Annotated in this window: 228 protein-coding genes, 5 tRNA genes and 13 pseudogenes; 137 read left to right on the top strand and 109 right to left on the bottom strand. The window is 35.2% G+C overall.

The features are described from left to right. Nucleotides 1-344: 344 nt before the first annotated feature. The 6 genes and pseudogenes from AACK98_RS06475 (at nucleotide 345) to AACK98_RS06450 (ending at nucleotide 6,070) form a co-directional block, all read left to right on the top strand. Nucleotides 345-1,001 (top strand): amino acid ABC transporter ATP-binding protein, encoded by a 657-nt coding sequence (locus AACK98_RS06475; RefSeq protein WP_339040869.1) that lies wholly within the window; start codon nucleotides 345-347, stop codon nucleotides 999-1,001. Nucleotides 1,002-1,851: 850 nt separating this feature from the next. Then, a pseudogene (gene tnpA, locus AACK98_RS06470) lies at nucleotides 1,852-2,253 on the top strand (IS200/IS605 family transposase); the annotation flags it as partial. Nucleotides 2,254-2,604: 351 nt separating this feature from the next. Then, a complete protein-coding gene (locus AACK98_RS06465) occupies nucleotides 2,605-3,126 on the top strand; it encodes a polyhydroxyalkanoate synthesis regulator DNA-binding domain-containing protein (protein ID WP_339040867.1) in 522 nt (173 codons plus the stop codon). Next, nucleotides 3,113-4,000: a RadC family protein gene (radC, locus tag AACK98_RS06460; protein WP_339040865.1), complete on the top strand. Its 888-nt coding sequence runs from the start codon at nucleotides 3,113-3,115 to the stop codon at nucleotides 3,998-4,000. Before AACK98_RS06465 ends, radC begins: the two co-directional genes overlap by 14 nt. Nucleotides 4,001-4,380: 380 nt before the next feature. Continuing rightward, nucleotides 4,381-5,358, top strand: a complete 978-nt coding sequence (locus AACK98_RS06455) for a pyruvate dehydrogenase complex E1 component subunit beta (RefSeq protein ID WP_339040863.1) — start codon at nucleotides 4,381-4,383, stop codon at nucleotides 5,356-5,358. A gap of 16 nt (nucleotides 5,359-5,374) precedes the next feature. Further along, complete coding sequence (locus tag AACK98_RS06450) at nucleotides 5,375-6,070, top strand: phosphatase PAP2 family protein (protein ID WP_339040861.1); 696 nt, start codon at nucleotides 5,375-5,377, stop codon at nucleotides 6,068-6,070. A 304-nt stretch (nucleotides 6,071-6,374) separates the two neighbouring features. Here AACK98_RS06450 and coaD read toward each other — a convergent pair whose 3' ends face one another. Beyond that, complete coding sequence (coaD, locus tag AACK98_RS06445) at nucleotides 6,375-6,884, bottom strand: pantetheine-phosphate adenylyltransferase (protein WP_339040859.1); 510 nt, start codon at nucleotides 6,882-6,884, stop codon at nucleotides 6,375-6,377. A gap of 1,542 nt (nucleotides 6,885-8,426) precedes the next feature. On the opposite strand from coaD, the gene AACK98_RS06440 reads away from it, so the two are divergent. From AACK98_RS06440 to AACK98_RS06410, 7 genes are all read left to right on the top strand, one after another. Continuing rightward, on the top strand, nucleotides 8,427-8,840 hold the full coding sequence (locus AACK98_RS06440) for a hypothetical protein (protein ID WP_339040857.1): 414 nt from the start codon (nucleotides 8,427-8,429) through the stop codon (nucleotides 8,838-8,840). Beyond that, entirely contained in the window at nucleotides 8,762-9,136 is a 375-nt protein-coding gene (locus AACK98_RS06435; RefSeq protein ID WP_339040855.1) for an IS1 family transposase, read from the top strand. The genes AACK98_RS06440 and AACK98_RS06435 overlap by 79 nt, the downstream gene beginning before the upstream one ends. 1,149 nt (nucleotides 9,137-10,285) lie before the next feature. Next, nucleotides 10,286-11,521 carry a hypothetical protein gene (locus tag AACK98_RS06430; RefSeq protein WP_339040853.1) on the top strand — a complete coding sequence of 412 codons (1,236 nt, stop codon included), beginning with the start codon at nucleotides 10,286-10,288 and terminating at the stop codon, nucleotides 11,519-11,521. A gap of 36 nt (nucleotides 11,522-11,557) precedes the next feature. Continuing rightward, nucleotides 11,558-11,920: a hypothetical protein gene (locus AACK98_RS06425; protein ID WP_339040851.1), complete on the top strand. Its 363-nt coding sequence runs from the start codon at nucleotides 11,558-11,560 to the stop codon at nucleotides 11,918-11,920. An 884-nt stretch (nucleotides 11,921-12,804) separates the two neighbouring features. Further along, a complete protein-coding gene (gyrB, locus tag AACK98_RS06420) occupies nucleotides 12,805-15,210 on the top strand; it encodes a DNA topoisomerase (ATP-hydrolyzing) subunit B (RefSeq protein WP_339040849.1) in 2,406 nt (801 codons plus the stop codon). A 655-nt stretch (nucleotides 15,211-15,865) separates the two neighbouring features. Further along, the gene (locus AACK98_RS06415; protein WP_339040847.1) at nucleotides 15,866-16,249 is read left to right on the top strand and encodes a hypothetical protein; all 384 of its coding nucleotides are present in this window, start codon (nucleotides 15,866-15,868) and stop codon (nucleotides 16,247-16,249) included. Further along, a complete protein-coding gene (locus AACK98_RS06410) occupies nucleotides 16,153-16,503 on the top strand; it encodes an IS1 family transposase (protein WP_339042645.1) in 351 nt (116 codons plus the stop codon). The genes AACK98_RS06415 and AACK98_RS06410 overlap by 97 nt, the downstream gene beginning before the upstream one ends. A 35-nt stretch (nucleotides 16,504-16,538) precedes the next feature. Here AACK98_RS06410 and AACK98_RS06405 read toward each other — a convergent pair whose 3' ends face one another. From AACK98_RS06405 to AACK98_RS06380, 6 genes are all read right to left on the bottom strand, one after another. Further along, nucleotides 16,539-17,534, bottom strand: coding sequence for an IS481 family transposase (locus AACK98_RS06405; RefSeq protein WP_339040845.1), 996 nt, complete (start codon nucleotides 17,532-17,534; stop codon nucleotides 16,539-16,541). Nucleotides 17,535-17,802: 268 nt separating this feature from the next. Next, nucleotides 17,803-19,272, bottom strand: a complete 1,470-nt coding sequence (locus AACK98_RS06400; RefSeq protein ID WP_339040843.1) for a UDP-N-acetylmuramoyl-L-alanyl-D-glutamate--2,6-diaminopimelate ligase — start codon at nucleotides 19,270-19,272, stop codon at nucleotides 17,803-17,805. 262 nt (nucleotides 19,273-19,534) lie between these two features. Beyond that, complete coding sequence (locus tag AACK98_RS06395) at nucleotides 19,535-20,260, bottom strand: ABC transporter substrate-binding protein (protein WP_339040842.1); 726 nt, start codon at nucleotides 20,258-20,260, stop codon at nucleotides 19,535-19,537. Then, nucleotides 20,250-20,990 carry a VacJ family lipoprotein gene (locus tag AACK98_RS06390; RefSeq protein ID WP_339040840.1) on the bottom strand — a complete coding sequence of 247 codons (741 nt, stop codon included), beginning with the start codon at nucleotides 20,988-20,990 and terminating at the stop codon, nucleotides 20,250-20,252. The genes AACK98_RS06395 and AACK98_RS06390 overlap by 11 nt, the downstream gene beginning before the upstream one ends. A gap of 313 nt (nucleotides 20,991-21,303) precedes the next feature. Then, nucleotides 21,304-21,672, bottom strand: a complete 369-nt coding sequence (locus AACK98_RS06385) for an IS1 family transposase (RefSeq protein ID WP_339042583.1) — start codon at nucleotides 21,670-21,672, stop codon at nucleotides 21,304-21,306. After that, nucleotides 21,579-21,962, bottom strand: a complete 384-nt coding sequence (locus AACK98_RS06380) for a hypothetical protein (RefSeq protein WP_339040838.1) — start codon at nucleotides 21,960-21,962, stop codon at nucleotides 21,579-21,581. Before AACK98_RS06380 ends, AACK98_RS06385 begins: the two co-directional genes overlap by 94 nt. 267 nt (nucleotides 21,963-22,229) lie before the next feature. Here AACK98_RS06380 and AACK98_RS06375 point away from each other — a divergent pair, with 267 nt between their 5' ends. Continuing rightward, entirely contained in the window at nucleotides 22,230-23,096 is an 867-nt protein-coding gene (locus AACK98_RS06375) for an RNA polymerase factor sigma-32 (protein ID WP_339040836.1), read from the top strand. Between the two features lie 583 nt (nucleotides 23,097-23,679). Here the strand turns inward: AACK98_RS06375 and AACK98_RS06370 are convergent. Further along, nucleotides 23,680-23,910 (bottom strand): annotated as a pseudogene (locus AACK98_RS06370) (DDE-type integrase/transposase/recombinase); the annotation flags it as partial. A gap of 176 nt (nucleotides 23,911-24,086) precedes the next feature. On the opposite strand from AACK98_RS06370, the gene AACK98_RS06365 reads away from it, so the two are divergent. Then, nucleotides 24,087-24,957, top strand: a protein-coding gene (locus tag AACK98_RS06365; protein WP_339040258.1) for an IS630 family transposase whose coding sequence is annotated in 2 segments (ribosomal slippage) — nucleotides 24,087-24,410 and nucleotides 24,412-24,957 — 870 coding nt in all. Because the reading frame shifts where the segments join, the coding sequence is not laid out codon by codon here. A 9-nt stretch (nucleotides 24,958-24,966) separates the two neighbouring features. Here the strand turns inward: AACK98_RS06365 and AACK98_RS06360 are convergent. From AACK98_RS06360 to rsmA, 3 genes are all read right to left on the bottom strand, one after another. Continuing rightward, on the bottom strand, nucleotides 24,967-25,251 hold the full coding sequence (locus AACK98_RS06360) for an IS1 family transposase (protein WP_339042643.1): 285 nt from the start codon (nucleotides 25,249-25,251) through the stop codon (nucleotides 24,967-24,969). Continuing rightward, nucleotides 25,158-25,550 carry a hypothetical protein gene (locus AACK98_RS06355; protein ID WP_339040834.1) on the bottom strand — a complete coding sequence of 131 codons (393 nt, stop codon included), beginning with the start codon at nucleotides 25,548-25,550 and terminating at the stop codon, nucleotides 25,158-25,160. Before AACK98_RS06355 ends, AACK98_RS06360 begins: the two co-directional genes overlap by 94 nt. Nucleotides 25,551-25,700: 150 nt before the next feature. Beyond that, on the bottom strand, nucleotides 25,701-26,504 hold the full coding sequence (gene rsmA, locus AACK98_RS06350) for a 16S rRNA (adenine(1518)-N(6)/adenine(1519)-N(6))-dimethyltransferase RsmA (RefSeq protein ID WP_339040832.1): 804 nt from the start codon (nucleotides 26,502-26,504) through the stop codon (nucleotides 25,701-25,703). A gap of 72 nt (nucleotides 26,505-26,576) precedes the next feature. On the opposite strand from rsmA, the gene AACK98_RS06345 reads away from it, so the two are divergent. Then, nucleotides 26,577-27,488 (top strand): aminotransferase class IV, encoded by a 912-nt coding sequence (locus AACK98_RS06345; protein WP_339040830.1) that lies wholly within the window; start codon nucleotides 26,577-26,579, stop codon nucleotides 27,486-27,488. 74 nt (nucleotides 27,489-27,562) lie between these two features. On the opposite strand, the gene AACK98_RS06340 is transcribed toward AACK98_RS06345, so the two are convergent. Further along, nucleotides 27,563-28,921 carry a S41 family peptidase gene (locus AACK98_RS06340; RefSeq protein ID WP_339040828.1) on the bottom strand — a complete coding sequence of 453 codons (1,359 nt, stop codon included), beginning with the start codon at nucleotides 28,919-28,921 and terminating at the stop codon, nucleotides 27,563-27,565. Nucleotides 28,922-29,188: 267 nt separating this feature from the next. Here AACK98_RS06340 and AACK98_RS06335 point away from each other — a divergent pair, with 267 nt between their 5' ends. Beyond that, on the top strand, nucleotides 29,189-29,572 hold the full coding sequence (locus AACK98_RS06335) for a hypothetical protein (protein ID WP_339040485.1): 384 nt from the start codon (nucleotides 29,189-29,191) through the stop codon (nucleotides 29,570-29,572). Beyond that, a complete protein-coding gene (locus AACK98_RS06330) occupies nucleotides 29,476-29,847 on the top strand; it encodes an IS1 family transposase (RefSeq protein WP_339042506.1) in 372 nt (123 codons plus the stop codon). Before AACK98_RS06335 ends, AACK98_RS06330 begins: the two co-directional genes overlap by 97 nt. A 129-nt stretch (nucleotides 29,848-29,976) precedes the next feature. Here AACK98_RS06330 and AACK98_RS06325 read toward each other — a convergent pair. Both AACK98_RS06325 and AACK98_RS08295 read right to left on the bottom strand, forming a co-directional pair. Continuing rightward, nucleotides 29,977-31,434: pseudogene (locus AACK98_RS06325) on the bottom strand (DNA translocase FtsK); the annotation flags it as partial. Nucleotides 31,435-31,743: 309 nt separating this feature from the next. Then, nucleotides 31,744-32,229: pseudogene (locus AACK98_RS08295) on the bottom strand (DNA translocase FtsK 4TM domain-containing protein); the annotation flags it as partial. 357 nt (nucleotides 32,230-32,586) lie between these two features. Here AACK98_RS08295 and AACK98_RS06320 point away from each other — a divergent pair. Together AACK98_RS06320 and AACK98_RS06315 are read left to right on the top strand one after the other, a co-directional pair. Next, nucleotides 32,587-33,177 carry a magnesium chelatase domain-containing protein gene (locus tag AACK98_RS06320; RefSeq protein WP_339040824.1) on the top strand — a complete coding sequence of 197 codons (591 nt, stop codon included), beginning with the start codon at nucleotides 32,587-32,589 and terminating at the stop codon, nucleotides 33,175-33,177. Nucleotides 33,178-33,191: 14 nt separating this feature from the next. Beyond that, entirely contained in the window at nucleotides 33,192-34,091 is a 900-nt protein-coding gene (locus tag AACK98_RS06315) for a YifB family Mg chelatase-like AAA ATPase (RefSeq protein WP_339040822.1), read from the top strand. Between the two features lie 460 nt (nucleotides 34,092-34,551). Here AACK98_RS06315 and AACK98_RS06310 read toward each other — a convergent pair whose 3' ends face one another. The 6 genes from AACK98_RS06310 to yajC form a co-directional block, all read right to left on the bottom strand. Beyond that, nucleotides 34,552-34,920, bottom strand: a complete 369-nt coding sequence (locus AACK98_RS06310) for an IS1 family transposase (RefSeq protein WP_339042641.1) — start codon at nucleotides 34,918-34,920, stop codon at nucleotides 34,552-34,554. Continuing rightward, nucleotides 34,827-35,270, bottom strand: a complete 444-nt coding sequence (locus tag AACK98_RS06305) for a hypothetical protein (protein ID WP_339040820.1) — start codon at nucleotides 35,268-35,270, stop codon at nucleotides 34,827-34,829. The genes AACK98_RS06310 and AACK98_RS06305 overlap by 94 nt, the downstream gene beginning before the upstream one ends. A 91-nt stretch (nucleotides 35,271-35,361) precedes the next feature. Next, nucleotides 35,362-36,159 (bottom strand): NAD kinase, encoded by a 798-nt coding sequence (locus tag AACK98_RS06300; protein ID WP_339040818.1) that lies wholly within the window; start codon nucleotides 36,157-36,159, stop codon nucleotides 35,362-35,364. Between the two features lies 1 nt (nucleotide 36,160). Then, nucleotides 36,161-36,601, bottom strand: a complete 441-nt coding sequence (locus tag AACK98_RS06295; RefSeq protein ID WP_339042639.1) for a nucleoside deaminase — start codon at nucleotides 36,599-36,601, stop codon at nucleotides 36,161-36,163. Nucleotides 36,602-36,930: 329 nt separating this feature from the next. Further along, nucleotides 36,931-37,281, bottom strand: coding sequence for a ferredoxin family 2Fe-2S iron-sulfur cluster binding protein (locus AACK98_RS06290; protein ID WP_339040817.1), 351 nt, complete (start codon nucleotides 37,279-37,281; stop codon nucleotides 36,931-36,933). A 19-nt stretch (nucleotides 37,282-37,300) separates the two neighbouring features. Next, entirely contained in the window at nucleotides 37,301-37,657 is a 357-nt protein-coding gene (gene yajC / locus AACK98_RS06285) for a preprotein translocase subunit YajC (protein ID WP_339040815.1), read from the bottom strand. A 752-nt stretch (nucleotides 37,658-38,409) separates the two neighbouring features. Here yajC and AACK98_RS06280 point away from each other — a divergent pair. Next, complete coding sequence (locus tag AACK98_RS06280; RefSeq protein WP_339040813.1) at nucleotides 38,410-39,612, top strand: hypothetical protein; 1,203 nt, start codon at nucleotides 38,410-38,412, stop codon at nucleotides 39,610-39,612. A 306-nt stretch (nucleotides 39,613-39,918) separates the two neighbouring features. Here AACK98_RS06280 and AACK98_RS06275 read toward each other — a convergent pair whose 3' ends face one another. After that, entirely contained in the window at nucleotides 39,919-40,197 is a 279-nt protein-coding gene (locus tag AACK98_RS06275; RefSeq protein WP_339040811.1) for an IS1 family transposase, read from the bottom strand. After that, complete coding sequence (locus AACK98_RS06270) at nucleotides 40,160-40,576, bottom strand: hypothetical protein (protein ID WP_339040809.1); 417 nt, start codon at nucleotides 40,574-40,576, stop codon at nucleotides 40,160-40,162. The genes AACK98_RS06275 and AACK98_RS06270 overlap by 38 nt, the downstream gene beginning before the upstream one ends. 206 nt (nucleotides 40,577-40,782) lie before the next feature. On the opposite strand from AACK98_RS06270, the gene AACK98_RS06265 reads away from it, so the two are divergent. The 4 genes from AACK98_RS06265 to AACK98_RS06250 all read left to right on the top strand — a co-directional run bounded on the left by AACK98_RS06265 (nucleotide 40,783) and on the right by AACK98_RS06250 (nucleotide 44,714). Next, on the top strand, nucleotides 40,783-41,685 hold the full coding sequence (locus tag AACK98_RS06265) for a ribose-phosphate diphosphokinase (protein ID WP_339040807.1): 903 nt from the start codon (nucleotides 40,783-40,785) through the stop codon (nucleotides 41,683-41,685). A 385-nt stretch (nucleotides 41,686-42,070) separates the two neighbouring features. Next, a complete protein-coding gene (locus tag AACK98_RS06260; protein WP_339040805.1) occupies nucleotides 42,071-42,934 on the top strand; it encodes a hypothetical protein in 864 nt (287 codons plus the stop codon). Nucleotides 42,935-43,803: 869 nt separating this feature from the next. Then, a complete protein-coding gene (rpmG, locus tag AACK98_RS06255) occupies nucleotides 43,804-43,974 on the top strand; it encodes a 50S ribosomal protein L33 (protein WP_339040803.1) in 171 nt (56 codons plus the stop codon). Between the two features lie 68 nt (nucleotides 43,975-44,042). Further along, nucleotides 44,043-44,714, top strand: coding sequence for an ABC transporter ATP-binding protein (locus AACK98_RS06250; RefSeq protein WP_339040801.1), 672 nt, complete (start codon nucleotides 44,043-44,045; stop codon nucleotides 44,712-44,714). A 147-nt stretch (nucleotides 44,715-44,861) separates the two neighbouring features. Here AACK98_RS06250 and uvrC read toward each other — a convergent pair whose 3' ends face one another. The 3 genes from uvrC to AACK98_RS06235 all read right to left on the bottom strand — a co-directional run bounded on the left by uvrC (nucleotide 44,862) and on the right by AACK98_RS06235 (nucleotide 47,809). Beyond that, complete coding sequence (gene uvrC, locus AACK98_RS06245) at nucleotides 44,862-46,736, bottom strand: excinuclease ABC subunit UvrC (protein ID WP_339040799.1); 1,875 nt, start codon at nucleotides 46,734-46,736, stop codon at nucleotides 44,862-44,864. Between the two features lie 414 nt (nucleotides 46,737-47,150). Next, nucleotides 47,151-47,519 carry an IS1 family transposase gene (locus AACK98_RS06240; RefSeq protein WP_339042483.1) on the bottom strand — a complete coding sequence of 123 codons (369 nt, stop codon included), beginning with the start codon at nucleotides 47,517-47,519 and terminating at the stop codon, nucleotides 47,151-47,153. Continuing rightward, nucleotides 47,426-47,809, bottom strand: a complete 384-nt coding sequence (locus AACK98_RS06235) for a hypothetical protein (RefSeq protein WP_339040357.1) — start codon at nucleotides 47,807-47,809, stop codon at nucleotides 47,426-47,428. The genes AACK98_RS06240 and AACK98_RS06235 overlap by 94 nt, the downstream gene beginning before the upstream one ends. A gap of 989 nt (nucleotides 47,810-48,798) precedes the next feature. Between AACK98_RS06235 and AACK98_RS06230 the strand changes: the two genes are divergently transcribed. The 8 genes from AACK98_RS06230 (at nucleotide 48,799) to AACK98_RS06195 (ending at nucleotide 58,564) form a co-directional block, all read left to right on the top strand. Then, nucleotides 48,799-49,161 carry a DUF721 domain-containing protein gene (locus tag AACK98_RS06230; RefSeq protein WP_339040797.1) on the top strand — a complete coding sequence of 121 codons (363 nt, stop codon included), beginning with the start codon at nucleotides 48,799-48,801 and terminating at the stop codon, nucleotides 49,159-49,161. 56 nt (nucleotides 49,162-49,217) lie between these two features. Then, complete coding sequence (gene mdh / locus AACK98_RS06225) at nucleotides 49,218-50,174, top strand: malate dehydrogenase (protein WP_339040795.1); 957 nt, start codon at nucleotides 49,218-49,220, stop codon at nucleotides 50,172-50,174. Nucleotides 50,175-50,188: 14 nt separating this feature from the next. Continuing rightward, the gene (gene xseA / locus AACK98_RS06220) at nucleotides 50,189-51,604 is read left to right on the top strand and encodes an exodeoxyribonuclease VII large subunit (protein WP_339040793.1); all 1,416 of its coding nucleotides are present in this window, start codon (nucleotides 50,189-50,191) and stop codon (nucleotides 51,602-51,604) included. A 141-nt stretch (nucleotides 51,605-51,745) separates the two neighbouring features. Next, the gene (gene mlaD, locus AACK98_RS06215; protein WP_339040791.1) at nucleotides 51,746-52,372 is read left to right on the top strand and encodes an outer membrane lipid asymmetry maintenance protein MlaD; all 627 of its coding nucleotides are present in this window, start codon (nucleotides 51,746-51,748) and stop codon (nucleotides 52,370-52,372) included. Between the two features lie 801 nt (nucleotides 52,373-53,173). Continuing rightward, on the top strand, nucleotides 53,174-55,057 hold the full coding sequence (mnmG, locus tag AACK98_RS06210) for a tRNA uridine-5-carboxymethylaminomethyl(34) synthesis enzyme MnmG (protein ID WP_339040789.1): 1,884 nt from the start codon (nucleotides 53,174-53,176) through the stop codon (nucleotides 55,055-55,057). A 1,408-nt stretch (nucleotides 55,058-56,465) separates the two neighbouring features. Then, entirely contained in the window at nucleotides 56,466-56,777 is a 312-nt protein-coding gene (gene acpP, locus AACK98_RS06205; RefSeq protein WP_339040787.1) for an acyl carrier protein, read from the top strand. A 39-nt stretch (nucleotides 56,778-56,816) separates the two neighbouring features. After that, a complete protein-coding gene (gene fabF, locus AACK98_RS06200) occupies nucleotides 56,817-58,097 on the top strand; it encodes a beta-ketoacyl-ACP synthase II (RefSeq protein WP_339040786.1) in 1,281 nt (426 codons plus the stop codon). A gap of 152 nt (nucleotides 58,098-58,249) precedes the next feature. Next, on the top strand, nucleotides 58,250-58,564 hold the full coding sequence (locus AACK98_RS06195) for a YbaB/EbfC family nucleoid-associated protein (RefSeq protein ID WP_339040784.1): 315 nt from the start codon (nucleotides 58,250-58,252) through the stop codon (nucleotides 58,562-58,564). Nucleotides 58,565-58,674: 110 nt separating this feature from the next. Here the strand turns inward: AACK98_RS06195 and ruvC are convergent, their stop codons facing one another. From ruvC to tnpA (AACK98_RS06180), 3 genes and pseudogenes are all read right to left on the bottom strand, one after another. Then, nucleotides 58,675-59,157, bottom strand: a complete 483-nt coding sequence (ruvC, locus tag AACK98_RS06190) for a crossover junction endodeoxyribonuclease RuvC (protein WP_339040782.1) — start codon at nucleotides 59,155-59,157, stop codon at nucleotides 58,675-58,677. Nucleotides 59,158-59,159: 2 nt separating this feature from the next. Then, nucleotides 59,160-59,882, bottom strand: a complete 723-nt coding sequence (locus tag AACK98_RS06185; RefSeq protein ID WP_339040780.1) for a DsbA family protein — start codon at nucleotides 59,880-59,882, stop codon at nucleotides 59,160-59,162. A gap of 225 nt (nucleotides 59,883-60,107) precedes the next feature. Then, nucleotides 60,108-60,509 (bottom strand): annotated as a pseudogene (tnpA, locus tag AACK98_RS06180) (IS200/IS605 family transposase); the annotation flags it as partial. A 798-nt stretch (nucleotides 60,510-61,307) separates the two neighbouring features. Between tnpA (AACK98_RS06180) and AACK98_RS06175 the strand changes: the two are divergent. From AACK98_RS06175 to AACK98_RS06100, 16 genes are all read left to right on the top strand, one after another. Then, a complete protein-coding gene (locus tag AACK98_RS06175; protein WP_339040778.1) occupies nucleotides 61,308-63,998 on the top strand; it encodes an AsmA family protein in 2,691 nt (896 codons plus the stop codon). 795 nt (nucleotides 63,999-64,793) lie between these two features. Beyond that, a complete protein-coding gene (gene tnpA, locus AACK98_RS06170; protein ID WP_339042590.1) occupies nucleotides 64,794-65,135 on the top strand; it encodes an IS200/IS605 family transposase in 342 nt (113 codons plus the stop codon). A gap of 176 nt (nucleotides 65,136-65,311) precedes the next feature. Next, a complete protein-coding gene (locus AACK98_RS06165) occupies nucleotides 65,312-65,770 on the top strand; it encodes a glycosyltransferase (RefSeq protein ID WP_410520029.1) in 459 nt (152 codons plus the stop codon). Next, nucleotides 65,749-65,997, top strand: a complete 249-nt coding sequence (locus AACK98_RS06160; protein ID WP_339040774.1) for a glycosyltransferase family 2 protein — start codon at nucleotides 65,749-65,751, stop codon at nucleotides 65,995-65,997. Before AACK98_RS06165 ends, AACK98_RS06160 begins: the two co-directional genes overlap by 22 nt. Before the next feature lie 1,544 nt (nucleotides 65,998-67,541). Then, nucleotides 67,542-69,059 carry a porin gene (locus tag AACK98_RS06155; RefSeq protein ID WP_339040772.1) on the top strand — a complete coding sequence of 506 codons (1,518 nt, stop codon included), beginning with the start codon at nucleotides 67,542-67,544 and terminating at the stop codon, nucleotides 69,057-69,059. Nucleotides 69,060-69,680: 621 nt separating this feature from the next. Beyond that, entirely contained in the window at nucleotides 69,681-70,097 is a 417-nt protein-coding gene (locus AACK98_RS06150; protein WP_339040770.1) for a hypothetical protein, read from the top strand. Beyond that, nucleotides 70,060-70,338: an IS1 family transposase gene (locus AACK98_RS06145; protein WP_339040346.1), complete on the top strand. Its 279-nt coding sequence runs from the start codon at nucleotides 70,060-70,062 to the stop codon at nucleotides 70,336-70,338. The genes AACK98_RS06150 and AACK98_RS06145 overlap by 38 nt, the downstream gene beginning before the upstream one ends. 284 nt (nucleotides 70,339-70,622) lie before the next feature. After that, nucleotides 70,623-71,039, top strand: coding sequence for a hypothetical protein (locus AACK98_RS06140; protein WP_339040768.1), 417 nt, complete (start codon nucleotides 70,623-70,625; stop codon nucleotides 71,037-71,039). Beyond that, complete coding sequence (locus AACK98_RS06135) at nucleotides 71,002-71,280, top strand: IS1 family transposase (protein WP_339040433.1); 279 nt, start codon at nucleotides 71,002-71,004, stop codon at nucleotides 71,278-71,280. The genes AACK98_RS06140 and AACK98_RS06135 overlap by 38 nt, the downstream gene beginning before the upstream one ends. Before the next feature lie 216 nt (nucleotides 71,281-71,496). Next, a complete protein-coding gene (locus tag AACK98_RS06130) occupies nucleotides 71,497-71,796 on the top strand; it encodes a hypothetical protein (protein WP_339040664.1) in 300 nt (99 codons plus the stop codon). Between the two features lie 35 nt (nucleotides 71,797-71,831). Then, nucleotides 71,832-72,206: an IS1 family transposase gene (locus AACK98_RS06125; protein ID WP_339040222.1), complete on the top strand. Its 375-nt coding sequence runs from the start codon at nucleotides 71,832-71,834 to the stop codon at nucleotides 72,204-72,206. 290 nt (nucleotides 72,207-72,496) lie between these two features. Then, the gene (gene lptC, locus AACK98_RS06120; RefSeq protein ID WP_339040766.1) at nucleotides 72,497-73,078 is read left to right on the top strand and encodes an LPS export ABC transporter periplasmic protein LptC; all 582 of its coding nucleotides are present in this window, start codon (nucleotides 72,497-72,499) and stop codon (nucleotides 73,076-73,078) included. Nucleotides 73,079-73,154: 76 nt separating this feature from the next. Further along, entirely contained in the window at nucleotides 73,155-74,447 is a 1,293-nt protein-coding gene (locus AACK98_RS06115) for a pyruvate dehydrogenase complex dihydrolipoamide acetyltransferase (protein WP_339040764.1), read from the top strand. A gap of 159 nt (nucleotides 74,448-74,606) precedes the next feature. Then, nucleotides 74,607-75,002: a GrpB family protein gene (locus AACK98_RS06110; RefSeq protein WP_339040762.1), complete on the top strand. Its 396-nt coding sequence runs from the start codon at nucleotides 74,607-74,609 to the stop codon at nucleotides 75,000-75,002. Next, nucleotides 74,969-75,457 carry a GNAT family N-acetyltransferase gene (locus AACK98_RS06105; protein WP_339040760.1) on the top strand — a complete coding sequence of 163 codons (489 nt, stop codon included), beginning with the start codon at nucleotides 74,969-74,971 and terminating at the stop codon, nucleotides 75,455-75,457. Before AACK98_RS06110 ends, AACK98_RS06105 begins: the two co-directional genes overlap by 34 nt. Beyond that, a complete protein-coding gene (locus tag AACK98_RS06100; RefSeq protein ID WP_339040758.1) occupies nucleotides 75,454-75,930 on the top strand; it encodes a GNAT family N-acetyltransferase in 477 nt (158 codons plus the stop codon). Before AACK98_RS06105 ends, AACK98_RS06100 begins: the two co-directional genes overlap by 4 nt. A 387-nt stretch (nucleotides 75,931-76,317) precedes the next feature. Here the strand turns inward: AACK98_RS06100 and AACK98_RS06095 are convergent, their stop codons facing one another. The 4 genes from AACK98_RS06095 to AACK98_RS06080 are packed head-to-tail and all read right to left on the bottom strand — an operon-like array spanning nucleotide 76,318 to nucleotide 79,173. Then, nucleotides 76,318-77,043 (bottom strand): ABC transporter ATP-binding protein, encoded by a 726-nt coding sequence (locus tag AACK98_RS06095; RefSeq protein WP_339040756.1) that lies wholly within the window; start codon nucleotides 77,041-77,043, stop codon nucleotides 76,318-76,320. A gap of 23 nt (nucleotides 77,044-77,066) precedes the next feature. After that, nucleotides 77,067-77,903: an ABC transporter permease subunit gene (locus AACK98_RS06090; protein WP_339040755.1), complete on the bottom strand. Its 837-nt coding sequence runs from the start codon at nucleotides 77,901-77,903 to the stop codon at nucleotides 77,067-77,069. After that, entirely contained in the window at nucleotides 77,903-78,874 is a 972-nt protein-coding gene (locus tag AACK98_RS06085; RefSeq protein ID WP_339040753.1) for an ABC transporter substrate-binding protein, read from the bottom strand. Before AACK98_RS06085 ends, AACK98_RS06090 begins: the two co-directional genes overlap by 1 nt. After that, a complete protein-coding gene (locus tag AACK98_RS06080; RefSeq protein WP_339040751.1) occupies nucleotides 78,871-79,173 on the bottom strand; it encodes a YerC/YecD family TrpR-related protein in 303 nt (100 codons plus the stop codon). Before AACK98_RS06080 ends, AACK98_RS06085 begins: the two co-directional genes overlap by 4 nt. A 254-nt stretch (nucleotides 79,174-79,427) precedes the next feature. Between AACK98_RS06080 and AACK98_RS06075 the strand changes: the two genes are divergently transcribed. Genes AACK98_RS06075 through AACK98_RS06065 form a run of 3 tightly spaced genes read left to right on the top strand, consistent with a single transcriptional unit; the run spans nucleotide 79,428 to nucleotide 80,088 of the window. Further along, entirely contained in the window at nucleotides 79,428-79,811 is a 384-nt protein-coding gene (locus AACK98_RS06075; protein WP_339040750.1) for an IS1 family transposase, read from the top strand. Beyond that, the gene (locus AACK98_RS06070; protein WP_339040694.1) at nucleotides 79,808-79,960 is read left to right on the top strand and encodes a hypothetical protein; all 153 of its coding nucleotides are present in this window, start codon (nucleotides 79,808-79,810) and stop codon (nucleotides 79,958-79,960) included. The genes AACK98_RS06075 and AACK98_RS06070 overlap by 4 nt, the downstream gene beginning before the upstream one ends. Next, the gene (locus AACK98_RS06065) at nucleotides 79,909-80,088 is read left to right on the top strand and encodes a hypothetical protein (RefSeq protein ID WP_339040696.1); all 180 of its coding nucleotides are present in this window, start codon (nucleotides 79,909-79,911) and stop codon (nucleotides 80,086-80,088) included. Before AACK98_RS06070 ends, AACK98_RS06065 begins: the two co-directional genes overlap by 52 nt. Before the next feature lie 103 nt (nucleotides 80,089-80,191). Here AACK98_RS06065 and AACK98_RS06060 read toward each other — a convergent pair whose 3' ends face one another. Both AACK98_RS06060 and AACK98_RS06055 read right to left on the bottom strand, forming a co-directional pair. Then, nucleotides 80,192-80,419 carry a hypothetical protein gene (locus AACK98_RS06060; RefSeq protein WP_339040748.1) on the bottom strand — a complete coding sequence of 76 codons (228 nt, stop codon included), beginning with the start codon at nucleotides 80,417-80,419 and terminating at the stop codon, nucleotides 80,192-80,194. An 85-nt stretch (nucleotides 80,420-80,504) separates the two neighbouring features. Continuing rightward, on the bottom strand, nucleotides 80,505-81,695 hold the full coding sequence (locus tag AACK98_RS06055) for a hypothetical protein (protein WP_339040746.1): 1,191 nt from the start codon (nucleotides 81,693-81,695) through the stop codon (nucleotides 80,505-80,507). 773 nt (nucleotides 81,696-82,468) lie between these two features. Between AACK98_RS06055 and AACK98_RS06050 the strand changes: the two genes are divergently transcribed. Next, nucleotides 82,469-83,146, top strand: coding sequence for a protein-L-isoaspartate O-methyltransferase (locus AACK98_RS06050; protein ID WP_339040744.1), 678 nt, complete (start codon nucleotides 82,469-82,471; stop codon nucleotides 83,144-83,146). A gap of 59 nt (nucleotides 83,147-83,205) precedes the next feature. On the opposite strand, the gene AACK98_RS06045 is transcribed toward AACK98_RS06050, so the two are convergent. Continuing rightward, nucleotides 83,206-83,505 carry a hypothetical protein gene (locus tag AACK98_RS06045; protein ID WP_339040742.1) on the bottom strand — a complete coding sequence of 100 codons (300 nt, stop codon included), beginning with the start codon at nucleotides 83,503-83,505 and terminating at the stop codon, nucleotides 83,206-83,208. Nucleotides 83,506-83,585: 80 nt separating this feature from the next. Between AACK98_RS06045 and nagZ the strand changes: the two genes are divergently transcribed. From nagZ to AACK98_RS06025, 4 genes are all read left to right on the top strand, one after another. Next, a complete protein-coding gene (gene nagZ, locus AACK98_RS06040; RefSeq protein WP_339040740.1) occupies nucleotides 83,586-84,596 on the top strand; it encodes a beta-N-acetylhexosaminidase in 1,011 nt (336 codons plus the stop codon). Nucleotides 84,597-84,703: 107 nt separating this feature from the next. Beyond that, a complete protein-coding gene (gene glyS / locus AACK98_RS06035) occupies nucleotides 84,704-86,221 on the top strand; it encodes a glycine--tRNA ligase subunit beta (RefSeq protein ID WP_339040738.1) in 1,518 nt (505 codons plus the stop codon). 83 nt (nucleotides 86,222-86,304) lie between these two features. Continuing rightward, nucleotides 86,305-88,494, top strand: a complete 2,190-nt coding sequence (locus AACK98_RS06030; RefSeq protein ID WP_339040736.1) for an LPS-assembly protein LptD — start codon at nucleotides 86,305-86,307, stop codon at nucleotides 88,492-88,494. A 101-nt stretch (nucleotides 88,495-88,595) separates the two neighbouring features. Beyond that, a complete protein-coding gene (locus AACK98_RS06025) occupies nucleotides 88,596-89,513 on the top strand; it encodes a DMT family transporter (protein WP_339040734.1) in 918 nt (305 codons plus the stop codon). Nucleotides 89,514-89,527: 14 nt separating this feature from the next. Here the strand turns inward: AACK98_RS06025 and AACK98_RS06020 are convergent, their stop codons facing one another. Together AACK98_RS06020 and AACK98_RS06015 are read right to left on the bottom strand one after the other, a co-directional pair. Next, nucleotides 89,528-89,896: an IS1 family transposase gene (locus AACK98_RS06020; RefSeq protein WP_339042637.1), complete on the bottom strand. Its 369-nt coding sequence runs from the start codon at nucleotides 89,894-89,896 to the stop codon at nucleotides 89,528-89,530. Further along, the gene (locus tag AACK98_RS06015) at nucleotides 89,803-90,186 is read right to left on the bottom strand and encodes a hypothetical protein (protein ID WP_339040732.1); all 384 of its coding nucleotides are present in this window, start codon (nucleotides 90,184-90,186) and stop codon (nucleotides 89,803-89,805) included. The genes AACK98_RS06020 and AACK98_RS06015 overlap by 94 nt, the downstream gene beginning before the upstream one ends. 212 nt (nucleotides 90,187-90,398) lie before the next feature. Here AACK98_RS06015 and dprA point away from each other — a divergent pair, with 212 nt between their 5' ends. The 3 genes from dprA (at nucleotide 90,399) to ftsH (ending at nucleotide 94,712) form a co-directional block, all read left to right on the top strand. Beyond that, nucleotides 90,399-91,433, top strand: coding sequence for a DNA-processing protein DprA (gene dprA, locus AACK98_RS06010; RefSeq protein WP_339040729.1), 1,035 nt, complete (start codon nucleotides 90,399-90,401; stop codon nucleotides 91,431-91,433). A gap of 92 nt (nucleotides 91,434-91,525) precedes the next feature. Then, nucleotides 91,526-92,380 carry a pyruvate, water dikinase regulatory protein gene (locus tag AACK98_RS06005; protein WP_339040727.1) on the top strand — a complete coding sequence of 285 codons (855 nt, stop codon included), beginning with the start codon at nucleotides 91,526-91,528 and terminating at the stop codon, nucleotides 92,378-92,380. Nucleotides 92,381-92,771: 391 nt separating this feature from the next. Further along, nucleotides 92,772-94,712, top strand: a complete 1,941-nt coding sequence (gene ftsH, locus AACK98_RS06000; protein WP_339040725.1) for an ATP-dependent zinc metalloprotease FtsH — start codon at nucleotides 92,772-92,774, stop codon at nucleotides 94,710-94,712. A gap of 1,072 nt (nucleotides 94,713-95,784) precedes the next feature. Here ftsH and AACK98_RS08290 read toward each other — a convergent pair. Next, nucleotides 95,785-96,042, bottom strand: a complete 258-nt coding sequence (locus AACK98_RS08290) for a phage head closure protein (RefSeq protein ID WP_410519978.1) — start codon at nucleotides 96,040-96,042, stop codon at nucleotides 95,785-95,787. Nucleotides 96,043-96,135: 93 nt separating this feature from the next. Next, on the bottom strand, nucleotides 96,136-96,399 hold the full coding sequence (locus AACK98_RS05995; protein ID WP_339040723.1) for a DUF2793 domain-containing protein: 264 nt from the start codon (nucleotides 96,397-96,399) through the stop codon (nucleotides 96,136-96,138). A gap of 112 nt (nucleotides 96,400-96,511) precedes the next feature. On the opposite strand from AACK98_RS05995, the gene AACK98_RS05990 reads away from it, so the two are divergent. The 3 genes from AACK98_RS05990 (at nucleotide 96,512) to AACK98_RS05980 (ending at nucleotide 97,587) form a co-directional block, all read left to right on the top strand. Further along, nucleotides 96,512-96,895: a hypothetical protein gene (locus AACK98_RS05990; RefSeq protein WP_339040570.1), complete on the top strand. Its 384-nt coding sequence runs from the start codon at nucleotides 96,512-96,514 to the stop codon at nucleotides 96,893-96,895. Further along, nucleotides 96,799-97,170, top strand: a complete 372-nt coding sequence (locus AACK98_RS05985; RefSeq protein WP_339042600.1) for an IS1 family transposase — start codon at nucleotides 96,799-96,801, stop codon at nucleotides 97,168-97,170. Before AACK98_RS05990 ends, AACK98_RS05985 begins: the two co-directional genes overlap by 97 nt. Nucleotides 97,171-97,278: 108 nt before the next feature. Then, nucleotides 97,279-97,587 (top strand): hypothetical protein, encoded by a 309-nt coding sequence (locus AACK98_RS05980; RefSeq protein WP_339040722.1) that lies wholly within the window; start codon nucleotides 97,279-97,281, stop codon nucleotides 97,585-97,587. A gap of 311 nt (nucleotides 97,588-97,898) precedes the next feature. On the opposite strand, the gene AACK98_RS05975 is transcribed toward AACK98_RS05980, so the two are convergent. Both AACK98_RS05975 and AACK98_RS05970 read right to left on the bottom strand, forming a co-directional pair. Then, the gene (locus AACK98_RS05975; RefSeq protein WP_339040720.1) at nucleotides 97,899-98,537 is read right to left on the bottom strand and encodes a CatB-related O-acetyltransferase; all 639 of its coding nucleotides are present in this window, start codon (nucleotides 98,535-98,537) and stop codon (nucleotides 97,899-97,901) included. Between the two features lie 2 nt (nucleotides 98,538-98,539). After that, complete coding sequence (locus AACK98_RS05970; protein WP_339040718.1) at nucleotides 98,540-100,324, bottom strand: ABC transporter ATP-binding protein; 1,785 nt, start codon at nucleotides 100,322-100,324, stop codon at nucleotides 98,540-98,542. A 311-nt stretch (nucleotides 100,325-100,635) separates the two neighbouring features. Between AACK98_RS05970 and AACK98_RS08285 the strand changes: the two genes are divergently transcribed. Next, entirely contained in the window at nucleotides 100,636-100,698 is a 63-nt protein-coding gene (locus AACK98_RS08285; protein WP_410520028.1) for a hypothetical protein, read from the top strand. Between the two features lie 2 nt (nucleotides 100,699-100,700). Beyond that, nucleotides 100,701-100,937, top strand: a complete 237-nt coding sequence (gene tnpA, locus AACK98_RS05965; RefSeq protein ID WP_410519977.1) for an IS200/IS605 family transposase — start codon at nucleotides 100,701-100,703, stop codon at nucleotides 100,935-100,937. A gap of 288 nt (nucleotides 100,938-101,225) precedes the next feature. Here the strand turns inward: tnpA (AACK98_RS05965) and AACK98_RS05960 are convergent, their stop codons facing one another. Together AACK98_RS05960 and AACK98_RS05955 are read right to left on the bottom strand one after the other, a co-directional pair. Continuing rightward, nucleotides 101,226-101,594 carry an IS1 family transposase gene (locus tag AACK98_RS05960; RefSeq protein ID WP_339042635.1) on the bottom strand — a complete coding sequence of 123 codons (369 nt, stop codon included), beginning with the start codon at nucleotides 101,592-101,594 and terminating at the stop codon, nucleotides 101,226-101,228. Next, nucleotides 101,501-101,884 carry a hypothetical protein gene (locus AACK98_RS05955; RefSeq protein ID WP_339040716.1) on the bottom strand — a complete coding sequence of 128 codons (384 nt, stop codon included), beginning with the start codon at nucleotides 101,882-101,884 and terminating at the stop codon, nucleotides 101,501-101,503. The genes AACK98_RS05960 and AACK98_RS05955 overlap by 94 nt, the downstream gene beginning before the upstream one ends. Before the next feature lie 463 nt (nucleotides 101,885-102,347). On the opposite strand from AACK98_RS05955, the gene AACK98_RS05950 reads away from it, so the two are divergent. From AACK98_RS05950 to AACK98_RS05935, 4 genes are all read left to right on the top strand, one after another. Beyond that, the gene (locus AACK98_RS05950; protein WP_339040714.1) at nucleotides 102,348-103,202 is read left to right on the top strand and encodes a transglycosylase SLT domain-containing protein; all 855 of its coding nucleotides are present in this window, start codon (nucleotides 102,348-102,350) and stop codon (nucleotides 103,200-103,202) included. Between the two features lie 662 nt (nucleotides 103,203-103,864). Next, on the top strand, nucleotides 103,865-104,281 hold the full coding sequence (locus tag AACK98_RS05945) for a hypothetical protein (RefSeq protein ID WP_339040712.1): 417 nt from the start codon (nucleotides 103,865-103,867) through the stop codon (nucleotides 104,279-104,281). Next, entirely contained in the window at nucleotides 104,244-104,396 is a 153-nt protein-coding gene (locus tag AACK98_RS05940; RefSeq protein WP_339040694.1) for a hypothetical protein, read from the top strand. The genes AACK98_RS05945 and AACK98_RS05940 overlap by 38 nt, the downstream gene beginning before the upstream one ends. Beyond that, nucleotides 104,345-104,524: a hypothetical protein gene (locus AACK98_RS05935; RefSeq protein WP_339040696.1), complete on the top strand. Its 180-nt coding sequence runs from the start codon at nucleotides 104,345-104,347 to the stop codon at nucleotides 104,522-104,524. The genes AACK98_RS05940 and AACK98_RS05935 overlap by 52 nt, the downstream gene beginning before the upstream one ends. 57 nt (nucleotides 104,525-104,581) lie before the next feature. Here the strand turns inward: AACK98_RS05935 and AACK98_RS05930 are convergent, their stop codons facing one another. From AACK98_RS05930 to AACK98_RS05905, 6 genes are all read right to left on the bottom strand, one after another. Beyond that, nucleotides 104,582-105,355 (bottom strand): IS982 family transposase, encoded by a 774-nt coding sequence (locus AACK98_RS05930; RefSeq protein WP_339040242.1) that lies wholly within the window; start codon nucleotides 105,353-105,355, stop codon nucleotides 104,582-104,584. Between the two features lie 458 nt (nucleotides 105,356-105,813). Then, nucleotides 105,814-106,377, bottom strand: coding sequence for a TIGR00730 family Rossman fold protein (locus AACK98_RS05925; protein ID WP_339040710.1), 564 nt, complete (start codon nucleotides 106,375-106,377; stop codon nucleotides 105,814-105,816). A gap of 474 nt (nucleotides 106,378-106,851) precedes the next feature. Further along, nucleotides 106,852-107,544 carry a polyprenyl diphosphate synthase gene (gene uppS, locus AACK98_RS05920; protein ID WP_339040708.1) on the bottom strand — a complete coding sequence of 231 codons (693 nt, stop codon included), beginning with the start codon at nucleotides 107,542-107,544 and terminating at the stop codon, nucleotides 106,852-106,854. 14 nt (nucleotides 107,545-107,558) lie between these two features. Next, nucleotides 107,559-109,691 carry an ATP-dependent helicase gene (locus AACK98_RS05915; protein ID WP_339040706.1) on the bottom strand — a complete coding sequence of 711 codons (2,133 nt, stop codon included), beginning with the start codon at nucleotides 109,689-109,691 and terminating at the stop codon, nucleotides 107,559-107,561. A 134-nt stretch (nucleotides 109,692-109,825) separates the two neighbouring features. Further along, complete coding sequence (locus AACK98_RS05910; RefSeq protein ID WP_339040704.1) at nucleotides 109,826-111,394, bottom strand: hypothetical protein; 1,569 nt, start codon at nucleotides 111,392-111,394, stop codon at nucleotides 109,826-109,828. A gap of 24 nt (nucleotides 111,395-111,418) precedes the next feature. After that, on the bottom strand, nucleotides 111,419-111,991 hold the full coding sequence (locus tag AACK98_RS05905) for a hypothetical protein (protein WP_339040702.1): 573 nt from the start codon (nucleotides 111,989-111,991) through the stop codon (nucleotides 111,419-111,421). Nucleotides 111,992-112,434: 443 nt separating this feature from the next. Between AACK98_RS05905 and AACK98_RS05900 the strand changes: the two genes are divergently transcribed. The 3 genes from AACK98_RS05900 (at nucleotide 112,435) to AACK98_RS05890 (ending at nucleotide 114,316) form a co-directional block, all read left to right on the top strand. Continuing rightward, on the top strand, nucleotides 112,435-112,845 hold the full coding sequence (locus AACK98_RS05900) for a hypothetical protein (protein ID WP_339040700.1): 411 nt from the start codon (nucleotides 112,435-112,437) through the stop codon (nucleotides 112,843-112,845). Between the two features lie 503 nt (nucleotides 112,846-113,348). Beyond that, complete coding sequence (locus AACK98_RS05895) at nucleotides 113,349-113,756, top strand: IS1 family transposase (RefSeq protein WP_339040232.1); 408 nt, start codon at nucleotides 113,349-113,351, stop codon at nucleotides 113,754-113,756. Beyond that, entirely contained in the window at nucleotides 113,753-114,316 is a 564-nt protein-coding gene (locus tag AACK98_RS05890) for a hypothetical protein (protein ID WP_339040698.1), read from the top strand. Before AACK98_RS05895 ends, AACK98_RS05890 begins: the two co-directional genes overlap by 4 nt. Here the strand turns inward: AACK98_RS05890 and AACK98_RS05885 are convergent. From AACK98_RS05885 to AACK98_RS05875, 3 genes are read right to left on the bottom strand one after another with little or no spacing between them, the layout of a single operon-like run. Then, nucleotides 114,309-114,488, bottom strand: coding sequence for a hypothetical protein (locus tag AACK98_RS05885; protein WP_339040696.1), 180 nt, complete (start codon nucleotides 114,486-114,488; stop codon nucleotides 114,309-114,311). The genes AACK98_RS05890 and AACK98_RS05885 overlap by 8 nt on opposite strands. Next, nucleotides 114,437-114,589, bottom strand: a complete 153-nt coding sequence (locus tag AACK98_RS05880; protein ID WP_339040694.1) for a hypothetical protein — start codon at nucleotides 114,587-114,589, stop codon at nucleotides 114,437-114,439. Before AACK98_RS05880 ends, AACK98_RS05885 begins: the two co-directional genes overlap by 52 nt. Next, nucleotides 114,552-114,968, bottom strand: a complete 417-nt coding sequence (locus tag AACK98_RS05875) for a hypothetical protein (protein WP_339040692.1) — start codon at nucleotides 114,966-114,968, stop codon at nucleotides 114,552-114,554. Before AACK98_RS05875 ends, AACK98_RS05880 begins: the two co-directional genes overlap by 38 nt. 517 nt (nucleotides 114,969-115,485) lie before the next feature. Between AACK98_RS05875 and AACK98_RS05870 the strand changes: the two genes are divergently transcribed. From AACK98_RS05870 to pnp, 9 genes are all read left to right on the top strand, one after another. Then, nucleotides 115,486-115,818, top strand: coding sequence for an accessory factor UbiK family protein (locus tag AACK98_RS05870; protein ID WP_339040690.1), 333 nt, complete (start codon nucleotides 115,486-115,488; stop codon nucleotides 115,816-115,818). Nucleotides 115,819-116,206: 388 nt separating this feature from the next. Then, nucleotides 116,207-116,815 carry an NADH-quinone oxidoreductase subunit J gene (locus AACK98_RS05865; RefSeq protein ID WP_339040688.1) on the top strand — a complete coding sequence of 203 codons (609 nt, stop codon included), beginning with the start codon at nucleotides 116,207-116,209 and terminating at the stop codon, nucleotides 116,813-116,815. Beyond that, the gene (gene nuoK / locus AACK98_RS05860) at nucleotides 116,812-117,141 is read left to right on the top strand and encodes an NADH-quinone oxidoreductase subunit NuoK (RefSeq protein WP_339040686.1); all 330 of its coding nucleotides are present in this window, start codon (nucleotides 116,812-116,814) and stop codon (nucleotides 117,139-117,141) included. Before AACK98_RS05865 ends, nuoK begins: the two co-directional genes overlap by 4 nt. An 11-nt stretch (nucleotides 117,142-117,152) precedes the next feature. After that, entirely contained in the window at nucleotides 117,153-119,096 is a 1,944-nt protein-coding gene (gene nuoL, locus AACK98_RS05855) for an NADH-quinone oxidoreductase subunit L (protein WP_339040684.1), read from the top strand. Between the two features lie 31 nt (nucleotides 119,097-119,127). Next, nucleotides 119,128-120,675, top strand: coding sequence for an NADH-quinone oxidoreductase subunit M (locus AACK98_RS05850; RefSeq protein ID WP_339040682.1), 1,548 nt, complete (start codon nucleotides 119,128-119,130; stop codon nucleotides 120,673-120,675). A 185-nt stretch (nucleotides 120,676-120,860) separates the two neighbouring features. Further along, nucleotides 120,861-122,423, top strand: a complete 1,563-nt coding sequence (locus tag AACK98_RS05845) for an NADH-quinone oxidoreductase subunit N (protein ID WP_339040680.1) — start codon at nucleotides 120,861-120,863, stop codon at nucleotides 122,421-122,423. 17 nt (nucleotides 122,424-122,440) lie between these two features. Beyond that, complete coding sequence (locus tag AACK98_RS05840; RefSeq protein WP_339040678.1) at nucleotides 122,441-123,649, top strand: pyridoxal phosphate-dependent aminotransferase; 1,209 nt, start codon at nucleotides 122,441-122,443, stop codon at nucleotides 123,647-123,649. 277 nt (nucleotides 123,650-123,926) lie between these two features. After that, nucleotides 123,927-124,196 carry a 30S ribosomal protein S15 gene (gene rpsO / locus AACK98_RS05835; RefSeq protein WP_339040676.1) on the top strand — a complete coding sequence of 90 codons (270 nt, stop codon included), beginning with the start codon at nucleotides 123,927-123,929 and terminating at the stop codon, nucleotides 124,194-124,196. 2,568 nt (nucleotides 124,197-126,764) lie between these two features. After that, nucleotides 126,765-129,002, top strand: coding sequence for a polyribonucleotide nucleotidyltransferase (gene pnp / locus AACK98_RS05830; protein ID WP_339040674.1), 2,238 nt, complete (start codon nucleotides 126,765-126,767; stop codon nucleotides 129,000-129,002). Between the two features lie 236 nt (nucleotides 129,003-129,238). Here the strand turns inward: pnp and AACK98_RS05825 are convergent, their stop codons facing one another. Both AACK98_RS05825 and tnpA (AACK98_RS05820) read right to left on the bottom strand, forming a co-directional pair. Next, complete coding sequence (locus AACK98_RS05825; RefSeq protein ID WP_339040672.1) at nucleotides 129,239-130,867, bottom strand: AMP-binding protein; 1,629 nt, start codon at nucleotides 130,865-130,867, stop codon at nucleotides 129,239-129,241. 197 nt (nucleotides 130,868-131,064) lie between these two features. Beyond that, nucleotides 131,065-131,424 (bottom strand): annotated as a pseudogene (gene tnpA, locus AACK98_RS05820) (IS200/IS605 family transposase); the annotation flags it as partial. A gap of 363 nt (nucleotides 131,425-131,787) precedes the next feature. On the opposite strand from tnpA (AACK98_RS05820), the gene AACK98_RS05815 reads away from it, so the two are divergent. The 6 genes and pseudogenes from AACK98_RS05815 to tnpA (AACK98_RS05790) form a co-directional block, all read left to right on the top strand. Next, nucleotides 131,788-132,171, top strand: coding sequence for a hypothetical protein (locus tag AACK98_RS05815; RefSeq protein WP_339040670.1), 384 nt, complete (start codon nucleotides 131,788-131,790; stop codon nucleotides 132,169-132,171). Nucleotides 132,172-132,184: 13 nt separating this feature from the next. After that, a complete protein-coding gene (locus AACK98_RS05810) occupies nucleotides 132,185-132,445 on the top strand; it encodes an IS1 family transposase (RefSeq protein WP_339040668.1) in 261 nt (86 codons plus the stop codon). Nucleotides 132,446-132,586: 141 nt separating this feature from the next. Continuing rightward, the gene (locus tag AACK98_RS05805) at nucleotides 132,587-134,023 is read left to right on the top strand and encodes a sodium:solute symporter family protein (RefSeq protein ID WP_339040666.1); all 1,437 of its coding nucleotides are present in this window, start codon (nucleotides 132,587-132,589) and stop codon (nucleotides 134,021-134,023) included. 702 nt (nucleotides 134,024-134,725) lie between these two features. After that, nucleotides 134,726-135,025: a hypothetical protein gene (locus tag AACK98_RS05800; protein WP_339040664.1), complete on the top strand. Its 300-nt coding sequence runs from the start codon at nucleotides 134,726-134,728 to the stop codon at nucleotides 135,023-135,025. A 35-nt stretch (nucleotides 135,026-135,060) separates the two neighbouring features. Further along, on the top strand, nucleotides 135,061-135,435 hold the full coding sequence (locus AACK98_RS05795) for an IS1 family transposase (protein ID WP_339040222.1): 375 nt from the start codon (nucleotides 135,061-135,063) through the stop codon (nucleotides 135,433-135,435). A gap of 154 nt (nucleotides 135,436-135,589) precedes the next feature. Continuing rightward, a pseudogene (tnpA, locus tag AACK98_RS05790) lies at nucleotides 135,590-135,991 on the top strand (IS200/IS605 family transposase); the annotation flags it as partial. Nucleotides 135,992-136,002: 11 nt separating this feature from the next. Here the strand turns inward: tnpA (AACK98_RS05790) and AACK98_RS05785 are convergent. The 7 genes from AACK98_RS05785 to AACK98_RS05755 form a co-directional block, all read right to left on the bottom strand. Beyond that, complete coding sequence (locus AACK98_RS05785; protein ID WP_339040662.1) at nucleotides 136,003-136,773, bottom strand: hypothetical protein; 771 nt, start codon at nucleotides 136,771-136,773, stop codon at nucleotides 136,003-136,005. Further along, entirely contained in the window at nucleotides 136,757-137,125 is a 369-nt protein-coding gene (locus AACK98_RS05780) for a hypothetical protein (RefSeq protein ID WP_339040660.1), read from the bottom strand. Before AACK98_RS05780 ends, AACK98_RS05785 begins: the two co-directional genes overlap by 17 nt. A 95-nt stretch (nucleotides 137,126-137,220) precedes the next feature. After that, nucleotides 137,221-137,589: an IS1 family transposase gene (locus AACK98_RS05775; RefSeq protein WP_339042617.1), complete on the bottom strand. Its 369-nt coding sequence runs from the start codon at nucleotides 137,587-137,589 to the stop codon at nucleotides 137,221-137,223. Continuing rightward, nucleotides 137,496-137,879: a hypothetical protein gene (locus AACK98_RS05770; protein WP_339040305.1), complete on the bottom strand. Its 384-nt coding sequence runs from the start codon at nucleotides 137,877-137,879 to the stop codon at nucleotides 137,496-137,498. The genes AACK98_RS05775 and AACK98_RS05770 overlap by 94 nt, the downstream gene beginning before the upstream one ends. Before the next feature lie 416 nt (nucleotides 137,880-138,295). Then, a complete protein-coding gene (typA, locus tag AACK98_RS05765; protein WP_339040658.1) occupies nucleotides 138,296-140,110 on the bottom strand; it encodes a translational GTPase TypA in 1,815 nt (604 codons plus the stop codon). 189 nt (nucleotides 140,111-140,299) lie between these two features. Then, nucleotides 140,300-140,668: an IS1 family transposase gene (locus AACK98_RS05760; protein WP_339042633.1), complete on the bottom strand. Its 369-nt coding sequence runs from the start codon at nucleotides 140,666-140,668 to the stop codon at nucleotides 140,300-140,302. Next, on the bottom strand, nucleotides 140,575-141,018 hold the full coding sequence (locus AACK98_RS05755) for a hypothetical protein (protein ID WP_339040656.1): 444 nt from the start codon (nucleotides 141,016-141,018) through the stop codon (nucleotides 140,575-140,577). Before AACK98_RS05755 ends, AACK98_RS05760 begins: the two co-directional genes overlap by 94 nt. Before the next feature lie 53 nt (nucleotides 141,019-141,071). Here AACK98_RS05755 and AACK98_RS05750 point away from each other — a divergent pair, with 53 nt between their 5' ends. Continuing rightward, entirely contained in the window at nucleotides 141,072-141,872 is an 801-nt protein-coding gene (locus tag AACK98_RS05750) for a fused MFS/spermidine synthase (RefSeq protein WP_339040202.1), read from the top strand. A gap of 171 nt (nucleotides 141,873-142,043) precedes the next feature. Next, on the top strand, nucleotides 142,044-142,649 hold the full coding sequence (locus AACK98_RS05745) for a GNAT family protein (RefSeq protein ID WP_339040204.1): 606 nt from the start codon (nucleotides 142,044-142,046) through the stop codon (nucleotides 142,647-142,649). Between the two features lie 42 nt (nucleotides 142,650-142,691). Here AACK98_RS05745 and AACK98_RS05740 read toward each other — a convergent pair. Together AACK98_RS05740 and lpxK are read right to left on the bottom strand one after the other, a co-directional pair. Further along, nucleotides 142,692-143,685, bottom strand: a pseudogene (locus tag AACK98_RS05740) (IS481 family transposase). 115 nt (nucleotides 143,686-143,800) lie between these two features. Beyond that, complete coding sequence (gene lpxK / locus AACK98_RS05735; RefSeq protein WP_339040654.1) at nucleotides 143,801-144,841, bottom strand: tetraacyldisaccharide 4'-kinase; 1,041 nt, start codon at nucleotides 144,839-144,841, stop codon at nucleotides 143,801-143,803. Nucleotides 144,842-145,224: 383 nt separating this feature from the next. Here lpxK and dapB point away from each other — a divergent pair, with 383 nt between their 5' ends. From dapB to AACK98_RS05705, 6 genes and pseudogenes are all read left to right on the top strand, one after another. Further along, a complete protein-coding gene (gene dapB, locus AACK98_RS05730; RefSeq protein ID WP_339040652.1) occupies nucleotides 145,225-145,977 on the top strand; it encodes a 4-hydroxy-tetrahydrodipicolinate reductase in 753 nt (250 codons plus the stop codon). A gap of 1 nt (nucleotide 145,978) precedes the next feature. After that, the gene (locus AACK98_RS05725; RefSeq protein ID WP_339040650.1) at nucleotides 145,979-147,721 is read left to right on the top strand and encodes an aminopeptidase P family protein; all 1,743 of its coding nucleotides are present in this window, start codon (nucleotides 145,979-145,981) and stop codon (nucleotides 147,719-147,721) included. A 400-nt stretch (nucleotides 147,722-148,121) separates the two neighbouring features. Beyond that, nucleotides 148,122-150,704, top strand: a complete 2,583-nt coding sequence (leuS, locus tag AACK98_RS05720) for a leucine--tRNA ligase (RefSeq protein WP_339042631.1) — start codon at nucleotides 148,122-148,124, stop codon at nucleotides 150,702-150,704. Between the two features lie 214 nt (nucleotides 150,705-150,918). Beyond that, a complete protein-coding gene (gene ybgF, locus AACK98_RS05715) occupies nucleotides 150,919-151,803 on the top strand; it encodes a tol-pal system protein YbgF (protein WP_339040648.1) in 885 nt (294 codons plus the stop codon). Between the two features lie 133 nt (nucleotides 151,804-151,936). Then, nucleotides 151,937-152,338, top strand: a pseudogene (gene tnpA / locus AACK98_RS05710) (IS200/IS605 family transposase); the annotation flags it as partial. Between the two features lie 433 nt (nucleotides 152,339-152,771). Next, on the top strand, nucleotides 152,772-153,338 hold the full coding sequence (locus AACK98_RS05705) for a hypothetical protein (protein WP_339040646.1): 567 nt from the start codon (nucleotides 152,772-152,774) through the stop codon (nucleotides 153,336-153,338). A gap of 240 nt (nucleotides 153,339-153,578) precedes the next feature. Here the strand turns inward: AACK98_RS05705 and AACK98_RS05700 are convergent, their stop codons facing one another. Further along, nucleotides 153,579-154,346 (bottom strand): ABC transporter substrate-binding protein, encoded by a 768-nt coding sequence (locus tag AACK98_RS05700; protein WP_339040644.1) that lies wholly within the window; start codon nucleotides 154,344-154,346, stop codon nucleotides 153,579-153,581. Nucleotides 154,347-154,933: 587 nt separating this feature from the next. Between AACK98_RS05700 and AACK98_RS05695 the strand changes: the two genes are divergently transcribed. From AACK98_RS05695 to AACK98_RS05680, 4 genes are all read left to right on the top strand, one after another. Then, nucleotides 154,934-155,308, top strand: coding sequence for a hypothetical protein (locus tag AACK98_RS05695; RefSeq protein WP_339040642.1), 375 nt, complete (start codon nucleotides 154,934-154,936; stop codon nucleotides 155,306-155,308). Further along, nucleotides 155,271-155,414: a hypothetical protein gene (locus tag AACK98_RS05690; RefSeq protein ID WP_339040640.1), complete on the top strand. Its 144-nt coding sequence runs from the start codon at nucleotides 155,271-155,273 to the stop codon at nucleotides 155,412-155,414. Before AACK98_RS05695 ends, AACK98_RS05690 begins: the two co-directional genes overlap by 38 nt. Continuing rightward, nucleotides 155,372-155,551 (top strand): hypothetical protein, encoded by a 180-nt coding sequence (locus tag AACK98_RS05685; RefSeq protein ID WP_339040638.1) that lies wholly within the window; start codon nucleotides 155,372-155,374, stop codon nucleotides 155,549-155,551. Before AACK98_RS05690 ends, AACK98_RS05685 begins: the two co-directional genes overlap by 43 nt. A 652-nt stretch (nucleotides 155,552-156,203) precedes the next feature. After that, nucleotides 156,204-157,049 carry a hypothetical protein gene (locus tag AACK98_RS05680; RefSeq protein ID WP_339040636.1) on the top strand — a complete coding sequence of 282 codons (846 nt, stop codon included), beginning with the start codon at nucleotides 156,204-156,206 and terminating at the stop codon, nucleotides 157,047-157,049. Nucleotides 157,050-157,434: 385 nt separating this feature from the next. On the opposite strand, the gene secA is transcribed toward AACK98_RS05680, so the two are convergent. Continuing rightward, nucleotides 157,435-160,101 (bottom strand): preprotein translocase subunit SecA, encoded by a 2,667-nt coding sequence (secA, locus tag AACK98_RS05675; RefSeq protein WP_339040634.1) that lies wholly within the window; start codon nucleotides 160,099-160,101, stop codon nucleotides 157,435-157,437. 392 nt (nucleotides 160,102-160,493) lie between these two features. On the opposite strand from secA, the gene tsaE reads away from it, so the two are divergent. The 7 genes from tsaE to AACK98_RS05640 all read left to right on the top strand — a co-directional run bounded on the left by tsaE (nucleotide 160,494) and on the right by AACK98_RS05640 (nucleotide 163,605). Then, nucleotides 160,494-160,964: a tRNA (adenosine(37)-N6)-threonylcarbamoyltransferase complex ATPase subunit type 1 TsaE gene (gene tsaE / locus AACK98_RS05670; RefSeq protein WP_339040632.1), complete on the top strand. Its 471-nt coding sequence runs from the start codon at nucleotides 160,494-160,496 to the stop codon at nucleotides 160,962-160,964. A gap of 7 nt (nucleotides 160,965-160,971) precedes the next feature. Continuing rightward, nucleotides 160,972-161,550, top strand: a complete 579-nt coding sequence (gene folE, locus AACK98_RS05665; RefSeq protein WP_339040630.1) for a GTP cyclohydrolase I FolE — start codon at nucleotides 160,972-160,974, stop codon at nucleotides 161,548-161,550. A gap of 54 nt (nucleotides 161,551-161,604) precedes the next feature. Continuing rightward, nucleotides 161,605-161,690, top strand: a tRNA-Tyr gene (locus tag AACK98_RS05660). A 48-nt stretch (nucleotides 161,691-161,738) separates the two neighbouring features. Beyond that, nucleotides 161,739-161,812: transfer RNA gene (locus AACK98_RS05655), tRNA-Gly, on the top strand. 474 nt (nucleotides 161,813-162,286) lie between these two features. Continuing rightward, entirely contained in the window at nucleotides 162,287-163,000 is a 714-nt protein-coding gene (trmD, locus tag AACK98_RS05650) for a tRNA (guanosine(37)-N1)-methyltransferase TrmD (RefSeq protein ID WP_410519976.1), read from the top strand. Continuing rightward, the gene (rplS, locus tag AACK98_RS05645; protein WP_339042629.1) at nucleotides 162,997-163,383 is read left to right on the top strand and encodes a 50S ribosomal protein L19; all 387 of its coding nucleotides are present in this window, start codon (nucleotides 162,997-162,999) and stop codon (nucleotides 163,381-163,383) included. Before trmD ends, rplS begins: the two co-directional genes overlap by 4 nt. A 135-nt stretch (nucleotides 163,384-163,518) precedes the next feature. Beyond that, nucleotides 163,519-163,605: transfer RNA gene (locus tag AACK98_RS05640), tRNA-Leu, on the top strand. A gap of 910 nt (nucleotides 163,606-164,515) precedes the next feature. Here AACK98_RS05640 and AACK98_RS05635 read toward each other — a convergent pair. The 5 genes and pseudogenes from AACK98_RS05635 to AACK98_RS05615 all read right to left on the bottom strand — a co-directional run bounded on the left by AACK98_RS05635 (nucleotide 164,516) and on the right by AACK98_RS05615 (nucleotide 167,951). Beyond that, nucleotides 164,516-165,571 carry an ABC transporter substrate-binding protein gene (locus AACK98_RS05635; RefSeq protein ID WP_339040626.1) on the bottom strand — a complete coding sequence of 352 codons (1,056 nt, stop codon included), beginning with the start codon at nucleotides 165,569-165,571 and terminating at the stop codon, nucleotides 164,516-164,518. Between the two features lie 469 nt (nucleotides 165,572-166,040). Then, nucleotides 166,041-166,409 (bottom strand): IS1 family transposase, encoded by a 369-nt coding sequence (locus AACK98_RS05630; protein ID WP_339042583.1) that lies wholly within the window; start codon nucleotides 166,407-166,409, stop codon nucleotides 166,041-166,043. Next, on the bottom strand, nucleotides 166,316-166,699 hold the full coding sequence (locus tag AACK98_RS05625; protein WP_339040485.1) for a hypothetical protein: 384 nt from the start codon (nucleotides 166,697-166,699) through the stop codon (nucleotides 166,316-166,318). Before AACK98_RS05625 ends, AACK98_RS05630 begins: the two co-directional genes overlap by 94 nt. Before the next feature lie 472 nt (nucleotides 166,700-167,171). After that, nucleotides 167,172-167,573: pseudogene (gene tnpA, locus AACK98_RS05620) on the bottom strand (IS200/IS605 family transposase); the annotation flags it as partial. 198 nt (nucleotides 167,574-167,771) lie between these two features. Further along, nucleotides 167,772-167,951 (bottom strand): hypothetical protein, encoded by a 180-nt coding sequence (locus tag AACK98_RS05615; RefSeq protein WP_339040228.1) that lies wholly within the window; start codon nucleotides 167,949-167,951, stop codon nucleotides 167,772-167,774. A 360-nt stretch (nucleotides 167,952-168,311) separates the two neighbouring features. Between AACK98_RS05615 and AACK98_RS05610 the strand changes: the two genes are divergently transcribed. Continuing rightward, on the top strand, nucleotides 168,312-168,719 hold the full coding sequence (locus tag AACK98_RS05610) for an IS1 family transposase (protein WP_339040624.1): 408 nt from the start codon (nucleotides 168,312-168,314) through the stop codon (nucleotides 168,717-168,719). A gap of 468 nt (nucleotides 168,720-169,187) precedes the next feature. Here the strand turns inward: AACK98_RS05610 and AACK98_RS05605 are convergent, their stop codons facing one another. Both AACK98_RS05605 and AACK98_RS05600 read right to left on the bottom strand, forming a co-directional pair. Continuing rightward, nucleotides 169,188-170,000, bottom strand: a complete 813-nt coding sequence (locus tag AACK98_RS05605) for an Mrp/NBP35 family ATP-binding protein (protein WP_339040622.1) — start codon at nucleotides 169,998-170,000, stop codon at nucleotides 169,188-169,190. A 25-nt stretch (nucleotides 170,001-170,025) separates the two neighbouring features. Beyond that, nucleotides 170,026-171,780 carry an ABC transporter transmembrane domain-containing protein gene (locus AACK98_RS05600; protein WP_339040620.1) on the bottom strand — a complete coding sequence of 585 codons (1,755 nt, stop codon included), beginning with the start codon at nucleotides 171,778-171,780 and terminating at the stop codon, nucleotides 170,026-170,028. 574 nt (nucleotides 171,781-172,354) lie between these two features. On the opposite strand from AACK98_RS05600, the gene AACK98_RS05595 reads away from it, so the two are divergent. Further along, the gene (locus AACK98_RS05595) at nucleotides 172,355-173,752 is read left to right on the top strand and encodes a Do family serine endopeptidase (protein ID WP_339040618.1); all 1,398 of its coding nucleotides are present in this window, start codon (nucleotides 172,355-172,357) and stop codon (nucleotides 173,750-173,752) included. 1,379 nt (nucleotides 173,753-175,131) lie between these two features. Here AACK98_RS05595 and AACK98_RS05590 read toward each other — a convergent pair. Then, nucleotides 175,132-175,497: a PfkB family carbohydrate kinase gene (locus tag AACK98_RS05590; RefSeq protein ID WP_339040616.1), complete on the bottom strand. Its 366-nt coding sequence runs from the start codon at nucleotides 175,495-175,497 to the stop codon at nucleotides 175,132-175,134. Nucleotides 175,498-175,835: 338 nt separating this feature from the next. Here AACK98_RS05590 and AACK98_RS05585 point away from each other — a divergent pair, with 338 nt between their 5' ends. Continuing rightward, nucleotides 175,836-176,252, top strand: coding sequence for a hypothetical protein (locus tag AACK98_RS05585; protein ID WP_339040597.1), 417 nt, complete (start codon nucleotides 175,836-175,838; stop codon nucleotides 176,250-176,252). Next, a complete protein-coding gene (locus AACK98_RS05580) occupies nucleotides 176,215-176,493 on the top strand; it encodes an IS1 family transposase (protein WP_339040346.1) in 279 nt (92 codons plus the stop codon). The genes AACK98_RS05585 and AACK98_RS05580 overlap by 38 nt, the downstream gene beginning before the upstream one ends. A 153-nt stretch (nucleotides 176,494-176,646) precedes the next feature. On the opposite strand, the gene AACK98_RS05575 is transcribed toward AACK98_RS05580, so the two are convergent. Beyond that, nucleotides 176,647-176,772, bottom strand: a complete 126-nt coding sequence (locus AACK98_RS05575) for a hypothetical protein (protein ID WP_339040614.1) — start codon at nucleotides 176,770-176,772, stop codon at nucleotides 176,647-176,649. Nucleotides 176,773-177,018: 246 nt separating this feature from the next. On the opposite strand from AACK98_RS05575, the gene AACK98_RS05570 reads away from it, so the two are divergent. Further along, the gene (locus AACK98_RS05570) at nucleotides 177,019-177,288 is read left to right on the top strand and encodes a hypothetical protein (RefSeq protein WP_339040612.1); all 270 of its coding nucleotides are present in this window, start codon (nucleotides 177,019-177,021) and stop codon (nucleotides 177,286-177,288) included. Nucleotides 177,289-177,520: 232 nt separating this feature from the next. On the opposite strand, the gene AACK98_RS05565 is transcribed toward AACK98_RS05570, so the two are convergent. The 6 genes from AACK98_RS05565 to AACK98_RS05540 all read right to left on the bottom strand — a co-directional run bounded on the left by AACK98_RS05565 (nucleotide 177,521) and on the right by AACK98_RS05540 (nucleotide 183,165). Then, complete coding sequence (locus AACK98_RS05565) at nucleotides 177,521-178,429, bottom strand: flagellar motor protein MotB (RefSeq protein ID WP_339040610.1); 909 nt, start codon at nucleotides 178,427-178,429, stop codon at nucleotides 177,521-177,523. Nucleotides 178,430-178,450: 21 nt separating this feature from the next. Next, nucleotides 178,451-179,311, bottom strand: coding sequence for a motility-associated protein (locus tag AACK98_RS05560; protein ID WP_339040608.1), 861 nt, complete (start codon nucleotides 179,309-179,311; stop codon nucleotides 178,451-178,453). Between the two features lie 383 nt (nucleotides 179,312-179,694). After that, nucleotides 179,695-180,876 (bottom strand): bifunctional phosphopantothenoylcysteine decarboxylase/phosphopantothenate--cysteine ligase CoaBC, encoded by a 1,182-nt coding sequence (gene coaBC / locus AACK98_RS05555; protein WP_339040606.1) that lies wholly within the window; start codon nucleotides 180,874-180,876, stop codon nucleotides 179,695-179,697. A gap of 78 nt (nucleotides 180,877-180,954) precedes the next feature. Beyond that, nucleotides 180,955-181,914 (bottom strand): Rpn family recombination-promoting nuclease/putative transposase, encoded by a 960-nt coding sequence (locus tag AACK98_RS05550; RefSeq protein ID WP_339040604.1) that lies wholly within the window; start codon nucleotides 181,912-181,914, stop codon nucleotides 180,955-180,957. Between the two features lie 377 nt (nucleotides 181,915-182,291). Further along, a complete protein-coding gene (locus tag AACK98_RS05545; RefSeq protein WP_339040602.1) occupies nucleotides 182,292-182,522 on the bottom strand; it encodes a hypothetical protein in 231 nt (76 codons plus the stop codon). Nucleotides 182,523-182,676: 154 nt separating this feature from the next. Next, on the bottom strand, nucleotides 182,677-183,165 hold the full coding sequence (locus tag AACK98_RS05540) for a hypothetical protein (protein WP_339040599.1): 489 nt from the start codon (nucleotides 183,163-183,165) through the stop codon (nucleotides 182,677-182,679). Between the two features lie 112 nt (nucleotides 183,166-183,277). On the opposite strand from AACK98_RS05540, the gene AACK98_RS05535 reads away from it, so the two are divergent. From AACK98_RS05535 to AACK98_RS05515, 5 genes are all read left to right on the top strand, one after another. Continuing rightward, complete coding sequence (locus AACK98_RS05535) at nucleotides 183,278-183,694, top strand: hypothetical protein (protein ID WP_339040597.1); 417 nt, start codon at nucleotides 183,278-183,280, stop codon at nucleotides 183,692-183,694. Next, entirely contained in the window at nucleotides 183,657-183,935 is a 279-nt protein-coding gene (locus AACK98_RS05530; protein ID WP_339040346.1) for an IS1 family transposase, read from the top strand. Before AACK98_RS05535 ends, AACK98_RS05530 begins: the two co-directional genes overlap by 38 nt. Before the next feature lie 111 nt (nucleotides 183,936-184,046). Then, nucleotides 184,047-184,379 (top strand): hypothetical protein, encoded by a 333-nt coding sequence (locus tag AACK98_RS05525; RefSeq protein WP_339040595.1) that lies wholly within the window; start codon nucleotides 184,047-184,049, stop codon nucleotides 184,377-184,379. Between the two features lie 22 nt (nucleotides 184,380-184,401). Next, nucleotides 184,402-184,905, top strand: coding sequence for a hypothetical protein (locus AACK98_RS05520; RefSeq protein ID WP_339040593.1), 504 nt, complete (start codon nucleotides 184,402-184,404; stop codon nucleotides 184,903-184,905). 97 nt (nucleotides 184,906-185,002) lie between these two features. Further along, on the top strand, nucleotides 185,003-185,218 hold the full coding sequence (locus AACK98_RS05515; protein ID WP_339040591.1) for a hypothetical protein: 216 nt from the start codon (nucleotides 185,003-185,005) through the stop codon (nucleotides 185,216-185,218). 35 nt (nucleotides 185,219-185,253) lie between these two features. Here AACK98_RS05515 and AACK98_RS05510 read toward each other — a convergent pair. The 9 genes and pseudogenes from AACK98_RS05510 to radA all read right to left on the bottom strand — a co-directional run bounded on the left by AACK98_RS05510 (nucleotide 185,254) and on the right by radA (nucleotide 193,592). Continuing rightward, nucleotides 185,254-186,241: pseudogene (locus AACK98_RS05510) on the bottom strand (IS481 family transposase). Nucleotides 186,242-186,464: 223 nt separating this feature from the next. Next, a complete protein-coding gene (locus AACK98_RS05505; RefSeq protein ID WP_339040589.1) occupies nucleotides 186,465-186,869 on the bottom strand; it encodes a hypothetical protein in 405 nt (134 codons plus the stop codon). A gap of 151 nt (nucleotides 186,870-187,020) precedes the next feature. Then, complete coding sequence (locus tag AACK98_RS05500; RefSeq protein WP_339040587.1) at nucleotides 187,021-187,437, bottom strand: hypothetical protein; 417 nt, start codon at nucleotides 187,435-187,437, stop codon at nucleotides 187,021-187,023. 141 nt (nucleotides 187,438-187,578) lie between these two features. Continuing rightward, a complete protein-coding gene (locus AACK98_RS05495; protein WP_339040585.1) occupies nucleotides 187,579-188,004 on the bottom strand; it encodes a hypothetical protein in 426 nt (141 codons plus the stop codon). Between the two features lie 120 nt (nucleotides 188,005-188,124). Beyond that, nucleotides 188,125-188,316, bottom strand: coding sequence for a sugar phosphate nucleotidyltransferase (locus AACK98_RS05490; protein ID WP_339040583.1), 192 nt, complete (start codon nucleotides 188,314-188,316; stop codon nucleotides 188,125-188,127). A 12-nt stretch (nucleotides 188,317-188,328) separates the two neighbouring features. After that, nucleotides 188,329-189,222 (bottom strand): 4-(cytidine 5'-diphospho)-2-C-methyl-D-erythritol kinase, encoded by an 894-nt coding sequence (locus AACK98_RS05485; RefSeq protein WP_339040581.1) that lies wholly within the window; start codon nucleotides 189,220-189,222, stop codon nucleotides 188,329-188,331. Between the two features lie 753 nt (nucleotides 189,223-189,975). Beyond that, nucleotides 189,976-190,593 carry a DedA family protein gene (locus AACK98_RS05480; protein WP_339042627.1) on the bottom strand — a complete coding sequence of 206 codons (618 nt, stop codon included), beginning with the start codon at nucleotides 190,591-190,593 and terminating at the stop codon, nucleotides 189,976-189,978. A gap of 769 nt (nucleotides 190,594-191,362) precedes the next feature. Continuing rightward, nucleotides 191,363-192,190, bottom strand: coding sequence for a CvpA family protein (locus tag AACK98_RS05475; RefSeq protein WP_339040579.1), 828 nt, complete (start codon nucleotides 192,188-192,190; stop codon nucleotides 191,363-191,365). Beyond that, a complete protein-coding gene (radA, locus tag AACK98_RS05470) occupies nucleotides 192,180-193,592 on the bottom strand; it encodes a DNA repair protein RadA (protein WP_339040577.1) in 1,413 nt (470 codons plus the stop codon). The genes AACK98_RS05475 and radA overlap by 11 nt, the downstream gene beginning before the upstream one ends. Nucleotides 193,593-193,651: 59 nt before the next feature. Here radA and nth point away from each other — a divergent pair, with 59 nt between their 5' ends. After that, entirely contained in the window at nucleotides 193,652-194,311 is a 660-nt protein-coding gene (gene nth / locus AACK98_RS05465) for an endonuclease III (protein ID WP_339040575.1), read from the top strand. A gap of 426 nt (nucleotides 194,312-194,737) precedes the next feature. Here the strand turns inward: nth and tnpA (AACK98_RS05460) are convergent. After that, nucleotides 194,738-195,139: pseudogene (gene tnpA / locus AACK98_RS05460) on the bottom strand (IS200/IS605 family transposase); the annotation flags it as partial. A gap of 135 nt (nucleotides 195,140-195,274) precedes the next feature. On the opposite strand from tnpA (AACK98_RS05460), the gene AACK98_RS05455 reads away from it, so the two are divergent. Next, on the top strand, nucleotides 195,275-195,913 hold the full coding sequence (locus tag AACK98_RS05455; protein ID WP_339040573.1) for a M15 family metallopeptidase: 639 nt from the start codon (nucleotides 195,275-195,277) through the stop codon (nucleotides 195,911-195,913). A 70-nt stretch (nucleotides 195,914-195,983) separates the two neighbouring features. Here AACK98_RS05455 and AACK98_RS05450 read toward each other — a convergent pair whose 3' ends face one another. The 7 genes from AACK98_RS05450 to ccoN all read right to left on the bottom strand — a co-directional run bounded on the left by AACK98_RS05450 (nucleotide 195,984) and on the right by ccoN (nucleotide 201,141). Continuing rightward, on the bottom strand, nucleotides 195,984-196,346 hold the full coding sequence (locus AACK98_RS05450) for a hypothetical protein (protein ID WP_339040571.1): 363 nt from the start codon (nucleotides 196,344-196,346) through the stop codon (nucleotides 195,984-195,986). A gap of 62 nt (nucleotides 196,347-196,408) precedes the next feature. Continuing rightward, nucleotides 196,409-196,777, bottom strand: a complete 369-nt coding sequence (locus tag AACK98_RS05445) for an IS1 family transposase (RefSeq protein WP_339042625.1) — start codon at nucleotides 196,775-196,777, stop codon at nucleotides 196,409-196,411. After that, entirely contained in the window at nucleotides 196,684-197,067 is a 384-nt protein-coding gene (locus AACK98_RS05440; RefSeq protein WP_339040570.1) for a hypothetical protein, read from the bottom strand. Before AACK98_RS05440 ends, AACK98_RS05445 begins: the two co-directional genes overlap by 94 nt. A 423-nt stretch (nucleotides 197,068-197,490) precedes the next feature. Then, nucleotides 197,491-198,411: a cytochrome-c oxidase, cbb3-type subunit III gene (gene ccoP, locus AACK98_RS05435; protein ID WP_339040568.1), complete on the bottom strand. Its 921-nt coding sequence runs from the start codon at nucleotides 198,409-198,411 to the stop codon at nucleotides 197,491-197,493. 241 nt (nucleotides 198,412-198,652) lie between these two features. Beyond that, nucleotides 198,653-198,778, bottom strand: coding sequence for a cbb3-type cytochrome oxidase subunit 3 (locus AACK98_RS08280; RefSeq protein WP_410519975.1), 126 nt, complete (start codon nucleotides 198,776-198,778; stop codon nucleotides 198,653-198,655). Nucleotides 198,779-198,780: 2 nt separating this feature from the next. After that, the gene (ccoO, locus tag AACK98_RS05430; protein ID WP_339040566.1) at nucleotides 198,781-199,509 is read right to left on the bottom strand and encodes a cytochrome-c oxidase, cbb3-type subunit II; all 729 of its coding nucleotides are present in this window, start codon (nucleotides 199,507-199,509) and stop codon (nucleotides 198,781-198,783) included. Between the two features lie 144 nt (nucleotides 199,510-199,653). Further along, nucleotides 199,654-201,141, bottom strand: a complete 1,488-nt coding sequence (gene ccoN, locus AACK98_RS05425) for a cytochrome-c oxidase, cbb3-type subunit I (protein ID WP_339040564.1) — start codon at nucleotides 201,139-201,141, stop codon at nucleotides 199,654-199,656. Nucleotides 201,142-202,166: 1,025 nt separating this feature from the next. Here ccoN and AACK98_RS05420 point away from each other — a divergent pair. The 5 genes from AACK98_RS05420 to AACK98_RS05405 all read left to right on the top strand — a co-directional run bounded on the left by AACK98_RS05420 (nucleotide 202,167) and on the right by AACK98_RS05405 (nucleotide 204,726). Next, nucleotides 202,167-202,550: a hypothetical protein gene (locus AACK98_RS05420; RefSeq protein WP_339040562.1), complete on the top strand. Its 384-nt coding sequence runs from the start codon at nucleotides 202,167-202,169 to the stop codon at nucleotides 202,548-202,550. Continuing rightward, nucleotides 202,454-202,825 (top strand): IS1 family transposase, encoded by a 372-nt coding sequence (locus tag AACK98_RS05415; protein WP_339042623.1) that lies wholly within the window; start codon nucleotides 202,454-202,456, stop codon nucleotides 202,823-202,825. Before AACK98_RS05420 ends, AACK98_RS05415 begins: the two co-directional genes overlap by 97 nt. Nucleotides 202,826-203,352: 527 nt before the next feature. Next, the gene (locus AACK98_RS05410; RefSeq protein WP_339040560.1) at nucleotides 203,353-203,637 is read left to right on the top strand and encodes a hypothetical protein; all 285 of its coding nucleotides are present in this window, start codon (nucleotides 203,353-203,355) and stop codon (nucleotides 203,635-203,637) included. After that, nucleotides 203,631-204,224 (top strand): sodium:solute symporter family transporter, encoded by a 594-nt coding sequence (locus AACK98_RS08275; protein WP_410520027.1) that lies wholly within the window; start codon nucleotides 203,631-203,633, stop codon nucleotides 204,222-204,224. Before AACK98_RS05410 ends, AACK98_RS08275 begins: the two co-directional genes overlap by 7 nt. Next, on the top strand, nucleotides 204,175-204,726 hold the full coding sequence (locus AACK98_RS05405; protein ID WP_339040558.1) for a sodium:solute symporter family transporter: 552 nt from the start codon (nucleotides 204,175-204,177) through the stop codon (nucleotides 204,724-204,726). Before AACK98_RS08275 ends, AACK98_RS05405 begins: the two co-directional genes overlap by 50 nt. A gap of 427 nt (nucleotides 204,727-205,153) precedes the next feature. On the opposite strand, the gene AACK98_RS05400 is transcribed toward AACK98_RS05405, so the two are convergent. Beyond that, nucleotides 205,154-207,526, bottom strand: a complete 2,373-nt coding sequence (locus AACK98_RS05400; protein ID WP_339040556.1) for a flagellar hook-basal body complex protein — start codon at nucleotides 207,524-207,526, stop codon at nucleotides 205,154-205,156. Between the two features lie 654 nt (nucleotides 207,527-208,180). Here AACK98_RS05400 and AACK98_RS05395 point away from each other — a divergent pair. From AACK98_RS05395 to AACK98_RS05385, 3 genes are all read left to right on the top strand, one after another. After that, nucleotides 208,181-209,824, top strand: a complete 1,644-nt coding sequence (locus AACK98_RS05395) for a hypothetical protein (RefSeq protein ID WP_339040554.1) — start codon at nucleotides 208,181-208,183, stop codon at nucleotides 209,822-209,824. Nucleotides 209,825-210,199: 375 nt separating this feature from the next. Further along, a tRNA-Gly gene (locus tag AACK98_RS05390) sits at nucleotides 210,200-210,274 on the top strand. Nucleotides 210,275-210,288: 14 nt separating this feature from the next. Next, a tRNA-Ala gene (locus AACK98_RS05385) sits at nucleotides 210,289-210,364 on the top strand. Nucleotides 210,365-210,849: 485 nt separating this feature from the next. On the opposite strand, the gene AACK98_RS05380 is transcribed toward AACK98_RS05385, so the two are convergent. The 3 genes from AACK98_RS05380 to AACK98_RS05370 form a co-directional block, all read right to left on the bottom strand. Next, nucleotides 210,850-211,437 carry a UbiX family flavin prenyltransferase gene (locus tag AACK98_RS05380; RefSeq protein ID WP_339040553.1) on the bottom strand — a complete coding sequence of 196 codons (588 nt, stop codon included), beginning with the start codon at nucleotides 211,435-211,437 and terminating at the stop codon, nucleotides 210,850-210,852. Between the two features lie 513 nt (nucleotides 211,438-211,950). Next, nucleotides 211,951-212,319: an IS1 family transposase gene (locus tag AACK98_RS05375; protein ID WP_339042621.1), complete on the bottom strand. Its 369-nt coding sequence runs from the start codon at nucleotides 212,317-212,319 to the stop codon at nucleotides 211,951-211,953. After that, nucleotides 212,226-212,513, bottom strand: coding sequence for a hypothetical protein (locus AACK98_RS05370; RefSeq protein ID WP_339040551.1), 288 nt, complete (start codon nucleotides 212,511-212,513; stop codon nucleotides 212,226-212,228). The genes AACK98_RS05375 and AACK98_RS05370 overlap by 94 nt, the downstream gene beginning before the upstream one ends. Before the next feature lie 397 nt (nucleotides 212,514-212,910). On the opposite strand from AACK98_RS05370, the gene AACK98_RS05365 reads away from it, so the two are divergent. Both AACK98_RS05365 and AACK98_RS05360 read left to right on the top strand, forming a co-directional pair. Then, nucleotides 212,911-213,906, top strand: a complete 996-nt coding sequence (locus AACK98_RS05365; protein WP_339040549.1) for an ankyrin repeat domain-containing protein — start codon at nucleotides 212,911-212,913, stop codon at nucleotides 213,904-213,906. A 168-nt stretch (nucleotides 213,907-214,074) separates the two neighbouring features. Then, entirely contained in the window at nucleotides 214,075-214,524 is a 450-nt protein-coding gene (locus AACK98_RS05360; protein WP_339040547.1) for a hypothetical protein, read from the top strand. A gap of 434 nt (nucleotides 214,525-214,958) precedes the next feature. Here the strand turns inward: AACK98_RS05360 and AACK98_RS05355 are convergent, their stop codons facing one another. Beyond that, nucleotides 214,959-215,396, bottom strand: coding sequence for a 6-carboxytetrahydropterin synthase (locus AACK98_RS05355; protein ID WP_339042619.1), 438 nt, complete (start codon nucleotides 215,394-215,396; stop codon nucleotides 214,959-214,961). Nucleotides 215,397-215,407: 11 nt separating this feature from the next. Then, the gene (locus AACK98_RS05350; protein ID WP_339040545.1) at nucleotides 215,408-215,737 is read right to left on the bottom strand and encodes a DUF2610 domain-containing protein; all 330 of its coding nucleotides are present in this window, start codon (nucleotides 215,735-215,737) and stop codon (nucleotides 215,408-215,410) included. 256 nt (nucleotides 215,738-215,993) lie between these two features. On the opposite strand from AACK98_RS05350, the gene hscB reads away from it, so the two are divergent. From hscB to AACK98_RS05315, 7 genes are all read left to right on the top strand, one after another. After that, nucleotides 215,994-216,473, top strand: a complete 480-nt coding sequence (hscB, locus tag AACK98_RS05345; protein WP_339040543.1) for a Fe-S protein assembly co-chaperone HscB — start codon at nucleotides 215,994-215,996, stop codon at nucleotides 216,471-216,473. Between the two features lie 16 nt (nucleotides 216,474-216,489). Further along, the gene (locus AACK98_RS05340; RefSeq protein ID WP_339040541.1) at nucleotides 216,490-218,040 is read left to right on the top strand and encodes an Hsp70 family protein; all 1,551 of its coding nucleotides are present in this window, start codon (nucleotides 216,490-216,492) and stop codon (nucleotides 218,038-218,040) included. Between the two features lie 6 nt (nucleotides 218,041-218,046). Continuing rightward, entirely contained in the window at nucleotides 218,047-218,664 is a 618-nt protein-coding gene (gene tmk / locus AACK98_RS05335) for a dTMP kinase (RefSeq protein ID WP_339040539.1), read from the top strand. Between the two features lie 17 nt (nucleotides 218,665-218,681). Then, nucleotides 218,682-219,695, top strand: coding sequence for an aspartate-semialdehyde dehydrogenase (locus AACK98_RS05330; protein WP_339040537.1), 1,014 nt, complete (start codon nucleotides 218,682-218,684; stop codon nucleotides 219,693-219,695). 105 nt (nucleotides 219,696-219,800) lie between these two features. After that, a complete protein-coding gene (locus AACK98_RS05325) occupies nucleotides 219,801-221,003 on the top strand; it encodes a pentapeptide repeat-containing protein (protein WP_339040535.1) in 1,203 nt (400 codons plus the stop codon). A 371-nt stretch (nucleotides 221,004-221,374) separates the two neighbouring features. Then, nucleotides 221,375-223,753 (top strand): phenylalanine--tRNA ligase subunit beta, encoded by a 2,379-nt coding sequence (gene pheT, locus AACK98_RS05320; protein ID WP_339040533.1) that lies wholly within the window; start codon nucleotides 221,375-221,377, stop codon nucleotides 223,751-223,753. Beyond that, on the top strand, nucleotides 223,750-224,289 hold the full coding sequence (locus AACK98_RS05315) for an LptA/OstA family protein (RefSeq protein WP_339040531.1): 540 nt from the start codon (nucleotides 223,750-223,752) through the stop codon (nucleotides 224,287-224,289). The genes pheT and AACK98_RS05315 overlap by 4 nt, the downstream gene beginning before the upstream one ends. A 251-nt stretch (nucleotides 224,290-224,540) precedes the next feature. On the opposite strand, the gene AACK98_RS05310 is transcribed toward AACK98_RS05315, so the two are convergent. Together AACK98_RS05310 and AACK98_RS05305 are read right to left on the bottom strand one after the other, a co-directional pair. Then, nucleotides 224,541-224,909: an IS1 family transposase gene (locus tag AACK98_RS05310; RefSeq protein ID WP_339042617.1), complete on the bottom strand. Its 369-nt coding sequence runs from the start codon at nucleotides 224,907-224,909 to the stop codon at nucleotides 224,541-224,543. Beyond that, nucleotides 224,816-225,199: a hypothetical protein gene (locus AACK98_RS05305; RefSeq protein WP_339040529.1), complete on the bottom strand. Its 384-nt coding sequence runs from the start codon at nucleotides 225,197-225,199 to the stop codon at nucleotides 224,816-224,818. The genes AACK98_RS05310 and AACK98_RS05305 overlap by 94 nt, the downstream gene beginning before the upstream one ends. A 509-nt stretch (nucleotides 225,200-225,708) precedes the next feature. On the opposite strand from AACK98_RS05305, the gene AACK98_RS05300 reads away from it, so the two are divergent. Together AACK98_RS05300 and AACK98_RS08270 are read left to right on the top strand one after the other, a co-directional pair. Further along, on the top strand, nucleotides 225,709-226,443 hold the full coding sequence (locus AACK98_RS05300; RefSeq protein ID WP_339040527.1) for a hypothetical protein: 735 nt from the start codon (nucleotides 225,709-225,711) through the stop codon (nucleotides 226,441-226,443). Between the two features lies 1 nt (nucleotide 226,444). Then, a complete protein-coding gene (locus AACK98_RS08270; RefSeq protein ID WP_410519974.1) occupies nucleotides 226,445-226,663 on the top strand; it encodes an AEC family transporter in 219 nt (72 codons plus the stop codon). Nucleotides 226,664-227,044: 381 nt separating this feature from the next. Here the strand turns inward: AACK98_RS08270 and AACK98_RS05295 are convergent, their stop codons facing one another. The 4 genes and pseudogenes from AACK98_RS05295 to AACK98_RS05280 form a co-directional block, all read right to left on the bottom strand. Continuing rightward, nucleotides 227,045-227,272 (bottom strand): hypothetical protein, encoded by a 228-nt coding sequence (locus tag AACK98_RS05295; protein WP_339042615.1) that lies wholly within the window; start codon nucleotides 227,270-227,272, stop codon nucleotides 227,045-227,047. A 110-nt stretch (nucleotides 227,273-227,382) separates the two neighbouring features. Next, nucleotides 227,383-227,784, bottom strand: a pseudogene (gene tnpA / locus AACK98_RS05290) (IS200/IS605 family transposase); the annotation flags it as partial. Between the two features lie 66 nt (nucleotides 227,785-227,850). Then, the gene (locus AACK98_RS05285; RefSeq protein ID WP_339040525.1) at nucleotides 227,851-229,671 is read right to left on the bottom strand and encodes an ATP-dependent DNA helicase RecG; all 1,821 of its coding nucleotides are present in this window, start codon (nucleotides 229,669-229,671) and stop codon (nucleotides 227,851-227,853) included. 282 nt (nucleotides 229,672-229,953) lie between these two features. Further along, entirely contained in the window at nucleotides 229,954-230,673 is a 720-nt protein-coding gene (locus AACK98_RS05280; protein WP_339040523.1) for a gamma-glutamyl-gamma-aminobutyrate hydrolase family protein, read from the bottom strand. Nucleotides 230,674-230,686: the final 13 nt, after the last annotated feature.

Here is a 230,686-nt window from a genome sequence, read left to right as displayed (position 1 = left end):
ATCCGTAAGTTTTTTGCATTTATTATAACATTTTCTTACGGATTTAAAATACTATTTTGACGCTCTAAGCGCTATTTCATGCCTCTTCTAAGACTTTTGGCGCGCGTACTTTGTACCTTTTTTATGAGACCATTAATTATGTATTGAATATACACATGCCACTTTACTTCTTTCTAGCGCTTTTTTATAACTTCATATCAAAATCTAAAATGTCAACTCTTCATTTCACTGCGATATAACAGGTTAACATAAGCAAGAATTATAAATAGATGGTTTTTATTTCATCTGCTACAATGCCAATACTTTAGGAAAATTAAAAAAATAGAGTATCATATCAGATTTTTATGTTAAAAATTATAAACGTACATAAAGAATATGCAGGTGCAACTGTACTAAGTGATGTAAGCTTAGAGATTAAACAATCCATAGTTTTAGGACTTGCAGGGCCATCAGGAAGTGGAAAGTCAACTCTGCTGCGCTGCATACAGGGTCTTGAAACAATCACATCTGGTTTTATAAAGCTTGGCGGCAAAATAGGTTTTATGTTTCAAGATTTTCAGTTATTCCCACACATGAGTGTGCTACAAAACATAATATATGCTCCGTCAATTCATAATAAGAATGCAGATCACAAGAAAGATGCAATGCAGTTGCTGGAGAATTTAGGCATATTAGATAAGGCAAACCACAGTATTTCTATGTTATCTGGAGGGCAAAAACAAAGAGTAGCTCTTGCAAGAAGTCTTATAATGAATCCTGACATTTTATTGTGTGATGAACCAACTTCGGGCTTGGATGTAGCAACCATTTCAGATGTTATAAATCTATTAATGTCAGTAAGCAGCACAGGAGTTGCAATGGTGATAGCATCACACGACCTAGATTTCCTAACAAAGATTGCAGATAGAATAGTGTTACTTAAATCTGGGCAAATAAAAGCTGATATAGAACCAAAGTCTATGCAGGCACCAATACAATATTTAAAACAGTATTATGTATAGCCGATAATTTATATAATCACTTGCGTCATAACTCTAAGAAGCGGAGGATTGATGTTATGATGATGCATCGAAAGTCTCGCAGGGCAACAAATATATGCCGTTATTTTGTATGAGTGGGTATTAATTTCTGCGCCTAATACTTTTACATATTTGCAAGGAAATTAACGCAGTAATATGGAAAATGAAGCCAAAAAACCTGTATACTTGTCATACTTTTCAAAATTGGTGTCTTTAAAATGCTCCTTGTGTATTTGCGCGCCCGCATTCTGCCTCGCTATTTTTGAAGTTTAACTTCGTATATACAAGTTAAATCCCAACTCTTAATTTATCAAAGACATTGCCGAGAAAATCTATAATAAACTCGTACTATCACTTTGTAACTGGAGTTAATATATGCACTGAAATACATTAGACCTCTTGCATAACCTGTTCCAAACTGTGATTTGATTGTCACTAAAACATAAAAACACTCACGTGGATCATTGTTTGGTGACGTTTTGCAAAAATCTACTCTATAAGAATTTCTACCTCAGAATGAGGTTATGCAAGAGTTCTATTCATTTGATTATAATGATTTTTAAAGTAAACTACCAGGTGTGTATTATTAACAAATCGATTTTTACAGTGTGTGTTATGTGTTATATATCTTGAAAAGCATAGAGAATGGCACAAATTCTAGCACGAGCTCTAGAAACCACTAGTGATGTCAAACTCAGTGCTATTATTTATTTATGTAGTTATATGTGATATGGTTAACACCCTCGCCTTTAGGCGAACACTTTAGTATTAGTTATCTAGGAAATGTGCTAAGGGAGGACGAATGGAATATAGGAGATGATCCCACAGCCTATATGACCTAAAGTATCATATAGTATTTTGTACTAAGTATAGGTATAGAGTTTTAACTAGGCAAGTTGCGATTAGAACTAGGGAAGTAATCCGAGAAATATGTGCTGCTAATTACATAAATATAATTAGTGGCAGTATGAGTCCTGATCACGTACATATATTAGCATTGGTTCCGCCTAGTATATCAATATCTAAAGCTGTGCAATATATTAAAGGTATAAGTAGTCGTAAGTTGCTACAGGAATTTGCACTGCTCCGTAAGCGGTATTGGGGACAACATCTTTGGGCCAGAGGGTATTTTGTTGTGACAGTTGGCAATGTGAATTCAGAAGAAGTGCAAAAATATATAGAACAGCATGAGGAACATCACAAAAAAGATGATTTTAGAATATCAGAGTTTTAGCGTTTACGCTTTTAATCTGCTTTGCAAGCGTTACACAAACTACCGCGCTTTAGCCGGTAGTAATTGATAATTTCTATATGACTTAAATGGACATGAAGATGAATATTTTACAAAATTATCTTCTAACAACTTAGTATTCATTACAGCAAACATCAGACTTCTTCTATCTCTTATAAGAGCTGAAATACTGTCTTTAACTACTTAACTATAAAGTCTTAAGTAACACTTTTGCTAAAAGACATAAACTATCTTTAAAAGAGAAAATCTTTGAAGCAAGCTGATGTTTAGTAACAAGACTAAAACATCATAGCTTTTGATTAAAAATCAAGCTTTCTTAAGAGGTATATAAAATTGAATAATAATTCTACTGTAACAATAAAAAAGTATCCTAATAGACGGCTATACAATACCACTAGTAGTACGTATATTACTTTAGATGATCTTGCTTCTTTAGTAAGAGAAGATCGCGATATTTTAGTTATTGATGCTAAAACTGGCAGAGATATTACTCATGTAACACTGATAAATGTGATACTTGAATACCAAGGACATGCGGATCAGATTCTGCCTATCAACTGCCTAAGACAAGTGATAAAACTACAGGGGAATTCTTTAGGTAGTGTTCTTACAGGATACTTGTCCCTTTCTATGGATTATTTTCAAAAAAATCAGCAGTATATCGAGAATTTCATCAATGCTGCTATGAATAATAGCTCTTCAATGGATCTTTGGATGCAAAACATGAATTTTTTTCAGCAACAGAATGAAAATTTCTTGCATATGATACAAGGAGCTGCTGAAATATTTGTAAAAGGCCTGCAGACCCAAAGAGAAAAAAACAGTGTAAAAAAATCAGAAAGTGAAAAAGAATGAAGAGGTTGCGATTTATAATGTAATCGCTGAAGGTGTTAATGTAGAAGTACACACTTCTCTTGCAGCAAACACTCTTGTTACAAAACAAAGCTACAACACTATAACTCAGGATTATGACACAAAAGATCTTGCAAAGACTTCAGAAACAGAGTTAGCACTGCAGCTTCAAAATTCAGCAAACCAAAACACGAAAAAAAAGCATTCGCTTGGTGCCGGCCATAGACAGAGACTGCGCCAGCGATTCGCAAAGTGCGATATTAGAACATTACCAGACTACGAAATACTCGAAATTTTGCTATATTATGCAATTCCACGCAAAAATACCAAAACAATTGCAAAAGCACTATTAGAACGTTTTGGCACTCTCAGTGCTGTAATTTCTGCAGATCCAATGGATATTATAACGATCCCCGAAATTGGTCATTCCACTATCATCTATATCAAACTATTATATGACCTTTTTTCAAGATTGCATTTGGATACAAAACCTATGAGTGTCAACATTTTGAATAGTTGGCATGCTGTGATAAACTACTGTAGCCTTACTATGGGCTTTAAACAGACCGAGAATTTTAGAGTACTTTTTCTAAATAAAAAAAATCTTCTTCTTGCAGATGAGCTATTTGACCATGGTACTATAGATAAGATTGCAATATATCCAAGGGAGATAGTAAAAAAAGCTGTTTTTTATAACGCCGCTGCCGTAATTTTGGTGCACAATCACACAAGCGGAGATCCATCACCATCTGAAGAAGATATTGCAATTACAAAAACAATAATGTCAGCACTGATGCACGTTAATGTCTTATTACATGATCATTTGATCATCGCAAAAAATAAGCATTTCTCATTCAGAGCAAGTGAGCTGCTTTAACTTAATTAATGTTACATGCACTCTTCATCATGAAAATAAAATTGATAAGCAAAAATTGCAAAGGTGATTTGAAACTGTTATATATGCCTTATGCGTACGTTTCTTTCTGGTTAAGAGACAGATATTTTGCAGCTAAATGCTTGTAAATTTGGTATGCACTGTTAGTAAAGTGCTTTGTGCTAGGTTTTTGAGCATGATTTTTTAAAAGTACCAGTTAATTTTTGCATAAGATACTTTTACATATTTGCAATAAAATTAACAAAGTAAATAATGACTTGACTAGCATTGACATGATGTTTCTCATGCGATTATCTGCGTGAGTGCTATACTATTTGTGGCATTTGTCAAAATTTTAAAAGGTTATTTTTGTTGGAGCGTTTATGCCGGTAGTTACGATTAGAGAAGCGTTGCGTGATGCTATAAAAGAAGAGATGCACCGTGATCAAGATGTTTTCATAATGGGAGAAGAAGTTTCTGAGTATCAAGGAGCATACAAAGTGACTCAAGGACTATTGCAGGAGTTTGGAGAAAAACGTGTAATAGATACTCCAATAACTGAACATGGATTTACTGGAGTTGCAATTGGTGCTGGACTTGCTGGATTGAAGCCAATAGTTGAGTTTATGACGTTTAATTTTGCAATGCAAGCAATCGATCAGATTATCAACTCTGCTGCAAAAACTCCATATATGTCCGGTGGACAAATGTGCTGTCAGATAGTTTTTAGAGGTCCAAACGGAGCGGCTGCAAGAGTTGCTGCGCAACACTCACAGTGCTACGCAAACTGGTATGCAAACGTACCAGGGCTGAAGGTAATTTCACCATATTCCGCAGCAGATCATAAAGGATTGTTAAAAAGCGCTACTAGAGATCCTAATCCAGTTATATTTTTAGAGAATGAACTATTGTATGGAGTGAGCGGAGAAGTACCTGACTCTGAACATATTGTTGAAATAGGAAAAGCTCATATTGCACGAGAAGGGCATGATGTAACATTAACAGCATTTTCAATACAAGTTGGAAACGCTCTTGCCGCTGCAGAAATTTTACAGAAAGAGTATAATATCTCAGCAGAAGTCATTGACCTTAGGACAATAAGACCGCTTGATATAGAAACTATACTAAGCTCAGTGAAAAAGACGAATAGAGCATTAACGATTGAGGAGGGTTGGCCGTTTTCAGGCATTGGAGCAGAAATTAGTGCGCAAATAATGGAAAAAGCATTTGATTATTTAGATGCACCAGTCTACAGAGTATCTGCTAAAGATGTGCCACTACCCTACGCAGCAAACCTCGAGAAATTAGCGTTGCCACAAGTTACGGATATAGTCAAAACAGTTCTAGAAATTACGAAGTAGAGAGGGTACTAACATAATGATAACTACAAGATTGCCGTTACTGTTTTCTATAATGACAGTAATTTTAGCATTCATTTTTTTGGTATTTCCATGGATAGATATAAAATTCTCCTCTATGTTTTATTATGGCGATAGTGGTTTTGCTCTAAAAAATTTGCCAATAGTGGAATTTGTTAACAAGCATAGTCCATTGATACTGATATGTTGTACATTTGTTATTCTATTTACTATGTTTGTTATAGAGTGGAAAAAAAATAAATCGTTAAACATACGATACTACACAAAGATAATCTATATTATAGCTGTATTTCTTATCGGTGTGGTCCTTATAATCAATGCGTTATTCAAGAATAATTTATTTGGAAGGGCAAGACCAGATCAAATATCTAATTTTGGTGGGAACAAAGTTTTTTCTGCACCATTTATTGTAAGTCATCAATGTAAAACGAATTGTTCTTTTGTTTCGGGACACGCATCTGTAGGGTTTGCATTTATAGCTTTTGCCTTTATTACCAATAGGAAGTACAAAAAATATTTGATACTTCTCAGTGTATTACTAGGATCTAGCATAGGCTTTATTCGCATAATATCAGGAAGACATTTCTTGAGTGATATAATTTTTGCTTGTGCTACTACATTTTGTATAGCATATGTAATGCATAGTTTATCGCTAAGGTTTGGATTACTTAGCAAAGAAGAAGCAACTATATAGCACGCGCGCCCAAAAATCTTGAAACAAGCATGCAATGGTGCCAGAAGTGTCAAAATAGCGCTTTAAATCCGTAAGAAAATGTTATAATACCTTACGGATTTTGTGCAAGCAGTGTTTGCTTATACACATGAGTAATAATATATCCAAAAATTAGCACAGAGCTAAGTCCTGGACTAATCTTTGCACATTTAACTTCTCCGCAAAAATTGATTCGCTATGCAAATAAATTTTTGGCGAATAGACTATGTAGCAACATATTTATTCTTAAGTCGTTAGATTTGCATAGAAGTCTAAAAAGTTTAATTTATACTTGATCATAGTGGTGTCTGAGTTTTTTAGCGACATAATCTGATACAAGACCTGTAAGATTTCCTTTCAATCTAGCTATTTCCTTTACGAAAGTGGCAGAAATAAAATGTCCTTGCTCTGTAGCTGGCAGGAATATGGTTTCTACCTTTGAGTGAAGTTTGTGGTTTATGTATGACATGCGAAATTCGTACTCAAAATCTGCAAGTGCTCTGAGTCCACGCACTATGACTGTCGCATTTTGTGAAGAGGCAAACTCAACCAAAAGGCCATGAAATTGCATAACTTCTACATTTTTAATGTTTAGTGCTAATATTTCTGCATTCGCTATTGAGACTCTTTCCTCTAGCGAGAATAGGGTGTTCTTACAGGCATCGTATGCTACTGCAACAATCAATCTATCAAACAGATTAGAAGCTCGTTTTATAATATCAATGTGACCAAATGTAATTGGATCGAAAGTGCCTGGATATATTGCAGACTTTATTGAAGAATTGGGTTTTTCCATTTTCACTCATCTTTTTTATTTTTACTGCGATTTATTTTTAATGCTTTGTTGTAACATCTCATTGATTGTATTTTGCAAATTTAAGAAATATAAATCTAGATCTCTGCTACAATTATAGTCATAAGTACAACAATTGCTTCCGCAAAAACGCCTTGTTGCGGATCGCATGATATATGCTAGTTCTTCTACTTCCAGCTGATATATATTGTTAATAACAGATTGTCTCCATATTTGCTGCGTTATTGGTCTGTAATAGTGTGTTTTCCTGGTACTTTTTGCTATAAGATAACCAACAATATCCAGAATTAAAGATATAGGAGTCATTATAAACCTTATTACTATTCTTGATATTTTATTCTGTAGGATTGTGTGTATGATCTGCGCAATGAGTATCATTCCCGCAATCCAGCCAATTATATGCCATGTTAGCGCTCCAAATACCAGTAGCGCAGCGGAGATTCTTATGGAAGAAGTGAAAATGGCAGCAACAATTGCGATTTTTTCGCAGAAGGCGCGGATAGTTCCTAGAAAATTTGGCGCCGTTCTCTTGTTTTTGCGAAAATATGAAGAAAAATCCTCGTTATGTTTTATCTTCCTATTCATCATTGCACCTCCATACGTTAATGCACAATTTCACATAATTCTATAAAAAATGTAATATCTATAAAAATTGACGTGCATACAAAAACTTACACGCGTTTATAAGTAGCTTCAAATTCATTAAGAAAGCATAGAATATTAAGTTCACATATATGACGTACATCAAAAATATTCACTTTTGGTCTCTTAAAAATTTCTATACATCAGCATTCACTGAAAGCGAAGCAGTTTAAAAAATGCTAAAAACATAACATGCAATATGAAGGCAGTGCCATTGTTATATCAAAACTTAGACAAAAAATTTATAAAACAATCTTACTGTTTAGTGGATATAAGACAGCAGGCATACATTTACTAAGCGTCAAATCTCTCTATATATAAAGCATACATTTTTAACTCAGTGATCTTGGTTTTTATTAGACTTCTTGCATAACCTGTTCCAAACTGTGATTTGATTGTCACTAAAACATAAAAACACTCACGTGGATCATTGTTTGGTGACGTTTTGCAAAAATCTACTCTATAAGAATTTCTACCTCAGAATGAGGTTATGCAAGAGGTCTATTGAGTTAAAGAACAGTACATAAAGCGCTGGAAGATCACATGAATTTTCCCGGCTTTGCGATTTCTTGAGCATTTATACATTTATATGTAATATGTAGGAATTCTTCGCAAAATCTGCTGTTGATAAATAACAAAAAGAATAATCTCTGATTTATCTATACTATTGACATTTGTATCAAACAAAACAGATGTTGGACTTATTATTATAAATATATAGCTAAAAAATAAAACTGCGATGTGACAATAGCGCATGAAGAGAAAACAGTCTAGTGGCAAGTAAATAAAAAATTTGGCATTGCTAACCAAGAATAGATTTTGCTTTTAAATTCGCGTATATGTATACTGCCTTGATAGTAAGTTATATTGGAAGCATTATATATGTTAAGTTGTAAGCATTGTGGCAGCATAGGAAGCACAAAGAATGGCTATATTAAAGGTCGTCAGAGGTATAAGTGCCTAGAGTGTAAAAAGAGCTATAAGTCTGGAGATATGAGAGTAAAGTACAGCCTTAATAAAAAGATGAAGGTTGTTAGTATGTATCTGGAGGGAGTTGGAATTAGATCAATCGAGAGATTAGAAAAGGTCTCGAGTTCACTTATAATAAAGTGGATTAGAAAATTCTCAAAGCTTCTAAAACAAAGGCTGAATGATGTTACGATACCTGAGGATGCCAAGCAAATCTCAATTATTGAGCTGGATGAGCTTTTTAGTTATTGCCAAAAAAAACTAACAAAGTCTACATTTGGCTTGCTGTTGATAGGGACAGAAATAAAGTTGTTGATTTTGAAGTGAGCATTGTCAGGGATTTTGCATCCTATCTTCCGATTGCCATGCGATTACAAAGTAGCTACGAGATAGAGATATCATGCAGTGACCATTACGACGTTTATGAAAAATTTAGGATTGCTAAAAAACACCATTCTACTAAGGCAGAAACGTCTTTAGTGGAATCATTCAACTCATTAATACGGCACTATTTAGCCAGGTTTCATCGTAAAACCAAACGTTACAGTAAGGCCATAGATATGATCTATAACTCTATCCTAATGCTTTTTAATAAAGACTTGCTGATATCTATCTTTAGTTAGCAATGCCTAATATTTTCTTATTATTATATTTTTGATGGCCAAGATAATTTCTTTTAAATATCTTGATAATAGCATGATAATGCATATGTACTTATAATCATATTATTTGCACTTTTGTTAAAGATGATGAGCATATAGAAATCTTCTGCAAATGATATATTTGCTACCGTATATAGAAGCAGTTATTGTTGGGTTATTGCTTGTTTTTTAGCGTTTTTATGCTGTCTAATTTGTAATTTTAAAATGTATTATGTATTAATTGAACATGCGTTCATTATTTACGCAATGTGTGTAATATATTTGCAATAAAATGGCTTGACCTAATTCATTTGCGAATGCTTTACTAAAGATATTATGTGGAAATGAAATTCACAAAGTATTAATTAAGTTGGCTGATGTTTTTTTAGATGGTTCATGTATTAAATATGAGGCTAAATTGCTTAGAATTTCTCCGCTTCAATACTTTTTTAGTGGATGTGCAAAGTTTTTAGCAATCGTAATAGTGCCATATGCATAATAGAAGCATGAGTATATCAAAATAGCTTGTTGGTATTGGAAATAAACCTGTACCTTGAGGGTGTGATTTCGATGTGAGCATAATAAGCTCAGAAATTAACTTGAAGTTTTTGTGCTAAATCTGAGTAATAATGCTACAGTGTATCGCAATATATAAGTAGGCTTCTTCTTCAAACGTTTGCTTTAGCAGCCAATTGCTTTGTCGCATCCTTTAGCCTTCATTGTGATGCTCAATGTACTTGCCTTACCAGAACAAGCGTTTGAAGAAGTCTAGTGTGGTACGATATATAGATATTTAGTTAGATGAAATAGATATTAGATATAGTCTTATGAAGGTATGCTATTGATATCTATTAGTTATACTTTTAAAAATTGGCTGTTGTCAGAATGCTCCTTATGTGTTTTTGTTAACACTTGTGTAGCCATTCTTTCTAGTTCTTTTTAAAGTCTAACTTTGTATGTGCGTAAGTTAAATACAAACTCTTTATTTACCTGTGATATCCATGTAGCGTGCTATATGATTCTAACATTTTTATGATTAAATAAGATAAATTTACCACTTAACAGATTTGAGAGTGTTATATGACAGATACAAGCAACACAACATTTAAAAGAGAAAATGTTTTGCGTTGTATGAACTCTATAATGGAACAGCACCAAGATATTAAAATAGATTCTCAGCCGAAAGAGGAACAACAAACTCCACACATGACATGTCTTTGTGCATTTGCTGCGCTTTACTTAGCAATACAGGGATATAAAGGTGTAGTTTTCTCTCTTTCAAGTATTAGTACATTTATTGATGCGCTTTATATAGGAATCATAGATGGGATTACACAATCAAATTCTGACTCTAAAGCAAATAAAGATGAAGTATTTAATAAAGAAGAAGTTGGTATGTTGATGAGTAAAGTGCAGCAAAATTCAAACCATGGTGTGTTTAATAAGGTAAAAGAAGATCTCACAAATATATACAATGCCAGGTTTGAAAAACTCATGCAAGATGATGAGGAGCTCTCAAAAATTGGGGCAGTTGAGAAAGAAATCATCAAAAATAAAGGCGCTGGTATTGCAAGTGCAGAAGACTTACTGCGTGCAAAGCTTCTTGAGCAAGGGGATGTAAGAGCAAAAAAACTGCTTGAATATACCAACATGGCAGATGCTTTCTTCACCACTGGCAAAGTCTCTATTATAAGACAAGCTGTGTGTATCGGGCAAACTATAGGGACCTTTATGCAGCCGATACTTAGTTCTGCTATAGGCATGAGCAAGAAAGAGGATGTTGGTTATTTTGTTGCAGCGCATGCTGTCGCAAAACAATCTTTTCACTATATTATTTGGGCAACAAAACAGGTAATTTATGCTCCGTATGTTTGTGCTAAGTTATTTTTATCTGTTGCGATGACAGCTACTATTGGGTTTTTTGATGGCATTTCCAGCTCAAAAGATAATGTAGAACAATTCGAAGTAGAAAAAACAAATAATAATATAGAAATTAAATGTGGAGAAAATAATAAAGTTGCACTAGGATTTTGGAATGAGATAACAGAAACATACAACACTTATAAGGCTGCATACAGTGACATGAATAAGTCATTAGTCGAAGCAACTGGTGTATCAGATTTGCTAAGAGATAGGCATGATCTTATAAAATCTGCTGGTGATATGCGATTTAGAAGAGCTATCTTGAATGCTGGATTTAATAGGACTGTTAATGTTGCTGATAAGGTGTTCTCAGCAATTGAGTCGATGTATGCGGTGACAGTGAAAAATATCTATTCCGCAAGCAAGAAGTTTGGGAATGCAGCCTCAGAGAAGTTTTTTAAGGTTGCGCCTGAAAAACAGGAGCCTATAGGTCGCAAGATATAAGTATTAGATTCTTTCTAACACAATATAGATTCTATTATGAATAAGGAAAATAATCAGAGCTTTGATACAGCAAAACTTGAAGCTGCTCTGGCACAGATAGTTAGAGCATTTGCAAATAGTCCTGAAGGTGGTGCATTTTTCTTGAAGTATACATTGCTACCAAGTACACAAGAGCATGATAAGGCGATTGAAGATATTTATCGCGAGATACTTGAGCATTTTCAAGAGCAAAAGAGGTTGGCAGAGAGTGTAGTATCGTCGCTGAAATACATAAGAAGTTGCTGTTTGCAGAGTAATAGTGCGGCAGAATATGTCAAGCAGCAAGTAGATAATATAATGCATTATAAAGCGCTGTTGGATTATGCAAAAGGAACAAAATCTGGACCTTTTATAGGATGAAAGTCTAATTGATGCATGGCAAGTACTATGCTAAATATACGAGCTAGTGCATTGTAAATAAAGCTTCTTGGTACTCATTTGTTTATTAATATCTTTTCAGTGCAGTAATAATATATCAAGAGACGAATAGTGGAATACTCGTCACACTTTTCAAAATTGGCATCGTCAAAGCGCTCGTTATGTATTGATTATACACATGCCACCAGCACTCTTCCTAGCTCTTTTTGAAGTCTAACTTCGTATATATATAAAAGTTAAATACCAACTCTTCATTTCCATGCGGTATATACTCGCCATATTTTAAATTGGTTATTGTTGTTGGCAGCGCTTAATATCGCAAAACTATGCAAATATACACGGCAGAAAATGAAATCTAAAAGTACAAGTTTCTGGTATAAGCTTGTAATTGGGGCTTTGAGCTTTCGTAAGTAACTTGTAAAATCAGAGATTTAGTGCTACAAGGTGAACATCACAAAGTGATTATGTGCGATATTGACTCATGATTTGATAATGCAATATCAGACTCTTAATGTATGAGTGATAACTACTTATGAGCTTTGCTCTTTTATTCACAAGAGAATGATAGTTTCTATGAGATATGACAACACATTAGTGTACTTTCCCATAATCCTTGTAATGTGGTATTCGTCTTAGAGGAGAAGAATTGTAAAATAAATTGAGTATAATATTAATTCTTGAATTAAAATTGGGAATTTATTTGCATGATTGATGTTTTACAGCATAATATGTTGATAACAATAACGATATATAGAATAGTTATTGCAGTAATTGATGAGGCAACATTTATATACGATTTAAATTTGAGAAGTTAAATTCGGGAATTAATATAACATATTGAAATAGTAATATTTGATTAAAAATCAATGGAAAAAATCTCAAGAACAGCAATAGCAGCTGAGAATTACGGATCTTCTTCAATCAAAGTATTAAAGGGTCTTGATGCAGTTAGGAAGCGCCCTGGTATGTATATAGGAGATACAGATGATGGTTCTGGCCTACATCATATGGTTAATGAAGTGGTGGATAATGCAATAGATGAGGCGCTTGCTGGGTTCTGTACACTTGTTTATGTTGCAATTAATAAAGATGGTTCTGTTGTTGTGCGTGATAATGGGAGAGGTATCCCAGTTGATATACATCCTGAAGAGGGTGTGTCTGCTGCAGAGGTTATAATGACACAGCTGCATGCTGGTGGCAAATTTGATAACAATTCCTATAAGGTTTCTGGTGGATTGCATGGCGTCGGCGTTTCTGTAGTGAATGCGCTTTCGAAATGGCTAGAGTTGAAAATATGGAGAAATAACAAAGAATACGGGATGCGTTTTGTTGATGGAGTCGCGCTTGAACATTTAAAAGTAGTTGGTGACGCAGACGGCAAGCATGGAACAGAAGTTACATTTCTTCCATCTGATGAGATATTCTCATCAACGCAGTTTCATTTTTCGGTACTAGAAAATAGGCTGAGAGAACTGGCTTTTTTAAACTCTGGAGTGAGAATTTTACTTGAGGATTTGAGAGAAGAGCATGGGAAAAAAGCAGAATTTCATTACGAAGGCGGTGTGCTATCGTTTTTAGAGCATTTAGATAGATCAAAGAGAGCCCTCCATAAGCCGCTTAGAATAAGTGGAGAGGATAATAGCATAGCAGTTGACATTGCTTTGCAGTGGAATGATAGTTATCATGAGAATACCGTATGCTTCACAAATAACATAAGGCAAATCGATGGTGGCACTCACCTTGCAGGGTTTAGAGCTGCAATTACAAGAAGTATAAATAATTATTTTGAGATCTCAGGTCTTGCTAAGAAGCAAAAAGTTGCAATAGCACCAGACGATATAAGAGAAGGCTTAACTTGTATTATTTCTGTTAAGGTTACAGATCCAAAATTTTCTTCGCAAACAAAAGATAAGCTTGTGAGCAGCGAAGTGAGGCCGGCTGTGGAATCAGTCGTTGCTATTAAGGTTGGGGCTTGGCTTGAAGAAAATCCGAATGAAGCAAAGATAATTGCGACAAAGATAATTGAAGCCGCTGCTGCCAGAGATGCTGCCAGAAGAGCTAGAGAACTCACAAGGAAAAAAAGTGACTTAGAAATTTCTAATCTTCCAGGTAAGCTTGCTAATTGTCAGGAAAAAGATCCTGCTTTATGTGAGTTATTTTTGGTTGAGGGAGACTCAGCTGGTGGTACTGCAAAACAAGCGAGAGATAGAAAAACTCAAGCTATATTGCCACTAAAGGGTAAGATTTTAAATGTTGAGCGTGCAAGATTTGATAAAATGCTAAGTTCCGCAGAGATAGGAACATTAATTACAGCTATGGGAACTGGCATTGGCGATAAAAAGTTTGATATGGAAAAATTAAGATATCATAAAGTGATTCTGATGGCCGATGCAGATATAGATGGCGCGCATATCAGAACATTACTGCTTACTTTTTTCTATAGATATATGCCAGATCTTATAGATAGAGGCTATCTTTATATAGCCCAACCTCCACTTTATAAGGTAAAACGTGGGCAGCACAGCGTATATTTAAAAAATGAAGAGGCTCTACAAGAACATTTAATTAATTCTATATCTGATAACTCAAAACTTGAATCTGGTGAGATATTATATACTACAGATAAATTATGTTATGTAATTAGAGCTATGAGCAAATTTTGTCAAATATTGGAGAAAGCTCCTGTATCTTTTGATAAAAAAATTCTGGAAGTTGCTGCAATTATGTTTTGCCAATTTGGGTGCAATGAATCTTCTTGGTCCATCCTTAGTGAGGCTATATTAAAGAAAATGATTAGTATGGAACCAATTCAAGGAGTTACCTGGAGTTTCAGAGATGATTTTACTCTAGAGCGTTTAGAACGCAGTATTACAACTTTATTTCAGATTCCAGTTGATATATTTTCCTCAAAGGTGTTGCTTAGTCTTTGTGAAGTACTCAGGCCTTTTGCTGATCTATTTATAGAACAATCAACTCTCTTAGTAAAAGAGAATAAGTTTCTCTGCCATATGCCTTCTGAGCTAATTTTAAATGCTTTCAATGCAGCAAGACGTGGTCTTTATATACAAAGATTTAAGGGGCTGGGTGAGATGAATGCAGATCAATTATGGGATACTACTCTGAATCCAGAGACAAGAACGTTGCTGCAGGTAAAGGTTGAAGACTGCGCTGCGGCAGAAAATACTTTTTCTACTTTGATGGGCGATGTAGTTGAGCCAAGGAGAGAGTTTATACAGAATAATGCATTAAAAGTGAGCAACTTGGATGTTTAGAAGATAATATCGCCTGCAACTCTCTCACGGTACGCACGCCAAAAGTCTCAAAACAAGCATGAAATCGTGCGTAGATTGTCAAAATAGTATTTTAAATCCGCAAGAAAATATTATAATAAATGCAAAAAACTTACGGATTTTGTGAAAGTAGTGTTTTTAGGCGCAGGACCAATTAATATATCAAAAATTACACATGGCTGAATCCTGGGCCAATTTTTGCATATTTCACTTCTCCACAAAAATTTATTTGCTTGCGCAAATAAATTTTTGGCGGATAGACTGGCTTTGTTGCATAATGAGAGTATTTCATTATCAGTACATAAAAATCCTAAAGCTTCTCACTTCAAGAAGTTTATCTGCCATTGAAATACCAGCTTTGTTAGTTTATTTAGCTATCTATTTAGCGCGAGTTGCCAATTAAAAATTAAGCATCTAAGCTACTAATTGCAGGTAATGCAGATAAATAGATCTTTCATAAAATCATCAAAAAACAGTACATTGATGCAAAAACCTTTTCCACATATTATTTTTTGAGAGTTTTCACAATTAGATAGAAGTATGATATGATCACTTTTTTAAAAACTAAAGAGTGGTTTTATGGTTTGTTGTAAGGGATGTTGCTCTGATATCTTTGTAAAGAATGGCATTGTGAGGGGTGTACAGCGTTATAAGTGCAGATCATGTTCTAAATTTTGTTGAGGGCGATCTGGGCAAGAAGCCTCAAACAGCTGTTAAGAAAGCATTATGCGTTATGCTATATAGTCTTGGTAATGGCTCTTTTTCTATGTTATGCAAGATATTAGGGCATTCGCCGTCCATAATTTATCGCTGGGTAGTAGAGGCGATGGGCAAGACTCAGGAGCCAGTTGTCTCTTCGGATATTATGGAGATGGAATTCGACGAGATGTGGCATTTTATTGGTTCAAAAAAAACAAGCTTTGGATCATTAAGGCAGTTGATCGTAGTACAAGGAGAACCGTTGCCTGGGTTACAGGCAATCATGATACTGCAACATTCCAAAAGCTCTACAACAAAGTGAGTCATCTGAAAGAATGTCATTTTTATACGGATGATTGGGATGCTTTTTCTAAAATTTTACCCAAAGAGCGTCATACAATTGGAAAGTCTGGCACAGTATGTATCGAGAGAGATAATAGCAACACGCGACATCATTTATGCCGAATGACACGGCGCACTAAAATCGTTTCTAAAAAAGAGTCAATGGTATACGGATCCATCAAGCTTTGGTGCGCTCTTACTATTACACAAATATTCAAACAATATCAAGTGTAGAAGTCAAGATTTGATCTTACAGACAGTTATAAATTTTATATCTGCTTGTCAGTTAAGTTTTGACTGTCAGATATGTAACTGAGATACAAGATTTCATTATTCTTTTCCACAGCTAACTTTTTACTATCCAAAAAAGTTTGCATAGGTGTTTTTCCATAACAATATTTACCAGAATGAGGTCTTTCATTGTTGAAATATTCTAACCAAATATCAAGATCTAATTGCAAGTCATCCAATGATGTATAAATCTTTTTACGCATAGCTGTATCAAAGAATTCTTGTTTCATAGTTTTATTAAAACGTTCACACATACCATTAGTTTGAGGTGAATATGCTTTAGTTGTTGTATGCTCTATACCTTCTATACTGAGAAATAACTCAAAAGCATGATGTTCTATATTTCCCTTATATTCTCCTCCACGATCTGTAAGAATACGAAGCATCGGTATCCCTTGACTCTCATACCATGGTAACACTCGATCATTTAGCATATCAGCAGCAGTAATCGCAGTTTTGTCAGTATACAGTTTAGCATCAGCAAATCTACTGTAGCTATCAATAAATACCTGAGCATAAACCTTTCCTATCCCTTTGAAATTGCCTACATAATATGTGTCTTGGCAACCTAAATAACCTGGATGTTGTGTCTCAATTTCTCCATGTGCTTCTTTTTCATTACGGCGTTTCTCTAGTACTTGCAGCTGTGCTTCGGTCAATATAATACCATCTTGGGCCATCTTAGCTTCTAAGGCTTTCAATCTTTTATTGATATTATTCAAATCATTACGTAACCAAATCGATCTTACTCCTCCAGGAGAAACAAGTATACCACTCTTCTTCAGCTCATTTGATACTCTAAGTTGTCCATATGCTGGGTACTCTATCGCCATATCAACTACTGCTTTTTCTACTGCAGGATCTACTCTATTAGCGATTATTGGCTTCTTGCGACTTATCTCGTATAGCGCTTCTTCTCCTCCTGTTTCATATAGTTCTTTAAATCTGTAATAGCTATCTCTACTATAACACATTGCCTTACATGCAGATTATATACTACCAAGGCTTTTTGCCAATTCAAGTAAACCTAGTTTCGGTTTGATGATTTTTTGATTTAAGTTCATTGCTTATCTCCATTTAATAACTAATTTAATTTACTAAATGTAAGATAAAATGTCGACTAATACATATGCTCTACGCATTTGCAACAATGCTCACCGTATCCTAGGCTACTTTTTGCATATTTAACGTCTCCGCAGAAATTTATTTGCGTAGCAAATCAATTTTTGGCGGATAGACTATTTAATATGTTTGTATACATTCTAAATTTCTTAGAATATCCTTTGCGGTTTCTGCATCGCTAAATTTGCATTTTTGATCCCCTATGATTTGATACTCTTCATGGCCTTTTCCAGCTATTAACAGCACGTCTTCATCTTGCATCATTTTTATGGCTTCAGTAATTGCGTCTTTTCTATTGCTTATCTCTATAACTTTACTCTTATCACTAATTCCTGCAATTATATCTGCACGAATTTTTGCAGCATCTTCATTTCTAGGATTATCATCTGTCACTATAACAGAGTCCGCTATATTCCCAGCAATGCTGCCCATAATTATACGTTTTGATTTGTCTCTGTTTCCGCCGCAGCCAAATAATACGTGCAGTTTATTTAAGCAACCTTTGCGCAGTGCAAGTAGCACAGTATGCAGCCCATCTGGTGTATGAGCATAATCAACGTATATAGTTTTTCCATTTGCATTTGAAATTACTTCTAGTCTGCCAGGAGCAGCTTTGATTTTTTCAGTAGATGCTAAGATATCATCTATATAAAATCCTGCAGATATTGCAAGTCCAACCGCACACATTATGTTGTATATCTGAAATTCATGTTGTATCTGCAGCATTATTTTATAGCGCTTACCAAATACATCTAACAGCACATGACCGTTATCATGACCAACAAATCTTATGTCATTTGCGTTTTTACCATACTGTAATACATTAATTTTTCTAAGTGAGCAGCAACTGTATAATTTATTAAATACATCTATGTCAGCATTCAGAACTGCACTTGCATTAACATCAATAACTTCATGAAATAAGCGTAATTTTGCAGCAAAGTAAGAATCTAGAGAATCATGGTAATCCAGATGATCCTGAGAAAAGTTTGTAAATCCAGCTGCTTTAAAATTGATTTCATCTATTCTATTTTGATCAAGGCCATGACTAGAAGCTTCGATAGCAAGATGTGTGACGTTGTTTTGTGCGAGCTTATCTAAAAAATATCTCAAGCTTATGTGATCTGGCGTAGTTAAAGTCTGCGAAGCGGCTAATATTTCACTGTTTGCAGTAGTGCAATCGACAGTTTTGTCAGATACTTCAACGCCTAATGTTCCTATGGAAGCGCTTTTCATATTGAGTAGTGCACAGATTTGCATGTAAAAACTAGCAACAGATGTCTTACCATTCGTCCCAGTGACAGCGACTGTAAATTCTGGCTGCTTAGGATAAAATAAAGCAGCGAGTTCTCTCATGCAAAGGAGCGGATCTGCTACAGTATAGTAACAAATATTGGGAAGTTTATCAACTTTGAGTTTGTCGCTTAAAACAATTGCAATTGCTCCATTTTGTGCTGCATTTAATATATACTCATTTGCTAATTTTTGATCGCTGGAGCTTGCAACATATATATCTCCAGGGCGCACTAGCCTTGAATCATTTTTGAGCGTCCTTACCCCTGAAGTTTCTATAAAGTTTATACTAGACATAACAATCAAATGGCTTAATTATTCATTAATTAATGCAAGCTCAAACTTCAAGCAAGCAACAAGCATCAACTAAATATATACTTGTCATGCTTTTCAAAATTTGCGCTTTCAGAAGGCGAGCGATGTATTAGTATTAACACTTATACCATTTTCTTAGCTCTTTTTGAATTCCAACTTCACATGCGCATGTACATAATTGAATTCAGCACCAAACCTTCATTGCATTAGAGATATGTGTGTATGGCTAAGTTTTTATAGTTAATCAAGAATTGATAGCATTCCTCAGATTCTCTATAAGCGTAGGAACTCCGCTACGAGTGATGACAGAGTTAAAATCTTCGCGTTGAGTCGCAAGCAGGCTGACATTATCCGCTATTATATCTATAATTTTGATACTGTTTTTTGAGTACATCTTTAGCCTATAGAGAATATTTATCGGAGCAGTATCGGAGTTTTTCTGTACAATTGTCACTGAAACCATGTATTGTCCATCATAGTTTGATGTATTCACCTCGCTGATAGATCCAAATTCAAAGCGCTGACCATTGTACTCATTAAAATGTTTCACATAAGAATGAGCCAAGTAATGCTTATAGGCCTCAATATAGCTCTGCTGCTGCGTCTGACTCATACTACGCCAATGTCTTGCTACGACGAACTTTGCCATCCACTCATAATCTGCGATTGAATAAAAAATTTCTGTTAGCTGTTTGGACTTTGCATTAGGAGCGATTTTAGAATTTAAAACTGCTGCAACTTTATTTGCGACATCCTTAACAAAATCTCCAACGATTTTTGCTCCATCTTCTCTATCTTTTGCTGCAATCTGGTTGTTATCAGATGCTTTACTTCCTTTGTTGTGTTGATTTGCAAGCCGTGTATCATTTCCAGCAACTGTAACAGAAGCAGGAGTTAAAAATACAACGAATACAAATGAGAATATTATTATTAAGAAAAGTTGAAAACGTATTTGTATGTTATTTTTCATCGGCCATATCTCTAAAATATTGCTGCGCATAAAAGCTTCGCATAAAAGCATATTCATCCAGGGCAATCCCAGCAATCTTATCATCATACCTCAGTAAGTACTCGCGTTTCACAACGCCGTCAACAATTATTTTAACTATGATAAACTCAATATTATAGCTAATAGCGATATCTAGAGGATCTACTACGAAATCTAAAACAGTACATATACTATCTCTCACTGTGGATGGGCCAAATATTGGAAGCATTATATATGCTCCAGAGGGAAAGCCATATTTTGCAAATGTATCTCTTGAGGTCTTTTGCTTTTGCCCCAGCCCATGCATCTTTGCAACATCAAACAGTCCCAAAACTCCAAATATTGTATTTGCTGTAAACCTAGAAAAGGATTGCATTGCTTTTTTTGGTTCCAAAGTTAGAAGATTATGCAGGCAATATAGCGGTTCTTGTAAGTTAATTAGAAATGAGGAAATTCTATTTCTTACAAATTGCGGGAATATTCTTCTATAACCTAGTGCTGCTGGTTTTATAAATACTCTATCCATAAATTTGTTGAATGCGAAAATCTTTCTATTAAATTTTTCGTATGGATCATGTATTGTAGATGCTTTTTCGGATTGAAAAGTGTGATCATGATCTGGCATTTCTACTATAATCTGAGCACTGCTCCAGTCTTCAGATTCTATGTTTTCATCACTTCCTATTGCGATATTGTTGGCTAAAAACAACACAATTAGTATTAGTATATAATTTATTGTTGCCAGTTTCAGTAAGTTGTAGGGCGACATAAAAACGTCTTTAATGACAAACATTATAATTCTCAAAATACCTTATCATGCTAATGCTGTATTTCATTGGCTATATTCTTCAAAAATAGCGCTTAAACTGCGATTTTGCGAAATAATTTTACTGTATAGCGTTTTAGCTGTTTTTAACCCAGTATATTAGATTTGCATTTTATATTAATATTATAGAGAGTTTTTACAATTAGATAGAAGTATGATATGATCACTTTTTTAAAAACTAAAGAGTGGTTGAGAGTTTTCACATAAAGATAGATAAGAGCTGTTCTTGATATTGTTTGAATATTTGTGTAATAGTAAGAGCGCACCAAAGCTTGATGGATCCGTATACCATTGACTCTTTTTTAGAAACGATTTTAGTGCGCCGTGTCATTCGGCATAAATGATGTCGCGTGTTGCTATTATCTCTCTCGATACATACTGTGCCAGACTTTCCAATTGTATGACGCTCTTTGGGTAAAATTTTAGAAAAAGCCTCCCAATCATCCGTATAAAAATGACATTCTTTCAGATGACTCACTTTGTTGTAGAGCTTTTGGAATGTTGCAGTATCACGATTGCCTGTAACCCAGGCAACTGTTCTCCTTGTACTACGATCAACTGCCTTAATGATCCAAAGCTTGTTTTTTTTGAACCAATAAAATGCCACATCTCGTCGAATTCCATCTCCATAATATCCGAAGAGACAACTGGCTCCTGAGTCTTGCCCATCGCCTCTACTACCCAGCGATAAATTATGGACGCCGAATGCCATAATATCTTGCCTAACATAGAAAAAGAGCCATTACCAAGACTATATAGCATAACGCATAATGCTTTCTTAACAGCTGTTTGAGGCTTCTTGCACAGATCGCCCTCAACAAAATTTAGAACATGATCTGCACTTATAACGCTGTACACCCCCTCACAATGCCATTCTTTACAAAGATATCAGAGCAACATCCCTTACAACAAACCATAAAACCACTCTTTAGTTTTTAAAAAAGTGATCATATCATACTTCTATCTAATTGTGAAAACTCTCAAAATTATGACCTTCTTAGTAAAGAAATTACAACTATATTATTAACTCAATATAATTTGTTGCATCCTTAATCTTGCAAATCATCAAATCTTGTTGTATAATAATTTCGCGCTTCAACTGATCAAAAATGCAAAGGAGGGCTTATGGCTGCAAAAGCTTTTTTACCTACTATAGTACAGGAGAGTGGTGTTGCTGCGTACCTTGAAGAGATTCAGAAGATCCCAATGTTGAGTGCAGAGGAAGAGTATTCTCTTGCGGTACGTTGTAGAGATCATGCAGACTTAGGAGCTGCACACAAGCTTGTTACATCACATTTAAAACTTGTAGCAAAAATTGCTATGAGATTTCGTCATTATGGCATCCCGCTGATAGATATAATTGCAGAGGGTAATATAGGCCTCATGCATGCAGTAAAGAAATTTGATCCTGATATGGGTCATAGACTCTCTACTTACGCGATGTGGTGGATAAAGGCTGCAATACAGGATTATATACTCAAGTCGTGGTCCTTGGTTAAGGTTGGGACGTCTGTCATACAAAAAAAGCTATTCTTTAACCTGAAGAAAGCACGAGATAGGATAGGATTAGTTAGCGGCAGAAAGGATGAAGTGGCTACCAATGCTGAGGTTTCGGAAGAACTCGGCATTGAAAAGAAATATGTAGATGCTGCATTTTTTAATGCAGGCTGTGTTTCATTGCATGGTCATGCGTATGGTGATGAAGATGATGCGGAAATTATTGATACGATTCCAGCTTCTGAGGAAACACAAGAAAATATGATCATCGAAAAGTACGATACGCAAAGTAGGATGAAACTGCTTAGCGCTGCTTTAGATTCTCTAAATGAGCGTGAGAGAGATATAATAACGGAAAGGCGTTTGAGAGAAAAACCAAGTACTCTAGATGCGCTAAGCGTACGCTATAATGTGTCAAGAGAGCGTATTCGGCAGATTGAGGAGCGTACTTTGCAAAAGATAAGAGATTTTATGAGAGTGAGCTGGAATAGCTAGGATTACAAGAATGTAATAATTTGTGTTACATGAGGTTTTATAGTCTATCCGCCAAAAATTGATTTGCTGTGCAAATAAATTTTTGCGGAGAAGTTAAATGTACAAAAATTAGCTTTTAGATCTGCTATGCTCTAATTTTCGGATATATTAATTGACCTTATGCTGCATGCTACTTTCACAAAAACCTTACGGATTTGTATTATATGCCAGCAGAAGAAGTGAAAATTAATAATACTCAAAGTAGGATATTTGAGGAAAGATTATCTGATAGTTTGAATCCACAACATAAGTTATATAAATTAAGATCAGCAGTTGATTGGTGTTGTCTTTTAGGAGCGAATTTTTGGTACAGTTTCTGCGAAACGATATGGTAGCGCGAATTGCCAATTAAAATTGAGCCCCCTAAGGTGCTAATTACCGGCAATACGGATCCATAGATCTTTCATAAAATCATCGACAAAACAGTACGTTTATGCAAAAACCTCTTTCATATGTTGTTTTTGTTTATTTGCAAAACACTCAAGTCACATATAGTACGCTAAAAATCTACCATACAGTAATCAATTAATTGGCAACTCGCGTTAAATTGAATACCATTATCGGTTAGAACTTTATGTATTTTATCAGGTAAAGCTTTTATCAAATTACGTAAGAAATCTGCAGCAATCATCTTGGTTTGGCTTTTGTGAAGCTGTGCATATGCAAATTTAGAAGTTCTATCAATTGCAACGTGTAAATAAAGCTTTCCTTCCTCAGTTCTTACCTCTGCAATATCAATGTGAAAATATCCAATAGGGTATTGTTTAAACTTCTTGAGAGTTTTCACATAAAGATAGATAAGAGCTGTTCTTGATATTGTTTGAATATTTGTGTAATAGTAAGAGAGCACCAAAGCTTGATGGATCCGTATATAGCATAAGTGACTAAGATACTGACAAAAGTTAGGAATTAAGATATAAAAAGTGAGTATGAAATAAAAAGCATAAAATTATGGCAAGAGCATATCCAATAGAACTTAGGGTAAGAGTAATAGAAGCATTAGAAAATGGTGCAAGAATCACTAAAGTGAGTAAACTATTTAGAGTGAGTCGTGATACTATCTATAAGTGGAAAATTCTGCAAGATAAGCACGGTTCTTTGAAAGCAGCAAGTGGTTATCAAAAAGGTCACAGTCATAAGATCAAAAATCTAGAAGATTTTAAAGAATTTTTTGAATTAAATATTGCTATGACATCAAAAGAACTAGCAAAGAAGTGGTGTAATATATCACCTACAACGATCTTACAGGCGATAAAAAAACTTGGTTATAGCTATAAAAAAAACTCATCTTCATCCGAAAAGAGATATTCCGTTAAGACATGAATTTATTGAAAAGATAAAAACCATCACAAGAGATAAAATAGTATATCTTGATGAATCTGGAATAGAAGATAATGCTTGTAAAGGATATGGTTGTAGTATTTTAGGAGAAAGGTGCTATGGGGAAAAGGTGTATCAACATAAAACTAGAATAAGTATGATAGCTGGTCTTTGTAATTGTAATCTTATTGCTCCCGTAATATTTGAGGGTAATTGCAATAAAGAGGTCTTTGAAGCTTATATTAGGGAGATGTTAATTAAAGAATTAAAACCTGGACAAACTGTTGTTATGGATAACATTAACTTCCATAAGAATCCTAAAGTGAAAGAGTTAATTGAATCTGTGGGTTGTTACATATTATTTTTACCAACTTACTCTCCTGATTTAAATCCTATAGAGCATTACTGGTTTAAGATAAAAAATGAAATTAGAAAAACTATAGATTTATTTGATACTCTTTATGATGCTGTTTTTAATACAATTAAATTGTCAGCACCTTAGTCACTTATGCTATACCATTGACTCTTTTTTAGAAACGATTTTAGTGCGCCGTGTCATTCGGCCTAAATGATGTCGCGTGTTGCTATTATCTCTCTCGATACATACTGTGCCAGACTTTCCAATTGTGTGACGCTCTTTGGGTAAAATTTTAGAAAAAGCATCCCAATCATCCGTATAAAAATGACATTCTTTCAGATGACTCACTTTGTTGTAGAGCTTTTGGAATGTTGCAGTATCATGATTGCCTGTAACCCAGGCAACGGTTCTCCTTGTACTACGATCAACTGCCTTAATGATCCAAAGCTTGTTTTTTTTAAACCAATAAAATGCCACATCTCGTCGAATTCCATCTCCATAATATCCGAAGAGACAACTGGCTCCTGAGTCTTGCCCATCGCCTCTACTACCCAGCGATAAATTATGGACGGCGAATGCCCTAATATCTTGCATAACATAGAAAAAGAGCCATTACCAAGACTATATAGCATAACGCATAATGCTTTCTTAACAGCTGTTTGAGGCTTCTTGCCCAGATCGCCCTCAACAAAATTTAGAAAGCATGATCTGCACTTATAACGCTGTACACCCATCACAATGCCATTTTTTACCAAGCTATCAGAGCAACATCCCTTACAACAAACCGTAAAACCACTCTTTAGTTTTTAAAAAAGTGATCATATCATACTTCTATCTAATTGTGAAAACTCTCAGCTTCTTAGAGTTATGACGTAGGCATGTGACTATTAAAGCTTTACATATAGCTCAGATAATGTACAAAAATCTTCTATTGATATCTCTTCTGCTCTCTTTGATTCATCAATATTACACTCATGTAGAATTTGAGTAGTATTTTTTCCAAATACAGACTTCAGTGAAGATCTTAACATTTTACGTCTTTGCGAAAAAGCCGCTTTACATACAATTTCTAAAGCATCAAAGTTGCAGTGAAACAGCGGCTTTATTCTTGGAATCATATGTATAACAGATGATAATACCTTAGGTTTTGGGAAGAAAGCCTCTCTAGGGACTTCTATTACCTCTTCGATATCACATAAAAGCTGAGCAATTATGCTAATTCTCCCAAAATCTTTTGAACCACCTTTTGCTACAATTCTTTCTGCAACTTCTTTCTGGACCATTACAGTAATGCTTGAAAATAGGTCAATCAATCCTAACCATTTTACTATAAGCGCGGTCGATATATTATAAGGTAGGTTTGCAATAATCTTATTATTTCTTCCACTAAGAATTGAACGTTCATCGAATGATAGCGCATCTCCATTTATGATTTCTAGCTTTTCACTTGATGATAGAAGATTTGAGGATTTTAATGCTGTAATACATCTAATGTCTCTCTCTATAGCAATAATCCTACCTGCTTTTGATGTGAGAAGGTAGTTAGTTAAAGCTCCAGTTCCTGGCCCTACTTCGAATACTGTTGTATCGTCATTAATTTCTCCAGACTTTGAAACAATCAGTGAAGCAATACTATGATCTATCAAGAAGTGTTGACCAAGTTTTTTTTTTGGTTGCAGTTTGTAACGCATACTATGTATAATTTATTGTTTAATAATTATTGTTATAAGTATTATATCAAATATTGAGTCTTTAAAATCTATATGCAGATACTTTCAGATTTATTTCAAGGAAAATGTTGGCTAAACGGAAAAATATTAGATGCAGATTCTGCAAATATTTCAATATTTAACCATTCTTTGCATTATTCAGGTGCTATATTTGAAGGTATTAGAACATATAACTATGTTCCATTCAAGCTGCAAGAGCATATGGTGCGTTTTCAACAATCAGCTAGTATGATGGGCTATACTCTACCATATAGCGTACTTGAACTAAATAGTGCTGTTTTGCACATTATCAAGGAAAATGATTTGAAGTCTGGTTATATCAGGCCTGTTGCTTGGCGTGGCCCAGAAACTCAAACCATATATAGCAAGAAATGTAGTATACAAACTGCGATTTTAGGATGGAGAGCATTCGATGATGCAAAAGAGTATACAAAAAATAGTCATGAGCTCTCAATTGAAATTTCTACTTGGAGAAAAATATCAAAAGATATGGTTCCAATTCAGGCTAAAGCTTCTGGACTTTATATGATGAACACAATTGCAAAAAATGACGCTGTATCAAGAGGGTTTGATGACGCTATTATGTTAGATATAGATGATTTTATTACAGAAGCTACGACATCAAATTTCTTTTATGTGAAAGATGATGTGCTGTATACTCCGATCGCTGATTCTTTCTTAGATGGAATTACTAGGAGAACTATGCTAGAACTTGCAAAAAACTGCAAAATACAAAGTAAAGAAGTTAGGTGTAGCATGTCTGATGTAGAATCTGCTGATGCTGCTTTTCTCACTGGAACTGCAATGGGAATTACACCAATTAGAGAAATCTATTATTACAAAAATAAAAAGCTAACAAAGCTCAATATAAATAACAAGGTAATGCTGGAACTTATAGCACAGTATCATTTACTTACTACTGGTCAACTTTGTAATGATAATTAGTCTGTACCGCATGGCAAAAATTTATTTTTGACGTATAGACTTTATAATGATTAGTGACTAGCAAAATTTTTTGATCATCTATAAAGCGCCATCACCTTAACTGTGTCTATAGCTCTTAACAATTGAAAATCTTGAGATTCATCCAAATTCATTAACGTTCTTATGTTTTCTTTTTGTGCATTTGTCATGCTATCAGATTTTTTCCGCAAATGTCCTTTTAGGGAAGCTTCAGATCCTATTATATTACTACCATCCTCTACTTGCTTTACTATCGCTTCTGGCACTATTATGTCCGGAGTGATACCAGCAGCCTGTATAGACGTACCAGAAGGCGTGTAGTAAAGAGCTGTGGTAAGCTTTATTGCTCCACCACTGCTTAGCGGAATCACTTTCTGTACAGATCCCTTCCCAAAAGACTTAGTGCCAACCACAAGCGCTCTCTTATTCTCTTGCAATGCTCCTGCAACTATCTCTGCAGCAGATGCAGAACCTCCATTAATTAACACAACTATAGGCATACCACCAGTAATGTCGCTATTCTCTGCACAAAAAACTTGGTTCATCTCACTATTTCTGCTTTTTATTGACACGATTACACCTTCTCTAAGGAAAAGATCAGCCACCTCTTTTGCTTGCTCAAGCAAACCTCCAGGGTTCCATCTTAAATCTAGCACAATTCCAGATATAGAAGGATTTTCTTTAATTAAATTCGCATATTCTTTTTTTATAATCGACGCAGTCCTTTCATTGAAATTAGATACGTTGAAATATCCAACTGACTTCCCTCCAACAAGCTTTGCCTTTACAGGAACCAACTTTATTACTTCTCGAACTATTTTTGTATCCAGTACACCGTAATTCTCTCTATAAATTTTTATGTTCACTGAAGTACCAGGCTCACCACGTAATTTATCCACAGCTTCATTAATCGACATCCCCTTCACCATTTCTCCATCGATTGCAATAATACTATCGCCTATTTTTATACCAGTTCTAAATGCTGGTCCATCTTCGTAAGGCGAAATTATCCTCAGTATCCCATTTTCCATCGTCATTTCTATACCAAGACCACCAAACTCACCTTTAGTAGCTATTTTCATCTCGTTATACGTCTTTTGGTCCAAGTACATCGAATGCGGGTCAAGAGATGTCAGCATACCTTGTATTGCCGATTCTATCAGCTTTTGTTCATCTACATCTGCTACATACTCCTGCTTGACATACTCCATTACAGCTTGAAAAAACCTAAGTGAGTGATATCCGCTAAGTCCACTTTCTGCAGCCGCGACATTACAAATGAATACATTAAACAAAAATAATACTGCATAAAATGTATTACACAAACTTCTGATTACTTTTGTTATGATCTTGACAAGAGAATATGCCATAGAAGAATTTCTATACTTAATATATTGATTATTTTTATTAGTCATAAATATCTCGATTTGCAATGCAGCAACATGAGTGAATATAACGTCTTACATCTGTGTTTTCAATTTCTGCTTTTATAAGAATGTATTTTTAATATTAATCTTGCTGATGAACTGAACTTTCTCTACTTAGATTTATTTTTTTGAGAGTTTTCACAATTAGATAGAAGTATGATATGATCACTTTTTTAAAAACTAAAGAGTGGTTTTATGGTTTGTTGTAAGGGATGTTGCTCTGATATCTTTGTAAAGAATGGCATTGTGAGGGGGGTGTACAGCGTTATAAGTGCAGATCATGTTCTAAATTTTGTTGAGGGCGATCTGGGCAAGAAGCCTCAAACAGCTGTTAAGAAAGCATTATGCGTTATGCTATATAGTCTTGGTAATGGCTCTTTTTCTATGTTATGCAAGATATTAGGGCATTCGCCGTCCATAATTTATCGCTGGGTAGTAGAGGCGATGGGCAAGACTCAGGAGCCAGTTGTCTCTTCGGATATTATGGAGATGGAATTCGACGAGATGTGGCATTTTATTGGTTCAAAAAAAACAAGCTTTGGATCATTAAGGCAGTTGATCGTAGTACAAGGAGAACAGTTGCCTGGGTTACAGGCAATCGTGATACTGCAACATTCCAAAAGCTCTACAACAAAGTGAGTCATCTGAAAGAATGTCATTTTTATACGGATGATTGGGATGCTTTTTCTAAAATTTTACCCAAAGAGCGTCATACAATTGGAAAGTCTGGCACAGTATGTATCGAGAGAGATAATAGCAACACGCGACATCATTTATGCCGAATGACACGGCGCACTAAAATCGTTTCTAAAAAAGAGTCAATGGTATACGGATCCATCAAGCTTTGGTGCGCTCTTACTATTACACAAATATTCAAACAATATCAAGAACAGCTCTTATCTATCTTTATGTGAAAACTCTCCGGATTTAAAGCGCTATTTTGACACTCGGGACATCATTTCATGTTTGTTTCGAGACTCTTGGTGCGCGTACGAGTCAGGAGAACTTCTTCAAATGTTGATTTATGTTGCATAATAAACAGGCTAGCCCTTTAATATTTCGCGCTTTCCAACATGATTTGGAAGGCTTATGATACCTTCTTTTTCCATCCTCTCAATCAAAGAGGCCGCTCTATTATAACCTATTTTCAAACATCTTTGCAGGTAACTCGTACTTGCTTTTCTATCTTGCAATACTATTGCAACTGCTTTTTCGTATAGATCACTTGAGGCTTCTTCAGGAGCAGCACTAGTATTTCCATCTTCTTTGTCAATAAATTCATCTTCAGATATATAGTTTGGAGCGCCTTGTGCTTTCAAAAAAGCAACTATGCTTTCTACTTCCTTATCATGTACAAATGGACCATGAACGCGTTCTATACGCCCGCCAGGCACCATGTATAGCATGTCGCCCATACCAAGTAGTTGCTCTGCACCTTGTTCTCCAAGAATTGTCCTGCTGTCTATCTTTGATGTAACTTGAAAGCTGATTCTGGTAGGAAAGTTTGCCTTAATTACACCAGTGATTACATCTACAGAAGGCCTTTGTGTTGCCATAATTATGTGGATACCTGCAGCTCTAGCCATTTGAGCAAGTCTTTGTATGTAAGCTTCTATATCTTTCCCAGCCACAAGCATTAAATCCGCCATCTCATCAACAATAACAACTATGTAAGGCAGCAGCTCATTCTTCATTTCAATATTTTCAAAAACAGGTGTACCAAGTTCTTGATCGAAACCAGTTTGTACTCGCTTTGAGAATGCCTTTCCACTTTGTATATGTTCAGATATAACGTGATTGTATCCACTAATATTGCGTACACCCATAAGCGACATCATCCTATAGCGCTCTTCCATCTCACGCACTACCCATTTTAATGCAGAAACTGCTTTTTTTGGTTCGGTGACAACTGGTGCTATTAGATGAGGAATTCCGTCATATACAGAAAGCTCAAGCATCTTTGGATCTATCATTACAAGTTTGCAAGTCTTAGGAGAATGCTTATAAAGCAAGGACAGTATCATGGTATTTATCGCGACTGATTTACCTGAGCCTGTTGTTCCAGCAACCAGCAAATGCGGCATTTTCGCAAGATCTGCAATAACAGCTTCTCCTCCTATATTCTTCCCAAGTATTATCGGCAGCCCTCCATTATTTTGATGGTACTCTTTACTTTCTAAAAGTTCTCTCAAATATACAACTGCTCGCTTTTGGTTTGGTAGCTCTATGCCTATTGCATTCTTCCCTGGTATTACTGCAATACGAGCAGATATTGCGCTCATAGAGCGGGCTATATCATCTGCTATATTAATAACACGTGAGGATTTTGTTCCGGCTGACGGTTCAAGCTCATATAATGTTACTATTGGTCCAGGGAATATGTTGGTAATTTCTCCACGCACACCAAAATCTTCCAAAACCTGTTTTAGCGCAGCGGAATTTAAATCTAATGCTTGCTGGTTTACCTGAGTTTTGGATTGTATTGTTGATATTGGATCTAGTAAGCCAGTATTCGGTAATTTATAATTATCATCGCATAGGATGCTATTTTGCACTTTTCCTTCATTCTCTGTTTTAGACATAGGTTTGAAGCGTGTTTTATCAGGAATGTTGATTTTTTCTCTGGATGAATTTGCTACTTTTTTACTTTCATCATGACTGTAGATAACATCATCTATGGCGTGTGATGCTTTATTATTGGGCATGTAAACAGACTTTAACTTCCTGAATAAAATGCCACAAGAGACAGTACCTCTATATACAGCTTTTGTAAAAAATACCACGATAGAGCGCCACTCTGAAAATGTAATATGCAATGAAATTATAATGCCAACTAAAGAGATAACTGCTGCTAATGTAAAACCAATATCATGATTGAAGCGCCACATTAATTCATTTTTGATAAAAAAACCAACAAAACCGCCACCTTGTCTTAAAAGCGGTTCTGTAGAAATATCTAAGAATGTGCAGAATCCTGCGAAAATTGGTAATGTTAAAAATAATGCACTTATTCTCAATATATGAAAACATGAAGGTTTGTTTTGCAACATTTTGAGTGCAATGGTCACTAAAAAGGTAATTGGAAATAATACTGCATAACCAAATGTTTGCATCATAGGTTCTGCAACGTATGCTCCATACCATCCCATCAAATTCTTAGGAGTTGCTAAAGAAGCATGCAATATTGAACTATCTTCAGGTGAGAATGTAGATATAGCAAATATCAAACATGCTGAAATTATAAATAAAAACACACCGAGCGCTCTGCGTATAGAGCTAAACAATATATCAATCATTATATTTTTTATATAAAAATTTTATATCGCGCTAAATAATTAGTTGAAAAAATATATTTTATGTAATCTTATCTTATGCTACATAACAATATGTCATCAATAAAATAATTAATAGATAAAAATAAGGTTAAACAACATGCGTCATAAATATCGAACTAATTCATATAAGTTAGCGCAGCAAATTGAATTGACCTATAGAACTGCATTGACACAGAAAAAATTTAAAAGGCAAGCAAAGTTGATAGATTTCACGCAAATAAAACTACAAGTGTAAGGACAGTCATACGAGATCTACACAAATAATCTTTTATAAAGATATATTAATAATTCAGTATCCAATAAGCTCACTTATATCATATGGTCTCACATATCACTACTTTTTGTTTCATCGGCATTGAAGTAAGAGAGGTAGATGTTCAAACTCACATCGTTCAAGGGCTTCCAAGTTTTTGTATAGTAGGTCTTCCTAATAAAACGGTTGCGGAGTCCAAGGAACGAATTAGAGCTGCGTTTTCTAGTATAGGACTTTCCTTGCCAACTAAAAGAATTACTGTGAATTTATCTCCAGCAGATCTAAATAAAGATGGAAGTCATTTTGATTTGCCAATTGCGCTTGGATTGCTTGTAGACCTTGAAATAATCCCACAAGAGGAATTAGAAAATTACGTAGCAATGGGAGAGCTTTCGTTGGATGGAAAACTTACGAAAGTGACAGGAATACTTCCAGCCGCAATAAAAGCAAACTCCATAAATAAAGGACTAATATATCCAGCAGAAAATAGCTTAGAAGCAGCATGGTCTGGAAATAGTGATGTATATGCAGCAAATGGTTTATTTGAAGTACTCAACCACTTTACTGGTAAACAAAAGATGTGCTCTCCGATATTACCTGAAATTAGAATGCATGGAGAGAAAAGCCGGATCTGCAAGACATACAAGGCCAAATAATTCCTAAAAGGGCGTTGGAAATTGCAGCTGCAGGCGGGCATCATATGCTAATGATAGGTCCTCCTGGTTCTGGCAAATCTATGCTCGCTAAGAGATTGCCTGGGATAATGCCAGCACTTTCACATGAAGAAAGACTTGAATCCAGTATAATTGCTAGCATAGCAGGTGAACTCTCTAGCAATATGCTAGTAGAAGAAAGGCCGTTTAGAGAACCTCACTGTTCCTCTTCTCTTCCTGCAATGGTAGGTGGAGGAAAAAATGCTAAACCTGGTGAAATAACACTTGCGCACCTAGGCATCCTATTTTTAGATGAGCTTCCAGAATTTTCAAGAAATACTCTAGAAGCATTAAGGCAGCCGATAGAAAGCCGGTGCATTACAATAGCAAGAGTAAATAACCATGTTACTTACCCTGCAAACTTTCAACTGATAGCAGCGATGAACCCATGTAGATGTGGATATTATGGAGAGCCTAACAATATGCAATGTAGTAGAGCTCCAAGCTGTGTTGAAGATTACCAAAATAAGATTTCTGGACCACTTTTTGACAGATTTGATATGCAAATCGAGGTTCGAGCAGTTGATATTCTAAGCGATGAAATGGAACGCGGTGAATCATCTGAAGTTGTTGCAAAACGAGTAATGTCAGCTCGAATTACACAATTAGAACCCTATGAAAATCTTGGAATTAAGCTTAACTCTGAGTTAAATGGTGATCTTTTATATGATGTTGTCAAGATGGACGAGGAATCAAAAAACTTGATGAAAAAAGCGTGTACAAAGATGCATATATCAATGCGCGGATTTAATAAAATTCTGAGAGTGGCAAGAACGATCGCTGATCTTTCTCAAGAAAAAGAAGTAAACGTGCTGCACCTTGCAGAAGCAATAGGTTATAGGGTTGCAAGAAAGTAACAGTGCCATGGTGTTTCAAGCATCGATATCCAACCAAAATACCATCTATACGACAATAAGTGAGTGACCTTTTATGTTATAAATGATAAGCAAAATATCTAAAACCTCTAATCAGTCTATCCGCCAAAAATTTATTTGCGCAGCAAAGCAATTTTTGCGGAGAAGTTAAATGTACAAAATTAGCTTTTAGATCTGTCCTGCGCTAATTTTCGGATGTATTAATTGGCCTTATGCTGAAATCTACTTTCACAAAATCCGTAAGTTTTTTGCGCTTATTATAACATTTCCTTACGGATTTAAAACGCTATTTTGACATTCTAAACACTATTTTATGCCACTTCTGAGACTTTTGGTGCACGTGCTAATCAATATCGAATGTTTTGATCTCAACGGGCCATTTACAAATATATATGGAATAGTGTATTTGAGAAATCAGAAAGTGATAAAAAAATGAGAGTTTTCACATAAAGATAGATAAGAGCTGTTCTTGATATTGTTTGAATATTTGTGTAATAGTAAGAGCGCACCAAAGCTTGATGGATCCGTATACCATTGACTCTTTTTTAGAAACGATTTTAGTGCGCCGTGTCATTCGGCATAAATGATGTCGCGTGTTGCTATTATCTCTCTCGATACATACTGTGCCAGACTTTCCAATCGTATGACGCTCTTTGGGTAAAATTTTAGAAAAAGCCTCCCAATCATCCGTATAAAAATGACATTCTTTCAGATGACTCACTTTGTTGTAGAGCTTTTGGAATGTTGCAGTATCACGATTGCCTGTAACCCAGGCAAATGTTCTCCTTGTACTACGATCAACTGCCTTAATGATCCAAAGCTTGTTTTTTTTGAACCAATAAAATGCCACATCTCGTCGAATTCCATCTCCATAATATCCGAAGAGACACCTGGCTCCTGAGTCTTGCCCATCGCCTCTACTACCCAGCGATAAATTATGGACGGCGAATGCCCTAATATCTTGCATAACATAGAAAAAGAGCCATTACCAAGACTATATAGCATAACGCATAATGCTTTCTTAACAGCTGTTTGAGGCTTCTTGCCCAGATCGCCCTCAACAAAATTTAGAAAGCATGATCTGCACTTATAACGCTGTACATCCCTCACAATGCCATTCTTTACAAAGATATCAGAGCAACATCCCTTACAACAAACCATAAAACCACTCTTTAGTTTTTAAAAAAGTGATCATATCATACTTCTATCTAATTGTGAAAACTCTCATGTGCATATCTTATGATCAAACTTATCATATACAAGCAAACTGCTCTTTGATTACTTTTTCTTCAAATCTTTCATCTTGATCAAATAATAGTGTCATATTGATATCGGAGCGCTCAAAAATTCTCACCTTTACAACATCTCTAATCTCTTCTGAATCAGCTGATGCACTAACAGGTCTTTTTTGCGGCTCAACAATTTCTAAATCTATTATATTTTTCTTTAATAACAACGCACCATGCCATTTCCTTGGCCGAAATGGGCTGATCGGCGTAAGAGCCAATAAATTTCCGTTTAAAGGAATAATAGGACCGTTAACAGCCAAATTATACGCAGTACTTCCTGCAGGTGTTGCAACCAACAAGCCGTCACTAACTAAGGAATCTAACCTAACTTGACCGTTTATTTTTATGATAATCTTTGCAGTTTGACTAGTTTGTCTAAGTAGAGATACTTCATTGATAGCAAGCGCACTTCGTTTCTCACCAGCTAATGTTATTGTATCCATCTGCAATGGAAATAGATTAATCGGAGCTGCATTTTCAATCCTTTCCAACAATCCTTCAGCACTATAGCGATTTAGCAGAAAACCAACAGATCCTCGATTCATTCCGAAGACTGGTATATTAGTATTCATCACTCTGTGCAGCGCACGCAACATTACTCCGTCTCCTCCTATAGTAATTGCAACGTCACAAGCTTTTGAGTCTTGCTTCCACATATCAATTAAATCATATCTGGAAGCAAGCTCTTTATAAGCAGTCATTGCGAGCTCAGAAGCGCTACCAACAAAGCAGCCTATTATTTTATACTTTTTTTTTATCATGCTAATTTTTTAGTGTACGGTGTTTTAAAAAAAAATCCTTTAATATAGCAGCTGATTCCTCTTTATAAAAACCTCCATACACCTCAGGAATATGATGCGCAGAAGTGGAGTGAAATATCCTAGGACCGCTATCGACACCACCGCTTTTGCTGTCATAACTGCCGAAGAAAAGTTTTGTGATTCTTGATAGTGAAATCCCATGTGCGCACATTGGACATGGCTCAAGAGTAGTATATAAATCGCATTCAGCAAGATAAAATGATGATAAAAAAGATGATGCCTTTCTAATTGCTAAAATTTCAGCATGCGCCGTTGGATCATTCCTAATTATAACTTCGTTATGTGAAGCAGAAATTATATCATGGTTTAGCACAACCACTGCGCCAACTGGCACTTCTCCAAGCGATGCAGCAATTTTTGCATACTTTATCGCTTCCTCCATATAATGATTTTTAAAGTACTGCATAACGGGCCATAAGTATGCATATAACGGTTGCTGATTTTTAGCAACAGAACAAAAAACACATGTTATCTAATAGACTTCTTCAAACTTGTTACAGTTGAGATAGGTGCAAGTAGCACACAGAGCGCTATGAGAGCAGTGTACATTGAAGTACACAAGCATCTTGTGAGCCTCAAGGTATGCAAGCAAAGCTTAAACAAGCGTTTGAAGAAGCGGTCTAATATAGAATTAATTATCTTATAACACTAATTCATTTAGTGTATCTAGTGTGCAGTATATAACTAAATAATAATTTTTATAAATATGTATTATTGATTTTTAAACATTATATTACGTGTTGCTCCAGGAAGTCGTACTTCAAGACCATCCAATGAGTTATCTACTATAATCTGACACCCAAGTCTTGATGTTTTTGTCAAGCCAAATGCAAGATCTAGCATATCTTCTTCTTCATCTTTTGCTTGTTCGAGTTTGTCAAACCATTCTGGAGAAATTATCACGTGACATGTAGAGCATGCAAGAGAGCCTTCACAAGCCCCTTCAATGTCAATGGCATATTTATGCGCAACTTCAAGTAAGGAAAGTCCTACAGGAGCTTCTACAGTTTTTTTATTACCGTCTCTTTCAATGAAGTGAATCTTAGGCACAGCAACCTCCATACTCTTGCATTATTTGTTACTACTTGGCTGGGCTTGTAACTTCAGTATTCAAAACTTCAAGTACAGCATCGCGCCTTACTTTTATTTTGACATTCTCAGCAATTTCCACATTCAACGTTTCGGAAGTATCATCAATTTTTGCAATGCTACCGAATATCCCACTAGACAATATAACTTTCTCACCTTTTTTTAGTTCACGCAGCATCTCTTGATGTCGTTTCATCTTTTTTTGTTGTGGTCTAATTAATAAGAAGTAAAAAACTACCATGATGAGCAAAAGTGGTAGCATACTTTTTAAAAAGTCTATGGAAGTAGAAGGCGCAGTAGAAACTGCTTCGCTGGCAAAAGCAACTGAGGAAAATAATCCAGATAACATAATTGAAAGACCAATAATTAATAATTATCAAACAATAGAAATGTCTAATTGCAGTTTATTATGTAAAAGTAATACATCTTAGATTTGCACGCTCATGTCTAACTCATGACAAAAGAAGTTATATGTCTCTCAAATTTTTCTCTAGAGTAAGTTGAGGTCTAAATCTTTAAAATGATGCAAAACATTCATGATTCATATGCAATGCATGAAGGTAACTCACATAAAATGCTGGTATTGTCTCTGTGGTAGTGTCAAAAACAAAAAACGTCACATGTTGCAATCACATGTTGACGAACTTTTTATTTTCCGATGGTCGATCTGTCATGTAGAGATTTCTGACTTTGCAAAATATTGAAAAATACAATTCTTTCAAAATACCATTCAACGTAACAACGCAAGCCTTGAACACAGGAAGAGCAACTACAATCCAATTAAGTACACAACGCCATAAGATTCAATACTGAAGGGAATTATATAGCATGTGTAGAAAAAGGCAAGCTATAAGCTCTGCAATCAGATTTTGAGAGTGCGGCACAATAATATTGCGAAAATATTAAATTTATATTGACCTTGTATTAAGATGCATGTTCTCATATATGCTATCAAATTAATAGCGTCAATATTTGCTGTGAATCGCGCCTTTACAACTAATAGTTGCGATTTTAGCGAATAAAAGTAATAGAAAACAACAAATCTGCGGTTATTTTATGGGGCTGTGGTCAACTAAGCTAGCTGAATGTTGCATATATAACATGCTAGAGAGTATTGCAAATTATAGCCATGTTAAAAACGGTGTAATAGAAAAGTGTTATGCAAAACTATTTGATATTCTAAATGATACCGAATTATTTGCTAAAATATTGCATCTTAAAGAGATTGAAGACGTAAATATAGTAAATCAATGGAGAGAGTATATCACATGTTTTGCTAATCTTCAAATTGAAGAATTAGAGTCTTATTATTATACAATGCAGTATGTGATAACTCGGGGCTTTATTAAAACTAGCTATTCAAGCGCAGAGATTGCTTTGTTGTTTAAATTTTTTCAAGCACTAAATCAAAGTAAGCGCGCACTTGAGGATGGTAGTATCGTACCGAAAGATACTATAGAGTTCTTTAATACTATTTTTGCAGGTCTTTTCCTTTCTACATTACAAGAAGAGATATTAACACCAAACTTGCAAGTATTAAGGTGCTTTGATTGTGTAGCAGTAAAAAGTATATACATTGGTATTTTAGAAACACTAGCAGTGATAATGCGTAGCAAAGATGCTTCATACGAGGTGCTTAATCACTACTTTTCCAAGTTAGTTTTTGATACTCAAAAAATAGAAAAGCTCTTTAAGCAAAGAACGCCGCATCATAATAATAATAGATATAACCAAGCTGAACTAGATCTATTAAGCATTATATCTAAGATAGTAGAGCGTTACTTGGTGCTTAGTAGAAATGCCACAAAACAGGAAGAGTTGTCCTTTATAGTTAGCTCTATTGAAAAAGTATATGACAAGCGATTTGAAATAACAAGCATTGTGCTTCCAATGGAAGAAGAGCACGCATATCAAGATAGCATGGATTATATAACACATAATTTAGAAGTGGTGCTAGAGGTTATGCATGGCTTTGCAGATCATTTAAATACTAAAGCTATAAATAAACAAATTTTAGATCTTTTACTTAAAGTGCGAGAAATCACTATCTCTAAAGAAATTAGCACTTCTATGCAAGAAAAAATGCTCTACATAATTGAATCTTATAAAGAGCTTTTTTGTCAGAGAATTGCAAATCAAGTTTTGCTAGATCATCATTCGGATCTTAATATAAACCGAGTGAGAGTTGAGTTGAACAGAGGTATAGAATTCACACTTCAGCTGTCGCTTGAGGAGTATATTAGATCTATAACACGTTTGAATAAATCGTTATCACATGCCAACATAATATACATAATGAACTAAATGTTGATGCAATTCTTAAGGTATTGCAAACACAGCTTGAAAAAAGACTAGCAAACAACGCAGAGCTAAGCGTATTAGAAATATGCGATGCGATTCTTTATCTTTGTGAATTTAGCGATGAAATGACAGAGAAGGAAAGGGTATATTATAATATACCGAAATTCCTTGGTGATTTGATATTAAAATGCACAGAAGCATTGAATATCATGAATAATTTGGGACATATACTTTATCTTTTTTGTACTCTGAAACGTTTAGATAGAGCTATATCAAATGAAGAACGTCTCATTAACAAATTGAGAGTTTTCACATAAAGATAGATAAGAGCTGTTCTTGATATTGTTTGAATATTTGTGTAATAGTAAGAGCGCACCAAAGCTTGATGGATCTGTATACCATTGACTCTTTTTTAGAAACGATTTTAGTGCGCCGTGTCATTCGGCCTAAATGATGTCGCGTGTTGCTATTATCTCTCTCGATACATACTGTGCCAGACTTTCCAATTGTATGACGCTCTTTGGGTAAAATTTTAGAAAAAGCATCCCAATCATCCGTATAAAAATGACATTCTTTCAGATGACTCACTTTTTGTAGAGCTTTTGGAATGTTGCAGTATCACGATTGCCTGTAACCCAGGCAACTGTTCTCCTTGTACTACGATCAACTGCCTTAATGGTCCAAAGCTTGTTTTTTTTGAACCAATAAAATGCCACATCTCGTCGAATTCCATCTCCATAATATCCGAAGAGACAACTGGCTCCTGAGTCTTGCCCATCGCCTCTACTACCCAGCGATAAATTATGGACGCCGAATGCCCTAATATCTTGCATAACATAGAAAAAGAGCCCATACCAAGACTATATAGCATAACGCATAATGCTTTCCTAACAGCTGTTTGAGGCTTCTTGCCCAGATCGCCCTCAACAAAATTTAGAACATGATCTGCACTTATAACGCTGTACACCCACTCACAATGCCATTCTTTACAAAGATATCAGAGCAACATCCCTTACAACAAACCATAAAACCACTCTTTAGTTTTTAAAAAAGTGATCATATCATACTTCTATCTAATTGTGAAAACTCTCAAAAATTTTTGCTGCCAGACTATTTGATGATCAGCGAGTAACCTTTAAATATCGAAACACTTTAAGCAAACTAGCTAAATATATGATACAACAAGAAACAGTAGTAGTAGCTGGAAGCAATAGTAAGGCTTTTGCATATATACTGAGCGACCACTTAGAACTTAAATATATAGAAGCAGAATTAACGAAGTTTGCAGATGGAGAATTCAAAGTAAGAATTTCCGAGCAACTGAATTGCGAAACAGTTATTATAGTACAGTCCACAAATAGCTCGGCATCAGAAAACGTAATGGAGCTACTTTTGATAGCGGATGCTGTTAGACAATCTAAAAATATAAAGAATGTAATCGCTCTAATTCCCTATTTTGGTTATAGCAGGCAAGATAAACAACTAGTTGCACAAGAAGCGGTTGCTATGAGAGTGCTTGGAAAAATAATTGCTGCAGCAGGAATAGATCATATATTGACTTTGGATATACATTCTCCTGATTCTATACGTTTTTTTAATATAAAATTGCATAATATAGATCCAAGTCCTCTCTTCTTAGAGGCTATACATCCTTTTGCGCAGAACTATTCTATTGTAGCGCCAGATCAAGGAGGAGCCTCAAGCGCAAATAAAATAGCTGCTGCAATTAACTTGCCGATTGTTAAAATGCATAAAATGCGTAGTCGTGATAACGATTGCGAGATATTAGGAATGCATGGAGATGTTCATAGTAAAAACTGTATCATTATAGATGATATAATTGATACAGGAAAGACTATGTGCAATGCATGCAATATCTTAAAAGAAAATGGAGCTAAAAAAGTAATTGCTATTGCAACACACGCCGTTTTCTCAACTGGAGCTGTTGCAAGGCTTGAGAATTCACAGATAGATATAATTATCATCACAAACAGCATAGAGCAAAGCGGCTTATCGAAGAAATTCAAGATTATAGACGCAAATAAGTTAATTTGTGAATCTTTTGTTAAGATTTAGCGTTTCGATCGGTATTTATGCATTGCCATATCTTGATCTCTATATTAACATGCTAAATTATTCTAATAAATGCTAAGTACAGAGCATTCAAAGCCAATTACAATTGATCTTTTGAGGTTTTATATAGCAGATGCATTTTAAATATTATTTGTGATCAATTTTTCATTTGTAGAACAATAATCTAATTATTCATATGTTCAAAGTAATTTGCAACATTAAGCTGTCTACACTTCAAAGTTATACTCAAGATCAACGCATTGCGCCAGCAGTGCAGAAATACGAGCAAATTATAAGATATTACAACTGCAGTTTATGTGATGTTGGTGGCTTAAAACTCACGAATACATCGGCTACACTAGGATCTAATGAGATATTAGCATTTCTAATGTCTTGGAGCAGCAATTTCTTGAATCCAATAAATCCAAGTTACTATCTTGCATATGATGATATATTAGAAAAAGCTGCCCAGCACTCATTTGACGTCAGTAACTTTCGTTTTGTTGGGATATTTGAGAGAGACAATGGTATACATCAGCAAATCGAAGGTTTTGTTTTTACAAACGTATATGAAGCTATAATTGATATAAATTCACCAAAATCTTTATATAACATATATCACATTGACTCAAGTAAAAGGGTTTATAAGGCTTATACAACAGGATATGAAACATATCATCAAAAAATTAGCTTGCTCAGTGTGAATACAGAAAGAGATACTGTTTCTACTGGTAAAATATTTAAAACAGCAAAGAATGGAAAAAAATATATAGATATAAGTGTTATAGCTTGCCTATTGCGTGGGCAGGATACTTTGCAGTGCAAAATGCTAAGTGATGAACACAAAATTAATGATCTGGAGCCTTGCATCAATTTTCTAAAGAAAGATATAATAGGAAGGCTCAAGATAGATATGGATTCTCTTCAAGAAGATATCACTGTATGTGATATAGGAGGAGAATACAGGGTTCTGAATATGCATGATGCGCCTAGAGCAGTTGCCAACCCTACGATTGATCTTTGCAAAGCGATAGGAGTAAAGCGAATTTCTGCGAAAACTCAAATAGAAATTGAATGCAAAGCATCAAACCCTGAGCATGTTGTAGGAGCTTATACAAGCAGTGTATTGAAAATTACATGTGCAGACTATCACTCATTTATCGACTTCGACGAAAATGGAGAAATTATAGGAGTGAAGATGTCACTTGACGATATACTAGAACAACAGATAACTGAGCAATATAACCTTTAAGTCATGCTTGAATGTTAGAGATTTATGTATACGCATCCACTAAAGAACTTCAAAGCACAAGAATTCTGATAACATAGTTTATCAAGTTGCATGTGTCATAACTTTCGAAGGACAGGATTTATCTTGGTCGTAAGTGATTATGAAGCACTGAAAGTATGGCAGAAAAAGTGACAAAATTGCCTCAAACATTATGGATTTTATGAGGTACTACAGGCAAGGTGCTTAAGTAGTATTTTGGCTAAGTACAGGATAAATTATACATCCTAAAATTAGCGCATTGCCGCGCCTAAAAGCTAATTTTTATACATTTCACTTCTCCAGCAAAAATTTATTTGCGCAAGCAAATCGCTTTTGAATGGATAGACTATGTATTTCAAAATTACCTATAACAATTGACAACATTGAATATAGATAATAAAATCCGTGCAGTTTAAGTGTATTGCATGAGGATGCTCTATGTTATTCCCAGATGGCTCACATGCCTGATATACTGCTCATTTGCTGAGGAGTTTGGTATTTTTCTCATTGTCTTTTTCAAAAAGACTAAGTGGTGTAAAAATTTCGAAAAACAGCTTTGTTTGTCATAGTACAAAAGTTCTAGTGGTGTTTTTAGTTTGCTTGTCTCTCATTCTAGATTTTTGTGTATTCCTTGCAATGTGGTACATATCACTCTTGCTCTTTTAAATTTTTGGAAGCTATACAAAGCTTACTTACAGTGAACTAACTTTAGTGAAGCTTTTTCTGTTAGCTACCTCGGCTTTAAATTGCACATTTTATTTGACCTGAATTTTGTGGTTTGAGCTGCTACTTTCAAGGTTTGTTTGTGTAGTGTAATTACTTTATGTATTACTTATAGATGGAAAATATCAATGGCTAAGAAAAATACTGTGTCAATAAAGTTAGCTAGCTCCGCTGGAACTGGTTACTTTCTAGTAAAGAAAAAAAATCCAAAAAAACTCACAAAAAAATTGAGCTTTCGCAAGTATGATCCGATTGTTAGAAAGCATGTACTATTTGAAGAAAAGAAGCTTAGCAGTTAGATTTATTAGTAGTGTGTACGCTTTTGTTTTAATATCGTGCACTATATGCAACGTATAGGACGTGTTTGATGTCTATAGAACTAAGTAGCATTACTAAGGATTATAATGAATATAACTCCAGCACCCGAGTTCTTGAGGATGTCAACCTCAAATTAGCTGATGGAGATTCTGTCTCTATTATCGGGCGCTCAGGCTCTGGAAAGAGCACATTATTGCACATTATGGGGCTACTTGATACGCCGTCATGTGGCGATGTTTTTATATCAGGGCATTGCTATTCAAAGGCGTCTGATCGCTTAAAAGCAGAAGCTCGCAGAAAGCTTATAGGTTTTGTATACCAATTTCATTATCTATTACTTGAGTTTACTGTACTGGAAAACCTTATTATCACACAACTCATATCTGGCGCTTCGTCATCCAGTGCGAAACAAAATGCCGAACTGCTTCTAAAAAAACTTGAGCTTTGGGATAGGCGACATTCCTTGGCTTCACGATTATCTGGTGGGGAACAACAAAGAATAGCAGTTGCAAGAGCACTTGTAAATTTCCCAAAAATTATTCTAGCTGACGAACCTACAGGCAATCTCGATGAAACTAATTCAAAGATTGTAGCAGATTTGCTCTTTAATGAAGCTAAAGAAAGAGGAGCATCTGTTGTACTTGTAACGCACAATTCAGATCTTGCAAAAATTGCAGACAGATCTTTCATATTAAAAAACAAAACACTAAATCTGGTATAGTAAGTCCATCCGCCAAAAATTGATTTGCTAGTACGCGCGCCAAGAGTCTCAGAAGAAGCATGAAATGATGTTTAAGGGATGGACTAACTGGTACTCTAAAAATCATGCCTTTCAAATCCACGCGCGTACTAGTTATGAAGGCAGTGCCTAAAGATTACGCTGCTTACAAATATTTACTATTTTTTCAGCAGTCTTTTTGCCGATCGCTTTTATACACGATAGTTCTTCTATTGAAGCGCTGGTGATTCTCTCGTATGAACCAAATATAGTCAGCAAAGTCTTCATTCTTTTTTCTCCAACGCCTGGGACATCTGATATTAGAGATTTTAGCGTTGCTTTGGTTCTCGCCTTTCTATGTGTGCTGATTGCAAATCTATGAGCCTCATCTCTAAGATTTTGCAAATAGAATAACAACGGATCATTTTTTTCTAATTGAAACTTGCCTTTCTTTGGAGTAAAGAACCATTCTTCACCAGCATTTCTTTTTTCTCCTTTTGCTATAGATATAACATCTATCTCTTGATCTAGCTTGTTTAATTCCAGTATTTTGATAGCAACTGCTAAATGTCCAGCACCACCATCTATCAAAATAACATCAGGACAAGCAGCACTTTGTAAATGTTTTAATCTTCTGCTTAATGTTTGGTTTAAAATATAATAATCATCCGAATTAGTGTCATGCTCTATTTTAAATTTTCTATACTCTCTTTTGTCAAAGCCATCTGGAGTTGCAACAATCATACATCCAAATGAAAATTTTCCAAAAATATGACTGTTATCATACACTTCAATCCTTTCTGGAATCCTTTGCAATCCAAATACCTCTTGCATTCTTTGGAGCATAGCATGTTGTTTAGAGTACTTTTGCATTTGATTAATCAAAGCGTGTCTTGCATTCTTCGTAGCAAATTCCATTATATTATGTTCTAAAGATGCTAGCTTTGGTATTACAACTTTTGGATAATATATATTTCCTTTATTTTTTCTCTTTGCCAGTGAAATAAGTGCATTTTGTAAAATAGTGGCCTCAGCCTCTTCTGTGTTAATCCAGATTTCCTGGGGCATCTCTATATCTTCATATAATTGCAAAATGAATATGTTAATAGAATTATGATAGTCACGAGTATCTACATCTTTTAGGAAATATTGTTGATTCTGATAATTCTTTCCATTACGCATAAAAATTAAGTGTAAGCATGCATTCAATGCGTTTCTATAATGAGCAAAAATGTGGATTTCCGCATCATTCTTATAATCCAGCATTATTCGCTTTTTCTGCATTTGTGTTAGTAAAGCAATTCTATCTCGCAAGACAGCTGCTCTCTCAAAATCCAGCTTTGTACTTGCTGTATTCATCAGATCTATCAATTCATTTTGTATATTTTTGCTATTACCCGAAAGAAAGTCGATGACTTGATCTATTGATTGTGCATAGTCTTTTTGTGTAATTTTGTTTACACAAGGAGCACTGCATCTTTTTATTTGATATAGTAAACATGGCCTCATTTGGGATCGCCTGGCTGTGAAATAATTATCTGTACACGACCTAATCATAAAAATCTTTTGCAACTCACTGATTGTGGCTTCTAGGTTTTCAACACTGGAGAACGGTCCGTAATATCTTGTTTGTATGTTTTTGGCACCTCTATGTTTAGCTATTCTAGGAAATTCATGATTGAAATAAATCGCAATATATGGAAATGATTTATCATCTCTGAGCGCGATATTGAATCTTGGATCAAAAGATTTGATAAGATTTGCTTCCAGAATCAGTGCATCTGATTCATTATCCGTCACCAGAGTATCAATTGCATGAAGTAGTGTAATCATCAATCTCAGTCTATTTGGCATTTTATCGATTCGCTTGTACTGAGACAGTCTCTTCCTGATATTTTTTGCTTTGCCTATATATATCACAACACCTGCGCTATCCAGCATCTTATAAACACCAGGTGTTTCAGGCGCAGAACATATAGCATTATCTAATGCTGCTAAACCCTTTTTTATATCAATTTGCTTCATGTAATGAACTTATATATCTTCAAAGCATAGATTGTAAAGTCTATAACCTAAGTGTATTGCGACTTTCAACGATACAAATAGGTATATAGCAGTAGAGATTTGCATGCTTATTTTGATACTATACTCCATACTAATTATTTATCATGCCAATGTGATTTTAATAATCGACCATATTTACAATATAATGCTTTATAATTTATTAAGGAATTATGAGTGCAATATCGAAGAAGCTGTTGTATATCGCACACCTCTATAATATCAAAAAAGAAGTGCTAAGAACATGGTAGATTATAGCAATCCAGCGTTTGTTAAAGCAAGAAATGCAGCAGTATGAAAAGAAATTGAGTCTTCTGGACGGAATTTTGAGACTTTTGCTGCAACTAATCTTACAGATGCATAAATATTTGAGAGTTTTCACATAAAGATAGATAAGAGCTGTTCTTGATATTGTTTGAATATTTGTGTAATAGTAAGAGCGCACCAAAGCTTGATGGATCCGTATACCATTGACTCTTTTTTAGAAACGATTTTAGTGCGCCGTGTCATTCGGCATAAATGATGTCGCGTGTTGCTATTATCTCTCTCGATACATACTGTGCCAGACTTTCCAATTGTATGACGCTCTTTGGGTAAAATTTTAGAAAAAGCATCCCAATCATCCGTATAAAAATGACATTCTTTCAGATGACTCACTTTGTTGTAGAGCTTTTGGAATGTTGCAGTATCACGATTGCCTGTAACCCAGGCAACTGTTCTCCTTGTACTACGATCAACTGCCTTAATGATCCAAAGCTTGTTTTTTTTGAACCAATAAAATGCCACATCTCGTCGAATTCCATCTCCATAATATCCGAAGAGACAACTGGCTCCTGAGTCTTGCCCATCGCCTCTACTACCCAGCGATAAATTATGGACGCCGAATGCCATAATATCTTGCATAACATAGAAAAAGAGCCATTACCAAGACTATATAGCATAACGCATAATGCTTTCTTAACAGCTGTTTGAGGCTTCTTGCCCAGATCGCCCTCAACAAAATTTAGAACATGATCTGCACTTATAACGCTGTACACCCCCTCACAATGCCATTCTTTACAAAGATATCAGAGCAACATCCCTTACAACAAACCATAAAACCACTCTTTAGTTTTTAAAAAAGTGATCATATCATACTTCTATCTAATTGTGAAAACTCTCAAATATTTAACCTCAGCTCGATCTAAGGAATGAGAGTAGCGGAATAAGAAGAAGGGGTAGTCATTAGAATTCCTCTAAAACCACTACGTTCTGAGGGATATACTATTATATAGATGACTTTTGAAGCTAATTTGAATTGAACCTGAAGAGACTTGTGTCATGTAGCGAGAGAATGCTGAGGAGAATGTGATATATGATGAGCTTATTAGAAATTATGACAATACTTGTGGCTTTTCATTTGAATCATCATCGTATGTTTAAAGATTTTTATCAAGAATGTCTAAATATGTACTATACATCAGAATTTCCGAAGTTGGTAAGTTATAATAGATTTGTTAAGCTTACGAAGCGTGCTGTGGTGCCGTTGATAATTATGCATGTGGTTCTATTTGGAAGTAAGGTCGGTAAATAGTATATTTATTCAACAGAACTTGAAGTTTGACATAATATACACATAAGAAGACAGAGGATATAGCAAAATGCGGAAAACATCAACTGGTTGGTTCTTTGGATTTACCAAAGCTGCTTAACCTTTACACACTTATTGCAACAAAACCTATAAAGTTAGCAAATGCTGTGAGTTATGTATTGTCGTGAATTTTATAATGCAATAACATAATGATTGATTCAATATGTAATTTCTGTTGATGATATTGATATTACTTGTGCTGTTATTGGGATGATATTGATAAATCTAGTTTTCGGTCGTATATAAAGGCTTTTTATGAATATTGCTATTTTATATATAGAATGTTAACGAAATAAGCAATGTATTAAAAACAGCGATGTCTTATTGTTCAATTGCCAAGTTACTTGATAGGGGGTATAAATGTATCTTGTGATACCATTTAGATAGGTACATAACATGTTAAGGAATAGTCGATTAAAAGCTGGCTTCAAAAGCCTCAATATTGTAACGAATACTGTGCTTGGCAATATTCTCAGTAGTTGTGATGCAGTTGCACAAAAGATAGGAGCAAACTGGATAGATATAGTTGGGCGAGGTCTTGCGAATATTAGCTATCCAAGTGATATCGCGTTTAATGGAGAAAGTAGAGCTCGTGGCACATTAACGATTGAAATTTCGAATCCAGGGTTTGCTCTTGAGATGCAATCTTGCCAGCAGACAATCATCTCAAGAGTAAATAGCTATTTTGGTTACGAAGCCGTTGCACAAGTAAAGATTAAAGTTAGAAAATCTCAGGTTTTTGCTAAAAAGAGTGATTGATAAAAGCGTGAAGAATATTTAACATCAAATTATTTATCCATTACGGGGGGTTGCTTATGCAAAATGTGAACAAGATAGCGCTAATAGGTGGCGGTAATATAGGAGGAACGCTTGCGCATCTTGCAAGCATGAAGTGTCTTGGTGATATAGTAATATTGGATAAGACAGAAGATTTTGCAAAAGGTAAAGCTCTTGATATAGCACAAAGTCTCCCTGTTGAAAGTTGTGATGCTGCGATTACTGGTACAGCAGATTATAAAGACTTAGAAGGCGCAAATGTAGTTATAATAACTGCAGGTGTTGCGCGCAAGCCTGGTATGAGTAGAGATGATTTACTTTCTACAAATGTTGAGGTAATGAAAATAGCAGCTGATGGAGTAAAGCGTTATGCTCCGAATGCTTTTGTCATAATCGTGACGAATCCTCTGGATTCCATGGTTTATGCGTTTAAGAAGTTTAGCGGACTTTCCAGTAAAAAGGTTGTTGGAATGGCTGGTGTACTTGATACTGCGCGCTTTAGGTTGTTCCTGGCAAGAGAGCTAAATGTATCAGTTCAGGATGTCTCAGCGTTTGTACTTGGTGGGCATGGAGACTCTATGGTGCCAATTATTAGATATACTACGGTTGGGGGCATTGCACTATCAGATATAATAAAGATGGGCTTGATTACTGAAGCGAAAGTTAATGATATAGTAACGCGGACCAAGAATGGTGGTGGAGAAATAGTACAGTTATTACAGAAAGGTTCTGCTTTTTATGCTCCAGCTGCATCTGCAATGGAAATGGCGGAAGCTTACTTGTTGAATAGAAAAATGATATTACCTTGTGCCGCTTATCTGAATGGCGAATATGGTTTTAAAGATGTTTATACTGGTGTACCAGTTGTGATAGGAGCGGGTGGTGTTGAGAAAGTTATAGAAATTCCTCTCACAAGTGAGGAAAAAGCAATGTTTGATGCTTCTGTAAAAGGTGTACAAGATACCATAACTTCTATGGCAGGAATGCTAAAGTAAGGATGTCGAAGGTTTTGAACAAAAGCGACTTAAAGCAAGGATACATTGATCTAATGGTTCCAGATGCTAGTGATGATAAGCTGGTTGATGTCTTGAAGGAAGATTTGGTTTATACTGTTTCTGCGCTTTCTGGCTTGATTAAGGAATGTATAGAAAATAGCTTCTTTTATGTGCGTGTTCAGGGTGAGGTATCTGGGTATAAGGTTGCCTCTTCTGGACATGTATATTTTAATCTGAAAGATAATGATTCGTTGCTTAATATTGTTTGTTGGCGGGGGAACACTTGCGTTTTCCCTATGGATATAGAGGATGGAATGGAGGTAGTCTGTTCAGGAAGCATTACTGCATATCCTGGAAGATCATCATATCAGCTTATATTGTCAAAGCTTGAAATGGCGGGTAGAGGCGCTCTGCTTGCATTATTTGAAAAGCGCAAGCAGATGCTAACTGAAGAAGGATTGTTTGATCTAGCGCACAAAAAAAAGTTACCTTTACTGCCAAAAGTTATAGCGCTTGTTACATCGGAAAAGGGTGCTGTGTTGCATGACATGCTACATAGAATAAGAGATAGATTTCCAATTGAAGTATTGGTCTATGATGTAGCTGTTCAAGGTAAGGGTGCTGCATCACAAATTGCTGATGCAATACACAATTTGAACGATTTGACAGCAGGGAAAAAAATAGATGTGGTCATTGTTGCGAGGGGTGGAGGCTCCATAGAAGATCTCTGGCCTTTCAATGAAGAAATATTAGTGCGTGCTATATATGCTTCGAATATACCAATAGTGTCAGCAGTTGGTCATCAAACAGATGTAACACTATGTGACTTAGTGGCGGATTTAAGAGCTCCAACGCCTACTGCTGCAATTGAGATGGCTTTACCAGTGCGAGATGATCTAATTAAGAGAATAGCAGCTCTTATATCAAGAGCATTCATCGAGACAGAAGACTTTTTGTGCATGAATTTAACGAATCTACAGAAGCTATATATTTCAATTTGTAAGAATTTTGAGTATTTTTATAATATTAACAAACTAAAACGTGTTTCGATATATCAAAGATTCAGTTATATTGCGCAAAGTTTGATTCACAAAAAACGCAGTGAAGTCCAGAGTATTTTGCACATAAGACATATCATTGTAATATTAGACCAAAAAATACAGAGTGCTGATAAAGATTTGGTGTATTTAAATTATAGGCTAGAAGATGCTTTAATGTTATACTTCAAAAAAATGCGTGCTGCTCTTGAAACAATTGCTATAGCTATTAAGCGTAATGGCACTGATCGCTTGTTAAAGCGTGGTTTGGCTTTGGTTTATGATGATGTGGGGAATTTGCTAACTTCTTGCAACGCTGTTACAGTTAGGAAGAAATTAAGAGTTGAGATGTCAGATGGTAAGTTTCATGTTGTTGTGACTGAGAGAGATTAGAAGATTTTGGTGTGCTTGTGTTGTGATTATTTCAATTGATTTTATAAAAATGGAATATCAAAAGGTGAGATTTAGTAGTTTTCAAAGGATCTAACAAGCGCGCTGTTATTATTTATATAATAAAACATTTGTAGATAGACTATGAATAAGAACTTGACTGAAACAATAGTTGGAGCTGTGGTACTGGTAGTAGCAGCGCTATTCCTTTATAAAGCTTATAACACAGGTAGCATCGATAAGGTGAATGAAAAGTTTTATAAGATCACTGCAGACTTTGATAGGATAGATGGTATAGAGGTTGGTAGTTTAGTTAGAGTTAGCGGTATAAAAGTTGGTAGAGTATCTGGGCAGTCGTTGGATAGAGTTAGTTATGCAGCTCGCATTACTATGGATATATATGAAAGTGTTTCTCTCCCAAAGGATACTTCTGCTGAGATTGTATCTAGTGGATTGATTGGAGATAAATATGTGTCTCTGGTACCGGGTGGAGAAGATGAAATGTTACAAGATGGTAATAATATAACGTTTACTCAGTCCTCAGTAAATATTGAAAATTTGATAGGGAAGATGATGTTTAACAGTATGTCTTCAGGTGCACAATCAAAAGTGGAAGAGGATTCTAAAATAGAGCAAGAAGATGTTATTCAAGAGCAAGAGAATAAGGATCTTTTAGATGAACCGCGCGTCGGTGCTTCTGATAGTTTTAATTCAAATATCTCAGATACTATTAAGCAGACTGCTAGCATAGAATTCATTAAGCATGAGTGATGCCTTTAAATGGTGATTTAGCACTTTATTTACCTTTTTCTAGAATGCTATTTTACCGGCAATGCAACACAAAATACATGAAGAGCATTTTAAAGGCGCCAATTTTGAAAAGTATGGCGATTATATACATGTATAAAAAGTAATAAGTGCATGGTATAAATAATGTTTTCAGTGCAGTCATTTAGGCAATAAAAACTAGTTATCAATGTAAGAATTTGTTAGTGCATTTATTACATCGTATTTTCCTATTTATTCCTTCGCAAAATTAGCTTATAAAACGACCTTTTAGTATTATAAATCTTGAGTTGCTGATTAGGCGCTGCCTTAAGTAAGTGCATACGCGTGGATTTTAATAGCATGATTTTTTAGAGTACAAGTTAATTTCTGAGTTCAATACTATATATTTGCGAGGAAATTAACGAAGTAATACTTTAAAAATCAGGCCAGAAAAAGTCTGATATAATAACTTGGTTAATAGGGCTATAATCAGGACGCATCGCCAATTATAAAATAGTAGTTGCATCATAACTCTAAGGAGTGCTGGATTTATATCGGTTATAAATACTTTGCTGGCAGTGCCTAAAGTAGTATTTGCCAGTATCTGTGAGAAATTATATATCCGAAAATTAGCGCGGGGGCCCGTTTTTAAGATAATTTTTGTATATTTAACTTGCGGCAAAAATTTATTTGCGCAGAAAATCGAGTTTTGACGGACAGATAAAATAATTGGCGACTCGCATTATAGAAAGACTTTAAGTTTTGATAATTGAATCGAATATAAACTAAGCTGAAATTACAATTATGATGAATTTTGACGTTGTTGTAGTCGGTGCTGGGCATGCTGGTGTTGAGGCTGCAGCTGCATCCGCAAGAATTGGAGCAAAAACTTGTTTAATTACATATAGTTTCAACAATATAGGAGAAATGTCTTGTAATCCTTCAATTGGAGGTGTGGCAAAGGGAATAATCGTAAGAGAAGTTGATGCTCTAGATGGACTTATGGGAGTTGCTATAGATATGGCTGGCATCCATTATAAAATGTTAAACAGCAGTAAAGGACCAGCAGTATGGGGCCCCCGTGCTCAAGCAGATAGAAAGCTTTATAAAGCTGCTATGCAGAGTATTTTATCCTGTTATAAAAATCTTACAATACTTGAGATGGAAGTAACAGATTTGATATTGGAGTCTGGAAAAGTACAAGGCGTAGTTTGTGGCTCTGAGCGTATATTAGCAACGTCTGTAGTGCTGACTACTGGTACATTTTTAGGTGGTGTTATTCATGTTGGGAATAAAACAAAAAACGCTGGGCGTTTTCAAGAAAATGCATCAATTATGCTTGCTGAAAGACTTAAAGCATATGGGCTAAATACTGGTAGATTAAAAACTGGAACTCCGCCAAGATTGCTTAAAGATTCTATAAAGTGGGATTTACTTGAAAAACAACCTGGTGACAATCCACCAGTTCCATTTTCATATTTAAATAGTGAAGTAAAAAATCCGCAGATAGATTGCTATATTACATATACAAGTCACAATATGCACGAAACCATTAGAGAGAATTTACATCTTTCTTCAATATATTCGGGGCAAATCACAGGTAGTGGTCCAAGATACTGTCCTTCGATAGAAGATAAAATTACACGTTTTGCTGATAAAGAGAGGCATCAAATCTTTTTAGAGCCAGAAGGTTTGGATAATGAGTTAATATATCCAAATGGAATTTCCACATCACTTCCTGAAGAGGTGCAAGATAAGATGCTGCGTTTTATTCATGGACTTGAAGATGTCAAAATCGCAAGGTATGGATACGCAATAGAATATGATTATATAGATCCAAGGGAGTTAAAACCAACACTTGAGGTAAAGAAAATAAGTGGACTATTTTTAGCTGGGCAGATTAATGGGACAACGGGATATGAAGAAGCAGCTGGGCAAGGAGTGCTAGCTGGTATGAACGCCGCACTTTCACTTTGTAATGAGCAATATATAGTAGGTAGAGCGGATGCATATATAGGTGTTATGGTGAGTGATCTAATTACATTTGGAACAGTTGAGCCGTATAGGATGATGACGTCTCGCGCTGAGTTTAGAATATTACTGAGACCTGATAATGCTGATTCAAGGCTTACTCAGAATGCTGCTAAAATAGGTGTAATTGGAATTGATAGGTTGAGCGATTACGAGATAAGACAGGCTAATTTAAAAAGACTAAAAGCTGAATTATCAAATGTTACTTTTACGCCTAATCAACTAGCGAAATTCGGATTAAATATTTCTAAAGATGGCGTTAGAAGAACGCTTTTAGAGATAATTGGCATGCAGAATATAGACTATAACATCATTTGCGGCCTTTATGATAAAATTCGGCTTTATGATCAAAAATTGGTTAGTATTTTGAAAATAGAGGCGCTTTATGCATCATATCAAGATCGCCAAAATAAAGATATCGAGATATTATCAGAGGAATCTGCTATAAAGATTCCTGGTAATATAGATTACAGCATGATAAAAGCACTTTCAAATGAGGTACGTCTTAAATTATCAAATGTTAGGCCTACTACTATCGCAGAAGCAAGGAGAGTGCAAGGCATTACGCCTGCTGCTGTAGTTGCACTCCAGATATATTTAAAGAAGAGTGAATATAGCAATCGATATAATTCTCAACCAGATGTAAGCCAAGAATAATCACTTGCAGCGATTTTATCTAATAGACCTCTTGCATAACCTCATTCTGAGGTAGAAATTCTTATAGAGTAGATTTTTGCAAAACGTCACCAAACAATGATCCACGTGAGTGTTTTTATGTTTTAGTGACAATCAAATCACAGTTTGGAACAGGTTATGCAAGAGGTCTAATAATTCAGGTGTGATTGCTAAATAATTAATTTTCAAATGTATATTTACCAGTAGTCTAACATACTTGGGATACATATTTGGAGCTATTGAAATTTGTGAGCAGATACTTTGTTTTATAGTCTATCCGTCAAAAATTTATTTGCTTACGCAAAGCAATTTTTGCGTAAAGTTAAATATACAAAAATTAGCTTTTAAGTGCAGCCCTGTGCCAATTCTCTAATATTATACAAAATCTATAAAGTTTGAGGCAATTTTACCACTTTTTCTACTGGACTTTCGGTGCATCATAATGACTTACAGCCAAAATAAATCCTGCACTTCTTATAGTTATGACGTAGGCGACTAGTGATAGCTAAAGCTCTATAAAATAGGCATGGAAAACTAGTATTTAGAATAAATTTTTATTCACTTGGAATCGGCAATATCACTCTATTTTAGGCGAGAGGCTGGCTTGAAATTTATCAAAAAGACAAAGTTTAGCATAACTCTTTTATACTGCCTTAGTATATAATAGTATATGCCGCAGCTTCTTATAAATTAACTGCGAGAAAAGGTTTTGAGTGTGTTTTCAGCGCATACCTCTTTGTATTGTCGGAAAACCCTGCTATACACTCGAGTTATCTGCTCTTCCTTTATCTCTATATTCATTTAAAGCTGCTGATTTAGTAATTATTCTAGTGTTAAAGATTTGTATATTAATTTTTAACAAATTGTGTTGAGTTTATACCAATTAAAAGCTGACAGCAGATGATGCAAGAAGTATAATTTGGTCAATAACGCTTATGAATCAAGTACCATTAGCTTGACTCTGTGCGCTGTTGTCTGTTACTATCTCAGACCTGTAAATATGTTTTAAAAATATGCATTAGGTACTTATGCAAAAGTAGAGTTATGCATATTTATCAGGTTTTGAAGTGCAGTGCAGAAAACAGTAAGTTTTTCATTGCTATGCTTTATAGCAATGTGCTGTTCTTTTCGAATATTCTGTTTTACAAATCAAATCAAAAATTTGGTTTGATAGTGCGATCGTTAAGAGGTAAGTATTATAATTATTTAACCAAGTTATATATTAAGTATACATACTTTACTTATATCGTATATTGATATAGGCGGCGTAAAATCCAGGAATTTCGAAGTTACAATGTGTAGCTTTGCAAAGAAATTCTTTGACAAAGGTTATAATTATGATATTTAGTCTCTTCATATCGTATTACTGATTAACAACTTAAGGATTATTATGACAGATCTCAATCTAAAGAAAGAAATTAGAGTTGCGGAGAACGAAGCATCTGTAGAAATTGCTGAGAGCGCTGATGTAGAAAAGAGAGTTGCTGGAGTAATTGCTAAACACGTAGATGATGCAGCAAAAGTAATTAAGCCAGAATCTGGGCTTGGCAGTGATTTGGGTTTTGATAGCCTTGATTCTGTGGAACTTGTAATGTCTCTGGAAGAGGAGTTTAATGTTGAGATTCCTGATGAAGATGCTGCAAAGATGAAAACTGTTGGTGATGTTATGCATTATATTAAAGCTGCTCTTCGTAACGGTTGATACCGGTGTTCTAAAAAATAATCAATCATTGCTGTTCATATGAAGCGTGTTGTAGTAACAGGGGTAGGTGTTGTCTCTCCACTAGGCTCTAATATAGAGTCATCATGGAGAAACTTGATCGACGGAAAATCAGGGATCAAGCTTATACCTGACTCTGTAGTGGATACTAGTCAGTTACCAAGTAAAGTGTGTGGCTTCATTCCAGATTCTGAATTGCCCAATGATTCTCTAGGTTTTTGCATTGCTTCATATATTACACAGAAAGAGGCAAAAAGAATGGATAGATTTATCCATCTAGGTATTGCTGCATCTGTGCAAGCGATTGAAGATTCAGGTTGGTTGCCAGAAGATGAATTAGCGAAGTGTAGGACTGGCATCTTGGTTGGGTCTGGTATAGGTGGTTTGACTACTATAGAGCAGAATGCTCTAATATTAAGTAATCATGGTGCAAAGAAGATCAGTCCATTTTTTGTTCCAGCAAGCTTGATTAATTTAATACCTGGCCATGTTGCTATAAAATATGGCTTTAAAGGTCCTAATTATTCTGTTGTTTCTGCATGTGCAACAGGAGCGCACTCGATAGCAGATGGTGCCAGAATAATAAGTAGTGGAGACGCAGATGTTATGGTATGTGGCGGTGCTGAAGCTCCTATCTCTCCACTTGGTATCGCTGGTTTTGCAGCTGCTAGAGCACTTTCCACGGGGTTTAATGATTTTCCAGAAAAGGCATCTAGACCATGGGATAAAAGTAGAGACGGATTTGTTGTAGCTGAAGGAGCCGGTGTTGTTGTGCTTGAAGAGTTGTCTCATGCTATAAATAGAGGAGCTAAGATATACGCTGAACTGATAGGTTATGGAGCAACTGGTGATGCATATCACATAACAGCTCCTGAACCAGGTGGTGATGGAGGTTATAGAGCAATGCAAATCGCGCTTGATAAAGCTGGAATTTCAGCTGGAGAGTTAGATTACATCAATGCGCATGGCACATCAACTCCTATAGGTGATATGGTTGAGCTTCAAGCTATAGATAGATTATTCACTGGCATAGATAAGAGTCGAGTTTCAATTTCATCTACTAAGTCATCCACAGGGCATACATTAGGTGCGGCTGGTGGTATTGAAGCTATATTTTCTGTGCTTGCAATTGGAAACTCTGTAGTGCCTCCTACTCTGAATTTGGATGACCCTGAAGAAAGTTACGGATTTTCTCTTGTTCCGCATAGTGCAAAAAGATGTGATGTTAGAATTGTTCTTTCTAACTCTTTCGGTTTTGGTGGAGCAAATGTAAGTTTGTTGTTTAGAAAATTTGAGAGCTAGCTCAAGATAAGGAGTGGTGTGCTGCTTTAATAAGGTGCAAGTTTTACTTTTTGAGCTCATTTGTCTAATTTCTGCTTTGTAGAGTTTCTTGAGGTTTGTGTTACTTGCGCTAGTACGCGCTTTATAGATTATAAAAATATTAGGTAGTGTGAATGATGAATATTCAACAAGTAATGAAGCAAGCACAGGATTTACAGAAAAAGATGACTGAAATTCAGCAAAAACTAGCTGAATCGGAAGTAGTTGGAGTTGCAGGTGGTGGTCTTGTTAGTATAACTACATCAGGCAAAGGTGATGTAAAGAAAGTGAAGATAGATAAGAGCTTAATTGTACAGGATGAAGTTGAGATTTTAGAAGATTTAATCATTGCAGCTTTTAATAGCGCAAAACAAAATGCTGATATCTTTATGTCAGAAGAAATGAAGAAACTAGGTGTTTCTCCTGAAATATTGAAGGGGATTGTTTAATTTTGCGTAAGCTCTATTAACCAGTCTATTCGCCAAAAATGTTATTTGCGTAGCAAATCAATTTTTTGCGGATAGACTTATAAGCTTTGCAATATTCTTGTAGTTTCAGCTTAAAGACCTATGCTTCTTGCATGGCATACACAAATAGCTAAAGCGTCAGATGCATCAAAATGTTTGTTATTATCATCAAAATCTTTGAGCCAAAGCTTTAACATTTTGAATATTTGTTCTTTATTAGCGTTGCCGCTATTCGTTATTGCTTTTTTAACTACGGTTGCCTTATAGCATATGGGAGTCAGCTCAAGTTGAGATGCAGCAACAATAGCAGCAGCCCTTGCATGAGCAAGTTGTAATGACGTTTGATAATTTGTGTTGACATATGTCTCTTCAATTGCCACATGTAATGGCGAGTGCTCAGTAATTATTTTTTGGATGCCATGAAAGATTTGCGTCAATCTTTTTGGAAGTGTGTCGCAAGTTGAGGTATTAACTACTCCCATTCCAGCAAAACATAGCTGTCCTTTTTTTGTTATTTCAATTACGCCCCATCCAGTTCTTCTAAGACCAGGGTCTATCCCTAAAACTTTTACCATTTCTATGGCTGACTTGCGGGACTTGTTTTAGAAGCATCAAAAGCTTTATCAATAGCCGCTTTGATCTTACTATATTTAGAACCCTCTAATACTTCGCCATTTATAACGAAAGCGGGCGTTCCATTGATGTTCAACACTCTAGAGGCATATAAGTTACTGCGAAGAATTCTTTCTGATATCTGATTATCTGATAAGCAATTATCAATTTGCTTATTATCCATCCCGCCGAGTTTAGCTATGCCACGCAGCCTTTCTTGATAGTCTTGAGAGTATGCCCAGTGCATTTGTGAGTTAAAGAGAATATTGATATATTTTTCGTATTGCCCGCTACATCTTGCAAGCACAGAGCCCATTAGTGCCGGCCTTGTATTTGGAAAGTCTCTATGCACATAACGCACTATTTTTTTGTCTATATACTCGGCTTTCAATTTTTCAAAATTTTCTTTATGAAAAGTAGCGCAATGCGGACAGGCTAAAGAAGAGTACTCAAATACAGTAACAGGAGCATCAACATCACCAATTATGATGTCATTTTCATCTATCGCAAGTACATCATCCTTAGTCGGCAATTTCTCTTCTTTAGCAATGCTTTGCTTTGTAGAAGCAGAATTATTGGAATCTGCGTAGCAAATTGTTACAAAATTCAAAAGTGACAAAATCGAAAGTAAACTAACGGGTTTTAACATAGAATTTTCAATTAGTATCTGTTTTAATAGTTTTAACATATAAAGTTCTAAAGATTATGTTATGCCTTTAGCGCTTTCCTCTAGATTGTATAGCTTTATTAATCAAATCATTATCTTTTTTGCTTAATACTCCATATTGCCGCGTTAATTTCTTGCAAATGTATAAAAGCATTCAAGACGACAATTAGCTTGTACTATCAATTACTACCGGCTAAAGCGCGGTAGTTTGTGTAACGCTTGCAAAGCAGATTAAAAGCGTAAACGCTAAAACTCTGATATTCTAAAATCATCTTTTTTGTGATGTTCCTCATGCTGTTCTATATATTTTTGCACTTCTTCTGAATTCACATTGCCAACTGTCACAACAAAATACCCTCTGGCCCAAAGATGTTGTCCACAATACCGCTTACGGAGCAGTGCAAATTCCTGTAGCAACTTACGACTACTTATACCTTTAATATATTGCACAGCTTTAGATATTGATATACTAGGCGGAACCAATGCTAATATATGTACGTGATCAGGACTCATACTGCCACTAATTATATTTATGTAATTAGCAGCACATATTTCTCGGATTACTTCCCTAGTTCTAATCGCAACTTGCCCAGTTAAAACTCTATACCTATACTTAGTACAAAATACTATATGATACTTTAGGTCATATAGGCTGTGGGATCATCTCCTATATTCCATTCGTCCTCCCTTAGCACATTTCCTAGATAACTAATACTAAAGTGTTCGCCTAAAGGCGAGGGTGTTAACCATATCACATATAACTACATAAAAAATCCTGCTTTCAAAATCCTCGAGTGTGCACTGATGTTATCGGCAGCATATACGTCATACTTTTCAAAATTAGCGACTTTATAAAATGCTAATTATGTATTTTATATATACATACGCTCACATTCTTCCTAGCTCTTTTTGAACTCCAACTTCGTATACACTGAATAAATACCAACTCTTCATTTATCTGCGGTATATATCCATGCAATGTTCATTTTTTAAACAATCATTTGGCTAAACTAAAGCATTAATATGAATTAGCAAGTTATAATTTGCATAGAGATTAATACAATTGTTTCTAAGTTATTGTGATTTCGCTCAATAAGCTGTGTTGGAATTTTACTGTTTAACAAACCGTCGTTACCGCACATCCTAAAACATTAACTAGCATTAGCGTGCTATATTTATAGCGCAAAAAAATTTTGCTGTCTCAATTATTATCAAGAAATAGTCTGAATTCGAAAAATAAGTCTGCAGATGTTAAAATTTAATTAAATGATGTATGTATCATTATGTTAAGCTGTTTATATTAATATTTAGTTAATGTGCAAAATGTTAATGATTTTTGCAAGATTTGACTTAGGGATAGTACAGATGTTATAACTGAAACTACGGTACAATGTGGAGTTTTATTGTCGCTACTTTCATGGTTCTTAAAATGAATGTATGCTGCAAGTGGTCTATTATGTAGGAGTGAATTTGAGGTACTTGGTCAAAATAACACTGTTTTTAATAGCAGCTTTGTTTTGCTTACATGTCTCTTTGCATTTAGTCAATTTTGACTATTTGAAGGAGCGAGTGGTGGAAGCTACAAACAAAAACTATGGGTTAAAGTTGCTTATAAATGGCGATGTCTCAGTAAGATTACTACCATTTCCTAGTTTGACTTTAGGTAATGTGGTCTTGCTAGATGCAGGTGCCAGGATGATTAGAAGCGAGTCCCTCACTATTTCATATAGCTTTATATATTTTTTTACAGAAAGAGTAACATCACCTGGTTCTATCTCTTTTGATGGTGCAAAGTGTAATTTTGAGCGTCTTAAAGGCGTACTGGTAAAAGAAATAAAGTCTGATTTAAGCTCTGAGATCCCTGATATCATACTAAATGATGCAAATATACTATTTGAAGGAAATTACGTACCACTTCATTCTATCGTAATAAAAAAAAGAGTAACAGGAAGTGGTGATGAAACCTCTGCAAGTTATAGCTTAGAGACAAACTATGATATTGCTGGCAGCAATCAAAATGCCGAGATACATATAAAAGATCTTACAAAAGAAGGGGATATTGGTGAGTTCTTAATTTCTATTAATGGAAGTGATATCAATCTAAGCGTTACTGGCTCTGGGAAAGATCTTTTTGGTAACTTCAAATTCACAGGAGATTTTAGAGTAGAGATAGCTAATATGCAGAAGCTTTCATCGAGTGAGTCAGAAGATGCTGAGAATACAAAAGTATACCTGGAAAGCAGTTTGAATATCAGCAATTCTATAATGCGAATGGATAATCTCAAATTCTCTACCAATCATGCAGATGACATAAGGGGTAGTCTTGCAGTAGATTATGCAGAAGCTCCAGCTGAAGTGATATTAGACCTTAAGTTTCGTGCTTTAGATCTTGATTTAATGTTTAACATCAAGCCATCGATGAATGATTTATCTATTGCTAGTGCACTTAGAGTGATTACAAATACTTTAGGTATTTATATTAGTCCAGGCTTTCTTAAAACATTTACTGCATTTTTAAACATCGAAGCAGACAGCGTAAAACTTTACTCTGGAGAAATAAATAACTTCATATTGAATGCGGATTTAGTAGATGATGATATATACGTCAATTCAATAGCATTCAATGTAAAAGATATAGGTGAGTTTTCGATGTATGGCGCAACTAATACAGACGAGGTAAGAAAAAAATTTAAGGGAAGCGCTTGGCTTTCAATAAAATCTATGGAGAGATTTAATAAGTGGCTTGGTCTCAATCTAAGTGAGGATGTTGTACAGAAGACAAAAACGTTATTGTTTAAGTCAGATGTTTCTGTGACACAGCATAGGATGAAATTTACTGATATCAAGGCTGCGTTTGGTGATCTTTTCTTAGTTGGAAGATGGACTCTAATGAGAGATGGCAATAATAAGATGAATGCTACATCTAGTATTAGATTTAATGATTTGGATTTAGATCAGATAGGAATCAGTGAAAGATTAGATAGCATATTGTTTTTATTATACAATTCTGATGATGATAAAACAGGAGCAAAATATTTTGAAGCAATTCATGATGGTGGATGGCTTAGATATTTTCCAATGAATTTGAATAGTGAAATAATAGCTGATCATTGCAAAATAAAAGGTGTTAGTTTGAATGATGTTATTATGTCGCTTGAGGTTACGCCTGGTTTCTTAGCGGTGCATAACCTAAAAGTTGCGTCAGATGTAGCAAAATTTGACAGTAAATTTACACTTTCTCTTCCTGCTTTTAGGCCGCATATAGAGCTGTATGGGAATTTTTCATATTTAGATACTAAATTTCTCAAGCGAATAGTTCCTAAATCTTTGCAAGATAGCTTTTTAGATGCTGAAAGGCCAATAAATTTGATGAGTGCGCACAATTTTGATGGAAATATCAGTATCAATATTGAAAAATTGACAGGTAGTTCTAATAAGGCGGAAAAATTAGCATTGAATTTGGCACTTGATAATGGAATTGCAACCATAAAATCTCTGAATGGTAAGATATATGGTGGTGATTTGGATCTTGTCGGAAGTATAGTATGTGCAGATATAGTGCCACAATATGTTATTGGCTTTGCCTTAAATAATATTAATCCAGGTGAATTGATGCAAGACATCATAGGGATTGATAATTTATCAGGATATATGAGTATGAGTGGTTCACTTTCCTTCTCTGGAAGAACACAAGATGTGTTGCTATCAAGGATAGGCGGTAGTATTAAAATTTCTGGCCGCAATTTACTTTGGAAAGGATTTAGCATGGATGAAATTGTTAAAATCCCTGAAATCAATACTTCGTTTGATGATGTGATGCATAGGTTAACTTACTATACAGAATATGGTTCTACATTCTTTGACAATGTAAGTGGAAAAATAGATGTAGTAGGTGGTATAGCAGGACTTGATGATATAGAACTGGATAATAGACGCTTTAAAGGAATGTTTGTTGCAAGATATGATATAGCAAATAAATTGCTCAACTCCCTGGCTAAATTTTCTTTTATTCCAATCGGGGATAGTGCACCAATAGTATTGCAAGTAACCAATAAGGGTGGATTACCTAATACAGAAGTAGCATTTGATACACAAAACCTTGTCATTTTTTTAAAAAATAAATTTGCAAAAAGATAAAAGTTATTAAAAATGATAAATAAAAACAGTTTTCAAAAAGCTACATCAGCAACATTGCGATAGACATATGATTTTAGTGTAACATTCATGATTCTTTTGATACGAAGAAGTCGTTATTTCTTATACTTTCTGCTTCTTGCATACATCTTAGTGAATGCTCCTGAGTTATTTTTATGTGCGTTGAACACCATATATACAACGATGGTTATATATAGGCTGTTCCCAATTTTTTATGGCAGTTTCACTAGAGGTCTGCCTTTTTATATAAGGCCGTCGCATTATCTTGCACCTGCATGTAATCATAAAAAGTTGTTACTTGAAGATTTGCCTAACTATTAGATTTCTTGCATAACCTGTTCCAAACTGTGATTTGATTGTCACTAAAACATAAAAACACTCACGTGGATCATTGTTTGGTGACGTTTTGCAAAAATCTACTCTATAAGAATTTCTACCTCAGAATGAGGTTATGCAAGAGTTCTATTCATTTGATTATAATGATTTTTAAAGTAAACTACCAGGTGTGTATTATTAACAAATCGATTTTTACAGTGTGTGTTATGTGTTATATATCTTGAAAAGCATAGAGAATGGCACAAATTCTAGCACGAGCTCTAGAAACCACTGGTGATGTCAAACTCAGTGCTATTATTTATTTATGTAGTTATATGTGATATGGTTAACACCCTCGCCTTTAGGCGAACACTTTAGTATTAGTTATCTAGGAAATGTGCTAAGGGAGGACGAATGGAATATAGGAGATGATCCCACAGCCTATACGACCTAAAGTATCATATAGTATTTTGTACTAAGTATAGGTATAGAGTTTTAACTGGGCAAGTTGCGATTAGAACTAGGGAAGTAATCCGAGAAATATGTGCTGCTAATTACATAAATATAATTAGTGGCAGTATGAGTCCTGATCACGTACATATATTAGCATTGGTTCCGCCTAGTATATCAATATCTAAAGCTGTGCAATATATTAAAGGTATAAGTAGTCGTAAGTTGCTACAGGAATTTGCACTGCTCCGTAAGCGGTATTGGGGGACAACATCTTTGGGCCAGAGGGTATTTTGTTGTGACAGTTGGCAATGTGAATTCAGAAGAAGTGCAAAAATATATAGAACAGCATGAGGAACATCACAAAAAAGATGATTTTAGAATATCAGAGTTTTAGCGTTTACGCTTTTAATCTGCTTTGCAAGCGTTACACAAACTACCGCGCTTTAGCCGGTAGTAATTGAGTAGTACAAGAAGTTCTTGAAGAATTGATAGAGAACATATCTGCAATAAAATATCCAAAAGATAAAATGCAGGTACTGATGGTGCTTGAAGAAGAAGATGTGATAATGCAACATTCTATAAAATCCATAAAGCTACCAGAGTTCTTTCAAGTAATCATTGTTCCAAGATCAAATATTCAAACCAAAGGAAATACATGTAACTATGCACTGAATTTTGTTAAAGGCGAATATTGCGTAATTTACGATGCTGAAGATAAACCAGATGTTTATCAACTAAGTAAAGCTGTGCAGAAATTTCATGCTCTAGATACAAGTTATGTATGCTTGCAAGCAAAGCTAAATTACTATAACTGGAATGAGAATTTTTTAACGAAAATGTTTGCAATTGAATATGCAATTTTATTTGATTATGTCATTCCAATGCTTGTAAAGTTTAACTTTTCTATTCCACTTGGTGGCACCAGCAATCACTTTAGAACCAGTGTGCTGAAAGAAATAGGCGGATGGGATGCCTTAAAAATGTAACTGAAGATGCAGAGCTTGGCATTCGAATAAAATCAAGTGGTTTCAAGGTTGGAATTATAGATTCATATACACTTGAGGAAGCTCCAATACATGTTCGCGTTTGGATAAAACAAAGAATGCGTTGGATGAAGGGACACTTAAAGACGTATTTGGATCTAATATCAGCTATATCTAAACGTTATCAAAATACAAAAAAGCCTCAAAATGTTACAACTAGTACATTATAACTCTTGTATAATGAAGATACTAGATTTTGTATCTATATCTTGTCTGATAGGAATGCCTACAATTTTCTTTGCTATATCTCCAATAATTTTTATTGTATTTTTTTTGCTGATCTTGGAGAATTCACAAGAACTGCACTGAGATTCAGCGGTATATTCGGTATAATAAGCATTGCAGCTCTCTCATTCATTACTATGTTTAATAAAAATCTCAATATCGAGACAAAGTTATGGTTTTTATTTCCAATTTATTTTGTGCTACATAGTGTTGCAAGTTTGTTTTCTATATACCAGCTTTATAAAGCTCCATTTTTTTGGAATAAAACACCGCATGGTCTTTCAAAAAAAAGAAGATATATCTCTGATAAATGAATTCCGCTATAATATTTACTTCATCATCCGCATATTTAATACAAAATCCCACAAATAACAGCATATAGTCGCCGTGTATTGTTTAAAAAATATGTTAATCAATACATAACAAGCTGTCTTTAAGAGGCGCAAATTTTGAAAAGTATGATTAGTATATATGGCACTGCCTGCAAAGTCACTTTCGCAGGCTCCTTTTGCCTGATTTTTAAAGTATTACTTCGTTAATTCCTTCGTAAATATATATAATATTTGACTCAGAAATTAACTGGTACTATAAAAAATCATGCCATTAAAATCCGCACGTACTTATGAAGGCATGGCCATAGGAACATAGAATAATCAATTGGGTTTTGTGTGTAATTGGAAAACCTGTATACTATAGCGCTATTAATATTGCTAGATTTTACAGTTAATTTCACTATGCTAAAAATATTTATGACAAATGACAGATTTTTATAGACTATATTGGTTTTATGGTATAAGTACGTATGGTAAGTTTCTTGTCTGAGTTGAGGTATATTTTAAAACCTAATGAATGTGTTTTGACAACTTATCAATGCTTAATTTCTTTGCATATTCCTTGTTCTTTATGCACTAAGTAGTTCTAGTAATGTTTCAAGTTGTGTTCTATTAAAGTACATTTAGAAGATATAGCTTTGAAATATGGCAATATATGCTTGGTTTTGAATGATTGTTTATTATAGTGTTGGATATTTTAGAGTTTGAGAGCAATAGTGGCGATTTATTTTTAAGTCAGTTGTTTTCAGGTTTTGTAATAAGACTTAACTCTTTTAACTATATTGCAAAAGTTCTATAAAACATCTAAAGCTTTTACTTTTCTACAAGGCTTTATAGTAGGTTTTTCTATAGTACTGCCTTCATAAGTGTAGACATGCGGATTTTGAATGCATGATTTTTTAGAGTACTAGTTAATTTCTGTGTCTAATACTTTTATATGTCTGCAAAGAAATTAACTAAGTAATACGGAAAATTAGGCTAAAAAGACCTGCACGATGATTTAATTAACAAGGCAATAATACCTTTATCAAATGAAGAGTTGGTATTTAACTTGCGTACATATGAAATTAGACTTCAAAAAGAGTTAGGAAGAATGCGGGCGTAATGTGTATATAAAATACATAAGTAGCATTCTACAAGCGTTAATTTTGAAAAGTATGATAAGTATACTTAATTTTTCCATACAAGATGTTTCAACACAAAGTCAACATTTAGTCATTTCTATAGGTCATTTCATGAAGAACAACTTTTTATTACTTTGTACAGCATTTATTGCTATGCAGAGTTCTGCAATTGCCGATGTTCCGCGCAATTTTGCTATGGATGAAGTTTCGAAGTTAAAAACTTCAGACGCTGATAAAAAAAAATTTAGCACCACCAGAAATAATACTAGCAGCGATGTTGCTGTGCTTAAAAAAGCGCCACAAAGTGCAACTAGTATTAATATGACAGTAAGCTTAAGTTCAAATGTACAATATGGATCTGTTGCAAATAATGAAAGTGATGGATTTAGATACAAAGATTTTGATAAAGCAAAAGGTAAGCAGCGCTCTCACGGTTTTGTTACAAATAACAAGATAATATTTCAAGCAGAAGGTGGCAAAGAAGAAATTGGCCTGAAATATGGAGCATATGTCAAAATTAATGCAGATACTTCTAAACCAATAGATATAGATCTAGGTAGAGGTCAGATATCAAACCCTGTAGGCGATAAAATGATGCTATTTTTAGAAGGACAATTTGGTCGTCTTGAAGCTGGAAGCTATGATGGGGCACATGATAGAATCAAGGTTTCTGGGAGTTCAGTTGCAAGAGCGACAGATGGTATAGCAGGAGATTGGAGCGATTGGCTAAGTGCAAAAGCTTATTATGGAACAACAAAACAAAATATAAGCCGCTCATTCATTGATTCAGCACAGTTACCTGTTAATAGAGATTATGTTAGAGCAAATAAAATTACTTATTATACACCAAAACTGAATGGATTCACTTTTGGTCTAAGTTATATTCCGGATGCAGAATATACCGGCACTGTGGATCAAATTAAAGATGGCGTTTCTACCTCAGATAGTGGCAGAGGTTATAAAGACGTAGTAGAGGCTGGTATAAGATACAGCACAAAAATAAACGATGTTAATTGGACTATTTCTGGAATTACAGAGTTTGGAAATGCAAAGCAAGGATCTTATCCTAATGCAAATCCAAATCCAACTCCAGGCACTTCTTCTATTATCGAAAGAAATAACTTGTTTGCATGGGAGATTGGAACAAGATTTGATTATGAAGGTTTCAGTATTGCAGGTTCATACGGAGATCTTGGGAAATCTGGCACAACAAAAAATCCAAAACCTCAAGTTGCATCTGATGATTATAAATATGGCGGAAGTTATTGGACTGCTGGAGCTGCTTATAAATACAAAGACTTCGGCATTAGCGTGACTTATATGCAATCCAAAAGCGCTGGTCTTGTTACAAACCAACCAGAAAACATGGAGCAGTATATCACTTCGTATAACAAAGCAAATATTTTTAGTATAGGAATGGATTATTCAGTGCTTCCTGGCTTTTTACCTTATGCAGAGGTGACGCACTTTAATTACAGTAGACCCGATGATAACAACGTTAAGGGTAATAACGGCATTGTGTTTTTAGTGGGAGCTAAGTTGAAGTTCTAAATATTTGATATTGCGTGATCACAATCTCCTAAAGATTCTGTCTTTAGGAGATTATTTTTTTGTGTGACACAATAGACTGCTTCTTAAAACGCTTGTTCCTGTTAGGCAAGTGCAAGAAGCATACGGAGCGCAGTGTATACCGTAGGTAAAATGAATAGTTGGTGAATTATGCACAAAAGGCAAATTGAAATGATTATTAAGGTAAACACTCTAAATCTCTTGAAAAAAGACTTCATTCTTATATCTTCTAAAGCTTCTTGAAGTGAGAAGCTTTAGCGTTTTATATGTACCGATAATGAAATAGTCTCATTATGCAACAATGCTAGTCCTCTATTGCCACTTTGTGGCATTTGAACTTATGTTGAGGATTCAAACTGTCAGATAGTCTTTCCTCAAATATTCTACTTTGAGTGTTATTAATTTTCACTTTTTCTGATGGCATATAATACAAATCCGTAAGTTTTTTGCGCTTATTATAACATTTTCTTACGGATTTCGAGAGTTTTCACAATTAGATAGAAGTATGATATGATCACTTTTTTAAAAACTAAAGAGTGGTTTTATGGTTTGTTGTAAGGGATGTTGCTCTGATATCTTTGTAAAGAATGGCATTGTGAGGGGGTGTACAGCGTTATAAGTGCAGATCATGTTCTAAATTTTGTTGAGGGCGATCTGGGCAAGAAGCCTCAAACAGCTGTTAAGAAAGCATTATGCGTTATGCTATATAGTCTTGGTAATGGCTCTTTTTCTATGTTATGCAAGATATTAGGGCATTCGCCGTCCATAATTTATCGCTGGGTAGTAGAGGCGATGGGCAAGACTCAGGAGCCAGTTGTCTCTTCGGATATTATGGAGATGGAATTCGACGAGATGTGGCATTTTATTGGTTCAAAAAAAACAAGCTTTGGATCATTAAGGCAGTTGATCGTAGTACAAGGAGAACAGTTGCCTGGGTTACAGGCAATCGTGATACTGCAACATTCCAAAAGCTCTACAAAAAGTGAGTCATCTGAAAGAATGTCATTTTTATACGGATGATTGGGATGCTTTTTCTAAAATTTTACCCAAAGAGCGTCATACAATTGGAAAGTCTGGCACAGTATGTATCGAGAGAGATAATAGCAACACGCGACATCATTTATGCCGAATGACACGGCGTACTAAAATCGTTTCTAAAAAAGAGTCAATGGTATACGGATCCATCAAGCTTTGGTGCGCTCTTACTATTACACAAATATTCAAACAATATCAAGAACAGCTCTTATCTATCTTTATGTGAAAACTCTCAAGAAGCTAAAGATTTATCTCGGTTGCCAAGCTAAATTGGGCATATTTCACTTTCCGCAAAAATTTATTTGCATAGTAAATAAATTTTTGACAGACAGATTTTATAGTATCCAAAATTACTATGTATAATGGAATGGTTTAATTAAAATTTGGAGAGTTTTCACAATTAGATAGAAGTATGATATGATCACTTTTTTAAAAACTAAAGAGTGGTTTTATTGTTTGTTGTAAGGGATGTTGCTCTGATATCTTTGTAAAGAATGGCATTGTGAAGGGGTGTACAGCGTTATAAGTGCAGATCATGTTCTAAATTTTGTTGAGGGCGATCTGGGCAAGAAGCCTCAAACAGCTGTTAAGAAAGCATTATGCGTTATGCTATATAGTCTTGGTAATGGCTCTTTTTCTATGTTAGGCAAGATATTAGGGCATTCGCCGTCCATAATTTATCGCTGGGTAGTAGAGGCGATGGGCAAGACTCAGGAGCCAGTTGTCTCTTCGGATATTATGGAGATGGAATTCGACGAGATGTGGCATTTTATTGGTTCAAAAAAAACAAGCTTTGGATCATTAAGGCAGTTGATCGTAGTACAAGGAGAACAGTTGCCTGGGTTACAGGCAATCGTGATACTGCAACATTCCAAAAGCTCTACAAAAAGTGAGTCATCTGAAAGAATGTCATTTTTATACGGATGATTGGGATGCTTTTTCTAAAATTTTACCCAAAGAGCGTCATACAATTGGAAAGTCTGGCACAGTATGTATCGAGAGAGATAATAGCAACACGCGACATCATTTATGCCGAATGACACGGCGCACTAAAATCGTTTCTAAAAAAGAGTCAATGGTATACGAATCCATCAAGCTTTGGTGCGCTCTTACTATTACACAAATATTCAAACAATATCAAGAACAGCTCTTATCTATCTTTATGTGAAAACTCTCAAAATTTGCATACGATAATCAATATATGTTACGCAACTTGCATTTTTGCTAATGTGTAAACACTCATGCAGTCCATAGTTTAAGCCGCTAACTTTTGTCATAATTTATACATTAAAATTTTGGCATTGCTAACCAAGAATAGATTTTGCTTTTAAATTCGCGTATATGTATACTGCCTTGATAGTAAGTTATATTGGAAGCATTATATATGTTAAGTTGTAAGCATTGTGGCAGCATAGGAAGCACAAAGAATGGCTATATTAAAGGTCGTCAGAGGTATAAGTGCCTAGAGTGTAAAAAGAGCTATAAGTCTGGAGATATGAGAGTAAAGTACAGCCTTAATAAAAAGATGAAGGTTGTTAGTATGTATCTGGAGGGAGTTGGAATTAGATCAATCGAGAGATTAGAAAAGGTCTCGAGTTCACTTATAATAAAGTGGATTAGAAAATTCTCAAAGCTTCTAAAACAAAGGCTGAATGATGTTACGATACCTGAGGATGCCAAGTAAATCTCAATTATTGAGCTGGATGAGCTTTTTAGTTATTGCCAAAAAAAACTAACAAAGTCTACATTTGGCTTGCTGTTGATAGGGACAGAAATAAAGTTGTTGATTTTGAAGTGAGCATTGTCAGGGATTTTGCATCCTATCTTCCGATTGCCATGCGATTACAAAGTAGCTACGAGATAGAGATATCATGCAGTGACCATTACGACGTTTATGAAAAATTTAGGATTGCTAAAAAACACTATTCTACTAAGGCAGAAACGTCTTTAGTGGAATCATTCAACTCATTAATACGGCACTATTTAGCCAGGTTTCATCGTAAAACCAAACGTTACAGTAAGGCCATAGATATGATCTATAACTCTATCCTAATGCTTTTTAATAAAGACTTGCTGATATCTATCTTTAGTTAGCAATGCCAAAATTTTATGGAAAATATATTGTAATTTTATTAAGAGATCGTATATTCTCTTATAAAGAGTATATACCGCTAGGACTTTTAATGTATTTCCCTTGGTTTTCTAGCGGTATTTTTATGTATAATTTAGTGTATTTTGAATTTTTCCGCAGTGTAGATTTAACAACTCAGGTGGTATACTGACAATATTTCACAATGACAAAGCAAAAGATATATGTTAGGTAGAGTTAGCTGTGTCACTTAAACGCTTCAATTTATAAGTACCTATGTATGGTCAACTTTAACTTGAATATTTTTAAAAAACGCAAAGATTTTATATCATTTCTCAAGGTGTTTATCATCTTGTCTCTACTTGGAGTGTTGCTTATTATCTCATGGTTATATAGAATGACATCGGCAAATATGTTTAATGGAGCTATTTTAGCTTTGCACAAGCATCCTGTTGGTGAGGTTGTAATAGAGGGGCTTTCGTTGAGCACAACAGATGAAAGTGGTAGAAATGTCGCTATAAAAGCTGAAACTGTTTTAAAAGAGGAGAAGAATTTGATAACTGCACAGTCTATCAATGCTTCTCTTTATATAAAGCGTATGAAAGTGGATGTGAGTGCTCAGGAAGGTGTAGTAGATCTAAATAAGCGTCTTTTAAAACTTAATGGCAATGTGCAGGTGAAGAGTGATGCTGGTGATATATTTGAGTGCAGCAATTTAGACGTTTTTTATTCTAAAAATTTTGTTAGAAGTACAAGCCCACTACGTGTAATTAGTAAATCTACAACAATAAATGCAGGCAGTCTTGAAATCATAGAAAATGATGTGGTTCACTTTGGTTCTGGTGTGCAAGTTGAGATTGCCAACTATACGCAATAAAATTTGTTGCAAGTGCTGTATGATGCGCATATTTTATTCTAGAAATATAATCAATATTTATTAAGGTTTTATCAGAATGGCTATAGCGGTTTTGATGCCAGCTCTTTCTCCTACAATGAGTGAAGGAAGTGTTGCAAAATGGATCAAAGAAGAAGGTGATTTGGTAGAACCAGGACAGATTTTAGCCGAGATAGAGACTGATAAAGCAACTATGGAAGTTGAAGCTGTAGATTCTGGAGTCTTAGGAAAGATTGTTGTAAATGCTGGAACAACTGGTGTTAAGGTAAATAATCTAATCGCTATCATACTTGAAGATGGCGAGGGAAAGGAAGCAATCGATAAAATGCTTGCAGAATATGAGCATGATTCTTCAGTACATTCTGAGCAAGACAAGTCAAATTTTCTAATTGGTGATAATAATATTATGAGCTCTCACAGTACAAGTAGTGAAGCTTCTAGCTCTTTGAGTACGCATAGTGGTGTTAGAAAATTTATAACCCCTCTTGCAAGGAGGATAGCTGCCAATGAAGGAGTGGATATATCCGGCATACAAGGCACTGGCCCTGGTGGTAGAATTTTAAAGCGTGATATAGTTGCTAAAATAGCTCAGCAAGGCCCTAAAAAATCTAGTTCGTCATTACATTCCTCACATGATAATTCACAGTCCACTTTTTCAGTTCAGAAGCTTTCGAATATTAGGAAGACGATTGCAACTCGTCTTGTTGAGTCTAAACAAAATATTCCGCACTTTTACTTGTCTCTTGACTGCGATGTAGATTCTATTATGGAGCTTCGTAAGGACTTAAATGATTCTACTTCTATTAATATAGCATCTGGCAAAGCTTATAAAATTTCAGTAAACGATATAGTTATCAAAGCTGTTGCGCTTGCAATGGCAAGAGTACCTGAGGTAAATTCCTCTTGGTCGGATGATGGAATAATTGTCTATGATCGAGTAGATATCTCAATCGCAGTTGCCATTGAAGACGGTCTTATCACCCCGATAGTGAGGGCTGCAAACACAAAATCGCTTGGTGAGATTTCAGAGGAAGTAAAGTCTTTGGCTGAAAAGGCAAAATCTGGGAAACTCATGCCAGAAGAGTATCAAGGTGGTGGTTTTAGTATCTCAAATCTTGGTATGTATGGCATCAAAAGCTTTAGTGCTATTATAAACCCACCGCAAAGTGCAATACTTGCAGTTGGTGCAGTTACAAAGCAACCGGTAGTCAAAGGTAATGATATGAAAATAGGAAGTGTCATGAATATGACTTTATCCTGCGATCATAGGGTCATAGACGGTGCAAAGGCTGCTGAATTTTTAAGCGAAGTTCGAAAAATCATCGAAAAACCTGCTTTACTTTTGCTTTGATGGAAAGATTGCCGATATCCTGATTTTATCAATTTTATTAGTGTTAAAATCCTATGCAAAAAATAGATCGTGTTGAAGTCGTACAATATGATCCTAATTGGCCACGAATTTTTGAAGCAGAAGCCGTTCAAATCAAAAAAGCACTAGTATGTAACTGTATTGCTCCATCATGTTGGGTCGACTTCAGTACCTGGTCTTGCAGCAAAACCTAAAATAGATATTATGGCCGTTGTCCTAGATTTATTTTTTAAAGAATCACAGCTGGAAGCTATAGGATATAGATATAGAGGTGGCTTCAATATTCCTCTACGAAGGTATTTTACAATCAGAGCTGAGGAAAGAAGCATCAATCTTCACGTTTTTGAAGAAAACGATCCTGAAATTGAGTTAAATATCTTATTTAGAGATCATTTGTGCAGAAGTTCAAGTGCTATAGAGGAAAATACTCGCTGCTTAAATATAGACTCATTGCAGAAGACTCTTCTCATAAGAAAAACGACTCTATTTATAGAGGTTATACTTTGGGTAAAAATGATTTTATTCAAAATGTATTAAATCAGTCTGGTTTTAACAGGTATAGATTTGTGTTATGTGCACATACTACTGAATGGGATGCTGCGAAGCATTTTCGTGATAAGTATTTTTTTACTTCTAGTTGCACAGATGATCCATATATTTGGACATTAAAACACTCTGAGCATGCTCATTTGGTTTTATATAAAGGCACAGAGATTATTGGTTATACACATATTCAGTTTTTGCCAGAGTCAAGATCAGTCATACGGATTATTGTTGTAGATGAGAATCAACGAAATCAAAATGCAGGTAGTAGATGCTTAGCTTTAAGCGAAAAGTGGCTTAGAAGCCTAGGCATCAAAAGCATTCATGCAGAATCAAGAGAAAGCTCTTTGAAGTTTTATCTAAAAAATGGCTATACAAAAATGCCGTTTGACTATCCTGAAGGTAAGAAATCTGATATAGATGACATTCAAATTGGTAAAATACTATGAGCAATAAGATTAAAATTAGGCGTTATCAAGACGATGATGCACAATTTTTAATTCAGATTTTTTACAACACAATACACATTGTTAATGCGAAAGATTATACAAAAGAACAGCTAAATGCTTGGTGTCCTGCTACTTGTCTTGAGATTGAGGGATGGCAAAAGAAGTGGTCTACTTTATTTCCATTTGTCGCGCAAATAGGCCAAACAATAGTTGGCTTTGCAGAATTTGAACCAAGTGGACATATTGATTGTTTTTATGTGCATCATGAATTTCAAGGTATTGGTGTTGGGACATTGCTCATGGGCGAGATAGAGGAAGAAGCGCGCTATAAATCAATTCCTAGAATTTATGCAGAGGTCAGCACTACAGCAAAGCCATTTTTTAGAGCGAAAGGATTTAATATTGTCAGACAACAAACCATTACGAGGTGTGGTGTAGAGCTGACCAATTTTGTTATGGAAATGCATATATAGTATGTCCATCCGCCAAAAATTTATATACGCAAACAAATCAATTTTTGTGGAGAAGTTAAAGTTAAATGTGCAAAAAGTAGCTCAGGACTTAGCCATGCGCTAATTTTTGTATATATCTATTACTCATGTGCCTAAGCAAACACTGCTTTCACAAAATCTGTAAGGTTTTTGCGTTTATTATAACATTTTCTTACGGATTTAAAGCGCTATTTTGACACTATAAACAGTATTTCATGCTTGTTCTGAGGCTTTTAGCGGATAGACTTACTTACGTAAAACTTGTGTTATTATATGGTAGGTGCATAGTTTAAATTTCAAATTAGAATGCGCCGGACAGACTGATGAGCATTTCAACGACGACAATTTTTGAAATATGACCAGTATATATCATATTTCGCCAAATTCAGCAGCAAGCTCAGCAGGTGTTAACACAGATTTTGTAACTTTATCATACTCTTTAACAAAAGAGCCATTTTTCAGGAGCAATAATCTATCTCCATATTTGATAGCATGTGCCATGTTGTGTGTAATCATGATACAAGTAAGCTTTTGCTTGCGCACAATCTGATTTGTTAATTCTATGGTATATTCACTACTTGCAGGATCTAAGGCTGCTGTAATTTCATCTAATAGCAGTATTTTAGAATCTTGTAGCATAGCCATGACAATACTAAGCGCCTGCCTTTGACCACCAGATAAGTTGCTTACCAGATCATCGATCCTATTCTCCAGCCCCATGTTTACTGTGCTTAATTTTTCTCTAAATAACTGAGTACGATTTTTGTTAGTAAACAGTTGTAACCCCCTTTTTTGTCCTCTTTTTAGTGCAAAAGCCATATTTTCCAAGATAGTCATATTTTCCATTGTACCAGATTTTGGGTCCTGCATTACTTTGGATACTAGATTGGCTCTATATATCTGCGATGTATTGGTAATGTCTTGTTTTAGAATGAATACTTTACCAGAATCTGGTTTTATAAACCCAGAGATTATATTAAACATCGTAGATTTACCCGCTCCATTGCCACCTATCACAACAACGAATTCTCCTTCTTTAACATCTAAATTTAAGTAATTTAAGACTTTTCGCTCTAGCTTAGTATTCTTACCCAAAACAATATTAATATTCTCAAGTCTTAGCATGCACGCCTCTTTGATAAATACACTATTGCTATCACCATAAGTCCTGTGAGCAAGTTTAAATCAGCAGTTGCAAGACCTAAAGAATCACTATAAAGCGCAAAACTGATAAATAATCTGTATATAATAGATCCAATTAAACAGCTGATAGTTTGTACTAAAATAGACTGACTTGACATGACTCTTTCGCCAATCATTACTGAAGCAAGTCCTACAATCACAGTGCCTATTCCGCTTCCAACATCAGCAAAGCCTTGATGTTGACTGAACAATGCACCGCCTAGAGCAATAATTGCGTTACTGAAAACAAGTCCTATTATGACCATAAGCTTAACGCCGCTGTTTTGTGCTAACCTCTTGTTTTGACCTATACTGCGCAATGCCAAGCCAAAATCTGTCATGAGCAAGTATGTGACAATAGCGCATATTGATAAGATAATAATAGTTAATGCAACTATAGGAGACTCAGAAAATATAGTAGCGTCGTTAATAAGAGTAATATTGGGAATGCCACCCATAATACGCAGGTTAACTGAATAAAGCATAAAACTTACCAATATCCCAGAAAGTAAATTAGTGACTTGGAATTTTGTATATAATATGCCTGTAATGCATCCTGCAACACCACCTGCAAATATGGCAGCTATCAAAGATAGCCAAGGATCAAACCCAGATTTGATCATAATACTTAAAACAGCTGCGCCTAAAACAAAGCTACCATCACAAGTTAAATCTGGAAAATCTATAATACGAAATGTTAGGTATATTCCAATTGCAACAATTCCATAAATGATTCCGATTTCTAGGCTCATTATAATTTCATTTAGTGTCATCACTTACTCTTTGTAATGATTTTTGTAGCGATCGCTTTAATGTCATTTGGTAGTTTCATTCCAATTTTCTGCGCAATATCTTCATTGAGAAAAAGTTCTGTGCTAGCTGGAAACTCTACAGGTATCATACCTACATCTTCGCCTTTCAGACTTCGAGCAATAATTTGTGCTGTTTGTATGCCTATTTCATATTGATTAGGTCCAAGTGCTGCTAAAGCGCCTAGTTTTACAGCATCAGTATCGCTTACATAAACAGGTATCTTCACTTTAGTTGCAACATTAATGATTGTCTGCAAAGCAGAAAGTGCTGTGCTATCATTACTGATGAATATAGCATCGACGTTCGCAGCTAGCTTAGTTGATGCTTGAGCTACCTCTGAAGTTTTATTTGCAGCTTGCAATACCAAGGTTATGCGAAGTTTATGGCATAATTCTTCTAGTTTTTCTATCAAACTTAAAGAGTTAATTTCGCTTGGATTATATAAAAATCCTAGTCGCTTTAAATTTGGTTGGATTTGTTGAAATAACGTGATTTGAGGCTTGAGTTCAACAAAATTTGATACGCCTGAAGTATTATTTCCTGGCTCTGATAAACTTTGTACAAGCTCGGCTTTTATGGGATCTATGACTGAGCTAAACACTAGCTTTATTTTATTTTCTTTTGCGTATTTGGCAAAGCTTTGAGCGGAAATAGTAGCAACACCGACTACAACATCTGCTCCTTTACCAACAAATTTTGCTGCGATTTGAGAAGCTAAAGCGGGGTTGGCTTGTGCGGATTCAACTCGCAGATCTAGATTGACACCACGCTCATACCCATTTTGTTCCAAGCCATCAATAATCCCTTCTATAGTCATGTTTAGTGCCGGGTGTTCAACTAATTTGTTAATGAATACCTTTTTCATATTTTCAGCAGCAAATGTATTCATTGCAAAAAATATAGATATTGCAAATGTAAGTACTTTCTTCATGCTGAGGCTTTTTTATTTTTTAATTTTTGTAGTAAAGCAGAATAGCCTTGATATTGCTCATCTTTTAGAAATCTTGCTACCCGTCCTATTGTTGTTAAACTTGCTCCTGTTTGTGCATGAATTTCGCGATATGATAAGCCATTATTCAGTGCTTTGCATATCTGCCATCGTTCGGTGAGTGCAATTAATTCAGCTGGTGTGCATAAATCTTTTAAAAAATTATATGCCTCTCTATCTGTTTCTAGCAAAAGTAGAGCTTGGCACAATTCTTTTATATTTTTATTATGATCATTAGTCATGCTTTACCTTGTTACTAAACTAGTATGCTACTAAAATAGTACGGCAGGTCTAAGAAGTCAAGAAAAATAAATACTAATACCAACTTTAGCAAATAGCAGAATATAGTAGCCGTATATTTTTTAGAAAATTGGAGAGTTTTCACAATTAGATAGAAGTATGATATGATCACTTTTTTAAAAACTAAAGAGTGGTTTTATTGTTTGTTGTAAGGGATGTTGCTCTGATATCTTTGTAAAGAATGGCATTGTGAGGGGTGTACAGCGTTATAAGTGCAGATCATGTTCTAAATTTTGTTGAGGGCGATCTGGGCAAGAAGCCTCAAACAGCTGTTAAGAAAGCATTATGCGTTATGCTATATAGTCTTGGTAATGGCTCTTTTTCTATGTTAGGCAAGATATTAGGGCATTCGCCGTCCATAATTTATCGCTGGGTAGTAGAGGCGATGGGCAAGACTCAGGAGCCAGTTGTCTCTTCGGATATTATGGAGATGGAATTCGACGAGATGTGGCATTTTATTGGTTCAAAAAAAAACAAGCTTTGGATCATTAAGGCAGTTGATCGTAGTACAAGGAGAACCGTTGCCTGGGTTACAGGCAATCATGATACTGCAACATTCCAAAAGCTCTACAAAAAGTGAGTCATCTGAAAGAATGTCATTTTTATACGGATGATTGGGATGCTTTTTCTAAAATTTTACCCAAAGAGCGTCATACAATTGGAAAGTCTGGCACAGTATGTGTATCGAGAGAGATAATAGCAACACGCGACATCATTTATGCCGAATGACACGGCGCACTAAAATCGTTTCTAAAAAAGAGTCAATGGTATACGGATCCATCAAGCTTTGGTGCGCTCTTACTATTACACAAATATTCAAACAATATCAAGAACAGCTCTTATCTATCTTTATGTGAAAACTCTCGTAAATTTAAGATGAGATTTGAGTAAGCTTTACTAGAAGTACAGCGGCTATGAGTGCGCTTAATTTTTCTAAAAAGACGCAGCTAAAGTATTCTGTTATTTGGGAGAGTTGGTACAATATCCAAAGATTATGGCAGGACCGCGGCTAAAAGCTAATTTTTGTACATTGAACTTTACGCAAAAATCTATTTGCGTAGCAAATAGATTTTTGACGGATAGATTAAATACCAACTCTTCATTTGCCTGAGAGATATGGCTAAAGTAGCATAAAAGAGTCATGCTAAACTTTGTCTTTTTGATAAATTTTAAGTCAGCTTCTTCCATAAAACAGCAGTTATGTTACTGCCTTCAAGCAAATAAAAATTTATTCCAAATACTTGTTTGTCATGCTTGCTTTATAGTGCTTTAGCTATACATATGAGAAAATGCTATCTAGTGTATCATCCAATACATGAGCAAATAGTTCAAATTGTGATGACCAATAATTATATGTGCTACGTGCAGCATTGTTAAAAGGTTCCATATAAGAATTAAATGGTGCGTCATATATTAAAATCACGTCTTCTTCTATTGCAGATTGGTTTTGCTCTGTATGACGATTGGTATGATTCATAAATTTTGCATATTCGTCATAGGTTTTATAATATAGTCTTTTATGCTCAGCATATTCTTTATCTCTATATATATCTATTATCCTTAATGCTTTGCATATGTTTGCATCCTCCATATTCACTAATTTCTTTGGTGTATAAGCACTTACTCTGCTTATAGACATCATTATCGCACTGGTTAAGTATTCTTTTGGAAAATCTGCTATACTAGGCATAAAACTGAGGCCTGCAAATTTCGTAGTCAAAAGATTGAACGCTGCATCTGCAGTAGTGCTAATGGAGCCTATATAATTCGTGGTTGTTTTTGTAATATCAATGATATTACCTGTCACATAAACAGCGGCTTTTGCTGCAAGTACTCTGCCAATCGTTACTTTGTTAATATTTGCGCTCCAATTGATGGAGTCGTATATTTTAGTAAATCCATTTTCCCACATAACATCAGCAAGGACTTTTATATAACTTTCTCCATCTTGCTGTATAGCTTTTACTTGAGGATGTAATTGTGTCATGATATCGACGAACGCTTGCCCTGTTAAGTCGCATGCGGAGTTTCTTATTGCGTGCAAATTACCCAAGCCAGATGCAAGAAGAGAGAGTTTACATACTCCTTTGATTGCATCTCCTGCAGGTCTATACCATTCATATTTTTGTGTGCCATAATCCCAGCCACTATAGTAAGCATATGAGGCCTGAGCTACTTTGGTGAAGTCTCCGACAAAGCTACCGAAGTATGTAGAGTCACTATTGAGTTGTTCTAAGTTTATTCTTAGAGTTGAGCCAATAAACTGAATAAAGCCCTTGACAAAAAACTTAAGTGGGGCAAAACCAAATATTTCTTTTGTATTAGGAAGTTCTTCTGAAATATGCTTGAAGAACATCTCTTTAGGTTCATACCTGTAGTTCTGCGTGAATTTTCCAATTAATGGCATTGCATCGATGTAATCGTTCCACGTATTTGTTTTTGCTTTTGTATTAGTTTGTGACATGTCTTTTGATAAATAAAATAATAAATACAGCTTAATAAAAACAGCTTAATAAAATTTGGCAGATCTACCTTTTTCCCTGAAAGAATTATTGATCTTTCATTTGCAGATGATACATAAAATGTAATCTAAGTATCATTTCATCATGGAAAAAGTGATCTATCAAAAATGATTGGATAGTAACATCTACCTGCTATATACATGAGACATAGCTTATACTGACTATCACAAATTACAGAACACTTTAGCTTCGTCTTTTCTTTAAAATTTAAGCACGCTCTTTGCCGCTGTACTTCTAGTATAGCTCACTTAAATCTCATCTTAAATTTTTCAAAAAATACGTAGCAAATATATGATGTTATTTGGAGAGGTTGGTATTAGTAAATATCCTAACATTCATAAATAATAGAAACTGGCAGATTGTTAGATATTATTAATAATCTGCTTCATTCTCCTTTTAGTTGAATTTGGTTAATCTATGTTTTTATGTTGTCTCTTTTACTTTCGATTATGCTTGTTTGCTTTGATGTAGCAAATTTTAGGGATTCTATACTGCATATTTGGTAGTGTAAAGCAAATAAAACAATCTTAATTTATTGTTTATCAAAAATGTTTATGAATGTTTTGTTGTCAAATTATAGCTATAGTTGTGTATAAATTTTTGTTTTCTTGCATATTTTTATGTGTGATATTCGTCTTTATTTAGAAAAATAAATTTCTCAATTAGATTGATGTGCAGTTGTGTATTTATTATACTGATAGCTAATGTTAAATAATTGGCAGAGTTACTTGGAATTTGGAGAGATATGAAAGTTGCAAAAGACGCATTCTATTCGGAGCGTACAAATATGGTGAGAAACCAGCTGATTCCAAATCAAATATATGATAGTCGCATATTAGATGCTATGGAGAGCGTACCTAGACATATTTTTGTAGAAGAAAAGTGGCGTCCTGTTGCATATGTAGATGAAAATATTCCAGCTTGCGTCGGGCGCAAGCTTCTTTCGCCGCTTTTACTTGCAAAGATGTTGTCTTGCTGTAATTTGAAAGATAATGCGACAGTTTTAGATGTAGGATTTGGTTCAGGCTATTCGATCGCCCTGCTTGCAAAGATTGTTAAAAGTGTTACTGCAATTGAGAGTAATGAGCATATGTTATTTCTTGCTGCGGATAATGTAAGCTCGCTTGGCATTTCGAATTACATATGTATGCATGGTGATTTGTCAGAAGGTCCTATGGATGGAAATAATTTTGATGCTATCATTGTAAATGGGATACTAAGTGTAAGTCCTGATGGCAAGCCAGATAAATTAATTTCGCAGTTGAAAAAAGCTGGTGTTCTAGTTGTAATAGAAAAGGTTGCTAATGTTAGCGTTTTAGTTAAGTATTCACATACGCAAGGTTCAGTAATTAGAAAAGAGCTTCAAATTGTAGATGCCCCCTATATCGCTTAAAGCGAATCAGTGCTTATAATTTCTACATGACGTTTGTTTTTATTGCGCTGCCTGCAGTGCTATAGCTTTCTATCAAAATCTGAAATGCAAACTCTTAATTTAGCATAGGTAATATACTCATCATACTTTTCAAAATCAGCATCGTTAAAATGCTCTTGATGTATTTTTATATACGCATGTGTTTTCATTCTTCTTAGTTCTGTTGTAAGTATAACGAGTATATTCAGAGTTTGATGTTCATAAACGTGCTTGCATTTTATTAATAATTTTCGGTATTTGCTTATTGTATCGCTTGTTACGTATAGATAGTACATTAGACCTCTTGCATAACCTGTTCCAAACTGTGATTTGATTGTCACTAAAACATAAAAACACTCACGTGGATCATTGTTTGGTGACGTTTTGCAAAAATCTACTCTATAAGAATTTCTACCTCAGAATGAGGTTATGCAAGAGGTCTATTACATTTATTTATGGGTTGAGAATAAAAAGTTTTGATAGCAAAAATCTTGATGTTTTAAGTGGAGGGCATATGCCAATAACAAATGCAAAAAGAGCAATTGTGAGTGTCAGTGGCACTGATCTGACAAAAGATGAGTGTATATTGTTTCAAAAGTATCAACCGCTTGGTTTTATATTGTTTAAGCGAAATATTGTTGATCTCGAGCAAGTTCAGGGCTTAATTAAGCAGCTAAAAGAATGTATTGCTAGAGATGATCTGCTGTTTTTAGTTGATCAAGAGGGTGGTCGTGTTGCAAGGCTCTCTCCACCTAATTTTTCGGCCACATCTAGTGCGGGATTTTTTGGTACTAAAGCAAGAGAAGATTTAGAATCTGCTAAAAAGCTTGCGTATGAAGAATATTATTCCATGGCATTACAACTTAAAGCTTGTGGATTCAATATTGATTGTTTTCCTTTGGGAGATCTGCTATTTGAAGGAGCGAGTAACGTAATAGGAGATAGAAGTTTTGGTAGTGATATAAAGATAGTAGAAAGTTTATGTAGAGTAGCAGATTCTGCTTTAAAAGCTGCGAAAATTCAGTCTGTGCTAAAACATATTCCAGGTCATGGCAGGGCAATTGTTGACAGTCATTTCAAATTGCCTATAGTGGATGCAGATCTTGAAATATTAGAAAACTCAGATTTTAAGGTTTTTTCTGATTTGAGAGATTTTAAAGTTGCTATGACGGCTCACATAATCTTTAAAGCGCTAGACAATAAATTTCCTACAACTATCTCTAGCAATACTATTGATTATATTAGAGAAAAGATAGGATTTCGCGGTATTTTGTTGACGGATTGTATAAGTATGAAAGCAATTTCTGAATTTGGTACAATTGGGGAAGTAGCAAATATGTCTTTGGAAGCAGGATGTGATATCGTATTATATTGTCCAGGCGATATGAGCGGCAATGAAGCTGTTCTTGAATCTGTATCAATATGCTTGTGATTCTCTATGGTCAAAAATAGAGTCTCGAGCATGTAATGAAAACTATACAGGATAGTTTGATAAACGCTGAGCTGACATCAAATTCAATTTAAAAGAATTAACATTATATGAGTCAATTACTACTGGAGTTATTTTCTGAAGAGATTCCTGCGCTGATGCAAGTCCCTGCTGCTGCTTCTTTGTTTAAATCTATTCTATCAGATATATCTGCTATAACTTCAGAGAAGCTTTGTGGACAGCATTTTGCAACGCCTAGGCGAATAGGATTCTATATAGACAGTATTCCGTCTAAAATAAAGCGTAGTAGTAAAGAAGTGAGAGGGCCTAGAGTGAGCGCTGCTGCTTCTGCCATTGAAGGCTTTATGATAAAGCATGGAGTTTCATCAAGAAAAAGTCTTAAGACAGATGATGAATTTTTTTACTTTGTGGAAGAAGAATCGATTGAAGATGCAGGTGACATATTAAAGTACATTATAGAAGCGAATTTGCATAAACTAGTATGGCCTAAATCAATGCGATGGGGGGAACATAGCGTCAGATGGGTGAGACCGCTACATTCTATGCTTTGTGTTCTGAATAATGAGGTGTTACCTATAAGATATGGTCATATATCAGCTGGAAATACTACAAGAGGGCATAGATTCATGGCAGATTTACTTATAGAAGCTAATGCATATAAAGAGTATGAGAATAGACTTAGTGCTGCTTTTGTTACGCTACAACCATCAAATAGACGAAATATCATAGAAGAAGGGCTGCTTAGAATTGCAAGAGATCATGATATCGAACTTATTAAAGATGACAATTTAATGGAAGAAGTTGTAGGTCTTGTCGAGTACCCCGTTGTTTTACTTGGAAAGATAGAGAAAAAATTCATGTCTTTACCTAAAGAGGTATTGATTACTTCGCTTAGGATTAATCAAAGATATTTCATGTTTAGTAACAAAGATGGTAGTCTTGCTCAATTCTTTGGTATCGTTTCAAATACAAAGTTTAAAGATGATAGTACTGTTGTGCTTGGTAATGAGAGGGTACTTGCTGCTAGGCTTTCGGATGCTGAGTTCTTTTATAGTGAGGATTCGAAAGTTAATCTTGTTGATAGAATTGAAGGTTTAAAAGCACTTAGCTTCAATCTTCAGATAGGTAGTATGTACATGAAAATGGAGAGTGCTGTAAAGATCGCGCTGAAGATAGGCGAGCAGTTGAAGTATGCAGATAGCACTAAAATTAAAAGAGCTATGATGCTAGCGAAAACTGATTTACTAACAGAAATGGTGAAGGAATTTCCGGAACTTCAAGGTGTAATGGGATATTATTATGCAATTGACAATGGTGAAGATATGGAAGTCGCAATTGCAATAAAAGAGCATTATAAGCCTCAAGGTCCAAGTGATCTTGTTCCTGAGAGTGTTCTTGGTAGTATAATAGCTATTGCAGATAAAATAGACACTCTAAATCAAATGTTTGAGCATCACATAAAGCCAACTGGCTCAAAAGATCCATATGCACTCAGAAGAGCTGCAATTGGGATTAACAGGATTATGAGTGAGCGTTCTATCACTATTGTTTTTGATAGTTTAGATATTAGAGATGACGTAATTAATTTCATTAGAAGTAAGGGTTGATACAATTCATTTGATAAATGCAATACAACCTTGCTGTCTTATATACTATACTAAATTTTCCTCGAAAAATTAATATCGTGAAAGTGTTATTCTTAAGAATTTCAGCGTCTTATGTTTTATTCAGTAATTTACTGAGCATTGCTTATCGTATTTTGTTATTAGCAATTCTTACTATCATTCTTAGTAACGTCTGCTTTGCTGAACAATCGTCCTTTGGAGATTTAACGTCATTAATAGGTGGTGCATTTAATGATTATACGCTGGATGCTGATAGTGTGGTATATGATGTTGCAAACGGCGTAGTTGAAGCAGAGGGTAATATCAAGATAAGAGCCGGAAAATTCAACATCACAGCAAATAAGGTGTTATATTATAAAAAGCAGAAACTGATACAAGCATACGGTGGGCTGATTATTAAAGATGAAGAAGGCAATGAATTTTCTGCTGATTTTATTGAATTAAATAAAAATAATACATCTTGTATTTTGCAAATTAAAGCAAGAATTCATAGCAAACAAAATGATTTTTTTATCACTGCCAAAAAGATGGAAATAGAAGGGAATTCTGCATATAAAATGCAGAATTTTGCCTTTACTCCTTGTAAAATATGTAGCAGTAATTTTGTTAAAGATACTCCTCTTTGGCAGATCAAAGGAAAGAGTGCTGTTATGAATTTAGAATCTGGAACAATTCGCTATGTAAACGCTTATGTCGAATTTTTAGGTGTTCCAATTTTTTATGTCCCATATCTTAGTATGCCTTCTCCAGTTATCAGTAGAAAAAGCGGTTTTTTGATTCCAAGTGTTTCTTTTTCTCAGATTTTTGGCTTTAGAGTATCAATTCCTTATTATTTTAACATAGCTCCAAATATGGATGCTACGCTTAGCGTTACTAGTGCGACAAAGGATAACATGTTGTTCCAAGCAGAGATGCGTCATCTTATGGATACTGGATCTTATAGTATTAAGGGCAGTATAATGAAGTATGATGATCAAGAAGGTGGAATTGATAGTGCAAGATCTCAGTCATATAGAGGGCATATAGAGGGTCTTGGAGAGTTTACATATAAGAAATCGTTATCAGATTATATACATGGATTCGAAATTAATATGCTTTTCGATGAAAAAAAGACTTATTTAAAAAGATATGATATCAAAAAGAGTGATATATTAGTAAACGATCTTTATTGGCATTGGCTATCTGATGATGCTTATTTTTCGTCTCGAGGGTTATTATTTGAGGATCTAAGGCCTGGAAAGCATAGCTATAGTCCTGTGAATCCATTTTTGATGGTTGGACGTAACTTTCGCATTTCAGAAAATATTAGCATGAATTTTGCAGGTAATTTAGTGAATCTGCTTGATGATCCTGACTGCAGCTATCAAAAACTCGGCACACATAGTTCTTTAGATTTTAAAAAGAAGCTTGGAGACTATTTTTTTAGGTCATCTCTTGCCTTGCGAGGCGATTTTTATAATGTGTCACAGAAGAATTCTAAAAATAAGTTGAATGTTTCTGCAGAGGCCTTGTTTGAATTGCGTAGAGAATTTTGGTATTCTCTTCATGATATCGATTTCATGTTTGAGCCTGCTGGGCAAATAATATTGTCCCCGTATAGCGATAATCAGTATGCTCCAGATCCTGATCGAAGACCTATGCTTGAGATAAATAGTGATAACATATTTTCAAGCAATCACTATTATGATTTGGAGCAAGTCGAATTAGGTAACAGAATTAATTTTGGTGTGCGTGGCAATGTAATGGGAGAAACTTTTTCGCAGGTATATTTTTTACTTGGTGGTAGTTATAACATTAGTAAAAAAACTGAGATTCTCGATACTAGCAGAAGTTATATATCAAAAGTGAATTTGCAATTAACTGACAACGCAACAATAAGTAATCGTACATGGCTTGGTATAAGAGATCTTAATATGATTCGAAATGAAGTGGACATTTCTTTAAGTTATGAGAAGTGGATGTTGAACTGTGCATATATTACAAATGATGAAAGACACGATGATATGATATATCCAAGAGAAATTCATGTGGATCTTTGGTATAATATCTATGCGCCATGGTGGTTCAATGTTTTTGAGCGTAGTAAGTTAGGTGGCGATGCTTCGGATGATGGCAGTTTAATAGAAAATGGTGTAGGACTGAAATATAAAGATGAATGTATAGAAGTCATATTCGGTATTAAAAGAAATTACGTAAAGCTAGGTGATATAGAGCCGTCCACTAGCTTCAGTTTAAGTATTAATGCTCCATTTTAGATTTGTTTGATTCATCTTAAAATTTATTTATATACTTTTAATTCAGAATTTTCAGCGGGTTAGCGTCATTATATTCAAAATAAATTAATCAATTTAGTTATATGCCAAAATTGAGTATCGATAATATGTTTCAGATGTCACACGTAAATAGAGGATTCGTCTTAATGATCGCATCATGTATACTCTATGCGTTTTTAAATTCTTTGATAAAATACATGGGATATTCTGTAGATCCGTTGTTTTTGGTATTTTGCAGAAGTTTTTTTGCAGTATTAATATTACTCCCTTTTGTGCTTGCAAATCATAGGGTGGATATGAAATTTCTGATTGGTAAAAGTGTGATATTGCCAAATTTAGTGAGGGTTGGGCTTGGTTTCGTTGGAAACTGTTTTTGGTTTATAGCAATGCAGCATATGAATATCACAGAGTGTGTAGCGATCAGTTTTACAACTCCACTGTTTATAATGCTATTTTCTATAATCTTTCTGGCAGAGAAGGCAGATATTAAACAGTGGGCATTACTATTGATTGGATTTTTGGCTGCGATCTATATTAAAACTCCAGATATAAAAATGATGAATTATTACAGTTTCCTTGTGCTTATTGCTGCTGCACTCTGGGCTAGCTGTGCGATTATCTTTAAGAAATTTGTGATATCTCATGTTCATCCAGTATCAATAGTTTTTTTTACGTCTGCTGCAACGTGTTTTTTATCTGCTCCGATAGCTGTTGCATATTTTGCTAAATTAGATCTGTTCCAAGTTCTATGCGTAATTTCTATGAGTATTTGTATGATATTTGCGAAGCTTTGTGCTGCTTTTGCATATAAATTTTCACAGCTTAGTACCATAATACCTTTGGATTTTAGTAGGCTGATTTTTAACTCAATTTTAGCTTATATAATATTTGGAGAAGTGCTAAGTCAGCGTACATTTGTTGGTGCTGCTATTATAGTAGTTAGCAGCTCATATTTGCTATATTTACATAATAAACCTATGAAAAAGGGAAAGGAAGGTTGATTTTATGAGAGTTTTCACATAAAGATAGATAAGAGCTGTTCTTGATATTGTTTGAATATTTGTGTAATAGTAAGAGCGCACCAAAGCTTGATGGATCCGTATACCATTGACTCTTTTTTAGAAACGATTTTAGTGCGCCGTGTCATTCGGCATAAATGATGTCGCGTGTTGCTATTATCTCTCTCGATACATACTGTGCCAGACTTTCCAATTGTATGACGCTCTTTGGGTAAAATTTTAGAAAAAGCCTCCCAATCATCCGTATAAAAATGACATTCTTTCAGATGACTCACTTTGTTGTAGAGCTTTTGGAATGTTGCAGTATCATGATTGCCTGTAACCCAGGCAACTGTTCTCCTTGTACTACGATCAACTGCCTTAATGATCCAAAGCTTGTTTTTTTTGAACCAATAAAATGCCACATCTCGTCGAATTCCATCTCCATAATATCCGAAGAGACAACTGGCTCCTGAGTCTTGCCCATCGCCTCTACTACCCAGCGATAAATTATGGACGGCGAATGCCCTAATATCTTGCATAACATAGAAAAAGAGCCATTACCAAGACTATATAGCATAACGCATAATGCTTTCTTAACAGCTGTTTGAGGCTTCTTGCCCAGATCGCCCTCAACAAAATTTAGAACATGATCTGCACTTATAACGCTGTACACCCCTCACAATGCCATTCTTTACAAAGATATCAGAGCAACATCCCTTACAACAAACAATAAAACCACTCTTTAGTTTTTAAAAAAGTGATCATATCATACTTCTATCTAATTGTGAAAACTCTCGATTTTATATTTGTATGATGCTAAACTATGGCGTTTATTTATTTTTATGTTATTATATGTAGCCAAGTTATTGCTTCAGGGAAATTATTGTGAATTCTACGAAAATTCAGTGGTTGCGTTTGTCTGGGGCGACAAGAATTGGCACAAGGTCATTCATAGAGCTTTTAAATGTTTTTCAAACTGCTGAGAATGCCATAGATTATTTGTCTGAACTAAATAAAAGGGGTTGTACTAAAGGTAAGATAAATATTCCATCTTATAGCGAAGTTGAAAGAGAGATGGAGTATTACGATAAAATTGGTGCTCATGTGCTGATTGCAAATGAGAAAAATTATCCAAAAATGCTTAAGGAGATAAGCAATTATCCACCAGTTCTAGTATGTAGAGGGAGGCTTGAGCTTCTGCTGAGTAATAAGATTGCAGTAGTTGGTTCTAGAAATGCTTCTTCAAACGGGTTGAATTTTGCTAAGACGATTTCAAGAGATTTAGGGGCAGCTGGGTATGTTGTTGTCTCCGGACTTGCAAAAGGAATAGATGCAGCTGCGCATTCTGGAGCCTTAAAATTTGGCACTATAGGAGTAATTTCTTGTGGGATAAATATTGTATATCCCAAAGAAAATCAGAAATTACATGAAGAGCTTTATGAGAGAGGTCTTGTAATGACCGAGTATAGGTTGGATCAACATGTTATGCCTGAACATTTTCCTCAGAGGAATGGGATAATCTCAGGTCTGGCTTATGGCACTTTGGTGATAGAAGCTGCAAAAAGATCTGGAACTTTAATTACTGCGCATTATGCTTTAGAGCAAAATAGAGAAATCTTTGCAGTTCCTGGCTCTCCATTTGATGTGAGGTGCGAAGGAACAAATGAACTTATAAAACAGGGCGCTATTCTCGTGCAGAGATCGCAAGATATATTATCTGAGCTTAGTCGTATTGTAACAAGTCAACATGAGTTGTTTAAGGAAAAGATTAGTGAGGTGAGTTGTAGCGTGCGCAGAAGACTACTATCTGAGGATGAGATGAAGAAGTATAAAGAGGAGTTGTTATCCTCTCTTTCTTTTAGTCCAACACATATTGAGGATGTGATGGCAGTAACGAATATCCCACGACATATCTTTTAATCTTCTTGTTATTGAACTTGAACTAGCTGGAATAATTGAGCGTACTTATAATAATAAATTGAGTATAATAGCAGAGCAATTAGATTTATAGCATGATGTTTAGTGAAAAAAAGAGCGTTGCGATTTACTTAATTTCAGATTCCTCTGGCGAAACTGTTTTGTCGGTTAGTAAAGCTGTCATTGCTCAGTTTTGTGATATTGCCGCTATAGAAGAATATATATGGACACTTGTTAGATCAAAAACTCAGATAGATGAAGCGATTGACCAGATAAAGCAACAAGATAACGGAGTAGTTTTTTATACAGTCACAGATCAAAAGCTCAGGGATTATCTTGAGCATCGGTGTCGCGAAATAGGTGTTGTTTCTATATTCTTACTAAAGCAGTGTTTTGAAGCTATTGCTGGTGTTTTAGGAATAAAGACACCTATAACTGGTGCGCCAGGGAAATATAAAGTACTTGATGAGAGCTATTATCGGAGAATAGATGTGATAAACTATACTGTTCAGCATGATGATGGGCAGGTTTCAGATGACTATGACGATGCTGATATACTATTGCTTGGAATTTCTAGAACTTCAAAATCTCCAACTGCTTTGTATTTGGCTCAGCGCGGGTTTAAGACTGCGAATATTCCGATTGTGCAAAACTTAGAAATTCAATTGGCAGCTATAAAAAAGCCGGTTATAGTTGGATTTATGATATCGGCAGATATGCTTGCGCAGATTAGGTCTAATAGAGCACTGAGAGCTGGTTCTTGCTTGCTTGAAGAAGATGTTTATGTTAGTTTAGCTGATATAAAAGATGAGTTGCGATATGCTAAGAAAATATTTTCACAGTTCAACATACCTGTAGTGGATGTAACAAGGAAAGCTGTTGAAGAAATTGCGGCTGAGGTGATAAACTTATATTGTCAAAAAAGAGGAGATCATAGAATGAAAGTTTGATCAGCTTTACAATGAGTTTTATCAGAGAATAATATATCATTTTATATGTATGATTCTTTGTTGCTTGCTGAAGTTTTTGAAGATTCAGTCTTTAGAATTTGTATTGCTCTATATTACAATTTGAAGAGTAAAGCTTATTTGTAAATAATTTTTTGTTTGAATCATTTGTTATAAAAGCTGTTGTATTTATAAATATTTAGCTATAATGATGCGAGCTGATATTGGTTCGCATATTGTAGTGTATGTTCATAGCTGATGCTTTGTATTGAGTCAAATTTGCTGAGTTGATTTAATTTGTTTAGAGCTACTGTTTTCGTATAACTAATTTCTTTAAGTGTGATAGGAATTAATTTATTTGTATTTACTAGAGTTGATGGTCGTTAGGTATTAGATGAAACAATTAAGAAATAACAGGAATAATTTGTTGATCTGGCTTGTGATAGTCGGCGTTTTGCTGATGCTATATAATTTGCTGGATGATGCTGCGCTGAGTGGTAAGCGGGTCCCTTTTTCATATTTTCTTGAGCAAGTTCATGAAGGTGCTGTTAGTGAGGTTGGCATAAAAGGCAATGTAATAGATGGTCGTTATCAAAACGGGCAGCGATTCTCAACGCTTGCACCTAATTTTTATCCAAGGTTAATAGACCAACTTGCTGAGAGTAAGGTGAAAATAGAGATTGTTCCTACAGAAAGTTCTTTTGGTTATCTGTTTAATATACTGCTTTCTTGGTTTCCTGTTTTGTTATTGGTTGGAGTTTGGATATACTTCATACGAAATATGCAAGGTGGTGGTGGCAAGGCGCTTGGGTTTGGAAAATCTAAAGCGAGGCTAATTTCAGATGCGAAAAACAAAGTGACTTTCGCTGATGTTGCTGGCATTGAGGAAGCTAAAGCTGAGCTGCAGGAGATAGTTGACTTCCTAAAAGATCCTATGAAATTTCAGAAACTGGGTGCTAGAATTCCAAAAGGTTGTTTGCTAATAGGTTCTCCTGGTACTGGTAAGACGCTTTTGGCAAGAGCTATAGCTGGAGAAGCTGGTGTGCCATTTTTTATTATCTCAGGTTCTGATTTTGTTGAGATGTTTGTGGGTGTTGGTGCAAGTCGCGTGCGCGAAATGTTTTCCGAAGCTAAGAAACAGGGGCCTTGCATAATATTTATTGATGAGATTGATGCTGTTGGAAGACATCGTGGTACAGGAGTGGGAGGTGGTCATGATGAGCGCGAGCAGACATTGAATCAGTTGCTTGTAGAGATGGATGGTTTCGCTGAAAATGACGGAATCATAGTGATAGCAGCTACAAATAGACCTGATGTGCTTGATCCTGCGTTGCTCAGGCCTGGAAGGTTTGATAGACAAATTACAGTGCCGACTCCAGACGTGCAGGGGCGTGAGAAGATACTGAAAGTTCATATGCGTCATATTCCTATTGCGCCTGATGTAAATCCCAGAGTGCTGGCTCAAGGAACTCCTGGCTTTGCTGGAGCTGACCTTAAGAATTTAGTGAATGAAGCTGCACTACTTGCCGCGAGGATTGGGCGTGAGATGGTTACTATGAATGAGTTCGAATCTGCCAAGGATAAAGTTATGATGGGTGCTGAGAGAAAATCTATGGCTCTGACAGATGAGCAGAAAGCTCTTACTGCATATCATGAAGCTGGGCATGCGCTGGTAGCTTGCTATTTGCCAGCTTCTGATCCTGTGCATAAAGCGACTATAATCCCTAGAGGTAGAGCGCTTGGTGTTACTATGAGATTGCCTGAGGACGATAGGTTTTCTGTTACCAGGGAGAAGTTAAAGGCTGATATTGCGGTTGCAATGGGTGGGCGTATTGCAGAAGAGTTGATTTTTGGTTATGAAAAAGTGACAACAGGTGCTGGTGGCGATATTAAAGCTGCGACTAAGATAGTGCGTCATATGGTAATGCATTGTGGTCTGAGCGATGAGATAGGGCCTATTCTTGTTGGTGATGATAAAGAGGAGGTGTTCTTAGGTTATAGCATGGGACGTAGTACTCATATTTCAGAAGAACTAGCGAAGAAGATAGACCAGGAAATTAAGAAAGTGATAGATAGTGCATATGGAGTCGCGCATGATATAATTTCCTCAAACATAGATCAGCTGCACTATATAGCAAAGTCATTGTTAAAGTACGAAACTCTTACTGGTCATGAGATTAGAGGTTTAATCGAAGGTAAACCTGTGCAGAGAGAGGATTACAATGATGATAGTGTTATTGAGCCTTCTGTTCCGATTGCAGATGGCAATGGTCCTTTGGGTTCACCTACTAGTGGTGTTGGAAGTACCAGCAGGCAAAGACCCCAGGAGGCTTAATTCGCTTCGGCATCTTTTTATATACCCGTCAAAAATTTAGTTGCTGCGCAAATAAATTGTTGTGGAGAAGTTAAATGTACAAAATTTAGCTTTTAGATCTGCCATGTGCTAATTTTTGGATGTATTAATTGGCCATATGCTGCAAATGTTTTCATAAAATCCGTAAGGTTTTTGCGCTTATTATAATATTTCCTTACGGATTTAAAACACTATTTTGACGCTTTAAGCGCTATTTTATATAGCTTCTGAGATTTTTGGTGCGCGTAATAAAGTAATATTTAAAAATCAAGCCAAAAAGGTTTGTACAATGACTTTACACGGCAATGCCTAAAAAGCATACTATTACAAGTGCTTTGAAAACAGGCTGTGGCTAATATCTTATAGTAAAGAGAATTGAGTCCATCCATCAAAAATTGATTTGCTGCGCAAATAAATTTTTATAGAGAAGTGAAATGTACAAAAGTTAGCTTTTAGATCTGCCATGAGCTTTTTTGGATATATTAATTGGCCCTATTGCAAATGCTTTCATAAAATCCGTAAGGTTTTTGCGCGCGTACAATTGAAAATATTATAGAATGGGTGTATAGCTTGAATTTTAAAATCTAAAATTAGAGCTTACAATATATAACATCTTCAACTTCCTTATACCATATAAGAGATTCTGGTACCTACACTGAATTTTCTAGCACATAAACTGAAAGCAATATTTCTCCGTGCCAAATTGATGTATGTAGTTGTTTTATAGATGAAGTTGCAATTTTAGGGTTACTAAATTCATATTTATTGCTAAAAAAGCTGAGGCTTTGCAAGATGTATTGAAGCTTTGTCATTATGCTAGCGCAATCTAGATTGTTTTTATGATTTGAGAATACTTCAAGTGCTACTTTGCATTGTGTGAATGTTTGATCTGCATGTTGAACAAGAAACGAGCTAAAGTCTGATAATCTTATAAATGGGTATTTTGCATTCTCTGGAACATAGGAGTATATCTCAGGTAGTAGTTCTTCATTATCAGTTCTGTTGAAGCGAATATTTTTTATTATAGTTCGTTGTATTATTTCAAAGTACTCCATTATAATACCTCTTCTACAAACAATGTGAGAAACTTTTTATTTTCTTGATAATCAATATAGTAAAGAACATGGAAGATTCTCTGCTGATAAATTGCCATAATACGGAGATTTGGAAGTTTTATATATCTTGTTAGTATTTGATGAGAATATTTTTGTTCAACTCTTCCAAATTGATATGTTTCTTTAAAACCAATTGGTGTAATATTTGCCCATATCTTATAACGAAATGCGCAGTTTGGTTTAAATGATTCATACATATCGTCATATTTCTCATGATAAGATTCTAGTATGATAGCTTATTCAGTTTACAAAATTTTAGTTGTAGCATGTTGTTATAATATTTAATTTTGTTATTTTATCTCAGTGATTGTCATTACTTTCCATGTGTGATGTCTTGTTCTGAAAATGATTTTTTCTTCATCTAGAACTACAAAAATCATTCCTGGAGTTGGTGTTATAAAATTCCATTTATTAGTAAAAAAAGCGAGTTTTCCATCTGCCCCTTTCCATTCGCCGGAGCTGTTATCTGATAGTAGATATAAATCTGAGTATTTAGGATTTACAGGTGGTGATGTCATTGTAGTAGAAATAATACCATTATTGAGAGTTTTCACAATTAGATAGAAGTATGATATGATCACTTTTTTAAAAACTAAAGAGTGGTTTTATGGTTTGTTGTAAGGGATGTTGCTCTGATATCTTTGTAAAGAATGGCATTGTGAGGGGGTGTACAGCGTTATAAGTGCAGATCATGTTCTAAATTTTGTTGAGGGCGATCTGGGCAAGAAGCCTCAAACAGCTGTTAAGAAAGCATTATGCGTTATGCTATATAGTCTTGGTAAGGGCTCTTTTTCTATGTTAGGCAAGATATTAGGGCATTCGCCGTCCATAATTTATCGCTGGGTAGTAGAGGTGATGGGCAAGACTCAGGAGCCAGTTGTCTCTTCGGATATTATGGAGATGGAATTCGACGAGATGTGGCATTTTATTGGTTCAAAAAAAACAAGCTTTGGATCATTAAGGCAGTTGATCGTAGTACAAGGAGAACAGTTGCCTGGGTTACAGGCAATCGTGATACTGCAACATTCCAAAAGCTCTACAACAAAGTGAGTCATCTGAAAGAATGTCATTTTTATACGGATGATTGGGAGGCTTTTTCTAAAATTTTACCCAAAGAGCGTCATACAATTGGAAAGTCTGGCACAGTATGTATCGAGAGAGATAATAGCAACACGCGACATCATTTATGCCGAATGACACGGCGCACTAAAATCGTTTCTAAAAAAGAGTCAATGGTATACGGATCCATCAAGCTTTGGTGCGCTCTTACTATTACACAAATATTCAAACAATATCAAGAACAGCTCTTATCTATCTTTATGTGAAAACTCTCAAATTTATAATACCTTGCTTATAGCATTTACTAATAACTTGAATATAACTATTACTTATGAGGATTTATGATGATATTTCTAGCTAATAAAAGTAATACTATGTTAAATTCTACAAGTATTAATTTTAAAATTTATGATCATGTAGATATAGTTGCAAGTAATTTGAAAAATGTGGGATATTATGAAGAATTAAATGAATATCATAGAAAATTAGAAGATTTACAAGAGGTATTGTCAGAAGATGCTGAGACAGGCGCTAAAGAAGTTATAGAGATTGTTATGGCTATTGCGGCCATTAGCCTTGCTGGATTTATAATATATAAACTAGTGCAATGCTGTAATAATATTAAGCAAAATTCTAATAGTTGCTACTATAGCTGGCACAGAAGCTGCATCTGGAATAGCTAAAAGCGTAACATGTGTTTCCATTAGTAAAGAGTATGACACGAAGTATGAATCATATAAAAAATATCAGGATGATAATTTATATCATAACACAATTGTTGAAGATTATTTAGAGTTAGAGCTCATTGACATCAACGGTGTAACAAAAATGGATTCTATATTTGATTATATAGCCTTACAGTCATAAGTCTTATATCGTCCATCCGCCAAAAATTTAGTTGCGTAGCAAAGCAATTTTTGGCGAATGGACTAATCATTGTCATTGCTTAAGAAATGGGAATACACTTATGTTATTAATCGACAATTCGAGTTATTTAGTCATAAATTGCTTTTAATCCATCAATATTTCCACTTGTGATAAGATCTAGGTGTTCTGTAATTTTTTCTACTGACCAATCCCACCACTTAAGCTTCAATAAAAACTCTATTGTTTCCTCATTAAATCTCCTGCGAATTTCCCTTGCTGGATTGCCACCAACAATCGTATAAGGTGCCACACTCTTTGTCACTGTACTGTTACTGCCAATTATGACACCATCCCCAACTTTTACACCTTGCATAATTGTAGCAGAATTTCCGATCCAAACATCGTTCCCAATTATCGTATCTCCTCTGCTTACCACATGCATTAGATCTTTCTCTTTCCAATCTCCACCAAAAACTTTAAAAGGATATGTCGAGATTCCACTCATCGCATGGTTAGCTCCGTTCATAATAAACCGAACACCTGTTGCTATTTGACAAAACTTACCAAATATTAGCTTATCTCCAATGAACTCAAAGAGATAAAGCACATTGTTCTCAAAATTATATACATCATCAGGGTCATCATAGTATGTATATTCACCAACTATAATTTGCGGATTATTAATGATATTTTTAAGATATACAGTTCGTGTTATACCATTTATTGGATAAACTGTATTAGGGTTGGGATATCTTTGCTCAACCATATTTAATCCTCGTATTTCTCATCACCTAAAAATCCACCAACTTGCGCATTCCATAACTGCCTGTAGAGACCGTTCTTTGCAAGTAACTTATTGTGCGCACCATCCTCTATAATCCGACCTCGATCGAAGACGAGTATACGGTCCATACACAGCAGGGTAGATAAGCGGTGTGCTATTACAATCGTTGTTTTGTCTTTCATCAATTCCAATAAACTTTCTTGAATAAAGCTTTCTGTTACCGAATCGAGCTGTGAAGTTGCTTCATCTAAAATAAGAATTGGTGCATTTTTCAGAATTGCTCTTGCAATTGCGATGCGTTGACGCTGCCCACCTGAAAGCCTAACACCACGCTCCCCAACCAGTGAATTATAACCTTGCGGGAGCTTGATAATAAATTCATGTGCATGAGCCTTTTTAGCCGCTTTTATCACTTGTTTATCAGTTGCATCAATCAGACCATAACGAATATTATCCATCACGCTCCTGTGAAAAAGACTTGGATCTTGTGGAATCATAGCAATACTTGTACGTAGCGACTCTTGTGTTATGTCTCGAACATCATGACCATCTATGAGAATAGCACCATCTATTACATCATAAAGCCTAAGTATTAGATTCACAAAAGTGGATTTTCCACTACCAGAATAGCCTACAAGCCCCACCTTCTGGCCTTGAAGTATCTCAACAGATTTGTTTTGAAAAAGAGTCTCATTCCCCTTGTAATTAAACTTAACATTATCAAAGATTATTTGACCACGATTGCACTTCAAAATGCTTGCATTTGGTTTATCTTGAATTTCCAAAAGCATTATTAAAGCCGACAGACTTTGTTTACACTTTCCATAAGCCTGATTGAAATCATCAACGCGAGACATTGTATACCACATCATATGCCCTAGTTCCATAAAAAGACCTAAAATAAGAGAAAAGTCACCAACACTCACAATTCCCAGTTTATAAAAATAAATAAGAAAATAAACACTAAAACACATCATAGCTGCAATCATTGCACCTTGAGTAGTATGCAGGATCACTATAAACCCTTCTTTTTGTCTAGATGTTTTCAAGACTTTTCTAAAGAAATCATCCATTCTAGCAAGTTCAAAAACTTTACGCGAAAAAATGCGAATGCTGGCGTGATTAGAAATAGCATCAACCAACTGACCAGATACAGAAGATTCACTTGCAGCATGGCAATCAGCAAGTGTGATTAAGCGTTTCGACATCCAAACGCTAAACGATGAAAAACAAATAAACCACACGAGCAAAATGTAACAAAACGTTGGATTCACGCTAAAACTTGCTGCAAAAGACATCAGCAGCAACGAGGTACCTCTTATAAAATCAACTGAAATCCTATGCAAAATCATTTCGATACTATCTGCAAGAGTAGTAATCTGATTTGAAAGACGTCCTGCTAAATTATCTTGAAAAAATTGATGTGAACCATCAATTACATGTTCAAATATTGTCTTAACAATCTTTGTTTTGATAACTCCACGATACTTATAGCTTATATATCCAACTCCACGCCAAGTAAAATTATCAAACACGATAAAATTCAAAACAATTAGACTGGCAGGTAAGTAGAGAATTGATACATCGCCATCACTCACTTGCGGAAGAAGATTGATTACATGCTTCACAAGTATGCTGTTAAATGGGCCCCAAAACCCTGCAGCAAAAACCAGTAAAACAAAAACCATTACTATAGATTGATATTCTCGCAAAAAATACCATATGAATGGAAAAAGTGTTTTTGGCAATATCTTCTCTCTGTCTACCACAACTTTTACCTCCGCAAGAATACTACATAATCTATTTTAAAATATAATCTCATTACAAATTCTGGCGCTTTACTGGATGACAATATAAAAAAATCAAACGATGAAAGATCGCCATATTCAGCAATATCTCTATAAGTAATTAAATAAACGATTTATAAAATACAAGTTTTATTTATGTAGTTATATGTGATATGGTTAAGACCCTCGCCTTTAGGCGAACACTTTAGTATTAGTTATCTAGGAAATGTGCTAAGGGAGGACGAATGGAATATAGGAGATGATCCCACAGCCTATATGACCTAAAGTATCATATAGTATTTTGTACTAAGTATAGGTATAGAGTTTTAACTGTCCTGATCACGTACATATATTAGCATTGGTTCCGCCTAGTATATCAATATCTAAAGCTGTGCAATATATTAAAGGTATAAGTAGTCGTAAGTTGCTACAGGAATTTGCACTGCTCCGTAAGCGGTATTGTGGGCAACATCTTTGGGCCAGAGGGTATTTTGTTGTGACAGTTGGCAATGTGAATTCAGAAGAAGTGCAAAAATATATAGAACAGCATGAGGAACATCACAAAAAAGATGATTTTAGAATATCAGAGTTTTAGCGTTTACGCTTTTAATCTGCTTTGCAAGCGTTACACAAACTACCGCGCTTTAGCCGGTAGTAATTGATAAGCATCCAAAATTAGTTAAGGGTGATGCAGTGAATATGTATAATCGTCATACTTTTCAAAATTAGCGCCTTAAAGATGCTAGTTATGTATTGATTATATACTACCTCGCGCTTTTTGAAGTCTCACTTCATTATGTGCGCAAGTTCAATACCAACTCTTCATTTACCGGCTGTATATATCCTCGATATATTTCTCTACTATTTGAAATGAAGAGAGTTTTCACATAAAGATAGATAAGAGCTGTTCTTGATATTGTTTGAATATTTGTGTAATAGTAAGAGCGCACCAAAGCTTGATGGGTCTGTATACCATTGACTCTTTTTTAGAAACGATTTTAGTGCGCCGTGTCATTCGGCATAAATGATGTCGCGTGTTGCTATTATCTCTCTCGATACATACTGTGCCAGACTTTCCAATTGTATGACGCTCTTTGGGTAAAATTTTAGAAAAAGCATCCCAATCATCCGTATAAAAATGACATTCTTTCAGATGACTCACTTTGTTGTAGAGCTTTTGGAATGTTGCAGTGTCATGATTGCCTGTAACCCAGGCAACTGTTCTCCTTGTACTACGATCAACTGCCTTAATGATCCAAAGCTTGTTTTTTTTGAACCAATAAAATGCCACATCTCGTCGAATTCCATCTCCATAATATCCGAAGAGACAACTGGCTCCTGAGTCTTGCCCATCGCCTCTACTACCCAGCGATAAATTATGGACGGCGAATGCCCTAATATCTTGCCTAACATAGAAAAAGAGCCATTACCAAGACTATATAGCATAACGCATAATGCTTTCTTAACAGCTGTTTGAGGCTTCTTGCCCAGATCGCCCTCAACAAAATTTAGAACATGATCTGCACTTATAACGCTGTACACCCCTCACAATGCCATTCTTTACAAAGATATCAGAGCAACATCCCTTACAACAAACCATAAAACCACTCTTTAGTTTTTAAAAAAGTGATCATATCATACTTCTATCTAATTGTGAAAACTCTCAAAAATTTGAGATCTAGCAATGATTTGTTAACATATGCTTAATATATCGAATGCGACAATGTTGCTCAAACCTACTGCTGCAAAGGCTTATCAAGCAAAGTTATCATGAAAAATAAAAAATTATCGTATTAATCATCAAAAGAATATATTATTGATATCTGAAGCCTGAATTTTAGGACTCCTTACATTTATGACATTAATATTCACATTTTATTTGTAGACTTCACTGTGAGTTTATCGCATAATCACCTCCCGCAAGGTTGTCATCAAAAAATGGAGGACGATGAGGGTGTATAATTATATTTTATGTTTTATTTATATTACGATATTCCATTCTATTTTGTGCTTTTATACTACTTGTTACGCATCAGAAAATGTAGCGATAGGCAATAACTCTTTAAAAAGCCAATTGCACCAGAATGCTACTGTAGTAGATCTAAATAATGCTATATATAGCGCTCCTGTAGTTAATCAGGCTCAGAATATTGAGCCGCAAGATCACAATCACTGTGTTAGTGCTATTTCTATATATGAAAAAAAGTATGGTTTACCTAGAGGTTTGCTTCAGTCTATTGCTCTAGTTGAATCCGGTCTATGGAGCAAAAGTAAGAAAAAGCTGTTGCCACATCCTTGGTCTCTAAATATAAACGGTAAAAGCTATTACTTTAAAACGCAAGCAGAAGCTTTAGCGTTCTTTAAGTCTTCTCTTGCACGTGGAATTGAGAATATAGATGTAGGATGTGGTCAGGTGAATTGGCGTGTACATGGCAAGTATCATTTCAAGAAACCTGAAAATGCTCTTAATCCAACTTATAATATAGCTTATGCTGCTTATTTTTTATCAAAAAACTTTGCAGAAACTAGAAACTGGAGAGGAGCAATAGCAATGTATCACTCCAGAAGCAAGGAAAAAGGGGAAGAATACTATGCGAAAGTAAAGAACGCATGGCAAACAGTCAATAAATCTGCTCCAAGCGTGCTTTATGCTGCACATTCTAATACTAAAACTCCTATGTTGAATGGCTCTAGGACGCATCATAAGCTGCTTGTACAAAATACACAAAAAATGCTTGATAAAAAAACAAAGTCTAGCACTACTGTAAGCGTTGATTCAAGCGATGCACTGTCAGACGATATTATAGTTTTTGCTCGTAGTGGTGTAAATTCATCTGAAAGACCAGCAGTAATTCAGTAGATCTCTATCAAATTTTGATTGATGAATTAGTACGTGCGCTTATAAAAGTCTCGAAAGTGCGCATGAAATAGTGCTTGGAGCGCAAAAATAGCGCTTTAAATCCGTAAGAAAATATTATAATAAACGCAAAACCCTTACGTATTTTGTAAAAATAGTCTTTGCTTAGGCACAGGACAAATTATAATAGACCTATTGCATAATCTCATTCTGAGGTAGAAATTCTTATAGAGTAGATTTTTGCAAAACGTCACCAAACAATGATCCACGTGAGTGTTTTTATGTTTTAGTGAAAATCAAATCACAGTTTGGAACAGGTTATGCAAGAGGTCTAATTTTTGGGGGATGAGCGAATTAACAATAAATTATGCTTTTATTTATACAAACATGTCAGTTTAAGTGAGGCCATGTTTATGGGTACCTATTTAGCATAAGTATGCTTGCTTATGTTCTAGAATATGGAGAAAGAGGAGTATGTGTCTCTTTCTTAGCTCCAAATTATTTATTTTTAACTACAAAACCTTGCATTTGATAAATCATTGAGAGTTTTCACAATTAGATAGAAGTATGATATGATCACTTTTTTAAAAACTAAAGAGTGGTTTTATGGTTTGTTGTAAGGGATGTTGCTCTGATATCTTTGTAAAGAATGGCATTGTGAGGGGGTGTACAGCGTTATAAGTGCAGATCATGTTCTAAATTTTGTTGAGGGCGATCTGGGCAAGAAGCCTCAAACAGCTGTTAAGAAAGCATTATGCGTTATGCTATATAGTCTTGGTAATGGCTCTTTTTCTATGTTATGCAAGATATTAGGGCATTCGGCGTCCATAATTTATCGCTGGGTAGTAGAGGCGATGGGCAAGACTCAGGAGCCAGTTGTCTCTTCGGATATTATGGAGATGGAATTCGACGAGATGTGGCATTTTATTGGTTCAAAAAAAACAAGCTTTGGATCATTAAGGCAGTTGATCGTAGTACAAGGAGAACAGTTGCCTGGGTTACAGGCAATCATGATACTGCAACATTCCAAAAGCTCTACAAAAAGTGAGTCATCTGAAAGAATGTCATTTTTATACGGATGATTGGGATGCTTTTTCTAAAATTTTACCCAAAGAGCGTCATACAATTGGAAAGTCTGGCACAGTATGTGTATCGAGAGAGATAATAGCAACACGCGACATCATTTATGCCGAATGACACGGCGCACTAAAATCGTTTCTAAAAAAGAGTCAATGGTATACGGATCCATCAAGCTTTGGTGCGCTCTTACTATTACACAAATATTCAAACAATATCAAGAACAGCTCTTATCTATCTTTATGTGAAAACTCTCAAATCATTTAATAGTCAGTTGAAAAGAGCAGGGAGCTTTATGTTTAACCTCAGTTCGATATAAGAGCTAAGTTTATTATTTTATTTTTCCATGAGACTGCTGGTTTATTTGGTTTTAAAGTATAAGCAGTTATTCCAGCAAATAAGTTAGCTAAGAAATTAGTTGTTGATCTATGCCTTGTGTGCTGTATATGACAGATATTCTTCAGTTGTCCTATAGCTGTTTCAATAAAGTTACGCTTGTTTAAAAAGGATTTTTGAGCTTCAGAATATAGCTTTTCTTTCATGTTTTTCTTAAGTCTAGTAATTAGCTCTAAACCTTGAGCACGTAGCTTTTTAGCTATGTTCTTGCATATATATCCACGATCTCCAAACAGCCATCCTTTCAAGTTGCGTGCAAGATTCTCTACAACTGCTCTATCATCTTTATTACCAGGTGTTATTGATATATTAATAATTTCACCACAATCATTCATGATAATATGCAATTTAAATCCAAAGAACCAACCAGTTGATGTTTTCCCACGTTTTGCTATATCTTTGAAAACTTTGTGTCTTCTTATGCGCATATTATGACAAACCTCAAGCTTTGTTGAATCAATATAGTATTTACCAGTCTTACTTCCAGATAAAGAGCGTAGCATAACCATCTGTGGCACAACAGCATGCTTCATAAGCTCGACAAATCTATTGTAACTCACTAATCTTGGAAATTCCGACGCATAGTGTATGCTTAGACAGTCTTTATAAAAATCTTTAAATGTTCGATAATGACTAAGTTGGAACATCACAAGTATTGTAATGATCTCTGATAAGCTCAGCATGTATTGCCTATGTCTTAATCTTCTCTCACTGCATAAACCTCGATTCTGCAATTGCTCTTCAAATAGCTTGCAAAAGTCATCTATATAACAGTATAGCTCTAATAAGGGAACCATGGTATATCCTCAAAATGTAGTGGTTTTGGAGGAATTCTAATGGTTCCATTCTTATGCCGCTAATCTTATTTCTCTATTCCTTACGTCGAACTGGGGTTATGTTTAAGGTCAAGTAAAAGATTTTTATGACATTAAAAGCTTCATCTGCTTGCAAGTGCTATTTAGATAGAAACTAAAGATATAAAGCTCATGTAGTGTTTTTAGCAAAAACTTTGCTATTTTTTCTATGGAGCTTTGACATGAAGCCGTGAATCACGGCGACTTTCAAACATTGCGTTTTGACGATTATCTATTTTTAGTATGCACTGATGAAGGCGGTGCTATATGGCTAAAGCGTTATAGTACTATTTCTCTCTAATGCAGTCAAAAATTGAAAGCCAATTTTGAAACTCTTCTATATTATTTACTATAATTGGTGCTTTGCTGTCATGTTGCCTTAAGAATCCTTCTTGTTGTATTCGATCCATCTGCTTTATTATATCATCCCAAAATCCTAGATAGTTGAATAGCACTATTGGTTTTTTGATCATAGCAATTCTATATAATACCATAATTTCAAAAAATTCATCTAAAGTTCCATATCCCCCAGGTAATATTAGAAATGCATCAGCAATTTCAATCATAACTTTTTTTCTAGTTTGCAGGCATGGTGTTTTAATGAGTTTTGTGCTATTGGTATTTGGAACTTCAGATTTCAAACCATCAGAAAGAATACCCGTTACAAAACCACCTTCAGAGACAGCTGCTGCAGTTACAATGCTCATAAGACCTGTGTTGCCACCACCGCATACTAGATTTATATTCTTCCTTGCGATTATTTTGCCAACAATTGTTGCAAGTTTAATAATTCTGTCATTACGACCTTTTTTTGCTCCACAAAATATGCAGATAGTTTTTGTGATTGGCATAAATTTTTATATTTTATAGTCCATCCGCCAAAAATTTATTTGCTACGCAAATCAATTTTTGTGGAGAAGTTCAATGTACAAAAATTAGCTAGGGAGCTGCCATGCACTAATTTTTGGATATATTAATTGCTCCTGTGCCGCGGGCAAACACTACTTTCACAAAATCCGTAAGGTTTTTGTGCTTATTACAACATTTTCTTACGAATTTAAAGCGCTATTTTAACACTCGTGGCAGCATTTTACGCTGCTTCTGAGACTTCTGGTGCGCGTACTTTATAAGAGCTATAATATTGAGATATATCCAGATAAAATCTTCGTCATACTTCAAAAAGAACTAGAAAGTCTGTCTGTCAAAAATCGATTTACTACACAAATAAATTTCTGCTGAAAGTTAAATGTACAAAAATTAGCTCTTATATCAAATTGAAGTGAATATAGATTTTTAGTTTTTTCTAAAGCTGTTAGGAATATTTTCTATCTTCCATATCTTCTATCACGAGCGCTAAAGTCTTTAATTGCATCAATCAAATCAGCTTCAGAAAAAGCAGGCCATAGTTTATCGCTAAAATAGAGTTCAGTATATGCAATTTGCCATAGTAGAAAGTTACTAATCCTTCTTTCGCCGCCCGTTCTTATAAGCAGATCAGGATCTGGAATATCACTATTAATAAAGTTATCAAATAACTTGCTTGTAATCGTGTTAGGCTCAATTTTATTTGAAATAACGTATTTACACATTTCGAGCGCAGCATTTCTTATTTCATTTCTTGCACCATAACTAATAGCAATTACTAGGTGAAATTTATTATGTGCAGAGGAAGATTCAGCTATTTGCATTAATTCTTGTATTGCAGGATCTAAGCTTGATTTATCTCCTATGAATATTACTTTGACGCCACTGGATATTAGATCTTCTGTGTTATTTAGTAAATACTTATGTAGCAAGTTCATTAAATTTGACACTTCACTATTTGGTCTTGCCCAATTCTCAGAAGAGAAAGCGTATAGTGTTAAATATTTGACGCCATTTGCTATGGAGGCTTTTAATATTCTTTCTGCTGCTACTATTCCCTCTCTGTGTCCTTCTTCCTTCCTTAGTCCATTTTGTAGAGCCCAGCGCCCGTTTCCGTCCATGATGATTGCGATATGTTTAGGGATCTTTTGCATTTTAGCTAACTATATTATTCCTCACAATCTTTCAAATAATCTATAGAAACTTTTTTGAGACCTGTTCGATCGAATAGGACTTGAGCTATACTATCATATACATTTAAGATTATTCCAGTTCCGAACACATTATGTTCTACTTTCTTACCAGATTGAGTATTGATTGGCTGTTTTGTTCGTTGAGCGTTATTGATATCTTTTTTCTTCTTCAGCAGCAGCTCTGACATATCTTGGCAGCTTTCGCTAGGTAGCTCATCTAAAAATCTAGATGGCGTGGAAGATTGAATTGACCCATATACGCTTCTGGTATTTGCATATGAAATGTATAGTCTTTCTTTAGCTCTTGTGATTGCAACATATGCAAGGCGTCTTTCTTCTTCTATTCCGGTATTTCCAGATTCTGAGACTGTTCTTGCGCTAGGGAATAACCCTTCTTCCCATCCAGGAAGAAAAACATTAGAAAATTCTAGTCCTTTTGCGGCATGTATGGTCATTACGTTCACTTTATCATCATTATAAATCGCGTCTGTATCTCCAAGGAGGCTTACATGCTCTAAATACGTTGACAAATCTGGAAACTCTTTAATGCTATTTACTAATTCTTTGATATTGTCCAGTCGCTCTTTTGATTCTTCTGTGTCTTGATTCTTCCACATTTGCTTATATCCACTTTCGTCAAGCATGATATCTATGACTTCTGTGTGATTCATATTGTTCAATAAACTTCTCCAGCGTGCCAGTTGTTCAAAAAATGATAGAATTGCGGCAGCTGTTTTCCCCTTAACAGTTTGATTCTCCACCATACTGGATGCTGCTGCAAATAAAGATATACTATGAATTTTTGATGTCTCATATATTTGCTGCATTGTTGCATCTCCTATTCCTCTTTTTGGAATATTGATTGCTCTCTCTAGTGCAAGACCATCATCTAAATTAACAAGCAATCTTATGTACGCAATGATATCTTTAATTTCTGTGCGTTCATAAAATTTTGTACCTCCGACTATACGATATGGTATTCTAAAAGCGTTTAAACTTTCTTCAAAATTTCTTGTTTGATAACTCGCGCGCACAAGGATTGCGACTTCTGAAAGTGTTTGTTTATGTAATCTATGCAATACATCTATCTCATCTGCTACAAATCTTGCTTCATGCTTATCATTAAAGAAGCTGTATAGCTTTATCATTTCCCCATGAGAATCTGCTGTCCATAAGGTTTTGCCATGTCTTGATCTATTATTTGAGATGAGTTGAGTGGCGCAATTTAAAATATAAGATGTGGATCTATAATTTTGTTCTAGTCTTACAACTTTAGCATTGCGAAAATCTTTCTCGAATCTCAGTATATTCGCAACTTCAGCGCCGCGCCATCCATATATTGCTTGATCATCATCTCCAACGCAGCATATGTTACTGTTGCTTTGTGTCAGTATGCGTAGCCACAAATACTGAATTACATTTGTATCTTGATATTCATCTACAAGTATATACTTAAATTTTTCCTGATAATATGATCCGACATCAAGGTTTTCATTAAAAAGCACTACATTATATAGTAGAAGATCACCAAAATCCAAAGCACCAAGTGATAACAACCTATTTTGATATTCCGCATAAAGCTGGCGCATCATCCCTCTTGCAAACCCACCAACTTCAGATTCTGGAACTTTATCTGGTGTCCAGCTTTTATCTTTATATCTGCCGATGATGTATAGCATTAGTTTAGGAGTATACTGTTTTTCATCAATACCAATATCTCTTAGAATTTGTTTTGCGATTCTCAATTGGTCTTGAGTATCAATGATTGTGAAATTATTTGACAATCCCACTTTACTCGCATGGTAGCGCAATATCTTTGCAGCTATAGAGTGAAAAGTTCCGATCCACATTCCATCCACAACGTCACCGACAAAGCTTCTGATTCTCGATTTCATCTCGCTTGCAGCTTTGTTTGTAAATGTCACTGCAAGTATTTGATTTGGTGAAGCTGCGCCAAGTGATATAATGTGTGCTATTCTAGTTGTAAGCACTTTTGTTTTTCCTGTGCCAGCTCCTGCAAGAACAAGTATTGGGCCGTCAATGTGTGAAACAGCATCCATCTGATGCTCATTTAGTCCGTATGGATATTCAAGTTGTGCTTTATTCATCTATTTGTTCCATTTGTTGCATGTATATTGCAATTAAACTAATGTATTAGTTAGGAATTAGGAGTTTGTTAATGATAAGGGAAATTTGCAAATATAGCTTTGATACTTTACATGAGCTATGAATGCTATGCAAGTTACATTACTACATCATATTTTCTATATGCATGTGCATCTTCTGAATCATCGGTTACATGTTCATACTGAGCATCAAATTCTTGATGTTGAATATGTGAAAACAAGATTTTTCCTTGCAGTGTTAATGCCTCACAGCAGTTGGAAAAAGCGCTATGTATTTCCTCTTTAACATAATATGGGAATCCATGTTCTGTTTGGATTTCACATTCTAACTTTCGTAAGCTAGACTTACTAGTGAATTTGCCATCCATGACAATTGGTCCAAGATTACGCAAATCTATTTCTAATTTAAAATTTAGTGTTTTATCTGGATTTTGAGAATTATCGTCATCTTTTTTTTCTTCTTCATTCTTTATATAAATCTTGCAGAACTCAATTTTCCCGTCATAAAAGAAAGGCAGCATTATAATCTGATACTCTAGAGATGCAGTTTGTGTATAAACCTCTCTCAGCAAACTTAATATATTCGTTTTTTGTGTTGATGGTGAGTTTTCTGTGGATTCATCTTTAGAGGTCCGCTTTATTCCAGCAAGTAGTGCCATCATTTCAAAAACAACATTGATTTGTGAATGATGATTAGTTTCTTTTGAAAATGATGGAAGTAAACCATAATCCATGTTTTTTATGTCGCTTGCGTTTCTAATATTTTCTTCCGTTTTCTGAATTAAATTCTTAAGTAATTCGAAATTCTCAGCAATTTGTACTTTAGTTGGGCTGGTTATGGTAATGTTATCTTTGTTCATTTCAAGTGATGTGAGTTGAGTCACTAAGAACTCATCTCCTTTTTTCATGTGCATCCAGGAATAGCTGTCGTGGATAAAGCAGCCAAGCATAGTTTTGATAGATGTTACATTATATTGTTCATGAGTGATCAAATTGCATTTTAAGTATAGTGCTCCGTCTTCATTTATCAAAAACTCTTTTCCAGCCATACGAGAAATAACATTACTATCTCTGATTATAACAAAATTGCCTTTTATTTTATCTTCTGGCTCTATATTTGCCGATAACAATTCATTTGAAAGTAGTTTTCTTGCTGGTGAATTTTCCGAAAATATTGAATTCCAAAACTGTTTATCTATGTAAATGCTTTTTAGTTCTACTTCTGGTCTTTGTATTCCCATGCTTATTTTGTCTCGAATGACTGGGATTTCACTATATTTCACTTGACTATCCGCGTTTGTTGTAGCATTACTTGCGAGATTTTTATTTATTCTAATTTCAAGCGTTTTAGGAGTTTGCGGCCTTTCTTGATGTATGTCTGAGATATTTTGTTTTTCTTGTGTTATTTTGAGTGTTATTAAAGAATCTGTTAATTGTTCCACTTCTATTTGAATGGCTCCATTAAAGATTGAGTGTCTTCCTTGACGCGTTAGTACTATTTCTCCAAAATTTGTTTGAATTAGAGTTTCGCCATTTTGCATTTCTTTCGCAAAGCCTTTGAAACTTGCACCGTTTTGCAGATTTTTGAAGCTGTCTGAGATTGTAATGATGCTACTTGTGTCAATATTAATCTTTCCGGTATCAGATACTTGTAATTGTGCGTTTATAGGCGTCGTTGTGTGCATTTTATTTTAGTAAAAATGGTTTTACTAGTTGAGATGTAAGTTTCCTACTTCAATAAAGCTGGACATTATACTGTAGCTTATACAAAATGTAAGCGGTATAATTAAATTATCATCTAGCATTCTACTTGCGAGGTATAACTCAGCAAATGTGGTAATGATGATTGAAACAAGTAGTACAGCTATAAATTGTAGATTAGTGTTATTGTATAATATTGCAGTAGGAAAGACAGCAAAAATCGATGCTATAAAAAATGCACATGTTCCTTCTAAAGTTTTCTCTCTTATCTTATACTTGCCATATATCTTCCCTATAAGTGCGGCTGCAGAATCCGCAACTGCTAGTATGAAGAATGCCATAACAAATATAATTTTTGGTACGAATGTTATACATATGACTGTGCCTAAAAGCAAATAACTTGCTCCGCTTATTCTTTCATTTTCATGTTCTCTAAATATTGAGGATATTCCTGTAATATTTATGAGGTTTTCAAATATGCCAGAGTCTTTTAATACCCTCAGTCTTAATAAATCGAATATTAAACATAGATTTAATATAATGATAAATATAATGATAGAAGTAGAAAAATCGGTTAACATATAGAAGATAGGTATCAAAACCGATGTCATGTGTACAGATTTTCTTATTACCTCTTTTTTGAGTGATCTATTCATTTGAGCTACTAGAATTTTTAGTGTTTCTCGTGATTACAATGATTCGAAATTTGGAATATTAGTTAAATATAGACGAAGATTGTTTGAAGAAAAGTACTTTAGTGAATATAGGTTGCACTTTCCTTATTTCTGCATACTCTAGTAGATCATATATATAAAGGAAAGAGGTGTAGTAATAAATCTATCGTATTTCATATGTAACCTGAGTTGTCGATTAATAACTCGTGTTACCTAAAACAGATATATAACAACAAAATTCTATGAACTATTATTACTACATGTTCTTTATTGCCTCAATAGCATGCCTGGTTACTATAGGATTTTATATGCTAGTTGTGTATCTTTATAGGAGGTATAGCGCAAAGCAAGTGGACAGAGCTATACAGTCGATAAGGTCATCGTCACAATATTTGTCAGAGCAAGGAAAGAAAAAAAATGGTAACGAAGGGAAGTCTTCTAAAATGCGTGATGTAAAACTTGAGAATGCTGAAAAGTCTGTAGGAAAATCAGAAGATATGTTATATGACATAGAGCAGACTCAAGGTGTTACTAAGTATGACCAACATATGGAAAAGGGCAAGGTTCAGGTGGAGGTTAGCGAAAAGATTGTAGGAGTGGTAGAGCCAAAGGGATTTTGGTCAAAATTTATAGCTTCACAAAAAATAGGATATATTCTCGCTAGAATGAGTATGCAAACCGCTGCTGAAAATGGGTTTTGGGTTAATTTGATAAAAGCACAATCTGCATCTCGTGGAAAAAATCAAGGAAAGGGGCGTTAGTAGCTGAAATAGCGGCCATAAAATATTTATAGATCAGTTATAGCGCATTTGATTGCAGAAATCGTCACGCGGCGCTTTGGGAGACACTCATAAATTAGATAATATTCAAGGAATTCTACTTCATTTTGAGAGTTTTCACAATTAGATAGAAGTATGATATGATCACTTTTTTAAAAACTAAAGAGTGGTTTTATGGTTTGTTGTAAGGGATGTTGCTCTGATATCTTTGTAAAGAATGGCATTGTGAGGGGGTGTACAGCGTTATAAGTGCAGATCATGTTCTAAATTTTGTTGAGGGCGATCTGGGCAAGAAGCCTCAAACAGCTGTTAAGAAAGCATTATGCGTTATGCTATATAGTTCTTGGTAATGGCTCTTTTTCTATGTTAGGCAAGATATTAGGGCATTCGCCGTCCATAATTTATCGCTGGGTAGTAGAGGCGATGGGCAAGACTCAGGAGCCAGTTGTCTCTTCGGATATTATGGAGATGGAATTCGACGAGATGTGGCATTTTATTGGTTCAAAAAAAACAAGCTTTGGATCATTAAGGCAGTTGATCGTAGTACAAGGAGAACAGTTGCCTGGGTTACAGGCAATCGTGATACTGCAACATTCCAAAAGCTCTACAACAAAGTGAGTCATCTGAAAGAATGTCATTTTTATACGGATGATTGGGATGCTTTTTCTAAAATTTTACCCAAAGAGCGTCATACGATTGGAAAGTCTGGCACAGTATGTATCGAGAGAGATAATAGCAACACGCGACATCATTTATGCCGAATGACACGGCGCACTAAAATCGTTTCTAAAAAAGAGTCAATGGTATACGGATCCATCAAGCTTTGGTGCGCTCTTACTATTACACAAATATTCAAACAATATCAAGAACAGCTCTTATCTATCTTTATGTGAAAACTCTCGAATTTATTTTGATTTTGCAAGGTATTCAGAAAGCAGTTGGATCAAATGCATTTATTAAGCGATATGTTGTTGAAAATATGGTTGTTGAAAATTTCTCTGGTAGTATTAATGAATTAGAAGCGCAATTTCATCAGAAAAACACAGAATTTACAGAGAAACGTATCGGAGCAAGCAAACTTTTAGTTCAGCATATTGGTTATTTAGAAAATGAAATTGAGACATTTCAAGAGAAGTATACAATAAGTGAATCATTGGAATTAAAAGGGAGAATTGCTGGCTTATATGCTGATTTAGTAAAGCAGAAAGAGAAGCTGTGTAAGATAGAGGCTATTCATTTAGATGATTTATTAAAAATGAGCGAATTGCTAGAGTACAGAGTTATTCAAGATGGGAAAAAATATCGTTTTAATGAGTCTCGTCATAGTCGTGGCAAAATATTCTATAAAGATATTACAGAAGAAACACAGGATTTTTTAAGTTTATTTAAAGATGAATATACGAAAGAGTTACTTGGGGAGGATTTTTATAAAAAGACGAGAGTTTTCACATAAAGATAGATAAGAGCTGTTCTTGATATTGTTTGAATATTTGTGTAATAGTAAGAGCGCACCAAAGCTTGATGGATCCGTATACCATTGACTCTTTTTTAGAAACGATTTTAGTGCGCCGTGTCATTCGGCATAAATGATGTCGCGTGTTGCTATTATCTCTCTCGATACACATACTGTGCCAGACTTTCCAATTGTATGACGCTCTTTGGGTAAAATTTTAGAAAAAGCATCCCAATCATCCGTATAAAAATGACATTCTTTCAGATGACTCACTTTTTGTAGAGCTTTTGGAATGTTGCAGCATCATGATTGCCTGTAACCCAGGCAACTGTTCTCCTTGTACTACGATCAACTGCCTTAATGATCCAAAGCTTGTTTTTTTTGAACCAATAAAATGCCACATCTCGTCGAATTCCATCTCCATAATATCCGAAGAGACAACTGGCTCCTGAGTCTTGCCCATCGCCTCTACTACCCAGCGATAAATTATGGACGCCGAATGCCCTAATATCTTGCCTAACATAGAAAAAGAGCCCTTACCAAGACTATATAGCATAACGCATAATGCTTTCTTAACAGCTGTTTGAGGCTTCTTGCCCAGATCGCCCTCAACAAAATTTAGAACATGATCTGCACTTATAACGCTGTACACCCCCTCACAATGCCATTCTTTACAAAGATATCAGAGCAACATCCCTTACAACAAACCATAAAACCACTCTTTAGTTTTTAAAAAAGTGATCATATCATACTTCTATCTAATTGTGAAAACTCTCCAATTTTAATCAATGCACGCGGAAATAGCATATCTAACTTTAACACTATTCAAAATTTATTTCCAGTAAAAAATCATATGTACATACATTTTTGATAAATAGAAAAGATACTGAGTGTATACTCAATCTGCTGAAAATGGCTGTTGTTTATTATGCTTTTTTGCTGAATTATGCATTTTGCATTGCTGTGCGGTGCTTAGCTTCTTCTTTAGATTACTATCTTATGTGTAGAAATGAATTGCCTATTTTTTCGACAGAAACTATCATATATGCTGTAGTCAAAGTTGCTGACTTCACTTCAGATGTCTTTTTTGTGACATTTATTAGTTGTCTTACTAATATATCTGATAAATTTAATACAGTTTAGCAGTTCAAATCAATAAATTGGTTATGGTGAGTAACAAGAAAAATAACAATAGCGATACATTCTCCAAGCTTTCAAAAATTGCGGCTTCTGTACTTGAAATGGCGAATGGCGCTAAAAATGATTTAATGAAATATATAAAAGAATATTGCGAGTCATTGATACATGGGATGAATTTCGTTAAACACGAAGAATTTGAAGTTGTGAAGAAGCTTGCTATAGAGAATAAAGCTGCTATAGATGAGCTATTAAACAAATCAAAATCCTCGAAAAAGCAGGATGTATCTGGTGCGAAAAAACCAATCAAAGCAAAGTCTAAGAAAACAGAGAAAGATAAGAGCATTGAAGATATTAAGAAATAACTTCAAATAGTTTGCTGGATCTCTCACTTGAGGTCTTAAATTATTTTTCTTATATGGTATATCTGTATTCAATTGTTAGCTTAAGCTTTAGATCAATACAGATTTTATGCAAGTGTGTCCAAAATATATTGGTTTTTGATTATAATCTCGATATATTGATAACATATTATTATCTGGTAAGAGAAATAGTTAAGAGTATGAGCTTTCTATATTGTCTAGTTTTTGTTATGACTTCTGTTAGTTCTTAAATTTAAACAGATTTATAAAGCAAAAATTGCAAAATTGCTTGGAACGCGGTATACAGTTCTAAACGAGCTCTTTTGTCTGGATCTTTTGACAGTTAAGGTGGTGCATTGGAGTTTGCTTATGATAACTTGTTTGCTTGGTAATGCTAATGACTGAGTTGGTTTTTTGTACATTTTCCTTATTGCTGCTTGTTTCTGCGATCTGTGTTGTAAGTTCTTCAAATCCAGTTTATTCTGCATTAAGTCTTATTTTCTGTTTTTTAAACGCTGCCGCACTTTTTTTACTAATTGGTGCTGAATATATAGCTATGACAATGATAGTCGTTTATGTCGGTGCTGTGATGGTGCTATTTCTTTTTGTAATAATGTTGCTAGACATCAAGAACAAAAAGACAAAGCATGGCGTTAAGCTTTATGTGCCGTTGATACTTTTCTTAAGTTGCATTATTCTAATTGAGTTACTGTGGGTATTTGTTGAATCTAGAGATTATTTTACAAAACTTCCAGGAGTTGTAGAGATTGATACTATAACAAATGCTGAAGCAATAGGAAGGCAATTATATACTAGGTATTTTTTGCCGTTTCAAATGGCAGGCCTTGTGCTGCTTGTTGCAATAGTTGGTGCGATAACTATTACAGTTCGTCACAGTAAGAATGCGAAAAAGCAGAGCGTGTATGCACAGATGTTAAGAAATAAAGAAAATAGCGTTGAGCTAGTTGATGCTGAGATTTCTAAAGGTGTTTCTATATGAATTCTATACAAATCATTAATGACGTTTCTTTGATGCACTATATAGTTGTCTCTTCTGCATTGTTTGTCATTGCAGTATGTGGAATCATGATAAATAGAAAAAGTATCATCTCTATTCTCATGTCGATTGAGTTGATGTTACTTGCTGTCAATATAAATTTTGTTGCATTCTCGGTTTATCTGCAAGACTTGGTTGGTCAAGTATTTGTGATCTTTATTTTGACTGTTGCTGCTGCAGAAGCTGCTATAGGTCTTGCAATTTTGGTTGCATTTTTCAGAAATCTTGGGAATATTGACGTTAATAACATGAATCAAATGCGAGGCTAAGTGCTTGCTATATGAGTATAAATTTTGATTTGCTCGCGATTATGATTGTTGCATTGCCGCTACTTGCTGCGGCTTTTATAGGGCTTTCTACGCGAGCTACCTGTGCAATTATAGCGCAGAGTGTAACTACAGCGTCTGTATTCTTATCAGCAGTACTTTCATATATAATATTTTATAAGGTGTATGATTCAGGTTCTGTAATACATCTAAAGTTATTTACTTGGTTTGACATTGAAGATTTTAAAGCAGATTGGTCTATATACATTGATATGTTAACGGCTGTAATGCTAGTTGTTGTGACTACTGTTTCTGTACTAGTACACGTTTATTCAATAGGATATATGTCAGATGATCCTCATCAACCTAGGTTTATGGCATATCTCTCTTTGTTTACATTTTGCATGCTTATGCTTGTTGTCTCAGACAACTTTATTCAGTTGTTCTTTGGCTGGGAAGGTGTTGGCCTTAGCTCATATTTATTGATAGGTTTTTGGTTTAAGAAGCGTGAAGCAAATGCCGCAGCGATTAAGGCCTTCTTAATAAATAGAGTTGGTGACATTGGTCTTGCTTTAGGTATATTCTTAATATTCTCAAAATTTTATACTTTTGATTATCAGTCTGTTTTTGCAGAGGTTAAGCCACTTGTTGGTGATGTAACGCATTTTTTTGGCATGGAGTGCGATACTATTACACTGATCTGTGTATTGTTATTTATAGGTTGTATGGGGAAATCTGCTCAGCTAGGGTTGCATACGTGGCTGCCAGATGCAATGGAAGGGCCAACGCCTGTTTCTGCTCTTATACATGCGGCTACCATGGTGACAGCTGGCGTATTTTTGCTTGCTAGATGTTCACCTATATTCGAATATTCAGAAACAGCTTTGAATGTAGTTGTTTTTGTGGGCGGTATAACGTGTATTTTTGCGGCGACTGTTGCGCTTGTTCAGGATGATATCAAGAAGATAATTGCGTATTCCACATGTAGTCAACTTGGTTACATGTTTTTTGCTTGTGGAGTTTCAGCTTATTCAGCTGGAATTTTCCACCTTTTCACGCATGCATTCTTTAAGGCACTTTTGTTCTTGGGTGCAGGCAGTGTAATACATGCCTTGTCTGGTGCGCAGGACATAAAGAAAATGGGCAGCATTTGGAAAAAGATCCCTGTCACTTATGCTTTCATGTGGATAGGTTCTCTCGCACTTGCTGGAATTCCACCGTTTGCTGGATTTTATTCTAAAGATGCAATACTGGAAGCTGCTTACATAAGTGACAATCATTTCGGTGGCTTTGCTTATCTACTGGGTATTGCGGCTGCAGCATTAACAGCACTCTATTCTTGGCGGTTGATTATACTGGTATTTCACGGAAAATCTAAGCTCTCAACTAGCCAATTTGCTAAGGTACATGAGTCAGGTCCTTATATGCTTATTCCGCTCATGTTCTTGAGTATTGGTGCGCTGCTTGCTGGTGCGATTGGAGTTTATTGTTTTGATATTTTGAATCCTGAGATGATTTTTTGGGGTAAATCTATCTTTGTATTGCCACAAAATAACGTGTTGCATAAGATCCACTCTATAGAGGGGATGGTTCTATATTATCCTATTTTATTAGCTATTTTAGGCATATTACTTGCTTATGCATTATATATTGCAGCTAAAGGTTTTCTCACTTTTATTTACAATCACACCAAAATCGTACATAACTTCTTGCTTAATAAATGGTACTTTGACGAATTATATAATTTGTTATTCGTAAAATCGTCATTTTTGATAGCAAATTTTATTTCGCTTGTGGTTGAAGTGCTGGCTATTGACGCTATTCCAAACAGCGCTGCAAGGTTATCTCGTATGTTTGCAAAGTGTGTGAGTAGCATACAAACCGGCTATTTGTATCATTATGCGGTTGCTATGATACTTGGTGTTGTCGTTGTTATATACTTATATCTACCTTGGTAATTTAATTTTTTAAAATTCATAGAAACGCGGTATGCAGATAGAACAGCTTCCAATCTTATCATTACTATTGATTGTGCCATTGTGTGGCTTTTTGCTGCTACTACTCATCAAAGAATCGAGTGATAATGCTTATATAATTAAGTGCTTCGCATCAGTATTTGCTATTGCAAGCTTCTTGTTATCTGTATATCTTTCACTTGTCTTTGATTACTCAGCGGAATCCATGCAATTTATCGAGAAGTATGAATGGATGCCGTCTTATAATATATACTATCAACTAGGTATTGATGGCGTATCTCTATATTTTATTCCACTCACGACATTTTTGACTTTACTATGCATTGTGATTAGTTGGAATTCTATAAAAAAAGGTGTAAAAAAATACTTTGCTTTATTCTTATTGCTGGAAGCTCTGGTTATAGGTGTTTTTGTTGCTCAAGATCTTATTTTATTCTACTTATTTTTTGAAGCAGTGCTGATTCCTATGTTTTTAATTATAGGAGTTTGGGGAGGAGAGAATAGAGTCTATGCAGCGTATAAATTTTTCTTGTATACGTTTTTTGGCTCTGTTTTGATGCTCATCGGTGTGCTCTACATATATTTCACAACGGAAATTAGCGATATGCAAGAGATTGTGCATATATTGCCACAGTATACTCTTGATACTCAAAAGTGGCTTTGGATAGCATTTTTCATATCATTTGCAATAAAGATTCCTATGTGGCCTGTTCATACTTGGCTTCCTGATGCGCATGTTCAAGCGCCAACTGCAGGTTCTGTTATGCTAGCTGGGATTTTACTTAAGATGGGTGGATATGGTTTCTTGAGATTTTCCGTTCCTATGCTTCCGATGGCTTCACAATACTTTGCTGACTTGGTTTTTGTTCTAAGCATCATTGCTGTAATATACACGTCTTTTGTTGCATTGGTACAATCTGACATGAAGAAGCTAATCGCTTATTCTTCAGTTGCGCATATGGGTTATGTTACTGCTGGAATCTTTACTCTGCAGCCTGAAGGAGTATGTGGTGCTGTTTTCCAAATGATTAGCCATGGACTAATTTCTTCAGGTTTATTTGTGTGTGTTGGTGTGCTTTATGAACGTGCTCATACTAAGGAAATTAAGTTTTATAGCGGTTTGGCTGAGAGGATGCCGAGTTTTGCATTGTTTTTAGTGTTATTATCTTTTGCATCGTGTGGTCTTCCTGGCACTTCAGGTTTTATAGGTGAATTTGCGATTCTTGCATCTACATTTGATTATAGTCATATATATGGTGCATTGATGGCTCTTGGTATGGTGCTTGGTGCTGCGTATATGTTATGGCTAGTTGCTCGTGTTGTATTTGGTAATTTAAACTCAAATGTGAATGCGATCAAAGATTGTGTATCGCTTGAAAAATTTGTGCTTTCTTCTCTTGCTATTGTTGTTGTGGCTATTGGCATATATCCAAGCATTATAACAAGTGGCATACAACAGTCGACTTGGAAAATCGTTGAGCCATTTGCAGTTTCGATGCAAAATTCAGGGATCTCCGATGAGTTGATTTCTGTGTTGCAGATAAAATCAAATAAAAAGTAAATTATGATTTTGGCTGTTTACATGGGTTTAGATGTTATCTGAATTAATTATTTACTTTGCAATGGTTATATGAAATCACAAAAGAAGTAGTCAGAGATTCGACCGTTATGATTGCTATAAATAAGGCTTTTTCTACCTTGTTTTAAGGAGTAGTATTTTAGAAATACAAATATTTATTAAAAACGATGAGTTATATTTTACGTGATATAGATATATTGATCCCGGAAGCGATTCTAGTACTAGGTACTATCATGATGCTGCTCTACGGAATATTTTGTAGAGGAAGTAATATATCCACGTCTAATTCGCAGAATTCTGCACTCTGTAGCGGATTTTCCAATTTTAGCGAGAGAAATGTTGTATTTTCTAGGCATGTAGGGTACCTCTCTATAGCAATGTTATTTGTTACACTGTTTTTCCTACATTTAATCTCAGGAGTTGAGAAGACAGCATTGGAAAACAGCATAGAAAGCAATTCTTTTGTTGTAAGTGCGAAGTATATTATATTGCTATCTGTGATAGGTAGTATGTTGATAGCTGTTTCTTCCGATAATATAAAGAAAATGCCATTTGAAGTTTTTGTACTGATGTTATTTTCTACTGTTGGAATGATGCTAGTTATTAGCTCTAATGATTTACTTGTGCTTTACCTTGCTCTTGAGCTAATGAGTCTTGCTACTTATGTTATAGTTGCTTACCTACGAGATAGTCCTGCAGCTTCTGAGGCTGCGCTCAAATATTTCATATTAGGTGCGCTAGCTTCTGGTATCTATCTATTCGGCTGCTCCATGATATATGGTTTTGCTGGAAGTATCAATTTTGATAGTATAGGAGAATATTATCTAAGTTCTAGCGCGGCAAGTGCAAGTTTAAGCGCACAGGATGGTGCTTTGAGCAGTGTACCAATTGGTTTTATAGTTGGGATGGTGTTAATATTAGTCGCATTTTGTTTTAAAATGTCGGCGGCTCCTTTTCATATGTGGACACCTGATGTTTACCAAGGTTCTCCTGCAATAGTTACGACTTTTATAGCAACTGCTTCTAAAGCAGCCGTTGTGTTATTCTTTATAAAATTGTTGTATGGAGTAATGTTTGACTTGGTTGAAGAGTGGCAGAGAATAGCAATATTTACTTCCATCGCTTCGCTTGCTATAGGATCATTTGGTGCTATTATGCAGCAAAACATAAAAAGGCTTATAGCATATAGCAGCATAGCACACATAGGATTTATTATTCTTGCGATTGCATCAAGCGATTTTGCTGGTATACACAGCGCAGTTACTTACACCATTATATATCTTGTAATGACTGCGACAATCTTTGCAATACTTTTTGCACTGCGTTTTAAAAATGGAGAAGAAAAGGAAAATATCAAACAGCTTGCTGGACTCGGTAAGAATAATCCTGTGCTTGCTTTCTCTATATCTGTTATTATGTTTTCTATGGCTGGGGTACCACCGTTTGCAGGCTTTTTTGCAAAATTCTTTGTTTTGTTGAGTGTTGTGAAGCAGGAACTATATCCAGCTGCTGTATTTGCTGTTGTTTGTGCAGCTGTTAGTAGTTTTTATTACTTAAGAGTTGTTAAAGTCATGTATTTTGATGACGGTGATTCAGATAATCTGGAGTTAAAGAGTTTGTTGTTAAAATTTATGATTTTGCTTGGCGTATTGTTCAATATGCTTTATATAATGGTTCCTGAAGTTATATCAAAGTTCGTAGAAGTAGGCGCTTTGAAGCTTTGGGAATAATTTTTTTTCGTTTTTATATGAATAATATGTTGATTGCAGAGCATTTGAAAAAAATAAAGGAATCTCCGACTTTAGCTGTTGCAGAAAAAGCTGCAAACATGAAGTATTCAGGACTGCATGTTATAAGCTTGAGTACTGGAGAGCCAGATTTTGATACTCCAGAACATGTAAAAGAGGCTGCAGTTACTGCAATTAGAGCTGGGAAGACAAAGTATACTGCTGTAGATGGCACTGCAGAGTTAAAAAGCGCTATATCGCATAAATTTTCTAAAGAGAATAATATAAGCTATAGTAATAATGAAATTATAGTATGTACTGGTGCTAAGCAGGTTATATATAATGCTTTTGTTGCTACTTTAGATCCAGGTGATGAGGTGATAATTCCAGCACCTTTTTGGGTTTCATATCCAGACATGGTATTGCTTGCTCAAGGTGTGCCTAAGGTTGTGCAGTGTGGCATTGAAAATAATTTTAAGTTATTACCATCTCAGCTGGAGAAAGCGATCACTTCTAGAACTAAGTGGTTGTTATTAAACTCTCCAAGTAATCCTATTGGTTCTGCATATACTGAATCGGAGTTAAGAGATTTGATGGACGTTGTATCTAAGCATGAAAATATAAATGTTCTTTCAGATGATATATATGAGCATGTAGTATTTAACAATTTCAAATTCTCAACTCCAGCTGAGGTTGTGCCTCACTTAAAAGATAGAATTCTCACTGTTAACGGTGTTTCTAAGTCTTATGCTATGACTGGTTGGAGGATAGGTTACGGTGCAGGTAATAAGAAGTTAATAAAAGCGATGTCTATGATACAATCGCAGAGCACTTCTAATCCATGCTCTATTAGTCAGGCTGCTGCGGTTGCTGCACTTTTGGGGCCTCAGGATTGCGTTAAGCAAGGAGCTGCTCTTTTTGAAGAGCGCCTTACTTTAGTAAATAAATTATTAAAGGATTTTCCTGCTCTCAGTTATGTTATACCAGATGGAGCATTTTATTTATTTATAAGTTGTACGTTTGCGATTGGGAAAAAATCAAGTAGCGGTAGGAAGATAGCTAATGACATAGATTTTGCTTCTGGACTTCTGGAAGAAGGTCTTGTTGCTGTAGTTCCTGGGAGTGCTTTTGGGATGCCAAGTTACTTTAGAATCTCATTTGCAACAAGTAACGAGAATTTAAGAGTTGCTTGCAGTAGGATTTTAGATTACTGCGCTTCAATTGTTTAGTCCTACTTACATTTTAAGTCATATTGTTTTGCATGAAAATTATTGTAGTGTCGCAGGATTTTTACTGGATTATATAGTAGAAGTGTTGCATAATACGTGCTGCGTCAGTTCCTTATACACATGATTTAATAGCGGTTTGCTGGACGACATCTTAGTTCCGCCTATTTTGCGCTTATTTTTGCAGTTTATGTGTAGAATAAATGACAAGTATTTATCAAGCAAGCGTGTGTTTTGCTGATTACATTAATTTATAACAGTTTTGTAGGGGTTTATTTAGATGTCGATAAAAAAAGAAGATAAAGCTTCTTTGATTAAGGAGTATGGGAGTTCTTCCACAGATACTGGGTCGCCTGAGGTTCAATGTGCTGTTTTTACTGCACAAATAAAGGCACTTACTGGGCACTTTAATGCGAATCCTAAGGATTTTCAGGCACGCAGAGGGTTGCTTGTTATTGTAAATAAGCGTAAGAGATTACTTGCATATGTTAAAAGTAAAAATCCAGAAAGACATAAAGCGCTTATAACAAGACTTGGGTTGCGTAAATAAGCTTACTGATCTAGAGGAAAAGGTGCTCTATTTGAGTGTAGTATCTCTGCCTTGTGTAGTTGTGATTTTGTTCAGAGACATGATAATGATTCTGCAGTTGAGTTGCTTATAGCTTTAATTAGTCGCTTGCGCCATAACTTTCTAAGCATAGGATTGATATTGGCTTGCAAGCAATTATGATGCACCGAAAGTCCAACAGAAAAAGTGGCAAAGTTATCAAAACCCTTATGGATTTTGTTAAGTAGTATTTGCAAGTATCGGAAATGATATATCCGAAAATTAGTGAATGGCCGCTTCCCAAGCTAATTTTTGTACGTTCGACTTTCCGCAAAAATTTATTTGCATAGCAAATCGATTTGTGACTGGCAGACTAATTAAATTTGGTGAAGTTAATAATATACCTTTGAGATGTATTTAAAGAATAGTAAAAATTTCAAGGGATGTAGAGTGCATAATATGTTAATGATTGAGTGACTTTAGAAGAACTAAGTTTTGTTAAGAAGTGAAAAATTGAGTGGAGCACAACTTGTTTAAAGCTTTTGGGATTATAAAAAGTAAAGCATAATAAAATCTTTACTTAAACGTATAAATGATGCTTTCTTTGCACTTTAATGTAAATCCTGAAGGTTTTTATAGTGATATAAGTGTGTGACTGGTCATTATGAGCACTAAATTTTTTAAGGTGCAAGTTGATTATCTCTTTTTTCTGTGAGACTAAACCTGTGGTATGCCTCAAGTAAATGAAGAGTTGATATTGATTATATTATATTATATATGGAGTTAATTTTCGAAAAGAGCTAGGAAGAATGGTGACACATGTGTATACAAGATTACATAAGTAGCATTTTAACGACGCTAATTTTGAAAAGTATGACTAGTATATGACACTGTTGTGCTCGCGTTCAGTGCTTATTATATAAGATTTTTTGCGAGTTGTTTGAATGTTTTTCTATTTTAGCTTCAGTTGGCTGTCTTAGCGTCATAAGTGTAGGAATGCTTAGCTGAAAAGCAGGTATTTTTAACAGATACCTGTGAAAGTATTGTTTATACTTAGATATAAAGCTGATGATTAAAGATGTATTGAATCTTTTTATCTATTTTAAGCTTATATTCTTATCTGTACATTTTGCTTTTTTATATTGCCTTTTTTTCTTCACTGATTAGGCGAGTGATATTATGTATAACAACGGTGTTCAACACGTGTTGGCATATATAGTAGTTGATATGTTTTAGAGCTTGTTTAGATGCTTTATTATTTTGACTTGAGTTTTAGAGTATTGTTGCTTTGAAATTATATTATGAAATTCACATAGTATATGATCTATATGCAGAATGCTTATATTCCTCTATATGAGTAGAAGTTTTCGAGAATATTTTTTGAAGATGTATGAGTTGCGATAATGTAAGCTTTTGGCATGATATAATCTATTTATACTAAGGGCTTCATGAGTTGTTCATATATTTTGTAAATAGATATTTGTCTTATACAAAGCGTTTAATAAGTTTAATTAATTGTATTACTTAATGTATATACTAAGACTGATCTTAAAAAAAAATGTAGAACAGAAAATTTAAGCAGCTTTAATATGTTTTATATGTATAAGTGAATCGAATTTCGCGTTCGACAATCTAAAAATAAACTTGTATACTGCTTGCAAATAAAGGTTGGTATTTTGCCAGAGTGGTTATAAATTCTTACTTTGAAAGTTGCTTCAAAAAAGTGTAGATTTTTGACATGGTATGTCAAAATATCGGAGTTTGTTATAGAAGTATGAAACGAGTTTTGTGGATGTTGTCTTGTATTTGTTGTGCTTTTAACTTTCTAAAAGTGCTAGATCACATAATCTAGCTTGCGCAATATGTGCTAGTGAAATCCGGTGTACTGGTTATGTCTTGTGTTATTGCTGTTTTTGTTTTAAAAAATTTATCTATAAAATTTGGGTTTTGCTGCTTGTTGTATAGAGTGTGTAAGAGTTTTACCCAGATTTAGGTTTAATATTTTTAAGGTGCTGGCTCTGTATGAATATTTTGAATTTTGTGTCCTGCGTATTGCATTTTAAAGGTGCGAAATTTAGTTATGCTTATTGATAGTTCATATCTAGGATGTTTTGATATCGTTTGAGTATGAATTCGAAAATCCTCTAAATCGAAATCGCGTAAGTATAAAAATTACTGCTACTTCGATCTTTGCTGCGTTTTTATTTTATAAGCTAGGTAATAGTGGAAGATTAAACTGAGGTATTCAATTTCATATGCTTGTCATATTTCGAATGCGGTGCATACAGCTAAAATGATTTATTATTATAGAGATTTTGTTATCTCAACAGTGTTATAGAAATAAAACTTTATTTTTTATGTGACACATTAAGCTGTGAGCAATTTTATAAATTGACAACGATAAAAAATCGGCTTATTTGATATAGGCTATATTTTTTGCCTTGTTTTCTTGTAAAATTAACCGATTGCGTCGTATCGTATTAAATATTGAAACATGCTATAGGTGTCAAGTTATTAAGGTTAATTTATAATTTTTTAGATGTATTGGTAAGGATTTAGATGTTCAATATTGTGACAAAAGAGACAATTTGGGGTAATGCGACTTTAAAGTTGGAGACTGGAAAAATAGCAAGGCAGGCTAGTGGTGCTGTGATTGTGCAAATGGGTGACACAATGATTCTGGCAACTGTAGTGGCGGAGAAAACGCCAAAGGAAGGGATAGATTTCCTTCCTTTAACTGTAAATTATCAAGAGAAATTTTATGCAGATGGCAGATTTCCTGGTGGTTTTATAAAGAGAGAAGGGAAAAATAGCGAGCGTGAAGTTTTAACATCAAGGCTGATCGATAGATCGCTGCGTCCTCTTTTCCCAAAAAATTATCACAATGAAGTTCAGGTTATTTGTACTGTTCTATCATATGACCCTGAGTATAACCCAGATATTTTATCAGTTATTGGTGCATCAGCTGCTATAGCGATATCAGATATACCTTGCAAAGACGTGATAGCTGCATCAAGAGTTGGATATACGAACGGTGATTATTTCATACAATTTGCTGCGGCACAGAAAAATCATAAGGAATTAGATCTTGTTGTTGCTGGAACTGATGAAGCTATTTTCATGATTGAGTCAGAAGCTGCAGAATTACCACAAGATAAGATGTTAGGGGCAATAGAGTTTGGGCATAGCGAACTCAAAGTCGTTGTAGATCTTATCAAGGACTTTGCTAAGGAAATAGGTATAAAAAAATCTGAACATATTGAGCAGAATTATTCTAGCATCCTTAAGCAAGTGAAGAGTCTTGTAGGGAAGAAGCTTGCTGAAGCATATTTAATTCCAGAAAAGCAGAGTCGTCGCCAAAAAATTGAAGAACTAAAATCTTATGTTCGCGAAAAATGTGCGGCGCAAGAGGATTTTGCTCAGCTGCCATATATGACAGCTTTTGGGTTGTTAGAGCGTGCGATAGTACGTAAAAAAATCTTGGATGATGCTACCCGTATAGATGGAAGAGGACATGGTGAGATACGCGATATCTCAATAGATATTGATATTCTGCCAAGAGCTCATGGCTCTAGTTTGTTTACTAGAGGAGAGACGCAAGCTTTAGCTGTTGTGACGCTTGGTACAGCTGATGATGAGCAGATGACTGATGATTTAACAGGGAATAGATTCGAAAACTTTATGTTGCACTACAATTTTCCTGCCTATTCTGTTGGAGAGGTCGGTGCCTTAAGAGCTCCTGGTAGGAGGGAAATAGGTCATGGTCGTCTGGCGTATAAATCATTTCAATCTGTAATTCCACAAAAAGAAGATTTTGCTTATACAATAAGGCTTGTATCTGAAGTTACAGAATCTAATGGATCTTCGTCAATGGCGACGGTTTGCGCATCATCTCTTGCGATGATGGCTGCTGGAATCCCAGTGAAATTGCCAGTAGCTGGTATCGCAATGGGTCTTGTTAAAGAAGGTGAGAAGTTTGCAATTCTCTCTGACATTATGGGTGATGAAGATTTTTTAGGAGATATGGATTTTAAAGTTGCTGGAACAAAAGATGGTATTACTGCTCTACAAATGGATATTAAAATTTGCGGCATTAATAGAGACATTATGGAAAAAGCAATATCTCAAGCTGTTGTTGGCATTAATCATATACTCTCAAAAATGAGTGAAGTTCTCGAGACAACTAGAGCTACGCTTAGTCCTTCTGCTCCAAGAATTCTTAATATAATGATAGATAAAGAAAAGATTAGAGAGGTGATTGGAGCTGGTGGCAAAGTAATAAGAGAGATTTGCGAAAAAAGTGGTGCGAAGATAGATGTGGCACCTGATGGGACGTTAACTATATTTGGGCCTAATAAAGATTCTATCGAGATTGCTACAAAAATTATTAAAGATATAGTGACATCGCCTGAGGTTGGTGGAATATATGATGGTGCTGTTGTAAAGATTACAAATTTTGGTCTTTTTGTTAGGTTTTTAGGGAATTCTGAAGGTATGGTTCATATTAGTGAGATATGTAATCATTATATTGCTGAAGTTGAGGATGTGCTTCAGGAAGGCGATAAAGTTGTAGTACGCATAGTAGCATTTGAAAAAAATGGAAGGATAAAGCTCACAATGCGTAATTTGAATCAAATTTATCTTGCTCCTGAAGTTGCTGAAAGACTCGCTAGAGAGCCTGATAGTGGTGTTGAAAGTGGCGATGAGGAGGCAGTTGTGATTGAAAAGTTTTCTCAAGGGAATCAAGCTCCTAGTCGTCCTTCTAATAATAAGCCACAGCCGCAAACTAGGCGCCGTAGGTTTTTTTAAAGCTTGTGCACTTTAGGTTCTGTTGCATTAAGTAATTGTTTATAGTCTATACGTCAAAAATTTATTTGCTATGCAAATCAATTTTTGGTGGACGGACGAAGTAATATGAAAAATGAAGCAAAAAAGGTCTGCGCAAGTGGCTTTGCGAGTAGTGCGTACACATGCGTCTCCTATCCTTCCTAGCTCTTTTTGAAGTCTAACTTTGTATATACGCAAGTTAAATACCAACTCTTCATTTACCTGCGGTATATAGCTTGATTTTGTGATTGTTTAGGAGTGATAGCTTGCTGCGTTCTGGCTAGTGTTGGCAGCGCCTTGCGATCAATCTTATTGTTAGTAAGCACAGGAAGCTCGTCTAACAATATGTAATAGTTTGGAATCATATAATATGGTAGATATTTTGTTAAATGTAATTTGATGTCTTGGATTATAGTTTCTTCCTCTTTTTCGTGTTCTATTTTTTTGCAGCATACTATATATGCTGCCAATTCGTTATACTTATCTCCTGTGTCTGCAAGGACAACTGCTGCATTTTTCACGATTGTACTTAATTTTAATGCATTCTCTATTTCCGCTATATTGACAGCATACCCACAGATCTTAATCTGATCGTCGGATCTTCCAACATATATAATATCACCATTTGAGAGTATCTTTCCTAAATCGCCGGTTTTCAATATTTGATTGAATTCTGGCATTCCTTCTATTGCAAAAGGGTTATCAACAAATTTTTGTTTTGTCAGTTCTGGTAAGTTTAAATATCCTGCTGCGATGCCATTGCCGCTTAAACATATTTCTCCTACTTCATGATTTTTTGCTATGTTATTGTCACTATTCAATACATAAACCTTTGTATCGCTGTTTGATGCAGTATTGGCAAAAGCGATTGTTTTTTCGTTGTTAATTGTTAATTTTTTTGTTATTTGTGTTGCAAATTCTGTCAGTCCATAGTGATTGACGATAACAGAATCAAAGTGAATGAAGAACTTTTCTAGCAAACTATAATGTATTGCTTCTCCAACTATACGCCATAGTTTGATATTTCTGAAACCTGCAATAAATTCCGGTTCATGGCTTAATAAAACTCCTAATAGATTAGGCGTAAAACATAGTCTTTTAACGTTGCTGTTCCGATTTGCTACAATTGATCTAATGGTAGGTAAATTCCTACAGATATTGCGTGTCATTATAATAATTTTAATGCCGAAAATTAAAGCTCCGATGGTTTCTAAAAGTGATATTGTGCTGATAAAGTGCCTTGCCAGTATAGTTTCATCTCCTATCTTTGGGTATTCTCTGTAATGCCATAAAATTCTGCTTGCTACACTAATATGGCGTACCATCACGCCTTTTGGATCACCTGTAGAACCAGATGTGTAATAAATTGCTAGTATCTGACTATTAATATCGTGTTCTTTTTCATCATAAGTGCAGTATAGATTTTCGCTGCTATACAGCATTAGAGCATTGCGTATTTCATCAAGAAGCACAACTTTTACTTCCAAGTCGTATGTGTGAAAATTTTTGATTAAATGAGATTCTGAAATAATAAGTTTGCAATTAGAATCTTTGAATATGAAACATTGCTTTTTGCTGGATAGCTCTGGGCTAATGATAACATATGTAGCAAGAATCTTAATGGCTGCGAGAATTGCAATGATCAACTCTGGTGAATTATCTAAATATATGCAAACACGGTCATGATACCCTATATGTAATGACTGTAAATGCTGTGCTAGTCTGTTAATCCTGGAGTTAATTTCAAAGTATGTCAGTTGTTGATCTTGATAGGTGATAGTAATCTTAGATGGCGAAAGTGTCGCTTGTCTTTCAAAGAGATTGATTAGGTTTTGATTATTTGACATTTAATACCTATAAGACTAGTATTTGTAAGTTTATAAGGCAATTGCGCGATTATTAGTAACTTAACAGAGGGAATTTGGTAATTTCTATCAATTACTACCGGCTAAAGCGCGGTAGTTTGTGTAACGCTTGCAAAGCAGATTAAAAGCGTAAACGCTAAAACTCTGATATTCTAAAATCATCTTTTTTGTGATGTTCCTCATGCTGTTCTATATAGTTTTTGCACTTCTTCTGAATTCACATTGCAAACTGTCACAACAAAATACCCTCTGGCCCAAAGATGTTGTCCCCAATACCGCTTACGGAGCAGTGCAAATTCCTGTAGCAACTTACGACTACTTATACCTTTAATATATTGCACAGCTTTAGATATTGATATACTAGGCGGAACCAATGCTAATATATGTACGTGATCAGGACTCATACTGCCACTAATTATATTTATGTAATTAGCAGCACATATTTCTCGGATTACTTCCCTAGTTCTAATCGCAACTTGCCCAGTTAAAACTCTATACCTATACTTAGTACAAAATACTATATGATACTTTAGGTCATATAGGCTGTGGGATCATCTCCTATATTCCATTCGTCCTCCCTTAGCACATTTCCTAGATAACTAATACTAAAGTGTTCGCCTAAAGGCGAGGGTGTTAACCATATCACATATAACTACATAAATAAATCCAAGAAACCTTTGTAATATATATTGTAAGCGCAAGTAATGATTTGTCTTCATTATGTATATTCGTCATATTGACATACTACCGCATTCTTCCTAGCTTTTTTAAAATCTAAGAGAGTTTTCACAATTAGATAGAAGTATGATATGATCACTTTTTTAAAAACTAAAGAGTGGTTTTATGGTTTGTTGTAAGGGATGTTGCTCTGATATCTTTGTAAAGAATGGCATTGTGAGGGGGTGTACAGCGTTATAAGTGCAGATCATGTTCTAAATTTTGTTGAGGGCGATCTGGGCAAGAAGCCTCAAACAGCTGTTAAGAAAGCATTATGCGTTATGCTATATAGTCTTGGTAATGGCTCTTTTTCTATGTTATGCAAGATATTATGGCATTCGCCGTCCATAATTTATCGCTGGGTAGTAGAGGCGATGGGCAAGACTCAGGAGCCAGTTGTCTCTTCGGATATTATGGAGATGGAATTCGACGAGATGTGGCATTTTATTGGTTCAAAAAAAACAAGCTTTGGATCATTAAGGCAGTTGATCGTAGTACAAGGAGAACAGTTGCCTGGGTTACAGGCAATCGTGATACTGCAACATTCCAAAAGCTCTACAACAAAGTGAGTCATCTGAAAGAATGTCATTTTATACGGATGATTGGGATGCTTTTTCTAAAATTTTACCCAAAGAGCGTCATACAATTGGAAAGTCTGGCACAGTATGTATCGAGAGAGATAATAGCAACACGCGACATCATTTATGCCGAATGACACGGCGCACTAAAATCGTTTCTAAAAAAGAGTCAATGGTATACGGATCCATCAAGCTTTGGTGCGCTCTTACTATTACACAAATATTCAAACAATATCAAGAACAGCTCTTATCTATCTTTATGTGAAAACTCTCAAATCTAATTTTGTATTGTATACAATAAATGCACACTCTTAGTAATCAATTAGATAATATATAAAAATACTATGTACATATTAATATTTTATTATAAGATAATTGCTACTTATAATAGAATTAGCGGTCTCATATGGGAAGTCTTAATATTGTAGATGTTTTGATTATATTCACCTATTTTGTGTTATGTGTAGTTTTAGCGTTATATAGATCAAAGAAAATTAAAACAATCACTGAGTATACTATAGGGTCGGGTTATTTTCCAGATACTGTCGTATTGTCTACCATTTTCATGACATTCATTGGGGCGCCACAGGTTGTAGGTGCTGTAGGTAAGGTATATGAGCTTGGTTTATTTTTTGCTATAACTGAATTAACAGCTCCTTTGCTTTGGTTTATTACTTTAATAGTTTTTGCGAAAAATATAAATCGATTTTCTGGTTGTATTTCTATAGGCGATGTTATGGCGCTATTATATGGCAGTATAGGTCGTTGGGTTACTAATATTGCCTCTATATTGATATCTATAGGACTGATATCAGTGCAAGCTCTAGCGCTTGGATATGCTATAGAGTATTTCTTACAAGTACCAAAAGTGCTTGGGATGTGCGTTGGTATGTCCATACTGATTTTTTATTCTACATTTGGTGGTATAAGAGCTGTTGCAATTACTGATGTTTTTCAGTTTGTAATATTGATAATTGCTATACCTATTGCTTGTTCGTTTGCATATCGTGACATAGGCGGTTATAGTGGTATAATGAGGTCTGTTCCGCAAGGTCTAGTTGTGTTAGATTTAAACAAAGAAAACATATTTCTATTTTGTAGTCTAATATTCTATGCAATATTGCCAATTAATAGTGGGCCTTACATACAGAGATTTTTAATGGTTTCATCCTCTAAACAATTAACACATGTGATAAAATTCATTCCTGTTATTCACTTTGCGTTCGTTTTTATTATCTGCATGATAGGTTTTATTATTAAAGGTTTAGCGCCAAGTATTGATCCTAACAATGCATTATATTATTTAGTGGATCATTATACAGCAATGGGGCTTAAGGGATTGTTAGTATCTGGCATATTAGCAATTATAATGTCTTCAGCTGATTCTTGGTTAAATACCGCAGGTGTTTTATGTGCTCATGACATAGTCAAAAGAATATTCCCAAAATTAACTGATAGTAATGAACTAAAAATTGCGCGAATCTCAACTTGTTGTATAGGTATTATTGCTATTGTGATAGCAAGTATATCTGAAGGAATATTAGAGTTGCTTTGGTTTGCAGATAACTTTTGGTATCCAATCACAATAATTCCATTAGCCGCAGGATTTTGGGGCTTTAGAACCAACTGCAAGTCTTTTTTTGTGCATCTGGTTTTTGCGGTGGTTTGTGTTTGTATAGGTGCATATTTAGAAGGTTCTTTTTCTACTGTTAGCTTAATGTTTGGTATCGTTGGTAGTGCTGTTGGGCTATTTGGAATGCATTATTGGCAAGCATACCGCGGTACTCTAAATATTACTGCTCAGCCTATAAGGTTTATGGAAAGAGTTAGAAATGAAGGATAAATACAGCAAAAGTGAATAAAATGAAATGATTATGGTGAGAGTTACAAGTAGCTAATCAATTAAGAGAGCAAGGTTTGATTGGACTTATTGGTATCTAGAATATGCTTTTATAAGAGGATTCATTTATTAGATGTATACATCATTAAGATAAAATTATGATTTGTAATCAACCTATAGTATAATTATGTGTTCTTTGAATATAATTATAAGTTGAGATTAAGAAATGCATATAATAGATATTATAATCGTTGTTGCTTATCTAGCATTGTGTGTATTGATTGGTCTATATCAAATTACTACCGGCTAAAGCGCGGTGGTTTGTGTAACGCTTGCAAAGCAGATTAAAAGCGTAAACGCTAAAACTCTGATATTCTAAAATCATCTTTTTTGTGATGTTCCTCATGCTGTTCTATATATTTCTCTATACCTATACTTAGTACAAAATACTATATGATACTTTAGGTCATATAGGCTGTGGGATCCTCTCCTATATTCCATTCGTCCTCCCTTAGCACATTTCCTAGATAATAATACTAAAGTGTTCGCCTAAAGGCGAGGGTGTTAATCATATCACATATAACTACATAAATCAAGATCTATTAAAACATTAAAAGAGGCATTGCTAACCAAGAATAGATTTTGCTTTTAAATTCGCGTATATGTATACTGCCTTGATAGTAAGTTATATTGGAAGCATTATATATGTTAAGTTGTAAGCATTGTGGCAGCATAGGAAGCACAAAGAATGGCTATATTAAAGGTCGTCAGAGGTATAAGTGCCTAGAGTGTAAAAAGAGCTATAAGTCTGGAGATATGAGAGTAAAGTACAGCCTTAATAAAAAGATGAAGGTTGTTAGTATGTATCTGGAGGGAGTTGGAATTAGATCAATCGAGAGATTAGAAAAGGTCTCGAGTTCACTTATAATAAAGTGGATTAGAAAATTCTCAAAGCTTCTAAAACAAAGGCTGAATGATGTTACGATACCTGAGGATGCCAAGTAAATCTCAATTATTGAGCTGGATGAGCTTTTTAGTTATTGCCAAAAAAAACTAACAAAGTCTACATTTGGCTTGCTGTTGATAGGGACAGAAATAAAGTTGTTGATTTTGAAGTGAGCATTGTCAGGGATTTTGCATCCTATCTTCCGATTGCCATGCGATTACAAAGTAGCTACGAGATAGAGATATCATGCAGTGACCATTACGACGTTTATGAAAAATTTAGGATTGCTAAAAAACACTATTCTACTAAGGCAGAAACGTCTTTAGTGGAATCATTCAACTCATTAATACGGCACTATTTAGCCAGGTTTCATCGTAAAACCAAACGTTACAGTAAGGCCATAGATATGATCTATAACTCTATCCTAATGCTTTTTAATAAAGACTTGCTGATATCTATCTTTAGTTAGCAATGCCTGATAATTGCAGTTCTTATACTTGCTTTATGTAGTTATATGTGATATGGTTAAGACCCTCGCCTTTAGGCGAACACTTTAGTATTAGTTATCTAGGAAATGTGCTAAGGGAGGACGAATGGAATATAGGAGATGATCCCACAGCCTATATGACCTAAAGTATCATATAGTATTTTGTACTAAGTATAGGTATAGAGTTTTAACTGGGCAAGTTGCGATTAGAACTAGGGAAGTAATCCGAGAAATATGTGCTGCTAATTACATAAATATAATTAGTGGCAGTATGAGTCCTGATCACGTACATATATTAGCATTGGTTCCGCCTAGTATATCAATATCTAAAGCTGTGCAATATATTAAAGGTATAAGTAGTCGTAAGTTGCTACAGGAATTTGCACTGCTCCGTAAGCGGTATTGTGGGCAACATCTTTGGGCCAGAGGGTATTTTGTTGTGACAGTTGGCAATGTGAATTCAGAAGAAGTGCAAAAATATATAGAACAGCATGAGGAACATCACAAAAAAGATGATTTTAGAATATCAGAGTTTTAGCGTTTACGCTTTTAATCTGCTTTGCAAGCGTTACACAAACTACCGCGCTTTAGCCGGTAGTAATTGATATTCATTGCTGAATGAATTTTCGCAAGCGGTAGTTCAAGAGCTTCACAGTACTCTTCTTCTGCCCTGATCACCTGCAGAATGTCATGTGCATTAAGAGGATTGAATATTAATTCTGCCATGTCACTATGTAGAACCTCACCACCCATTGGTCCAATATGTAGAGGGCCAGTAATTAAGCGTGGGTTATGTGCATGTACTACTGCAATAGCTAATTCTAAAGCAATATCATTTATTCCTCTGGTATGAGTAATTGCTTCATGATAAATGGCATCACGTAACTCTTCAGCATTCATATACTTTCTAAATAGCATCAAAGACACAACTTCTGGTCGTGGATCTTGTAGCACGGTATGAAATGCTTGTCTTACATGTTGATCATTTAGTGTACCAGCAATCATATTTGCATTTATATTTCTTACTGGATCTTGCATTTGCTCTATGTGAGTGAGAAAATATAATGCAGCCCATGGGTTGTGTACTACTGTATTAAGCGCTGCTGTGATATGCGTTGAAGTGATTTTTTGAAAAATATGATCGCTATCTTCTCGTCTTTTGTGCCTTATATTCAATATTAGTTCTGGCTCATTCAGCAGTACTGTTGCTACAAAAGCACGCGCCTGCTGTGGTAGATATGACTCTCCTGTACTAGCTCTAGCTACTGAACTTAGCAGGTAATTGTATGCTTCAGATGCTGTATCATAAATAAAAGACATACGTCCAAGAAATAGTGCGTCGAGAAACGTATGATGAAATATGCTGGACATGGTACTCCCCCAAGATATGTAATGTTAAAGGAGGAGCTGTCATTACTTCTTCAAATGTAACGCCAGTTAATTGTAATGCTTCAAATGTCGCGCGTTGTTCTTCTATTGTGTGTTCTTCTACTATACTTCCGTCACAATTAGTATATACACCATCTACTTCCCTCAAGTAATGCTCACCATCTTCACTAGGAGTACGTAAATGAAATTGAATAGCTGCTAACATCATTTCTCTTTGCAAAGGTGATGCTCCTTCTAGAGCAACCCTTAGGTCAGCTCCATGCAATTTATCTAACTGACTCACTGTAGTTGGCCCTAGTTGCACAAGGAATCTTGCGAATGTCGGGTATATGCTCCAATTCATAATCTTTCTCCGTGTTTATAGTTTTTTGAGAGTTTTCACATAAAGATAGATAAGAGCTGTTCTTGATATTGTTTGAATATTTGTGTAATAGTAAGAGCGCACCAAAGCTTGATGGATCTGTATACCATTGACTCTTTTTTAGAAACGATTTTAGTGCGCCGTGTCATTCGGCATAAATGATGTCGCGTGTTGCTATTATCTCTCTCGATACATACTGTGCCAGACTTTCCAATTGTATGACGCTCTTTGGGTAAAATTTTAGAAAAAGCATCCCAATCATCCGTATAAAAATGACATTCTTTCAGATGACTCACTTTGTTGTAGAGCTTTTGGAATGTTGCAGTATCACGATTGCCTGTAACCCAGGCAACTGTTCTCCTTGTACTACGATCAACTGCCTTAATGATCCAAAGCTTGTTTTTTTTGAACCAATAAAATGCCACATCTCGTCGAATTCCATCTCCATAATATCCGAAGAGACAACTGGCTCCTGAGTCTTGCCCATCGCCTCTACTACCCAGCGATAAATTATGGACGGCGAATGCCCTAATATCTTGCCTAACATAGAAAAAGAGCCATTACCAAGACTATATAGCATAACGCATAATGCTTTCTTAACAGCTGTTTGAGGCTTCTTGCCCAGATCGCCCTCAACAAAATTTAGAACATGATCTGCACTTATAACGCTGTACACCCCTCACAATGCCATTTTTTACAAAGATATCAGAGCAACATCCCTTACAACAAACCATAAAACCACTCTTTAGTTTTTAAAAAAGTGATCATATCATACTTCTATCTAATTGTGAAAACTCTCAAATTTATAACTGTCTGTAAGATCAAATCTTGACTTCTACAGCTTATTAAGCTGTAAGAATACTCTCGCAAATAATAGAACACTCCATCCGCCAAAAACTGATTTGCTGCGCAAATCAATTTTTGATGGATAGACTAAATTTTCTAAAAAATACTTGCCCATATATGCTGTTATTTGTGGGAGCTGGTATAAAACCTTTGTATAGTTGCCGCTCAATCTGCTGAGAACAGGGATATTTTAATTTAGTACGTCAATCAAAATAGCATTTGGCTTTTGTATTTTGATTGATATCTTCAGGAAGAAGTTTTAGAAAATCTCTTCCTTTCATTCGGGTCAAGCCACCTCTTCCTCAGTCTAACACTGAGAGGTGTGACTTCTACAAGCTCATCATCATTTATGTATGTAATTGTCTCCTCTAGCGTAAACTGCTTTGGTGGCGTGAGCTTAATGTTTTCATCTGACCCAGAAGCACGCATGTTGGTTAGCTGTTTTCCGCGAATTACATTCACTTCGAGGTCATTTTCTCTATTATGTTCTCCAACTATCATACCTTGATACACTTTAGTTCTTGCAGAAACAAATAAAGAACCTCTATCTTCGAGGCTAGATAAAGAATATGCAGTAGTTTCTCCAAGGGCATTTGAAATCAATGCACCGTTTCTTCTCGATGCGACTTCACCTTTCCATGGCTGGTAGCTATGGAACAAACGACTCAGCACACCAGAGCCGCGTGTATCATTTCTAAACTCGCTCTGATAACCCAATAGACTTCTAGAAGGTACCAAGAAAATCAGTCTCACTTTATCACCACTTGAAGGTTTCATTTCAAGCATTTCACCTTTGCGACTTAATATTTTTTCTGTCACAACACCAGTAAACTCAGAATCTATATCAAGAACTACTTCCTCTATAGGTTCTAAAAGTTGACCATTCTCATCTTTTTTGAATAATATTTTTGGCTTAGATACAGAAAGCTCAAATCCCTCTCTTCTCATCGTTTCTATTAAAACACCAAGTTGCAATTCACCTCTTCCACCCACTTCAAAGCTTTCACCGCCCGATGTAATACTCAGTGTAATGGCCACATTGCTCTCAGCTTCTTTTTGTAGCCTCTCCAAAATCATTCGAGATGTTACTTTGCTTCCTTCAAGTCCAGCTAGAGGAGAATCATTCACAGATATTGTAATTGACATAGTAGGCGGATCTATCGGAATCGATGGAATTGGAGAGGCTACACTCGGCATGCATATAGTATCTGCAACGGATGTTTTTTCTATGCCTGCAATTGCAACTATGTCACCAGCTTCAACTTCGTCCATCACTACTCGTTCTATACCCTTAAAGCCAAATAGTTTTGTCAGCTTACCAGTTTCGACTAGTTCTCCCTTTAGATTGAGGCTCTTAATAGGTGTGCCAATTTTTGCTGAGCCACTATACACTTTGCCTATAAGTATGCGTCCCACATAATTGTCAAATGATAGAATGCTGGCAAGCATAGAAAATGGAGCATCTTTGTCTACTTTGGGTTCAGAAACCTTATCCTTAATCATTTGAAAAAGCGGTTTCAAATCAACTCCTGTAGTTTCTGGCTCTGTGGTTGCCCAACCACTTCTGCCTGATGCGTATAATACTGGAAAATCTAGCTGCTCCTCAGTTGCATCAAGGTTGACAAACAAGTCAAAAACTTCATTCAATACCTCTACAACCCTTCTGTCTGGTCTATCAACCTTATTGACAATTACAATTGGTTTAAGCCCAAGCGCTAGGGCTTTTGAGAGTACAAATTTTGTCTGTGCCATTGGCCCTTCTGAAGAATCAACAAGCAAAAGTACACCATCTACCATAGAAAGTACGCGCTCTACTTCTCCACCAAAATCAGCATGCCCAGGTGTGTCGACAATATTGTACTTTACATCTTCATAAAAAAGTGCTGTACATTTGGCTAGGATTGTAATTCCTCTTTCCTGCTCAAGTTCGTTTGAGTCCATAACTCGGTCTTGAACTACTTGATTGGCCCTGAATGTTCCGCTTTGCTTTAGCATGTTGTCTATCAAAGTGGTCTTTCCGTGATCAACATGTGCAATCACTGCTATATTTCTAAATTGCATATTCTTCCATCTTTTAGATTGGGCAAAAAATTGAGTAAGCTACAATATCATATAATCTGTTATAATTTTCAAGTATAGATTTGAATGAAATGTTTAAATTAGATGTAACACTAAAGTTTATAGCTGCGTTTACTATAATGCTAAGCGCTGCACAATTAATTCTCTCGTTCAAAGAATTGTCGAGAGTTTTCACATAAAGATAGATAAGAGCTGTTCTTGATATTGTTTGAATATTTGTGTATAGTAAAGAGCGCACCAAAGCTTGATGGATCCGTATACCATTGACTCTTTTTTAGAAACGATTTTAGTGCGCCGTGTCATTCGGCATAAATGATGTCGCGTGTTGCTATTATCTCTCTCGATACATACTGTGCCAGACTTTCCAATTGTATGACGCTCTTTGGGTAAAATTTTAGAAAAAGCATCCCAATCATCCGTATAAAAACGACATTCTTTCAGATGACTCACTTTGTTGTAGAGCTTTTGGAATGTTGCAGTATCACGATTGCCTGTAACCCAGGCAACTGTTCTCCTTGTACTACGATCAACTGCCTTAATGATCCAAAGCTTGTTTTTTTTGAACCAATAAAATGCCACATCTCGTCGAATTCCATCTCCATAATATCCGAAGAGACAACTGGCTCCTGAGTCTTGCCCATCGCCTCTACTACCCAGCGATAAATTATGGACGGCGAATGCCATAATATCTTGCATAACATAGAAAAAGAGCCATTACCAAGACTATATAGCATAACGCATAATGCTTTCTTAACAGCTGTTTGAGGCTTCTTGCGCAGATCGCCCTCAACAAAATTTAGAAAGCATGATCTGCACTTATAACGCTGTACACCCCTCACAATGCCATTCTTTACAAAGATATCAGAGCAACATCCCTTACAACAAACCATAAAACCACTCTTTAGTTTTTAAAAAAGTGATCATATCATACTTCTATCTAATTGTGAAAACTCTCGAATTGTATATGTTTTTTAGTTCAGAAGTAAAAGTAATAGACATTATAAAAAACGAGCATGGCAAAATGTGGATTTATGATACATCAAAAGAGAGGTGTCTATCATTTAAAGATCCGAGGCTTGGTAGATTATCTAGGCAGAGCTGTATAATGCTCGCTGATGTAGACAAAATAGTATTCGATTATCAAAAATCAATTTTATCTGCTCTTTATATAAACACAGGACCAAAAAAGGTATTGATGATAGGTCTTGGCGGTGGAACACTAGCAAAAGCAATTCTTGCTTTGCTACCTGATGTCACGCTTGACATAGTTGAGATAAATAGTGACATGCCATACGTAGCGAAACAATACTTTTTCTTCAATGCTACTGAGAAAACTAACATAGTCATTATGGACGGAGCGGAATTTATCAGACACAAAGCGCAGCAGTATAGCAAACAGGGTTACGATTTTATAATAATGGATGCATTTGATCAAGATTATATACCTGATCATTTTTTAAAAAAAGAGTTTGTAATGCAACTAAAGGAAATTATGAGAGATGGTGGCATACTTGCAGTTAACACATTTACAAGTAGCAAACACTATGAAAGAGAAACAGAGCTATATCATGCGATTTTCGGTAAATTCTGGAGCTTAAGTACTCAAAATCGTGTGATACTTGCAACAAAAGAGCCATTACTTAATATGGACATTATTTCGATGAATGCCAAGCTTTGGAGAGAAAAGTTTAGTAGTTTAGATATTGACTCAGACTTGTTGTTGAAAAAATTCACTATAGAATAGCTATTTCAGCTAAATTATTTGCAATTATATCTATTTTAGATGGAAATTATGGATCAATTTTCTTATAAGAAAGATTATAAAATGAAATGGCAAAGCTATATATAAATTTATTTCTTCTTAGTGTTGGTATAAGTTAAAGTGCTGTATAAGTCAGACATTAGAGCTTGAAATATGAGAGATATCAAAGAAATGACATCACAACCTCAATTAAACAAAGAAAAGTTTTTTAGAAAGTTTCCAATTATCAGATTTGGAGATTTTATTTTGCGTGAGCTTATGCTTGCTGATAACATTAGGTATTATCAGCTTCTTTCGGATCCAAATGTGAGTCAATATTTATCTGATGAAGATATCCCTCGCTCTCCTGAAGCTGCAATAGAAGAAATAAAATTTTGGAGTTCGTTATTTTACATGAAACATTCTATTTATTGGTGTATAGCAGAAGCAAAGACAAACAACTTAATAGGTACTATAGGTTTTAACAGCTGGAGCTTCTACAACAATAGAGCTGAAATAAGCTATGAGCTTATGAGTCAATATTGGAGAAGAGGAATTATGAGTGCTACTATGTCACAAGTGCTTGATTTTGCCTTCACAAATATGCAAATCCACAGAATGGAAGCAAAAACCATGACGCATAACATTGCATCGCAAAAATTTCTAGAAAAGCATGGCTTTACTCGCGAAGCACTCATGAAAGCATACAGGAAAGTCAGAGGAGAGTTTGTCGATATAGAAACTTATGTATTGTTTAAGAACGATTGGTTAAGGCAATGATTTGTAGAAGTCAAGATTTGATCTTACAGACAGTTATAAATTTTATATCTGCTTGTCAGTTAAGTTTCGACTGTCAGATATGTAACTGAGATACAAGATTTCATTATTCTTTTCCACAGCTAACTTTTTACTATCCAAAAAAGTTTGCATAGGTGTTTTTCCATAACAATATTTACCAGAATGAGGTCTTTCATTGTTGAAATATTCTAACCAAATATCAAGATCTAATTGCAAGTCATCCAATGATGTATAAATCTTTTTACGCATAGCTGTATCAAAGAATTCTTGTTTCATAGTTTTATTAAAACGTTCACACATACCATTAGTTTGAGGTGAATATGCTTTAGTTGTTGTATGCTCTATACCTTCTATACTGAGAAATAACTCAAAAGCATGATGTTCTATATTTCCCTTATATTCTCCTCCACGATCTGTAAGAATACGAAGCATCGGTATCCCTTGACTCTCATACCATGGTAACACTCGATCATTTAGCATATCAGCAGCAGTAATCGCAGTTTTGTCAGTATACAGTTTAGCATCAGCAAATCTACTGTAGCTATCAATAAATACCTGAGCATAAACCTTTCCTATCCCTTTGAAATTGCCTACATAATATGTGTCTTGGCAACCTAAATAACCTGGATGTTGTGTCTCAATTTCTCCATGTGCTTCTTTTTCATTACGGCGTTTCTCTAGTACTTGCAGCTGTGCTTCGGTCAATATAATACCATCTTGGGCCATCTTAGCTTCTAAGGCTTTCAATCTTTTATTGATATTATTCAAATCATTACGTAACCAAATCGATCTTACTCCTCCAGGAGAAACAAGTATACCACTCTTCTTCAGCTCATTTGATACTCTAAGTTGTCCATATGCTGTACTCTATCGCCATATCAACTACTGCTTTTTCTACTGCAGGATCTACTCTATTAGCGATTATTGGCTTCTTGTGACTTATCTCGTATAGCGCTTCTTCTCCTCCTGTTTCATATAGTTCTTTAAATCTGTAATAGCTATCTCTACTATAACACATTGCCTTACATGCAGATTATATACTACCAAGGCTTTTTGCCAATTCAAGTAAACCTAGTTTCGGTTTGATGATTTTTTGATTTAAGTTCATTGCTTATCTCCATTTAATAACTAATTTAATTTACTAAATGTAAGATAAAATGTCGACTAATACAAATGATTGTTTTTGACAACTCCTTTGTTGCATGAAATTTGCTGTAAAGACGAACAACCTCAATGAATGCATGATACTTTTGAGGAATTCTTGCTATGTCTTTTGCTGTTGTGATGATCTTAACGTCACACTTTGTCGCTACTAAACAAACACTTTCAAGCTCTTGTTCGGTATACTGATGATGATCTGAGAATATGAAATGTTCTACCACAGTAATATTAAGAGAATGCAGAGTTTTTAAAAAATTCGCTGGATTTGCTATTCCACATATCGCAACAAAAGAGCGATCTTTGATTTGTTCGGCATTTAATATTTCTGTATTTAAATACATTATTGGTTTATTGCTTGTAAACAATGCCTGCAGTTCTTTTCTTGACTGATCTAAAACACCATCACAATAGGTAAATATAAAGTAATCTGATCTTGCGATGCTACCCATAATTGGTTCGCGCAGTGGACCAACGGGAAGCAATAGCTGATTCCCAAAAAGATAATCACTGTTAATTACGCTAAATACTAAGTCCTTTTTTAACTTATTATTCTGCATACCATCGTCAAATATCAATATATCTGCCTCTTTAGCTGCAGCTCTTGCAGCTACAACTCTGTTTTTAGATATATAAGTAGGTGCAAGCTGTGCAAGTAAAATAGCTTCATCACCAACATCTGCGCTGGTATGTAACTTGCTATTCACCACTATAAATTCCTTATCTCCTCGAATCGCGCTATTATATCCATGTGCTATAAATACAGGTCTCAATCTAAGTTTTAGACAGAGACGTCCAAGAGCAAGCGCCACTTCTGTTTTTCCTGCTCCACCAACAGTAATGTTGCCAACGCAGATTACTGGTTTTTCTATTTTTTTTGGAAATGAAAGAACATGATAGCGAATTAGATAAGCTAGGTAGTAAAGCCATGAAAGAGGCATGAGTACTGTATGCCAAACACTTCTAATACGCCAGAACTTCCCATATATCGAAGCTTTAAATAAATGAAAATACATGTATAACAATTAAAAGTCTATTACATCTAATCTTGTTAATAAGTTGATTTGACACTTAAAGCCAGAACTGGTAATAAAATGGCAAACCGAGAGTCTTTTGCTAAAAATTGATGCGCGCAGCGCAGAATTCAGCCTTTTATCTGCGAATTTGCTGAGATTGCTCTATTTATGAGCGGTCTGAATTCATATCAACTCAACAACTGCATCGAGAGCAAATACTACACGCCACTTCCATAAGATGCATTTACTCTAAACTGGCTTGTAGTATATTATTTTTCAGTATATTCTTGCAATACAATAATGTTGTAATCGTTACTAGAAATGCAATAAATCGCTCTAAATATTACAGAAATAATACTGAGCAAATCATAGAATATAGAGTTATGAAGAAAAAAGTAGGAATAATAGGCGTGTCAGGCAGACTTGGTGCGGCAATTTTTGAAATATTAGAAAAACATCAAAATTATCTGCTTGGGTTGTGTTTCAGCCGCAGCGAATCAGATTCTTTAACACTAGAAAATTTACTAACACAAAACGATTATATCATAGACTGTTCGCATTATTCTTTAACAGCGCAAGTCATTAAAGGAGCGTTACAAACTCCAAAACCTTTGATAATTTGTACCACTGGTCTTGAAATGATAAAAATTAAGTCGCAGCTTGATATTTTATCTAAAAAGACGCAGGTTGTCATTGTGCCAAACACTAGTTTTGGGGCATACATGCAGCGCTTTCTCGCAACACAACTTGCAAAAGCATTAGATTCTACATACGACATAGATATACTTGAGAAACATCACAGAAATAAACTTGACTGCCCTTCTGGCACTGCAAACTCTATAATATCTGATGTAATTTCTACTAAAAAGAGAGAACATAATTTACAATATGGGATATACAGAGCAGATGATGGCAAAAGAGGAGAGAATCTAATAGGAGTTGCGGCACAAAGAAGTGGTAACATCTTTGGAGAACATGAGATCACATTCACAAGCGCTGATGAATCCATCTCTATAAAGCATACAGCATTTAGTAAAGCACTGTTTGCAAAAGGGGCAATAAAAATATTAGACTGGCTGTCAAAGAGCGAGCCTTTACCAGGAATTTATGGAATAGAAGATATAATCATAGCTTAAAATGCAAAAACATATAGAACATCTAAGATCGCTTTACTCAAAATATGCAATTGATGCATATGTCATCCCTTCCTCTGATGAGTTTCAAAATGAATATCCGCCGCAAAAACTCAATAGACTACTTTGGATTACTGGATTCTCATATTCAAATGGGGTTCTCATAATTTCCAAAGATACAAACATCTTTTTTACGGATGCAAGGTATTTATTGCAGGCAAAGGAAGAAATAGGCCAGTACTGTGAAATACTTGATATGTATAAACCAGGTGCTTGCAAGATTATAGGAGATGTATTAAATGGCGGCTCTCTTGGGTATGACCCTATGCTTCACACAATCGATAATCTCAAATATTATGAAACACTTGCGAGTCGCTATAATTTCTCAATGAAAAGGATTGATACTAATCTAGTAGATATTATAAGATGTGCAGGAAGTAACGAAAATATTCAAGAAAATAGCGATATCACTGTATTTGGCATAGAATATGCAGGAGAAAGCCATTTAGATAAACTAAATAGGCTAACAGCAAAGGTTGAAACGAGTTTAGAATATATATTCGTCACAAGGCTTGATTCAATTTGTTGGCTTCTAAATATAAGGGGGAATGCAGTGCCGTATACTCCATTTCCACTTGCTTACCTACTTCTTGGGACCAAAGAAAATACACTTACACTCTTCGTGGATGACATTACGAAGGCTAAATTAGCGCTTCTGCCAATTTTTGGGGATAATCTGACAATATTACATATAAGTCAGATTAAGTCTGAGTTTAGCAAGCTACTTGAATCTGGAGCAAAGATTCAGCTGGATCCTAGCGATGCAGCATCGTGGTTTTTACAAAATACAAACAAATGCATCATTAAAGAAGATCCTATACAGTTGATGAAAGCTGTAAAAAATGAAGTAGAAATAGATGGCTTTAAAAAAGCTCATTTGTATGAAGGAATCGCAGTTATAGAATTTCTTGCTTGGATTAGCTCCAATCCTGGCATTAGCGAATTTGAAGCTTCGCAAAAATTATTGGAATTCAGAGCCCAGAATAAGGAGTTTTTATATCCAAGCTTTGAAACAATATCTGCATATGGGAAAAATGCTGCTATCGTACACTATAAACCAAGTCTTGAGAATTCCAGCATCATAGAGGAAAGTGGATTGTATTTAGTGGATTCTGGTGGACAATACTATTTTGGAACAACAGATGTTACGCGTACAATATGCATAGGAAAGCCGCAGGATGAACATAAAGTAATGTTTACACTTGTGCTAAAAGGACATATAAGGCTTGCAAGAGCGGTATTTCCAGAAAATACCAGGGGTAGTCAGCTGGATAGTCTAGCACGCTTTGATCTTTGGCAGCACGGGTGCAATTATAGACATGGCACTGGGCATGGAGTAGGGCACTTTCTATCTGTACATGAGGGGCCGCAATCCATAAGTTCTGGAAAAAAGATTGATGTAGCACTTCAAGCTGGTATGGTTTTATCTAACGAACCAGGGTTTTATAAGGATGGAGAATATGGTATAAGGATAGAGAACATGTTGCTTGTTATTCCATCAAAACACACTGGATATCTTGAATTCCAAAATTTAACAGCAGTACCTATTGCATACGATTTGGTTGATTTTAGTATGCTTGAGCAATATGAGAAGGAATGGCTGCAGAACTATAACAAGACAGTTTACAATTTGATTGGACCATTCATTAGCGACCAAGCAAAAAAATATTTTAGTGGATTGTTGTAGATCTATGAGATAGAGATACAAAAATCATGCAAATAAACAGACTTTTGCTCTGCTTTTTGCAATATAATAACGCTAGTTGCCGATTAACAGTATGCCTATAGGCTAAGCGCTGCCAGCATCATAAAATTGTATTTTAAAAATTAGAGAAAGGCCGCTCCTTAGCTAATTTTTGTATATTTTGCCTTGAGTTATAAATTATAAATAATTTATAACTCACATGTAATGCCATAAGAATAATTAATATGAGATATTTATGCCTGTTTTTGATACCAGCGATAAAAATGATAAATTTTCAAAACATACACAGAAAACAGTAGAAATAACTAAAAGTGTAGCGCAAGACAAGAAGTTAAGCAGAAGCTCTTTGGAATCCAGTCCTACAAAAAGTGGTGAGTTTAGAATGCAGCCACAAAACATTGCATTTAGCAAAGATCAATCATACGAACCCAGCATCATTGAAGAAAAGTGGCGATCCTACTGGCAGAAGAATGAGATATTTTATGCATCAATAGATAAAACAAAGCAGAAGTATTATGTGCTGGAAATGTTACCATACCCATCCGGACGTATACATATGGGACACATGCGCAATTATACGATAGGGGATGCCATCGCTAGATTCAAAAGAGCTGAAGGCTTTAATGTGCTTTATACTATGGGGTGGGATGCGTTTGGTCTTCCAGCTGAGAATGCTGCTATACAAAATAACATTCCTCCAAAAAAGTGGACTCTTGAAAATATAGCATTCATGAAAAGCCAACTGAAGAAGTTGGGTTTCTCGTATGATTGGAGCAGAGAGATCGCAACCTGCCAGCCAGAGTATTACCTGCATGAGCAGGAACTATTCTTAGATTTTTATAAAAGCGGACTAGTATACCAGAAAGAATCTGTAGTAAACTGGGATCCTGTTGATCAAACAGTCCTTGCAAATGAGCAAGTGATAGACGGAAAAGGCTGGAGATCCGGCGCAGCAGTCGAACAAAGCTCCTTAAAACAATGGTTTTTAAAAATCACTGAATTTGCTGATGATTTACTTGATGGGCTAAAAAATTTAGAAGGATGGCCAGAAAAAGTACGTACAATGCAAGAACGCTGGATAGAGAAATCAGAGGGCGCGAAAATTCACTTCAGCATTCTTGGAAAGAACAACTCCACAATAGAGGTGTTTACTACAAGACCAGATACTATCTTTGGCGCGTCATTTTTAGCAGTCGCATATAACCATCCAATCATTGAATCTTTAAATAAATCCTCTGCTCTGAAAGATTTTATCGAGGAATGCAAAAAGTCTGCTGTAAATGAAGCAACAATTGAAACAGCTGAAAAGATAGGTTTTGACACTGGACTTCGGGTTTTACATCCATTTGATAGTACAATAGAGCTGCCAGTTTATGCTGCAAATTTTGTCGTAATGCACTATGGAACTGGGGCAGTTTTCGGCTGTCCAGCGCATGACATGAGAGATTTTCTTTTTGCCAAAAAGTATAATCTTCCTGTTAGGCCAGTTATATTGCCAGATATAGAAGATGGTGCAGCAGGACAGAGTTGGAATTTTGAAAAAGAACCTTATACCGGCCCTGGAACTCTTACAAATTCAACTTTTTTAAACGGTCTTAAATCACATGATGCGAAGATACTTGTTACCTCTAGATTAGAAGAGGAAAAATTTGGTAAGAAATGTATAAACTATAGGCTAAGAGATTGGGGAATTTCTAGGCAAAGATATTGGGGCTGTCCGATTCCGGTAATTTATTGTAAGTCATGCGGAGTGCTGCCTTTGCCTAAAGAAGCACTTCCTGTTTTGCTGCCTGATGATGCAGTGCTTGGCATGCAAGGCAATCCGCTTGCAAGTCATAAAACATGGAGATTTACAAAGTGTCATATGTGTTCTGGGCCTGCAGAGCGCGAAACAGATACCTTTGACACTTTTGTAGATTCATCATGGTATTTTATGCGCTATTGCTCACCTCATTTCAAAGAACCGATAGATAGAGAAGCTGTGGATTATTGGATGCCTGTTGATCAATATATCGGTGGAATAGAGCATGCTGTGATGCATTTGCTCTACGCAAGGTTCTTTACAAGAGCTCTAAGCAAAATGGGTTATTTTAAGTTCACAGAGCCATTCTCTAGTCTTCTGACTCAAGGAATGATAAACCACGAGACATATAAAGACTCAAATGGTAATTGGCTATACCCTTCAGACATTACTAAAAATGGGAAAGAAGTGTTTTCTAAATCAACAGGAGAGCGTGTGAATGTTGGAAGAATCGAGAAAATGAGCAAATCCAAATGTAATGTGGTAGAGCCAGACTATATAGTTGAAAAATATGGGGCAGATACAGCTAGACTTTTCCTACTTTCCGATTCGCCGCCAGATAGAGACATAGAGTGGAGTGACACTGGCATTGAAGGTGCAAGCAGATTCTTAAATAAGCTTTATAAACAAGTTGTCAGTACTTTGGAGAATGTAGAGAGTGATTCTTCAGATGGAAAACCAGATGATGATAAGCTAATGAGAATAATACATAGAACAATTCATGATGTGACACGTGAATTTTCCAGCCATGGCTTTCATAAAGTAATAGCACTTTGCAGAGAATTATTTAATGCCGCCTTAGAGCATAAGGTCTCAGCTCGTTTAAAAACAGAAGCACTGTTGATTATAATCAGACTTTTAAATCCAATAATTCCTCATATCACAGAAGAGCTTTGGAGCATTAGTGGATTCGTATGCGCGCTTGCTAAATCTGATTGGCCGAAGGCAGATGAAAAGTATCTGGAAGATGATTTTGTCAATATAGCCATACAATTGAATGGAAAAACAAAAGCCATCTTAGAAATTTTTAGGGGCACCACCCAATCAGAGGTTGAAAAAAAAGTATTTGCTATTGATAATGTAAAGCATACCCTGATTGGCAAGTCTGTACAAAAAGTGATATACGTAGAAAATAAGATATTGAATGTAGTTTATAAAAATTAGTCTATCTTATAAAACGCGTTTTTCTTCCATAGCTATTTTGCTTTTTATATCGGGCTTTTTCTAACCATTGATTTACTAGAAGTACACTAAGATGGAATCTCACAGCACTGTGTTTTTAAGATCATTCTGCGTAAACTTAGCCTCTAAACCTCTCCGTTGGTTGGATTATTTTGTATCTAGATGCTTGATGTTTTCTGCATTGTTTCCTTTATTCGTGTTTATTTATATAGCGTTAAACAGTGATAAGTCTTTAGCGGCACAGAATATACAGGACCCGACTCATATAGGCGCTACTGTTTCTACTGGTAATAATGCGCATATTGCTGCAAGGATTGAGACACTTGAAAAGTCTCTTAACATGTTGCAAAAGTATACTTACAACCTAAGTACAGAGGCAAATACCGTAAAAGGTGGTGAAAGTACGCATTCAGCTGAAGTGGCGAATGTTGATGAAATTAATGAACATCTGAAGAGTATTCACAATGATATGGAGAAGTTGCAGCAAGATATAGCAAGAATAAATGAAAGGATTACGCAAATTTCCTCTGATTTTGAGCAGCGTATTAGCAATATAGAGCAGCCAATCAAAGAGCAAAAAGAAGCTCAGAATATGGTTCGCGATATGGAATCAGAACTCGAAGAAGTATATTCTCCGAAAAATCAAGAAAATCCTACTGTACGATTAGATGATCCAAGTGAGATTCCTGCAAACAGCGTTGAAGATGAATTTAGAATTGCATATGGATATTTAAAGAGTAAAAATTACACAAAAGCCCAAGAAGCTTTTGAAGCATTTATCAAAAAATATCCAAGAAGTACAATTGTTGGTGCTGCCAGGTATTGGCTTGGCGAAATCTATGCTGTTCGTGGATCATATGATCAAGCAGCTGTTGAATACCTGAAAGGATATCAATCTAACCCAACTGGGAATAGAGCTGCTGATAATCTACTGAGGCTTGGAGAAATGTTAATCAAATTAGATAAGCGCCAAGAAGCTTGTTCTACATTAACAAAGATGTCAAAAGAATTTCCTAAGCTTCAACCTTCTTTAAAAAGACAAGTAGATAAGGTAATGAACGAAATAAGTTGTGTGAAATAATAACATAGTTGTTTATGTAGTTATATGTGATATGGTTAACACCCTCGCCTTTAGGCGAACACTTTAGTATTAGTTATCTAGGAAATGTGCTAAGGGAGGACGAATGGAATATAGGAGATGATCCCACAGCCTATATGACCTAAAGTATAATATAGTATTTTGTACTAAGTATAGGTATAGAGTTTTAACTAGGCAAGTTGCGATTAGAACTAGGGAAGTAATCCGAGAAATATGTGCTGCTAATTACATAAATATAATTAGTGGCAGTATGAGTCCTGATCACGTACATATATTAGCATTGGTTCCGCCTAGTATATCAATATCTAAAGCTGTGCAATATATTAAAGGTATAAGTAGTCGTAAGTTGCTACAGGAATTTGCACTGCTCCGTAAGCGGTATTGTGGGCAACATCTTTGGGCCAGAGGGTATTTTGTTGTGACAGTTGGCAATGTGAATTCAGAAGAAGTGCAAAAATATATAGAACAGCATGAGGAACATCACAAAAAAGATGATTTTAGAATATCAGAGTTTTAGCGTTTACGCTTTTAATCTGCTTTGCAAGCGTTACACAAACTACCGCGCTTTAGCCGGTAGTAATTGATACTGATTATATAGAAGAAAATAAAAAATTATTGTGAGAAGATTGGAAAAATGAAAATAGGGTAAAAGTCTACACCATCACTGGAACAGATGAAGAAATCCAGGGCAAGATGGAGAAGATGTGGGAGATTGGCCGGCAGATTAATTCAGGTAATTACGACTATAAACTTCCGATACCGGGATGTCCTAATTCGATTTGTCATGTTCAAAATAGCAATACGGCTGCAAATTTATTGGCCAAAGCTGCCAATATTGATTTAAAGCCTGAGCTGGAGAAAAGGATCTATGGGCGCCTGGTATAGATGGGAATCTAGATCATACAAATGTAGATAAATTTGTTCTTAGTGCTATAGATACCCTTAAAGAAATGCAAAATAAGATTTCTAATAATTCAAGTGGCTTAGGTGGTTTTATTAAGCAAAGTAAAGAGAGGCTGGAGCAGTTTAGTTTTAATAAAAGCAAGCACTATTTAGCAGGAGAAAATGTAAAGTTTGATCAATTAATAAAGGATTTAAATCTAGGTCTTGTCTTAAATACAGGTAAATCTTACAAGTATATGATGTATGGGTCTTCTCCTATTGGCGCTAAATATTATTGTAATATTGCCATTGAATGTTTTAATAAGCAATATGATCACTGTAAAGAATTTAATATGAAAACCTTTTGCAAGACTTGTAACTGGGAGATACAAAAGTTAGATACTTATTCAATTGAATATCTGTGGAAGGGCACAAGTGCAATGGGGCAACCTGTGCAGGGAATTTCACGTTTCGATATACGAGATAACAATTTTTATGATCCTGATTACTTAACTACCATTGCAAAGCAATGTGATACATTATCTTCATTTAGAGACGACAAATTATCACCTTTTCATGAGCAAATAGATTCGATTTGTAGTTTTGAAGGGTTAAATGAGATTGGCAGAAATTAATACTAGATCTAACGTGCAGTATTACTATTAAGTCCCACTGTCATAACTCTAAGGAATACAGAATTTATCTTGGCCTGCAAGCAACTACTTATGCACCGGAAATCCAGTAGCAAGAGTGGCAAAATTGCAAAAACCTTATGGATTTTCTCGACAGTATCCAAAGTAGCATTTGCTAGGTATAGGACAAATTATATATTCAAAAATCTTCAAAAATTAGCTAAAAAGATATAGAAAATAGTATTAATCCATGTAACCTTCAAGCCATTTTTCCTCTAGAGCTTTAAGCTTTCCAGATGCTGCAAGCTGTTCAAGAATTGCATTTACTTCAGGAAGTAGGTCGGATTTTTTCTTAAGAGCTATAGCAAAGCCCCTTATATTATCAGGTAATTGTACTATAGGCATACTATCAATTTTTATGTATTCAAGTTCCTTGTTATAGTCTTTGAAAACTTTAGCTTGCATAGTTTCTATCAATACAGCATCTATTTTGCCATTTTTAAGATGTTCTATCAGTTGATTATTGTCTCTGAGCGGCAAAATCTCAAATTGCATATTTTCTTCGTTTTCATTCAACAACTTTTCACCCAAGCTGCTGGATTGTACTCCTATTATCAGTCCTTCCAAGTTGGAAGAGCTATGTATTGCTTTTTTGTTAGGCTTGAAAAGCAAGCTCATATCACTGCTTCTGTGATATAAATTTGAAAAATCGACACTGTCTGCTCTAGCTTTTGTTGGAGTCATTGCAGATATTATAACTTCTATATTTCCGCCTCTTAGTGCTGCGATTAGATCTTCAAAGGCTATTTCTTTTACTTCAAGCTTCTTATCTAAGCTTTTCGCAATTTCCGAAGCGAGATCTATATCGAATCCTACAATCTCACCATTTTTTATAAATTCAAATGGAGGATAATCTGGTGCAACACCAACAACTAGTTTTTTACTAAACTCCTCGTTGTCACTACATGCAACTAAAATAGCAACTATAGGTAATACAATGATATACTTCAATAAATTTTGCAAAGCCATAAATAAATTCCTAAAATATATGAATAGCAATTCTTATACCATATCATAAAAAGATTTTTAAAATATGCAATGATAGCTGCACTTTTATTGCAAAAATATTATGCACTATTGTGTACTACATTTATTTCATTAGACCTCTTGCATAACCTGTTCCAAACTGTGATTTGATTGTCACTAAAACATAAAAACACTCACGTGGATCATTGTTTGGTGACGTTTTGCAAAAATCTACTCTATAAGAATTTCTACCTCAGAATGAGGTTATGCAAGAGGTCTATTATGTAAGATCTAAATTTTGAGTTATAGCAATCTTTGCTTTCACAATAACATAGTAATTAATTATTTAAAGAGTGTTATATAAATATTAAGAAATCACGAATCTGACAGGAACTGATGTTAAGATACAGAGAGTTTTCACAATTAGATAGAAGTATGATATGATCACTTTTTTAAAAACTAAAGAGTGGTTTTATGGTTTGTTGTAAGGGATGTTGCTCTGATATCTTTGTAAAGAATGGCATTGTGAGGGGTGTACAGCGTTATAAGTGCAGATCATGTTCTAAATTTTGTTGAGGGCGATCTGGGCAAGAAGCCTCAAACAGCTGTTAAGAAAGCATTATGCGTTATGCTATAGTCTTGGTAATGGCTCTTTTTCTATGTTAGGCAAGATATTAGGGCATTCGCCGTCCATAATTTATCGCTGGGTAGTAGAGGCGATGGGCAAGACTCAGGAGCCAGTTGTCTCTTCGGATATTATGGAGATGGAATTCGACGAGATGTGGCATTTTATTGGTTCAAAAAAAACAAGCTTTGGATCATTAAGGCAGTTGATCGTAGTACAAGGAGAACAGTTGCCTGGGTTACAGGCAATCGTGATACTGCAACATTCCAAAAGCTCTACAAAAAGTGAGTCATCTGAAAGAATGTCATTTTTATACGGATGATTGTGATGCTTTTTCTAAAATTTTACCAAAAAAGCGTCATACGATCGGCAAGTCTGGCACAGTATGTGTATCGAGAGAGATAATAGCAACACGCGACATCATTTAGGCCGAATGACACGGCGCACTAAAATCGTTTCGAAGAAAGAGTCAATGGTATACGGATCCATTAAGCTTTGGTGCGCTCTTACAATGCCACAAATATTTAAACAATACCAAGAAGAACTTTTATCTATCTTTGTGTGAAAACTCTCTTATTTTTTGTGTTATATCATTCAGATTTTAATTCAGTGAATAGGTTCTGTGACTCATTCAAAAAAGTTGATCGCTGAAATATGGTGAAAATAGTTTTGCTATTGCTAATGCTTGTGGATACCGAATTTTTATGTTTAGCAATTTTATGTGATTATAAAATTTGTTGCTATAGCACTGCCAGCAAGGTGATTATGCAGACTCCTTTTGCCTGATTTTCCATATTATAACCAACTTACTCAAATAACAGAACACTTTAGCTTCGTCTTCTTTTAAAAATTAAGCACGCTCTTTGGTGCTTTAGCTATAGTATAGTGCACTCAAATCTCACCTTAAATTTTCTAAAAAATATGTAGCGACTATATGCTGTTATTTGAGGAGTTGTACTTATGAAAGCAGTGCTATATATTTTTGCAATATTTCATATATCAAGGTTCTCTACTTATTAATATTAAATTTTCACACCTCATCAGTTATTTACAAGTAATATTTGTTGATAAACAGCTAAAAAGCGCTATCCACTTTTTAAGTTGTGCTTAATAATACATTTCGCTACCATGTATTGCATGCCCTCAACCGAGGGTTGCTACATGTAGATATCACACGTAGCATATGTTTTATCTTAATTAGTGAAATGAGGTGAAAAATGTCTAATTCTACTACCATTGTCAATCAAGGTGATGATAACAGCTTAGGTGCACTAGTCAAAGAAGGTGTAGATGGACTGCAAGTTGTGCTCTCAACGGTTGGTGGTCCAGAGGGGAAGATAGCAGCTGTTGCCATAGAAGGCGTTGAGATGTTATTTGAAGGTGAGCTTGAAAAACTTTTTGATGAAGGGCTAGATGAAATTCCAGAGCTGGTCGAAAGAGCGTCTGGTGGGAAAATCAGCGCAAAGTCTGTTGGAGAGATGATGAGTAAAGTTTTAAAAAATGAAACTGTTGACAAGCTGATAGAATCAATTACTAAAGGTATATCAGAACTAATAGTAACATATATAATACAACCTATAAAACAAGGTCTAGATTTTACTACTGACAAAGCGATTGAGTTTTTAGGAAAGCTTGGGGCTTTTGCGGCGCCGTTAAAGGCACTTGCAGAACAATGCGATAAAAATATAGATAATATGCTGGATAAAGTTGAAGAAAATGTTAGAAATACATATAAAGATCTAGATGCTTCTATTGACGATTTTATTAGAAAGTATTCTAGAGAAGAGGTAAAAAACCAACTTGTACAACATGTGAATAAAGTGATAGAACCAATGCAGGAAGCAACACAGCAAGCACAATCTGCTTTTGGTGTATTGCAACCGCAAGCTTTAGAACGTGGTGTTTCTGGTGAGATAAGTGAAGCTGTTGCAAAAGAAGCTGTACAGATTATGACTGCGCATGGTATTCAAGCCAATGGAAGTAATATAGATGTGCCAAATGCACAAGAATCTTCATTAGGAAAAGAACAAAGTGCGCAAAGAGACGTAGGACATGCCAGGTAATAATTCATCTAAGAGATTGGAAATACACCAAACATTATTTGTTTGGTGTATTTCATTTGAAGGTTTATTATACTAGTGCTCTAATTTAAATTGGAGGGAGTTATTTATATAGAGATAAGATAACAATTTGCTGCCTTGCGTCATAACTCGTACGCGCACCAAAACTCGAAAGTGCGCATGAAATGCTGCCACGAGTGTCAAAATAGCGCTTTAAATCCGTAAGAAAATGTTATAATAAACGCGAAAACCTTACGGATTTTATGAGAGCAGATGAGTAATAATATATACAAAAATTAGCACAGGACTGAATCCCGGGCTAATTTTTGTACATTTAACTTCTCCACAAAAATTTATTTGCGTAGCAATTTTTTGGCGGATAGAACGACTATTGTATTGACCCGTGACAATGTTTAAACTTCTTTCCAGAATTGCATGGACATTGCTCATTACGCCCTATTTTACCATCTATAACTATATCATCTATTCTATTATAGCGAAGGTTATCTGTTCTTTTTGTGATAGTGCCAGATGTTCCATGTGCTTCACTTTGACCACTATCCAAATCATGTGTGATCACTAGCCTAGAAATGCGTTGAGTAACCAATTCATCTAGATCATGTAACATTTGTTTAAATAATTTAAACGCCTCTATTTTATACTCATTTAGCGGGTCTTTATTTGCATATGCAAGAAGATTAGTGCCAGCTCTCATATGATCAAGGGTATGTAAATGTTCTTTCCAGAGATGGTCTAGTGATATGAGGTATATTCGCTTTAAAGCTTCTTGAATTAAATCTTCACCATATATCCGTAATTTTTCAGAGATGTGTTGCAATGCACGTAGATTGATTGCTTTGAGTATTGCAGCTTCACTTGGATTTTCAATGGCAACCATATCACTCAATTGAAAATGCAAGTCATAAATTCTTGTTAATTCCATTTCTAAAGAGTTGATATCCCATTCATCACGTATATTTTTGCCCGTTATATACTTTCTAAATATATGCTTATTTAGCTCACTGCTAATAACCTCAATCTCATCAAAAAGCCTGGTAGAGGTTAGTATATGCATCCTCTGGCCATATATAACTTTTCTTTGTTCATTCATGACGTCATCGAACTTAAGTAAGTTCTTTCTGATATCGTAGTTGCGAGTTTCCACTTTTTGTTGAGCTTTTTGAAGCGCTTTGCTAATCCATGGATGAAATATAGCTTCATCCTCTTTTAGTCCGAGTTTTGTGAGCATACTGCCCATTTTATCCGAACCAAAAAGCCTCATTAAATCGTCTTCGAGTGACAAATAGAATTTGGTCCGTCCATTGTCTCCTTGTCTTCCAGATCTTCCGCGTAGCTGATTATCTATTCGTCTTGATTCATGCCTTTCTGTTCCTATCACATATAGTCCACCAGCATTCAGCACTTTCTCTCTATTTTCAGATACCTCAGAGGCAATTTTTTGTTTTAAAGCTTCAGATTCCTCTTGGCTGAGTTCACCTTTTCTATTTTCAATCTCTTGAGAAAATAACATTGAAGGATTGCCACCAAGCATTATGTCAGTTCCTCTGCCAGCCATATTTGTTGCTATAGTGACAGATTTCAAACGTCCAGCTTGTGCTATTATCTCAGCTTCCTTTTGATGATATCTAGCATTTAAGACAGAGTGAGGAATTTTCGCCTTCTTTAGCATAGAAGATAAATACTCTGACTTTTCTATACTAACCGTTCCAACTAGTACAGGCTGTCCGATTTCATAAGAAGATTTTATCTCTTTTAAAATCGCTTCGTATTTCATTTTAGCAGTTTGATATATTTCATCATCTTCATCTTTTCTAGCAATTGGCATATGAGTCGGAATTTCCACTACATCAAGCTTATAGATATCGGCAAATTCATTGGCTTCTGTTACAGCTGTTCCAGTCATACCAGCAAGCTTTGGATAAAGGCGAAAATAGTTCTGGAAAGTTATTGATGCAAGAGTCTGATTTTCATTTTGTATTTGTACGTTTTCTTTTGCTTCTATTGCTTGATGCAGGCCCTCTGAATATCTCCTACCTTCCATAATACGACCTACAAACTCATCTATTATCATCACCTTGCCTTCCTTTACTATGTAATCTACATCTTTGCGGAATGTGTGATGAGCTTTAAGCGCCTGATTTATGTAATGTACAACAGACATATTATCATAATCATAAAGGCTAGAGCCGCTTTGTATTATACCTTTTTGTTGTAATATGCTCTCTATATGTTCATGCCCATTATCTGTTAAAAATACTGATTTCCCTTTTTCATCTACTTCATAACATTCTTTTGGAAGGAGCTTAACTACATCATTGATTTTATAATACAAACCGGCATTATTCTCGGCAGGACCAGATATTATCAAAGGAGTCCTTGCTTCATCTATCAGTATGCTATCTACTTCATCTATGATTGCATAGTTAAACTTACGTTGTACAATTTGTTCAAGATCATGTTTTAGATTATCGCGCAAGTAATCAAATCCAAATTCATTGTTAGTACCATATGTTATATCTGCTTTATAAGCATTTTTCTTTTCAAATTCATCCATGTCATTTGTTAGACAACCAACAGTAATACCTAAAAAACTGAACAATTGTCCCATTAGTGTTGCGTCACGTTTTGCAAGATAATCGTTCACTGTGACTATATGAACACCATCTCCTGTAAGTGCATTCAAATACGCAGGTAATGTTGCAACCAATGTTTTTCCTTCACCAGTTCTCATCTCGGCTATTTTGCCATAATGCATCACAATGCCGCCTATTATTTGCACATCGAAATGTCTCATGTTTAGCACTCTTCTTGATGCTTCTCTGATTTGTGCAAATGCTTGTGGTAATATGGAGTCAAGAGAGCAACCTTCTTTTAGCTTTTGCTTTAGGACATTGGTATAGTTCTTAAGTTCAGAATCACTCATAGTAGTGAATGTTTCTTCCAGTACATTAATACTCTTTACTATTTTATTTGTAGATTTAATAATCCTATCATTCGCAGACCCAAAAACTTTCCTTAACAAGTATGAAAACATTAAATCACCTAATTCTTTAAATTAAACCTCTGATAAATAGCGCGCTGACATAAAATAAAAACTTATCTCATATATTTGAGTGGTTGAAAAAGCAATACTCAAAAACTATCATCTTTGATATATCATCCTAAATGCAGGATATGTGACAAATATGGATTGGTACTTAGTCTGTCTAATCAGTTGATGATCAATTTGAAAAGATTAATACCAGGTAAGTTAATTGCATTATCTTAGAACTTTCGGCATAGCATTCAATACATGTTAAACTATGCATTGAAACTGCAATAAACAGTACTTATATTGCAAAGACTTGAACATTTGCATGCACAATTATACTACTGATTTATTGAAAGTTAAGTTAAAATTCGCGTGAGTGTGCCACTTTTATTTTTATGGCTAATAAAAAGCAAGAGTTCCAAACGATGAAAAATGTTAAATGCGATCTAGAAAAAATGAATTTATTAGCAAAAGATATTGCATCACGTTTGAGTATTGGTAATATACTATGTCTTAAAGGTGATCTTGGGGCTGGAAAAACAACATTCGCAAAAATGGTTATAAATGCTCTTGAAAAGGGTGAGAGTGAGGTCACGAGCCCAACTTTTAATATAGTTAATGTATATAATTTGAGTAATTCTGTTGCACTTTGGCATTTTGACCTTTATAGGTTGAAGGAAATAGGAGAGGTTGACCAACTTGGAATAGAAGATGCTTTTAGTTCTGGTATTTCCATAATAGAGTGGCCGGAAATTATAGAAAATTCTCTTCCAAAGCATACAATGTTTGTAAGCATTGACTTTGCAGCGGAAAATGATATGAGGTTGATATCTATTAGATCTGGTGATGAAAGTATAGAAAATTAAGGCTTTTATGAATTCAAAAAGAAATGGAATTTTAAGAGGTGAGGCGGAAGAGGCCATAAGGACTTTGTTGCGTTGGATCGGTGATAATCCAGAGAGGGAAGGGCTTTTTGATACTCCTGCGCGAGTTGTTAGAAGTTTCGATGAATATTTTGTAGGGTATAAGATAGATCCTAAAAAGTTACTTGAAACTACTTTTTCAGAAGTCGATGGTTACTCTGACTTGGTCTTGTTAAAAGATATCACTATAGAATCACATTGTGAGCACCATATGGCTCCTATTGTTGGTGTTGCACATGTTGCTTATATACCAAATGGAAGAGTAGTTGGGATAAGTAAACTGGCAAGAGTTGTTTGTACGTTTTCGAAGAGATTGCAGCTTCAGGAGCGCTTAACATGGCAGATAGCAAATTGTATTAATGAAGCGCTAATGCCAAAAGGTGTTGCAGTTGTAATAGAGGCAAAACACAATTGTATAACCTCAAGAGGTGTTTACCATCCGGCAACTATTATGCATACTCAAGCAATGATTGGTGCTTTTGAAGCAGTAGAAATGCAGAAGCAATTTTTATCGCGTATTAGCATCTAAATAATATTGTCTTTTTGTGCAAAGTGTGATTGAATGCGTATCGTTGTTTGAAATGGAGAGATAGCCAAGTGGTCAAAGGCAGCAGACTGTAAATCTGCCCGCGCGAGCGTTCGCAGGTTCGAATCCTGCTCTCTCCACCATCACAGGTTTGCTTTATGCATACTATTCTGGTGTGATTTTTGTTTTTTGCGGGTGTAGCTCAATGGTAGAGTCCCAGCCTTCCAAGCTGGCTGTGTGGGTTCGATTCCCATCACCCGCTCCAGATTATGATCTTGTATTTGTGTTTTATAGTATGCTTTTTTAGTCTGTGAGCCTTTGTTACTAATTTTATAGTTGCCTGCGTCATAACTTCTAAGGAGCTAGAGGGTTTATCTTGGCCTGCAAGCAATTATGAGGCGCCAAAAGTCCAGCAGAAAAAGTGGCAAAATTGCCAAAAACTTTATGGATTTTGTTAAATAGTATTTGCAAGTGTCGGAAAATTATATGACACTGCGCTCAAGTAAGTGCATGCTTTGAGGATTTGAATGGCGTGATTTTTTAGAATACCAGTTAATTTCTGAATCAAATATTACTTTTGGTGGATAGACCGGCTAATATATTTGCGAAGAAATTAACGAAGTAATACTTGAAAATTATTACAGAGCCGCGCCTAAAGCATTTTTGTACATTTAACTTTCCGCAAAAATTTATTTGCGTAGCAAATTGATTTTTGACGGACAGACTTTATACTAAGTATATGTGGAAAGCTAATGTGTTGACTACATCTCCTTGGGTGTTTCCTGGGCCGCTCGGTGTCTCCGTAATTGGAAGGGCGCTTGCTGGGTTAAAGTGGGGGCTTGATGTACATAACTTGAGAGATTTTGCTAGTGACAAAAACGGTTCTGTGGATGATGCGCCATATGGTGGTGGCGGAGGAATGGTGCTTAGGGCTGATGTTGTTGGAGATGCAGTGGATTCTGTATTTTTAGGGAATGGTCTTCCGATCATCTATATGTCGCCAAAAGGTGCTCTGCTGAAGCAGAAGGTAGTTGTAGAACTAGCATCTGGTTCAGGAGTGAATTTGATCTGCGGTTGCTTTGAGGGGTTGGATGAGAGGGTATTGGAAGAATATTCTATAATAGAGGTAAGTATAGGAGACTTCGTTCTTTCATCTGGAGATGTTGCTGCGATGGTATTGATAGATGCTTGTGTTCGGATGATACCTGATGTGCTTGGGAATCCTGAATCTCTTAGTGAAGAATCTTTTAGTGCTGGTTTAGGCGGCGGAATGTTGCTAGAATATCCTCACTATACAAGACCGAAGAGCTGGAGAGGACGCAGTGTTCCAGATGTTTTGATGTCAGGACATCATGGTGCTGTGCACGATTGGAGGCTGAAAATGGCTGAAGCTAAAACTAGGGATGTACGTCCTGATTTGTGGAATTTGTACTTACAAGGAGGAAAAAGATGAATTTGCTAGAGCAATATAACAAGAATCGTATGGAGATGTTGGTTGGTGACAAGAAGATTCCGGATTTTAAAGCGGGAGATACGCTCAAGGTTTTTACCAAAATAAAAGAGGGTGCTAATGAAAGGATACAGATATTCGAGGGTGTGTGTCTTGGAAAGCGTAATAAGGGCGTTGCTTCTAATTTCATAGTTAAGAAGATGAGTTCTGGGTATGGTGTTGAAAGAATGTTTCCGTTATATTCACCTCATGTGGAAAAAATTGAGGTGTTACGTAGAGGAAGAGTACGTAGAGCGAAAATTTACTATATGAGAAGTATCCAAGGTAAGGCTGCGCGTATTAAAGAGATAGTTACTTTTGCTCCTAAAGATAAGACTGCAAAGTAATAAAGCTTTTTATAGCGCACGGTAGTGAGTTAGTTTATCTTTATATTTCGATATATGTGGCAGACTCACTATTGTTTCTTTTGAAATCTGAGGCAGCTTGCGGTAAAAGTTGATTAATTGCTGTATAAATTTTATGCCTCTGTGGCGGAATGGTAGACGCGACAGACTCAAAATCTGTTACTCCTTGCGAGTGTGCTGGTTCAAGTCCTGCCAGAGGCACCATCTAAAAAATTCTTGTATATAATGCTGTTTAGTTTGTATATTAATGCCATGTACGAATTGAGGCTTGTGCGTTCAAAAGTTGCTCTTTCTTCATATATTCTTATGCTATTTTTGTGGAGATAGTTTGTTCATATATGGCATTGCCGGTAGTACATAAGTAGTATTTGCGTCATCACTCTAAGTGAGCGCTGGATTGATATAGGTTGCCAAGCAATTATGGTGCACATGAATCCAGCAGAAAAAGTGGCAAAATTGTCCAAAACCTTATGGATTTTGTTAAGTAGTATTTGCTAGGTAGTACGGGCTTTGTTGCATAATGAGACTATTTCATTATCATTACATATAAAATCCTAAAGCTTCTCACTTCAAGAAGTTTATCTGCCATTGAAATATCAGCTTTGTTAGTTTATTTAGCAGATAAACTCAAGGATATGCTCTGCGCATTATGCAACAAAGCCGTTAGTACGCGTGCCAAAAGTCTCGAAAGTGCGCATAAAATGGTATTTGGAGCGCAAGATAGCGCTTTAAATCTGTAAGAAAATGTTATAATAAACGCAAAAACCTTACGGATTGTTGCAGCAAGCATTACATTCACATTTTTGAATATGCCATTGCAATTTGAAAAGCGCTTGAGTACTTTTTCAAGAGTAGACAAGCCGTATAATGTCTATTTTACACAAGTCATTCAAAAATTTAGCTATACCAAAAATTCCATCCATAAGTGATGAGTATATGAGTAATGCCGCTGATTGAGACTTTTGGCGGATAGACTAAGTAGTATTTGCTAGATACAGGACAATTATATATTCGAAAATTAGTACAGGGCAGTTCTAAAAGCTAATTTTTGCATATTTTAACTCTCTGCAAAATTTGATTTGCGCAGCAAATCTATTTTTGACTGATAGACTCGTTATAATTTCTCTGATATCCGTTGGTTCATTCCGATAATAACAGCTTTAGACATTAGATCTTCTGAGATTTTGATATTAAACTTGCTTGCAACATTATAATTAATGAAAAGAACAGTTTCATTTGGAAATGCGATCGGAATTTGCTCAATCTGAACTCCATCTAGAATTTTTGATATAATTTCTGCGGTTTGTAAACCAAGCTTATATTGATTTGCTCCAAGCGCTGCAAGAGCACCAAACTCTACACAATCTGTGTCACTCACGTATACAGGAACATTGTGCTTTGCAGAAACAGAGATGATGATTTTGATTGAGTTTAGTGCTGTGTTATCGTTGTTTATAAAAATTGCATCTACATTGCTTGCAAGTTTTGCTGTTGCTTGAGCTATTTCAGATGTTCTACTTGCTGTCTGTGTGACAATCTCAATTCCGAAAGTACGACATACTTCTATAAGTTGCCCTAAGATTGTTACTGAATTTGCTTCACCTGTGTTATATAAGATACCTAGTCTTTTTAAATTTGGTTGCAGCTTTGTAAAGAGTTCTATTTGTGATTTTAAATCTATAAAATTTGATACGCCGGAGATATTTTGTGTTGATTTTCCTTGTACGTTTGTGAGTCTAGCAGCCTTTGGGTCGCTCACAGAACTAAAGACAAGCTGCAGCTTTTTATTTTGAGCGATATGCTTTAAAAAACTTTGCGCTGATATAGTGCCAACAGCAACTAATACATCAGGGTTTTGACTGACAAACTTAGATGCAATTTGAGCTGCTAAACTTTGACTGCCCTGAGATGATTCAACGTGAAGTTCTAAGTTTTGACCTTGCTTATAACCGTTTTGTGCAAGTCCTTCTATAATACCTCTTATTGTTTCATATAGTGCTTTGTGATCAATAACTTTGCTTATTAAAATTTTTTTCGTAAATTGCTTTTTTTGAGGATGTGCTGAAGCCTGCTGAGAATTTATACTGTATGATGCTTGTGCTTGTATTCCATATATGCTCATCAGAAATATAAATACTGTGGCAACTAATCTGCTCATTACGATTTGCATTCTTTTCATCCTTTCTAAAATAACCTTGTATCCGCTATAATTTTGCTTTTTAAAACTTTTGCAAAGCATAAGCCAACAAAAACTGTAGCATATTATCTTGCGTATTTCTCTGTATGATAAATACCTATTTTTCAGTAGCTTGTAAACTTTTCAATGCTTTGCTGGTGCTATAAATTTATGTGACTTTTCTTTAAAAATTTAAGGCTTCTGCTTTACTTCTAATTGGCAAGAATATATTTATAAAATTTCATGATAGATTTCTCTTTTTTATTTATATGTCAAATAAAATGACGTACTGCATTAGTATGCTAACATCTCATTACTGAGCCTTAAGCAGCAATAATATATCACATGTAATTTTCAAAACATGTTATCATAAAGTTAATATTGTAAATAACTATTTGAAAAGTGATAGATAATTCTTGTGTTTATCTATTAAACTACCTTTTCTTTTTATTGTCGAGAGTTTTCACATAAAGATAGATAAGAGCTGTTCTTGATATTGTTTGAATATTTGTGTAATAGTAAGAGCGCACCAAAGCTTGATGGATCCGTATACCATTGACTCTTTTTTAGAAACGATTTTAGTGCGCCGTGTCATTCGGCATAAATGATGTCGCGTGTTGCTATTATCTCTCTCGATACATACTGTGCCAGACTTTCCAATCGTATGACGCTCTTTGGGTAAAATTTTAGAAAAAGCCTCCCAATCATCCGTATAAAAATGACATTCTTTCAGATGACTCACTTTGTTGTAGAGCTTTTGGAATGTTGCAGTATCACGATTGCCTGTAACCCAGGCAACTGTTCTCCTTGTACTACGATCAACTGCCTTAATGATCCAAAGCTTGTTTTTTTTGAACCAATAAAATGCCACATCTCGTCGAATTCCATCTCCATAATATCCGAAGAGACAACTGGCTCCTGAGTCTTGCCCATCGCCTCTACTACCCAGCGATAAATTATGGACGGCGAATGCCCTAATATCTTGCATAACATAGAAAAAGAGCCATTACCAAGACTATATAGCATAACGCATAATGCTTTCTTAACAGCTGTTTGAGGCTTCTTGCCCAGATCGCCCTCAACAAAATTTAGAACATGATCTGCACTTATAACGCTGTACACCCCTCACAATGCCATTCTTTACAAAGATATCAGAGCAACATCCCTTACAACAAACCATAAAACCACTCTTTAGTTTTTAAAAAAGTGATCATATCATACTTCTATCTAATTGTGAAAACTCTCAAGCATTTTATAATACCTTGGCTTTAGTATTTCATTCTCGCTACTACCAATAGATTTATAACTCACTTTTACTACTTCTTTTGCATTTTTAACTGGTAACATAACACAATCTCTACTAATTTTAGTGTAGTGTTTTTATTATATTGTCTTCATCATCATGCTCTATCTTAAGGAAGCTTTTTATAAGAGAGATGTCGATATTATTAGAAGTGTTGTATTTTTTACGCATTATTGATTCGATATGCATATCGTGATATATACCCCAAAAATATTTAGTAGTTATCAATTACTACCTGCTAAAGCGCGGTAGTTTGTGTAACGCTTGCAAAGCAGATTAAAAGCGTAAACGCTAAAACTCTGATATTCTAAAATCATCTTTTTTGTGATGTTCCTCATGCTGTTCTATATATTTTTGCACTTCTTCTGAATTCACATTGCCAACTGTCACAACAAAATACCCTCTGGCCCAAAGATGTTGTCCCCAATACCGCTTACGGAGCAGTGCAAATTCCTGTAGCAACTTACGACTACTTATACCTTTAATATATTGCACAGCTTTAGATATTGATATACTAGGCGGAACCAATGCTAATATATGTACGTGATCAGGACTCATACTGCCACTAATTATATTTATGTAATTAGCAGCACATATTTCTCGGATTACTTCCCTAGTTCTAATCGCAACTTGCCCAGTTAAAACTCTATACCTATACTTAGTACAAAATACTATATGATACTTTAGGTCATATAGGCTGTGGGATCATCTCCTATATTCCATTCGTCCTCCCTTAGCACATTTCCTAGATAACTAATACTAAAGTGTTCGCCTAAAGGCGAGGGTGTTAACCATATCACATATAACTACATAAAATAATTGGCAACCAGTGCCCTATAAGCTTTTAAAAACCTAAGATTATAACATAGCTTGATGAGATATTAAGTATCTCTAGCGATAAAATAATACTATATTTAATCCATTATTTTCTTTTGCGACAAACATCTCAATAACTCTCAAATTATCTCTACATAATACAGCAAGATTTATGTTTTGGACCACATTCAACAACATAAAATTATATAATACTTTTGATATGTTCTTATTAAAATAAATTAGGAGAGTTTTCACAATTAGATAGAAGTATGATATGATCACTTTTTTAAAAACTAAAGAGTGGTTTTATGGTTTGTTGTAAGGGATGTTGCTCTGATATCTTTGTAAAGAATGGCATTGTGAGGGGTGTACAGCGTTATAAGTGCAGATCATGTTCTAAATTTTGTTGAGGGCGATCTGGGCAAGAAGCCTCAAACAGCTGTTAAGAAAGCATTATGCGTTATGCTATAGTCTTGGTAATGGCTCTTTTTCTATGTTAGGCAAGATATTAGGGCATTCGCCGTCCATAATTTATCGCTGGGTAGTAGAGGCGATGGGCAAGACTCAGGAGCCAGTTGTCTCCTCGGATATTATGGAGATGGAATTTGACGAGATGTGGCATTTTATTGGTTCAAAAAAAACAAGCTTTGGATCATTAAAGCGGTTGATCGTAGTACAAGGAGAACCGTTGCCTGGGTTACAGGCAATCGTGATACTGCAACATTCCAAAAGCTCTACAACAAAGTGAGTCATCTAAAAGAATGTCATTTTTATACGGATGATTGTGATGCTTTTTCTAAAATTTTACCAAAAAAGCGTCATACGATCGGCAAGTCTGGCACAGTATGTATCGAGAGAGATAATAGCAACACGCGACATCATTTATGCCGAATGACACGGCGCACTAAAATCGTTTCGAAGAAAGAGTCAATGCTATACGGATCCATTAAGCTTTGGTGCGCTCTTACAATGCCACAAATATTTAAACAATACCAAGAAGAACTTTTATCTATCTTTGTGTGAAAACTCTCGTAATATCAAACTCGAGTTGCAAATTAGTATGCACCTTTTAAATCCGTAAGAAAATGTTATAACCTTACGGATTTTGTGAAAGTAGTGTTGGCTTAGGCACAGGACCAATTAATATATCCAAAAATTAGCGCAGGGCAGAATGGCATTGTTGCATAATGCGTAGTGCATATCTTGGGTTTATCTGCTAAATAGATCAGCTAAGGAACTAACAAAGCTGGTATTTCAATGGCAGATAAACTTCTTGAAGTGAGAAGCTTTATGATTTTATATGTACCGATAATGAAATAGTCTCATTATGCAACAAAGCCGGGCAGAATCCTGGGCTAATTTTTGTACATTTAACTTCTCCACAAAAATTTATTTGCGCAAGCAAATAAATTTTTGGCGGATGTACAAATTGATAATATGAATGAGCAGATTTTTCAGCAATGACACTGCCGGCAGTGCCATATATTATTCTTAATGCATTGATGCTATAACTTCTTTGGCTATATTGTTAAATGCCTCTAATACCTTATCACAGTTATCTGGTCTTGAATGAGATATTGGTGTGCCAAATTCTGAGGATTCGGCTATTTCCTGGGATATAGGTATACTGCCTAGATATGGTATATTCTTTTTACTACTATATTTTAAAACTCCTTCACAACCAAATATGTAGTGTTTTGTTGCAGAATCGTCATTTTTATTTTGAAAATAACTCATATTCTCGACCATCCCAATTATTGGTATATCCAGTTTTGAAAACATATAAACAGCTTTCGCTGCATCTGCAAGCGCAAGACCCTGTGGTGTAGAAATTATGATAGCACCATCTATTTTATAATTTTCGGCAAGGCTTAGGTGCATATCTCCCGTTCCTGGTGGTGTATCAACTATGAGAAAATCTATGTTCTTTTCTCCTAAATCTGTCCAGCGCGCCATACTCAATAGTTGATATAGCATTTTTGTAATCATCGGCCCTCTCCATACAACTGCAACTTCTGGGTCAACCAAAAATCCTATAGAAGAGATTTTAATGCCATATTTCTGTTCAGGTATTATAAGATTACCGTCTAACTTGGCCTTGCTATTGATGCCAAACATAATTGGAATTGAAGGACCATAAACATCAGCATCTAAAAGTCCAACAGTAAAGCCATTATTGCTGAGTTCTATAGCTAGATTAGCAGCTACTGTGGACTTACCCACTCCTCCTTTTCCTGATGCTACAACTATGATTCTAGATACTCCACTCACATTGCGCTTAATTTTTTCTTTATTTTTTTCCATTTTACAGCACAAAATATATTTATATTCACATTGTCGTTGAAGCATTTAGTAGCTTCGTATACTCGCCACTTTGCTTAATAAGCGTGGTGTGATTGCCACTTTCCACTATACGTCCTTCTTTCATGACTAGTATCATATCAGCATTTTTTATGGTAGAGAGTCTATGTGCTACTATAATAGTTGTTCTGTTTTCCATTAGTTTATCTACTGCTTTTTGAACAAGCTTTTCATTAACAGAATCAAGTGCTGAAGTTGCTTCATCAAGCAATAATATCTTTGGATCTTTTAAGAATGCTCTTGCTATTGCTATTCTTTGTTTTTGCCCTCCAGAAAGTCTTACACCTTTTTCTCCGAGAAATGTATCAAATTTCTCTGGTAGTTGTTCTATAAAATCAAGAGCTGCCGCATTTTTTGCCGCTTCTCTCACCTGATCAAAGGATGCGTTCGGATTTCCATACTTAATATTTTCAAGCGCAGATTTTGAAAATACAACAGGATCCTGACTGACATATGCAAAATTACTCCGTAACTCTTGCAATGAAAATGAGTTTATATCAACGTTATTAAGAGTGATAGTCCCGCTTTGTATATTATAAAATCGCAATAAGAGGTTAAATATTGTGCTTTTGCCTGCTCCTGAGCTTCCAACTATAGCGACTATCTTATTGCTTTGTACCTCAAACGATAAGTTTTGAAATACGAACGTATCTTTCTTGGACGGATAATGAAACGTGACATCAGAGAATTTTATATCGAATGTTTTTTGCTCAGCTAGCGTACTTGATATTTTTTCTTCCACAGATGGTTTTATATCCAAAAATTCCATTAACCTTTCGCTTGCTCCTACTGCCTTTTGGAATTCACCAAATACTTCTGTGAGTGCGGCCATTGTTCCTGCACATATAACAGAAAGTATAATAAATGAAGAGAGTTCTCCGCCTGTTATATGACCTGCTATTACGTCATTTCCTCCTATCCAAAGAACAAATGCTATGCCGCAAAATATCAGAGATATTATGACGAATACAAGAATAGCTCTTGTTCTGATTCTTGTAGTAGAAAATAAAAGCGCTTCCGTTAACTTTTCTTCAAAAGTCTTTTTCTCATATTCCTCGGAGTGATAAGCTTGTATTGTCTTGATGTATCCTATAGTTTCTTCGGAAATTGCGGATAAGCTTGCCACTTTTTCTTGTGCTACTTTTGCAAAATTACGCATTTTTCTGCCAAAAAATATTATTGGAATTAGTACCATTGGCAGTATAGAAAACATACATACAGTAAGCTTAAAATTTGCAAGTAGCAGCATTATAAAGCTGCCAACAAGCATGACAGTGTTACGTGCAGCGACCGAAATACTGTTGCCTATTATAGATTGAAGAAGCGTTGTGTCTGTTGTTAGACGTGCCAGGATTTCGCCTGACTTATTACTTTCATAAAAATCTAGAGAGAGTCGCAAAACTTGGTTATATAAATCGCGTCTTATATCTCTTATGACCATCTCTCCAATCAGCGTAATGAAGAAGAATCTAAATGCTGTTGCGATTGCAAGTATTAGAATCAAGAAAACGAAATAAGCAATAGATGCATTGAGCATTGCAACATTTTGTTGTATTAATCCATTATCTATCACATGACCTACTGCTCTACTAAGTAATAAAAATGATGATGATGTTGCAAGCAATGCAATTAAAACTATTAAAAGCAACCACTTATAAGGAGTAAGGTATTTCAGCAAATATCTTATTCCATACATTTTTTGTGCATAATTAGAATTACTCATAGAATTATCATTACTTTCTTGTATGTCATTTGTAGTTTATGCGCTAATGCTTTACTATTGCCACACTTTTTATGGTTAATTATTCTGTCTTTTAGTAAATTTTCATTTTTATTGAAATGGTAGTATGCAGCTATGACTTATCTGTTAACTTGCAAAAATGTCCTACAACTTTAAAAGTATATCCTGAATGGTCTGTTGATCCAAAAATACTTGTGATGTGATTACTAAAATTTTTATTTTCTAAGTAATCATTTTTTTCAAATCCTATACTATTTTTCTCTATTTAGATAGAAATAAACACTGTGATATGATTAAAAAATTATACATAAAAACATTTGTCAAATAATACTATAGTCGTATAGAATTAGTACCTGACCGTGTTATTTGTTTTTTTAGATGTGATTGGTACATTTCCTTTCACGCAAACTGAACTCATTGGCACTTCCCTAATTTGATGTGATGCGAAACTTTTTACTACTAACATAATATGAGAATTAATAAGAAGTTAATTATACTGTGTACGGTTTTTTCAATAATACATTACAGTAGTCTTGCATTTGGAGATATAAGCTCCTTGTTTCAGAAAGGCACTAGCCAAACTGCAGGGGGAGTTTGTTTACCATCTTTTTCAGAGATAGCTGAGAAAGCTACTCCTGCAGTCGTTAATATTTTTACTACTCAAAAAGCTTCTAATAAAAGACGCCCTATGAATGGGCTGGATGATCCAAGGGATATACTGAGAGATTGGTTGGAAGGCGATAGATTTCCAGACAAAAAGAGGCCTATGTCGCTTGGTTCTGGCTTTATATTTGATCCTGAAGGTTATATTGTAACAAATTTTCACGTGATAGATGGCGCTGAGGAAGTAAATATCACTCTAAACAATTCAGCTAAGGTTTATAAAGCAAAAATAGTAGGAAAAGATCCAAAAACTGATATAGCAGTACTAAAAATAGATACTAAAGAACGGCTTCCATATATAATATTTGGTGATTCCGATAAGGCAAAGGTAGGTGATTGGGTTATTGCGATAGGAAATGCCTTTGGGCTTGGTGAGACTGTTACAACTGGTATTATTTCTGCTAAAGCAAGGTATATTGATATAAACGCTTTTGATGATTTGATACAAACAGATGCTGCTATTAATATGGGGAACTCTGGAGGTCCGATGCTGAATATGGCGGGAGAAGTTATAGGTGTGAATTCCGCTATATTATCTCCTCCTGGTAGTGGTGGTGGAAATGTTGGTATAGGTTTTGCTGTTCCTTCTGCTGTTGTGCAATCTGTTGTGAAACAGTTACGTGAAAAAGGTGAGGTAGTTAGAGGATGGCTTGGTGTTATGGTACAAACTATGACTCCAAATATTGCTGAAGGACTTGGAATGCAAGGTGAGCCAAAGGGTGCTCTTGTTTCAAGCGTTGTCAAAGGAAGCCCAGCACAAAAGGCTGGTATACATGTTGGTGACGTTATAGTTAAATTCAACAATAGAGATGTACCAAGCATGCATAAACTTCCTCGTATGGTTGGTGAAGTGGATATAGGGGCAAAAGTGTCTGTGGAAGTTCTTAGAGACGGAAAAGCAAAAATTTTGAATGTAACTATTGAAAAGCCTGTAGGTGATCAAGCTAGCAATGACGATGACAGTGAAGTTACGGAATCTTTAAGTGAAAAGACATTGCTTGGCATGGGAGTTCAGGATATGAATAAAGAACTAAGAAAGTTTTATGATATAGATGAAAGTGCTACAGGAGTGATTGTCGTGCATGTTGAGCGTGCTTCTGTCGCAGCTCTTGCTGGAATTAAACCAGGCGACATAATCATTCAGATTAATGGCAAATCTGTAACAAGTGCTAATGAACTGATATCTTTGTTTAATAACATGAAGAAAAGTGGTAAGAATAGTGCAGCTTTACTTCTTGCAAGGTATGGTAAAACATTCTTTGTTGGAATAGAGACAAGCGGAATTAAGTAAATATGTATTGCAGATTTTGAAAAAAGCAAAGCTATTGCACTGCGCTCAAGTAGGTGCACGTGCATGAGGGTTTTAATGTCATGATTTTTTAGTACGTGCGCCAAAAAATCTCGGAACAAGTATGAAATGCTGCACCGAGTGTCAAAATAGCGCTTTAAATCCGTATGAAAATGTTATAATAACCAAAAACCTTACGGATTTTGTGAAAGTAGTGTTTGCTGCACATGAGTAATAATATATCCAAAAATTAGCGCAGGGCCGAATGGCATTGTTGCATAATGCGTAGAGCATATCCTTGAGTTTATCTGCTAAATAGTGCGAGCTGCCAATTAATTGATTGCTGCATGATAGATTTTTAGGGAGCTATATGTTGCTTTAGGGTTTTGCAAATGAATAAAAATAACATGTGGAAAAGGTTTTTGCATCAATGTACTGTTTTTTGATGATTTTATGAAAGGTCTATTTATCTGCATTGCCTGCAATTAGTAGCTTAGATGCTTAATTTTTAATTGGCAACTCGCGCTAAATAGATCAGCTAAATAAACTAACAAAGCTGGTATTTCAATGGCAGATAAACTTCTTGAAGTGAGAAGCTTTAGGATTTTGTATGTACTGATAATGAAATAGTCTCATTATGCAACAAAGCCCGGCGGAATCATGAGCTAATTTTTGCACATTTCACTTCTCCACAGAAATTGATTTGCTACGCGAATGTCCATTCGCCGAAAGTCTAAATCAGCGGCATCATTCATCACTCATTAGACCTCTTGCATAACCTCATTCTGAGGTAGAAATTCTTATAGAGTAGATTTTTGCAAAACGTCACCAAACAATGATCCACGTGAGTGTTTTTATGTTTTAGTGACAATCAAATCACAGTTTGGAACAGGTTATGCAATAGGTCTATTGATAGAATTTTTAGTATAACTATGGTAAATTAAGTGGAGGTTTGCGTATTAAAGAATTGAACCAAAGCATACATATGTTATTACTTTTTCCCGAAAATCTTCGCTGTATGAGGATGGCATTTTCCTTTGAGTGTAACACACATCTATATATATGCGCAAACTTAAACTTAATTTACTATAAATTTTTGAATGGTTTGTATAAAATAGGCATTATACAGCTTGTCCACTCTTGAAAAAGTACTCAAGCTCTTTTCAAATTGCAATGGCATATTCAAAAATGTGAATGTATAAAAATCCGTAAGTTTCTTGCGCTTATTATAACATTTTCTTACGGATTTAAAATAATATTTTACACTCTAAGCATCATTTTATGCCGCTTCTGAGACTCATGGCGTGCGTGCGAATCAATTTCTGGCGGATGGACTGGCTAAACAAGAGTCTATACTAGTCCATTCTTCAGAATGGACTATACTAAACTAGTCTAATGTTGTTCCCTCTATCTGTACTATTCTTAGCAGCAACATGTGCGCCAATCTTCCCAGACTCTTCAAGGCTCATGTTATGTGTATATCCGTATAAGAAACCACCCGCGAAAGCATCGCCTGCCCCTACAGTGCAGACAACTTGATTCACTTTTTCAGCTGGGATGTTATATATAGAGTCTTGGTACACTATCATTGCTCCTCTCTCACCCATTGTAATCACAGAGATTGCATTCAGCTTCTTTGCGATTTCAGCGATCTCTTCATCAGTTGCTGCATTGCAGTTATTTAACAATGCTAGAAACTCGTCCTTAGTCCCAAATAGAATATCGAAATACTGCAGCATTGAATGCATATCATGGACATTTTTTTTGATTATAGAAGTAGATCCAAGACCAAGTGCCGTTTTAACACCACTTACCTTCGCAAATTTTATGCAGTTATATGTGATATGGTTAACACCCTCGCCTTTAGGCGAACACTTTAGTATTATTATCTAGGAAATGTGCTAAGGGAGGACGAATGGAATATAGGAGAGGATCCCACAGCCTATATGACCTAAAGTATCAGAGAGTTTTCACAATTAGATAGAAGTATGATATGATCACTTTTTTAAAAACTAAAGAGTGGTTTTATGGTTTGTTGTAAGGGATGTTGCTCTGATATCTTTGTAAAGAATGGCATTGTGAGGGGGTGTACAGCGTTATAAGTGCAGATCATGTTCTAAATTTTGTTGAGGGCGATCTGGGCAAGAAGCCTCAAACAGCTGTTAAGAAAGCATTATGCGTTATGCTATATAGTCTTGGTAATGGCTCTTTTTCTATGTTATGCAAGATATTATGGCATTCGCCGTCCATAATTTATCGCTGGGTAGTAGAGGTGATGGGCAAGACTCAGGAGCCAGTTGTCTCTTCGGATATTATGGAGATGGAATTCGACGAGATGTGGCATTTTATTGGTTCAAAAAAAACAAGCTTTGGATCATTAAGGCAGTTGATCGTAGTACAAGGAGAACAGTTGCCTGGGTTACAGGCAATCGTGATACTGCAACATTCCAAAAGCTCTACAAAAAGTGAGTCATCTGAAAGAATGTCATTTTTATACGGATGATTGGGATGCTTTTTCTAAAATTTTACCCAAAGAGCGTCATACGATTGGAAAGTCTGGCACAGTATGTATCGAGAGAGATAATAGCAACACGCGACATCATTTATGCCGAATGACACGGCGCACTAAAATCGTTTCTAAAAAAGAGTCAATGGTATACGGATCCATCAAGCTTTGGTGCGCTCTTACTATTACACAAATATTCAAACAATATCAAGAACAGCTCTTATCTATCTTTATGTGAAAACTCTCAGATATTCACAGATGCTTTAAACAAAGTTGGTCAGACTCTTAGTGGAAATGCATCTAAAAAAGCACTTTATGCAGATACTGCGTCTAAAATTGAGTCAAATTTTAATCAGCTTTACGCCGCTCAAGTTGCCTCAAATGAGAGTGCTTATGGTGAAAATGGTATACTAGCAAAACTTGGAATCACACCAACTCCTGCAAATTTAAACCCTACATATGTTGCAAGTGAAATACAAAACCTAATTGATGCTGAGAAGAACTTTTTCTCGAACATTGCATTAAATACTGAGCTATATGAGAAGCATAAACTGTCAGATTTGCCAGTTAAAGCTGCGTCAATATTAAATCAGATCAGTGCTTATCAGAAATCTATGTTTGCTATGGATATTACTGTAAGAGGTATGTTGCTGCTGCAAGCAATCAACAAGGTGCGCTTCATCAGAGACTTAGAGAGGCATGTATTGAGTTTAATTCTGCTACTTCTCAAACAGATATTGGTAATAAATTTTCTGATGTTTGTGTGAAAGCTTTCAATATCAATGCAAATACTGTGGGTACAATTAATATTCAAGGTTCAGGAACAGGTTTCCCTGTTATATTAGCGCGTATCTGCAGTTCTTTTACTGGAACTCCACTAGATGGGGATGGGGCTATTAACATGTATCTTAACCACCTATCCACAGCAGGTTGGACTTCTGGTAGATATATATTTAATAATTACTTGCCAGTTGAACTTGAATTATTAGATGAAATTGCTGCAAGTAATTACACTTGGCTCACGTTTGATTGAGTTTTAAGTCGCATGTATCATCACTTCCTAAGAAGCGGGAGGATTGATCTTGGCCTTGCAAGCAACTATGGCACGCTGAAAATCCAGCAGAAAAAGTGAGAAAATTGCCAAAAACCTTATGGATTTTGTTATGCACTGCCAAGCAAGTGCCATAAGTATATTAGATTAGTACAGGGGCCGCTCTAAAAGCTAACTTTTGGCGTGTGGACTATATAGCAACTACATAGCTACACTAATTTCCTGTACTTTTCTTGTCAAAATCACTAGGTGTTGATACTTTATACGATGGCATTACTGAATTTCTAAGCAGCATGATAGATACCCTTCTATTGGGAGATGCAGAAGGATCACTTGGAACCTCAGGATTTGTATCAGCAAACGCAGTGACTTTTGCTATTCTATCCGGTGATATTCCATCTTTCACCAGTTCTCGCCTTGCTAAATTTGCTCTGTCGGCTGATAACTCCCAGTTACTATAATCTGCAAATAAATTCTCAGGATTCTTTTCTGTATAACCACCTATCGCAATAAAATTAGGTACATATTTAATCAGCTTTGCTATTTTATTCAATATTACAAGTGCTTGAGGAGTCATTTGAGCGTTACTGCGCTCAAACATAGGTTTGCCATCATTATCCGCGATTTTTATTATTAATCCTTCTGGCGTTTGTTCAAACAATACGTTTCCTCTATACTGGCTAAGCTGCGGATCTTTTTCTATCTCTCTTTTCAATTCATTTTCTATAGTTGTAAATTTCTCGTTTTCCTCTTCAATTGTAATATTTTGTCTACCTTGTTCAGAACTTATAACTTCACCAGCTTTCTTGACTCCATACACTATTCCTTTCACAGTACTTCCTTCAGAATCTACTTCGGTCTCATTGCTTTTCTGAGAGCTACCATCCATATATCCACTTCTGCCTACTATACCTATGGTTGGCTCAAAAAACTGAGCGATGCCTTGAAGTTTAGAAGAGGGTGTAGAATTTAATAACCAAAGTAACAAGAAAAAAGCCATCATAGCTGTGACAAAATCGGCATATGCAACTTTCCAAGCGCCACCATGTCTGCCATATGATACATTGCGCTTGATCTTTTTAATCACTATGACCTGCTTATCTTGAGGTGATTTTTCTGCCATATATGCGCTCTATTAATCTTGTTACTGATTACTCAATAAATTTACTGCATTCTCCAACTCAATTATGGACGGTTTAGATTCAGCTGGTAATATCTGTCTAGCAAGTTCCATACAAAGAGACGGTGGGTGACCTGCAACATATGTTATAATCGCCATTTTTATGCATTCTAGCGGTACTATATTATCACTTGCTATTTTTTCAAATAGCGTCCCTATCGGAGATACTACTCCGTAAGAGAGGAATACGCCTACTAACGTTCCAACCATAGCAGATGCTATTTTAATACTAAGTGTAGCAGAATCAGCACCAACTGCTCCCATCGCTATAATCACTCCTGTTACAGCTGCAACAATTCCAAGTCCTGGTAATGCTTCACCAAGCGTATGAATTGCAGCACCTGCTTCCTTCATCTTGTCAAAAGTACGTTGTATAACACATTCAATCATGTTATCAATTTCATGTGGATTATCGACTCCTAGCATAACCATTCTGAAGCTATCACAGAAGAAGGTAGTAATAGCCTCACTATTAGGTAATGTTCTCAAGTCATCGAATAAACTGCTGTTTTCAGGGTTATCTAAATAGCTCTCTATTTCAATAGCTGTAGCAGTACGAACTTTTTTCAAAAAATTGAACAAAAACAACAAGAGTATTGTATAGTGTTCTTTATGATACTGGTGTTTTGCACCAATTTTTTTCAAACAACTTATTACTTCTGCCCTTAAATGTTTAGGAGTTGAAATAATAAAACTACCAATTGCAGTACCAATTATAAGTAGCAACTCAAATGGTTGAAAAATAACCATAATATTCCCACCGCCACCTAGATAGCCTGTAATCATCGACGCAAAAACTACAAACAATCCTAAGCCACAAGACATTTTCTCAGCTCTCTTATATTTAAATGATTAACTCTTTAGTAAAAGAAAAACAAAAGCTAGAACGAACCTACAAAAGTGACAAATCAAGGCAGAAAAATTTATAACAAAAAGAGAACTAACAAGGTCTACAAACCATGCAGCACCAATTATATTAAAAATACACCACCCTCAGTCCTGGATTGTAATTGGCGCTGTCTACAATTGCAATGCTTTTATCACAACTCTGATGCTATATAATTTGCCATATTTCTTAGCAAGAAATTGTGTACAGAATTATATCAAAATTATATGTGAGAGATTTCTATATTTCTAAGATTTGCTATTTATTAAGGTGAGTTGCAAATCATTCTATAATTGGTCATCAAATTGTATTTAGTATCCAATCAAAGATACTGCATTACTATCTCAAGCAACTTATCAGCAATCATATTTTTATTTGCTCTATGTATATTGTGTATTATTTTGTCTCTAGTAATAACTTGCAATTCATTAAAGCCTTCTCCAAATACTTTATTTTCTGATACATCATTTATTGCAATCATATCAACATTCTTATTTACAAGCTTCTCATGGCCATTTTTAATGAGATCATTCGTCTCAGCTGCAAATGCCACACAAAATAAGTTAGGAAATGCAATTTTTACTTCTGATATAATGTCAGGATTTACAGACAACCCCAAATTCATTGAAGATTTGCCAGCAAGCTTTTTGATCTTATGCCGTGAATAATTGAGTGGCTTATAGTCTGACACTGCTGCACACCCTATGAAAATATCTGCATTTCTGCATTCTAATAATGATATTTCCAACATTTTCTCTGAAGATTCAACATAAGTAACATTTAAAAAGCTTGGATAATTTATATCAGTAGGACCACTAATCAATGAAACTTTAGCTCCTGCATAAAAAGATGATAATGCAAGCGCATAACCCATTTTACCAGAGCTATAATTGCTAATGAATCTAATAGGATCTAGTTTTTCTCTAGTTGGACCTGAGGTAATAACAACAGATTTACCGCTTAGCAGTTGATCTCGTGTTTCTAAAATACAGTAATGTGATATATTATCAACCTCACTCATACGGCCCATTCCTATATCTCCGCACGCTTGAGATCCAAATTCTGGCCCAATAATTCTAATAGAGTTATTCAATAAGATATTTACATTGTTTTGAACAATAAAATTCTCCCACATCTTGGTTTTCATAGCAGGAGCTAGCATGATTTTAGAGCGCGCCGCAAGACATATTAATGACAACAAACAGTTTGCAAAACCATGTGCTAGTTTTGCAATAAAATTTGCAGATGCAGGTGCAATTAATATCAAATCTACATCTTTTGCCAGCGTTATATGAAGCATTGCATCACTTTGCAGCGTTGCATCATATGTATATACTCTATTTGGAAAAAGTGCACGCCATGTCATAGACGAAATAAAGCTCTCTGCGCATTCAGTGAGTACTATAATCACGTCAAATCCGGCAGATAATAGCAGTTTTGCTAAATCAATAGATTTATAAGCAGCTATGCTACCAGTAACACCCAAAATTATCTTTTGTTGCATTTATCATAAGTCATATGTTTGAAAGCTATCAGTAAGTATACCTTGAAACATAGAATCAAGGTCAATATATGCTATACTTCAAGAATTTGCAGCGCATACTAGCTTAAGTATTTCTGCTTCAGAAAGTTCAGTAACCTCTGAAATAAACTGAATATCAGTGTTCTTAGCAAGCAAGCGCATGGCAAGGGCTTTTTTTTCTTTGAGTTTGCCTTCTACTTTGCCTTTCTCAAGGCCTTCGGCTATACCTTTCTCAAGACCTTCGGCTATACCTTTCTCAAGACCTATATTTATTCCTTTATCCAGAGCCGCGTCTAGCATAGATTGATGATCTAGGATACGTTTTTGCTGCTCTTCATATGACAGCAACTCTTGCTCTGACCAGCCAAACTGGTCTAGTGCTTCATATGCTCTTTTGATTATTAAATCGCTTTCTATTATCTGTTGCAAATCAGACTCAGATGTTTGATCTGCATACTTAAAGAAATAACACCACTTTTGCAAGATGTTATCTAGCTTATCTCCTGGCTTCTTCTTAAATTTTGGCAGCTCAATAAACGTAAATGAGAAATCTTTTAAGTCATTTTCGTAAGTAACTTTGTCTAGAATGATATGATCTGATTTATAACTTTCCTTCTCTGGAAATAGTACGCAGTCTAGAATTGCTATAAAGATTATTTTCTTTAAATTGCAATAAAGGCCCATTCCGTCAGATCCTCTAGTAGCTTGACGCCCGTATGCTTTAGCTGCGTAATACTGCGCTCTTTTCTCAAAACCTTTGCTTGGAGAGATTTGCATTTCTATTATATATTGAATGCCACTTGCGTCCTTGCAAAGCACATCGACAATAGATTGCTTTTGATATGCGATTTCAGGATCCTGAACAGGACTTAAGAACTCCACTGACTGGATCTCATTTTTACCCTTCATTTCCAAAACATCATTGATGAAATGTATCAGAATATCCTTGTTCTTTTCAGTGCCAAAGATCTTCTTAAACGCAACATCATTTTTAGGATCTAGATATTTGGAAAGTGACATTTTTTACTTTTTTATGCAATATTTAATTATGATAAAAGCATACTGCATATTGTAGCTTAAAATGCAGGGAATATCTAGGAATTATTCTGAAAATGCTGATTAAATGATGTTGAGTTTGCATGTAGGCTTTCTTGCGAATCATAGCACTCATGCTTTCTTAAACTATTTTGACACTTCGGGCAGCATTTCATGCCTCTTCTGAGACTTTTAGCGCGCGTACTATCTAGCTCATCCGCCAAAAATTGATTTGCGCAAGCAAATCAATTTTTGTGGAGAAGTGAAATATGCAAAAATTAGCTAGGGTGCACTATCTAATGCACATGCTTATTTATGCAACAAAGTTCCTTAAATGCGACAAACAAAAACCTATATCTCTTCTAACTACTCAACAATATATCCATACTGACAAAATTAAGCTCAGGCGATAAATCCATCGCAAGAGCAATTTGCGCATCTTGCTCTTGCTGCTCGAAGTCAAATTGATCTCCAGCGTCAAAGTACTCTTCTTCCATCCTGAGTATCTGCAGTATATTATGTGCATTTAAACTATTTAACATAGCTTCTCTTATTTCAGGACGTAGCACACGATCACCATCTATATGTCGCAAACATAGAAAGCTAATCAAGTGCGTACTATGCTCACGTATTGCTTGTAATACCTAATTCTAATGCAGCATCATGGAGTCCTTGAGCATTAGTAGTTACTTCATTATAGATAGCATCACGTAACTCTTCAGCTTCCATATTCTCTCTAAATAGCATTTAAGCAACAACATCTAGATTTTGCGACAAAAACGACATTGTTTGTGGATCTTGCATTATGCCATGCAGTGCTTGTATTAAGTGTCTATCACTCGGAGCATTTAGTACTGTAGTAATCAACTCAGCATTTATATTCTCCTCCGCATTAATTTTTACAAGCAGCGGGTCAATAGCGTCAAAATACTCTCCTGTTATCCTGATCACTTCTAGTATCTCACGTGAATTGAGATCATTTAACATAGATTCCCTAATTTCATGAGGTAGCAGACGATCAGCACCTGTAAATCCAATGTGTAGAATGTCGGCGATCAAGTGTAGATGATGCTCACGTATTGCTGCAATACCTAATTCTAATAAATCATCAGGTATTCCTATGGTATGAGTAGTTGCTTCATTATAGATGGCATCACGTAACTCTTTAGTGTTCATATATCTTTTTAATAGCATCAAAGCGACAACGTCTATATTTTGTGATAAGAGAGTTTTCACAATTAGATAGAAGTATGATATGATCACTTTTTTAAAAACTAAAGAGTGGTTTTATGGTTTGTTGTAAGGGATGTTGCTCTGATATCTTTGTAAAGAATGGCATTGTGAGGGGGTGTACAGCGTTATAAGTGCAGATCATGTTCTAAATTTTGTTGAGGGCGATCTGGGCAAGAAGCCTCAAACAGCTGTTAAGAAAGCATTATGCGTTATGCTATATAGTCTTGGTAATGGCTCTTTTTCTATGTTATGCAAGATATTATGGCATTCGCCGTCCATAATTTATCGCTGGGTAGTAGAGGTGATGGGCAAGACTCAGGAGCCAGTTGTCTCTTCGGATATTATGGAGATGGAATTCGACGAGATGTGGCATTTTATTGGTTCAAAAAAAACAAGCTTTGGATCATTAAGGCAGTTGATCGTAGTACAAGGAGAACAGTTGCCTGGGTTACAGGCAATCGTGATACTGCAACATTCCAAAAGCTCTACAAAAAGTGAGTCATCTGAAAGAATGTCATTTTTATACGGATGATTGGGATGCTTTTTCTAAAATTTTACCCAAAGAGCGTCATACAATTGGAAAGTCTGGCACAGTATGTATCGAGAGAGATAATAGCAACACGCGACATCATTTATGCCGAATGACACGGCGCACTAAAATCGTTTCTAAAAAAGAGTCAATGGTATACGGATCCATTAAGCTTTGGTGCGCTCTTACTATTACACAAATATTCAAACAATATCAAGAACAGCTCTTATCTATCTTTATGTGAAAACTCTCAAAATTTCTAATAGAAAGCTACCCAGAACAAGTAAAAAATTTACTTAAAGTACAAAATAATAGTGGCCACACTGTTCTGAAATATGCTTCTAAGTTTTCTGATGTGCTTCCAGAAGAATTTAAAAAGAACGCAAGAAATTGCGTTATATATGGAGAGCAAGACTGTATTTCCATCCCAGAGATTCCTGCAGCGCTTTCTTATTATTACCAAGATCATGTAGCTTTTTTGCTAAAACTGCGGCTTGAGGATGCAAAGCCAGGTGCACTAAACTCAGTTGATGTGCTTGAGGCAAGCTATATTCTTCAAGAAAATAATAGTGATGATGTGGCTGCTAAGCTCTCATCATTTATCTTAGCTTCTGCGAAAAAGACAATACTAATGCCACTTAACATAGGTGGGAAACATTTAGTTGGAATTGCAGCTAAAAAAACATGACGACAAAATTGTGCTCCACTATATGGATTCTGAACGCAATCCACTGCCAGAATCGCTTTTTGCAAAAGTTAGAGCAGAGCTAGAATCTAGAGGTTATTCTACGGAGCGAGTAATAGCAGAAATAGAAAAACAAAACTACAGTAATTGCGGCCCTGAAGTTATAGAAAATTTAACTGCATTTGCAAGCGGAAAGACGCGCACTTCACAAGAAAAAGCAATACCAAAACATTCCACTCTATTTGAAGAGTATTTGCTGAAAGATTCTAGCAAAGGAGAAAGCACAGATGATAGTAACGCGCATGAAAGCACAGGCGATAGCAGCACGGGTGATAGTAATATATATGCAAACATAATCAAAAGCATGCCAGTACTTTCTGAAAGTGCAACTATTTTAGGCAATATGCTTTTCTATAAAATATCCAGAGTATCTGACATGAAGAAAAGTATTGAACTGAATATTGCAAATACCGATCTTCTTGTGGACGTGAAAACGCAAGCGCAGCTTATTTACTACTATAACTGGTGAATTACTTCCTAGTGCTCGCAGCATGCTTGAAAGAAATTCAGCTGCAATCCAGGAACATTATAAATTCTCTATTGTCAACGAGACATTTCAAGTTTCCATGCCAGATACTTTAATTACGGATGGAAAACTGGAAGCGCAAGTATTGCATTATCTTAGGAGTGGCGAGTTATTTGAAAGCGCTCGCTCTGCTCTTGAGAGTGGCGCTGTCAGAGTTATAAGTCAATCTTCCACTGTTTCCGAAGAAGAAGTTGAAAATGTTGTATCACTTGAAGGAATTGCACGCACTTCAAATAGAGATTCACATAACGTGTAGAAGTCAAGATTTGATCTTACAGACAGTTATAAATTTTATATCTGCTTGTCAGTTAAGTTTCGACTGTCGGATATGTAACTGAGATACAAGATTTCATTATTCTTTTCCACAGCTAACTTTTTACTATCCAAAAAAGTTTGCATAGGTGTTTTTCCATAACAATATTTACCAGAATGAGGTCTTTCATTGTTGAAATATTCTAACCAAATATCAAGATCTAATTGCAAGTCATCCAATGATGTATAAATCTTTTTACGCATAGCTGTATCAAAGAATTCTTGTTTTATAGTTTTATTAAAACGTTCACACATACCATTAGTTTGAGGTGAATATGCTTTAGTTGTTGTATGCTCTATACCTTCTATACTGAGAAATAACTCAAAAGCATGATGTTCTATATTTCCCTTATATTCTCCTCCACGATCTGTAAGAATACGAAGCATCGGTATCCCTTGACTCTCATACCATGGTAACACTCGATCATTTAGCATATCAGCAGCAGTAATCGCAGTTTTGTCAGTATACAGTTTAGCATCAGCAAATCTACTGTAGCTATCAATAAATACCTGAGCATAAACCTTTCCTATCCCTTTGAAATTGCCTACATAATATGTGTCTTGGCAACCTAAATAACCTGGATGTTGTGTCTCAATTTCTCCATGTGCTTCTTTTTCATTACGGCGTTTCTCTAGTACTTGCAGCTGTGCTTCGGTCAATATAATACCATCTTGGGCCATCTTAGCTTCTAAGGCTTTCAATCTTTTATTGATATTATTCAAATCATTACGTAACCAAATCGATCTTACTCCTCCAGGAGAAACAAGTATACCACTCTTCTTCAGCTCATTTGATACTCTAAGTTGTCCATATGCTGTACTCTATCGCCATATCAACTACTGCTTTTTCTGGATCTACTCTATTAGCGATTATTGGCTTCTTGTGACTTATCTCGTATAGCGCTTCTTCTCCTCCTGTTTCATATAGTTCTTTAAATCTGTAATAGCTATCTCTACTATAACACATTGCCTTACATGCAGATTATATACTACCAAGGCTTTTTGCCAATTCAAGTAAACCTAGTTTCGGTTTGATGATTTTTTGATTTAAGTTCATTGCTTATCTCCATTTAATAACTAATTTAATTTACTAAATGTAAGATAAAATGTCGACTAATACAAACTATGTATGTATATAATGAATGTCAACTTTCCATTACCCGCAGTATAAACTATTGTACCAGGTTATGCTATATTCCAAGTTTTGCAAGTTCAACTAGTACTATTCGTTCTAAATTGTTCAACGCGTCATTATCATTATGATAATGCTCTTTCAACTGATCGACCGCATCTCGTAATAAGAGCAACTCCTGCGTACTATACTCTCCAAGTATAATATTGTTCCTATAATTCTCAAGGATAGGTGTTGCTGTCTCAAACAGTTCTTTAGCATCTATTTCATCTTGAATCAACCAAAGGTTATTACTGTTGTTTTGTGGAATTTGTATTGTAGATGTGATTTCGCACTCTTCTGATTCAAGTATAACGTTTTCATGAGCACGGACTACAGCATCTGAAAATTCATCATCTTGCTTGCGTTTGGTAGAGGATTTTCCTGCACGATTAACAATCTTGCTACAACCTATAGGCAACACATGTAAAATCATATCGAATAATCTAAATTGTAGTTCGTATACTTTGTCATACTTTTCAAAATTTGTGCCTTATTAAGAATGCTCGTATGTATTGATTATACATATGATTCCTTAGTTCTTCTTAGCTCTTTTTAAAATAGAGTTAGAGATATCAAGATGCTGTTACTTGTGGAGTTAACTTAGTACGCATCGACATATAACGGCCAATTTCATCTATTTCGGTATTTTCAATTTTTTGCTGTGTCTTCTTGGCAATATTACTTAGTTTATCCAGTAAATATTCGTAGCGTTTCTGTTCAATAAAATCCTCTTTTATTAAATCCAGTTCTTTTGTTAAAGTTGCATTTAACTTCTCTATTTCGTCATTCATAAAGCACTGCCTTTTGTGTAAATGCTGATGAAAATTTGTAAAGTAAGAAACACACTGAGATGTACTGAAACTTACAGCTTGTTCATAATCAAGTTCTTGCTGCATTTTTGATAATTCTTCTTCGCATTGTGTAATTCTACTTCGAATAAAAGAAATTGTGCATTGTCTTTCATTTACACGTTTTTTAGCAATCTTCAATAGATGATTCAGCGTTTTAATTCTCGAATTCATATTGTGATACAATAATAATTGGAGCTCTATCTTTTTTTGCTACAGTGCTTTTACTTCATATGACTTATATCCAGAGAAAGAAAAAGTAACAAGGTAGCTTGATTTCATTTATATAGCATGTATCAGATATTCTTCTGTAAGAGCAAGACTGTCTGTGCTTCCAATGTCGCACCAAAGCACATCCTTTGGTAATACTACACCATAAAATCTGTATCTTCGATATGTTTCTATCTGAGATTGAAATAAAATGTTTGTGATAGGAAAAGTCGTAGAGCTAATATTAGCCATACATTTTTTTGAGAGTGCTGCTATACCAACGTATTTGTAGCCATTTGTCGAATTATTAGGTGCTTTAATAATATGATTGTCTTCACTGAGTAAGAAATCTGCATATTGATCTAGTGATTTGTTGATCTGACATCCAAGCGGTGCAAGTAGTAGCAGCGCATCCATTCTATCCGAATCCCATGTCTTCATGATAAGCTCTATGGCTATATTTCCGCCTCTTAATATAAGTATATCAGAATTATGCAACAAAAGTTCTGCATATGAGAAGCGGTTCATGGCATGCAATATGCCGCCACCTGTACCTAAAATTTTATCTTCTTCACTAATTAGTATTCTATCATGATATTTGCTGCTTGCTAATTGAGCTCACATCATATCTTTGAGATAATGAGTGTTCACTATAGCTTTTTTAATGCTGTTTGTTGAAAAAATTCTATCTAATACTATGTCTATAACAGCCTTTCCGTGTACGGAGATTAAAGGTTTTGGTTTGTTCGCAGTAAGAGTTCCAAGACGGCTGCCAAAGCCAGCTGCAAGTACCATAGCACACTCTAACATAATATCTATACTTTAAGATAAGTCGAGAGTTTCAAAATAATACCACCAAGATGGTTCTAATTCCAACATAGTACTCTTTGCATTAAGAGCTGAATCTTCATCCTCAAAAATACCAAAACAAGTAGAACCGCTGCCGGACATTCTAGAAATAATACAGCCTTTCGAGTTACCCAGCATTGTAATAACTTTTAATATTGTCGGGTGTATTGCTATAGCAGAGTCTTCCAAATCGTTGCTAGAGTCAGAAATTAATTTATCAAAGTATATCAAGTTTTCCTTGAAAGAGCATGTATATTTCCTTCCATTTTTTACAGAATGCGCGTAATCATCGTATACACGTTTAGTGGATGTCTCAACTCTTGGGTTCACAAGCAGTAGGTGAATATTTCTATCAAACTTTATAGGTGTGATAATATCGCTTATTCCAGTTACAAAGGCATGATGAGGTTGCAGAAAGAATGGAACATCTGCACCAATATCTTTAGCTATGTTGTGTAGTTCATAGTCATTTAATGCAAGATTCCAAAGGCTATTTAGAAGAATCAGAGTAGATGCAGCATTAGATGAACCGCCTCCAAGACCTGCTGCTATAGGTATATTTTTCTCTATATATATTTTTGCGCCACCTTTATATCCAGAGAATTGTTGAATTTTTCTTGCTACCTTAAGTACAATGTTATCGCTTATATGTAAATCGATATTAGAATTATCATTTTTTTCAATGACATTACATTCCAAGGTATCATGCTGAGTAACGTGTATTGTATCATGTAACTTAAGCCTTACAAAAATACTTTCTATAGAATGATAATTTGATGGCAAAGAGCCTGTGATATGTAAGAAGAGATTTAATTTTGCTTCTGCTACTTTAGAAAGCGTCTTTTTGTTCAAATTGCTAAAATCCATAAAAACTACAAAAGTTGATGTTAAATAATTAGTAATTCGTCTAAATATTTCAAAAATTGAGTTCGTAGCGGCTTTTTTAGTACGTACGCCAAAAATCTCAGAAGCGGCATAAAATGATGTTTAGAGTATCAAAATAGTGTTTAAAATCCGTAAGAAAATGTTATAGTAAGCACAAAAAACTTACTGATTTTGTGAAAGTAGTATTTGCTAAGTATTGGACAAATTATACATCCGAATTTTCCAAAAAAATTTATTTGCGCAAGTAAATCAATTTTTGACGGATAGACTTTCTAAAGTTTGCAGCAATGTAAACTGCAATTATTCTGATATGGAAGATATGTTATAAACCGCTACTAAAGTGGTAAAATGTTATACGCGTCTCTTTGTATAGCATTTTGCAAGCAGTGTCCACACTCTTCTTAACTTAGTAGATTCGCTGCACAAATAAATTTTTGCAGAAAGTTAAACATACAAAAATTAGCTTTTAGAACTGCTTTACGCTAACCTTCTTATATATAATTTGTCCAATACTTGCAAATATTATTTCACAAACTCTATAAGTGCCTTTTGCAATTATTGTCACTTTTCCTCTGGACTTTTTTGTACATCATCATTGCTTGCAGGCCAATTAAGCCATCTTTGCTTCTTAGGAAGTTATGACGCATGCGACTATATAATAGTTTTAGATCCTGACGATTCACATATAAAATTTTTATAGAATAAATTGTGATTCATACATGATAAAAGCAAAAATTACTTTGCATCTTCGTTTTTTTTTACAAAATGTTTTTTTATTAGGAAAAATAGCGTTATAATGGCGAGAAGTAGTAATAATATAAAATTTACCTGCTTCAAATATTGATTAATTAGCGCTTCATTATCTCCTATGAAATACCCAAGCAAAATAAGAAATGAAGCCCAAACCCCAGAACCACAGGTGCTATAGAAACAAAATAATTTCGGATCCATTTTCCCAAGGCCAGCTGGAAATGATATGAAGTGTTTGATCCCTGGCAGTACTCTGCCTAGAAACACAGAGATATTGCCATATTTAGCCATAAAATCCTCAAGCTTTGATAACTTTTTTTCATCCATGAAGAAATATTTGCCATACTTGATAAATATTGCTCTTCCAAAGTGAAATGCAATTGTGTAGCTAAAGATAGCTCCGCCAAGTGTGCCTGATATACCAGAGATTAAAACATACGACATTTTAAGTGAACCCTTTGCAACTAAATAACCAGCTGGAATTAGTGTTATCTCACTAGGTATAGGAATAAAAGTGCCTTCGATAAAAGACATAATAAATATGCCAAGATATCCAAGTGCTTCTACTAATTCTGTGGCTTTTAAAAATAGCTCGTATAACATGATCTTCAAAACATTTTAAATTGCAATTCACTTATTGCCTTTGTAGGCTTAGTAATCATCTCCGATTATGTTCCAATATAAGAGCAACTCGCAGCATATGTGAAGCTGCAAGTATAGGAGTCATGATAATGTATAAAAATACTCGCAAGTAATATAATTGCTTATATCATTTCATGTGGTAAAACCGCATAAATAACAATGATTATGTAAAGGTAACTTTGCATGCATCTGTTTCTTAAGACTTGCAAGCTAGAAAATAAATGCTCTAGCTGTATGGAGGCTAAACTGATATTTCTTAGTCTATCCGTCAAAAATTGATTTGCGGCGCAAATCAATTTTTGCGGAAAATTAAATGTACAAAAATTAGCCTCAAGACTGGGCCCTGCGCTAATTTTCGTATATATAATTTATCCAATACTTGCATACTTAACAAAATCCATAAGAGTTTTGGCAATTTTGCCACTTTTTCTGCTGGATTTTCGGTGCGCCATAATTGCTTGCAGACCAAGATAAATCCTACGCTTCTTAGAGTTATGCATGCGATTAATTCAGCCTTGGATATAAAAGCTGCTTAAGCTAAAATACCTAACATGTCACTTGCAGAATGTTAAAAATCCAGTTTAGAGCGATAAGTGTTTGTTACTCAACTTGCTATAGCTCGAGACGTTTTCTTAAAGAAAGCATGTACTACGTCTACACTATTTTTGATAATATATAAATAGTAAAATCTAGTTTTACTATAAAATATTGAGTTGTGATTACAGATAGGCTAATCCATCTTGGAATTACTATTATTCCTGTCTATTACCTGTTGCATTCTATCTAGTTCTTCCTTTGGTATAAAATCTTCAGTAATTTGTCCTTTTTGGACTTTATCTACGTATGTATCCTTCAGTTGTTTCAAGAGCTGTACTTCGTCAATATTAATCGCATTTTGTTCTATTTCATCTAGTTCAGATTCATCAAGGTGTTGATATAGTTTTCTTATTGCAGTTGCCGTAAATCTATCTTCAACGCCTTTCTCTCCAAGATTATCAGCAATAAATTTTAAGCTATCTTCAATTGAAACTGGAAAGAAGCTTGTTAAGAAATGGCTTCCAACCTTTAGAAATGGATAGAATTGAGCATTTTTAATAGTAGATGGTATTGCGTCATCTTTTTCATACATCGGTTTATTGCCAGATATCAGGTTTGCCATTATTGTAAAACAAAGAAAAAAGAATGAAATGATTAAACTTCCGCGAAAAAAACCAAATATCAAGCCAAGCATCCTATCAAAAGCTCCACGTTGCATGGAAAGCATAAAAGTTGAAATCATAGTATTAAAAATTGCAAAAACCACTAGGAGCAATAACAATAAAACTGTATGCCCAATAATCATAACAAACAGGTCTGACTTGATATAAGATCCTATATATGGTTTAGCATATGGGAAAAGCTGATACGATAGTAAGATTGCAAGTATCCAGCCTGTCAAACTGAGTAATGAGCTTATAAAACCTCGCATAAATGCGAAGAACATTGAAGCTAAAATTACGAAAATCACGCCAAAATCAAGAGAGTTAAGCGCTGCAAAATCCAAGTGTTCAATCTTCACTTTTTTTCCCCAATTTATTCAATAAAGGCTTGATATCAGATACGTGCTTCAAATAAATGACATCCATGTTAACATCTATCTTTTTATTATTATAAGGCATTACAACTTTGTCGATACCTAATTTTTTTGCTTCAAGTAATCTTGTTTCATAATGCGTAACTTGTCGCAGTTCTCCAGATAATCCTATCTCTCCAAAAAACACTACATTGTGAGGAATAGCAATATTTTTTGTTGCAGAAATAATAGCTACTATGACCGCTAGGTCTGCTGCAGGTTCTGTAACCTTTAGGCCACCGACTATGTTTAAGTAGACCTCTTGGTTTAATATATTTAATCCAAGTCGTGCATTCAAGATCGCAATCATCATTGAAAGTCTATTTACATCCCATCCTATTACAGCCCTTCTTGGAGTTGCTAAGAAAGAGGGGACAACTAAAGATTGTATTTCCATAAGCATTGGTCTTGTTCCTTCAAGCCCTGCAAATATACATGATCCACTGACGCTCATGTTATTTCGAGGCATAAAAATTGCAGATGGATTTTGCACTTCTTGCAGTCCAGCACCAGACATCTCGAAGACTCCTATTTCATTTGTTGGGCCATACCTATTTTTGGTTGCTCGTATGATTCTGAACTGCTGAGTGTGATCTCCTTCAAAGTAAATGACAGTATCTACCATGTGCTCAAGGATCTTAGGCCCTGCTATTTGCCCATCTTTTGTTATATGTCCTACCATAATCAGTGCTATATTGTGCTTTTTACTATTTGTGATGAGCTCAAATGCACATTGCTTGACTTGTCCAACTGTGCCAGGCACTGATTGTATAGAGGGATGTGATAAAGTTTGAATTGAGTCTATTATGAGTACAGAAGGCGATTGTAATTCATTTTTATTCTCTGTTTCTTTTCTGTAAGTAGATCTTTCAAATAAAGATATGATTGCAGATGCATCATTTTCTGCTGAAACTTGTATATTTTTGCCTGCAAGTCCTAGACGTATCGCTCTGATTTTGATCTGCTCAATTGATTCTTCGCCGCTTATATATAGCGAGCGTATATTTTTATCACATAGCTTTGCTGCAAGCTGAAGTAGCAGTGTCGATTTGCCGATGCCTGGCTCTCCAGCAAACAGTATTGCAGCACCTGGGACAATTCCACCTCCTAAAACTCTGTCTAGTTCAGAGATTCCAGTTGTTGTTCTAAAATGTGAGTGCTCTACAGTAGAATGATCTATAGTAAAAGTTTCTATGGATTTCTGAAAATTCTGAGCATTACTAGTCTTAGACTGATCTATTTCGGTTGCTTCAATTTTATTCCATTCTTGGCAACCTTCACATTTGCCTATCCATTTGTTGTAAGCCTCTCCACAATTCCTGCAAATGTATAAAATTTTTTTCTTCACTTATTAGACCTGTCTATGTATTATGGAACGCTACATTAAGTTATTCAATTTATCATAAGATGCAATATAATAATGAATTGTTAAAACTTCCACAAATAAACGAAATATTTGAAAGATTTAAAAAGCAAGATCCTGATCCAAAAATAGAGCTGGATTACTGTAACAATTATACGTTGCTGGTTGCTGTTGTTTTATCTGCTCAATCTACGGATAAAATGGTTAATAGAATTACTCCAGCTCTTTTTGAAGCTGCAAATACTCCAGAACAAATGGTTGCGCTTGGAGAGATTGGCCTGAAGGAGTATATAAAAAGGATAGGTTTATTTAATAACAAAGCGCGCAATATAATTGCGATGAGCAGGATGTTGATCGATGAATTTAATTCAGAGGTTCCTGGAGATTTTGATAGTTTAGTGAAATTGCCAGGAGTAGGTGTAAAATCTGCAAATGTTGTGTTAAATACTGCGTTTGATCAGTCAAGAATTGCAGTTGATACACATGTATTTCGTATAAGTAATCGAATCGGTTTTTGTAAAACTAAAACTCCTGAAGAAACGACAAATGTTCTAAGTGCTCTAATTCCCAAGCATTGGCAACAAAAAGCAAATCATTGGCTGGTATTGCACGGTAGGTATGTTTGTGTTGCAAGAAAGCCGAAGTGCAAAAAATGTATTATAAACGATATTTGCATTTCTAGAAGTAAGTTCGAAGATGTCTAATTTGCTGCAAGTAGATGTATGGTATTGCTGGTATTCGTTACACTTCAAAAATTGGCCTCGTCAGAGCGCTTGTGGTGTGTTTGTTATTCACGAACGCCCCCAGCACTCTTCCTAGCTCTTTTTGAAGTTTTTTTTGAAATATTTATGAAAGTCAAATATCAATCTTCATTTTACCTGCGGTGTATCTGTATGTATTCAGTTTTATTAATTTCTTGTTGCAGAGAGAAAGTATTGTATTTCATAATCAATATGAAACCTTAAGATTAATTGCACAAAAGTTGCACGCAAGCAGCCCTTTATGTTGCAAAGATGTTACAAGGGGGGTCTTTGGTATATTTTGCATTAAAGAAGTAATAAGATCAATTACTACCGGCTAAAGCGCGGTAGTTTGTGTAACGCTTGCAAAGCAGATTAAAAGCGTAAACGCTAAAACTCTGATATTCTAAAATCATCTTTTTTGTGATGTTCCTCATGCTGTTCTATATATTTTTGCACTTCTTCTGAATTCACATTGCCAACTGTCACAACAAAATACCCTCTGGCCCAAAGATGTTGTCCACAATACCGCTTACGGAGCAGTGCAAATTCCTGTAGCAACTTACGACTACTTATACCTTTAATATATTGCACAGCTTTAGATATTGATATACTAGGCGGAACCAATGCTAATATATGTATGTGATCAGGACTCATACTGCCACTAATTATATTTATGTAATTAGCAGCACATATTTCTCGGATTACTTCCCTAGTTCTAATCGCAACTTGCCCAGTTAAAACTCTATACCTATACTTAGTACAAAATACTATATGATACTTTAGGTCATATAGGCTGTGGGATCATCTCCTATATTCCATTCGTCCTCCCTTAGCACATTTCCTAGATAACTAATACTAAAGTGTTCGCTTAAAGGCGAGGGTGTTAACCATATCACATATAACTACATAAAAGAGGTTGGTGAAATGAGTCTACCAAAAAAATTACCAGATGGGTTTGTTTATGTTTCTGAAGTATGTAGCAGCATACAGGTTGATCTGATGTATAGTACAGATGATAATTTTACCGGAAGTATAGTACCTGGTTACAAGAAAAATGTTGCTATTATGACGGAAAAGGCTGCGTTGCAGCTTGCAAAGGTACAAGATCACCTATCTACTATAGGACTTGGTTTAAAGATTAAAGATTCATATAGGCCGCAGGATGCAATACTTGCTTTTAAGAAATGGTCTCAAGAGCCAGAAGATTTTAAAATGAAGGAAAAGTATTATCCAAATCTTGAGAAGAGTAAGTTATTTGAGCTTGGATATATCAGTGAAAAATCGGCTCACAACAGAGGCAGTACTGTAGATCTTACTTTAGTGAAATTACAAGATAACTCTGAACTTGATATGGGAACGATTGTTGATTTCTTAGACGATTTATCTCATACAGAGAATAAAACAATTTCAGAGGGAGCAAAGAAGAATAGAGAATTATTAAAACAATCTATGGAATTTTATGGATTTAAAAATTATTACAAGGAATGGTGGCATTATCAGCTAAATGACGAGCCAATTCCTGCAACTTCAATCACAGAACCTTTTAACTTCTATGTTGAATAACTTATCCTACAATACATTTTGCTGACAGTGTCAGCAAAAGTAGAGGTTAATAATGTAAAGATATAAAAAATTAAAGCTCTGAATTTGGAAGAAGTTTTGCATAAAATTCGTCACAATCACTCTTACTCCAATTCTCGGTATGTTCCGGTATTATGACAACGTTTGTATGTTTATTGCCAAGAGTGTCTGCAACTGATTGTTGAGCGAAAATTATATCAGCTTCAAGCGTGCCAGATCCTGAGTATAAAGCATTTGGCATACATATCATCTTTGCACTTATAAAGCCTTCGTTATAAATTTTCTCGCCTAAGAGATACATATTATTCTCTGCTATTAATATACCAGTGTTACGCATACTAAGAAGATTAAATATAGCATCATTCTCAGCGTGCTCAACGTCTATAATAGAGTCTATATTTGTAGCGTCATTCATAAGTTTATATCGTAAATGAATTTGTTAACCAATTTGTCTATGCTTAAGATATTTGAGAGTTTTCACATAAAGATAGATAAGAGCTGTTCTTGATATTGTTTGAATATTTGTGTAATAGCAAGAGCGCACCAAAGCTTGATGGATCCGTATACCATTGACTCTTTTTTAGAAACGATTTTAGTGCGCCGTGTCACTCGGCATAAATGATGTCGCGTGTTGCTATTATCTCTCTCGATACATACTGTGCCAGACTTTCCAATTGTATGACGCTCTTTGGGTAAAATTTTAGAAAAAGCCTCCCAATCATCCGTATAAAAATGACATTCTTTTAGATGACTCACTTTGTTGTAGAGCTTTTGGAATGTTGCAGTATCACGATTGCCTGTAACCCAGGCAACTGTTCTCCTTGTACTACGATCAACTGCCTTAATGATCCAAAGCTTGTTTTTTTTGAACCAATAAAATGCCACATCTCGTCGAATTCCATCTCCATAATATCCGAAGAGACAACTGGCTCCTGAGTCTTGCCCATCACCTCTACTACCCAGCGATAAATTATGGACGGCGAATGACCTAATATCTTGCCTAACATAGAAAAAGAGCCCTTACCAAGACTATATAGCATAACGCATAATGCTTTCTTAACAGCTGTTTGAGGCTTCTTGCCCAGATCGCCCTCAACAAAATTTAGAACATGATCTGCACTTATAACGCTGTACACCCCCTCACAATGCCATTCTTTACAAAGATATCAGAGCAACATCCCTTACAACAAACCATAAAACCACTCTTTAGTTTTTAAAAAAGTGATCATATCATACTTCTATCTAATTGTGAAAACTCTCGAATTTTTTATGGTAGAATGAGAAAAATGTCTGCAAAGCCTGCAAAATGCATACTTTTGGCGGATGGACTAAGTCAGTCTCTCGCTTAAAATAGAGTTACATTGCCGATTTCAAGCGAATAAAAATTTATTCTAAAGAACTCATTTGCTATGCATATTTTATAGCGCTTTAGCTATATACCTATTGATTATTACCGAGAAAATCTGCCATAGATCCTGGTTATAGCAAGCTTACATCAAATTATTTCTCAAGTAAAAAATATAGTTTCTATTCTATACAGCGCTATGTCGAAAATTATATCATTGCCCACCACCTAATTGATGCACATATACTGCAAGCTGTCTTATAGTAGAATCAGTGAGTCTTCCAGTCCAATACGGCATCACACCAGCTCTTCCTGAATAAATCACGTCATATATTGCTTTATAATCCGATCCATAAAGCCAAACTGCATCACGAAGGTTAGGTGCGCCAAAATCCTTCCCTCCTGTTGCATCAATACCGTGGCAAGAAGAGCAATTTTCTTCAAATATTTTTTTAGCTTTACTATCAACCTTTTCATCCTTTGTAAGGCCGCTTATGGTACGTATATATTTTGTTAAAGAATCTATCTGATCTGAATTCAACATCTTCTCTCTACCAAAAGCAGCCATTTGTGATTCTCTAGTCTCCTCATGTTCCGACCTAATTCCATATTTTATAGTCTGATATATATCATCAATAGTTCCGCCCCAAAGCCACGCACCAGTTGTGAGATTTGGGTAACCTTTGCCACCTGTTCCACCTATACCATGGCAGGGTGAGCAGTTATTCTGAAATGCCGAACTACCGCCAGCTATAGCAAAAGATAATAACTCTGTATTCCCCATAATTTCTGAAAAAGATGCAGCATCAAACTCTGCTTGATATTTTGCTCGAATCTGCTCAACCTCTTTCTGAGAGTTTGCAAGTTCATCATGAGATGACCAATTAAGAATTCCATAAGTATAACGAGCGGGCCAAGATGGATAAAGAAGCCAATATCCTAGTGCAAAAAACAGCATAGCATAGAACATTCCCCTAAGCCAAAACGGATCTGGATTATTAAACTCTTGTATACCATCCCATTCATGACCAGTTGTTTCTGGATCACGATTTTTTAGTACTTTATCTTTGCTGTTTGTTTTCTTAGTGTGAACTGGCATATTTACAACTCCATCACTGTATAGCCTATCCGTCAAAATTTATTTACCCAGGAAATAAATTTTTGCGGAGAAGTTAAATGTACAAAAATTAGCCTAAAGAAGCGGCCCTGCGCTAATTTTCGGATATATAATTTATCCTGTATTTAGCAAATACTACTTAACAAAATCCATAAGGTTTTTGGCAGTTTTGCCACTTTTTCTGCTGGATTTTCGGTGCGCAATAGTTGCCTTGCATACCAAAATAAATCCTGCACTCCTTAGAGTTATGACGCAAAGACTATATATCCTTTTCGTCGTGCAGTGGAATTTGGCTGCACTCTTCGTAATGTTTTCTGCTTCCTGGGCGCATAATCCAAGCAACAATCATTATACAAGCAAACATCAGTAGAAAAAGCTGTATCATACTCACCAATCCCTACCTTTGTTAGTTTTTAGATCTACCTTATTTCCTAGCCCTTGCAAATATGCAATCAACGCATCCATCTCAGTAATTTTAGTAGTATGTTTATTAAACTTTCTGATTGCAACTTTAGGATATCGTTTTTGGAAATCATCTATAACGTCAGGATCATGTTCAAAGCCAAGCTGCACATTTATATCACTTAAATAATTCTTAATATCATCCTCTTGGTATGGAACACCAAGCATAACAAGGATTTTCATCTTTTGTTGAAGTTCTGAAGTATCAACTTCAGCATTTAGCAAGAAAGGATAACCAGGCATTATAGATTCAGGTACAACACTTCTAGGATTCACTAAATGCTCTACATGCCAATCATCTGAGTATTTTTCACCTATTCTAGCAAGATCTGGCCCAGTACGTTTTGAACCCCACACAAATGGAAAGTCAAACATACTTTCGACCGCTAGAGAATAATGACCATACCTCTCAACTTCATCGCGCAGGACTCTAATCTGCTGACTGTGGCATCCATAGCAACCTTCGCGTTTATATATATCAAAACCTATTAGCTCAAGAGGAGTATATGCTCTCATACCTTCAACATTTTCTATAGCAACCTCTTTTTTAAATAATGGGAAAATCTCTACTATAGCACCAACTGACGTCACTATGATAGTCAGCACTATTAGTAGAAAGATACTTTTTTCTATCTTTGTATGTGGATTATCCATACTTTTTATCCGATAAATTTATTTTTATGAGCTTCAAAATAGTAAACACTCAATAAAAAGACAGCAAGTGCTATAAAAATATAAGCCGCTTGCAATTTTAACACCAATTCAACAAAGCAAAACTTATAAACTACTAAATCCTACTTATGCCCCTCTATGCAGTACAGAGCTGCTTACAGAGCTTTCAGATAACGCACTTGCCAAATCACTATCGTCTTTGTGTCTTGGCATGCGGATGGTCAAAAACACATTAAATACCATCAGCATAACACCAAGCAGAAAGAATAAACCACCAAGTGCTCTGATAACATAGTAAGGATGCATTGAAATAACAGCTTCTATAAATGAGTATTTCAAGAACCCCATATCGTTATACGTCCTCCACATTAATCCTTGTGCTATTCCAGCAGTCCACATTGAAGTTATGTAAAGCACTATCCCAACAGTCGCAAGCATAAGGTGTGCACTCATCATCCTTTTAGAGTATATATCTTTTTTTTCCCAAATTACTGGAGTCATATGATATATCGCAACAAAGCTTATCATAGAAACCCATCCAAGCGTTCCTGAATGCACATGACTTACAGTCCACTCTGTGTAATGACTAAGCGCATTTACAGTCTTAATAGACATCATAGGTCCTTCGAATGTACTCATACCATAAAACGCAAGCGAGATCACAGCCATTTTTAGCACAGGATCTTCCCTGAGTTTATCCCAAGCACCAGAAATAGTCATGATCCCATTTACCATACCGCCCCATGATGGAAGCCACAGTATCAACGACATCGTCATCCCAAGTGTTTGTACCCAGTCAGGCAGAGCAGTATAATGTAAATGGTGAGCTCCTGCCCATACGTAAAAGAAAATTAACGCCCAGAAATGCATTATAGATAATCTATAGGAGTAAACAGGCCTGTTTGCTCTCTTTGGAACAAAATAGTACATCATACCAATAAATCCAGCAGTCAAAATAAATCCAACAGCATTATGTCCATACCACCACTGTATCATTGCAGATTGTACTCCAGAGAACGCAGATACACTATGTGGACTCAATAATGATATAGGGATCGATATATTATTTCCTAAATGCAATACGGCAACAACAAGTATAAAAGACAGATAAAACCAGTTTGCAACATATATATGATTCTCTTTTCTATTTTTTAATGTAATCAGATAAACGTAAAGGTATAATACCCAAATGACAGTAAGCAGAATATCAGCATACCACTCTGGTTCGGCATATTCCTTACCTTGAGTTATGCCAAATAAATATCCAACTCCTGCAATGATTAAAAACACCTGATAACTAAAGAATATTAGTCTAGCAAGAATTGGACAAGCAAGCCTAGTTCGGCATGTTCTTTGCACAACAAAAAAAGATGAACCTATCAAGATGTTGCCACCAAACGCAAATATCACCACAGATGTATGGAATGGACGCAGCCTACCAAAATTCAGCCAAGGAAGATCAAAATTCAATAATGGATAAGAAAGCTCTAGTGCAAGATAAACACCAGCAAGCATACCAACAAAAGCCCAAATGACAGAGGCAAGAGTAAACCACCTCAGCACTACATTGTCATAATTTTCAAAAGCAACCTTATTGGCTGTCAGATCATACATAATATAAAATATCTAATTAATTTAACATAAGCCAAAATGACTCAACCTTAAACTCTATTTAATCAAAGACCTATAATGAATTTCATGCTCATTAATTCAAGTTAAAAAATAAGATAGAGATGCAACTGGAAGCGCAGTAAATAATAGAGTTCATCTCTGCTCTCACAAAAGCCACTCATCATAAAAGACATTATTACCTATTGATACTTAATAGATTTGTTATATAGCCTATCCATCCAAAATAGATTGGCGCAGCAAATCTATTTTTATGGAAAGTTAAATATACTAAAATTAGCCTTTAGGCTGGGTCTTGCACTAATTTTTGGATATAATAGCAAATCCCTCCAAGTAACAGAACACTTTAGCTTCATCTTTTCTTTAAAATTTAAGCGCGTGCACTTACTTAAGGTGGTACATAACAAAAAATCCATAAGGTTTTTGGCAATTTTACCACTTTTTCTGTTGGACTTTCAGTGTAGTATCATTGCTTGCAGGCCAATATAAATCCTGCGCCTCTTAGAGTTATGAAGCAAGCGACTATATAACTATACAAGATATATCTGGAAGCAAAAGTACTTGTTACTCCTACGGGATAGTAATACACCTTTCTAGTATATCAAGATGATCTATTAAATTCGGCTATTTTTCAAGCAAAATTCTAACACTTGCAGCTAATTATAATGCAACAAACAACGGCATATATAAAAATATCTGCAATACATGAAATATTATCTTAATGATTATTTAAAGTTGAGTTTGTACTACTAAATCAGAATTAACTTTTGTAATGCTTGATAATTTATCTACACAATGCATGTTTTTATTTCACTATTACTTCTGCTAGCTTAGTAAAAACTTGATAAGCATCATCCTCACATTACTTATAAATAGTTGCAAATTCGAGAGTTTTCACAATTAGATAGAAGTATGATATGATCACTTTTTTAAAAACTAAAGAGTGGTTTTATGGTTTGTTGTAAGGGATGTTGCTCTGATATCTTTGTAAAGAATGGCATTGTGAGGGGGTGTACAGCGTTATAAGTGCAGATCATGTTCTAAATTTTGTTGAGGGCGATCTGGGCAAGAAGCCTCAAACAGCTGTTAAGAAAGCATTATGCGTTATGCTATATAGTCTTGGTAATGGCTCTTTTTCTATGTTATGCAAGATATTATGGCATTCGCCGTCCATAATTTATCGCTGGGTAGTAGAGGTGATGGGCAAGACTCAGGAGCCAGTTGTCTCTTCGGATATTATGGAGATGGAATTCGACGAGATGTGGCATTTTATTGGTTCAAAAAAAACAAGCTTTGGATCATTAAGGCAGTTGATCGTAGTACAAGGAGAACCGTTGCCTGGGTTACAGGCAATCGTGATACTGCAACATTCCAAAAGCTCTACAACAAAGTGAGTCATCTGAAAGAATGTCATTTTTATACGGATGATTGGGATGCTTTTTCTAAAATTTTACCCAAAGAGCGTCATACGATTGGAAAGTCTGGCACAGTATGTATCGAGAGAGATAATAGCAACACGCGACATCATTTAGGCCGAATGACACGGCGCACTAAAATCGTTTCTAAAAAAGAGTCAATGGTATACGGATCCATCAAGCTTTGGTGCGCTCTTACTATTACACAAATATTCAAACAATATCAAGAACAGCTCTTATCTATCTTTATGTGAAAACTCTCGAAAATTAAATATAGTGGAATTTCTTTTTCACATTATTTTTTAAAATATGATACATGATAAAGACATAAATAAAAGAATTCAGGATTTTCACATTATAGCTTTTTTATCTCAAAATTTTAGATTAAGCAAAAAAGTGTCAAATACAATTTAAACCTGAGTATTTAGCTTCATATAAGTTAAATCTGATCAAAATACTGACGAACAAAGAGCAAAGCTTTATAGCATTATATGGCAAAGACAGCGCCATATTTTAAAATATTTAGATTTTATAAAAATTTTAATTGTTAAGGCTTTATTGACGTAAAAAATGTTATTATGATACACTTATAAGTAGGAATAATATAAAGAAAGCATTAATATTATAGAGCTTGTTATTAATTTCTATATCGAATACTTGTATATCTTTTGCAAAGAAATGAACGAAGTAATATACAAGATTAAGCAAAAAAATATAAGGTTAAGAAAAAATGCATATCATAGACATTGTCATTGTTCTTATTTACATTGTAATATGTATATTGATTGGTTTATATAAAGCAAAATCAATCCGAACTTTAAAAGAGTATGCACTAGGTAGCAATTACTTCCCTAATATTATTATCGTCCCTACTTTATTTGCTACACACTTAGGCGCTGGAAGCGTAATGGGCCGTATTGAGAAAGTTTATACAATTGGTATATTCTTTATAGTCACTCAAATTTTCTGTCCTTTATCTTGGATACTTGCTTCAAAAATATATGGTGAGAACATAAGTCAGTTTCGTGGCTGTATTTCACTTACTGATATAATGCAACAATTATAGGAAGCGTTGGTAGACATATCACTAATATTACTTCTATTGTGATTTCTATAGGGACAGTAGCAATGCAAGCCATTGCAATGGGAAGCATTATAGATTATTTTTTCCAGACTGGTTATTCATATAGTGTAATTGTCTCTATGTTAATACTTTCCACTTACTCCGCATTTGGTGGCGTAAGATCTGTTGCATTTACTGATGTCTTTCAACTTATGATCTTTATGGTAGCAATACCCATTGCATGTTCCTTTGTATACCATGATATTGGCGGATATAAAGGTATAATCAATTCTTTGCCTAAAGATATGATAAACTTCAGTTTAAATAAAAGTAATATTTGGTTATTTCTTAGTCTAGCTTTTTATTCTTTGTTACCAGTTTCATCCGGGGTTTATATGCAAAGGTATTTAATGTGTAGGAATTCAATGCAGCTTACTTATTCTCTCAATTCTGTTGCTATAATAAGTTTATTTTTTATAAGCATTATATGTATAATAGGACTTACTTTAAAAATAAAAGAGCCAAATATTGATTCTCACATTGTATTTATTTATTTATTTTATTGCAAATCATGTTGCTGTTGGGTTTAAAGGATTAATTGTAGCTGGGTTGCTTGCAGTAATTATGTCTACTGCTGATTCTTGGCTTAATAACGCAAGTGTTCTTTTTACGCATGATATTATAAAAAAAATAATGCATTTAACTGAAAGGCAAGCTTTACTACTTGCAAGAATATTTACATTTATTATAGGTATTCTCGCTATTTTTATAGCTATTCATAGAAAAGAATTAATAGAGATAGAGTGGTTCATAAGTAATGCTTGGGTTCCTCTTATTGTAATACCATTAATTGCAGGCTTTTTGAAGTTTAGAACAAATGGCAAATCATTCATATTTTCTTTGATACTAGCTATATTTTTCACTATTATAAGTGCATATATATTAGGAGATTTCAACACAACAAGCTCGATGTTTGGCACTATAGGTAGCGCTATAGGCTTGTTTGGAATGCACTACTGGCAAAAATATAATTCTGCAAAATTGTCATACTACCAAAAGCTTAATCATATTCTCATATTTAGGGACAAGTAATATCAATTCCTTATTATAAGTAAGATGTATGAATAATTGCATACGTAGTCTATCAGTCAAAAATTTATTTGCTCAGCAAAGCAATTTTGATGGATAGACTTTATAATTTATAATTTGCAATTCGCGTTAAGTAGCTGCTTTTAATTAGTACGCGCCGCGCCACAAAAGTCTCAGAAGCAGCATAAAATGGTGCCACGAGTGTCAAAATAGTGTTCTAAATCCGTAAGAAAATGTTATAAAAGACCCAAAAACCTTACGGATTTTGTGAAAGTAGCATTTGCAGCATAGGGCCAATTAATATATCCGAAAATTAGCGCAGGGCAGATCTAAAAGCTAATTTTTGGCGGATAGATTAATTAACATAGCGAAGATTTTAAAAAACCCACCTCTATAGGAGGTGGGTGAAAGATACTACTATCAAGGTAGATTACCTCTTAGCTGCAGATATTATATCGTTTATCATGGAATTATTTACCTGAAATCCTGCGGTTAACATAGCGTTCCACTGTCCTGTATCGATAATTTGTGTCATTTCTTTTATTGATGCAACATTACTGCCTTCTACGCTACGAGGTAGTATATTTGGAGCTGAGCCAGAACCAGCTGCAAAATATTGCACGTGACCTGAATTGATCGATTGTGAATACATTCCGCTATCACGCTCCATCAGGTGTTGAGGTGCTATGACTGCTGCTACTGGAACTTGATATAGATTTTGCGTTTCTCCATTTGAGAAAACAGCAGATATTATCCCATTTTCATCTGACGACCAGCTAGAAAATGTTGCTGTTGTTCTGCCATCTTTAACACCTAAATTCAGAGTATAATCCATGTTTTGTTGTAGTATGTTCTCAGTGTTGAAACTTATGTCAATGCTACTAGGAGATACACCATCTGGAACACTAGTCCAATCAAATACAGCATTTGAAGAGCCTAGCGCTGGAATAGCTTCTTTAGATTCTTGAACTATGTTCATTTTATTTGGATCCGCAAGTGCACCGCTTATGCTTACAGCAACGTCAGGGGCCGCACCTGTAAATTCCAGCTTACTTGCATTCCCATCTTTTGATATGTTAACCTTTATTGGTAGATCGCTAGATAAAATTGCTGTAATTAAGTCAAATGTTGATTTGATACCTGAAGGTGCTGCAGTGTCATATTTAAAACTCTTTGTTATTCCACCTGCTGTGATATTAAGGTCATCTCCATTTGTTGCTCTGACTGACGCGCCAAGATCTTGGCTTAAATCTCCTATATCTTTGCTGAAATATGGAATTTCAATTTTAGAAATACCTTGTAGATGTCCACTTCCGTCAAAGCGTAGTATTCCTGCTTGCGCTATTAAATTATTTCCTTTGATATTGTCTTGTGGGTAGTATATCTCAGCGGCCCAGATATTATCACCCAATTTTTTGGCAGCCATGTAAACCTGCCTTGCATTTCCTTGAGCATCATAAACCTTGTTTTCACCCAAGGTGTCTGGCGTTACATCTCCTTTAGACATACTACCTTTGCCCGAAGCCAATGGGCTATAAGATGGTTGTTGAGTCCCAATCTGCTTATTTGACATACCAAGAAGACCTAGTAAATTTTTATCTGGATCTTGGCTGCGGTTTGTAATCATTACAGAGGAGCTTGAGGCTGTTTCCAGTAATAAAACAGAGCTAGATGCTCCATTTGTTGTCATTTGATCAACTTTTGAAAATGCTTTTGAATTTGACTTAAGCAAGCCCGCTAATCCTTGCATAGTAACAAACCTATTTTCCCCATTTTCTGCGTTTGGTATAGAGCTATTATCGAAAGCAAGCGTTTGAAATAACGCGCTTGGATTTTTTGGATCATCCGCAACTTCAAGATCGGATGATAAGTTTTTTGGAGCTATCATTAGAGAGAGTTGATTTATTCCACCTACTGTATCTGTAAGTACGCTAGCTTGTAGTGCAGAATTTGTGTTAATCTGCGCGACCAACTGGTCTAGAAAGTCTTTGTTGTTTGTGGCTGTGGTAGAAGCTGTGATAGTGACGTTATTATTACCTGCTTTTATCTGCATTGTATTTCCATTTAGTACAACAAGATTAGTTCCAGCTTCATCAAATTTCCCTGAGTGTACAAATCCGCCGAATGTATACTGCTGTAAAAATGGTTTTCTTGCTCCATCGCTTCTCTTACTATATTCGTTTTTTGCTCCATCTATTGCTGTAACTGAAAAACTCGTTCCGCTTTTTAGAGTACCGGGATTAATGAATTTGTCTGGACTGCCTTGTGTTGTTAGTAAAGTTTGTGCTTTTCCTGTTACTATTTCTCCTGAATTTAGCCTCATTGTAGTGTCAATTTTTGTTGTCGCTTCTGCCTGTAATATAGCATTTTTATCTATGAATATTGGCACAAGCTCTGAAAAATCAGATGTTATTTCTCCATCTGTCAGTTTTGCACCAAGCAACACCTTTCCGCTTGAGTCTTCTTTTAGAATACCATTTTTATCAGTCTCAAAAGAGCCTGTAGGTGTTAATAATACTTCTGTGCTATCTTCATTGGCTGCAACTGGCAAAAAGCAATACATTCCATTATTTTGATTTTTAACGCTGAAGTCACCTTCTCTGTTAGTAAACTGCACATTACCTTTCTGAGCAATTGTCGATCTTGATTTTACATCAACATTTCCAGTTCCTGCGACAAGATTGGCAAAATCCTGAGCCGGGCCTTTTGCACCGTTAACATTCACATTTGAAAGATTATCTCCTGCAATTCTCATTGACTGTTGAGCTGTTAAAATAGGACCAACAAAATTGCTACCAGCCATAGTTTATTACTCCATAATATTTTTTGATCATTTTTTTACTGCATGTACCAGCGTTTTTCTCACTAGACATCGAAATAACTAGTAAGCAAGTTTTGTGCCAAATAATGTTTACTTATCACTAAATTGAAAAATCTTATAGTAAGTATAGTGCCACAAAGCTTGATTATATGAGGGATAGCGAATAATATATAGATATGCTATAATTGTATTTTTATTTATAGAAGGTAATAAGGATGTTATAGCTATTTGAGTTGCATGATCGTGCTATGAAAATTGTTTACTAGGAGTGTAGATATATTATTACCATATTTGTAATAGGGATTTGCTACTTATAGTATTTGTGAAAATTACAAGCAATATGTAGTAAGATTTGATCTTTACTGTGAAGTATTAGTATTAGCATACGGTTAAGTTATTATGCATGTATTGTTTGCGAATGATAAGATTGATGTAAATTGATTGCAATACATTGAACAAGTGAGAAATTTGCCTTAGGTTATTTGTTGTTGTTTGTGCACTATGATGCTTTGTTGGTTACTATTGTCGTTTGAGTAATCTAAATAAATTATAGGTCATTGCTTGTTTTTAATTTTAGATACTAAGTTGTAGTAATATTTTAAGAATGAGATTAATCATAATGTATGGTGTGAAAAAATGTTTCCTGTTCTATCACAGATCATCACTGCGTTAAAAGGTATTGTAAAAACAGCTATGTTGGCATATCAGGGATATGATGCTGCTGCTGGCGATAAAAAAGGTCTTTTGAAAACGCACTCTAGAGAAGATTTGAGGGCTGCGGTGGAACAAGACAATGAAAATGAGAGGGAGAGTGAAAAAGAGGAGGAGCATCCAGGTATTATAAAGAGAATGCTTTTTGCTGTTGCATCTTTTACTATTTTTCCTGTAGCTAGTGGTATTGGCGCTGTCTATGGGAAGATAGAACCGGTGATAGATGCAGTACATAAAAAGCTGGAGCCGTGGATAGATAAACTTGGATCACCTACTGCATGTAGGATATATAGCTTAGTGGGGGCAGCATTCTTAATGATTAACCCAGTTTCAATGCCACTTGGAATAGCTGCATGTGCAGTATCTGTATGTAGTATAGTAGTTGCTGCTGGAATAGAAGCAAAAAGGTTATATAACCTTCGAATTTTGCAAAAAGAAGAGAAGATGCTAAATGAATACAAAGGTGTGAATGATACGCGAAAAGAATTGATTGGCAAACTTTTTGAATTGAGGCCTGACGTTGCTAGGGAACTTGTTGGTGTTATCAATTTAAATCCTGAAATTGATCCTGAGTATAAGGGTGAGGTCAAGAAGGCTAGCTGGAGAGACACTATATTTAAAGGGGTGGTTGGTAGAGTCCCTGAGAATATAGCATGTATTCTATCAAGTGTCGCATCTTTAAATCCTGTTTCTATATCATTTGCAGTACTTGGTACAACTCTTAATTATGGACAGAACATTAGAATGCAACGTGCTTTTGATAGTGAGGTTGTTAAACTATTAAAAGATGTTGAGATGTTAAAACAAGATGTGAAGCTAGTTTATCAAAATTCCAAAGGTCTTGAGCTAATAAAGCCTGCAATAGATTCAAGAGCTGCGGATAATGCAGGCCTTAAAGCTATGTTAGATTATCTTGAAAAGCATCCTGATGCAAGTATTAATAAATGTGCAGAAGAATGTAATATTGCAACTGCAGAGTTTGAACGTAATAATCAATTTGGCCTCTCTAGATCTTTCGGAGATAAAACCAAAGAATATTTGGGGTGTTTTCGTGATGTTATAATAGGTGGTTTATCTACAGAAAAGACTCATAAAATGTTTGCACCAAGAGCAAATAATTATGAATATTATGAGCAAAAATTGCAGGAGAAGAAGCAGAGCGTTGTGAGCGTTGAAAAGGAGCATGTAATTCAGAATGATATTGTTCAAAAGAAAGAAGGTAATGTTCCTGTTATCAAGGAAAATGTTGGTAATATGTTTACTATAGGTCAAGATAATAACACACAAGTGCGTCAGGAAACTATAGGCGCTACTGTTGTTACTCAAAGTGAAGATACAAGTAAGATGAAAGGAGAAATAGCAAAAGGTGCTATTGATGAACAAAGAATACAGCAAGGCATAGTACAAGAAAAAGCTAATACAACAACTAAGCTAAAAACTAATGTGGGTGTTGTAAGTGACAAAGTTAGTACAAAATTTGCAAAAGAACATCATAGTAGTTATGGAGAGCTTATAAAACAGAGCAAAGATAATGCACGTACGTCACGCGGTCCGGCAGCCGGTGGATAAAATTAGTGGGAAAAGTGGCAAAATTGCCCAAAACCTGATGGATTTTGTGAGGTACTGCCTTCATCAATATGAGGGGTTAGTTTGCCATACCATATGTGATAAATACTCGTATCTGTAATACTCAATGATATTATTTTTTGTATTGCTGTGATGAATAGTATTGACAAGTTATTGCATTTCTGGCAAAACAACAGCTTGTGAGTGATTTACCGTCTCTTAGTGTTTTTCATTAGGTAGTTTAGTGCGGCAATTACTTGTGAAAATTTTGTAGCATTTTTGGGTGATTTATTGTATTGTGCGCTTGTTAGATGTATAGTGGGTCTGTGGTTTTGTTTTACTGCTTGCGCTCTTGAGGTTCATCTATTGGTTGCATTTGCGGGTGTAGCTCAGTGGTAGAGCGCAACCTTGCCAAGGTTGAAGTCGAGGGTTCGAATCCCTTCTCCCGCTCCACTTTTACTCTTTTTGGGGGCATAGCTCAGTTGGTAGAGCATCTGCTTTGCAAGCAGAGGGTCATCAGTTCGAATCTGATTGTCTCCACCATATATTTTTTCTGGCTTTCAGCTGTTTTTGCAAAAAGCTAAAAGCTTCATCTTTACGGTGTTTCTATATTAAACCAGCATCTCTCATATAAAAATCATGTGGGTGCATGTTTTCGATGTATTCAAGCCACATAGTCGCCTGTGTCATAGCTCTAATAAGCTGAGGATTTGGTCGGCTTGCAAGTAATTATGCTGCACCAAAAGTCCTGCGGAAAAGGTGGCGAAATTGCTCAAAACCTTATGGATTTTGTTAAGTAGTATTTGCAAGTATTAGAAAATGATATGCCACAAAATTAGCGCAGGGCAGTTCTAAAGGCTAATTATTAGTACATTTAACTTTTCTCCACAAAAATTTATTTTCCGCAGCAAATCGATTTGTGACGGATAGACTACATAAGATTTTTTTGATCACAAAGGTAGTGTACATCAGTCTTCCACTTCTTAGAGTTATAGCGGCAGGCGACTAAGAAGTTAAAGTGTTATTTGTCATTTAAAGTTTTTTCTGCTTCCATTCCACCTATCACTGCATTCTATATGAATCCCAAAAAGATCTAAAATTCTTGCTGCACTGTAGTGCACAAGATCTTCGATATTTTTTGGCTTAATATAAAAGGAGTTTAAAGGTGGGGCAATGATTCCACTCATAAGAGTTATTTGTTTCATTGCTTCTATATGGCTTAGATTAAATGGTGTTTCTCTAAGCATTAAAACAAGTGGTCTTCTTTCTTTTAGTGTAACATCTGCTGCTCTTATAATGAGATTATCTGCGATTCCATATGCAATTGAGGACATTGTTTTGACTGAACAAGGTGCGATAATCATCCCGTCATGTTTAAACGAGCCGCTTGAGAGGCAGCTTTTTATATCATGACATTTATATGAGAATGTTGCAATACTCTTGATATCATCGATTGAGTAATTCGTTTCATAATTTATCGTGATATTGGCGGCATCGCTAATTATCAGATGTGTTTCAATACTAAGAGTTTTTAAGATCTTTAAGATCTCGATACCATATGCGGCACCTGTTGCTCCTGTCATTGCAATAACTAGAGATTTTGGTGTATTTTTCACTGTTAAATTCACAATAAACTTCTATAAAATAGTAAATATGAAGAAAATTAGCTGCAAAGTTAATTTATGCTCAATCTCACAGGTAACCGAACACTTTAGCTTTGTCTTTTTAGAAAATTTAAGTGCACGCATGGTTATTGTACTTCTAGTTCAGATACACTCCAATCTCATCTTAAATTCTCTAAAAAATACGCAGCGAATATATGTTGTTATTTGGGGAATTTGGTATTATTTGAGTTGTGAGATGGATAATAATACTTTATTTTCTATATGTCATCACTATATATTACTTATGAGTATTATGCAAAAATTATCGTGTATGCAAATGCCTTTAAAGCATATTAAATATCTTTCTATGCTTGATATTTTGGTATATTGGCGAAGAAATTAATGAAATAATATGGAAAATAAGGATGAAAAGGTCTGCACAATAACTCAAGTTAACGGTGCTGTATTTAGATGAGTTGCCAATGACAAAATAATTAGCAGCTTACATTATTAAAAAGAGAGTTTTCACATAAAGATAGATAAGAGCTGTTCTTGATATTGTTTGAATATTTGTGTAATAGTAAGAGCGCACCAAAGCTTGATGGATCCGTATACCCTTGACTCTTTTTTAGAAACGATTTTAGTGCGCCGTGTCATTCGGCCTAAATGGTGTCGCGTGTTGCTATTATCTCTCTCGATACATACTGTGCCAGACTTTCCAATTGTATGACGCTCTTTGGGTAAAATTTTAGAAAAAGCATCCCAATCATCCGTATAAAAATGACATTCTTTCAGATGACTCACTTTGTTGTAGAGCTTTTGGAATGTTGCAGTATCACGATTGCCTGTAACCCAGGCAACTGTTCTCCTTGTACTACGATCAACTGCCTTAATGATCCAAAGCTTGTTTTTTTTGAACCAATAAAATGCCACATCTCGTCGAATTCCATCTCCATAATATCCGAAGAGACAACTGGCTCCTGAGTCTTGCCCATCGCCTCTACTACCCAGCGATAAATTATGGACGGCGAATGCCCTAATATCTTGCATAACATAGAAAAAGAGCCATTACCAAGACTATATAGCATAACGCATAATGCTTTCTTAACAGCTGTTTGAGGCTTCTTGCCCAGATCGCCCTCAACAAAATTTAGAAAGCATGATCTGCACTGATAACGCTGTACACCCCCTCACAATGCCATTCTTTACCAAGCTATCAGAGCAACATCCCTTACAACAAACCATAAAACCACTCTTTAGTTTTTAAAAAAGTGATCATATCATACTTCTGTCTAATTGTGAAAACTCTCGAATTTTGTTTTAATATCGGAAGTTTTTGTTTTATACAACGCAAATTTTTGGAGTTGATATGAAATATACAGAAAAGATGGGGAATTTAAAGCGAATTTATGATAAAGCAATCAATGAGGTAAAAGATAGCGATTATTCTATATTGAAGCAGATATTATATGACGCTGAATTTTTTTGCGTATTTTAAGACAAGAAGATGGCAAAACTCTTCAAACTTTCTTTGATATTGCTGCAAAAAATGGAGAAGATATTAAAGCAATGATAGAGAATAAGGGTGATATCAATGTTCAGGTAGCAACGCAAGATATTAGTCCTGAGGTGATAAAATTATTACTTCAATATACTGAAAAGAAAGAAGTAAAGATGAGTATACAAAAGATCCTACAAAGTGGATGTCATATGACGCTTTACTATGCGGCACAAAACAAAAACCATGAAGTGATCAAATTATTGTTTGAACAGGCTCAAGCAGTAGGAATAGATATGAGGGAAATTTTTAAGCAGCATCATAGCATAATCCTGGACGCAGCCGTAAGCAATCCTAACCATGAGACGTTGCAATTATTGCTTGAATACGCTAAAGATGCAGAAATAAACATGAAAAAGAAATTGGAGAGTGAGGATTATCAAATACTTCGTACTGCAATAAAGAATCAAAATATTGAGGTGCCAAACTTATTGCTAAAAGAATTGGCTGCAACTGGAGGCCGCAGAGTTGAAGCTCTGCTGTATAATAAGCCATCTCTTTTTATAGCAAAAGAAGAGATAGTAATGCTGGCATTATCATATGTGGAAGAGAAAGATCAAGAATCTTTTGCAAGACTTTGTGGTTATATTTTAGAGCATAATGCATTTGAAAAGATTGTTAGTAATAACTTCATCAAAAATTCAATTATATCATCATCATATAAAATATCTGTTCTAAGAGAAAAAGTTGCAGGCCCAATATTTTTAGGATCATCAATTGACAGTAGGTGGCATAAAGATGGTGATTTAACACGAGTCAGCTTAGTCAAGAAAGATATGATGCAATATTACCAAGGAAATAAATGGGGTGAACTGAATAAGCATCTAAAATCACATTTATTATCATTTCTGATGAAACCTGTTCATGAAGATCCAGATTCAGTAGGTGAAATACTTACTTATTTGCACACGAACCAACGGTAGATAATGTTAAAAAAGTTATAATTGACTCTGCACACTTGTATAATAGACCTCTTGCATAACCTGTTCCAAACTGTGATTTGATTGTCACTAAAACATAAAAACACTCACGTGGATCATTGTTTGGTGACGTTTTGCAAAAATCTACTCTATAAGAATTTCTACCTCAGAATGAGGTTATGCAAGAGGTCTAATATGTTACATGGCTTTAATTGGTATTCTAATGCTGTCAACGCAGCTGACATTATATACTTGGGCTATCTTGGTGAATATGGCGCTGTACTTCGTCACGCTGTTATAACAGCTGCTTATACTGGATTGCATTATTCTGCTGCATACATTGTTGCAGCGCCGCAAATGACATTCCTACATAGTGCCGCTGTTGCTTGTTATAGCGCATATAGTTCCATCTCCAACTTATATTCGCTATATAAAGAATATGGCAGTGATGACTGGTTTTTTAAATCGAATGCTGCATACGCTGCGTTTGGCTGGCTTTTGCATAGTTCTTTAGGAAAGTTTAATAATGATCACGTTACGGAGCGCAGCAGCAATGCAGATGTTTATTTAGCAGATGATATAATTCTAATTGAACATTCCAGTCAGTTAGAAGCTCAATAGCCAATCTATTAAAATAACAAAAGCGCTGGTTCTTTTCTTAGCGTCGCCTTTTAAACCAGCGCTTTTAAAGTCATCTGCGTCATAATTTCCTAAGAAGCTATAGAATTTATGTTGGCTTGCAAGCAATTACTTAACGAGCGATCTTTTTATGTGCCAATTTTTGCAAAGTATGATTAGTATACAACTTCTTTGCTATTTTGCCATGTTAATGGATATACTAATAACATTATACCTCTTGCGTAACTCAATTTCTGAGGGCGCCTGGTGCGTCGCCTTAATGCTAAAGGTCGTTATATATTAGAATACATGCCTCCTTTGCGCGTCTCAAGCCTCTACCATTCGCTTCTCATAAATAGGTTCTGCGAGAGGTCTATTGATTAGTAATTATTTGAAAGACGGATGCATTAGAAAGAGGAAGGCACAGTTGATCAGATCTAATAGCACTGCTTACTTAAATATGCTTCTGAATAACAATTTGTTGTTTCATATAGCTTGACCTTAATACATTTTACATTATGTTTCTCAAAAAGCTTTGGGCATACATAATTTATTAGATAGTGTGCCATATTTTCAGCTGTTGGATTATAGTCAAGATAATAAACCTTTTGCCCAGTAAGATCAGAGATCCTGCCGCCTAGCTCATTGTCTTCAGAATTTAATATTATATTGTGATCCCAGTGCTCCAGTAACCAGCAATTTAGCACATCTTTAATGCTTGCAAAATCTATAACCATACCTAGTGCTGATAAAGCTTCAGCGGCAAAAGTTGCTTCAATTTTATATCTATGTCCATGCAGCATCCTGCACTTGCCATGATATCCCATGACTCTATGGGCTGCGTCAAATTCTATTTTTCTAGTGCAAGTAATTATTGACATAAAATCTAGCCCTTTAATTGCTGAATACTATTTGATATTTTATTTTCACTACTTTTACTCTCACTATTATATTCTATTGATTGATTTGAAGATGCTTCAAGTGCGTATTGCCATAAATCCATAAATGGTACATTACTCCTTTTTGCTAAGTCTTGTATCTTTGCAACTGTTTCCATTATATCTTGAGGTATCTGTCCACCTTTATCCTTTGTAATCCACTCTGCTTGAAAGTGTAGAGGATGATGATCAGGTGCTGAATCACCTAAAAAGACTGCAATCGTTTGTTTTGCTCCGTTAAAAAAGCAAGGTATGTCAAATTTTTTCAATTCAGTCATTATATAGATTCTCCCAACGAAACACCCTGTATATAACTAAAAAAATCATAGATGAGAAAACAAAAAAGTTTGCAACATTTATAATATTCATTTATGTCTCTGGAGTATGATACAACTATACTTTATTAAATTCAAGAAATTGTATAATGGAATTTGCATGTTAACAAGTTCTCAAGTATGTCCTCATTGTTCTTGCAATACTACGGAAATATTGCTATGCGGTAATTGTGGAAGGGTAATGTCGATTTCGAGTGATGTGAATTATTTTGATTTATTCTCATTAGAATTGCAATTTGAAGTTTCACGTTTTGTGCTGGAAGATGCTCTTATAAGACTTCTTAAAATATTTCATCCAGACAAATTTGTTTTTTCATCTAAATTAGAAAAAGAAATTGCACTACATAATAGTAGTTTGATAAATACAGCATATGGAGTTTTGATAGATCCTATAAAGAGAGCGGAATACATATTAAAACAGCATGGATATAGCTTGGACAACTCAGTGAGTAATGAAATCTCTTCTGCGACACAAGATCTTTTATTGTTGTCCATGGAATGGCAGGAACGCTTAGAAGATGAAGACGAAGACAAGAGTCAGTTAAAGTCTGAGATTTTATCTGAAAAAGATCAAACATTAAAGCTTTTAAAGGATATGCTGAACAGTGCTTTATATGATGAAGCGTTAAAGCAATATATGAAGCTTAAGTTTATAAATAGATTTTTAGAGAGAATATAAATATTATATTTCATAGATGCAATTTTACCAGATCCAAGAACCAAATACTCATGAAACTACATCAAACGAGAATGGAGGCTGTGTTGCAGTTGGCATAGATCTAGGTACTACTAATTCACTAATTGCTGTTTCACGCTCAGGTAAAGTAGATATAATAGAGATAGAAGGTAATAAGTTACTTCCTTCTATTGTATATTATAGTGATGGTGAAGTTTTTGTAGGAAGTAGTGCCAAAGCATTCTCAGGTGCTATAAATTCTGTCAAAAGATTGATTGGAAAGTCACATGCTGATATTTCTACAAATACGATCTTGCCGCATTTGGATATTACCTTTAAAGAAGGTCAGATCGATATCCTTGCTGGAAAAAGATCTGTTTCTCCAGAAGAAGTGAGTGCAGAGATTTTAAAAGCTCTTAAAATGGCGGCAGAGGATTCTCTCAAGATAGATATAAGAAAAGCTGTTATTACTGTGCCTGCATATTTTGATGATGCCGCTAGAAATGCAACGCAAAAAGCGGCAAAAATTGCAGGTCTTGAAGTTCTGCGACTTATTAATGAACCAACTGCGGCTGCATTTGCATATGGTATGCAAAATAAAGCTGTAGGAACTTTTGCAGTATATGATTTAGGTGGTGGGACTTTTGATATATCAATATTGCGCATGCAGTATGGTGTATTGAAGGTTATTGCGGTTGCAGGAGATTTGCAGCTTGGTGGTGATGATTTTGACATTGAGCTACTCAATTTCATCATTAACAAACACAAGCTAAGTATGCCTAGTAGTGAAAATATGAGTTTAGCATTAAATGAAGCAAAACGTATCAAAGAGTATTTAACTTATCATGAAGAATGGCTTGGCACAGATCAAGATTATTTCCAAGGGTGTCGCGTTACACGAAGTGAATTTGAAAGAGCCACTGAGCATTTACTGAAAAGGACAATATCTTTATTTAAAAAAGCTTTGAAAGATGCAGATTGTTCAACTGATGGTTCTTGTGCTAATTTACTAGATGCTATAATACTAGTTGGTGGAAGTACAAGGATGTCATGTATTAAGTTTGAACTAGAAAAAGAATTTAGCGTCAACGTATTAGACTCGTTTAATCCAGATGAAATTGTTGTAATCGGAGCTGCAATTCAAGCAGAAGCTTTATATCGAGGTTCAGATAGCGATCTGTTACTTGATGTTACTCCGCTCTCTTTAGGTATAGAGGTTATAGGTGGACTTGTTGAAGTGATTATTCCACGCAATACTCCAATACCTATAGAAGTAAATAAGATGTTTACAACATCTCAAGACAACCAGACTATTTTTCAGCTGCATGTGCTTCAAGGAGAGTCAGAAAAAGTCTCTTTTTGTAGATCGCTTGCAAGATTTGAGTTATCGAAAATCCCTAAAATGCCTGCTGGAGTTCCGAGATTACTGATAACTTTTCGTGTAGATGCAGATGGAATTTTGATGGTTTTTGCGGAAGAAATTAACACTGGTATAAAACAAAGTGTAGAGATAAGACCATCATATGGATTATCTGATGAGACATTAAAGTGTTTATTAACGAGCAACTAGTAGAAAATGACTGGAAAATTTATCACTTTTGAAGGATGTGAAGGTGCTGGCAAAACAACGCAATGTAGAATATTACTAGAATATTTAAAATCTAAAAACATTCCAGTAGTTATTACTAAAGAGCCTGGAGGAACAGAGCTTGCTAATCATATTAGAAATATTATAGTCTCTGATTATGAAATAAGTGATACTATGACGGAGTTTTTATTGATTTCTGCTGCAAGGCGAGATCATATTCAGAATTTGATATTGCCAAATTTGCTCGCAGGAAAAGTTGTAATATGCGACAGATTTTTTGACTCATCAATAATCTATCAGGGTTATTGCAAAGGTTTGAATATGAATTTTATTCATTATGTAAATGATCACGTTTCTCCAATAGTGCCGGACATAACTTTTATTTTGGATCTTGATCCTGAAATAGCAAAGAAACGTGTCTTAGATAGAAATTCATCAATGAGTCACTATGATAAACGTGATATTGAATTTTATAAAAGGATTAGAGAAGGGTTTTTGCACCTTAAAGTGAAAGATGGAGATCGATTTAATATAGTAGATGCTTCGCTGCCAGAGGATAGTGTTGCTATACAAGTGATAGAAAATATGAAAAATATATTAACTTAATTATTAATATATCTAGAATGAAATATAAAGTTGCTGTTGTTGGTGCTACTGGAAACGTTGGACGCCAAATGTTAAATGTGTTGTATGAACGTAATTTCCCTATCTCTCAGTTAATTGCGATTGGTTCAGATAGATCAACACCAAAGAAGGTAAGTTTTGGAGATGATGTGCTTGAGGTACAACCACTCTCATCTTATGACTTTGCTGGGACTGATATAGCATTATTTTCAGCTGGAGCTGCTGTTTCAAGGCAATATGCGGAAATAGCAGCAAAAAGTGGTTGTGTAGTTATAGACAATTCTTCCTGCTTTAGGATGGATGACGATATACCGCTTGTGGTACCTGAAGTTAATCTGGATAAGCTGCGTGACTACTCTAATAAGAATATAGTAGCAAATCCTAATTGTGCTGTACTGCAAATGGTTGTTGCGCTTAAACCTTTAAATGATTATGCAAAAATAAAAAGGATTATTGTATCAACATATCAATCTGTTTCTGGAGCTGGTACAAAAGCTATGGATGAGTTATTTAACCAAACAAAGAGTAAATTTTTTAATCAAAATGTTCAGCCTGTGCATTTTCAAAGGCAGATAGCATTTAATATAATACCACAAATAGGAGAATTTCTTGAAGGTGGGTATTCTTCTGAAGAATGGAAGATGATTGTAGAGACTCAGAAGATCTTTGATCAGGAAATTGATGTAATACCAACTTGTGTAAGAGTTCCAGTTTTTATAGGACATAGCGAGTCTGTTACAGTTGAATGTGAAGAACATATTACTCCAGAGATTGCGCATGAGTTATTGGCTAATGCACCCTCTGTAAAATTATGTGCTGAATATAATTATAATACTCCAATAGAGTGCATTGGTGACTATTCTGTTTTTGTTTCAAGGATAAGAGGTTGTGGTAATAGCAGAGTTTGTAATTACAATACACTTAGTATGTGGGTTGTCTCTGATAATTTAAGAAAAGGTGCTGCGTTGAATGCTGTACAGATCGCTGAAGAATTGATAAATGGTTATTTGTAACATTGAGCTAATAAAATTAGAAATATGACAAGATTATGTATATTGTCCAGCAATTTTAAGTTATTTCATATTATAGTATTTACTGTAACATTGCTATGTAACAACTTGTCTTTTGCAAGTGAAGTAGCGCAAGGTGATGTCACACAGAATTTGCAAAACCAAGCTCAGCAGTTGCAGGTAGAAAATAATGATAGCAACATAAAAGAGCAGGTTATCGTCACAAGAAAAGATGTTGAATTGTATCTCCAAAAAAATAGCAAGAAGCAACAAGTATCAAATTTAGCAGAGGATCTCAGTACGGATTTATCTGGACTTGATCTGTCAGGCCTCGATTTTACTGGAATGCAAGCTTTTGGTGTCAAGTTTGATAATTGCAAATTGGAAAACACCATATTTGAGAACGCGTATTTAGAGGAATCTAGCTTTAAAGGTGTGAATGCTAAGGATGCTAATTTTAGAGGTGCAAACTTTGCTGTTGCTGATTTCAGTAATGCTTCATTATATGGTGCAGATATGCATAAAGCATACGCTGATAGTGCGGTATTTACTGGTGCTGATTTGTCGGTTGTGAAGGCGGAGTTTGCATCATTCAATAATACAGATTTTTCTGGAGCTAAGATTCAATTTGCTAGCTTTACGCGTAGCAGCTTCAAAGGTACAAAGTTTGATAATAGTTTAGGTCTCAGTGTTGATATGAAGAGTGCCATACTTGATGGTGCTTCTATGATAGATGTTAAATGGATTAATGCAAATTTAGAAACTGTAAGTGCTAAAAATACTAATTTTACTAACGCGGATTTAAGAAAGGCTATATTATTTGGTGCAGTTTTTCGATATGGTATTTTTAATGGTGCTATAATGGACGATGTATATGCAGAAGCTACTGATTTTAGCTATGCTAAGTTGCAAAATGTTAGTTTTAAAAGGGGAAAACTCTCTGATGCTTTTTTGAAATATTCGGATTTAAGTAATGCAAATTTAATGCTTGTAAGTCTATCTAGAGTAGATGCGAGTAGAGCAAATCTTTCTAATGTAATATTGAATTCTGGAATTGCACACACAGTGCTGTTTGTAGAAGCGAATATGCAAAATATGAAGATTAATAATACATATCTTGCATTTTGTAATTTTTCTTATGCTGATTTGGAAGGAGCGGTAATAACGAACTCAAATCTTGATAATGCAAATTTTAAGGGTGCAAACACGATAGGTGCTTCAATTAATAGCGGTGCTGGTATTGCTAATACTGAGAATATTGCAAGCAATGAATCTGATGATCAAAAGAAAGATGAAAGCACTAAACAATAAATATCAACAGAAAAGTAGAATTCTGTTAAGTACGTATTTAGAAGTATAGGATAAATTATACCAAATCCAACAAATGCAAAATAGCGCAGCAAATCGATTTTTGACTGGCAGACTTACTGGTTTTTGTTGCGTGTTTCATTAAAAATTGTATCATCACCATTCATAAGTAATAATCGTGGTGTTTTTATATAGCACTGTTAATTAAATACTATATTTAGATGGAAACTTTACATCAAAAATTATTAGTTAATATGGGGATAAGTATTAGATCAATTTTGTATCTATAAAATTATATTATATCGCTATATTCGCGATTCAATAGTGGCGATCGTGCAGATTTGAATTATAAATATCAATAAATCATCAAAAATATGAAGTTTACTTTTTATTGGCTAAAAGAATATCTTATAACGTCAGAAAGTCCTGAGAAAATTACATCAACACTTACAAATATCGGGTTTGAAGTGGAATCGTTTGAGGATATAGGAGAGCATTATAAAAATTTTTGCATAGCAGAGATAGAGTCAACAATACCTCATCCAAACGCTGATAAACTAAAAGTTTGTACAGTAAATGATGGAATAAACAAATTTCAAGTAGTGTGTGGTGCAGAGAACGCAAGAGCTGGGATAAAGGTTGTGCTTGCTAAGGTTGGTGCAATAGTTCCGTTTAATAAGATGCAAATCAAGAAGTCAGTCATTAGATCTGTTGAAAGTAATGGAATGCTTTGCAGTGCCTCTGAGCTTCTACTAGATGAAAAAGATAATGCTGGTATAATTGAGTTGCCAGAAACTGCTACTATAGGGCAAGAATTTGCAACTTACTTCGGTCTTGATGATGTGGTTTTTGAAATAGCACTTACTCCTAACCGCGGAGATTGTGCAAGTGTATATGGTATTGCAAGAGAACTCTCTGCTGCTTGTGTTGGGACATTAAAAACTGTGCAGCGTTCTAGCTTTCGATCTGTTGAGACGATGCCTAATTTCAGCTTAGAAGTAGAAGACAAAGAAAATGTTACTGAATTTCTTTTGCAATATATTGAAGGAATATCGAATCACGATAAAAAAGAAAATAGTCTGTTAAGGTCTATTGGGTATAGCAATAAGAATACAGTAGTAGATATATCAAATTTTATGATGATGAGCTTTGGTAGACCAAGCCACGCATATGATGCAGATAAAATTGAAGGTGTGATTAAAGTTCGTACATCTAAGGATGGAGAAAAATTTATAGCACTTGGTGGCTGCGAATATGAATTACCACAAGGGCTAACGGTCATAGCAGATGATGTTAAAGTTTTGGCAGTTGCTGGTGTAATAGGTGGAGAACTGAGCAAGGTAGATCATGATACAAAAAATATATTATTAGAAATTGCAAATTTTAAAAGTAGTGCTGTTATAAAATCTGGTAGAGCTTTAAATATAGTAACGGACTCAAGATTTAGGTTTGAACGCAAGGTTGATGAAGATAATGCAGATTTGTTTACGAATGGTATTACTTGGAAAATATTGGCAGAGTGCGGTGGCGTTGCTTATGAACCTATTATTTTTAAAGGAACTAAAAGTGAATATGTAAAATTTATTTATTTTGATTATCAAAAGATATTAGATATAACAGGGCTGAATCTTTCTAGAGAGCATTGTGCGGAAATATTATCCAGACTTGGGTTTGTTGTAAAAGGTGAAAACATAGCTATTCCATCTTGGAGGTTGGGAAATATAAAGATTATAGAGGATATAGCAGAAGAAATTATAAGAATTTATGGAGTTGATAAACTGCCATTGAAGCCTATAGCAGCTTCTAATGATTGTGATATTAGTTCTCTTTATAGAAATGAGCATCTTACAAAGATAAATAGGTATAAATCCATATTACTTTCAAAGCAGCTTAATGAAGTTATCACGTGGTCTTTTGTTCATGAAAGGTTTTGTAATGCGCTTGGATTTGATGATTGTATGCAGATAGCAAATCCTATATCTGTGGATTTGAGTACTATGCGTCCTACTTTATTAATTGGGATGTTGCTTGCGGTACAAAAAAACATTGCTAGAGATTTCGATAATATTGCAATGTTTGAAATAGGCAATGCTTATAAGATTCAAGATGATCAAGTAAGAGAAAATTTAATGATAACAGGTGTGAGAGCAGGGTTTGCTGGATCTAGATCTTTATATGAAAAGCGACGTAGTTGGGATTTTTATGATGTAAAAAGTGATTTATTGGCGCTACTGGAATCAGTTGGAATGAATATTAAGAATATATCTATATCAAGAAATACTCCATGTTATTATCATCCTACAAAAAGTGCATTATTTTCTATAGGAAATAATGCGCTTGGCTACTGCGGTCAATTACATCCTAAAATAGCTAAAGAATTTGATATAAAAATTCCAATTATGTGCTTTGAAATATTCGAAGAAAATATTCCAACTTCAAAAAGTAAGTTTACTTGTCCCACTTTATCAGATTATCAAACAGTGAGTAGAGATTTCGCATTCTTGATAGATGCTGATCTACCAGTTCAAGAAGTAGTTCAGGCAATTAATGAATTGAAGAATACTTTGATAAGGGATATAGAGTTATTTGACATATATTGTGGGCATGGACTTCCTGATGGAAAAAAATCTGTAGCTATCAATGTTAAGATGCAATCTGATCAAAAAACTTTAGTTGATCATGAAATAGAGGAAATCTCTACTAGTATAATAGCAAAAATCTCACAAAAAATAGGTGGGGTAATAAGGGGATGAGGGTATTCTTGACCATACTTGTGATGCAGCTTTTTGTTGCATTTGATGTGATGGGTTGGGAATCGCAAAGTATAACATTAAAAAATAAGCAAGTGTTTGCAGTTTTTGCTCAAGAGGTTAATAATTCTAATGTATATATGAGCGCTGAACAAATGCTTGTTTATACAAAAGATACAAAGGTGATTTTAAGTGGAAGGGCGCAAGTTAAGTTAAAAAATATTACTTTAATGGCGGATAAGATTCAGATTTTCTGCAAAGGATTTTCTGGTGCTAGTGGTGGATTTGGATTTTTAATGTATAAGAATTTAAATAAATTCACTTTAGAAAATGGTGTGATGATATACTTGGATGATAAACAGTTAGTTAGTGATTACGGTACATACGATATTGTTAGTGGTATAGTGAATCTTGAAGGAAATGTTATTTTCACTGAAAAAAACAATACTATCAAAGCTTTGAAAGCGATATATAATATGAATACTCAAAATTTACAAATATTTTTTTGTCAAATAGAGAGTCGTGGTACTTGGTCATAGGTACTTCCTATTTTAAGCGCATGGGTATGGTTGTGAAGAATATACGCTCTCATTGTTTATAGCATGAAAAATTTATGTGCTAAAATACTCAAAAATCTGAAAAGAAAACTTAAAAATTCATTTGTACTCTAAAAAATCATGCACTTAAAATCCGCGCGTGTACTTACTTGAGCGCAGTGCCTAGGCAAGAAAGACATGCACAATGATATGGTGCACAGAAACGTACAAAATACATAAAAAATTGAGAGTTTTCACATAAAGATAGATAAGAGCTGTTCTTGATATTGTTTGAATATTTGTGTAATAGTAAGAGCGCACCAAAGCTTGATGGATCTGTATACCATTGACTCTTTTTTAGAAACGATTTTAGTGCGCCGTGTCATTCGGCATAAATGATGTCGCGTGTTGCTATTATCTCTCTCGATACATACTGTGCCAGACTTTCCAATTGTATGACGCTCTTTGGGTAAAATTTTAGAAAAAGCATCCCAATCATCCGTATAAAAATGACATTCTTTCAGATGACTCACTTTGTTGTAGAGCTTTTGGAATGTTGCAGTATCACGATTGCCTGTAACCCAGGCAACTGTTCTCCTTGTACTACGATCAACTGCCTTAATGATCCAAAGCTTGTTTTTTTTGAACCAATAAAATGCCACATCTCGTCGAATTCCATCTCCATAATATCCGAAGAGACAACTGGCTCCTGAGTCTTGCCCATCGCCTCTACTACCCAGCGATAAATTATGGACGGCGAATGCCATAATATCTTGCATAACATAGAAAAAGAGCCCATACCAAGACTATATAGCATAACGCATAATGCTTTCTTAACAGCTGTTTGAGGCTTCTTGCCCAGATCGCCCTCAACAAAATTTAGAACATGATCTGCACTTATAACGCTGTACACCCCTCACAATGCCATTCTTTACAAAGATATCAGAGCAACATCCCTTACAACAAACCATAAAACCACTCTTTAGTTTTTAAAAAAGTGATCATATCATACTTCTATCTAATTGTGAAAACTCTCGAATAATGAAATCTTGTATCTCAGTTACATATCTGACAGTCAAAACTTAACTGACAAGCAGATATAAAATTTATAACTGTCTGTAAGATCAAATCTTGACTTCTACACATAGTTAGACTTCAAAAAGAGCTAGGAAGAACGCGTGCGTATGTGTAGCACTGCGCTCAAGTAAGTGCACTTTCAAAGTATTAATTAATTTATGCGCCTAATACTTTTATATCTTTGCAAAAAAACTAACGAAGTAATATGAAACATTAAGCAAAAAAGACTTATACAATAACTTAGTTAACAGAGCAGTTACAAAATATCATGAGTGTTTTTTTAAAGGCGCTAATTTTGAAAAGTATGACTAAGTATATAACTCACATTTATTTTCATGCACCAATATGCTAAACACAGCAGACATTTTATTACGTGCAGCTTCTTTACTAACATTGTCTGTCTTTGGCTTTATATGCGGCAAGATGAGCAACATAAGCCCCAAAAACCTTCTACCGATTTTATTCTACATCCTAAACCCAGTAATTTTCTTTCGCGCTGGCTTAAACATCGAGATGAGCGGAGTTTATCTATTTTTGCCAGTTATGGTATTCTGCCTATCATCTTTGGTCTGCACGATATATTTTCTTGTATCAAAAAAATTATGTAAGGGTAAGAATGGAGCTAAGAGAGCCGGCTTACTAGGATATGCTTCTGGAGCTTGTAACTCTGGATACTTTGGTCTTCCAATCGCTTCTTCAATTTTTGAAGATCCAGTCGTTGCAGTATATATAGCTAGTGCTCAAGGAATAGCTCTTTATGAATTCACCGTTGGAATCTATGTACTTGCACTCGGTAAGTGTAGCAAAATACGAGCATTTTTCCACATTTTCAAACTACCTATTATCTACGCTTTTTGCTTTGGTTTGATATTAAATTACTTTGATCTTGTATTACCAGAGCCCATACAGAATACTATGACCAATATACAAGGTGCATATATAATTATGGGAATGTTACTATTAGGCATAAGCTTATCATCAGTTAAATCACTTAAATTTGATTTTTCATTTCTTTTTTTCCGTTCTTTCTGCAAAATACATAGTATTTCCTGCTATAGGATTTTTAATAGTAGCTCTTGACGTGTTTTTATTACATATATATCCAGATGAAATTCATAAGATGATTATTTTACTGTTCACAATGCCACCTGCAATGAATACCGTATTGTTTGCACTTTTATATGATCATCATCAAGAGGAAGCTGCAACCACAGTATTACTAGGAACTGTGATAGGCCTTTTATATATAATATCAATCATAGGGTTTGCTTATGACTGGATTCCACATTGCAAAACATAATTTCTAAAGCACAGCATTTTTCTTTAGCTTAAATATATAGCACTGCGCTATTTTGACACTCGGAGCACTATTTCATGCTTGTTCCGAGACTTTTGGCGCACGCACTAAATAACAAAACACTTTAGCTTCATTAATTTTTTAAGGCTCACAAGCATAAAATTATTTAACGCGAGTTGCCAATTAATTGCTTGCTGTGTGGCAGATTTTAGGGCCCTATATGTTGCTTGAGGGTTTTGCAAATAAACAAAAATAAAATATGCAAAAGGTTTTTGCATCAAGGTACTGTTTTGGATGATTTTATGAACGATCTATTGATCCGCATTGCCGGTAATTAATAGCTTAGATGCTTAATATTAATTGGCAACTCGCGCTATTTAAATCTTACGTTTTATTAAACAAACAACTCAGCGTATTAATTTCCTCATATCTTTCTGCAGCCACTAGCTCTCTTGCAAGTTTTACAGCGGATTCTATAAAATGCCCGTGCTTTTCCAAATTTAAAACTTTAAATTCAGGCAAACCACTCTGCTGATTACTCAATACCCTACCGCCACCTCTAAGCATTAAATCTTGCTCTGCAATCTCAAAACCGTCGTCACAATTTTTTATTATCTTTAAACGCTGAAGAGAAACTTCAGAAAGTGCATTCCCATCAATTACTACCGGCTAAAGCGCGGTAGTTTGTGTAACGCTTGCAAAGCAGATTAAAAGCGTAAACGCTAAAACTCTGATATTCTAAAATCATCTTTTTTGTGATGTTCCTCATGCTGTTCTATATATTTTTGCACTTCTTCTGAATTCACATTGCCAACTGTCACAACAAAATACCCTCTGGCCCAAAGATGTTGTCCCCAATACCGCTTACGGAGCAGTGCAAATTCCTGTAGCAACTTACGACTACTTATACCTTTAATATATTGCACAGCTTTAGATATTGATATACTAGGCGGAACCAATGCTAATATATGTACGTGATCAGGACTCATACTGCCACTAATTATATTTATGTAATTAGCAGCACGTATTTCTCGGATTACTTCCCTAGTTCTAATCGCAACTTGCCCAGTTAAAACTCTATACCTATACTTAGTACAAAATACTATATGATACTTTAGGTCATATAGGCTGTGGGATCATCTCCTATATTCCATTCGTCCTCCCTTAGCACATTTCCTAGATAACTAATACTAAAGTGTTCGCCTAAAGGCGAGGGTGTTAATAGTATCACATATAACTACATAAAGCAACACACAATAACACTGAAGATCATTTCTACCTACTCTACCTCTTAATTGATGAAGCTGAGCAAGCCCAAACCTCTCTGGATTTTCTATCACTATTACAGACGCAGATTGTACATCAACACCAACTTCTATAACAGTCGTAGCAACTAAAATTTTTGCCCTGCCATTTTCATCTTTAAAATCCTGCATTATCTCTTCTTGCGCTTGTTGCGCAACTCTGCTGTGCACTAAGCTAGTAGGAAAAATTTCACTTAGCATTTCATATCTCTTCACAGCATTTGCAAGATCTAGCTTTTCCGATTCCTCTATAAGCGGACAAATCCAATATACTTTTTGATTTTTACTTATTATCTCAGAAATTCTACTAAGCAATTGTTCTATTTTTCCTTTAGAAAGTAATGTAGTGATTATCGGCTTTCTTTTCGATGGCTTGTGACGCAATATAGAAATATCCATGTCACCATATTGAATAAGTGTCATGGTCCTTGGTATTGGAGTTGCTGATAACATCAATATATCGGATTTATCTCCCTTATTGATTAAACTCATCCGTTGCTCTACTACGAATCTATGTTGTTCATCTATCACAACAAGATTTAGATCTTTAAATACTACATTTGGCTGCAAAATCGCATGAGTTCCTATAATCAGTTGAATTTCACCGTTTGCCACCATCTCATAACTTCTTCTTTTATCCGCAATGCTCTGGTCACCTATCAAAAGCCCAATTCTTACACCAAGTTCTTCTGCAAAACCTTTTAGATTTTCAAAATGCTGCTTTGCAAGTATTGTAGTAGGCGCAGCAAAAGCTGCTTGATAACCATTTTCTATAGCATTAATACAAGCACAGAATGCAACCAGCGTTTTACCACTTCCAACATCTCCTTGCAAAAGTCTCACCATTCTATTACCAGATTCTTGAGATTCAAAAATCTCATTTATTACTTCTGCTTGTGAATCTGTGAGAGAAAATGGAAGTATTTCTTTTAGCCTGCTATATAACTCTCTTCTATTATTAAACGCGCGCGCGCGTTTAGATTTCTTTAAATAATTGCTGCGGCATATCTGAAGTCTCGCTTGTTCCACAAGTAATTCATCAAATGCAAGCCGCTCTTTTGCCTTTTCAACATCCTGTTGCATAACTAATCTTCCAGGATGATGCAAAAGATTAAACGCTTCTTTCATTGCAGGCCAATTGTTGCTTTTCAATAAATCTATAGGTATCAACTCTGGAAATTCTGGCATCTGATTCAGAGCTTCGTTTACAGCATAGCTTATTATTCTAGAACTTAAGTTTTTTGTTGCGCTGTATATAGACTCTACTTCCGATATTTGCTCTATTCTTTTTGGAAGATCTACTATATCAGGATGCACTACTTGAAGCTTCCCAGCATTTATAGTCAGTTTTCCACTAACAAAGATGTCACTTCCTATTTTTAAAATGTTTTTTATGCTTTGAGGTGGATTATGAAAGTATATAAGCTGTAAATGGCCACTTTCATTTGAGCAATTTATACAAAGAACTCTTTTACCTGTTTTATTATGAAAAAAATTAGATGATAAGTTATTCGCTTTGTTACTAAAATAGTCAATATTGACTATAGTTGCAATATAGCACTTCCTATTAATCTTAGATAAGTTAGGGGAAATCAACTTCTTCACAAAATCTATTGGCAAGTATGTAACCAAATCTTTTAAGTAAACACACTTTATTCTTTCGAATTGCTTAGCTCTAAAATCCCCAATTCGGTGCAGGCTGCTCACTGGCGTATTTAAAAAGTCTAAAATATCTTTTCTCATTCTGAAAAATTTTTTATTAAGACCTCTGCGTCATGAAGGATTTAAGTAATCTACTCAACTATACTCGTAATACCTTGCAAAATTTGTGCCTTTAAAAATGCTAATCATGTATTTGTAAGCGCTATTTTGACACCCTAGATATCATTTCATGCCTCTTCTGAGACTTCTGGCACATACTTTTTACCTTAGCAAAGATAAAGATCCAAGATTTGTATAAGCACCTAAAAATATTCTTACCGTTTTCTTTTAAACACAACTAGATATAAAAGCAGTAAATAACTTCCTATCTTCACCTGTTGTCAAAAATTCTGGATGCCATTGTACTCCTACACAAAATTTGTGTTCCACATGCTCTATTGCTTCTATTACTGAATCTTCTGCAAAAGCGCTTGCTATTAAACCTGCACCTAACTTATCCACTGCTTGGTGATGAGAACTATTTACCTTAAAAGCATCAGTGCCTAAAATATTGCTCAAAATTGTGTTACTAGCAACATTTACTCCATGGCTTGTAAGATGCTTAGGAGTTTTTTGTTCATGCTCTATACAATTCTTTACAGAATCCGGTATGTGCTGAATCAAGGTGCCACCAAAAAAGACATTTATTAATTGATGCCCACCACATATTCCAAATATAGATTTTTTCCGTGCAAGCATTTCTTTTAGAATTGCATATTCAAATGCTGTACGCCGTTCATTTATAGTCACTCTATTACTTGTCACATTCTGATTGTAATACTTTGGGTCTATGTCAAAATTTCCACCTGTGATCACAAGCCCATCAAGCAGCGTTGAATACTCGCCAGCAGCAGTAATATCATAGGGGATAATCAGCGGTATAGCGCCACATTCAACTACTGCATTTGAATAAAACTCACGCAGAGCATAATATGAATAATTAGAGTAAGCATTCTGATCACCTTTACAACTATCCACTGTAATACCAACTAAAGGTCTTTTTAGCATCTGCAAAGCATTC

Source organism: Candidatus Lariskella endosymbiont of Hedychridium roseum (assembly GCF_964020185.1).
Lineage (GTDB): Bacteria > Pseudomonadota > Alphaproteobacteria > Rickettsiales > Midichloriaceae > Lariskella.
The sequence above is the reverse complement of the archived record's forward strand: the minus strand, read 5'-3'. Positions and strand labels throughout refer to the sequence as shown.

What these genes read in the sequence shown, in the direction of transcription:
- AACK98_RS06475 (WP_339040869.1), top strand. Translation starts at nt 345, where the DNA reads ATGTTAAAAATTATAAACGTACATAAAGAATATGCAGGTGCAACTGTA.
- AACK98_RS06455 (WP_339040863.1), top strand. Translation starts at nt 4,381, where the DNA reads ATGCCGGTAGTTACGATTAGAGAAGCGTTGCGTGATGCTATAAAAGAA.
- AACK98_RS06450 (WP_339040861.1), top strand. Translation starts at nt 5,375, where the DNA reads ATGATAACTACAAGATTGCCGTTACTGTTTTCTATAATGACAGTAATT.
- coaD (WP_339040859.1), bottom strand. Translation starts at nt 6,884, where the DNA reads ATGGAAAAACCCAATTCTTCAATAAAGTCTGCAATATATCCAGGCACT.
- AACK98_RS06440 (WP_339040857.1), top strand. Translation starts at nt 8,427, where the DNA reads ATGTTAAGTTGTAAGCATTGTGGCAGCATAGGAAGCACAAAGAATGGC.
- AACK98_RS06430 (WP_339040853.1), top strand. Translation starts at nt 10,286, where the DNA reads ATGAACTCTATAATGGAACAGCACCAAGATATTAAAATAGATTCTCAG.
- AACK98_RS06425 (WP_339040851.1), top strand. Translation starts at nt 11,558, where the DNA reads ATGAATAAGGAAAATAATCAGAGCTTTGATACAGCAAAACTTGAAGCT.
- gyrB (WP_339040849.1), top strand. Translation starts at nt 12,805, where the DNA reads ATGGAAAAAATCTCAAGAACAGCAATAGCAGCTGAGAATTACGGATCT.
- AACK98_RS06405 (WP_339040845.1), bottom strand. Translation starts at nt 17,534, where the DNA reads ATGTGTTATAGTAGAGATAGCTATTACAGATTTAAAGAACTATATGAA.
- AACK98_RS06400 (WP_339040843.1), bottom strand. Translation starts at nt 19,272, where the DNA reads ATGTCTAGTATAAACTTTATAGAAACTTCAGGGGTAAGGACGCTCAAA.
- AACK98_RS06395 (WP_339040842.1), bottom strand. Translation starts at nt 20,260, where the DNA reads ATGAAAAATAACATACAAATACGTTTTCAACTTTTCTTAATAATAATA.
- AACK98_RS06375 (WP_339040836.1), top strand. Translation starts at nt 22,230, where the DNA reads ATGGCTGCAAAAGCTTTTTTACCTACTATAGTACAGGAGAGTGGTGTT.
- rsmA (WP_339040832.1), bottom strand. Translation starts at nt 26,504, where the DNA reads ATGCGTTACAAACTGCAACCAAAAAAAAAACTTGGTCAACACTTCTTG.
- AACK98_RS06345 (WP_339040830.1), top strand. Translation starts at nt 26,577, where the DNA reads ATGCAGATACTTTCAGATTTATTTCAAGGAAAATGTTGGCTAAACGGA.
- AACK98_RS06340 (WP_339040828.1), bottom strand. Translation starts at nt 28,921, where the DNA reads ATGACTAATAAAAATAATCAATATATTAAGTATAGAAATTCTTCTATG.
- AACK98_RS06320 (WP_339040824.1), top strand. Translation starts at nt 32,587, where the DNA reads ATGGTCTCACATATCACTACTTTTTGTTTCATCGGCATTGAAGTAAGA.
- AACK98_RS06305 (WP_339040820.1), bottom strand. Translation starts at nt 35,270, where the DNA reads ATGGTTTGTTGTAAGGGATGTTGCTCTGATATCTTTGTAAAGAATGGC.
- AACK98_RS06300 (WP_339040818.1), bottom strand. Translation starts at nt 36,159, where the DNA reads ATGATAAAAAAAAAGTATAAAATAATAGGCTGCTTTGTTGGTAGCGCT.
- AACK98_RS06295 (WP_339042639.1), bottom strand. Translation starts at nt 36,601, where the DNA reads ATGGAGGAAGCGATAAAGTATGCAAAAATTGCTGCATCGCTTGGAGAA.
- AACK98_RS06290 (WP_339040817.1), bottom strand. Translation starts at nt 37,281, where the DNA reads ATGGAGGTTGCTGTGCCTAAGATTCACTTCATTGAAAGAGACGGTAAT.
- yajC (WP_339040815.1), bottom strand. Translation starts at nt 37,657, where the DNA reads ATGTTATCTGGATTATTTTCCTCAGTTGCTTTTGCCAGCGAAGCAGTT.
- AACK98_RS06280 (WP_339040813.1), top strand. Translation starts at nt 38,410, where the DNA reads ATGCTAGAGAGTATTGCAAATTATAGCCATGTTAAAAACGGTGTAATA.
- AACK98_RS06265 (WP_339040807.1), top strand. Translation starts at nt 40,783, where the DNA reads ATGATACAACAAGAAACAGTAGTAGTAGCTGGAAGCAATAGTAAGGCT.
- AACK98_RS06260 (WP_339040805.1), top strand. Translation starts at nt 42,071, where the DNA reads ATGTCTTGGAGCAGCAATTTCTTGAATCCAATAAATCCAAGTTACTAT.
- rpmG (WP_339040803.1), top strand. Translation starts at nt 43,804, where the DNA reads ATGGCTAAGAAAAATACTGTGTCAATAAAGTTAGCTAGCTCCGCTGGA.
- AACK98_RS06250 (WP_339040801.1), top strand. Translation starts at nt 44,043, where the DNA reads ATGTCTATAGAACTAAGTAGCATTACTAAGGATTATAATGAATATAAC.
- uvrC (WP_339040799.1), bottom strand. Translation starts at nt 46,736, where the DNA reads ATGAAGCAAATTGATATAAAAAAGGGTTTAGCAGCATTAGATAATGCT.
- AACK98_RS06230 (WP_339040797.1), top strand. Translation starts at nt 48,799, where the DNA reads ATGTTAAGGAATAGTCGATTAAAAGCTGGCTTCAAAAGCCTCAATATT.
- mdh (WP_339040795.1), top strand. Translation starts at nt 49,218, where the DNA reads ATGCAAAATGTGAACAAGATAGCGCTAATAGGTGGCGGTAATATAGGA.
- mlaD (WP_339040791.1), top strand. Translation starts at nt 51,746, where the DNA reads ATGAATAAGAACTTGACTGAAACAATAGTTGGAGCTGTGGTACTGGTA.
- mnmG (WP_339040789.1), top strand. Translation starts at nt 53,174, where the DNA reads ATGATGAATTTTGACGTTGTTGTAGTCGGTGCTGGGCATGCTGGTGTT.
- acpP (WP_339040787.1), top strand. Translation starts at nt 56,466, where the DNA reads ATGACAGATCTCAATCTAAAGAAAGAAATTAGAGTTGCGGAGAACGAA.
- fabF (WP_339040786.1), top strand. Translation starts at nt 56,817, where the DNA reads ATGAAGCGTGTTGTAGTAACAGGGGTAGGTGTTGTCTCTCCACTAGGC.
- AACK98_RS06195 (WP_339040784.1), top strand. Translation starts at nt 58,250, where the DNA reads ATGATGAATATTCAACAAGTAATGAAGCAAGCACAGGATTTACAGAAA.
- ruvC (WP_339040782.1), bottom strand. Translation starts at nt 59,157, where the DNA reads ATGGTAAAAGTTTTAGGGATAGACCCTGGTCTTAGAAGAACTGGATGG.
- AACK98_RS06185 (WP_339040780.1), bottom strand. Translation starts at nt 59,882, where the DNA reads ATGTTAAAACTATTAAAACAGATACTAATTGAAAATTCTATGTTAAAA.
- AACK98_RS06165 (WP_410520029.1), top strand. Translation starts at nt 65,312, where the DNA reads ATGCAGGTACTGATGGTGCTTGAAGAAGAAGATGTGATAATGCAACAT.
- AACK98_RS06160 (WP_339040774.1), top strand. Translation starts at nt 65,749, where the DNA reads ATGGGATGCCTTAAAAATGTAACTGAAGATGCAGAGCTTGGCATTCGA.
- AACK98_RS06155 (WP_339040772.1), top strand. Translation starts at nt 67,542, where the DNA reads ATGATAAGTATACTTAATTTTTCCATACAAGATGTTTCAACACAAAGT.
- AACK98_RS06130 (WP_339040664.1), top strand. Translation starts at nt 71,497, where the DNA reads ATGTTAAGTTGTAAGCATTGTGGCAGCATAGGAAGCACAAAGAATGGC.
- AACK98_RS06115 (WP_339040764.1), top strand. Translation starts at nt 73,155, where the DNA reads ATGGCTATAGCGGTTTTGATGCCAGCTCTTTCTCCTACAATGAGTGAA.
- AACK98_RS06100 (WP_339040758.1), top strand. Translation starts at nt 75,454, where the DNA reads ATGAGCAATAAGATTAAAATTAGGCGTTATCAAGACGATGATGCACAA.
- AACK98_RS06090 (WP_339040755.1), bottom strand. Translation starts at nt 77,903, where the DNA reads ATGACACTAAATGAAATTATAATGAGCCTAGAAATCGGAATCATTTAT.
- AACK98_RS06085 (WP_339040753.1), bottom strand. Translation starts at nt 78,874, where the DNA reads ATGAAGAAAGTACTTACATTTGCAATATCTATATTTTTTGCAATGAAT.
- AACK98_RS06080 (WP_339040751.1), bottom strand. Translation starts at nt 79,173, where the DNA reads ATGACTAATGATCATAATAAAAATATAAAAGAATTGTGCCAAGCTCTA.
- AACK98_RS06065 (WP_339040696.1), top strand. Translation starts at nt 79,909, where the DNA reads ATGTGTATCGAGAGAGATAATAGCAACACGCGACATCATTTATGCCGA.
- AACK98_RS06060 (WP_339040748.1), bottom strand. Translation starts at nt 80,419, where the DNA reads ATGGAAGAAGCTGACTTAAAATTTATCAAAAAGACAAAGTTTAGCATG.
- AACK98_RS06055 (WP_339040746.1), bottom strand. Translation starts at nt 81,695, where the DNA reads ATGTCACAAACTAATACAAAAGCAAAAACAAATACGTGGAACGATTAC.
- nagZ (WP_339040740.1), top strand. Translation starts at nt 83,586, where the DNA reads ATGAGGTTATGCAAGAGGTCTATTACATTTATTTATGGGTTGAGAATA.
- glyS (WP_339040738.1), top strand. Translation starts at nt 84,704, where the DNA reads ATGAGTCAATTACTACTGGAGTTATTTTCTGAAGAGATTCCTGCGCTG.
- AACK98_RS06025 (WP_339040734.1), top strand. Translation starts at nt 88,596, where the DNA reads ATGCCAAAATTGAGTATCGATAATATGTTTCAGATGTCACACGTAAAT.
- AACK98_RS06005 (WP_339040727.1), top strand. Translation starts at nt 91,526, where the DNA reads ATGATGTTTAGTGAAAAAAAGAGCGTTGCGATTTACTTAATTTCAGAT.
- ftsH (WP_339040725.1), top strand. Translation starts at nt 92,772, where the DNA reads ATGAAACAATTAAGAAATAACAGGAATAATTTGTTGATCTGGCTTGTG.
- AACK98_RS08290 (WP_410519978.1), bottom strand. Translation starts at nt 96,042, where the DNA reads ATGTATGAATCATTTAAACCAAACTGCGCATTTCGTTATAAGATATGG.
- AACK98_RS05980 (WP_339040722.1), top strand. Translation starts at nt 97,279, where the DNA reads ATGTTAAATTCTACAAGTATTAATTTTAAAATTTATGATCATGTAGAT.
- AACK98_RS05975 (WP_339040720.1), bottom strand. Translation starts at nt 98,537, where the DNA reads ATGGTTGAGCAAAGATATCCCAACCCTAATACAGTTTATCCAATAAAT.
- AACK98_RS05935 (WP_339040696.1), top strand. Translation starts at nt 104,345, where the DNA reads ATGTGTATCGAGAGAGATAATAGCAACACGCGACATCATTTATGCCGA.
- AACK98_RS05930 (WP_339040242.1), bottom strand. Translation starts at nt 105,355, where the DNA reads ATGCTGAGCTTATCAGAGATCATTACAATACTTGTGATGTTCCAACTT.
- AACK98_RS05925 (WP_339040710.1), bottom strand. Translation starts at nt 106,377, where the DNA reads ATGCCAATCACAAAAACTATCTGCATATTTTGTGGAGCAAAAAAAGGT.
- uppS (WP_339040708.1), bottom strand. Translation starts at nt 107,544, where the DNA reads ATGCAAAAGATCCCTAAACATATCGCAATCATCATGGACGGAAACGGG.
- AACK98_RS05915 (WP_339040706.1), bottom strand. Translation starts at nt 109,691, where the DNA reads ATGAATAAAGCACAACTTGAATATCCATACGGACTAAATGAGCATCAG.
- AACK98_RS05910 (WP_339040704.1), bottom strand. Translation starts at nt 111,394, where the DNA reads ATGCACACAACGACGCCTATAAACGCACAATTACAAGTATCTGATACC.
- AACK98_RS05905 (WP_339040702.1), bottom strand. Translation starts at nt 111,991, where the DNA reads ATGTTAACCGATTTTTCTACTTCTATCATTATATTTATCATTATATTA.
- AACK98_RS05885 (WP_339040696.1), bottom strand. Translation starts at nt 114,488, where the DNA reads ATGTGTATCGAGAGAGATAATAGCAACACGCGACATCATTTATGCCGA.
- AACK98_RS05865 (WP_339040688.1), top strand. Translation starts at nt 116,207, where the DNA reads ATGCTAATGACTGAGTTGGTTTTTTGTACATTTTCCTTATTGCTGCTT.
- nuoK (WP_339040686.1), top strand. Translation starts at nt 116,812, where the DNA reads ATGAATTCTATACAAATCATTAATGACGTTTCTTTGATGCACTATATA.
- nuoL (WP_339040684.1), top strand. Translation starts at nt 117,153, where the DNA reads ATGAGTATAAATTTTGATTTGCTCGCGATTATGATTGTTGCATTGCCG.
- AACK98_RS05850 (WP_339040682.1), top strand. Translation starts at nt 119,128, where the DNA reads ATGCAGATAGAACAGCTTCCAATCTTATCATTACTATTGATTGTGCCA.
- AACK98_RS05845 (WP_339040680.1), top strand. Translation starts at nt 120,861, where the DNA reads ATGAGTTATATTTTACGTGATATAGATATATTGATCCCGGAAGCGATT.
- AACK98_RS05840 (WP_339040678.1), top strand. Translation starts at nt 122,441, where the DNA reads ATGAATAATATGTTGATTGCAGAGCATTTGAAAAAAATAAAGGAATCT.
- rpsO (WP_339040676.1), top strand. Translation starts at nt 123,927, where the DNA reads ATGTCGATAAAAAAAGAAGATAAAGCTTCTTTGATTAAGGAGTATGGG.
- AACK98_RS05825 (WP_339040672.1), bottom strand. Translation starts at nt 130,867, where the DNA reads ATGTCAAATAATCAAAACCTAATCAATCTCTTTGAAAGACAAGCGACA.
- AACK98_RS05810 (WP_339040668.1), top strand. Translation starts at nt 132,185, where the DNA reads ATGTCATTTTATACGGATGATTGGGATGCTTTTTCTAAAATTTTACCC.
- AACK98_RS05805 (WP_339040666.1), top strand. Translation starts at nt 132,587, where the DNA reads ATGGGAAGTCTTAATATTGTAGATGTTTTGATTATATTCACCTATTTT.
- AACK98_RS05800 (WP_339040664.1), top strand. Translation starts at nt 134,726, where the DNA reads ATGTTAAGTTGTAAGCATTGTGGCAGCATAGGAAGCACAAAGAATGGC.
- AACK98_RS05785 (WP_339040662.1), bottom strand. Translation starts at nt 136,773, where the DNA reads ATGTCTTTTATTTATGATACAGCATCTGAAGCATACAATTACCTGCTA.
- typA (WP_339040658.1), bottom strand. Translation starts at nt 140,110, where the DNA reads ATGCAATTTAGAAATATAGCAGTGATTGCACATGTTGATCACGGAAAG.
- AACK98_RS05755 (WP_339040656.1), bottom strand. Translation starts at nt 141,018, where the DNA reads ATGGTTTGTTGTAAGGGATGTTGCTCTGATATCTTTGTAAAGAATGGC.
- AACK98_RS05745 (WP_339040204.1), top strand. Translation starts at nt 142,044, where the DNA reads ATGAGAGATATCAAAGAAATGACATCACAACCTCAATTAAACAAAGAA.
- lpxK (WP_339040654.1), bottom strand. Translation starts at nt 144,841, where the DNA reads ATGTATTTTCATTTATTTAAAGCTTCGATATATGGGAAGTTCTGGCGT.
- dapB (WP_339040652.1), top strand. Translation starts at nt 145,225, where the DNA reads ATGAAGAAAAAAGTAGGAATAATAGGCGTGTCAGGCAGACTTGGTGCG.
- AACK98_RS05725 (WP_339040650.1), top strand. Translation starts at nt 145,979, where the DNA reads ATGCAAAAACATATAGAACATCTAAGATCGCTTTACTCAAAATATGCA.
- leuS (WP_339042631.1), top strand. Translation starts at nt 148,122, where the DNA reads ATGCAGCCACAAAACATTGCATTTAGCAAAGATCAATCATACGAACCC.
- AACK98_RS05705 (WP_339040646.1), top strand. Translation starts at nt 152,772, where the DNA reads ATGCAAAATAAGATTTCTAATAATTCAAGTGGCTTAGGTGGTTTTATT.
- AACK98_RS05685 (WP_339040638.1), top strand. Translation starts at nt 155,372, where the DNA reads ATGTGTATCGAGAGAGATAATAGCAACACGCGACATCATTTAGGCCGA.
- AACK98_RS05680 (WP_339040636.1), top strand. Translation starts at nt 156,204, where the DNA reads ATGTCTAATTCTACTACCATTGTCAATCAAGGTGATGATAACAGCTTA.
- secA (WP_339040634.1), bottom strand. Translation starts at nt 160,101, where the DNA reads ATGTTTTCATACTTGTTAAGGAAAGTTTTTGGGTCTGCGAATGATAGG.
- tsaE (WP_339040632.1), top strand. Translation starts at nt 160,494, where the DNA reads ATGGCTAATAAAAAGCAAGAGTTCCAAACGATGAAAAATGTTAAATGC.
- folE (WP_339040630.1), top strand. Translation starts at nt 160,972, where the DNA reads ATGAATTCAAAAAGAAATGGAATTTTAAGAGGTGAGGCGGAAGAGGCC.
- trmD (WP_410519976.1), top strand. Translation starts at nt 162,287, where the DNA reads ATGTGGAAAGCTAATGTGTTGACTACATCTCCTTGGGTGTTTCCTGGG.
- rplS (WP_339042629.1), top strand. Translation starts at nt 162,997, where the DNA reads ATGAATTTGCTAGAGCAATATAACAAGAATCGTATGGAGATGTTGGTT.
- AACK98_RS05635 (WP_339040626.1), bottom strand. Translation starts at nt 165,571, where the DNA reads ATGCAAATCGTAATGAGCAGATTAGTTGCCACAGTATTTATATTTCTG.
- AACK98_RS05605 (WP_339040622.1), bottom strand. Translation starts at nt 170,000, where the DNA reads ATGGAAAAAAATAAAGAAAAAATTAAGCGCAATGTGAGTGGAGTATCT.
- AACK98_RS05600 (WP_339040620.1), bottom strand. Translation starts at nt 171,780, where the DNA reads ATGAGTAATTCTAATTATGCACAAAAAATGTATGGAATAAGATATTTG.
- AACK98_RS05590 (WP_339040616.1), bottom strand. Translation starts at nt 175,497, where the DNA reads ATGCATTCAATGCTGCAGTATTTCGATATTCTATTTGGGACTAAGGAC.
- AACK98_RS05575 (WP_339040614.1), bottom strand. Translation starts at nt 176,772, where the DNA reads ATGTTCGAGAAAAAGTTCTTCTCAGCATCAATTAGGTTTTGTATTTCA.
- AACK98_RS05565 (WP_339040610.1), bottom strand. Translation starts at nt 178,429, where the DNA reads ATGGCAGAAAAATCACCTCAAGATAAGCAGGTCATAGTGATTAAAAAG.
- AACK98_RS05560 (WP_339040608.1), bottom strand. Translation starts at nt 179,311, where the DNA reads ATGTCTTGTGGCTTAGGATTGTTTGTAGTTTTTGCGTCGATGATTACA.
- coaBC (WP_339040606.1), bottom strand. Translation starts at nt 180,876, where the DNA reads ATGCAACAAAAGATAATTTTGGGTGTTACTGGTAGCATAGCTGCTTAT.
- AACK98_RS05550 (WP_339040604.1), bottom strand. Translation starts at nt 181,914, where the DNA reads ATGTCACTTTCCAAATATCTAGATCCTAAAAATGATGTTGCGTTTAAG.
- AACK98_RS05520 (WP_339040593.1), top strand. Translation starts at nt 184,402, where the DNA reads ATGGATTCTGAACGCAATCCACTGCCAGAATCGCTTTTTGCAAAAGTT.
- AACK98_RS05515 (WP_339040591.1), top strand. Translation starts at nt 185,003, where the DNA reads ATGCCAGATACTTTAATTACGGATGGAAAACTGGAAGCGCAAGTATTG.
- AACK98_RS05490 (WP_339040583.1), bottom strand. Translation starts at nt 188,316, where the DNA reads ATGTTAGAGTGTGCTATGGTACTTGCAGCTGGCTTTGGCAGCCGTCTT.
- AACK98_RS05485 (WP_339040581.1), bottom strand. Translation starts at nt 189,222, where the DNA reads ATGGATTTTAGCAATTTGAACAAAAAGACGCTTTCTAAAGTAGCAGAA.
- AACK98_RS05480 (WP_339042627.1), bottom strand. Translation starts at nt 190,593, where the DNA reads ATGTTATACGAGCTATTTTTAAAAGCCACAGAATTAGTAGAAGCACTT.
- nth (WP_339040575.1), top strand. Translation starts at nt 193,652, where the DNA reads ATGCAATATAATAATGAATTGTTAAAACTTCCACAAATAAACGAAATA.
- AACK98_RS05455 (WP_339040573.1), top strand. Translation starts at nt 195,275, where the DNA reads ATGAGTCTACCAAAAAAATTACCAGATGGGTTTGTTTATGTTTCTGAA.
- AACK98_RS05450 (WP_339040571.1), bottom strand. Translation starts at nt 196,346, where the DNA reads ATGAATGACGCTACAAATATAGACTCTATTATAGACGTTGAGCACGCT.
- AACK98_RS08280 (WP_410519975.1), bottom strand. Translation starts at nt 198,778, where the DNA reads ATGATACAGCTTTTTCTACTGATGTTTGCTTGTATAATGATTGTTGCT.
- ccoO (WP_339040566.1), bottom strand. Translation starts at nt 199,509, where the DNA reads ATGGATAATCCACATACAAAGATAGAAAAAAGTATCTTTCTACTAATA.
- ccoN (WP_339040564.1), bottom strand. Translation starts at nt 201,141, where the DNA reads ATGTATGATCTGACAGCCAATAAGGTTGCTTTTGAAAATTATGACAAT.
- AACK98_RS05400 (WP_339040556.1), bottom strand. Translation starts at nt 207,526, where the DNA reads ATGGCTGGTAGCAATTTTGTTGGTCCTATTTTAACAGCTCAACAGTCA.
- AACK98_RS05395 (WP_339040554.1), top strand. Translation starts at nt 208,181, where the DNA reads ATGTTTCCTGTTCTATCACAGATCATCACTGCGTTAAAAGGTATTGTA.
- AACK98_RS05370 (WP_339040551.1), bottom strand. Translation starts at nt 212,513, where the DNA reads ATGCTATATAGTCTTGGTAATGGCTCTTTTTCTATGTTATGCAAGATA.
- AACK98_RS05360 (WP_339040547.1), top strand. Translation starts at nt 214,075, where the DNA reads ATGAGGTTATGCAAGAGGTCTAATATGTTACATGGCTTTAATTGGTAT.
- AACK98_RS05350 (WP_339040545.1), bottom strand. Translation starts at nt 215,737, where the DNA reads ATGACTGAATTGAAAAAATTTGACATACCTTGCTTTTTTAACGGAGCA.
- AACK98_RS05340 (WP_339040541.1), top strand. Translation starts at nt 216,490, where the DNA reads ATGCAATTTTACCAGATCCAAGAACCAAATACTCATGAAACTACATCA.
- tmk (WP_339040539.1), top strand. Translation starts at nt 218,047, where the DNA reads ATGACTGGAAAATTTATCACTTTTGAAGGATGTGAAGGTGCTGGCAAA.
- AACK98_RS05330 (WP_339040537.1), top strand. Translation starts at nt 218,682, where the DNA reads ATGAAATATAAAGTTGCTGTTGTTGGTGCTACTGGAAACGTTGGACGC.
- pheT (WP_339040533.1), top strand. Translation starts at nt 221,375, where the DNA reads ATGAAGTTTACTTTTTATTGGCTAAAAGAATATCTTATAACGTCAGAA.
- AACK98_RS05315 (WP_339040531.1), top strand. Translation starts at nt 223,750, where the DNA reads ATGAGGGTATTCTTGACCATACTTGTGATGCAGCTTTTTGTTGCATTT.
- AACK98_RS05300 (WP_339040527.1), top strand. Translation starts at nt 225,709, where the DNA reads ATGCTAAACACAGCAGACATTTTATTACGTGCAGCTTCTTTACTAACA.
- AACK98_RS05280 (WP_339040523.1), bottom strand. Translation starts at nt 230,673, where the DNA reads ATGCTAAAAAGACCTTTAGTTGGTATTACAGTGGATAGTTGTAAAGGT.